At 65.6% G+C, this 224213-nt stretch carries 222 protein-coding genes, 2 tRNA genes and 1 pseudogene (1 of these 225 running past the window's edge); 131 read left to right on the forward strand and 94 right to left on the reverse strand.

The genetic code is table 11. The annotated features are described in order from the left end of the window. The 9 genes from ABJO18_RS12555 to ABJO18_RS12595 all read right to left on the reverse strand — a co-directional run. Positions 1 to 743 (reverse strand): IS5 family transposase gene (locus ABJO18_RS12555; RefSeq protein ID WP_348507962.1). Its coding sequence is split into 2 segments (ribosomal slippage), with 744 coding nucleotides annotated over them: positions 1 to 419 and positions 419 to 743; the frame shifts between segments, so codons are not numbered across the junction. This gene is flagged as partial in the annotation. An 82-nt stretch (positions 744 to 825) separates the two neighbouring features. Next, entirely contained in the window at positions 826 to 1947 is a 1122-nt protein-coding gene (locus ABJO18_RS12560; protein WP_348507961.1) for a VCBS repeat-containing protein, read from the reverse strand. 132 nt (positions 1948 to 2079) lie between these two features. Further along, positions 2080 to 3426, reverse strand: coding sequence for a cell envelope integrity protein CreD (gene creD / locus ABJO18_RS12565; protein ID WP_348507960.1), 1347 nt, complete (start codon positions 3424 to 3426; stop codon positions 2080 to 2082). Between the two features lie 169 nt (positions 3427 to 3595). Beyond that, complete coding sequence (locus ABJO18_RS12570) at positions 3596 to 4375, reverse strand: succinate dehydrogenase iron-sulfur subunit (RefSeq protein WP_348507959.1); 780 nt, start codon at positions 4373 to 4375, stop codon at positions 3596 to 3598. Positions 4376 to 4387: 12 nt separating this feature from the next. Next, on the reverse strand, positions 4388 to 4813 hold the full coding sequence (locus ABJO18_RS12575; RefSeq protein ID WP_348507958.1) for a DUF3052 domain-containing protein: 426 nt from the start codon (positions 4811 to 4813) through the stop codon (positions 4388 to 4390). Positions 4814 to 4816: 3 nt separating this feature from the next. Then, entirely contained in the window at positions 4817 to 6604 is a 1788-nt protein-coding gene (gene sdhA / locus ABJO18_RS12580) for a succinate dehydrogenase flavoprotein subunit (RefSeq protein WP_348507957.1), read from the reverse strand. 15 nt (positions 6605 to 6619) lie between these two features. Beyond that, the gene (gene sdhD, locus ABJO18_RS12585; RefSeq protein ID WP_348507956.1) at positions 6620 to 6997 is read right to left on the reverse strand and encodes a succinate dehydrogenase, hydrophobic membrane anchor protein; all 378 of its coding nucleotides are present in this window, start codon (positions 6995 to 6997) and stop codon (positions 6620 to 6622) included. A 2-nt stretch (positions 6998 to 6999) separates the two neighbouring features. Continuing rightward, positions 7000 to 7392, reverse strand: a complete 393-nt coding sequence (sdhC, locus tag ABJO18_RS12590) for a succinate dehydrogenase, cytochrome b556 subunit (RefSeq protein WP_348507955.1) — start codon at positions 7390 to 7392, stop codon at positions 7000 to 7002. 207 nt (positions 7393 to 7599) lie between these two features. Beyond that, on the reverse strand, positions 7600 to 8997 hold the full coding sequence (locus ABJO18_RS12595; protein WP_348507954.1) for an amidohydrolase family protein: 1398 nt from the start codon (positions 8995 to 8997) through the stop codon (positions 7600 to 7602). A gap of 115 nt (positions 8998 to 9112) precedes the next feature. On the opposite strand from ABJO18_RS12595, the gene ABJO18_RS12600 reads away from it, so the two are divergent. The 9 genes from ABJO18_RS12600 (at position 9113) to ABJO18_RS12640 (ending at position 18118) form a co-directional block, all read left to right on the forward strand. Beyond that, positions 9113 to 9982, forward strand: coding sequence for an SDR family oxidoreductase (locus tag ABJO18_RS12600; protein ID WP_348507953.1), 870 nt, complete (start codon positions 9113 to 9115; stop codon positions 9980 to 9982). Between the two features lie 243 nt (positions 9983 to 10225). Beyond that, on the forward strand, positions 10226 to 12085 hold the full coding sequence (locus ABJO18_RS12605) for a DUF885 domain-containing protein (protein WP_348507952.1): 1860 nt from the start codon (positions 10226 to 10228) through the stop codon (positions 12083 to 12085). A gap of 198 nt (positions 12086 to 12283) precedes the next feature. Then, on the forward strand, positions 12284 to 12910 hold the full coding sequence (locus ABJO18_RS12610; protein WP_348507951.1) for a hypothetical protein: 627 nt from the start codon (positions 12284 to 12286) through the stop codon (positions 12908 to 12910). A 106-nt stretch (positions 12911 to 13016) separates the two neighbouring features. Then, positions 13017 to 14351 (forward strand): tRNA (N(6)-L-threonylcarbamoyladenosine(37)-C(2))-methylthiotransferase MtaB, encoded by a 1335-nt coding sequence (gene mtaB, locus ABJO18_RS12615; RefSeq protein ID WP_348507963.1) that lies wholly within the window; start codon positions 13017 to 13019, stop codon positions 14349 to 14351. Next, a complete protein-coding gene (gene ftsY / locus ABJO18_RS12620) occupies positions 14348 to 15277 on the forward strand; it encodes a signal recognition particle-docking protein FtsY (protein ID WP_348507950.1) in 930 nt (309 codons plus the stop codon). The genes mtaB and ftsY overlap by 4 nt, the downstream gene beginning before the upstream one ends. An 8-nt stretch (positions 15278 to 15285) precedes the next feature. Then, positions 15286 to 15879 carry a hypothetical protein gene (locus ABJO18_RS12625; protein ID WP_348507949.1) on the forward strand — a complete coding sequence of 198 codons (594 nt, stop codon included), beginning with the start codon at positions 15286 to 15288 and terminating at the stop codon, positions 15877 to 15879. A 33-nt stretch (positions 15880 to 15912) separates the two neighbouring features. Further along, on the forward strand, positions 15913 to 16749 hold the full coding sequence (locus ABJO18_RS12630) for a DMT family transporter (RefSeq protein WP_348507948.1): 837 nt from the start codon (positions 15913 to 15915) through the stop codon (positions 16747 to 16749). 23 nt (positions 16750 to 16772) lie between these two features. After that, positions 16773 to 17420: a septation protein IspZ gene (locus ABJO18_RS12635; protein ID WP_348507947.1), complete on the forward strand. Its 648-nt coding sequence runs from the start codon at positions 16773 to 16775 to the stop codon at positions 17418 to 17420. Between the two features lie 83 nt (positions 17421 to 17503). Then, complete coding sequence (locus ABJO18_RS12640; protein WP_348507946.1) at positions 17504 to 18118, forward strand: MarR family transcriptional regulator; 615 nt, start codon at positions 17504 to 17506, stop codon at positions 18116 to 18118. A 99-nt stretch (positions 18119 to 18217) separates the two neighbouring features. Here ABJO18_RS12640 and ABJO18_RS12645 read toward each other — a convergent pair whose 3' ends face one another. The 5 genes from ABJO18_RS12645 to ccmA all read right to left on the reverse strand — a co-directional run bounded on the left by ABJO18_RS12645 (position 18218) and on the right by ccmA (position 21223). After that, positions 18218 to 18727, reverse strand: a complete 510-nt coding sequence (locus ABJO18_RS12645; RefSeq protein WP_348507945.1) for a redoxin family protein — start codon at positions 18725 to 18727, stop codon at positions 18218 to 18220. Next, entirely contained in the window at positions 18724 to 18879 is a 156-nt protein-coding gene (ccmD, locus tag ABJO18_RS12650) for a heme exporter protein CcmD (protein ID WP_348507944.1), read from the reverse strand. Before ccmD ends, ABJO18_RS12645 begins: the two co-directional genes overlap by 4 nt. Further along, positions 18876 to 19634: a heme ABC transporter permease CcmC gene (gene ccmC / locus ABJO18_RS12655; protein ID WP_348507943.1), complete on the reverse strand. Its 759-nt coding sequence runs from the start codon at positions 19632 to 19634 to the stop codon at positions 18876 to 18878. The genes ccmD and ccmC overlap by 4 nt, the downstream gene beginning before the upstream one ends. Before the next feature lie 234 nt (positions 19635 to 19868). Beyond that, a complete protein-coding gene (locus ABJO18_RS12660; RefSeq protein ID WP_348507942.1) occupies positions 19869 to 20537 on the reverse strand; it encodes a heme exporter protein CcmB in 669 nt (222 codons plus the stop codon). Further along, a complete protein-coding gene (ccmA, locus tag ABJO18_RS12665; RefSeq protein WP_348507941.1) occupies positions 20534 to 21223 on the reverse strand; it encodes a heme ABC exporter ATP-binding protein CcmA in 690 nt (229 codons plus the stop codon). Before ccmA ends, ABJO18_RS12660 begins: the two co-directional genes overlap by 4 nt. A 122-nt stretch (positions 21224 to 21345) precedes the next feature. On the opposite strand from ccmA, the gene acnA reads away from it, so the two are divergent. From acnA to ABJO18_RS12680, 3 genes are all read left to right on the forward strand, one after another. Then, a complete protein-coding gene (gene acnA, locus ABJO18_RS12670) occupies positions 21346 to 24030 on the forward strand; it encodes an aconitate hydratase AcnA (protein WP_348507940.1) in 2685 nt (894 codons plus the stop codon). 121 nt (positions 24031 to 24151) lie between these two features. After that, positions 24152 to 24895 (forward strand): DUF1223 domain-containing protein, encoded by a 744-nt coding sequence (locus tag ABJO18_RS12675; RefSeq protein WP_348507939.1) that lies wholly within the window; start codon positions 24152 to 24154, stop codon positions 24893 to 24895. Positions 24896 to 25034: 139 nt separating this feature from the next. Next, positions 25035 to 27116, forward strand: coding sequence for a DUF3857 domain-containing transglutaminase family protein (locus ABJO18_RS12680; protein ID WP_348507938.1), 2082 nt, complete (start codon positions 25035 to 25037; stop codon positions 27114 to 27116). Positions 27117 to 27142: 26 nt separating this feature from the next. Here the strand turns inward: ABJO18_RS12680 and ABJO18_RS12685 are convergent, their stop codons facing one another. Together ABJO18_RS12685 and ABJO18_RS12690 are read right to left on the reverse strand one after the other, a co-directional pair. Continuing rightward, positions 27143 to 27694 (reverse strand): ActR/PrrA/RegA family redox response regulator transcription factor, encoded by a 552-nt coding sequence (locus ABJO18_RS12685; RefSeq protein WP_348507937.1) that lies wholly within the window; start codon positions 27692 to 27694, stop codon positions 27143 to 27145. A gap of 40 nt (positions 27695 to 27734) precedes the next feature. Then, positions 27735 to 29057 (reverse strand): ActS/PrrB/RegB family redox-sensitive histidine kinase, encoded by a 1323-nt coding sequence (locus ABJO18_RS12690; protein ID WP_348507936.1) that lies wholly within the window; start codon positions 29055 to 29057, stop codon positions 27735 to 27737. 146 nt (positions 29058 to 29203) lie between these two features. Between ABJO18_RS12690 and ABJO18_RS12695 the strand changes: the two genes are divergently transcribed. The 4 genes from ABJO18_RS12695 (at position 29204) to ABJO18_RS12710 (ending at position 35253) form a co-directional block, all read left to right on the forward strand. Continuing rightward, the gene (locus tag ABJO18_RS12695; protein WP_348507935.1) at positions 29204 to 29830 is read left to right on the forward strand and encodes an SCO family protein; all 627 of its coding nucleotides are present in this window, start codon (positions 29204 to 29206) and stop codon (positions 29828 to 29830) included. A gap of 45 nt (positions 29831 to 29875) precedes the next feature. Further along, positions 29876 to 31141, forward strand: coding sequence for a polyhydroxyalkanoate depolymerase (gene phaZ, locus ABJO18_RS12700; RefSeq protein ID WP_348507934.1), 1266 nt, complete (start codon positions 29876 to 29878; stop codon positions 31139 to 31141). A gap of 205 nt (positions 31142 to 31346) precedes the next feature. Next, complete coding sequence (locus tag ABJO18_RS12705) at positions 31347 to 34370, forward strand: TonB-dependent receptor (RefSeq protein ID WP_348507933.1); 3024 nt, start codon at positions 31347 to 31349, stop codon at positions 34368 to 34370. Positions 34371 to 34452: 82 nt separating this feature from the next. Beyond that, the gene (locus tag ABJO18_RS12710) at positions 34453 to 35253 is read left to right on the forward strand and encodes a hypothetical protein (protein ID WP_348507932.1); all 801 of its coding nucleotides are present in this window, start codon (positions 34453 to 34455) and stop codon (positions 35251 to 35253) included. A gap of 57 nt (positions 35254 to 35310) precedes the next feature. Here the strand turns inward: ABJO18_RS12710 and ABJO18_RS12715 are convergent, their stop codons facing one another. Both ABJO18_RS12715 and ABJO18_RS12720 read right to left on the reverse strand, forming a co-directional pair. Beyond that, on the reverse strand, positions 35311 to 36885 hold the full coding sequence (locus ABJO18_RS12715) for a hypothetical protein (protein WP_348507931.1): 1575 nt from the start codon (positions 36883 to 36885) through the stop codon (positions 35311 to 35313). Between the two features lie 104 nt (positions 36886 to 36989). Next, positions 36990 to 38981, reverse strand: a complete 1992-nt coding sequence (locus ABJO18_RS12720; RefSeq protein ID WP_348507930.1) for a PBP1A family penicillin-binding protein — start codon at positions 38979 to 38981, stop codon at positions 36990 to 36992. 127 nt (positions 38982 to 39108) lie between these two features. Between ABJO18_RS12720 and ABJO18_RS12725 the strand changes: the two genes are divergently transcribed. The 3 genes from ABJO18_RS12725 to ABJO18_RS12735 all read left to right on the forward strand — a co-directional run bounded on the left by ABJO18_RS12725 (position 39109) and on the right by ABJO18_RS12735 (position 40074). After that, complete coding sequence (locus ABJO18_RS12725; protein ID WP_348507929.1) at positions 39109 to 39522, forward strand: hypothetical protein; 414 nt, start codon at positions 39109 to 39111, stop codon at positions 39520 to 39522. Positions 39523 to 39570: 48 nt separating this feature from the next. Further along, positions 39571 to 39747: a DUF1328 domain-containing protein gene (locus tag ABJO18_RS12730; protein WP_291882261.1), complete on the forward strand. Its 177-nt coding sequence runs from the start codon at positions 39571 to 39573 to the stop codon at positions 39745 to 39747. Positions 39748 to 39885: 138 nt separating this feature from the next. Continuing rightward, positions 39886 to 40074 (forward strand): hypothetical protein, encoded by a 189-nt coding sequence (locus ABJO18_RS12735; RefSeq protein ID WP_271187133.1) that lies wholly within the window; start codon positions 39886 to 39888, stop codon positions 40072 to 40074. Here the strand turns inward: ABJO18_RS12735 and ABJO18_RS12740 are convergent. Then, the gene (locus ABJO18_RS12740; RefSeq protein WP_348507928.1) at positions 40068 to 41948 is read right to left on the reverse strand and encodes a sodium:proton antiporter; all 1881 of its coding nucleotides are present in this window, start codon (positions 41946 to 41948) and stop codon (positions 40068 to 40070) included. The genes ABJO18_RS12735 and ABJO18_RS12740 overlap by 7 nt on opposite strands. Positions 41949 to 42016: 68 nt before the next feature. Here ABJO18_RS12740 and ABJO18_RS12745 point away from each other — a divergent pair, with 68 nt between their 5' ends. Next, positions 42017 to 42226 (forward strand): hypothetical protein, encoded by a 210-nt coding sequence (locus ABJO18_RS12745; RefSeq protein ID WP_348507927.1) that lies wholly within the window; start codon positions 42017 to 42019, stop codon positions 42224 to 42226. Here the strand turns inward: ABJO18_RS12745 and ABJO18_RS12750 are convergent. Then, entirely contained in the window at positions 42223 to 42762 is a 540-nt protein-coding gene (locus ABJO18_RS12750) for a hypothetical protein (RefSeq protein WP_348507926.1), read from the reverse strand. The genes ABJO18_RS12745 and ABJO18_RS12750 overlap by 4 nt on opposite strands. A 62-nt stretch (positions 42763 to 42824) precedes the next feature. On the opposite strand from ABJO18_RS12750, the gene ABJO18_RS12755 reads away from it, so the two are divergent. Then, a complete protein-coding gene (locus ABJO18_RS12755) occupies positions 42825 to 43841 on the forward strand; it encodes a glycerophosphodiester phosphodiesterase family protein (RefSeq protein ID WP_348507925.1) in 1017 nt (338 codons plus the stop codon). Between the two features lie 84 nt (positions 43842 to 43925). Here the strand turns inward: ABJO18_RS12755 and ABJO18_RS12760 are convergent, their stop codons facing one another. Then, the gene (locus ABJO18_RS12760) at positions 43926 to 44138 is read right to left on the reverse strand and encodes a cold-shock protein (RefSeq protein ID WP_271187138.1); all 213 of its coding nucleotides are present in this window, start codon (positions 44136 to 44138) and stop codon (positions 43926 to 43928) included. A 325-nt stretch (positions 44139 to 44463) separates the two neighbouring features. On the opposite strand from ABJO18_RS12760, the gene ABJO18_RS12765 reads away from it, so the two are divergent. Next, the gene (locus ABJO18_RS12765) at positions 44464 to 44769 is read left to right on the forward strand and encodes a hypothetical protein (protein ID WP_348507924.1); all 306 of its coding nucleotides are present in this window, start codon (positions 44464 to 44466) and stop codon (positions 44767 to 44769) included. Positions 44770 to 44995: 226 nt separating this feature from the next. Further along, positions 44996 to 46018: an aspartate-semialdehyde dehydrogenase gene (locus tag ABJO18_RS12770; protein WP_348507923.1), complete on the forward strand. Its 1023-nt coding sequence runs from the start codon at positions 44996 to 44998 to the stop codon at positions 46016 to 46018. 8 nt (positions 46019 to 46026) lie between these two features. Here ABJO18_RS12770 and ABJO18_RS12775 read toward each other — a convergent pair whose 3' ends face one another. Continuing rightward, positions 46027 to 48030, reverse strand: a complete 2004-nt coding sequence (locus tag ABJO18_RS12775) for an acyltransferase (protein ID WP_348507922.1) — start codon at positions 48028 to 48030, stop codon at positions 46027 to 46029. Positions 48031 to 48193: 163 nt separating this feature from the next. Here ABJO18_RS12775 and rarD point away from each other — a divergent pair, with 163 nt between their 5' ends. The 3 genes from rarD (at position 48194) to ABJO18_RS12790 (ending at position 50573) form a co-directional block, all read left to right on the forward strand. Next, positions 48194 to 49114 carry an EamA family transporter RarD gene (rarD, locus tag ABJO18_RS12780; RefSeq protein WP_348507921.1) on the forward strand — a complete coding sequence of 307 codons (921 nt, stop codon included), beginning with the start codon at positions 48194 to 48196 and terminating at the stop codon, positions 49112 to 49114. A 101-nt stretch (positions 49115 to 49215) separates the two neighbouring features. Beyond that, positions 49216 to 50181, forward strand: coding sequence for an alpha/beta hydrolase (locus ABJO18_RS12785; protein ID WP_348507920.1), 966 nt, complete (start codon positions 49216 to 49218; stop codon positions 50179 to 50181). Further along, complete coding sequence (locus ABJO18_RS12790) at positions 50181 to 50573, forward strand: VOC family protein (protein ID WP_348507919.1); 393 nt, start codon at positions 50181 to 50183, stop codon at positions 50571 to 50573. Before ABJO18_RS12785 ends, ABJO18_RS12790 begins: the two co-directional genes overlap by 1 nt. On the opposite strand, the gene ABJO18_RS12795 is transcribed toward ABJO18_RS12790, so the two are convergent. Further along, positions 50564 to 50893 (reverse strand): VOC family protein, encoded by a 330-nt coding sequence (locus ABJO18_RS12795; RefSeq protein WP_291882226.1) that lies wholly within the window; start codon positions 50891 to 50893, stop codon positions 50564 to 50566. The two genes, ABJO18_RS12790 and ABJO18_RS12795, sit on opposite strands and share 10 nt — an antisense overlap. Positions 50894 to 51053: 160 nt before the next feature. Between ABJO18_RS12795 and ABJO18_RS12800 the strand changes: the two genes are divergently transcribed. Continuing rightward, entirely contained in the window at positions 51054 to 51554 is a 501-nt protein-coding gene (locus tag ABJO18_RS12800; protein ID WP_348507918.1) for a hypothetical protein, read from the forward strand. Between the two features lie 17 nt (positions 51555 to 51571). On the opposite strand, the gene ABJO18_RS12805 is transcribed toward ABJO18_RS12800, so the two are convergent. Both ABJO18_RS12805 and ABJO18_RS12810 read right to left on the reverse strand, forming a co-directional pair. Continuing rightward, a complete protein-coding gene (locus ABJO18_RS12805; protein ID WP_348515959.1) occupies positions 51572 to 52711 on the reverse strand; it encodes a serine hydrolase domain-containing protein in 1140 nt (379 codons plus the stop codon). A gap of 65 nt (positions 52712 to 52776) precedes the next feature. Continuing rightward, positions 52777 to 53634 (reverse strand): PfkB family carbohydrate kinase, encoded by an 858-nt coding sequence (locus tag ABJO18_RS12810; protein WP_348508613.1) that lies wholly within the window; start codon positions 53632 to 53634, stop codon positions 52777 to 52779. A 55-nt stretch (positions 53635 to 53689) separates the two neighbouring features. Between ABJO18_RS12810 and ABJO18_RS12815 the strand changes: the two genes are divergently transcribed. Next, positions 53690 to 54538: a CoA ester lyase gene (locus tag ABJO18_RS12815; RefSeq protein ID WP_348515960.1), complete on the forward strand. Its 849-nt coding sequence runs from the start codon at positions 53690 to 53692 to the stop codon at positions 54536 to 54538. Positions 54539 to 54622: 84 nt separating this feature from the next. Next, positions 54623 to 54976 carry an arsenate reductase (glutaredoxin) gene (gene arsC / locus ABJO18_RS12820; protein WP_348509526.1) on the forward strand — a complete coding sequence of 118 codons (354 nt, stop codon included), beginning with the start codon at positions 54623 to 54625 and terminating at the stop codon, positions 54974 to 54976. Between the two features lie 15 nt (positions 54977 to 54991). Here the strand turns inward: arsC and ABJO18_RS12825 are convergent, their stop codons facing one another. Further along, positions 54992 to 55516: a MarR family transcriptional regulator gene (locus tag ABJO18_RS12825; protein WP_348509527.1), complete on the reverse strand. Its 525-nt coding sequence runs from the start codon at positions 55514 to 55516 to the stop codon at positions 54992 to 54994. Positions 55517 to 55721: 205 nt separating this feature from the next. Further along, on the reverse strand, positions 55722 to 56666 hold the full coding sequence (locus tag ABJO18_RS12830; RefSeq protein ID WP_348509528.1) for a hydrogen peroxide-inducible genes activator: 945 nt from the start codon (positions 56664 to 56666) through the stop codon (positions 55722 to 55724). Between the two features lie 120 nt (positions 56667 to 56786). On the opposite strand from ABJO18_RS12830, the gene ABJO18_RS12835 reads away from it, so the two are divergent. The 15 genes from ABJO18_RS12835 (at position 56787) to rimM (ending at position 69441) form a co-directional block, all read left to right on the forward strand. Then, positions 56787 to 57338 (forward strand): peroxiredoxin, encoded by a 552-nt coding sequence (locus ABJO18_RS12835; RefSeq protein ID WP_348509529.1) that lies wholly within the window; start codon positions 56787 to 56789, stop codon positions 57336 to 57338. Between the two features lie 172 nt (positions 57339 to 57510). Next, positions 57511 to 58032: a carboxymuconolactone decarboxylase family protein gene (locus tag ABJO18_RS12840; protein ID WP_348509530.1), complete on the forward strand. Its 522-nt coding sequence runs from the start codon at positions 57511 to 57513 to the stop codon at positions 58030 to 58032. 131 nt (positions 58033 to 58163) lie between these two features. Next, the gene (locus tag ABJO18_RS12845; protein ID WP_348509531.1) at positions 58164 to 58460 is read left to right on the forward strand and encodes a hypothetical protein; all 297 of its coding nucleotides are present in this window, start codon (positions 58164 to 58166) and stop codon (positions 58458 to 58460) included. Positions 58461 to 58569: 109 nt separating this feature from the next. After that, a complete protein-coding gene (locus ABJO18_RS12850) occupies positions 58570 to 59844 on the forward strand; it encodes a dicarboxylate/amino acid:cation symporter (RefSeq protein WP_348509532.1) in 1275 nt (424 codons plus the stop codon). A 61-nt stretch (positions 59845 to 59905) separates the two neighbouring features. Further along, on the forward strand, positions 59906 to 61144 hold the full coding sequence (locus ABJO18_RS12855; RefSeq protein WP_348509533.1) for a glycosyltransferase: 1239 nt from the start codon (positions 59906 to 59908) through the stop codon (positions 61142 to 61144). A gap of 155 nt (positions 61145 to 61299) precedes the next feature. After that, positions 61300 to 63444 carry a methyl-accepting chemotaxis protein gene (locus tag ABJO18_RS12860; RefSeq protein WP_348509534.1) on the forward strand — a complete coding sequence of 715 codons (2145 nt, stop codon included), beginning with the start codon at positions 61300 to 61302 and terminating at the stop codon, positions 63442 to 63444. A gap of 10 nt (positions 63445 to 63454) precedes the next feature. Beyond that, positions 63455 to 64126, forward strand: coding sequence for a TorF family putative porin (locus tag ABJO18_RS12865; protein ID WP_348509535.1), 672 nt, complete (start codon positions 63455 to 63457; stop codon positions 64124 to 64126). An 89-nt stretch (positions 64127 to 64215) separates the two neighbouring features. Continuing rightward, complete coding sequence (locus tag ABJO18_RS12870) at positions 64216 to 64560, forward strand: hypothetical protein (RefSeq protein ID WP_348509536.1); 345 nt, start codon at positions 64216 to 64218, stop codon at positions 64558 to 64560. Positions 64561 to 64578: 18 nt separating this feature from the next. Continuing rightward, positions 64579 to 64860 carry a hypothetical protein gene (locus ABJO18_RS12875; protein WP_348509537.1) on the forward strand — a complete coding sequence of 94 codons (282 nt, stop codon included), beginning with the start codon at positions 64579 to 64581 and terminating at the stop codon, positions 64858 to 64860. A gap of 63 nt (positions 64861 to 64923) precedes the next feature. Next, entirely contained in the window at positions 64924 to 65226 is a 303-nt protein-coding gene (locus tag ABJO18_RS12880) for a hypothetical protein (RefSeq protein WP_348509538.1), read from the forward strand. A gap of 190 nt (positions 65227 to 65416) precedes the next feature. Continuing rightward, on the forward strand, positions 65417 to 65605 hold the full coding sequence (locus tag ABJO18_RS12885) for a hypothetical protein (protein ID WP_348509539.1): 189 nt from the start codon (positions 65417 to 65419) through the stop codon (positions 65603 to 65605). A gap of 124 nt (positions 65606 to 65729) precedes the next feature. After that, positions 65730 to 66431 (forward strand): class I SAM-dependent methyltransferase, encoded by a 702-nt coding sequence (locus tag ABJO18_RS12890; protein WP_348509540.1) that lies wholly within the window; start codon positions 65730 to 65732, stop codon positions 66429 to 66431. Positions 66432 to 66654: 223 nt separating this feature from the next. After that, the gene (gene ffh / locus ABJO18_RS12895; protein WP_348509541.1) at positions 66655 to 68211 is read left to right on the forward strand and encodes a signal recognition particle protein; all 1557 of its coding nucleotides are present in this window, start codon (positions 66655 to 66657) and stop codon (positions 68209 to 68211) included. Between the two features lie 39 nt (positions 68212 to 68250). Then, positions 68251 to 68712 (forward strand): 30S ribosomal protein S16, encoded by a 462-nt coding sequence (gene rpsP, locus ABJO18_RS12900; protein WP_348509542.1) that lies wholly within the window; start codon positions 68251 to 68253, stop codon positions 68710 to 68712. Between the two features lie 183 nt (positions 68713 to 68895). After that, on the forward strand, positions 68896 to 69441 hold the full coding sequence (rimM, locus tag ABJO18_RS12905; RefSeq protein ID WP_348509543.1) for a ribosome maturation factor RimM: 546 nt from the start codon (positions 68896 to 68898) through the stop codon (positions 69439 to 69441). Positions 69442 to 69573: 132 nt separating this feature from the next. On the opposite strand, the gene ABJO18_RS12910 is transcribed toward rimM, so the two are convergent. Next, positions 69574 to 70083, reverse strand: coding sequence for a hypothetical protein (locus tag ABJO18_RS12910; protein ID WP_348509544.1), 510 nt, complete (start codon positions 70081 to 70083; stop codon positions 69574 to 69576). A gap of 418 nt (positions 70084 to 70501) precedes the next feature. Between ABJO18_RS12910 and trmD the strand changes: the two genes are divergently transcribed. The 3 genes from trmD to ABJO18_RS12925 all read left to right on the forward strand — a co-directional run bounded on the left by trmD (position 70502) and on the right by ABJO18_RS12925 (position 72591). Then, positions 70502 to 71242, forward strand: coding sequence for a tRNA (guanosine(37)-N1)-methyltransferase TrmD (gene trmD / locus ABJO18_RS12915; RefSeq protein WP_348509545.1), 741 nt, complete (start codon positions 70502 to 70504; stop codon positions 71240 to 71242). Then, complete coding sequence (rplS, locus tag ABJO18_RS12920; RefSeq protein ID WP_291882159.1) at positions 71239 to 71631, forward strand: 50S ribosomal protein L19; 393 nt, start codon at positions 71239 to 71241, stop codon at positions 71629 to 71631. Before trmD ends, rplS begins: the two co-directional genes overlap by 4 nt. A gap of 249 nt (positions 71632 to 71880) precedes the next feature. After that, positions 71881 to 72591, forward strand: coding sequence for an NAD-dependent deacylase (locus ABJO18_RS12925; protein ID WP_348509546.1), 711 nt, complete (start codon positions 71881 to 71883; stop codon positions 72589 to 72591). A 180-nt stretch (positions 72592 to 72771) separates the two neighbouring features. On the opposite strand, the gene ABJO18_RS12930 is transcribed toward ABJO18_RS12925, so the two are convergent. Beyond that, positions 72772 to 73182, reverse strand: coding sequence for a metallopeptidase family protein (locus tag ABJO18_RS12930; RefSeq protein ID WP_348515961.1), 411 nt, complete (start codon positions 73180 to 73182; stop codon positions 72772 to 72774). 88 nt (positions 73183 to 73270) lie between these two features. Between ABJO18_RS12930 and mmcB the strand changes: the two genes are divergently transcribed. Then, entirely contained in the window at positions 73271 to 73720 is a 450-nt protein-coding gene (gene mmcB / locus ABJO18_RS12935; RefSeq protein WP_348515962.1) for a DNA repair putative endonuclease MmcB, read from the forward strand. A gap of 247 nt (positions 73721 to 73967) precedes the next feature. Here mmcB and ABJO18_RS12940 read toward each other — a convergent pair whose 3' ends face one another. The 7 genes from ABJO18_RS12940 to ABJO18_RS12970 all read right to left on the reverse strand — a co-directional run bounded on the left by ABJO18_RS12940 (position 73968) and on the right by ABJO18_RS12970 (position 80551). Beyond that, entirely contained in the window at positions 73968 to 74657 is a 690-nt protein-coding gene (locus tag ABJO18_RS12940; RefSeq protein WP_348508052.1) for a DJ-1/PfpI family protein, read from the reverse strand. Between the two features lie 2 nt (positions 74658 to 74659). Next, positions 74660 to 75655 carry a GlxA family transcriptional regulator gene (locus ABJO18_RS12945; RefSeq protein ID WP_348508051.1) on the reverse strand — a complete coding sequence of 332 codons (996 nt, stop codon included), beginning with the start codon at positions 75653 to 75655 and terminating at the stop codon, positions 74660 to 74662. Between the two features lie 143 nt (positions 75656 to 75798). Beyond that, positions 75799 to 76179, reverse strand: coding sequence for a VOC family protein (locus tag ABJO18_RS12950; RefSeq protein ID WP_348508050.1), 381 nt, complete (start codon positions 76177 to 76179; stop codon positions 75799 to 75801). Continuing rightward, the gene (locus ABJO18_RS12955; protein ID WP_348508049.1) at positions 76145 to 77221 is read right to left on the reverse strand and encodes a DUF4340 domain-containing protein; all 1077 of its coding nucleotides are present in this window, start codon (positions 77219 to 77221) and stop codon (positions 76145 to 76147) included. The genes ABJO18_RS12950 and ABJO18_RS12955 overlap by 35 nt, the downstream gene beginning before the upstream one ends. Continuing rightward, entirely contained in the window at positions 77218 to 79065 is a 1848-nt protein-coding gene (locus ABJO18_RS12960) for a Gldg family protein (protein WP_348508048.1), read from the reverse strand. Before ABJO18_RS12960 ends, ABJO18_RS12955 begins: the two co-directional genes overlap by 4 nt. Continuing rightward, a complete protein-coding gene (locus ABJO18_RS12965; protein ID WP_348508047.1) occupies positions 79062 to 79805 on the reverse strand; it encodes an ABC transporter permease in 744 nt (247 codons plus the stop codon). The genes ABJO18_RS12960 and ABJO18_RS12965 overlap by 4 nt, the downstream gene beginning before the upstream one ends. After that, complete coding sequence (locus ABJO18_RS12970) at positions 79802 to 80551, reverse strand: ABC transporter ATP-binding protein (protein WP_348508046.1); 750 nt, start codon at positions 80549 to 80551, stop codon at positions 79802 to 79804. Before ABJO18_RS12970 ends, ABJO18_RS12965 begins: the two co-directional genes overlap by 4 nt. A 296-nt stretch (positions 80552 to 80847) precedes the next feature. On the opposite strand from ABJO18_RS12970, the gene ABJO18_RS12975 reads away from it, so the two are divergent. Beyond that, positions 80848 to 81189 carry a DUF2794 domain-containing protein gene (locus ABJO18_RS12975; protein ID WP_348508045.1) on the forward strand — a complete coding sequence of 114 codons (342 nt, stop codon included), beginning with the start codon at positions 80848 to 80850 and terminating at the stop codon, positions 81187 to 81189. A 208-nt stretch (positions 81190 to 81397) separates the two neighbouring features. Here the strand turns inward: ABJO18_RS12975 and ABJO18_RS12980 are convergent, their stop codons facing one another. After that, a complete protein-coding gene (locus ABJO18_RS12980) occupies positions 81398 to 82168 on the reverse strand; it encodes a Bax inhibitor-1/YccA family protein (RefSeq protein ID WP_348508044.1) in 771 nt (256 codons plus the stop codon). A gap of 211 nt (positions 82169 to 82379) precedes the next feature. Between ABJO18_RS12980 and thpR the strand changes: the two genes are divergently transcribed. After that, entirely contained in the window at positions 82380 to 82919 is a 540-nt protein-coding gene (gene thpR, locus ABJO18_RS12985) for an RNA 2',3'-cyclic phosphodiesterase (RefSeq protein ID WP_348508043.1), read from the forward strand. Here the strand turns inward: thpR and ABJO18_RS12990 are convergent. The 4 genes from ABJO18_RS12990 to ABJO18_RS13005 form a co-directional block, all read right to left on the reverse strand. After that, complete coding sequence (locus ABJO18_RS12990) at positions 82904 to 83380, reverse strand: low molecular weight protein-tyrosine-phosphatase (protein ID WP_348515963.1); 477 nt, start codon at positions 83378 to 83380, stop codon at positions 82904 to 82906. The two genes, thpR and ABJO18_RS12990, sit on opposite strands and share 16 nt — an antisense overlap. After that, positions 83380 to 84018, reverse strand: a complete 639-nt coding sequence (locus tag ABJO18_RS12995) for a hypothetical protein (RefSeq protein ID WP_348508041.1) — start codon at positions 84016 to 84018, stop codon at positions 83380 to 83382. The genes ABJO18_RS12990 and ABJO18_RS12995 overlap by 1 nt, the downstream gene beginning before the upstream one ends. Positions 84019 to 84128: 110 nt before the next feature. After that, entirely contained in the window at positions 84129 to 85265 is a 1137-nt protein-coding gene (locus ABJO18_RS13000) for a HAMP domain-containing sensor histidine kinase (RefSeq protein ID WP_348508040.1), read from the reverse strand. Positions 85266 to 85470: 205 nt separating this feature from the next. Continuing rightward, a complete protein-coding gene (locus ABJO18_RS13005; protein WP_348508039.1) occupies positions 85471 to 86703 on the reverse strand; it encodes an argininosuccinate synthase in 1233 nt (410 codons plus the stop codon). A 449-nt stretch (positions 86704 to 87152) separates the two neighbouring features. On the opposite strand from ABJO18_RS13005, the gene ABJO18_RS13010 reads away from it, so the two are divergent. From ABJO18_RS13010 to pyrF, 4 genes are all read left to right on the forward strand, one after another. Then, positions 87153 to 88466 (forward strand): PD-(D/E)XK nuclease family protein, encoded by a 1314-nt coding sequence (locus tag ABJO18_RS13010; protein WP_348508038.1) that lies wholly within the window; start codon positions 87153 to 87155, stop codon positions 88464 to 88466. A gap of 700 nt (positions 88467 to 89166) precedes the next feature. Continuing rightward, positions 89167 to 90444, forward strand: coding sequence for a glutaminase A (glsA, locus tag ABJO18_RS13015; RefSeq protein ID WP_348508037.1), 1278 nt, complete (start codon positions 89167 to 89169; stop codon positions 90442 to 90444). Between the two features lie 60 nt (positions 90445 to 90504). Further along, the gene (locus ABJO18_RS13020; protein ID WP_348508036.1) at positions 90505 to 91131 is read left to right on the forward strand and encodes a LysE family translocator; all 627 of its coding nucleotides are present in this window, start codon (positions 90505 to 90507) and stop codon (positions 91129 to 91131) included. A 9-nt stretch (positions 91132 to 91140) separates the two neighbouring features. After that, the gene (gene pyrF / locus ABJO18_RS13025; RefSeq protein ID WP_348508035.1) at positions 91141 to 91842 is read left to right on the forward strand and encodes an orotidine-5'-phosphate decarboxylase; all 702 of its coding nucleotides are present in this window, start codon (positions 91141 to 91143) and stop codon (positions 91840 to 91842) included. Positions 91843 to 92357: 515 nt separating this feature from the next. On the opposite strand, the gene ABJO18_RS13030 is transcribed toward pyrF, so the two are convergent. Both ABJO18_RS13030 and ABJO18_RS13035 read right to left on the reverse strand, forming a co-directional pair. Further along, complete coding sequence (locus ABJO18_RS13030) at positions 92358 to 92918, reverse strand: hypothetical protein (protein WP_348508034.1); 561 nt, start codon at positions 92916 to 92918, stop codon at positions 92358 to 92360. A gap of 117 nt (positions 92919 to 93035) precedes the next feature. Then, entirely contained in the window at positions 93036 to 93233 is a 198-nt protein-coding gene (locus ABJO18_RS13035) for a DUF1674 domain-containing protein (protein ID WP_348508033.1), read from the reverse strand. A gap of 88 nt (positions 93234 to 93321) precedes the next feature. Here ABJO18_RS13035 and htpX point away from each other — a divergent pair, with 88 nt between their 5' ends. From htpX to ABJO18_RS13070, 7 genes are all read left to right on the forward strand, one after another. After that, a complete protein-coding gene (gene htpX / locus ABJO18_RS13040) occupies positions 93322 to 94218 on the forward strand; it encodes a zinc metalloprotease HtpX (protein WP_348508032.1) in 897 nt (298 codons plus the stop codon). Positions 94219 to 94270: 52 nt separating this feature from the next. Further along, entirely contained in the window at positions 94271 to 95569 is a 1299-nt protein-coding gene (locus ABJO18_RS13045) for a transcription antitermination factor NusB (protein ID WP_348508031.1), read from the forward strand. Positions 95570 to 95641: 72 nt separating this feature from the next. After that, complete coding sequence (gene rpe, locus ABJO18_RS13050; RefSeq protein ID WP_348508030.1) at positions 95642 to 96301, forward strand: ribulose-phosphate 3-epimerase; 660 nt, start codon at positions 95642 to 95644, stop codon at positions 96299 to 96301. Positions 96302 to 96306: 5 nt separating this feature from the next. Next, positions 96307 to 98073, forward strand: a complete 1767-nt coding sequence (locus ABJO18_RS13055) for a heparinase II/III family protein (RefSeq protein ID WP_348508029.1) — start codon at positions 96307 to 96309, stop codon at positions 98071 to 98073. Next, complete coding sequence (locus ABJO18_RS13060) at positions 98070 to 100004, forward strand: SDR family NAD(P)-dependent oxidoreductase (protein WP_348508028.1); 1935 nt, start codon at positions 98070 to 98072, stop codon at positions 100002 to 100004. The genes ABJO18_RS13055 and ABJO18_RS13060 overlap by 4 nt, the downstream gene beginning before the upstream one ends. 63 nt (positions 100005 to 100067) lie before the next feature. Then, positions 100068 to 101663 carry a bifunctional phosphoribosylaminoimidazolecarboxamide formyltransferase/IMP cyclohydrolase gene (gene purH / locus ABJO18_RS13065; RefSeq protein WP_348508027.1) on the forward strand — a complete coding sequence of 532 codons (1596 nt, stop codon included), beginning with the start codon at positions 100068 to 100070 and terminating at the stop codon, positions 101661 to 101663. A gap of 72 nt (positions 101664 to 101735) precedes the next feature. After that, on the forward strand, positions 101736 to 102608 hold the full coding sequence (locus ABJO18_RS13070) for a dienelactone hydrolase family protein (protein ID WP_348508026.1): 873 nt from the start codon (positions 101736 to 101738) through the stop codon (positions 102606 to 102608). On the opposite strand, the gene ABJO18_RS13075 is transcribed toward ABJO18_RS13070, so the two are convergent. The 4 genes from ABJO18_RS13075 to ABJO18_RS13090 form a co-directional block, all read right to left on the reverse strand. Further along, positions 102599 to 107524 (reverse strand): NAD-glutamate dehydrogenase, encoded by a 4926-nt coding sequence (locus tag ABJO18_RS13075; RefSeq protein WP_348515964.1) that lies wholly within the window; start codon positions 107522 to 107524, stop codon positions 102599 to 102601. The two genes, ABJO18_RS13070 and ABJO18_RS13075, sit on opposite strands and share 10 nt — an antisense overlap. Before the next feature lie 520 nt (positions 107525 to 108044). Next, a complete protein-coding gene (locus ABJO18_RS13080; RefSeq protein WP_348507340.1) occupies positions 108045 to 108596 on the reverse strand; it encodes an isochorismatase family protein in 552 nt (183 codons plus the stop codon). Beyond that, positions 108593 to 109216, reverse strand: a complete 624-nt coding sequence (locus ABJO18_RS13085) for a GNAT family N-acetyltransferase (RefSeq protein ID WP_348507339.1) — start codon at positions 109214 to 109216, stop codon at positions 108593 to 108595. The genes ABJO18_RS13080 and ABJO18_RS13085 overlap by 4 nt, the downstream gene beginning before the upstream one ends. Next, the gene (locus ABJO18_RS13090) at positions 109213 to 109848 is read right to left on the reverse strand and encodes a hypothetical protein (RefSeq protein WP_348507338.1); all 636 of its coding nucleotides are present in this window, start codon (positions 109846 to 109848) and stop codon (positions 109213 to 109215) included. Before ABJO18_RS13090 ends, ABJO18_RS13085 begins: the two co-directional genes overlap by 4 nt. Before the next feature lie 78 nt (positions 109849 to 109926). Here ABJO18_RS13090 and ABJO18_RS13095 point away from each other — a divergent pair, with 78 nt between their 5' ends. Together ABJO18_RS13095 and ABJO18_RS13100 are read left to right on the forward strand one after the other, a co-directional pair. Next, positions 109927 to 110913: a LysR family transcriptional regulator gene (locus ABJO18_RS13095; RefSeq protein WP_348507337.1), complete on the forward strand. Its 987-nt coding sequence runs from the start codon at positions 109927 to 109929 to the stop codon at positions 110911 to 110913. A 7-nt stretch (positions 110914 to 110920) separates the two neighbouring features. After that, on the forward strand, positions 110921 to 111307 hold the full coding sequence (locus ABJO18_RS13100; RefSeq protein ID WP_271187202.1) for a helix-turn-helix domain-containing protein: 387 nt from the start codon (positions 110921 to 110923) through the stop codon (positions 111305 to 111307). A gap of 144 nt (positions 111308 to 111451) precedes the next feature. On the opposite strand, the gene ABJO18_RS13105 is transcribed toward ABJO18_RS13100, so the two are convergent. Continuing rightward, positions 111452 to 111526, reverse strand: a tRNA-Gly gene (locus tag ABJO18_RS13105). Positions 111527 to 111646: 120 nt separating this feature from the next. Here ABJO18_RS13105 and ABJO18_RS13110 point away from each other — a divergent pair. From ABJO18_RS13110 to ABJO18_RS13130, 5 genes are all read left to right on the forward strand, one after another. After that, positions 111647 to 112168, forward strand: a complete 522-nt coding sequence (locus ABJO18_RS13110; protein ID WP_348507336.1) for a prolyl-tRNA synthetase associated domain-containing protein — start codon at positions 111647 to 111649, stop codon at positions 112166 to 112168. A gap of 159 nt (positions 112169 to 112327) precedes the next feature. Next, positions 112328 to 113242 (forward strand): thioredoxin, encoded by a 915-nt coding sequence (gene trxA, locus ABJO18_RS13115; RefSeq protein WP_348509459.1) that lies wholly within the window; start codon positions 112328 to 112330, stop codon positions 113240 to 113242. An 11-nt stretch (positions 113243 to 113253) separates the two neighbouring features. Next, positions 113254 to 113454, forward strand: coding sequence for a Trm112 family protein (locus tag ABJO18_RS13120; RefSeq protein ID WP_348509460.1), 201 nt, complete (start codon positions 113254 to 113256; stop codon positions 113452 to 113454). Beyond that, the gene (locus ABJO18_RS13125; protein ID WP_348509461.1) at positions 113454 to 113756 is read left to right on the forward strand and encodes a DUF971 domain-containing protein; all 303 of its coding nucleotides are present in this window, start codon (positions 113454 to 113456) and stop codon (positions 113754 to 113756) included. Before ABJO18_RS13120 ends, ABJO18_RS13125 begins: the two co-directional genes overlap by 1 nt. Before the next feature lie 22 nt (positions 113757 to 113778). Beyond that, positions 113779 to 114297, forward strand: coding sequence for a DsrE family protein (locus tag ABJO18_RS13130; protein ID WP_348509462.1), 519 nt, complete (start codon positions 113779 to 113781; stop codon positions 114295 to 114297). Here ABJO18_RS13130 and ABJO18_RS13135 read toward each other — a convergent pair. Beyond that, on the reverse strand, positions 114294 to 115568 hold the full coding sequence (locus ABJO18_RS13135; protein WP_348509463.1) for a UbiH/UbiF/VisC/COQ6 family ubiquinone biosynthesis hydroxylase: 1275 nt from the start codon (positions 115566 to 115568) through the stop codon (positions 114294 to 114296). The genes ABJO18_RS13130 and ABJO18_RS13135 overlap by 4 nt on opposite strands. A 107-nt stretch (positions 115569 to 115675) precedes the next feature. Between ABJO18_RS13135 and ABJO18_RS13140 the strand changes: the two genes are divergently transcribed. The 8 genes and pseudogenes from ABJO18_RS13140 to ABJO18_RS13175 form a co-directional block, all read left to right on the forward strand. Continuing rightward, entirely contained in the window at positions 115676 to 118090 is a 2415-nt protein-coding gene (locus tag ABJO18_RS13140) for a DNA translocase FtsK 4TM domain-containing protein (RefSeq protein WP_348509464.1), read from the forward strand. 66 nt (positions 118091 to 118156) lie between these two features. Then, positions 118157 to 118849, forward strand: a complete 693-nt coding sequence (locus ABJO18_RS13145) for an HAD family hydrolase (protein WP_348509465.1) — start codon at positions 118157 to 118159, stop codon at positions 118847 to 118849. Between the two features lie 64 nt (positions 118850 to 118913). Next, positions 118914 to 119618, forward strand: a complete 705-nt coding sequence (locus ABJO18_RS13150) for a glutamine amidotransferase (protein WP_348509466.1) — start codon at positions 118914 to 118916, stop codon at positions 119616 to 119618. 128 nt (positions 119619 to 119746) lie between these two features. Beyond that, a complete protein-coding gene (locus ABJO18_RS13155) occupies positions 119747 to 120586 on the forward strand; it encodes a hypothetical protein (protein ID WP_348509467.1) in 840 nt (279 codons plus the stop codon). Positions 120587 to 120632: 46 nt separating this feature from the next. Next, entirely contained in the window at positions 120633 to 121301 is a 669-nt protein-coding gene (locus ABJO18_RS13160; RefSeq protein WP_348509468.1) for an outer membrane lipoprotein carrier protein LolA, read from the forward strand. Between the two features lie 306 nt (positions 121302 to 121607). Further along, positions 121608 to 122216, forward strand: coding sequence for a hypothetical protein (locus tag ABJO18_RS13165; RefSeq protein WP_348509469.1), 609 nt, complete (start codon positions 121608 to 121610; stop codon positions 122214 to 122216). A gap of 36 nt (positions 122217 to 122252) precedes the next feature. Continuing rightward, entirely contained in the window at positions 122253 to 123065 is an 813-nt protein-coding gene (xth, locus tag ABJO18_RS13170; protein ID WP_348509470.1) for an exodeoxyribonuclease III, read from the forward strand. 43 nt (positions 123066 to 123108) lie between these two features. Further along, positions 123109 to 123326: pseudogene (locus ABJO18_RS13175) on the forward strand (transposase); the annotation flags it as partial. A gap of 203 nt (positions 123327 to 123529) precedes the next feature. Here the strand turns inward: ABJO18_RS13175 and ABJO18_RS13180 are convergent. The 3 genes from ABJO18_RS13180 to ABJO18_RS13190 form a co-directional block, all read right to left on the reverse strand. Beyond that, positions 123530 to 123910, reverse strand: a complete 381-nt coding sequence (locus tag ABJO18_RS13180; protein WP_348509471.1) for a hypothetical protein — start codon at positions 123908 to 123910, stop codon at positions 123530 to 123532. Positions 123911 to 123976: 66 nt separating this feature from the next. Further along, positions 123977 to 124067 (reverse strand) — tRNA-Pro (locus ABJO18_RS13185). Positions 124068 to 124220: 153 nt separating this feature from the next. Further along, positions 124221 to 124742, reverse strand: a complete 522-nt coding sequence (locus ABJO18_RS13190; RefSeq protein ID WP_348509472.1) for a hypothetical protein — start codon at positions 124740 to 124742, stop codon at positions 124221 to 124223. A gap of 487 nt (positions 124743 to 125229) precedes the next feature. On the opposite strand from ABJO18_RS13190, the gene ABJO18_RS13195 reads away from it, so the two are divergent. Further along, positions 125230 to 128322 carry a TAXI family TRAP transporter solute-binding subunit gene (locus ABJO18_RS13195; RefSeq protein ID WP_348509473.1) on the forward strand — a complete coding sequence of 1031 codons (3093 nt, stop codon included), beginning with the start codon at positions 125230 to 125232 and terminating at the stop codon, positions 128320 to 128322. Between the two features lie 8 nt (positions 128323 to 128330). Here ABJO18_RS13195 and ABJO18_RS13200 read toward each other — a convergent pair whose 3' ends face one another. Further along, a complete protein-coding gene (locus ABJO18_RS13200; RefSeq protein WP_348509474.1) occupies positions 128331 to 128945 on the reverse strand; it encodes a DUF922 domain-containing protein in 615 nt (204 codons plus the stop codon). A 97-nt stretch (positions 128946 to 129042) separates the two neighbouring features. Next, positions 129043 to 129729, reverse strand: coding sequence for a response regulator transcription factor (locus ABJO18_RS13205; RefSeq protein WP_348509475.1), 687 nt, complete (start codon positions 129727 to 129729; stop codon positions 129043 to 129045). A gap of 254 nt (positions 129730 to 129983) precedes the next feature. Here ABJO18_RS13205 and ABJO18_RS13210 point away from each other — a divergent pair, with 254 nt between their 5' ends. Further along, entirely contained in the window at positions 129984 to 130484 is a 501-nt protein-coding gene (locus tag ABJO18_RS13210) for a L,D-transpeptidase family protein (protein ID WP_348509476.1), read from the forward strand. On the opposite strand, the gene ABJO18_RS13215 is transcribed toward ABJO18_RS13210, so the two are convergent. Next, positions 130477 to 131157 carry a YggS family pyridoxal phosphate-dependent enzyme gene (locus ABJO18_RS13215; RefSeq protein ID WP_348509477.1) on the reverse strand — a complete coding sequence of 227 codons (681 nt, stop codon included), beginning with the start codon at positions 131155 to 131157 and terminating at the stop codon, positions 130477 to 130479. The two genes, ABJO18_RS13210 and ABJO18_RS13215, sit on opposite strands and share 8 nt — an antisense overlap. A 49-nt stretch (positions 131158 to 131206) precedes the next feature. Here ABJO18_RS13215 and ABJO18_RS13220 point away from each other — a divergent pair, with 49 nt between their 5' ends. Continuing rightward, entirely contained in the window at positions 131207 to 131791 is a 585-nt protein-coding gene (locus tag ABJO18_RS13220; protein WP_348509478.1) for a thiamine phosphate synthase, read from the forward strand. On the opposite strand, the gene ABJO18_RS13225 is transcribed toward ABJO18_RS13220, so the two are convergent. After that, entirely contained in the window at positions 131763 to 132230 is a 468-nt protein-coding gene (locus ABJO18_RS13225; protein ID WP_348509479.1) for an NtrZ family periplasmic regulatory protein, read from the reverse strand. The two genes, ABJO18_RS13220 and ABJO18_RS13225, sit on opposite strands and share 29 nt — an antisense overlap. 103 nt (positions 132231 to 132333) lie before the next feature. Then, positions 132334 to 133575, reverse strand: a complete 1242-nt coding sequence (locus tag ABJO18_RS13230; protein ID WP_348509480.1) for a porin — start codon at positions 133573 to 133575, stop codon at positions 132334 to 132336. 263 nt (positions 133576 to 133838) lie between these two features. On the opposite strand from ABJO18_RS13230, the gene ABJO18_RS13235 reads away from it, so the two are divergent. The 4 genes from ABJO18_RS13235 to holA are packed head-to-tail and all read left to right on the forward strand — an operon-like array spanning position 133839 to position 138526. Further along, positions 133839 to 134339, forward strand: a complete 501-nt coding sequence (locus ABJO18_RS13235) for a DUF3576 domain-containing protein (RefSeq protein ID WP_348509481.1) — start codon at positions 133839 to 133841, stop codon at positions 134337 to 134339. A 32-nt stretch (positions 134340 to 134371) separates the two neighbouring features. Continuing rightward, positions 134372 to 136951 carry a leucine--tRNA ligase gene (leuS, locus tag ABJO18_RS13240; RefSeq protein ID WP_348509482.1) on the forward strand — a complete coding sequence of 860 codons (2580 nt, stop codon included), beginning with the start codon at positions 134372 to 134374 and terminating at the stop codon, positions 136949 to 136951. A 7-nt stretch (positions 136952 to 136958) separates the two neighbouring features. Continuing rightward, the gene (gene lptE / locus ABJO18_RS13245) at positions 136959 to 137477 is read left to right on the forward strand and encodes an LPS assembly lipoprotein LptE (RefSeq protein ID WP_348509483.1); all 519 of its coding nucleotides are present in this window, start codon (positions 136959 to 136961) and stop codon (positions 137475 to 137477) included. Next, entirely contained in the window at positions 137474 to 138526 is a 1053-nt protein-coding gene (holA, locus tag ABJO18_RS13250; protein WP_348509484.1) for a DNA polymerase III subunit delta, read from the forward strand. The genes lptE and holA overlap by 4 nt, the downstream gene beginning before the upstream one ends. Positions 138527 to 138649: 123 nt before the next feature. On the opposite strand, the gene ABJO18_RS13255 is transcribed toward holA, so the two are convergent. The 6 genes from ABJO18_RS13255 to ABJO18_RS13280 all read right to left on the reverse strand — a co-directional run bounded on the left by ABJO18_RS13255 (position 138650) and on the right by ABJO18_RS13280 (position 144602). Beyond that, positions 138650 to 139579, reverse strand: a complete 930-nt coding sequence (locus tag ABJO18_RS13255) for a ParB/RepB/Spo0J family partition protein (RefSeq protein WP_348509485.1) — start codon at positions 139577 to 139579, stop codon at positions 138650 to 138652. After that, positions 139576 to 140421, reverse strand: coding sequence for a ParA family protein (locus ABJO18_RS13260; protein WP_348509486.1), 846 nt, complete (start codon positions 140419 to 140421; stop codon positions 139576 to 139578). The genes ABJO18_RS13255 and ABJO18_RS13260 overlap by 4 nt, the downstream gene beginning before the upstream one ends. Then, positions 140411 to 141034, reverse strand: coding sequence for a 16S rRNA (guanine(527)-N(7))-methyltransferase RsmG (rsmG, locus tag ABJO18_RS13265; RefSeq protein ID WP_348509487.1), 624 nt, complete (start codon positions 141032 to 141034; stop codon positions 140411 to 140413). Before rsmG ends, ABJO18_RS13260 begins: the two co-directional genes overlap by 11 nt. Continuing rightward, positions 141035 to 142894: a tRNA uridine-5-carboxymethylaminomethyl(34) synthesis enzyme MnmG gene (mnmG, locus tag ABJO18_RS13270; RefSeq protein ID WP_348509488.1), complete on the reverse strand. Its 1860-nt coding sequence runs from the start codon at positions 142892 to 142894 to the stop codon at positions 141035 to 141037. A gap of 124 nt (positions 142895 to 143018) precedes the next feature. After that, entirely contained in the window at positions 143019 to 144335 is a 1317-nt protein-coding gene (mnmE, locus tag ABJO18_RS13275; protein WP_348509489.1) for a tRNA uridine-5-carboxymethylaminomethyl(34) synthesis GTPase MnmE, read from the reverse strand. A gap of 3 nt (positions 144336 to 144338) precedes the next feature. Continuing rightward, the gene (locus tag ABJO18_RS13280; protein ID WP_271187234.1) at positions 144339 to 144602 is read right to left on the reverse strand and encodes a DUF6489 family protein; all 264 of its coding nucleotides are present in this window, start codon (positions 144600 to 144602) and stop codon (positions 144339 to 144341) included. Between the two features lie 49 nt (positions 144603 to 144651). Between ABJO18_RS13280 and ABJO18_RS13285 the strand changes: the two genes are divergently transcribed. Then, positions 144652 to 145356 (forward strand): dienelactone hydrolase family protein, encoded by a 705-nt coding sequence (locus tag ABJO18_RS13285; RefSeq protein ID WP_348509490.1) that lies wholly within the window; start codon positions 144652 to 144654, stop codon positions 145354 to 145356. A gap of 57 nt (positions 145357 to 145413) precedes the next feature. On the opposite strand, the gene ABJO18_RS13290 is transcribed toward ABJO18_RS13285, so the two are convergent. Continuing rightward, positions 145414 to 146046, reverse strand: a complete 633-nt coding sequence (locus ABJO18_RS13290; protein ID WP_348515965.1) for a glutathione S-transferase family protein — start codon at positions 146044 to 146046, stop codon at positions 145414 to 145416. Between the two features lie 143 nt (positions 146047 to 146189). On the opposite strand from ABJO18_RS13290, the gene ABJO18_RS13295 reads away from it, so the two are divergent. Continuing rightward, complete coding sequence (locus tag ABJO18_RS13295) at positions 146190 to 147068, forward strand: glycerophosphodiester phosphodiesterase family protein (protein WP_348509492.1); 879 nt, start codon at positions 146190 to 146192, stop codon at positions 147066 to 147068. 67 nt (positions 147069 to 147135) lie between these two features. Continuing rightward, entirely contained in the window at positions 147136 to 148113 is a 978-nt protein-coding gene (locus tag ABJO18_RS13300; RefSeq protein ID WP_348509493.1) for a quinone oxidoreductase, read from the forward strand. 196 nt (positions 148114 to 148309) lie between these two features. On the opposite strand, the gene rho is transcribed toward ABJO18_RS13300, so the two are convergent. The 4 genes from rho to hemE form a co-directional block, all read right to left on the reverse strand. After that, positions 148310 to 149614 (reverse strand): transcription termination factor Rho, encoded by a 1305-nt coding sequence (rho, locus tag ABJO18_RS13305; RefSeq protein WP_348509494.1) that lies wholly within the window; start codon positions 149612 to 149614, stop codon positions 148310 to 148312. A 229-nt stretch (positions 149615 to 149843) separates the two neighbouring features. Next, on the reverse strand, positions 149844 to 150302 hold the full coding sequence (locus ABJO18_RS13310) for a CopD family protein (protein WP_348509495.1): 459 nt from the start codon (positions 150300 to 150302) through the stop codon (positions 149844 to 149846). After that, on the reverse strand, positions 150299 to 151351 hold the full coding sequence (gene hemH, locus ABJO18_RS13315) for a ferrochelatase (RefSeq protein WP_348509496.1): 1053 nt from the start codon (positions 151349 to 151351) through the stop codon (positions 150299 to 150301). Before hemH ends, ABJO18_RS13310 begins: the two co-directional genes overlap by 4 nt. Positions 151352 to 151365: 14 nt before the next feature. Further along, the gene (gene hemE, locus ABJO18_RS13320; RefSeq protein ID WP_348509497.1) at positions 151366 to 152403 is read right to left on the reverse strand and encodes a uroporphyrinogen decarboxylase; all 1038 of its coding nucleotides are present in this window, start codon (positions 152401 to 152403) and stop codon (positions 151366 to 151368) included. Positions 152404 to 152858: 455 nt separating this feature from the next. Here hemE and ABJO18_RS13325 point away from each other — a divergent pair, with 455 nt between their 5' ends. Genes ABJO18_RS13325 through dnaQ form a run of 5 tightly spaced genes read left to right on the forward strand, consistent with a single transcriptional unit; the run spans position 152859 to position 156472 of the window. Continuing rightward, positions 152859 to 153701 carry a pyruvate, water dikinase regulatory protein gene (locus tag ABJO18_RS13325; protein ID WP_271187244.1) on the forward strand — a complete coding sequence of 281 codons (843 nt, stop codon included), beginning with the start codon at positions 152859 to 152861 and terminating at the stop codon, positions 153699 to 153701. Beyond that, positions 153698 to 154288, forward strand: coding sequence for a nucleoside triphosphate pyrophosphatase (locus tag ABJO18_RS13330; protein WP_348509498.1), 591 nt, complete (start codon positions 153698 to 153700; stop codon positions 154286 to 154288). Before ABJO18_RS13325 ends, ABJO18_RS13330 begins: the two co-directional genes overlap by 4 nt. Beyond that, positions 154285 to 155136, forward strand: a complete 852-nt coding sequence (gene aroE / locus ABJO18_RS13335) for a shikimate dehydrogenase (protein WP_348509499.1) — start codon at positions 154285 to 154287, stop codon at positions 155134 to 155136. The genes ABJO18_RS13330 and aroE overlap by 4 nt, the downstream gene beginning before the upstream one ends. Then, positions 155133 to 155726, forward strand: coding sequence for a dephospho-CoA kinase (coaE, locus tag ABJO18_RS13340; RefSeq protein ID WP_348509500.1), 594 nt, complete (start codon positions 155133 to 155135; stop codon positions 155724 to 155726). The genes aroE and coaE overlap by 4 nt, the downstream gene beginning before the upstream one ends. Positions 155727 to 155779: 53 nt before the next feature. Next, a complete protein-coding gene (gene dnaQ, locus ABJO18_RS13345) occupies positions 155780 to 156472 on the forward strand; it encodes a DNA polymerase III subunit epsilon (protein ID WP_348509501.1) in 693 nt (230 codons plus the stop codon). Positions 156473 to 156482: 10 nt separating this feature from the next. On the opposite strand, the gene secB is transcribed toward dnaQ, so the two are convergent. Further along, positions 156483 to 157016, reverse strand: coding sequence for a protein-export chaperone SecB (gene secB / locus ABJO18_RS13350; protein WP_348509502.1), 534 nt, complete (start codon positions 157014 to 157016; stop codon positions 156483 to 156485). Between the two features lie 202 nt (positions 157017 to 157218). Here secB and ABJO18_RS13355 point away from each other — a divergent pair, with 202 nt between their 5' ends. Genes ABJO18_RS13355 through ABJO18_RS13370 form a run of 4 tightly spaced genes read left to right on the forward strand, consistent with a single transcriptional unit; the run spans position 157219 to position 160295 of the window. Beyond that, positions 157219 to 157848, forward strand: coding sequence for a Tim44/TimA family putative adaptor protein (locus ABJO18_RS13355; protein ID WP_348509503.1), 630 nt, complete (start codon positions 157219 to 157221; stop codon positions 157846 to 157848). Further along, positions 157832 to 159085 (forward strand): murein transglycosylase A, encoded by a 1254-nt coding sequence (locus tag ABJO18_RS13360; RefSeq protein WP_348509504.1) that lies wholly within the window; start codon positions 157832 to 157834, stop codon positions 159083 to 159085. Before ABJO18_RS13355 ends, ABJO18_RS13360 begins: the two co-directional genes overlap by 17 nt. A 6-nt stretch (positions 159086 to 159091) precedes the next feature. Next, the gene (locus ABJO18_RS13365; RefSeq protein WP_348509505.1) at positions 159092 to 159697 is read left to right on the forward strand and encodes a Smr/MutS family protein; all 606 of its coding nucleotides are present in this window, start codon (positions 159092 to 159094) and stop codon (positions 159695 to 159697) included. Positions 159698 to 159716: 19 nt separating this feature from the next. Next, positions 159717 to 160295: an AAA family ATPase gene (locus ABJO18_RS13370; RefSeq protein ID WP_348509506.1), complete on the forward strand. Its 579-nt coding sequence runs from the start codon at positions 159717 to 159719 to the stop codon at positions 160293 to 160295. A 10-nt stretch (positions 160296 to 160305) separates the two neighbouring features. Here ABJO18_RS13370 and ABJO18_RS13375 read toward each other — a convergent pair whose 3' ends face one another. Together ABJO18_RS13375 and hslU are read right to left on the reverse strand one after the other, a co-directional pair. Then, complete coding sequence (locus tag ABJO18_RS13375) at positions 160306 to 160941, reverse strand: LysE family transporter (protein WP_348509507.1); 636 nt, start codon at positions 160939 to 160941, stop codon at positions 160306 to 160308. 18 nt (positions 160942 to 160959) lie between these two features. Continuing rightward, positions 160960 to 162267, reverse strand: coding sequence for an ATP-dependent protease ATPase subunit HslU (gene hslU / locus ABJO18_RS13380; RefSeq protein ID WP_348509508.1), 1308 nt, complete (start codon positions 162265 to 162267; stop codon positions 160960 to 160962). Between the two features lie 81 nt (positions 162268 to 162348). Between hslU and ABJO18_RS13385 the strand changes: the two genes are divergently transcribed. The 5 genes from ABJO18_RS13385 (at position 162349) to ABJO18_RS13405 (ending at position 165893) form a co-directional block, all read left to right on the forward strand. Next, positions 162349 to 162768 carry a VOC family protein gene (locus ABJO18_RS13385; RefSeq protein WP_291881915.1) on the forward strand — a complete coding sequence of 140 codons (420 nt, stop codon included), beginning with the start codon at positions 162349 to 162351 and terminating at the stop codon, positions 162766 to 162768. A gap of 439 nt (positions 162769 to 163207) precedes the next feature. Then, positions 163208 to 164470, forward strand: a complete 1263-nt coding sequence (locus ABJO18_RS13390; RefSeq protein WP_348509509.1) for an aspartyl protease family protein — start codon at positions 163208 to 163210, stop codon at positions 164468 to 164470. Positions 164471 to 164741: 271 nt separating this feature from the next. After that, a complete protein-coding gene (locus tag ABJO18_RS13395) occupies positions 164742 to 165332 on the forward strand; it encodes a hypothetical protein (protein ID WP_348509510.1) in 591 nt (196 codons plus the stop codon). Further along, positions 165325 to 165693 carry a transcriptional regulator gene (locus tag ABJO18_RS13400; RefSeq protein WP_348509511.1) on the forward strand — a complete coding sequence of 123 codons (369 nt, stop codon included), beginning with the start codon at positions 165325 to 165327 and terminating at the stop codon, positions 165691 to 165693. The genes ABJO18_RS13395 and ABJO18_RS13400 overlap by 8 nt, the downstream gene beginning before the upstream one ends. Further along, positions 165690 to 165893, forward strand: coding sequence for a hypothetical protein (locus ABJO18_RS13405; protein WP_348509512.1), 204 nt, complete (start codon positions 165690 to 165692; stop codon positions 165891 to 165893). Before ABJO18_RS13400 ends, ABJO18_RS13405 begins: the two co-directional genes overlap by 4 nt. A gap of 225 nt (positions 165894 to 166118) precedes the next feature. On the opposite strand, the gene hslV is transcribed toward ABJO18_RS13405, so the two are convergent. The 3 genes from hslV to ABJO18_RS13420 all read right to left on the reverse strand — a co-directional run bounded on the left by hslV (position 166119) and on the right by ABJO18_RS13420 (position 170039). Further along, positions 166119 to 166691, reverse strand: coding sequence for an ATP-dependent protease subunit HslV (gene hslV, locus ABJO18_RS13410; RefSeq protein WP_348509513.1), 573 nt, complete (start codon positions 166689 to 166691; stop codon positions 166119 to 166121). Positions 166692 to 166767: 76 nt separating this feature from the next. Further along, positions 166768 to 168861 (reverse strand): EAL domain-containing protein, encoded by a 2094-nt coding sequence (locus ABJO18_RS13415; RefSeq protein ID WP_348509514.1) that lies wholly within the window; start codon positions 168859 to 168861, stop codon positions 166768 to 166770. A 170-nt stretch (positions 168862 to 169031) separates the two neighbouring features. Further along, positions 169032 to 170039 (reverse strand): adenosine kinase, encoded by a 1008-nt coding sequence (locus ABJO18_RS13420; protein WP_348515966.1) that lies wholly within the window; start codon positions 170037 to 170039, stop codon positions 169032 to 169034. A 111-nt stretch (positions 170040 to 170150) separates the two neighbouring features. On the opposite strand from ABJO18_RS13420, the gene ABJO18_RS13425 reads away from it, so the two are divergent. The 3 genes from ABJO18_RS13425 to ABJO18_RS13435 all read left to right on the forward strand — a co-directional run bounded on the left by ABJO18_RS13425 (position 170151) and on the right by ABJO18_RS13435 (position 172589). Beyond that, complete coding sequence (locus tag ABJO18_RS13425) at positions 170151 to 171044, forward strand: hypothetical protein (protein ID WP_348506589.1); 894 nt, start codon at positions 170151 to 170153, stop codon at positions 171042 to 171044. An 85-nt stretch (positions 171045 to 171129) separates the two neighbouring features. Beyond that, positions 171130 to 171987: a CHAD domain-containing protein gene (locus ABJO18_RS13430; protein WP_348506588.1), complete on the forward strand. Its 858-nt coding sequence runs from the start codon at positions 171130 to 171132 to the stop codon at positions 171985 to 171987. A 101-nt stretch (positions 171988 to 172088) separates the two neighbouring features. Continuing rightward, entirely contained in the window at positions 172089 to 172589 is a 501-nt protein-coding gene (locus ABJO18_RS13435; protein ID WP_348506586.1) for a DUF6438 domain-containing protein, read from the forward strand. 219 nt (positions 172590 to 172808) lie between these two features. Here the strand turns inward: ABJO18_RS13435 and nth are convergent, their stop codons facing one another. After that, positions 172809 to 173525, reverse strand: coding sequence for an endonuclease III (gene nth / locus ABJO18_RS13440; protein ID WP_348506585.1), 717 nt, complete (start codon positions 173523 to 173525; stop codon positions 172809 to 172811). A gap of 92 nt (positions 173526 to 173617) precedes the next feature. Here nth and ABJO18_RS13445 point away from each other — a divergent pair, with 92 nt between their 5' ends. The 4 genes from ABJO18_RS13445 to ABJO18_RS13460 are packed head-to-tail and all read left to right on the forward strand — an operon-like array spanning position 173618 to position 176169. Next, positions 173618 to 174217 carry a DUF2244 domain-containing protein gene (locus tag ABJO18_RS13445; protein ID WP_348506593.1) on the forward strand — a complete coding sequence of 200 codons (600 nt, stop codon included), beginning with the start codon at positions 173618 to 173620 and terminating at the stop codon, positions 174215 to 174217. Between the two features lie 9 nt (positions 174218 to 174226). Further along, positions 174227 to 175081: a methylated-DNA--[protein]-cysteine S-methyltransferase gene (locus ABJO18_RS13450; RefSeq protein WP_348506584.1), complete on the forward strand. Its 855-nt coding sequence runs from the start codon at positions 174227 to 174229 to the stop codon at positions 175079 to 175081. 9 nt (positions 175082 to 175090) lie between these two features. After that, complete coding sequence (locus tag ABJO18_RS13455) at positions 175091 to 175684, forward strand: hypothetical protein (protein WP_348506583.1); 594 nt, start codon at positions 175091 to 175093, stop codon at positions 175682 to 175684. An 11-nt stretch (positions 175685 to 175695) separates the two neighbouring features. Next, positions 175696 to 176169 (forward strand): VOC family protein, encoded by a 474-nt coding sequence (locus ABJO18_RS13460; RefSeq protein ID WP_348506581.1) that lies wholly within the window; start codon positions 175696 to 175698, stop codon positions 176167 to 176169. 13 nt (positions 176170 to 176182) lie between these two features. Here ABJO18_RS13460 and ABJO18_RS13465 read toward each other — a convergent pair whose 3' ends face one another. Next, a complete protein-coding gene (locus ABJO18_RS13465; RefSeq protein ID WP_348506580.1) occupies positions 176183 to 176998 on the reverse strand; it encodes a hypothetical protein in 816 nt (271 codons plus the stop codon). Positions 176999 to 177113: 115 nt separating this feature from the next. Here ABJO18_RS13465 and ABJO18_RS13470 point away from each other — a divergent pair, with 115 nt between their 5' ends. Next, positions 177114 to 178226 (forward strand): helix-turn-helix transcriptional regulator, encoded by a 1113-nt coding sequence (locus tag ABJO18_RS13470; RefSeq protein WP_348506578.1) that lies wholly within the window; start codon positions 177114 to 177116, stop codon positions 178224 to 178226. Between the two features lie 329 nt (positions 178227 to 178555). Here ABJO18_RS13470 and ABJO18_RS13475 read toward each other — a convergent pair whose 3' ends face one another. The 6 genes from ABJO18_RS13475 to dnaK form a co-directional block, all read right to left on the reverse strand. Continuing rightward, entirely contained in the window at positions 178556 to 179230 is a 675-nt protein-coding gene (locus tag ABJO18_RS13475) for a YafY family protein (RefSeq protein WP_348506576.1), read from the reverse strand. A 157-nt stretch (positions 179231 to 179387) separates the two neighbouring features. After that, on the reverse strand, positions 179388 to 180218 hold the full coding sequence (dapB, locus tag ABJO18_RS13480; protein ID WP_348515967.1) for a 4-hydroxy-tetrahydrodipicolinate reductase: 831 nt from the start codon (positions 180216 to 180218) through the stop codon (positions 179388 to 179390). Further along, positions 180215 to 181336 carry a hypothetical protein gene (locus ABJO18_RS13485; protein WP_348506573.1) on the reverse strand — a complete coding sequence of 374 codons (1122 nt, stop codon included), beginning with the start codon at positions 181334 to 181336 and terminating at the stop codon, positions 180215 to 180217. Before ABJO18_RS13485 ends, dapB begins: the two co-directional genes overlap by 4 nt. A gap of 55 nt (positions 181337 to 181391) precedes the next feature. Next, positions 181392 to 182576 carry a molecular chaperone DnaJ gene (dnaJ, locus tag ABJO18_RS13490; protein WP_348506571.1) on the reverse strand — a complete coding sequence of 395 codons (1185 nt, stop codon included), beginning with the start codon at positions 182574 to 182576 and terminating at the stop codon, positions 181392 to 181394. Then, the gene (locus tag ABJO18_RS13495; RefSeq protein ID WP_348506569.1) at positions 182576 to 183439 is read right to left on the reverse strand and encodes an FkbM family methyltransferase; all 864 of its coding nucleotides are present in this window, start codon (positions 183437 to 183439) and stop codon (positions 182576 to 182578) included. The genes dnaJ and ABJO18_RS13495 overlap by 1 nt, the downstream gene beginning before the upstream one ends. A gap of 69 nt (positions 183440 to 183508) precedes the next feature. Continuing rightward, entirely contained in the window at positions 183509 to 185422 is a 1914-nt protein-coding gene (gene dnaK, locus ABJO18_RS13500) for a molecular chaperone DnaK (protein WP_348506567.1), read from the reverse strand. A gap of 359 nt (positions 185423 to 185781) precedes the next feature. Here dnaK and ABJO18_RS13505 point away from each other — a divergent pair, with 359 nt between their 5' ends. The 4 genes from ABJO18_RS13505 to ABJO18_RS13520 all read left to right on the forward strand — a co-directional run bounded on the left by ABJO18_RS13505 (position 185782) and on the right by ABJO18_RS13520 (position 187955). Continuing rightward, the gene (locus tag ABJO18_RS13505) at positions 185782 to 186210 is read left to right on the forward strand and encodes a hypothetical protein (protein ID WP_348506565.1); all 429 of its coding nucleotides are present in this window, start codon (positions 185782 to 185784) and stop codon (positions 186208 to 186210) included. A gap of 120 nt (positions 186211 to 186330) precedes the next feature. Beyond that, complete coding sequence (locus tag ABJO18_RS13510; RefSeq protein ID WP_348515968.1) at positions 186331 to 186969, forward strand: alpha-ketoglutarate-dependent dioxygenase AlkB; 639 nt, start codon at positions 186331 to 186333, stop codon at positions 186967 to 186969. Between the two features lie 96 nt (positions 186970 to 187065). Next, positions 187066 to 187413: a YMGG-like glycine zipper-containing protein gene (locus ABJO18_RS13515; protein ID WP_271188007.1), complete on the forward strand. Its 348-nt coding sequence runs from the start codon at positions 187066 to 187068 to the stop codon at positions 187411 to 187413. Between the two features lie 194 nt (positions 187414 to 187607). Beyond that, a complete protein-coding gene (locus tag ABJO18_RS13520) occupies positions 187608 to 187955 on the forward strand; it encodes a YMGG-like glycine zipper-containing protein (protein ID WP_348506561.1) in 348 nt (115 codons plus the stop codon). A 27-nt stretch (positions 187956 to 187982) separates the two neighbouring features. Here the strand turns inward: ABJO18_RS13520 and ABJO18_RS13525 are convergent, their stop codons facing one another. The 3 genes from ABJO18_RS13525 to ABJO18_RS13535 form a co-directional block, all read right to left on the reverse strand. Beyond that, on the reverse strand, positions 187983 to 188900 hold the full coding sequence (locus tag ABJO18_RS13525) for a hypothetical protein (protein ID WP_348506559.1): 918 nt from the start codon (positions 188898 to 188900) through the stop codon (positions 187983 to 187985). Between the two features lie 77 nt (positions 188901 to 188977). After that, positions 188978 to 189313: a hypothetical protein gene (locus ABJO18_RS13530; protein WP_348506557.1), complete on the reverse strand. Its 336-nt coding sequence runs from the start codon at positions 189311 to 189313 to the stop codon at positions 188978 to 188980. Between the two features lie 10 nt (positions 189314 to 189323). Beyond that, complete coding sequence (locus ABJO18_RS13535) at positions 189324 to 190850, reverse strand: FMN-binding glutamate synthase family protein (protein WP_348506591.1); 1527 nt, start codon at positions 190848 to 190850, stop codon at positions 189324 to 189326. A gap of 187 nt (positions 190851 to 191037) precedes the next feature. Between ABJO18_RS13535 and ABJO18_RS13540 the strand changes: the two genes are divergently transcribed. After that, positions 191038 to 192393 (forward strand): serine hydrolase, encoded by a 1356-nt coding sequence (locus ABJO18_RS13540; RefSeq protein ID WP_348506555.1) that lies wholly within the window; start codon positions 191038 to 191040, stop codon positions 192391 to 192393. Positions 192394 to 192437: 44 nt separating this feature from the next. On the opposite strand, the gene ABJO18_RS13545 is transcribed toward ABJO18_RS13540, so the two are convergent. From ABJO18_RS13545 to hrcA, 3 genes are all read right to left on the reverse strand, one after another. Beyond that, positions 192438 to 193736 (reverse strand): M48 family metallopeptidase, encoded by a 1299-nt coding sequence (locus ABJO18_RS13545; protein ID WP_348506553.1) that lies wholly within the window; start codon positions 193734 to 193736, stop codon positions 192438 to 192440. A 93-nt stretch (positions 193737 to 193829) separates the two neighbouring features. After that, positions 193830 to 194477 carry a nucleotide exchange factor GrpE gene (grpE, locus tag ABJO18_RS13550; protein ID WP_348506551.1) on the reverse strand — a complete coding sequence of 216 codons (648 nt, stop codon included), beginning with the start codon at positions 194475 to 194477 and terminating at the stop codon, positions 193830 to 193832. Positions 194478 to 194489: 12 nt separating this feature from the next. After that, positions 194490 to 195560 carry a heat-inducible transcriptional repressor HrcA gene (hrcA, locus tag ABJO18_RS13555; protein WP_348506549.1) on the reverse strand — a complete coding sequence of 357 codons (1071 nt, stop codon included), beginning with the start codon at positions 195558 to 195560 and terminating at the stop codon, positions 194490 to 194492. 127 nt (positions 195561 to 195687) lie between these two features. Between hrcA and rph the strand changes: the two genes are divergently transcribed. After that, positions 195688 to 196404: a ribonuclease PH gene (rph, locus tag ABJO18_RS13560; RefSeq protein WP_348506547.1), complete on the forward strand. Its 717-nt coding sequence runs from the start codon at positions 195688 to 195690 to the stop codon at positions 196402 to 196404. 58 nt (positions 196405 to 196462) lie between these two features. Here the strand turns inward: rph and ABJO18_RS13565 are convergent, their stop codons facing one another. The 3 genes from ABJO18_RS13565 to ABJO18_RS13575 form a co-directional block, all read right to left on the reverse strand. After that, positions 196463 to 197659, reverse strand: coding sequence for an alpha/beta hydrolase-fold protein (locus tag ABJO18_RS13565; protein ID WP_348506545.1), 1197 nt, complete (start codon positions 197657 to 197659; stop codon positions 196463 to 196465). Between the two features lie 302 nt (positions 197660 to 197961). After that, entirely contained in the window at positions 197962 to 198198 is a 237-nt protein-coding gene (locus ABJO18_RS13570; protein WP_271187999.1) for a helix-turn-helix transcriptional regulator, read from the reverse strand. A gap of 13 nt (positions 198199 to 198211) precedes the next feature. Beyond that, positions 198212 to 198760 (reverse strand): DUF2975 domain-containing protein, encoded by a 549-nt coding sequence (locus tag ABJO18_RS13575; RefSeq protein WP_348506543.1) that lies wholly within the window; start codon positions 198758 to 198760, stop codon positions 198212 to 198214. Between the two features lie 379 nt (positions 198761 to 199139). Here ABJO18_RS13575 and rdgB point away from each other — a divergent pair, with 379 nt between their 5' ends. Next, complete coding sequence (rdgB, locus tag ABJO18_RS13580; protein WP_348506541.1) at positions 199140 to 199736, forward strand: RdgB/HAM1 family non-canonical purine NTP pyrophosphatase; 597 nt, start codon at positions 199140 to 199142, stop codon at positions 199734 to 199736. Further along, the gene (gene hemW / locus ABJO18_RS13585; protein WP_348506539.1) at positions 199733 to 200896 is read left to right on the forward strand and encodes a radical SAM family heme chaperone HemW; all 1164 of its coding nucleotides are present in this window, start codon (positions 199733 to 199735) and stop codon (positions 200894 to 200896) included. Before rdgB ends, hemW begins: the two co-directional genes overlap by 4 nt. On the opposite strand, the gene ABJO18_RS13590 is transcribed toward hemW, so the two are convergent. Next, positions 200893 to 202173 (reverse strand): penicillin-binding protein activator, encoded by a 1281-nt coding sequence (locus tag ABJO18_RS13590; RefSeq protein WP_348515969.1) that lies wholly within the window; start codon positions 202171 to 202173, stop codon positions 200893 to 200895. The genes hemW and ABJO18_RS13590 overlap by 4 nt on opposite strands. Before the next feature lie 61 nt (positions 202174 to 202234). Here ABJO18_RS13590 and rsmI point away from each other — a divergent pair, with 61 nt between their 5' ends. The 7 genes from rsmI (at position 202235) to ABJO18_RS13625 (ending at position 210861) form a co-directional block, all read left to right on the forward strand. Beyond that, on the forward strand, positions 202235 to 203128 hold the full coding sequence (gene rsmI / locus ABJO18_RS13595) for a 16S rRNA (cytidine(1402)-2'-O)-methyltransferase (protein WP_348515970.1): 894 nt from the start codon (positions 202235 to 202237) through the stop codon (positions 203126 to 203128). After that, complete coding sequence (locus ABJO18_RS13600) at positions 203125 to 203511, forward strand: YraN family protein (RefSeq protein WP_348506533.1); 387 nt, start codon at positions 203125 to 203127, stop codon at positions 203509 to 203511. The genes rsmI and ABJO18_RS13600 overlap by 4 nt, the downstream gene beginning before the upstream one ends. A 93-nt stretch (positions 203512 to 203604) precedes the next feature. Further along, entirely contained in the window at positions 203605 to 204264 is a 660-nt protein-coding gene (locus ABJO18_RS13605; RefSeq protein ID WP_348506531.1) for a BON domain-containing protein, read from the forward strand. Further along, positions 204264 to 205211, forward strand: coding sequence for a glutathione synthase (gshB, locus tag ABJO18_RS13610; RefSeq protein WP_348506529.1), 948 nt, complete (start codon positions 204264 to 204266; stop codon positions 205209 to 205211). Before ABJO18_RS13605 ends, gshB begins: the two co-directional genes overlap by 1 nt. 205 nt (positions 205212 to 205416) lie before the next feature. Beyond that, a complete protein-coding gene (locus ABJO18_RS13615) occupies positions 205417 to 206952 on the forward strand; it encodes a YifB family Mg chelatase-like AAA ATPase (RefSeq protein WP_348506527.1) in 1536 nt (511 codons plus the stop codon). Positions 206953 to 207588: 636 nt separating this feature from the next. Beyond that, positions 207589 to 209478, forward strand: a complete 1890-nt coding sequence (locus ABJO18_RS13620; RefSeq protein ID WP_348506525.1) for an ATP-binding protein — start codon at positions 207589 to 207591, stop codon at positions 209476 to 209478. 27 nt (positions 209479 to 209505) lie between these two features. After that, positions 209506 to 210861, forward strand: coding sequence for an MFS transporter (locus tag ABJO18_RS13625; RefSeq protein WP_348506523.1), 1356 nt, complete (start codon positions 209506 to 209508; stop codon positions 210859 to 210861). A gap of 2 nt (positions 210862 to 210863) precedes the next feature. Here the strand turns inward: ABJO18_RS13625 and ABJO18_RS13630 are convergent, their stop codons facing one another. Next, the gene (locus ABJO18_RS13630; protein WP_348506522.1) at positions 210864 to 213149 is read right to left on the reverse strand and encodes an NADP-dependent malic enzyme; all 2286 of its coding nucleotides are present in this window, start codon (positions 213147 to 213149) and stop codon (positions 210864 to 210866) included. A gap of 100 nt (positions 213150 to 213249) precedes the next feature. On the opposite strand from ABJO18_RS13630, the gene mutS reads away from it, so the two are divergent. From mutS to ABJO18_RS13655, 5 genes are all read left to right on the forward strand, one after another. Further along, positions 213250 to 215946, forward strand: coding sequence for a DNA mismatch repair protein MutS (gene mutS, locus ABJO18_RS13635; protein WP_348506520.1), 2697 nt, complete (start codon positions 213250 to 213252; stop codon positions 215944 to 215946). Positions 215947 to 215980: 34 nt separating this feature from the next. Continuing rightward, positions 215981 to 218791, forward strand: coding sequence for a [protein-PII] uridylyltransferase (locus ABJO18_RS13640; RefSeq protein ID WP_348506518.1), 2811 nt, complete (start codon positions 215981 to 215983; stop codon positions 218789 to 218791). Between the two features lie 4 nt (positions 218792 to 218795). Continuing rightward, positions 218796 to 220340, forward strand: a complete 1545-nt coding sequence (gene murJ / locus ABJO18_RS13645) for a murein biosynthesis integral membrane protein MurJ (RefSeq protein WP_348506516.1) — start codon at positions 218796 to 218798, stop codon at positions 220338 to 220340. Between the two features lie 61 nt (positions 220341 to 220401). After that, positions 220402 to 221439: a tryptophan--tRNA ligase gene (gene trpS, locus ABJO18_RS13650; protein ID WP_348506514.1), complete on the forward strand. Its 1038-nt coding sequence runs from the start codon at positions 220402 to 220404 to the stop codon at positions 221437 to 221439. Positions 221440 to 221546: 107 nt separating this feature from the next. Further along, positions 221547 to 222104 (forward strand): copper chaperone PCu(A)C, encoded by a 558-nt coding sequence (locus ABJO18_RS13655; RefSeq protein WP_348506512.1) that lies wholly within the window; start codon positions 221547 to 221549, stop codon positions 222102 to 222104. A 6-nt stretch (positions 222105 to 222110) separates the two neighbouring features. Here ABJO18_RS13655 and ABJO18_RS13660 read toward each other — a convergent pair whose 3' ends face one another. Then, positions 222111 to 222695, reverse strand: a complete 585-nt coding sequence (locus tag ABJO18_RS13660; RefSeq protein WP_348506510.1) for a hypothetical protein — start codon at positions 222693 to 222695, stop codon at positions 222111 to 222113. A 75-nt stretch (positions 222696 to 222770) separates the two neighbouring features. Here ABJO18_RS13660 and ABJO18_RS13665 point away from each other — a divergent pair, with 75 nt between their 5' ends. From ABJO18_RS13665 to ABJO18_RS13675, 3 genes are all read left to right on the forward strand, one after another. Continuing rightward, positions 222771 to 223247 carry a universal stress protein gene (locus ABJO18_RS13665; RefSeq protein WP_348506508.1) on the forward strand — a complete coding sequence of 159 codons (477 nt, stop codon included), beginning with the start codon at positions 222771 to 222773 and terminating at the stop codon, positions 223245 to 223247. A gap of 69 nt (positions 223248 to 223316) precedes the next feature. Then, on the forward strand, positions 223317 to 223880 hold the full coding sequence (locus ABJO18_RS13670; protein WP_271187979.1) for a NifU family protein: 564 nt from the start codon (positions 223317 to 223319) through the stop codon (positions 223878 to 223880). 104 nt (positions 223881 to 223984) lie between these two features. Continuing rightward, on the forward strand, positions 223985 to 224213 hold the beginning of the coding sequence (locus ABJO18_RS13675) for a malonic semialdehyde reductase (protein ID WP_348506506.1). Its footprint extends 407 nt past the window's final position; 229 of the gene's 636 nt are visible here — the first part of the coding sequence; the start codon lies at positions 223985 to 223987; its stop codon lies off the right edge, out of view.

A 224213-nucleotide genomic window follows, 5' to 3' on the forward strand; every position in this document is an offset into this window, starting at 1 on the left:
GCGCATCCAGATCCTTGCTGAAGCGAGAGCGATTGCGGCGAGGAAGTTGGCGGCATGCTTGTCGAAGCGCGTTGCGATCCGCCTGAACTGCTTGAGTTTGCAGAAGAAACGTTCGACTAGATTGCGCTGCCGATAGAGCTCGCGGGGCACGGTGCGCTGGAGGCGCACGCGGCTCTGGGTGGGAAAATGCGCCACACCGCCGCGCGCCTGCACGCGCTGGACCAGGGCGAGGCTGTCATAGCCGCGGTCGGCGATCACGCAGCCTGGCGGCAGCGTGTCGAGCAGGAGGGGCGCGACCGTCTTGTCGGCGGCCTGACCGGGCGAGATGACGAGCCGGACCGGCAGGCCGTCCTGGTCGACCACGGCGTGGATCTTGGTGCTCAGTCCGCCACGAGAACGGCCGATGGCGTGATCCGGGCCCCCTTTTTTCCACCGGCGGCGTGCTGGTGGGCGCGGACGATGGAACTGTCGATCAGCTGCAGGGACTGAGGCGAGCGCCGCGCCAGTTCCTCGAACACTTTCAGCCAGATGCCGCGCTTGGCCCAGCGGTTGAACCGGTTATAGACCGTCGTGTACGGACCGTAGCGACCCGGCAGGTCGCGCCAGGGTGCCCCCGTCCGCAGGACATAGAAAATCCCGTTCACCACACGCCGGTCGTCCACCCGGTGCTTGCCGCGGCCCGGCCCGGGCAGGAGCGGCGAAACAATCGCCCACTCCTCGTCACTCAAATCATAGCGCGCCATCTTCGCCTCCTGGCTCAAACGCCCACGCCAAGAGTGAATCATGCGTCGCTCAATCTGAGAATCCCCGAATTGGGTACAGACTCTAATCGCCCGATAACCGGTCGAACCGGTTGATCACGGTATAGTTCGAGCCTTCCGAGACGGCGTAGACGATGTCTGCCCAGCCATCGGCATTGAGATCGCCGACGCTGAGATTATAGCTGTCGGCCGGGTCGGCCCCGATCTCGACCGTCTCGAACCCGTCCGGCCGGTTGAGATAGACGCGGTTGGTCACGCCCGAATTGGCAATGGCGATGTCGAGGCGTCCGTCATGGTCGAAATCGGCGGTGTCGAGGCCGAACACCACATCGCTGTCCGAGCCGAAACGCCGGATCGTGCCGAAACCGCCCGTCCCGTCATTCTCGAAGATCACGCTTTGCGCTTCCATGCCGCCGGCGAGAATGTCGGCATGCCCGTCGCCATTGATGTCCGCCACGGCGACCGCGCGGATCTCCATCTCCAGCGCCGCCCCCAGCATATCCGGCGCAGCAAAACCGCCGCCGGGCTGGCCACGATAGACCGGCACGCCCTCGCCACCGCGGTTGGAGAAGACGAGGTCGGCATGGCCGTCGCCATCAAGATCGGCGATCGCGGCCTGGATGGTCTGGTATTCACCGGGCAGTTCGACCGGATCGGCAAAGCGGCCGGTACCGTCATTGAGGAAGTAGCGATTGGCCTCGCCGCGCTGCACCAGGACAAGATCGCTGTCGCCATCACCATCCAGATCGGCGGCGGCGATGCTGCGCGCCTGGGCGACGGGACCGATCTCGCGCGCCTCGTCGAAATTGCCCCGGCCGTCATTGAAGAGCAGGAGGACCGGCAGGAGATCGCGCGCAATCGCCGCGTCCAGATCGCCATCGCCGTCCAGATCGGCCAGCGCCGCTTCATAGCCAGTCGCACGGTCCGGCCCGGCATCGCGGGCCGAGCGGAAGAAACCCATGCCGTTATTGAGGAAAACCTCGTCCTGCTGGATCCAGTGACGGCCATTGACGGCAAACCCGTCCAGATCGCCATCCCCGTCCAGATCCCCCAGATTGACCGAAGCCGTCAGGGCCGTTTCGTCCCCGAAATAATTATAGGGATGCAGCCAGAAGGCCTCGTCCTGGGCATGGGCCGGAAAGCCCAGCATCGCCGCCAGGCCTGCCGCCATCAGGGTTGGTTTCATGAATTCAGTCCTCCCTCGTGTTCGCTGCACGCTAAAGGCAGCGCCCGGCGGCAGCCAGTTACAGTTTGGACGGGACACAAGAAACCCCGCCGGCAGGACCGGCGAGGTCTCGTCTTTGCTGGCGGGCGGCCGCTAGCCCGGCCGTCCATCCTGTGTCACAGCATACCATTCGACCTGCCGCGTCAGAACCATGGCCGAAGCCAGCGCCAGGAACGCCATCACCGCCCCCACGAGCAGGGCATAGTCCTCGACCATGAGCAGCAGGAATTGCGTGATATAGACCACGCCCATGGCAGCGCCCGTGGCAGTGCCCAACGGCCGGCTGGAGAAGGCATTCATCGCATAAAATCCGCTCAGCCCGACCGTCGCCAGGGTCGCAAGAGCGAAGGCCGGAACGACATTGACGTGCTCGGACAGCGCCAGCAGTAGCAAGTAGAAGACGACCTGGGCGATGCCCATCAGCATGTACTGCACAGGATGGATTCGCTGGCCCGTGCGTGCCTCGATAAGGAAGACGCACAGCATCAGGAGGCCGACAAAGAACAGTCCGTATTTCAGGGCACGGCCGACACGCTGATAGCCGCCGGCGGGCGAAACCAGCGACACTCCGAAGGCCTGTTCTTCCAACGTCGCCGCATCGCCGGACCGCGGCTGCCAGACCGCCGGAACGCCGCGCGCCAGATAGGGAACCGTCCAGCTTGCCCGGAAACCATCCGGCCCGATCTCGCTGGTATCCGGGAGGAAACCGCCCGTGAAAGCCGGATGCTGCCAGTTGGAAACCAGCGAGACCTGCGTGTCGCGGCCGATTGCCGTCACTTTCAGGCTGGAAGCGCCGGTCAGGCCGGTTTCCAGATCGAAGGCGAGCCGTTGCCCAGGCGCGATACTGCCCAGCGGCGCACTGATACCCCGCCACCCGTCGCCATCGATCGGGGAACCGGGCTCGAAATCCAGCCGTCCGCGGCCCGGAATGGTGAGGTCGACACGGCGGCTGATGGCGCGCAGATCATTGACGATCACCACGATGCCGGCGGCAGACCAGTCCAGTTCTGCCCTGTCGGGGATCTGCGATGCGAGTTCCGGCACGACAAACGCACCGCTGGCGCGAATATCGAGCGTGTAGACCGGAATATCGTAGATACCGCGATGACGCATCTCGACGGTCTGATCCAGAGCAATCTCGATGGTGTCCGGCGAAACGAGAAGGTGACGGGTCTCCAGACCCGTGCGGCTGAGCTGCCGCCCGTCGCGGGTTTCGTGGATCGTCGTCTGGAAACTGTAGGGAATGACGAGGAATGGGCCGCGCAAGGTTTGCGGGCCACCGACCGACCGGCTCACCTCGCCGATCGCCTCCGCCTCCCGGCTCGATCGCTCCCAGGACAGAATGCCGACGAGAGATAGCGGAATACCGAGCAGGATGACGATCCCGCCCAGGAGAATGAGTTTGAGGCCGAGCGCACGGCCGCGGGTTATGCCTGTCATGAAAGTCCCTTCCCTGTACCAGTCGCAACCCCCGATAGCGGCGCATTGGGTGCGCAAGAGGACAGATTCTGGGCGGGACGCCCCAATTGATGGCGCAGGGAAGGCACGGCACAAGAAACCCCGCCGGCAGGACCGGCGGGGTTGATTGTTCGCGGCGATACGGAGGCGGTCAGCCTTCGCGTTCGGCCATCATCTTCTTGATCTCGCCGATCGCCTTGGCCGGGTTGAGACCCTTCGGGCAGACCTGGGCGCAGTTCATGATGGTGTGGCAGCGATAGAGCTTGAACGGATCGTTGAGATCGTCCAGCCGCTCGCCCTTGGCTTCGTCGCGGCTGTCGGCCAGCCAGCGATAGGCCTGCAGCAGCGCGGCCGGGCCGTAATACTTGTCGCCATTCCACCAGTAGGAGGGGCAGGCCGTGGAGCACGAGGCGCACATGATGCACTCATAAAGCCCGTCCAGCTGCTCGCGGTCTTCCGGGCTCTGCTGCCATTCCTTTTCCGGCGCCGGCGTATCGGTCTTCAGATACGGCTTGATGGCGGCGTGCTGGGCGTAGAAATCGGTGAGGTCGGGCACCAGGTCGCGCACCACCGGCTGGTGGGGCAGCGGCGAGATGGTGATCGTGCCGTTATACTCGTCGATGCCCGAGGTGCAGGCGATGGTGTTGCGCCCGCCGATATTCATCGAGCAGGAGCCGCAAACGCCCTCGCGGCAGGACCGGCGGAAGGCCAGCGTCGAGTCGACATTGTTCTTGATCCAGATCAGCGCGTCGAGAACCATCGGCCCGCAATCATCCATGTCCACCTTGTAGGTGTCCCAGGTGGGATTGCCGCCCGCTTCCGGGTCATAGCGGTAGATGCGGAAGGTGCGCGTATTCCTGGCGCCATCCGGTGCCGCGTGGGTCTTGCCCTTCTTGGGCTGGGAACCGCGGGGAAGTGTCAGCTGAACCATGAGGGTCCTCGTTCAGTTCACGGCGCGCTTGTCGCGCGGAATCATCAGTTTCAGGCCGGACCAGACATCGGTGACGGCACAGACTTTCACATCGACCAGATCGATCGGCAGGGCGACCTCGCGAATGACATCCTCGGTCATGTCGGTCGCCACTTTCGACGCCTTCTTGGGCCAGGAGACCCAGATCATGCCGTCGGGCCGGATCGCTGCGCGCAGGCGCGGCAGATCGGTTTCGAACTCGGCGCGCACCCTGGTGAAATAGTGCACGAAATCGAGTGCATCGCCGGCCTCGGCCTGATCCTGCTCGCGCGCGAACAGGGCGGCCGAACGCAGATCGTCCAGCTCCGCCGGCAGGCCGAGAAACGCCACCGCCTGCCCGTCCTTGAGACCGAGCTTTTTGGGCAGGGGCGTCCCCGAATATCCGGCGGTCGCAGCCATCGATCAGTACACCCGGGCCTTCGGCTCGATATAGGCGATGTCGTTGGACATCGTGTAGGTGTGCACCGGGCGGTAGTCGATCTTCACATTGCCCTTGTCGTCGCACCAGGCGAGCGTGTGCTTCATCCAGGTCTCGTCATTGCGGTCCGGGAAGTCCTCGCGGGCATGGGCGCCGCGGCTTTCCTCGCGATTGGCCGCCCCGTTCACCGTCACCGCGGCCTGGCTGACCAGATTGTCCAGCTCCAGGGTTTCCATCAGATCCGTATTCCAGATCATGGTGCGGTCGGTGACCGAGATGTCCGGCAGGCCGGTATAGACCTGCTTGATCGCCTCGACGCCCTCATTGAGAACCTCGCCGGTCCGGAACACCGCGCAGTTGTTCTGCATGGCCCGCTGCATCTCGAGGCGAAGCTTGGCGGTCGGCGTGCCGCCCTTGGCATTGCGGTACTTGTCCAGCCGGTCCAGCGAGATCTGGCCGTCCGTGGCCTTCAGCTCCGGCTGGGTCGCGCCCGCCGTCACCGTCTCGCCGACGCGCAGGCCGGCAGCGCGGCCGAACACCACGAGGTCGATCAGCGAGTTCGAGCCCAGGCGGTTGGCGCCGTGCACCGACACGCAGGCCGCTTCGCCGACAGCCATCAGGCCCGGCACGACCGCATCGGGATCGTCGCCCACCTTGGTGAGGACCTCACCGTGATAATTCGTCGGGATGCCGCCCATATTGTAGTGCACGGTCGGCAGCACCGGGATCGGCTCCTTGGTCACATCGACACCGGCGAAGATGCGCGCGCTTTCGGAAATGCCCGGCAGGCGCTCGTGCAGGATGTCCGGATCGAGGTGATCCAGGTGCAGGTGGATGTGATCCTTGCCAGCACCGACACCGCGGCCTTCGCGGATTTCCATCGTCATCGAGCGCGAGACGACATCGCGGGAGGCCAGGTCCTTGGCGGACGGCGCATAGCGCTCCATGAAGCGCTCGCCTTCCGAATTGGTCAGATAACCGCCTTCGCCGCGGGCGCCCTCGGTGATCAGGCAGCCGGCGCCATAGATGCCGGTCGGGTGGAATTGCACGAATTCCATGTCCTGCAGCGGCAGGCCGGCGCGCAGCACCATGGCATTGCCGTCGCCCGTGCAAGTGTGTGCGGACGTGGCGGAGAAATAGGCGCGGCCATAGCCGCCGGTCGCCAGGATCACGGTCTGGGCGCGGAAACGGTGCAGCGTGCCATCGTCCAGCTTCCAGGCGGTGATGCCGCGGCAGGCGCCCTCATCGTCCATGATCAGGTCGAGGGCGAAATACTCGATGAAGAACTCGGTCTCGTTGCGCACGGACTGGCCGTACAGCGTGTGCAGGATGGCGTGGCCGGTCCTGTCGGCGGCGGCGCAGGTGCGCTGCACCGGGCCTTCGCCGTAATTGCGCGTCATGCCGCCGAAGGCACGCTGATAGATCTTGCCGTCCTCGGTGCGCGAGAAGGGCACGCCCCAGTGTTCCAGCTCGTACACGGCTTCCGGTGCGTTGCGGCACAGATATTCGATCGAGTCCTGGTCGCCCAGCCAGTCCGACCCTTTCACGGTGTCGTACATGTGCCAGCGCCAGTCGTCCTCGCCCATATTGCCCAGCGAGGCGGAGATGCCGCCCTGCGCCGCGACGGTGTGCGAGCGGGTCGGGAAGACCTTGGTGATGCAGGCAGTCTTCAGACCGGCCTGCGAGGCGCCCAGGGCAGCGCGGAGGCCCGAGCCGCCGGCGCCGACGACCACGACGTCATAGGTGTGATCGATCCAGTTGTATTCGGCCATCGTGTTTCGTGTCCGTTACAGAGCGAGCTTGAGAAGGGCGAAGGCCGTGATCAGCCACAGCCCGGCCGCGATGAAAGTGTTGCCCAGCACCAGCAGCGTCTTGGTGAAGGGCTTGTGGATATAGTCCTCGATCACTTCCAGCATGCCGGTGCGCATGTGGGCGAGACCGGCGGTCAGCGTCAGCAGGGTGACAATGGCGCCGGCCGGCGAGGCCAGGAAGGCGCGCGTGGCCAGCGGGTCCGGCGCGCCGGACATGGCCAGCATCCACACGAAGACCGGCGCCAGGAAGAACAGCGCGATCGCGGTGATACGGTGGGAAATCCAGTGGCTGGCGCCGTGCCCTGATGCGCCGAGACCGCGGACCTTCGAGGCGGGCGTACGATAATCGCTCATGCTCACGCTCCCAGGTTCAGCCAGAGAAGGGCCGTCGGAATGACCGCCGCAATGATGATGAGGTAGGAGCGCAGGTTGGAACCGGCCGGATCGTAGCCCTTGCCGAAATCCCACACCAGGTGGCGCAGCCCGTTCAGCCAGTGATAGCTGATGCAATAGGTCAGGAGGATCAGGCCGAAGCGCGTCACCCAGGCCATCCAGCCCTCGAACAGGAAGCCCACCCAGCCCTCGGCCCCGAAGGCCAGCAGGATGATCCAGACGGAAATGGCGACGGCGCCGATATAATTGGCGATCCCGGTTGCGCGGTGGAGAATGGACGACGCCATCGTCGCGTGCCAGCGCCAGACCTGCAGGTGCGGCGACATGGGACGCGGATCAGACCAGTCGGAAGCCATGAGGCAGCCTTTCGATAACTATCCGGATAAGCCGCGTCCGACGCCCCCGTCGAAGCGGTATGTCAGTAATTGTGCAGCACAATAGGCCGCAAAGTGTCAGGGTCAACGCACACAGCGCTTACCGCTGACAACATCCAGACATTCCGGCGGGTTGTTCGGAATCGTTCTCATCGGAGCACGGTTCCGAACAACCCGTATGGTGTCCGCCTACTCCATCCGCAGATGTTCGGGCAGGCGTTCTTCATGGACCTGCCCGTCCTCGACATAGACCGTGCCCGCCTTCATCACGAAATCCACGTTCTGCAACAGGCTGGGATAGGTCAGGAGGTCGCCGTCAACGGCAATGATGTCGGCCATCATGCCCGGTGCAATCGTGCCGACCCGGTCCTGCACCCCCATGAAGACGGCGGCCCAATAGGTCGAGGAGCGGATCGCATCCATCACCGGCACGTCCAGTTCGCGCGTCCAGATGTCGAACTCGTTCCAGGTCGACTGGCAGTGGAATTTCATCGGGATACCGCTGTCCGTGCCCAGCAGCATCACCACACCGGCCTCGCGCAATTGCTCGAACTTGCGGCGCAGGGTCGGTGCGCGCAGCGGGGTGAGCTGGGTATATTCCAGACGTTCGGGATGCTGGATCGAGGCCTCGATGTCGGCAATCGTGTCGTCGCGCAGCCCGCGGTGCCAGCAATCGCTGTCGAGAAACTCGTCATTTTCCCGGGTGCGGGTGTAGTTCCACAGCCCCTCGATCGTCGGCGTCCAGAACAAGGGCCCGCCGGAGACCCGGCCCCGCGCCGTCCGGTCGCGCAGCGCCGTCATCACTTCCGGCGGATATTCCGGTGCCGTGGTCAGGCCGGTATGCTCGAAATTGTCGATGCCGATCTCCAGGCCGCGCAGGATTTCCGCCGGTCTGTGGGAATGGCCGACCACGCGCAGGCCGCGGGCATGCGCCTCCTCGACGACCGCCCGCGCCTCTTCGGGTTCCAGAAGGTCCTGGTCGACAAACTTGATCACATCAACGCCGGCATCGGCGAGATCGCGCACATGCTGGCGCGCGTCGCGCACGGAATCCACGCCCCAGCGGAAAGCCTCCGTGCCCGGATAGGGCTGGTGCTGGATGAAGGGACCGGACACATAGAGCGTGGGCCCGGGCAGCTCACCGGCATTGATCCGGTCGCGCACCGAGATCGACGGCTCCAGCGGCGCGCCGAGATCGCGCGCCGAGGTGATGCCGGCCAGCAGGAGCTGCACCGCCGAGGCGGGCATGATCTCGTCTTCCAGCCGGTCGATATAGACCCGGTCCCAGTGTTCATAATCGGAATGGCCGGTCAGCATGAGATGGGCATGCATCTCCCACAGCCCCGGCATGACGGTCATCCCCTCGGTCGAGATCACCTCATAGCCGTCGGGAATGGCCGTATTGTCCTGGTTGCCGACCGCGATGATGCGGTCATCCTCGACAAGGATCACGCTGTCATGGACCACCGGCCCGCCATAACCGTCGATCAGCGTCCCGCCCACCAGCGCCTGGCGCCCGTCGGCCTGCGCCGCCGCAGCGACTCCCAGCGCCAGTACCGGCGCCACAACAAGTTCCGATATCTTCATGCCCGTCTCCCTCACGATGGCGCAACTGTCCAACACGCTCTTTGAGAAGGCAAATCGAAGATGGATTTCCCTTGGCGCCGGTCTAGATTGAGGCGGGGAAACGAGGAGACGTCCAATGCCGACACCGCAACGCACCGCCGTCGTTACCGGCGCATCGACCGGGATCGGTCATGCCTGCGCGGCCCGGCTCGCCGCAGAGGGCTGGCGGGTCTTTGCCGGCGTGCGCAAGACCGCCGATGCCGAACGGCTGACCGCCGAGCTGGGCGATGCCGTTGTGCCGCTGATCATGGATGTCACCGACACCGCGACCGTAATGGCCGCCGCAGAGACCGTCCGTACGGCGCTCGCCGGGCGCACCCTGGACGGGCTGGTCAATAATGCCGGCATCGCCGTGGCCGGCCCGATGCTCAACGTGCCGCTGGAGGATTTCCAGCAGCAGATGGACGTCAACGTCACCGGCATTGTCCGCGTCACCCAGGCCTTCGGCCCCTTGCTCGGCGTGGATGAAAGCCTGGAAGGCGGGCCGGGCCGCATCGTCATGATGTCCTCGGTCGCCGGCGAAATGGCCGCGCCCTTCCTGGGCCCCTATTCGGCCTCCAAACATGCCGTCGAGGGCCTGTCCAAGGCGCTGAGGCGCGAACTGATGCTGTACGGGATCCAGGTCGTGGTGATCGGCCCGGGCGCGGTGGCGACACCGATCTGGGCCAAGGCCGAGGAGATCGACGCCGAGCCCTATCGCGAGACGCGCTTCTATGACGCCCTGTTGCGGATCCGCGGCTGGATGGCCAAGAACGGACCGGAGGGTTTCCCGCCGGAAAAGATCGCCGACCGTGTCTTCCGTTCGCTGACTGAGGACAAGCCGCGCCTGCGCTATGCCATCGTGCCCCAGCGCCTGACCAACTGGTCCCTGCCCAAACTCCTGCCTGGCCGCCTGGTCGACAACATGGTGGCCAAACGCGTCGGCCTGCAGCGCAAATACCGCTGAGCCGCTGGTCCTCGCCCTTGATGGGCGTGGGGGAGTGGGTGACTTTCCCAGGACAAGAAACGCGTCGCGTTTCACCCCTTCCGTCCCTTCGGGACACCTTCCCCATCAAGGGGAAGGACGGTGTGGCAGCATACGCTTGGAGGTGTGCCATCTCTTCACAGCTTTGCTTGCCCCGCGGGAAGGCGCGCGCCATTCTGCGTGCGGTGTCCGCACCCGGCCGGGCACCGACAGGGGAGAGATTGCATGACACATCCGGTCGTTCGAGTGGCGCTGGCCGGCGCCTCCATCCTGGTGATTGCCGCCTGCAATGATGCAGGCTCCCTGACGCCGGAGGCGAATGCCGCCGCGGCGGTCCGCCAAGACGAGGGCACACCGGAAGCGGCACCCGCCGCCGATCCGGCCGCCAGCGAGGCCTTCGCATCGCTGGTCGAGGATTACGAGGCCTTCCAGCGGGAGAACAGCCTGGGCCGCCGCGCCCGCGACGGCGATCTCGAGGCGATGAGCCAGTGGCCGGACGTGTCCGCGGAACACCAGGCCGAGGAAACCGCGCAGGAAGCGGCCTTCCTGGAACGGCTGGAAGCGATCGATCGTGCCGGTCTGAACCGCAATGACCGCGTCTCCTACGACGTGCTGGACTATTCGCTGCGCTTCAGCGTCGAGCTGGCGCCCTTCGACACCGCGCGCACGCCCTTCCTGAACGATAGCGGCTTCTTCACCGCGCCGACCTATGCCGCCGCGTCGACCCGGCCGCGCAATGCCGAACAGGGCGAGGCTTGGATTGCCCGCCTGCGCAACCTGCCGGACTATTTCCAGGCCAATATCGACTGGATGAACCAGGGTCTGGAAGACGGCTTCACCCAGCCGCGCCTGATCGCCGAGCTGGCCGCCTCGCAGATCGAGGCGCTGACCGATGCCGATACGCTGACCGGCATCCTGATCGCCCCGGTCGATGCCCTGCCGGCCGGCATGCCCGAGGCCGAGCGCGACCGCCTGCGCGCCGAGACCGAGGCCGCCATCGCCGAGGCCGCCCTGCCGGCCTATGAAAACCTGCTCGCCTATTTCCGCGACACCTATATCCCGCAGACCCGCGAGAGCCTGGGCATTTCCGACGTGCCGCAGGGCCGCGAATACTACCAGACCCTGGTGCGCTACCACACGACGCTGGATACCTCGCCGGAAGAGGTTCACCAGCGCGGCCTCAACGAAGTCGCCCGCATCCGCGAAGAGATGGACGCCGTCATCGCCGAGACCGGTTTCGAGGGCACGTTCGCGGAATTCCTGCACTTCCTGCGCACCGACCCGCAATTCTACGCCGAAACGCCGGAAGAATTGCTGATGCACGCCGCCTGGATCGCCAAGCGCGCCGACGACCAGATGCCGCGCTTCTTCGGCCACCTGCCGCGCCTGCCTTACGGCGTGCGCCCCGTGCCGGACACGATGGCGCCGACCTATACGACCGGCCGCTATTGGGGTGGCGATCTCGAGAACGGCGTAGCCGGCGGCTATATGGTCAACACCTATGACCTGTCCCAGCGCCCGCTCTACACCCTGCCGGCGCTGACCGTGCACGAAGCCGTGCCGGGCCATCACCACCAGATCTCGATTGCCGCGGAGCTGGAGGACGTGCCGGATTTCCGCCGCAACACCTATATCACCGCCTTCGGCGAGGGCTGGGGCCTGTATACCGAGAACCTGGCCATCGATATGGGCCTCTACACCACGCCCTACGAGGATTTCGGCCGGCTGACCTATGAGATGTGGCGCGCCTGCCGGCTCGTGGTCGATACCGGCATCCACTATATGGGCTGGACCCGCGAACAGGCCGAAGCCTGTTTCCTGGAGAACTCCGCCCTTGCCCCGCACAATATCCGCACCGAGGTGCAGCGCTATATCTCCTGGCCGGGCCAGGCTCTCGCTTACAAGTCCGGCGAGCTCCTGATGCGCGATCTGCGCCGCCAGGCCGAGGAACGCCTGGGCGCCGATTTCGACATCCGCGAATTCCACGACACCCTCCTGCGCGACGGCGCCATGCCGCTCTCCGCACTGGAAGAAAAAATGCTCGCCTGGATCGAGGACGAAGCGGCGGAGACGGGAGAGGAATAGGTGCGCTTTGTCATCCCGGCCGGATAGCCCGCGAAGGCGGGCTGTAGGGCCGGGACCCATACGCGCCAGATCCGGCCGTAAGCAAACGCGATTTCAGAGACAGCAAGGATCAGCACCGGGATTATAGGTCCCGGACTTCCGCCCGGCCCGAGGCCGGGCATCCATCCGGGATGACAACTTGCTTGGGGATTTTCCTTGATGACCAATCTCGCCTTTGCCCTCACCGACTTCCTCGTCGTCATCGGCGTCATCGCCGGCCTCTGGCGTCTGTGGCCGCAGCGGCGGCATGGCGAGGTGCGGATGATCCGGATGGGGCTGGTGCTGATGGCGCTGGCTGCCCTTGTCGGCACGATCCGTTTTGCCTCGGGCGAGGTCGACGGTCCGCTGGCAACAGCACACAGCATCGCCAGCAATTATGCGGCCGCCGCGGGGCTTCTGCTGATCGCCACCGGTCTCGCCCTGACCGCCTTTCGCGTGCGCCTGCCTGCAGGCGTAACCCGATATATCCGTATGGGCATTCCCGTTTTCATTGCCTTCCTGCTGGTTTTTCCCGGCTCGGATACGCTCCTCGGCGCCCTGCCCGCCCTTGCCCTTCTGATCGGCCTGGCCGGCGCCGGTGCGCTGCTGACCCGGCGCGACTGGCCGGCGGGCCTGGTCTGGCTGGCCGCCTTCGGCCTTCTGGCCTTTGCCTCGCTGGCGATCGGCGGCAGCCGCGAGGCCACCACGCTGGGCCTCGCCAACTGGCACATCTATCACACCCTCCTGGGCATCTGGGCGGTGCTGACGGGCGAGGGCGCGCGGCGGCTGTTTTCGGGTCGAGGCTGAGGGCCCCGCAAGGGTCCGGCCGGCCGATTTCGCATACCCGTCCCGCGCTCATAATTGACCGCACCGCTTGACGGCGCGGCAGCGCGTGGCCACTTATCCGCCCTCCATGAGCACCCATGACGACAACCCCGCCGCCTCCGGGGCCGATACGCCGCCGACGCGGGATCCGGTCACCGATGAAAGCCTCGACATTCTCACCTTCGGCTGCCGGCTGAATGCGTGGGAAAGCGAGGTCATGCGCAAGCATGCGCGCGAGCAGGGGCTGACCAATACCATCCTGGTCAACACCTGCGCCGTCACCAATGAGGCCGTGCGCCAGGCCCGCCAGCACATCCGCCGCGCCCGGCGCGAAAATCCCGATGCCAAGATCATCGTCACCGGCTGTGCGGCCCAGGTCGATCCGGACATGTTCGGCCGGATGCCGGAAGTCGATCGCGTGGTCGGCAATGACGACAAGCTGAAAGCGGAAACCTTTGCCCCCGCCACCCTGCTCGGCGGCACCGAGAAGGTACGCGTCAACGACATCATGAGCGTCACAGAGACGGCCGGCCATCTGGTGGAAGGCATGGAGGGCCGCGCCCGCGCCTATGTCCAGGTGCAGAATGGCTGCGACCATCGCTGCACCTTCTGCATCATCCCCTATGGCCGCGGCAATTCGCGCTCCGTACCGCTGGGCGAAGTGGTCGACCAGATCAGGACGCTGGTCGATGCGGGCCATTCCGAAGTCGTGCTGACCGGGGTCGATCTCACCTCCTGGGGCGAGGACCTGCCCGGTAATCCGCCGCTCGGACGCCTCGTCCAGGCGATCCTGAAACATGTGCCCGACCTGCCGCGCCTGCGCCTGTCCTCCATCGACGCGATCGAGATCGACGATGCCCTGTTCGAGGCCGTTACCGGCGAGCCGCGCGTGGCGCCCTATCTGCATCTCTCGCTGCAGGCCGGCGACGACATGATCCTCAAGCGCATGAAGCGGCGCCATCTGCGTGGCGACGCGATTGCGCTGTGCGAACGGCTCAAGGCCGCCCGGCCGGAGATCGCCTTCGGTGCCGACATGATCGCCGGTTTCCCGACCGAGACCGAGGCGATGTTCGAGAACTCGATCCGCCTGGTCGACGAGTGCCAGCTGGCCTATCTGCACGTCTTCCCGTTCTCGCCGCGCCCCGGCACGCCGGCCGCGCGCATGCCGCAGCTGGAACGCGCCATCATCAAGGACCGCGCCAACCGGCTGCGCGCCAAGGCCGACGAGGCGCTGCAGCGCCATCTCGACGGCATGATCGGACGTGTCAGCGCTGCTCTCGTGGAAAAGCCGGGCTTTGCCCGCGCCGGCAATTTCGCCGGCATCCGCATTCCCGAAGCCGAAGTGCCGCGGGCCGGCGCCCTTGTCGATATCGACGTGACCGGGCATGACGGGCGCGAACTGCAGGGGGTCATCGCCGGATGAGCGAGAAGAAACCGGGCTTCTTTTCCCGGCTGGCGCAGGGGCTGCGACGCTCCTCGACCCAGCTGGGCGACAGCGTCACCGCCATTTTCACCAAGCGCAGGCTCGACGCCGCCGCGCTGGAGGAGCTGGAAGACGCGCTGATCGCCGCCGATCTCGGTGCCGCCGCCGCGGCACGGGTCACCGAACGCCTCGCGCGCGACCGGTTCGACAAGGAAGTGTCCGACGAAGAGGTCCGCGCGGCGCTCGCAGATGTGGTCGGCGAGACACTTATGCCACTCCAATGTGAGCTCAATGTCACCGGTATGTCACCGCAAGTGGTGGTCTTTGTCGGCGTCAACGGGTCAGGAAAGACCACCACGCTCGGCAAGATTGCCGTCAAGCTGAAGCGCGAGGGCCACAACCCGCTCCTCGCCGCCGGCGACACATTCCGCGCCGCCGCGATCGAGCAGGTCTCGGTCTGGGGGGAGCGCGCCGGGGCGCCCGTGATCAAGCGCGAGATCGGTGCCGACGCGGCCGGTCTCGCCTTCGACGCGCTGGAAACAGCCGAGCGCGACGGGCATGACGTCGTGCTGATCGACACGGCCGGCCGGCTGCAGAACAAGGCCGAGCTGATGGATGAGCTGCGCAAGGTCATCCGCGTCATCAAGAAGAAGATGCCCGAGGCCCCGCACCATGTTGTCCTGGTGCTGGACGGCACGGTCGGGTCGAACGCGGTTTCCCAGGCCGAGGCCTTTCTGGAAGCCGCCAATGTCACCGGCGTGGTGATGACCAAGCTGGACGGAACGGCCAAGGGCGGCGCCCTGGTGCAGGTCGCGGAAAAATTCAAACTGCCCATCCATTATATCGGCATCGGCGAAGGCGAAGAGGATCTCCAGCCCTTCTCCGCCCGCGACTTCTCCCGCGCCCTGGCGGGTCTGGAGGACTGAGAGAACATATGGACGAGATTGAGGTGGTACCAACCGAGCAGCTTTTCGTCGCACCTTCGGTACTAGAAGAGCGCTTGCAGCCTCTCGGAGTAATTTCCGGTGGCGTCCTTTTCCGGAAGGCCGCTGGAGACATCCCGCAAGTTCTGAATCTCATCGGCGATCTGAAGGCTTGGCTCGCGTTGGGGATTGCCACCTACGCCACCTCTTTCATCGCGAAGATCGCCCAGCAAAACGCCGATACCCTGCTGAAGGCTTTGAGAGAGACTCAAACACCGAATGATCCCGATCCAATCATTTCTATAGTCGACGCGCTTGCCGCGGCACGAACAGCGGAGCCCTTGGATTTCACACCGATCATTGAAGTTCAAACAGGTAAAAATATTGAAATTAGGCTGATTTTAGAAACCCATAGTGACATTGAAACAGCTATCGCCATTTCTAAATTTTTCGATTCTATTGAAAAAATATCTGAAGACATAAAAAGTTCTCTCGAGAACAATTCAGAAAATTCAGCATACGCCGTCGCGAAGCTACAGAATGACGAGGTGTTGTCCGTCGAATGGCTAGTTGGAGCGGATGTTCATGAAAAGCGCTCTTATTGACGGCACCACAATCACTCAAGTTTCCGAGCTACAATGTTAGCCGCGACGCTGGCCATGCTGGGCTCGGCCGCCGCGCATTCGGGCATGACCCTGCTGACCAAACAGGCCGAAGACAAGCTGGTCTTCCGCGGCCTGACCCTGGCCTTTGTCGGCCTGGCCTTCCTGCCCTGGCTCATCACCCAGCCCCTGCCGCCCTGGGAGGTCTGGCGCTTCCTGCTCGCCGGTACGGCGGTGATCTGGGCCTACAACATGCTGATGATCGCCGCCTTCAGTCATGGTGACATGAATCTGGCCTATCCGGTGATGCGCGGCAGCGCGCCGGCCCTGGCAGCCCTGGCAGCCTTTGTCTTCCTGGAAGAAGCCGTCTCCGCCGGACAGCTCGCAGGCCTGGCTATTGCCTGTGCCGCGCTGATCGGTTTTGCCTGGCCCGAACGCGACGGCACGCCGAAGGCGAAAGTCCTCCTCCTGGCCCTGGCAGCAGCCTCCATGACCGCCGCCTATACCGTGATCGACGCCTCCGGCGTGCGCGAGAGCGGCCGCATCCTGGTCTATCTGGGCTGGTTCTTCGTCCTGTCCATCGTCACCATCCTTCCGACAGCGATCCTGCGACGGGGCCGCGCCTTCTGGCCGGCGGCCAAACGCGAAGCCCGTCCCGCCCTTTATTCAACCATATTCAACGCCTCGACCTACGGGCTGGCCCTCTACGCCTACGCCTCGGCGCCCGTTGCGCCGATGGCCGCCCTGCGGGAATTGTCGATCGTGTTCGGGGCCGTTCTGGCCGCCCTCGTGCTGAAGGAACCGTTCGGCCTGCGGCGGACAGTGCTTGCAATCTGCCTCGCCGCCGGGCTCGTATTGCTTCAGGTGATGTAACCAGCCGAGCGGGAGACGCGATCTTGGCCCAGACCCAGAATACGAGCGAACAGGGCTCGCGCCTCCTGATCGATGCCGGTCCGATCGGCGTGTGGATCGTTGTCTACAATCTCGCCCGCTTCGTTGCGGGGGACAGCGCGATCTACTGGGGTACCGGCGCCTACATGGTCGCTGCGACGGCTGCCGTCATCCTGTCGATCCGGGTGGAAAAGCGAGTCCCGCCCATGCTGATCTTCACAACGGCGCTGGTCCTTGGTTTCGGCGCAATGGGGATCTGGCTGCAGGATCCGATTTTTATCTACATCAAGCCGACCATCATCAATATCTTCCTGTCCTACATGATCCTGATCGGGCTCTTCTTCGGCCAGAATGTCTGGAAGATCTTCTTCCAGCACATTTTTGAACTGCCCGAGCGCGCCTGGACCATCCTGGCGATCCGCTGGGCGGTGTGGTTCCAGTTCCTGGCGGGGCTGAACGAAGTGATGTGGCGGCACATCACCGACAGCGTCGTGCCGGAAAGCGCGCGCTGGTTTGCCGGACTGGAGCTGTCAGAGGCCTTCTGGGCCAATGCCAAGCTGGGTGTCATCGCCCTGACGCTGGCCTTTGGCGCGGCGCAACTGCCCCTGATCTTCAGACACCAGCCTAAAACCGAAGGTAGCGCCGAAGCTTAGTGCGAAATTCCGTGCTCGGATCAACGTCATTTTCACGTTATAAATCCGCATTAGGATGATATCGGGATCGGGCGGAGAGGGTCATGTCGCAGCACAAGCCGGACACGAAAAAATTCGACCTGGCCGAGTCGCCGGGACACCTTCTCCACCGCGCACAGCAATTCGCGGCCGAACGCTTCATGAAGGCCATGGCCGGCGCCAAGCTGACCCAGCGTCAGTTCGCCGTGCTGCACGCCACCGGCGGGAATGAGGGCCTGACCCAGACCGAGCTGGTCAAGGTGACCGGGATCGACCGGTCGACGCTCGCAGAGCTGGTCGCGCGCATGGTGCGCAACGGCTTGCTGGAACGCGAGAAGCTGCCCGATGACGGCCGTGCCAATGCGGTCCGTCTGACCGATGACGGGCGCGCCCTGCTTGAAGCCGCCACGCTCGGCGCGATGGAGGCCGACAAGGCGATCCTGTCGGCCCTGCCGAAAAACAAGCGGGCCAGCTTCCTGGAAACCCTGCGCCGTATCGCCCTGACCCTGGAGAAGGGTGAGGAGGAGGCCAAGAAGGCGCGTGAAAAGGCCAAGGAAAAGAAGAAGAAAGCCAAGAAGAAGGCGAAGGAAAAAGCCAAGGAAAAGGCGAAGAAGGCTGCCAAAAAGGCGAAGAAAGCCGAAAAGGTCGCCAAGGCTTCGCCGGAGCAGATGTCAGCCTAGCGCAATTTCATCGCAGTTGAGGTCGATGAAGTTGCTCCGGCTTCTGAGCGGGCGCATTTTCGAACCGCAAAACCGGTTCCCACTTTTGCTGAAAATGCTTTAGCGGCGCGCGCCACGATCCAGTGCCGGATAGATGCGATTGCGCAGCACATCGGCAGTGAGCGGTCCCGGCCAGCGGGTCAGGATCTCGCCATCTGCGGATATCACCAGCGTCTCCGGCGCCCCGGAAATCGCCAGCGCGTGCGCCGAGGCGCCGTTCACGTCCTGCATGATGCCCGCATAGGGATTGCCCAGCTCGGCCAGGAAAGCATTGGCGTCGTCGGGGTGATCGCGCCAGTTGATGCCGTAGATCGAATAGCCTTCCGCCCGGAGCGCCATCAGCACCGGATGCTCGATGCGGCAGGGCGCACACCATGATCCCCAGACATTGAGCAGGTAGGCACCCTCGATCTCCGCCGGATCGAATGCCACCTGTCCTGCCAGCGGAGCAAGAGACAGCTCAGGCAAGGCCTCGCGCGGCGCGTGATGGTCCTGATACACTCGCCAGCCCAGCATGCCAGCCAGCGCCAGGACCGCCAGCAACGCAGCCAGACGGATGGCCTGCATCATGCCTCGTCATTCTCCAGACGGCGCAGGCGTTCGGTCGCGGCGCGGCGTTCCAGCAATGCCAGAATGACCAGAGCCGCAAGCGCCAGGGCAGACAGGCCCCAGGCCGGCCAGATGAAAGCCGCATAGCCACCCATCGCGAGGAACTCGCTCATACTTCGCCTCCCAAGGTGGTCTGCGCCGCGCGGGCCGCCTGCAGCTTGCGGCGCTCGATCTGTCGCGCCCGCTGGATCACGGCGCGCGAGCGCAGCCGGTAGAAGACCAGCCAGGCCGCCAGCATCGTATAGGCGAGCGCCATGATGGCGAGCGGCCAGAGCTGGCTGGAATGGATGGTGGGTCCGTCGAAACGGATCACCGAGGCCGGCTGATGCAGGGATGACCACCAGTCGACCGAGAATTTCACGATCACCAGATTGACCACACCCGCCATCGCCAGGACCGCGCCGGCCCGCGCCGCCTGCTGGGCATCCTCGAGCGCGGCGCGCAGGGCCATATAGCCCAGATAGACCAGCAGCAGGACGAGCACGGAGGTCATCCGTGCATCCCATTCCCACCAGGTCCCCCACATCGGCTTGCCCCACAGCGAACCGGTGATCAGGGCCAGCACCGTGAAGACGGCCCCGACCGGCGCAATCACCTCGGCCGCCGCGTCAGCCAGGGCGTGACGCCAGACGAAGAAGACAAAGCTGGCCCCGGCCAGCGCCGCATAGAGCGCCATCGCCATATAGGCCGCCGGCACATGGACATACATGATCCGCACCGTATCGCCCTGCTGGTAGTCCGGCGGCGAGCCGAAGAAGGAGAGGTAGATACCGATGCCCAGCAGCAGAACGGTCAGAACACCCAGTACCGGGATCGCCCGCCGGGCCAGACCGTCAAAACGCTGGGGGTTGGAAAAGTAGGACAGCATGACTTCGCTGATTACTTTGGGATGCTCCGGGCGGCAAGTGCGACGGATGCGCGCTTGAAACGGTCCGGCACGAACAGGCTCCCCCTGCGGAGCGGGGAAGTGCCGACCCTGGCCTTGAGCCGGGGAGGCGATGGGGGAGGGTCGGATGCGCGCTACGCGCTTCGCGGGGCTTACGCGCCGCCCCCTCAGTCCGCTCGCGCGGACAGCTCCCCCCCCGCAAGCGGGGCGAGCCCTTTATCCCAGCCGGCTCCTCACGGCCGCAGCGATGCCGAAGGGTACCAGCGCGATCGTTCCCAAAGACACGGCTGCTGTCAGCACGAGATTAGCCAGGGCGCGCTCATCGCCTTCGAAGCCGGCGCGACCGGCGCCGGCGGCGAAGATCAGGACCGGCACCATCATCGGGGCGGCGATCAGCGCGATCAGCAGACCGGAGCGGCGCACGCCGGCTGCCAACGCACCCGCAAATCCTGCCAGGAGCACCAATGCGGGTATCGCCGCCGCAAGCGCAGCCGCCAGCATGATGCTGGGCTGAAGCGGCACGCCATACATCAGCCCGCCCAGGAGAGCGATCACCGGCAGGGGCCACAGCGTCGCGATGCCCTGCCCCAGCGTCTTGGCCAGGCAGAGCAGGGACAGCCCCATCGGCGACAGGGCATAGAGATCCAGCGTGCCATCGGAAAAATCGTCGCCATAAAGGCGCTCGGCCGATTGCAGTACCGACAGGAGGGCCGCAAAGCCCATCAGGCCGGGACCGGCCGCGGCGAGGAGCTCCGGCGACGGTCCGATCGCGAGCGGCGCGAGGGTAATGGCGGCGAGGAAGAAGGCGGCCGGTCCGGCCGGACCGCCACCGCCCGACCAGGCGAGCCGCGCCTCGCGCGCAAAGACCGCCCCGAGCCGGCTCACCGGTACATCCCCAGATCCAGCATGGTGGCCCCGGGCCAGTCCAGCGTCTGGTGCGTCGCCGCGATCACGCTGCCGCCGCGGCTGCGGTGCCAGGCAACCAGCTCCGCGAGACGGTCACGGCCTGCGCCGTCGAGCGGACCGGCGGGTTCGTCGAGCAGCCAGAGCGGCCGGTTGGCCAGCGCCACGCGGACGAGGCCGGCACGCCGCTGTTGCCCCCGCGACAGCTGACCGGCCGGCCGGTCGATCAATGCCTCGATCCCCATCACACGCATCAGCGGGAGGATTGCTGCGCGCGGCGTGCCGTGCATATCGGCCCAGAAGCGCAGGGCGTGCCGCAAGGTCTCGTTCGGCTTGAGCCCGTCCGCATGGCCGAGCCAGCCGAGTGTGTCTGCAGCGACCAGACCGGCAGGCTGGTCGCCGATCGTCACCACGCCCTCGTCCGGACGCACAAGGCCGGCCAGGGCCCGCAGCAGGGTTGTCTTGCCGGTCCCATTGGGACCAACCAGCAGGAGCGCGCCGGACGGCGCGAGCGCCAGGTCCAGGCCCTCGACCAGCCGCAGCCCGCCGCGCGACAGGGAAAGCCCTGACGCTTCAAGTGTCTGCGGAGAGAGCGCCGCAAGGGCTGGGAATTCGGCAAGGACGGTCGTCATGGCCAGCATGTCGCCCGAGCGGGCTTGGTTCGTCAACGCACGGAACGCCGCATTGCAGCAGCGCCCCACACCGGTTAAAACCCCGCCAAAACATACGGCCACTTCGAAATGGCCGACCTCCCACCGGGCATTCCCCGCCCCTTCGACGCCTTACGAGGATGACGCATATGGCCTCTCTCGACAGTTTTTCCTGCAAGCGCACCCTCACCGCCGCCGGTGAGACCTATACCTATTACGACCTCAAGGTCGCCGAAGCGAACGGCCTGACCGGGGTCTCCCGCCTGCCGGCCTCGCTGAAGGTGCTGCTGGAAAACCTGCTGCGCTTCGAAGACGGCAAGACCGTCACCAAGGCAGATATCGAGGCGATGGCCACCTGGCTGACGACGCGCACCTCGGAACACGAGATCGCCTATCGCCCGGCCCGCGTGGTGATGCAGGACTTCACCGGCGTTCCGGCCGTGGTCGACCTGGCCGCCATGCGCGATGCCGCCGGCAAGCTGGGCGCCGACCCGCAGCGTATCAACCCGCAGGTCCCGGTCGATCTGGTGATCGACCACTCGGTGATGGTCGACAATTTCGGCCAGGCCAACAGCTTCGCCAAGAATGTCGAGCGCGAATACGAGCGCAATGGCGAGCGCTACAAGTTCCTCAAGTGGGGCGCCAAGGCGTTCGACAATTTCCGCGTCGTCCCGCCGGGCACGGGCATCATCCACCAGGTGAACCTGGAAAACCTCGCCCAGGCCGTCTGGACCAAGGAAGAGAACGGCGAGACCGTTGCCTATCCGGACACCTGCGTGGGTACGGACAGCCACACCACCATGATCAACGGCCTCGCAGTGCTGGGCTGGGGTGTTGGCGGTATCGAGGCGGAAGCCGCTATGCTGGGCCAGCCGGTCTCCATGCTGATCCCGGAAGTCATCGGTTTCGAACTGACCGGCAAGATGCCGGAAGGCGCCACCGCCACCGACCTCGTGCTGAAGGTTGTGGAAATGCTGCGCAAGAAGGGCGTGGTCGGCAAGTTCGTCGAGTTCTACGGCGAAGGCCTGGATCACCTCTCCCTGGAAGACGAGGCGACGATCGCCAACATGGCGCCGGAATACGGCGCGACCTGCGGCTTCTTCCCGGTCGACAACGAAACGCTGGACTACCTGCGCGCCACTGGCCGCGACGACAAGCGCGTCGCGCTGGTCGAGGCCTATTCCAAGGCCCAGGGCATGTTCCGTCCAGACTACACCGAAGCGCCCGCCTTCACCGACACGCTGCACCTGGACATGTCGACCATCGTTCCGGCCGTCTCCGGTCCGAAGCGTCCGCAGGACTGGATCGAACTGTCCAATGCCGCCGCCGGCTTCGCCAAGGTGATGCAGAGCGAGTACGGCAAGGGCGACGAGCTGGACAAGTCGGCGCCGGTCGAGGGCGAGGACTATGTCTTCACCAATGGCGATGTCGCGATTGCCGCGATCACCTCGTGCACCAACACCTCCAACCCGTCCGTGCTGCTGGGCGCCGGCCTTCTGGCCCGCAACGCGCTGGCAAAGGGCCTGAAGACCAAGCCGTGGGTGAAGACCTCGCTGGCACCGGGCTCGCAGGTCGTGACCGACTATCTGGAAAAGGCCGGCCTGCAAGACGATCTGGACGCGCTGGGCTTCAACCTCGTTGGCTATGGCTGCACCACATGTATCGGTAATTCCGGTCCGCTGCCGCCGGCCATCTCCAAGACGATCAACGAGAACGACCTCGTCGCGACCGCCGTCCTGTCCGGCAACCGCAATTTCGAAGGCCGGATCTCGCCGGATGTACGGGCCAACTACCTGGCCTCGCCGCCGCTCGTGGTCGCCTATGCGCTTGCCGGCTCCATGAAGGTCAACCTGACGACCGATCCGCTCGGCCAGGACCAGGACGGTAGTGACGTCTATCTGAAGGACATCTGGCCGTCCTCCGCCGAGATCGCCGAGGCGGTCCGCACTGCGGTGACGCCGGACATGTTCGCCAAACGCTATGCCGACGTGTTCAAGGGCGATGACGCCTGGGCCGGCATCGAGGTCTCCGGCGGCCTGACCTACGCCTGGGATCACACCTCCACCTATGTGCAGAACCCGCCCTATTTCGAAGGCATGACGATGGACCCGGAAGCCCCGGGCGATGTCGTCAACGCCAAGATCATGGGTCTGTTCGGCGATTCCATCACGACCGACCACATCTCGCCGGCCGGCTCGATCAAGGCCGACAGCCCGGCAGGTCACTACCTGCAGGAACGCCAGGTGCCGGTTCTGGAGTTCAACTCCTACGGCTCGCGCCGCGGCAATCACGAAGTGATGATGCGCGGCACCTTCGCCAACATCCGCATCAAGAACAAGATGCTGGACGGCGTGGAAGGCGGCTTCACCAAGAAGGATGGCGAACAGAAGTTCATCTACGACGCCTGCATGGAATACCAGGCCGAGGGCACGCCGCTGGTCGTGTTCGGCGGCAAGGAATACGGCACAGGTTCGTCGCGTGACTGGGCCGCCAAGGGCACCCGTCTGCTGGGCGTGAAAGCCGTGATCGCCGAGAGCTTCGAGCGTATCCACCGTTCCAACCTGATCGGCATGGGCGTGCTGCCGCTGCAGTTCGAGGACGGCCAGTCCTGGGAAGCCCTGGGCATGACGGGCGACGAGACGGTCACCATCAAGGGCGTCGAGGCCCTGGAGCCCCGCGCCGAGATGGACATCGAGATCACCTTCCCGAACGGCGACAAGAAAATCGCCAAGGCCCGGGCCCGGATCGATACCGAGAACGAGCTCGAATACTTCCGCAATGGCGGCATCCTGCACTACGTGCTGCGCAATCTGGCGCGAGACTAGGGGTTTTGCGGGCGGACACGCGAATGGTCTGCGTGCCCGCCCCCTCCCTCTCGACGCCGTCACGTCCAAGTGATTGGCGCGCCCGGGCCGGGGTGATTATCTAGACAACATGCGACAGCTGGTGTCCCTCTTCCTTGCCCTGGCAGCCGCCGGGCCTGCCCTGGCCGGCGAGCCGGATACGCGTGAAGCCGCGTGCTGGTCGGAACGGCCGGTGCTTGTGGAGCTCTTTACCAGCCAGGGCTGCCCGCTCTGCCCCGACGCCAACCGTTATCTGGGCGAACTCGACCGCCACGAAAACGTCTTCACCCTCGCTTTCGCCGTGTCCTACTGGGACATGTATGGCTGGACCGACACCTATGCGCGGCCGGAATATGTCCAGCGCCAGCGCATGTATCTGCCCAATCTCGATGTCAGCCGCCTCTACACACCACAATTCGTGATCGACGGCATCACCGACGCGCCGGGCTGGAACCGCGACAAGGTCTCCGGTGCCGTCAATGAACGCCTGTGCGCCATGCCGGACAGCCCGGTCATCCGTCTGGAAGACGGTCCGTTCGGTTCCTTCATGGTGCATCTGGACGGCGAGCCCCCGGAAGAAGAGCTCGACGTCTGGCTGGTCGCCTACGCGCCGGGCTGGGCCATGGTCGAGATCGGCGCCGGTGAGAATGAAGGCCTCGACATGCCGCACTACAACATGGTCAAGAGCCTGACCTATCTGGGCTCATGGTCCGGCGGCGAAGCCACTTTCATGGGCGAGAGCTTCCGCCGCTTCGGTACCGTTGCCATCGTGCAGGGCACGGGCGGCGGCCCGATCTACGGCTACGCCCACGCCGAACCGGAAGACGAGGACGGCCGGCAGCACTAGAGTACTTGCAAGCCAATTTCAGCTTGAGCACGCCCGGGCCATCGCCCTAAAGTGGTGCGAGGCTGGGGGATACGGTATGTGGTGGCGTGTTTTTGCAGGTGCTGTGCTGGCAATTCCGCTCAGCATAAGCGCGGTTTTTGTGACCGAGACCTTTCAGCGTGGCCTGTCGGCTAACAGTCCGGACGAACGCGATGTTCTGCGTCCGCTGCGATTCGCCGAAGCGCCAGATCCGGAAGTAAGCTTCGCGCCGATACCGGACTTCGTCGTTGACGTAGATGTCCCGGCCGCAACAGAGAGAAACAAGACCCCGCCCGACGGCGTTCTGCCCCTGTTGTTCGACTATCAGTTCTTCGCCGGACGTAGCCACGCCGACCATTTTCATCGCCAGATCGTCGATACGGCGAACCAGGCTGGTGCCAATGCGATCTCGCAAATCTCGATTCCGTTCGACCCGGCACGCCAGTCGGTCCAGCTGCATCACCTCGTGCGGACGCGCGACGGTGTCGTGGAAACACTGAACGACTCGGTTCGGCTTGAATTCGTTCGTCCGGACAGCGGACGGGAAACCGGCATGTTCAGCGGGCAGGTCACCGCGCTTCTTCGCGTACCGGGGATGCGCGCAGGCGACAGACTCGAGCTGGCCTACACAATCCGCGATCAGTCCCCGGTCACGGGACATCGCTATACGCTGGCGATCTCCTATGCCGATCAGATGGTTCTGTATGACCAGGTGCATGTGCGCTCCTCCTGGCCACGCGGACCGCTGAATTTCAGCGGCCATGGCGGAGCGCCCGAAGTGAGCGAGACGTACGAAGACGGGCGCACGATATTGTCATACGGTCCCGGACCCGTGGAGTTCACAGAGCCGGATTATCTGACCCCGCCCTGGCGCTACCCCTACCCCGTCTGGGTCGGCACCCAGTACGAGAACTGGCATGAGGTCGCTGAGTGGGCTGCCGAGCTCTTCCAGCCGGTGAGCGATCCCGATGTCGACGCGCTTGCGCAGACAATCATGCAGGCCCACCCGGACGAGGACGAGCGCATTATGGCCGCGTTGCGCCATCTGCAGTCGGAAATCGATTATTTTGCGATCATGCTGGGAGAAGGCGGATACCGCCCTCTTCACCCGGCGGAGACGCTGCGGTTCTCTGAAGGTGATTGCAAGGCGAAGACCCTCCTGCTGATCTCCCTGCTGCACGCAATGGGCATCGAGGCCGAAGCCGCGCTGGTCAGCACCACGACGGGCCGGGGTCTGGACGTCCTGCCCCCGACCCCGCAGGTCTTCGATCATGTCATCGTCACGCTTGCCCGGGGCAATCGCCGCTACTGGCTGGATCCGACCGGCACCCCCCAGCACGGCGACCTGAGAGACCAGCAGCCCCTCGCCTGGGGCTATGCGCTGATCGCGAACGACAACAGCTACGCCCTCACACAGGTCGAGCGTCCGCTCGATCGCGTCCCCTTCCTCGATATCGAGGAGCGGTTCTCGATCGCTTCAGCCGACCGCGACGATCACCGGGCCGTCCTGCGCACGGAATGGGTCTATCGGACCGCGATGGCCGACCTGATGCGTGCCGCCGTGGACTTCAACGGAGAGGATACCGTTCTGGCCGGAATCAACAGTTTCTACGCGGCCCGCTTTGCCGACATGAATCCCATCGGAGACGCGACCCTGGAGGAAGACCCGGAATCCGGACATCTTGTCTTGTCTGCGGAGTACCAGGTCGAACTGTTCGACTTCAGCGCCGAGGACGCCCCGGAACCGACTTATGTCTTTGTTGCACACGGCCCGTCGCGTCAGATCGTCATGGCACCGCTGGAGAACCGGGAGGCCCCGCTTGCCATGCCCTATCCCTACGATGTGCGGCACCGCATCGTCATCAACCTGCCGGAGGGGGCAGAAGGCTGGATTCCCGACAGTGAGGAAGCGCTGGAATATGCCGCGGACCTGACGGTCGAGAATGATGTATTCGAGCTGATGGATGAGCGCCACTACGACGCCGAACAGACGGTACTGACGGCACGGACCCGCGTCATGTCACCCGAAATCCTGCCGGAGCACTTCACCCGGGTCGGCAATGATCTGCAGACGGCAGATCAACTCGCTTTCATCGTCCTCGGTGAGCACATCAATGTGGCGATGGATCCGGGTCGCACACGCGGCCTGGTCACGCCCAGTGCGCCGCCCATCATACCGGGAATGGCCGCAGCCACACGATAGGGACTGGAAGCGGCCGTGTTCCCGTCCTAGCGCGGTGCGCGCTTGGCGAGGATGCGCTGAAGGGTACGGCGGTGCATGTTGAGGCGGCGGGCGGTTTCCGAGACATTGTGATCGCACAGTTCGAAAACGCGCTGGATATGCTCCCAGCGCACCCGGTCGGCCGACATCGGATTTTCCGGCGGTTCCGGCTTGTCTTCCGGATGGGCCAGCAGGGCCTTGATGATATCGTCGGCATCGGCCGGCTTGGACAGATAGTCGACCGCGCCCGCCTTCACCGCAGCCACCGCCGTCGCGATATTGCCATAGCCGGTCAGCATGACGACGCGGCAGTCGGGCCGCGAGGCGTGCAGCGACTTCACCACATCCAGGCCGTCACCATCCTGCAGGCGCAGATCCAGCACCGCGAAGGCCGGCGGATTGTTGCGCGCGACTTCCTTGGCCTCGTCCACGGATCCAACGGCGGACACAATGAAACCCCGGCCCGTCATGGCGCGGCCCAGCCGCGTCCGGAAAGGCGCATCATCATCGAGAATGAGCAGGGTTTTGTCTTCGGGAAGCTGGTATTCGATCTCGCTCACACGTCCGTCCTCGTCATTATTCCGGTGTGCAGAACCTTCACTAGCCCAGAGCGGGCGGGGCCTCCACCTCTTTGCGCGGCCAGCGGATCGAGACCACCGCGCCGCCCTGGGGCCCGGCATTGTCGAAACGCACCACACCACCGGAGTTTTCAATCATCGTCTTGGCTATGAAAACCCCCAGTCCCAGCCCGCCCTGACCGGGCGTTCCCGAGCGGGTCGTGGTGTAGGGCTCGCCGATCCGGGAGAGGATTTCCGGTGAGAAGCCGGCCCCGTCGTCGATCACGCGGATATAGACATTGCCCGGATCCCAGCGCCCCTCGACGGTGACGCGCGTATCGGCGAAATCGACGGCATTCTCGATGAAATTGCCTATACCGTAGAGGATTTCCGGCATGCGACGCAGCACCGGTGGTTCGGATCCCTGCCCCTCCGCCAGCTGCACCTCGACCATCGGCCCCAGACCGCGCAACGGCGCGCTCGCCTCCTCCAGCGCCGCCAGGAATTCGAGACGGTCGTGACGGATATCGCTGACCGAGCGCTCCTGGCTGAGCCGCTTGAGAATGTCGCGGCAGCGGCGGGCCTGGGCCACCATCAGCTCGGCATCCTCGCGGAGAAGTTCATTGTCCTTGAGATCGCGCAGCATTTCCTTGGCGGTCAGCTGGATCGTGGCCAGCGGCGTGCCCAGCTCGTGGGCGGCCGCCGCAGCCAGCGCGCCCAGAGCCGACAAGCGCTGCTCCCGCGAGAGCACGCTCTGCGTGGCGGCCAGCGCCGTGGCCATGCGCTTGCCTTCCTGGCTGACGCGCCAGGAATAGATGGCCGTGAAGGCTATCGAGATGAAAATGGCGGACCACAAACCCAGCACATAGACGCCGGGCAGATGGATCTGCTCGCCGGCGAACCAGGGTAGCGGCAGGCTCCACAACCACATGGCGCCGGTACCGATCATCGCCAGGGCGCCCACGCCGATCGACCAGCGCGGCGGCAGTGCGGCGACCGAAATCATCACCGGCGCGACCAGCATGATCACAAACGGGTTCCATAACCCGCCGGTCAGCATCAGCAGCACGCACAGCTGCACCACATCGTAGCCAAGCTGGGCAAAGGCCTCCCAGTCGCGGGCAAAGCGCTGCGGCGGCACCGACAGGGTCAGCCAGGTATTGATCCAGGCGCTGGCCAGGATCACCCCGAGGCAGAAGCCGATCGGCAGTTCGAAACCGATCACGAAGTGAACGAGGAGAACCGTGAGGGTCTGGCCGGCAACAGCCAGCCAGCGCAGCATCACCAGCGTGCGCAGGCGCAAGCGTCCGAAAACCGGAGTCAGCTGGGCGTCACCGCCGTAAGGATCCCAATCCGTATCGACCATTCAGACCTCTCCAGCAGCGGGCTGGCATGGACAGACGCGGCAAGCGCGCTTACCTTCGCATCTGCAACATTCCCTTCCGGCGAGGCTTATCATGCTTCGTCCGAGTCCGGATAGACACCGACACCGGACCCACAGATGGAGCGTCCATGCCGCGTCCCGTGATCTGGCTGCTGATTGCCGCCCCGGCCACGCTTATGATTGTGTTCTTCATTCTGGTCCTCACCCGGCCGGGCGCCGAAGCGCCGCGCCAGGCGGGTGTGCGCATCAGCGGCGAGGCGAATATCGGCGGGCCCTTCACCCTGGTCGACCAGACCGGTGCCACGGTGACCGAGGCGGATTTCCGCGGCAAGGCGATGCTGATCTATTTCGGCTACACCTACTGCCCCGATATCTGCCCGTTCTCGCTGCAGGTCATGGCCGCGGCGCTCGACCAGATGGAACCCGAAGAGCGCGAGCGGATCCAGCCGGTGCTGATCACCGTCGATCCGGAGCGCGACACGGTCGAACAGCTCGCCCAGTACGTCACGTCGCCGGCCTTTCCCGACGGGCTGATCGGCCTGACCGGAACAGAGGACCAGATCGCCGAGGTCACCTCGGCCTACCGGGTCGTCTACCGGCGCGCCGGTGAGGGCGACGATTATCTTATGGACCACTCGTCCATCGTTTACCTGATGAATTCCGATGGGGAATTCGTCGATGTGTTCACCCATGGCACCGACCCCGCCGCAATGGCGTCGCGGCTGCAAGACTTCCTTGAGGAAGAGGGCGCATAGTCCCCGGTCCTGAGGGGGCCGCAACAACGCGCCTGAGGAGACGCCATGCTGTACTCCATGTATGAATTCAACCGCATCGCCATGACGCCCTGGCGTGCCGCTGCCAATGCCACGCGCCGCACCCTGCGCGCGCCGTGGAATCCGGTCGGCGAGACGATGGCCGGGCGCACGATCGCGGCCGCTGCGGAATTGTTCGAAAGCGTCACGCGGCGCTATGCCAAGCCGGAATGGATGATCGACAGCACGCAGATCAACGAGCGCTGTGTCGGCGTATCCGAGGAGATCGTCTGGTCGAAGCCCTGGTGCGACCTTTTGCATTTCGAGCGCGACCATGATGCGCTTCTTGCCGCACGCGGGACTGACACTCCTGATCCCAAAGTGCTCTTTATCGCACCCATGTCGGGCCACTACGCGACCCTTCTGCGTGGCACTGTGGAAGCATTCCTGCCCGATCACGAGGTTTACATCACCGACTGGGCGGATGCCCGAACGGTACCGGTGATCGACGGCCGCTTCGATCTCGACGATTTCGTCGCCTATGTCCGCGAAATGATCACGCTGCTGGGTCCCGATGTGCACGTGGTTGCGGTCTGTCAGCCCGGCCCGCCGACGCTCGGTGCGATTTCGCTGATGGCCCAGGACAATGATCCGGCCCGCCCGGCTTCGATGACATTCATGGGCTCACCGATCGACACCCGTCTGTCGCCGACCGTGCCGAACAAGCTGGCCGAGGAGAAACCCTTCGACTGGTTCTCCGGCAATCTGATCCACACGGTTCCCGCGCCCAATCCCGGCGCCTTCCGGCGTGTCTATCCCGGCTTCCTGCAGCTGGCCGGCTTCATGAACATGAATCTCGACCGCCATGTCGATGCGCACTGGAACTTCTTCACCCATCTCGTCGAAGGAGATGGCGACAGCGCCGAGAAGCACCGCACCTTCTATGACGAGTATCTGGCGGTGATGGACCTGTCCGAGGAGTTCTACCTGCAGACGATCAGCGACGTGTTCCAGGAGCACAAGCTGGCGCGAGGCGAGCAGGCGCATCACGGCCGCCCGGTCGATCCGTCGAAGATTGTCGATGTCGCCCTGCTTACGGTCGAAGGCGAGAATGACGACATTTCCGGCATCGGCCAGACCCAGGCGGCGCATACGCTGTGCAGCGGTCTGGAAGAAAGCCTGCGCATGGACTGGATCCAGCCGGATGTCGGCCATTACGGCGTTTTCAACGGCCGCCGCTTCCGCGACCATATCGCGCCGAAGATGAAGGCCTTCATGCGCGAACAGGGGGCTGCCGCGCTCGCCCGCCGCTGACCCGGTCCCACGCCTGACCAGAACCCGCTGCAGACTCTGCCGGAAGCGGATCGCTCCCGGCTCTGGAGCGTTGTGACCGTCGGCCGTCATTCATCGCGTTTTTTGTCACTCACCGTTCTTTCACAACGGTTGGTCTTTCCTCAATAGCTCCCACCCTTGCGAGCCCATTACCCTTTTTCTTTTGGTAGGTTAATGGGAGGGGGCTTTGTACACACCCATTGAAAAAGGGCGCTTGCTGCGCTCGACAATCCTGGCCGGGCTGGCGGTTGCCAGCCTGTCCGGCGCACCCGTCTTCGCTCAGGATGCGGAACAGATTCCCGAGCAGGCCGAAGACGATGCCGAACCGGAGACGAGCGATCGTATCGTCGTCACCGGGTCGCGTATCCGCCGCGACGGCTTCAACAGCGAAATCCCGCTCGACGTGTTCACGGCGGACGATGCGGCGCTCGAGGGCAATGTCGACATCGCCGACTTCCTGCAGTCCGCGACCGTCGCGGCCGGTTCGGCCCAGGTGACCTCGGCGACATCGTCCCAATTCGTCCAGAATGGCGGCACCGGGGTGGAAACCCTGTCCCTGCGGGGTCTCGGAGCCAACCGGACGCTGGTCCTCCTGAACGGCCGCCGTGCCGGTCCGGCCGGCGTGCGCGGCGGCGTATCCGCCTTCGACCTAAACGTCATCCCGCTCGCTGCCATCGAGCGCGTCGAAGTTCTCAAGGACGGCGCCTCCTCGATCTATGGCTCTGATGCCGTGGCGGGCGTGGTGAACATCATCACCCGCCAGGAAGAAGGCGGGACGATCGACGGCTTCATCTCGGTGCCCGGGGATGGCGCCGCGGAACAATACCGTCTGAGCGCTTCCTATGGCTGGGAATTCGACCGGGGCGGCTTCCGCGTCACGCTGGACGCCTTCCAGCAGCGCGAACTGGCCCAGGGCGATCGCGACTATTTCAGCTGTGGCGAGCCCTATGTCTTCAACGATGACGGCTCACGCGCCGACCTGATCGACCCGCGCACGGGCAGCTATTCGTGTGAGGATCTCTATTGGGGCCATGTCTGGGTCTACGACTATGCGCCCTTCTTCGGCGACGGCACGACCAACCTGCCGCTGCAGCGCCCGCGTCTGATCCAGTATGATTATGACGGCTCGCTGGCGGCCAACGGGCTGACCCCGATCGGGACCAGCCACGCCAACCCGTTCTGGTTCACCGCACCGACCGATGACTGGTTCCTGGTCGATCCGCGCGTGCCGGAGCAACGCGCCCTGGTCAACTACGACCACCCCTTCCAGGACGACTCGTCCATGGTGCCGGAGACCGAGCGCTACACGATCTTCGCCGACGGCCATTTCGATGTCACCGACTCGATCGAGCTCTATGGCGAAGCGCTGCTCAACCGGCGTGAGACCTATGTGAACTCCTACCGCCAGTACTGGATCTACATGTATAATGGCGAGGATTTGTGGGGCGCCTATCCGGATCCGTTCGCGGCCGGCTGGGGCGGCATGAACGAACTCTCGCCGACCCCGATCACGGACCACAATGACAGCTCGGTCAGCATCGACTACCAGCGCTTCGTCGCCGGTCTGCGGGGCGACACGCTGTTCGGCCTCGACACCTGGAGCTGGGACATGGCCTTCCAGGTCTCACGCTCGGAAGGCGAGTACTGGGACCAGCGCATCTATGCCGATGCGATCTATGACCAGTATTACCGCTCCGGCTCGTGCGTCGGCACACTCACCTCGATCCGCGGTGCGCCGTGTATCGATGTCGACTGGCTCGACCCGGAATTGCTGCGCGGCAATGTGCCCGACGATGTCGCCGAATATGCCTTCGGCGAGGAAACCGGCCGCACGGTGTACGATCAGCGCTCCTTCGAGGCGGTTGCCAGCGGCGAGGTGTTCGACCTGCCGGCGGGCGCCGTGGCGATGGCGCTTGGCGTCCACTACCGCGAGGACGAGATCAACGACACGCCGGGCGAGCTGACCCTGTCCGGCAATGTGTGGAACTCGTCGGTTGCCGGCATCACCGCGGGCTCGGACACGACCGAGGCCATTTTCGGCGAGCTCAGCGTGCCGCTGCTGGCGGATTCGCGCTTTGCGGACTCGCTGGAGCTGACCGTCTCGGGCCGCTACACGGATGTGGAAAGCTATGGTTCCGGCGAGACCTACAAGGTCGGTCTGAACTGGGCGATCAATGACGTGGTGCGCCTGCGGGCCACCCACGGCACGTCCTTCCGGACACCGGCCCTGTTCGAGCTCTACCTGTCGAACCAGACTGGCTTCCTGGCCCAGCGTACGATCGATCCGTGTATCGACTATGCGGCCAATCTGGCCGCCAATGTGATCAGCCAGCGGGTGGCGGACAATTGCGCCGCCGACGGTCTGCCGGACGATATGAGCGGATCCGGCGCTGCGGCCACCATCGTTACCGGTGGCGGGTTCGGCGTTCTCGATGCGGAAACATCCGAAGCGACCAATATCGGTATCGTCCTGACCCCGCAGACCATCAATTTCCGCCTGTCGATCGACTATTACGAGATCGAGGTCAATGACGAGGTCTCGCGCCTCGGCGCGCCGGGCATTGTCGGCGGGTGCTACAACTCGGAAGACTTTGCCAACGAGCCGTTGTGCGATCTGTTCACCCGGAACTCGGCCACCGATCCCGGCCCGTTCCTCGTCAACACCGTTCGCGACAGCTTCATCAACGTCAACAGCCAGATAAACCGGGGCGTCGACATCAATGCCGACTATCTCCACCAGTTCGACTTCGGCGATCTGTCGGTGAATCTGAGCGCGGCCTACCAGCTGGAAGACAAGACCGACCTGCTGGGCGGTGTCGTGGCCGACTTCAACGGTGAGGGCGGCGATCCCAAACTGGTCGGCGATCTCAGCTTCACCTTCGTGCGCAATGACTGGACCGCCTATTGGGGCATGCGCTACGTGGGCCCGACCTCGAACCGGGAATCCTACGGCAATGCCGCGCAGACCTATGTCGGCCAGCCGGTGAACTACAAGCTGTGGACCGAGACGACGATCTATCACAACGTCTCGCTTCAGCGGACATTCGGCGACTGGTCGGCCCGGGTCGGCGTGTCGAACGTGTTCGATGAGCACCCGCCGTCCGTGACCGGCATTTCCGGCGAATACAACACGGTCGGCCGCTCCGCCTTCTACAGCCAGTATGACTGGTTCGGACGGCGCTTCTTCGCCAACATCGTGCGCACCTTCTAGGCCGCACGCCTGATCGAGACTATCGGGGCGGCGGCCATGGCGGCTGCCGCCCCTTTTGCATCCGATGCGACAGGAGGGATACATGCCGCTGATCCGAATGCACGCCGACAATCTGGACGCCCGCAATACCGAGTTTGCCCAGCAACCGCTCGAGCGCCCCGTCTTCCTGAATTCCGTGCCCAAGTCCGGAACCCATCTCCTGCGCAATGTCATGCGCATGTTCGTGCCGGTCGAGCAGCACTACCCCGCTGCCTTCATCCAGCACCCGATCCTGGCCCAGCACCGCAAGGCGTTCGATGCGGAGATGCCCAAACTGAGCTGGGGGCACCTGCTGTTCTCGGACCTGTCGGCAATCGCGCTGAAGGGCGTGCGCCACATCCTGCTGGTCCGGGACCCCTATGACTGGGTGATCGCCCGGGCGCGCTTCTTCCTGTCCGACACCTTCCAGGCCAATCTGGAGCACCTCAAGAAGGATGCGGTCAGCGTCGAGGATATGCTGAACATGATGATTTTCGGCATTCCGGGCAAAGCGCCGACCCTGTCGGAGATCTACACGCACAATGCCGTCTCCTGGCTGGGCACGGGGATCCACCTGGTGCGCTATGAGGAGTTGGCGGCGCATTGCAGCGAGCCCGATACGCTGGAGGCCCATGCCTATTTCGCCCGGCTGGCGGACGCAGCCGGCATCGGCGCCCTGCCTGAAGACTGGCGCGACCGGGTCCGTGTCGGCGCCGATCGCGGGCAGAGCGGTACGGCGCGCGAGAATCTGGCGGGCCGCTCCCTGAGTTTCCCGGCCACGCTGCCTGACACCCAGAAGCGCCTGGTCGACTACGCCGCACCGGGACTTCGGACTCTGCTGGGCTACGGCACTGGCCCCGTCTGAAATGCAAAAAGGGCGCCCGCTTCCGGGCGCCCTTCCAGCTGTTGCCGCCGGTCGCCGCTATTGCGGCGCCTCGGCGCTGAACGTGATCCCCAGCGCATTATAATCGAACGTGTCGTCCTCGACCTGCTCGGCAATCGTGCCGATGCTGACCGGTTCCGGCGGCGTCACATCAATGGTCAGGCTGCCGCCATTATTGATGAACTGGGTAAGCGCACCGGACAGTTGAGAAAGCAGCGGACGCGGGATTTCCGGCGGCGCGGACATCATGCCCATGCCGACCATGGCCGCAGCCTGCATCCGCAACTCGTCGGTCGTGATGCCCTGGGCCGCGGCGCCGGCTTCCAGCGCCCGCTCAAGCAGGGACTGATCGACGATGCGAAGGGACATGTTGTACAGGATGATCGGTGCCATCATCTCGAAAACGGCTTCGGCGTCTTCGGACGGCGCTTCCTTGGCGCCCTCGCCGAAACGTTCGGCCATTTCCGGCAGGGCGGCATAGTATTCGTCATACCCGCCGAAATCCTGCTCCATTTCCAGGCGGACGCCGTCACGCAGTTCCAGATAATTATCGCCGATGGTCTGCATCCGGCCCGTGCTCTCGTCATAGACGGCGCTGGAGGCCATGCTCAGCTCGAGGCTTTCATAGCCCAGCATGCCGATTGCGGTGGCGACCTGGGCGCCGGCTTCCTGCGCCGCATCCGGCACGATGCGGGCGGAGTCGAGCGCGAAATCCCATGTATAGCGGGATCCGGCCTTGTTGATCGTGCCGACCAGATTGTCGAGTGCAAAGCCGACGCCCTCCGCCGAGCCTTCAAGCCCGCGCATGGCGAAACGGTCGAACAGGTCCAGCTGCGGCGAGAAGGCGGTGCGATAATATGCGCTCATCACCTCGTCCTCGCCGGCACCGCTCGCGATGGCTTCCATGAGTTCGGAATAGGCGCTGGACTGGAAACCGGTCACGGACAGCTCGCCCAGGCGGAAGCTCACGGGTGCGCCTTCGGACACGGCATCGACGGAGACATTCATCAGCGCCATCCGGCCGAGCTCGACATCGCCGAAGTCCTGCAGGATGAATTGTTCAACGGAGACGTCGAACGGGCCTTCGCCGTCATCGCCCTGCGCGCCGAAGCCTTCAAAGCCCAGGGACTCGAAGCGATAGGCCGACCAGTCGGGGTCGAAATCGTCCTGGCCCGACAGCATGCGCGCCAGATCGGCTGCCATCACCGCATTGGGACCGTCGACAGCAATCCGGGCTATCTCGACCCGGCCGCCATCGGCATCGATCATCGACAGCCCTTCGACCGCGAAAGCATCGAACACCACATCGTCGTCGGCATTGATGCGCGGCGCTTCGAAGATCATCCGCGCGATGTTCATTTCCTCGGGGCCGTCAACATCGATGTCTTCATTGTCGATGTCGAGATTGCGGACCACGACGTCGGACAGGATGTAGCGGCCGCGCGACCAGGACGCGTCGGCATAGCTGAAGTCTTCACTGGCGCTGCCGATGAGGCCCATGCGCGTCAGCGCGGCCTCCGCATCGGCACGGCTCTGGGCCAGAGCGCTGCCAGCCGGCAATGCGGTCACGACCAGGCCGGACAGGGCGAGCGCGGGCAGGATATCAAGTCTCATGGGTCCCCTCTTTCGATGACAGGAGTTCGTACCGGTCCCTCGGCACGCAACCTAGCATCCCGCTGGCGCGGCGTCCTGCAGAACAGGTGTCATTGCGCGGGGGATTACTCGCTGTCAGGTCCCCCCAGACCGGCCAGGAAAGCGGCGATCGGATCGCGCGGCTCCTCGCGCTCGGCCGGGGCGGCAACCGTTTCGGTATCGCCGGGCAGCGGCGCGACGGCCGGTCCGTCTCCGGCAGGGCGCGAATGGCCGCTGGCCAGGCCGCTGTGCGGTGCCGACTGCATGTAGGCACTGAAGATCAGGGCCGGCGGTCCGCCGCCCGTGGCGTGATCGGTCGGCGCATTGTCATCATTGCCGGTCCAGATCGCCGTCACCACGTCGGCGCCATAGCCGGCGAACCAGGCATCGCGGAAATCATTGGTCGTGCCGGTCTTGCCGCCGGTCTCCAGACCGGGCACCGCCGCATTGCGGCCCGTACCCCACACCACGACAGCGCGCAGCAGATCCTGCATGCGCGAGACCGTGCGCGCGTCCAGCACCCGGCGATCGGCCGGTGGCGGCGTTTCGAACACCAGATCGCCTGCCTCGGTCTCGATGGAGATGATACCGAAAGGCGAGACCCGGTAGCCGCCATTGGCGAAGGGTGTGTAGGCGCCGGCCAGCTCCAGCGGCGTGACTTCATAGGCGCCCAGCGCCAGAGAGCGGTCGGCGCGCATCGGGCTTTCCATGCCCAGCCGGCGCGTCAGGCGGGCGACATGGCCCCGGCCGGTCTCCTCGGCGATCTGCACGGCAATGGAATTGGAGGACCGCGCGAAGGCTTCGCGCAGGGTCATCTCGCCGCGATATGTGTCGTTGTAATTCTGCGGTTCCCAGTCGCCGACACGCACGGGCCGGTCGTCGCGCACATCGTCCGGCGACAGGCCGGCTTCGAAGGCCGAGGCATAGACGAAGGCCTTGAAGGCCGAGCCGGGCTGCCGGCTCGCCAGGATCGCGCGATTGAATTGCGAGCGGACATAGGACCGCCCGCCGACCATGGCGCGCACGGACCCGTCATGCGCCAGCGAGACCAGGGCCCCCTCGCTGACCCCGGCAGCACGGGCCGGATCGGCCAGCACGCCTTCCAGGGCCGCCTCGGCGGCGCGCTGGGCGTCGACATCGAGCGTCGTGCGGACCACCAGATCGCCATGGCTGGGGCCGGCGATTTCGCGGACGGACGGGAAAATCCAGTCGATGAAATACTGCGCGCCCGGGCTCGATGCACCGCGCGATACGCGGATCGGCGTGCTGGCGGCGGCGACGCGTTCGGCCTCGGTGATGCGGCCGGTCTGCATCATCAGGTCGAGCACGACTGTGGCCCGTGCCGCAGCTCGGCTGGCGTCATTGACCGGGCTGTAGCGCGAGGGCGCCTTCAGGAGGCCGGCCAGCAGCGCCGCCTCGCCCAGCGTCACTTCGCTGGCGGGCTTGCCGAAATAGCGCAGCGATGCGGCTTCGATGCCATAGGCGCCGCCGCCGAAATAGACACGGTTGAGATAAAGCTCGAGAATCTCGTCCTTGGTGAAGCGGCTCTCCAGCCAGAAGGCGAGCATCATTTCCTGCAGCTTGCGGCGCCAGGTGCGCTCGGGCGACAGGAAGAGGTTTTTCGCCAGCTGCTGGGTCAGGGTCGACCCGCCCTGCACGATATGACCGGCCCGGATATTGGCCAGCATGGCCCGCGACAGGCCGATCACATCGACCCCGGGGTGGCTGTAGAAGCGCCGGTCCTCGACCGCCAGCACGGCATCGACCAGGTAGGGCGGCAGGTCCGCCACCGCGACTTCATGACCATGGGCGGATCCGCGGCGTGCGATCAGACGGCCGCGATGATCCAGGAAGGCGATGGTGGAGGAGCGTTCGACGGCGGCCAGGCTGGACGTGTCGGGCAGGTCCCGCGCGACGGAGACCAGAAGCGCGGCGACGGCGAGGGCCCCGATAACAAAGAGAGCCGCAAAGAGCCGCCACAAGGGCAGGCCCGGCTTGCCGCCACGCCGGCGTCTGCGGCGCGCGGGCGCCGGGCGGGCGCGGTCGGCCGCAGGGACATTTCGGGGCCGGCGGGCCATGGCATTTCCTGTGTGAATCCGGTCGTCCTATCTGCCGCCGGCAGGGTTAATTCCCCATGAATAGCCGGTGGCAGGGAACGCCTCGCGCAGCTGCGCGTTGATTGATCGAGCGGCAAGGAGGCCCGTCATGTCCAGGCTGACACACTTGGCCGGCGCCGCGCTGGGAAGCCTGCTGATCGCCGGTTTCGCCCAGCCCCCGGTGCTCGAACTGCGCAATCGCCCGCCGGAAACGGCAACCGCGATGCCGGTTTCGACCGCCACACTCGAAGCCCTGTCCGTAACGGACAGGACCGGGGTTGCCCGCGGTCACGTCATCACCGTCCTGAGACGGCCCGATGACAGCATCGCCGCTCTGGAAATCGCCTGGACGGGACCGGACGCCATTCCGGGCATGACGATCGAGCACGCCGTCGGCTTTCTCGACTACCGGCCGGACGCCAACACGATCGTCGCCCATCAAAGCTGGTCCGAACTCGTGGCCGGATACCGCGCAGCCCGCGTGGAACCGACCCCGGAGCCGCCGCGCGCCGGCACGATCTGACGCCGCCGGGTCCGTCACTGGATAAAAAGCTAGAAAAAGGAGTCCGTCATGCTCAGCTGGGCAATTCTGTTCTTCATCTTTGCGGTTGTCGCCGCTGTCCTGGGATTCGGCGGGATGGCCAGTGCTTTTGCCGGCATCGCGCAGATCCTGTTCGTGGTGTTCCTGGCCCTGTTTGTCCTGGCGCTCGTCGCCCGGGCGATCCGCGGCCAGTCGCCGCCCGTCTAAAACGGGACCGGTTCCCAAAGGACCGGCTCGACGGAAGACGCGCTCCGGGATATCCGGGGCGCGTTTTTTGATGGTCAGGCGGACTTGCGCAGGGCGGCGCGGGGCGTCACCATTGGGGCTCCACAAGGGGTGCTTCCAATGACCGTAAAGCGTGTGTTTCTGGTGTGTGCGGCGCTGCTGGGCGCGGCAAGCCTGTCCGGCTGCGTCATCTATGAAGGCAGCGACGCGGTCTGCCCCCATGGCGACCCCAATGCGGACAACTGGCCCTATTGCGGCGGCGCCCGGCCGGGCGGTTCGCAACCGGTCGACGACTTCCCCGACTACTGACGCGCCGGACCGGCGGGCTCGCCGCTCTCCGCCTGCTCATCACGCGGCGGCGCGAAGCTGACGATCACCGTTCCGGGCGCGTCCGGCGGCTCGCGCCCCGGCCCCAGCAGGACGAGTGTACCGTTCGGCTGACGCGCCAGAACGAGATCGGCATTTTCGTCGAGATCCTCGAGATAGCGCGACAGCGGGTATTCCTCGGTCAGGCGCGTGGTGCGGAACCGCCAGCCGCGCCACCAGTCCCGCGCCAGACCGTCATAGCCCCGGCCGCGCCGGATCAGGGTCCGGCCCCGGGCCGTAAAGGCGATGGAACGGGGATCGTCCTCACCCCGCTCGCCCTCGTCGAGCCCTTCATGGGCCGACAGCTGGTAGACGCGCGACCGGCCCAGCTCGGGCGCATAGTCGATACAGACCAGCGCGTTGTAGGCATCATTGGCGGAGGCCGCGACCAGGGCCGAGAAACGCGACGGCTCCAGCCGCCACTCGGCAGCCTCGGACAACACCTCGCCATAATAGACATCATGCCCGTCCAGCCGGGCAGCCCGCAGGCGGCGCCAGCTGGTATCGGCTACCGTATGGGGCACCTCGATCTTCTTCAGCACGCCCGCAAGCCCCAGGCTCCAGGGATTGGCGCCGACAATCAGCAGCCGCTCCGGCCCCGACTGCGACAGGCCGAACAGGCGCGCCAGCGGCGTCACGGCGAAGCCGCAGCCCACCACGCTGGCGAACACGGTGACGAAGACCAGCGGCGCCAGGATGGCGGCGTCCGCGCGGCCGGCCTCGACGAGCTCGGCGGCCAGGTGCCCGGCGGTCGCCGCCGCGACCACACCGCGCGGACCGATTAGGCCGACAAAGGCGGTTTCGCGCAGGTTCAGGCCGGAATTCAGGGTCGCGAGGAAAATGCCGAGCGGCCGGGCAACCAGGATCAGCACCACCACAAAAGCCGCATGCCGCCAGTTCAGCTCGGCCAGGGCCGACGGCGTCAGCCCGGCGGCGAGCACCACGAAGACACTCGCGACGAGAATGGAGGCGATGCCTTCCTTGAAGCGGCGCATCTCCTCGATCGAGGCCAGGCGCGAATTGGCAACGACCAGGCCGAAAACCGTCACGGCGACCAGGCCGGTCTCGTGCGCCAGCGCCTCGGCGGCCGAGAAGCAGACCAGCACCGAGGCCAGCACGAGCGGGGCCTTCATCTGTTCCGGCACCCAGCCGCGGCGGAAGGCGCGCGACAGGCCGAAGCCGAAGGCAATGCCCAGCCCGGCCCCGATCACCGCGCCGAAGGCCAGCGCCCCGGCTGCACCGGCCCAGTCCTGGCCCAGCGCGTTCTGGCGCACGGCCTCGAACACAAACACGGCGGCGAGCGCGCCGATCGGGTCGTTGACGATGCCTTCCCATTTCAGCACCGAAGCGATGCGCGGCGGCAGTTTTGCCTGCCGCAGCAGCGGCAGCACGACGGTCGGCCCGGTGACGGTCAGAAGCGCGCCGATCATTGCCGACAGGTCGAGCGCAAGGCCCGCCACATAGTGCAGCGCCAGCGTCGCCAGAATGCCGTTGAGCGGCACGCCCAGCAGGACAAGCCGCCAGACCGGTTTCGACACGCCGCGCAGCTCGCGGAAATTCAGGGTGATACCGCCCTCGAACAGGATCACGCCGACCGCCAGGGCGATCATCGGCCGGAGATAGCCGCCGAAACTCGCTTCCGGATCGAGCAGCGGCGCGCCCGTGATAAGGCTGAAGACCGGCCCCAGGAGGAGACCGGCGCCCATCATCAGCACGATGGACGGCCAGCGCAGCCGCCAGGCGAGCCATTGCGCGGCGACGCCTGAACCGGCGATGAGTGCGATGGTCAGGGTGAGGTCAGGCGGTGCGTGCATCATGGCGGCGTTGTTAGCGCGTTTCGAACCCGCCGTCGCCTGCATGACGGCAAACAGTCGGGGAGGCTGTCATGACCACGCTACCACTCGAGATACAACTCGCCCTCGTCTCCTTGGCCGCGGCCCTGCTGATCGGCGGGCCGGTCACCCTGATCGGCGCATCGAACTTCGCCACCGCAGTGCGCATGGCCGGCGGCATGGTCCTGCGACGGCGCATGATGTCCGGGCTCGCGGTTACACTGGCGAGCGGTGCCGGCCTGGCCTCCGCCTGGCCTTTCTAGCTCTCGCCCTTTTCGGCCGGATCGTTGTGCAGGAAGTCGAAGCCGATGGACTGCCCGCCATAATCGCCATGCTCGAAGAGGTCGGCGGCATCGCCGAACCAGCGCACCAGATGCGCGTGCAGCCGCTCGAACAAATCGAACAGCTCGGTATCCGAGACCGGCAGGCCGATATCGAAGACCGGCCCGTTGGCAATGGCGATCTCCATGTGATGCCCCTTCTTGGCGCAGGTCAGCACAAGCCGGATCCAGTCGCCCGTGCGCGACACTTTCACGGCCAGGCCGAAACTGATCGGCCCCAGCGGAAGAAAGCCTGTTCCCGAGACCGAAAAGGCGCCGGAGCGGTAGGGCTGCGGCACCCAGGCGCCCTCCGGCGGCACGAGATGCACGCACACACCCTTGTCATCGCCGAGATAACGGCAGAAGCCCGCCGACACATTCTCGGCGACGCTGCGCACGATGGCATAATTGTCCAGGCTCAGCCGGCCATAGCGCTCGGCGGCTTCGGTCAGCGTGTCGAAACGCGACTTGTCGCTCATTTGTCACTCCTCTTGCCGCAGGGCACGCGCTAGTGTGCCGCGCAACGCACGCGGAGGGGAAGATGCGCCGACACATCATTCTAGCCGGACTGGCCTTCTCGCTGGCTGCCGGGCTTGCCGCCTGCGGCGAGGAAGACACGGCAGCGCCGATGTCCTGGCAGACCCTGTCCGGCGAACCGCCGCTCGTGATTGCCCATCGCGGTGCCAGCGGCGAACGGCCGGAGCACACGCTGGCCGCCTATGAACTGGCCATCGCGCAGGGCGCCGACGTGATCGAGCCCGACCTCGTGATGACCGCCGATGGCGTGCTTGTGGTCCGTCACGACCATTATCTGTCCACCACGACCGACATTGCCGACCACGCCGAATTCGCCGACCGCCGGCGCGAACAGGACGGCCGGTCCGACTGGTGGGTCGAGGACTTCACGCTCGCCGAGCTGCGCACCCTGCGCGCCATCCAGCCCTGGCCCCAGCGCGATGCGAGATTCAATGGCGAATTTCCGATCCCGACCTTCGAGGAGGTTCTGGATCTCGCCGCCTCGCATGGCATCCCCACCGAGCCTGAGGTCAAGGCGCCGGGTCATTTCGTCTCGATCGGTCTGGACCCGCTGCCCGAGCTCGTCCGCATCCTGCGCGAGCGCGGGCTCGACAGCGCCGATGCGCCGATGACCATCCAGTGTTTCGAGCCGGACTTCCTGGCGCGGCTGAATACCGAGATCGACACGCCGCTGGCGATGCTGGTCTTCCCGATGCAGGAGCTCGACCCCTCGGCCGATCCGCTGCAGCCGAGTGTCGCCCTGGACGACCTGGCCGTCTTCGCCGATGCCGTCGGCCCTGCCAAGGGTCTGGTCATCACCGAGGCGGGCGAGGATACCGGTTTTGTCGCCCGCGCCCATGCGCTGGGCCTTGAGGTCCACCCCTGGACCTTCCGCGACGATGTCCCGCTGGCCGAGGACATCGATATCGCCACGGAGCTGGAGCGCGTCTACCGGCTGGGCGTCGACGGCGTGTTTGCCGACTTTCCGGCCACCGCGGTGGCGGTGCGCGATGCCATGACCGGCGAGCCGGCCGGCGAATAGGCACCGCCCAACAAGCAATCGGCAAAAGAAAACGGCGTGGAGATTGCTCTCCACGCCGTTCGATCTTCTGGATCCTGTTGCGCCTTAGTCGGCGTATTGCAGGTTGATCGCCTTCGGTCCCTTGCCGCGACGGTCCGGTTCGGTCTCGAAGGAGACCTTTTGGCCGTCGTTCAGCCCCGGCAGGCCAGATGCCTGGACAGCGGAGATGTGCACGAAGACGTCATTGCCGCCCTCGTCCGGGGTGATGAAGCCAAAGCCTTTGCTTTGGTTGAAGAATTTGACCGTACCTGTGGCCATGGGGAACCTTCCCTTGAATGCGTGCCCTGCGTGCGGGCATAGAAAAAATGCAATGTCAGCGCCCTGACACTGGTATTACGGACGTAGAAAGTCGGGGAAGGCTGAAGTCTAGGTGTCCGATGTGACCCCCTCACGGGCGCCACCGGGTAGGCGATCAGAATTCCGTCCGGCCTCTGGGGCCGCCCGTCGCCGCGGATATGCGCACGGATTTGCTCACAAAGCAAATGAAACTCTTGTGGCATACGCAACAAAACCTTGCCGTCCACGCCAGGCCATGCAGCCCTGGCGGCTTGACCCCGCCGGAAGATCGCCTACTCCTGCGCGGATGAGCCGACGCCGCTTTCTCGACCGCACCCATCGCCAGCGTGACCGGCAGCGACAGTCCACCGGAGGCTTCAACCCCGGCGCGATGATCCGTCTGGCCGGTTTCGGGGCAGCCCTGATGGTCGGCGTCGCGGTCTATATCGGCTTCGCCCGCCAGGGCGAGACGATCTATGACGGCCGCTGGGGCGTCCTGCAGCGGCTGATCACGCCGCTCTTTCTGGGCTTCAACGCGCTCGATCTGATCGTCCTGCTGCTCGTCGGCCTCGTCGCCTGGCGCATCTGGCTGCGCATGCAGAAGAAGCGCTAGCGGCCCCCCTCAGCCAGACACCTCGGCGCCGGCAAGAACGACCCACAAACCCGTAAAAGTGAAGTCGATCCGTCCACATCACCGCCCAGCGACCACAGGCCGGCGAAAAAATTTGCCCGCAACCCCGCTTTCCCTGAACTCCGCCCTAGCCTTGCCTCAATGAGGGGTTTAAGGCGTCACCTGTCGGCACGAGATCAACTCCGGGCATGCTGAAAGGTCAGTCAAGATGGGCGTGAAAGTCGCGGTTTTCGGTGCAACAGGCGCGGTGGGCAAGGAGATGCTCACCATTCTGGCGGAACGGCTGTTCCCCGCCGATGAGGTGTATGCACTGGCGACCCGCAAATCCATGGGCGTGGAACTCTCCTATGGCGAGAGGACGCTGAAATGCCAGGACGTCGAGACCTTCGATTACTCCAAGGTCGACCTTGTCCTGATGTCCGCCGGTGGTGAGCCGTCGAAGGAATGGGCGCCGAAGATTGCCAAGGCCGGCGCCATCGTGGTCGACAATTCCTCGGCCTGGCGGATGGATCCGGACGTGCCGCTGGTGGTGCCCGAGGTCAATCTGGATGCCCTCGACGGCGTGAAGAAGAAGGGCATTGTCGCCAATCCGAACTGCTCGACCATCCAGCTTGTCGTCGCCCTGAAGCCGATCCATGACCGGGTCGGCATCAAGCGCGTTTCCTGCGCTACCTACCAGTCCGTCTCCGGCGCGGGTCAGGAAGGCATGGACGAGCTGTGGACCCAGACCAAGGGCATCTACGTCAACGACCAGCCGACGCCGCAGAAATTCACCAAGCAGATCGCCTTCAACGTCATCCCGCACATCGACGTCTTCATGGAAGACGGCGCCACCAAGGAAGAGTGGAAGATGACGGTGGAGACGAAGAAGATCCTCGATCCGAAGATCAAGCTCTTCGCCACCTGCGCCCGCGTTCCGGTCTTTGTCGGCCACTCGATCGCGGCGCATCTGGAGCTGGAAGACGAAATGTCGGCCGACGAGGCCCGCGCCCTGCTGCGGGAAAGTCCCGGCCTGATGGTCATCGACAAGCGTGAGGACGAGGGCTACGTGACGCCGGTCGAATGCGTCGGCGAATTCGCCACCTTCGTGTCGCGTATCCGCGAGGACCCGACCGTCGAGAACGGCCTCGCCCTGTGGGTCGTCTCGGACAATCTGCGCAAGGGCGCCGCCCTGAATGCCGTGCAGATCGCCGAAGGCCTGCTCAACAAGGGCCTGTTGAAAAACAGCTGAGACCCCGGCTACTGCCCGCCCGGCTCCACTTCGGAGCCGGGTGCGGCCGCGGGCTGCGGGCCGAACAGGTCCGGGTTCTGCTCGGCATACATCCGGCCCGCCATTTCCGCGAATTCCAGCGACATGTGGTGTTCGTCATAGAAGACGGGGATGCCTTCGGGCGTCCGGGTGAGGCAGGTTTCTGCCCGGCGCTCCTCGCACAACAGGGCCACCCGATCGATATAGACGTCCGCCAATGCCATGACCTCGCCGTAGAGCGGCTCGTCCTGCGGATTGCCCTCGAACCCGGTGACATGCTCCGGCGCAGCGCAATTGCGCGGATCTCCCGTCTCATTCACGATTCTGGCGCACGGGATATCGGTGGAGAAATACCCGCCCATAACGATGACGCGAAGGTCCGGATTGCGGGCCTTGAGCCAGGCAAGCAGGTCGACAAAGCCGCGCTTGTTTGACCAGAACGGGCCCCGGACCGCGTAGACGAGATCGTCGATCGAAGCGAGAAAATCGTCGCGGTTGAGAACCTCGAGCCTGTCCCCACAGGCCGGCCGGTCGGACACCAGCCGGCCGTCCGGTGCTATTTCGATGCGGCCGCACGGATTGGCCGTCCCGAAGCGAACGAACTCCAGCCCCGGCTGATCACCGAATCCGCCCAGCAGGAAGTTGTAGGCATCCGGCTCGTGAGAGTTCCCGAGAAACAGCACACGTCTGGCATCCGGCCGGTTGCACAGCGGATCCCCGCTGTAGAACGCGTCGATCTGGCAGACCTCGTCCTGACGGGAAAAGCGGGCTCTCTGCCCGGCCTCGATCTGTTCCGCCGTCAGCGACAGGTCGGGTATCCGCCAAGCCCAGCCGCCGGCGAACCAGGCATGCCCTGCCACACATGCGAAGACCAGGCTGACGGCCACCGTCCGGAGCGCAAACGCCCCCGGTGTCAGGCGGAATTCGGCCGACGTCTCACCAGCACGGCGGTAGAAGCGCCGCTCCAGCCCGTAGTGCAGGCCGGCCGCCGCCAGAAGCATCGCTGCGGCCAGCACCAGTTGCTCGACCGGTGTCAGATCCAGCCCGGTGCGGTAGCGGTAGAGCGCGACGACCGGCCAGTGAACGAGATACAGGGCATAGGATATTTTGCCGAGCCAGATACTGACCGGGTTTTCCAGCATCAGACGGCCGAGACCCGCCTGCCGGTTCATGAAGCTGCCGGACAGAAGCAGCGCGACGGCACCAAGAGTGGGCAGGAGCACCGCCCAGCCGGGAAAAGCCGTCTCGCCGTCGAACAGAAGAACGCTCGCCAGTACTGACACCAGCCCCGCCAGGAACAGGCCGTCCCGCACCCGGCCCGGCGGGCTGTGCCGGGTCCAGGCGTCCTGCCGGGCGAAACACCCCAGGGCCGCGCCTGCCGCGAACTGGAATATCCGGAAGGGGAAGAGGTAGAAGGCGCCCGACAGGTCCCGCCAGCCATAGATCAGCGTCGCCAGGAAACCCAGAACCGCAATGCCGGCCAGGATCGCAGGAAGGCGCGCACGTCCGGCAAACGTCAGCGCGCCCACGATCACGGCCGGCCAGACGAGATAGAACTGCTCCTCGACCCCCAGAGACCAGGTGTGCAGAAGCGGTTTGAGCTCCGACGCCGTGTCCCAGTAGCCGGCCTCGAGGTAGAAGACGATATTCGATGCGGAGGCGAGCGCGGCAACGGCGCTGCGGGAAAAACGCTGAAAGTCGTCCGGGGTCAGAATGAAGGCTGACGCAATGAAGGTAACCGCGACCGTGGCCACGAGCGGGGGAATGATCCGCCGGACGCGCCCAAGATAGAAGTCCCGGAACGAGAAACGGCCGGCTTCCGCCTTGGCCGCAATGATGGAAGAGATGAGGAAGCCGGAGATCACGAAGAAGACGTCGACGCCGACAAATCCGCCGGAAAACACCTCGATATCCAGGTGGAACAGGACAACCGCCAGCACCGCGATCGCACGCAGCCCGTCGATATCCGGCCGATAGTCCGTCTTGTGCCGCATGATCCCCCCGTCCGATGCGCCCGCTCCTATAACAAAAGATCGATCCGCACACTTGTGCAATGACCCCGCGTGACCGTCGGCATGGCAGACATGCACAGGATACGGGTCGCATTCCCGGCCCGCTCATCCTATGTGCTGGGAATGCTGCGCGAGGGAGTGTCGCATGTCGTCCGAGCCGAATACCGACATCCGCCCCGCGCTGGCGGCCGGCCTGTCCAGCTATCTGATCTGGGGCGTGGCGCCGCTCTTCTTCCAGGCGCTGGATTTTGCCAACCCGTTCGAGATCGTGATGCACCGCATTATCTGGGCGGTGCCGATCCTGGCCCTGGTGCTGGCGGTTTCGGGCAAGATGCGCCAGGCCCTGGCCGTCCTGGCCGATCGCCGGACAATCCTGACACTGGTGGGCACGGCGGCCCTGATCTCGGTCAACTGGTGGATCTTCATCTTTGCGGTGAATTCCGGCCACGTGCTGCAGGCCTCGCTGGGCTATTACATCAACCCGCTGATGAGCGTGGCGGTCGGCGTGATCGTCCTGCGCGAACCGCTCGGCCCGTTCCGCATCGCTGCCATCGTGCTCGCCGCGCTCGGCGTGGCGAACCAGATCATCGCCGTCGGCCAGGTGCCGTGGATCTCGCTGGCGCTGGCCACCTCCTTCACGGCCTATGGCTATCTGCGCAAGGTCGCCGCCGTTGACGGCCGGATCGGCCTGTTCTGGGAAACCTCCTTCAACCTGCCCATCGCGATCGTCGGGCTTACCATCCTGCAGCTGAACGGGCTGGGGCATTTCCAGGAAAGCCCCGCACAGGCGCTGATGCTGATGGCCGCCGGCCTGGTGACGGTGGTGCCGCTGCTGCTCTACGCCATCGGCGTGCGCGGACTGCACCTGTCGACCATGGGCCTTTTGCAATTCATCGCGCCCTCCATGCAGTTCGCGATCGGCGTGATGGGCGGGGAGACCTTCACCGCCTCCCACCTCGTCACCTTCGCCTTCATCTGGGCGGGCGTGGGCATGTTCGCCTACTCCACCCTGCGGCGGCAGAAGAAGCGGGCCGTCGCCGCCGAGGCCCAGCCGGAAGCGGAATAGCCCGTCCGGCCGCGGTCTTGACCGCGCCGGATCCCTGTTCTCTCCTGCGCCGCAACAATAATCGCCTGATCCCCAAGAGGTTTCAGGACCGGAGAGGCTCGATGACCGATTTCCCCCCCGCCACGCGTATCGCCACAAACGGCATCACGCTCGCTGTTCACCTCGCCGGACCGGAAGACGGCCAGCCGCTCATCCTGGCCCATGGCTGGCCCGAGCTCGCCTGGTCCTGGAAGAACCAGATCGGTGTGCTGGCCGAGGCCGGCTACCGCGTGATCGCGCCCGATCTGCGGGGGTTTGGCGGGTCGGACTGTCCCGAAGGCGCCGACGCCTACAATATCGACACGCTGGTGGGCGACCTGACCGGACTGCTCGACGCGCTGGGCCATGAGACCGCCGTCTTCGCCGGCCATGACTGGGGCGGGATCATCGTCTGGCATGCGGCCATGCTGGCCCCGGAACGGGTTGCCGGGGTGATCGGCGTCAACACGCCCCACCTGCCCCGCGGCGCCGAACCGCCCACGAACACTTTTCGGCAGATCGGCGGCGAGGATCACTACATCCTGCGCTTCCAGGAGCCGGGTTATGCCGAAAGCCGCTTCGAGGGCCGCGAGGACGAGTTCTTCGCCTTCATCTTCGGAACCCCGGTTGAGGGCGATCCGGAAGACCTCTACCCACAGGTCACCCACATTCCCAAACAGTTCGAGACTTTCGAGGGCCGTCCGGAAGACAAGATCGTCGTCAGCCCGGAAGACCGCGCCGTCTATGCCGACGCCTATCGCACCACGGGCTTTACGCCGGGCATCAATCTCTACCGGAATTTCGACGCCAACTGGCAGCGCATGGGCGGTGTCGACCACCGGCTCGCCATGCCCTGCCTGATGGTCTCGGCCGAAAAGGATTTCATGCTGCCGCCGAAACTGGCCGGATGGATGCCTGCCCTGTGCAAGGACGTGGAATTCCAGATCATCGAAGGCTGCGGCCACTGGACGATGTGGGAAGCCCCGGAATTGCTCAACGCCCACATGCTGGACTGGCTGCAGCGGCGCTTTCCGGCTGCGGGCGGCTGATGCGCCTGTTCCAGATCACCCTCGTTGTCGATGATTATGACCGGGCCATCGCCTATTATTGCGGTGTGCTGGGCTTCGAGCTGATCGAGGATACGCGGCTTTCGGACATCAAGCGCTGGGTCGTCGTCTCACCCGGCACCGGCGGCGCGAACCTGCTGCTGGCGCGCGCGGCCAGCCCGGATCAGGCCACCGCGATCGGCCGACAGGCCGGCGGCCGCGTCGGCTTCTTTCTGGAGACGGCGGATTTCGATCGCGACTACGCCCGCCTGCAGGCAAACGGCGTCGAATTCATCCGCCCGCCCCGCGACGAAGCCTACGGCCGCGTCGCGGTCTTCCGCGATCTTTACGGCAATGACTGGGACCTGATCGGACCGGTGCCCGCTCAGAACTGATCAACGAGAATGGTCCGCCCGTCCGGGTCCTTCAGCACGAAATGGGCCGGACCTTCATCGCCGGACGTGCCGGTTTCCGGCTCGATGCCCTTGTCCTTCAGCGCCTTTTCCAGCGCGCGGGCATCGGACGGGTTGAAGGTGAGCAGATCCTCTTCGAACATGCCCTGGAACAGGCCGATCTTCGCCTCGCCGCTCTTCAGGATCAGCCAGTTCTGCTCGACATCGCCGTCAAGCTTCTCAAACCCCAGCGCCTCGTAGAAGGCCAGCGATTTGCGGATATCCTTCACCGCCAGCGAAACCGAGAAATGTCCCAGATACATGCGCGACTCCTGCCTTGTTCTCGACAGGCTAGAAGGCGCCGGGCCGGTTGTCGAACTTGAACCGCGACCGCCTGGTGCCGAACAAGGGCCGTATTGCCCCGACATGTTGCGCTCAGCGACACTGGTCGTTCGCGTGGCCCCAACCGGAAGGACTGCCGGAATGCCTGCCCTGATCGCGATTGCCGGAATTCTCCAGGCCAGCGCGCCACCAGCCGTTTGCGGCATCACAGACGCCGCCTCGATGAGCGCGGAGGAGACGCAATGCGTACAGTCACTGGGCTCGCAAATCCTCTCGGATATGCCGGACCCGCTCGAGGTTTCGGCGGACGATCTGACGTTCGCCGAAACGCTCCATTCGCCGCACGCCTGCTCGTTCCACGGCGCCCGTCTTCGAGCAACCTGGCCAGTAAGGGCTGACGGAACACAGATCGAGATCGAAGCGCCGGTGCGTGTCACCCTGACCTATGCCTGGCAGGATAACGGGCAAGCGACAGATATCCGGGCAAGCATTGCCGACGCGAGCGGCCTGTCAGAACCGGACGCCGCACTGTTCGAAGCCTCGGCGCGCGATGCTTTGATGCGCTACGCACTGCCGCCAGCCTGTCTTGACGGGCCGGATGCCCCGCGAACGGACCAGATGATTTTCCAGATGACCGACTAGAACCGCCGGGGCCAGCCCTACAGACAGCCGTAGACCGCCTCGATGATCCGCATGGGGCGGGGGTCGCCGGCGAGATAGTGCTGCTGGCGGTTCATCACATAGGCGCCGGTCAGGCGCCGGACCGGATCGGCAAAGGCACAGGATCCGCCCCAGCCGGAATGGCCCACAGCCTCCGGCGTCGGACCGTAGAATTGCGTACGGGTATTGCGCATCACACCGGCTGCCCAGGAAAGATCGAAGGGCAGGACCTTGTCAGGGCCGGCGACGCGTTCCTTCACCAGCGCCTCTAGCGTGGCGGCCGACAGGAAACGCTTGTCGTCCAGCTTGCCGTCCAGCGCATAGACGCCCATCAGGCGGGCCAGGGCAGACGCGGTCGCGTGGGCGTTGGCAGCGGGGAATTCGGCCTTGCGCCATTCCGTGGCGCCGCGGCGGCCGGGTGAGGACCAGGCCTTCAGGAAGGCCAGTTCACGCGGCCGCGTCCGCTCACCCAGATCGGGCACCTGGCGCGGCATGGCATGCTCGGCCGTGCGGGCATGCTCGCTTTCGGGCAGGCCGACATGGAAATCGATCCCGGTCGGACCGCAGATGTCCTCGCGCAGGATGGCGCCGATCGACCGGCCGTCGGTGCGGCGCGCCAGGGCGTCGGCGATGAAGCCAAAGGTGACGGGGTGATAGCCCGAGCCGGTGCCCAGCTCCCACAACGGCGCCTGGCGGGCGAGGCGATCCTCGATCTTTGCCGCATCGAACCAGTCGCCCGCATCCATCTCCTCGGCAATGCCCGACAGACCCGCCTGGTGCGACAGCGCCTCGGCCACCGTGACCCGCGACTTCCCGCCCGCGGCGAATTCCGGCCAGTAGTCGGCCACCGGCACGTCGTATTGCAGAAGACCGCGATCGACGAGCTTGGCCATGACCAGCGCGGCAACCGCCTTGCCCGTCGAATAGACCGGCACCAGCGTGTCGGTCTGCCAGTCCCGCGATTTCTTGCGATCGGCCCAGCCGGCGTGAATGTCGACGACCGTCTCGCCATCGATGCGCAGGGCGAAACCGGCGCCGATCTCGTCCTGATCGGACCAATTGGCGAGAAACGCGTCGCGGACGGGTTCGAAACCCGGCGCAACAGAGCCGTGGACGGCGGGGAGGGTGTCGGTGGTCATGACGGTCTGGCTAACCCGTTCCGGGGCACCCGAGCAAGGGCGATACTGACGCATCTCAGCCGTGCCTAGATCGCCTCGGCCTCATAGCTGACCAGCGGCTGACGCAATACGTCGGCAGCAGCGACAATCGGCAGTTCCGGCGCCTTCCACTCATGCGCCCGCATCACCACGGATACGGTGGCTGCCACGGCGTGCTCGAGTGCGGCTTTCGGTTCGGCTCCGTTGACGATGGCGCCGACAAACGCCGCCGTCAGCACATCGCCCGTGCCTTTCGGCGCATCGGGGATACGCTCATGCGTGACCAGCCAGGCCTCGCTATTGTCGACATACATGACGCCGATCTGCCCGTGCCGCGGCAGGGAGGTGACGATGGCGGGGCATTCGAGCGATCGGGCTGCCCGCACCATGGAGGCCAGGTCGGTCAGCTGGCGTCCGGTGATATGACCGAGCTCGAAAGCGTTCGGCGTCACCAAGTCGGCGCGGCTGACCAGCTGGTCCTTGATGCCGGCGGCGATGGCGGGCGGCACATAGAGTCCGCCCGGCGCATCGCCCATGATCGGGTCGACCACGACGATCGGCTCGCGGGCGAAGGCGCGGACACCGCGATTGACCCGCGAGCCCTTGCGTACGACATCGATCGCCGCGGCCGTATCGAAGATCTGGCCGACATCGGCGAAATAGCCGGTCAGCACGACATCGGTGATGTCGAGCAGACCCTGGTCGGAAATGCCGGAGAGCACGCCCTCGAACATGTCCTGTTCCACCGGCCCGCCGCCGGGCGGGCCCCAGCCGGGCTGGCGGCCGTAAAGCACGGTGGGCACGAGCATGGTGTCGATGCCGGCCGCGTTGAGCACGCGCTCGGACACGCCGCCCCCCACACGGGAGGCCGCCACGAGACTGGAAAGGATCAGCGCCATCGGCATGGGAAGTATGCTATATCCGATTTTCCCAAGAGCTGAAGCCCCATCCGGACCCTACATGCGCCGACTGATACGCTCCGCCCTCTTCGTTCCCGCCTCCAAGCCCCGCGCCATCGAGAAGGCTGCCCATGTCGGCGCCGATCTCCTGATCCTGGATCTGGAAGATGCCGTGGGTCCGGACGAAAAGGACGAGGCCCGCGCCCGCGTTGCCGACGCGCTCGACAGCTGGTCGGCCTCCGGCGCGATCCGTGCGGTACGCGTCAATGGTCCGGACACGGCCTGGAATGCCGCCGACATGCGCGAATCGGCCCGGGCCGACGCCATCGTGCTGCCCAAGGTCAACCAGGTCGGCGATCTGCATGCCGCACGCAGCGCATTGAGCACGCATGGCACCTCCATCCCGATCTGGGCGATGATCGAGACGCCGCTGGGCGTGATGAATCTCAACGGCATTGCCAGCGCCACGGGGACCGGGCTGGCCGGGCTGATCGCCGGTACCAATGACCTCGCCAAGGAGCTGCGCTGCACGGCCGAACAGGCCCGGCTGGCGCTGGTGCCGCACCTGGCCGCCATTGTGTGCGCCGCGCGGGCCCGCGGGCTTTACGCGCTGGACGGCGTCTACAACCAGTTCCGCGACCCGAAGGGCTTCCGCGCCGAGGCCGAACAGGGCCGCACGCTGGGCTTTGACGGAAAGACCCTGATCCATCCCGGCCAGGTGGATCTTGCACATCTTTATTTCGGCCCCACCTCTGCGGAGCTGGAACGGGCCGCCCGCATTGTCGCCGCCTTCGCCGATCCCGAGAACGCCGGAAAGGGCGTGATCTCGCTCGATGGCGACATGGTGGAACGCCTGCATCTGGACGCCGCCCGGGCCCTGCTGTCGGCCGCGGGCGACAATGACGCATGACCCTGCCGTAGATGGCAAATGCAGATGAAGACTTGATGTCGAGTGGCAAGACCGGCTTTCATCACTCGACTTGAGGGAAGAAAAATGAGCGATTCGACGACCATCTGGCACAATCCGCGCTGTTCGAAATCCCGTCAGACGCTGGCCTTGCTCGAGGCGCGCGGCGGCGATCTCACCGTTCGCAATTACATGGAGGACGCGCCCAGCGTCTCCGAGCTCAAGACCGTGCTGAAACAGCTCGGCTACACCTCGGCGCACGAATGGCTGCGCAAGAACGAAACGATCTATCGCGAGCTCGGCCTGAAAGCCGTCGAGGACGAGGAAGCTGTCCTGAAGGCGATGTCCCAGAACCCCAAGCTGATCGAACGCCCCGTCGTGATCCATAACGGCAAGGCCATGATCGGCCGCCCGCCGGAACAGGTGCTGGAACTGTTCTAGGACCGCTGGCGCGGCTTACCCGCCCACGAATTTCGCGATCCGGGCGCCCAGCTTCATCAGCTTGATCAGCGTGCCCTGGGGCAGGGATTTTACCTGGCCGTACCAGCCGGTGAGATTGCTGACGAACTCCTCCATCCGGCGCAGGCGTTCGGCGGCCAGCTCCGGCGTATTGCCATCGGCTTCTGCAGCATCGGCGCATTCCTGCAGGATCTGGATGGTGGGGTCGATCTCGCGCTGCTTGCGGGCCTCGGCGATGGCCATCAGCATGTCCCAGGGCTCGTGCGTGGCGGTGAAGCGGTCGCGCCGGTCGCCCAGCATCTGTTCGCGATTGACCAGGCCGAGCGCCTGCAACTCTTTGAGCGAGTTGGAGACATTCGACCGCGCGATCTTCAGCGTATCGACGATTTCCTCGGCATCCAGCGGCTCGTCGGCCAGGTAGAGCAGGGCGTGGATCTGGGCGATCGAGCGGTTGACGCCCCAGCGCGAACCCATCTCGCCCCAGTGAAGGACAAAACGCTGCATGGGTGCGGAAAGATACATGGGCGGGCGCCTTCACTTTTTTCTGTCTGAAAAGAAACACGAAGCCGTGCGGAAGACCATGTGGTTGGCTGACGCAGGCTGCGACCTGTTCGTCGGCCGCATTTTCGAACCGCGAAACCGGTTCCCACTTTCGCTGAAAATGCAGATTCCTTGGCGGCCGCATTTTCGAACCGCGAAACCGGTTCCCACTTTCGCTGAAAATGCTCTAGCCAGCAGTGCCCGTAGCTGTCGCCGGTCCGTCCTGCATCTTTTCCCCCGGTGCCAGGCTCGCCCGAATGGCTTCGCCCAGCTGGATCGCTTCCTCGGCGCGGGCCGAGCCCTTTCGCCAGGCCACGCCGATCTCGCGGCCGGCCACGGGCGGATCGAAGGGCAGGACGGCGAGGCCCATCTGGTCGACCAGGCCCGCATCCACCGCCATGCGCGGCAGCAGGGTGGCGCCCAGGCCCGATTTCACCATCTGAACCAGCGTGTGCAGGCTGGTCGCGGCAAAGTCCGACCGTGCCGAGCCCGTCGAGCAGACCGACAGCGCATGGTCGCGCAGGCAATGCCCGTCTTCCAGCAGCAGCAGGGGTTCATCGGCCAGGTCTGACGGGGACAGCTTGCCGGCCCCCGCGAGACGGTGATCGGGCGGACAGGCAAACAGGAATTCGTCCGACCAGATCGCCTTGGTCTCGATCATCGGCGCTTCATAGGGCAGCGCGACGAGCGCGGCGTCGAGACGCCGGTCGCGCAGCGCATCGAACAGCCGGTCGGTCAGGTCCTCGCGCAGGAAGACTTCCAGCTTGGGGTGCAACGCACGCAGCGCAGGCAGGACGCGCGGTAGCAGGAAGGGCGCAATGGTGGGGATCACGCCCAGCTTGAACGGCCCGGTCAGCGGCTCGCCGGCCGCCTGGGCCGCGATCACCAGGTCCTCGGCCTCGGCCATCACCCGCCGGGCCCGTTCCAGCACCACCTCGCCGGCCGGGGTGAGCGCGGCGCCGCGCGCGCCGCGCTCGACCAGCACGGTGCCCAGGATCATCTCCAGCTCCTTGATTGCAGCTGACAAGGTCGGCTGGGTAACGAACACCGCCTCGGCCGCACGGGAGAAACTTCCGTGCTCTGCAAGGGCGATCAGGAATTGCAACTGCCGGAGTGTGGGGAGCTGGGACATGGTATTGATAATAGTTATGGCTCGCCCAGAAACAATCCATTGGATTTGTCTGTTGCACTGCGTCACAAGGCCCTCATCACAAACGCCGGCACAAGCCGGCCGCACTCAATGGAGAGACCTATGCTGGGTATTGGCGACAAGCTTCCCGATTTCGAAGTCACCGGTGTGAAGCCGGGCTTCAACAATCACGAAGAGAACGGCGAATCCGCGTTCGAGACCGTCACGCAGGACAGCTTTGAAGGCAAGTGGAAGGTCCTCGTTTTCTATCCGAAGGACTTCACCTTCGTGTGCCCGACCGAGATCGTGGCCTTCAACAATCTGGCCGAAGAATTCTCCGACCGTGACGCCGTCGTGCTGACCGGTTCGACCGACAATGAATTCTGCAAGCTGGCCTGGCGCCGCGAGCACCCGGATCTCGACAAGCTGGGTCACTGGCAGTTCGCCGACACGACCGGTTCGCTGGTCGACAGCCTGGGCATCCGCTCCCCGGAAGGCGTGGCCTACCGCTACACCTACATCGTCGATCCGGACGGCGTCATCCAGCACGTCTATGCGACCAATCTGAATGTCGGCCGCAACCCGGAAGACACGCTGCGCGTCCTCGACGCCCTGCAGACGGACGAGCTGTGCCCCTGCAACCGCGCCGTCGGCGGCGACACGCTGGCCGCATAAGCGGTCCGAAGACCCCCGGCTGACGGCGCCACCCTCGCGCGCCGTCGGTTTGCCCCGGTGCCGGCCCCTTCGTGTGACCTGCCGGCCCGGGGCACCCTTGTTCCCGACCCCGTAAATTCCAAGCGATTGCGGCCCGTCCGGCCGCGCGTGGTTTCCCCTGAAGGAGAGCCCGATGAGCCTCGATGCGCTGAAAAACGACCTGCCCGACTACGCCAAGGACCTGAAGCTGAACCTGTCCTCGCTGGCGCGTGAAACCGATCTGGACGACCAGAAGAAGTGGGGCACTTTCCTCGCCTCCGCCCATGCCGTCGGCGAGCCGAAGACGCTGGCCGCCCTGTCGGCTGCAGCCGAAGAGGTGCTGAGCCCGGAAGCCGTGACCGCGGCCAAGGCGGCCTCGGCGATCATGGGCATGAACAATGTCTATTACCGCTTCCTGCACCTGTCCAAGAACAAGGAATACGGCTCCATGCCGGCCAAGCTGCGCATGAATGTCATCGCCAATCCCGGCGTCGACAAGGGCGATTTCGAGCTGTGGTCGCTGGCCGTGTCGGCGATCAATGGCTGCGGCCTGTGCATCGACAGCCACGAGGCCGAGCTGCGCAAGCACGGCCTGACCGCCGCCCAGATCCAGACCGCCGTCCGGATCGCCGCGACGGTGAATGCGGTGGCGCATGTAATGGCCGCCGAAAGCTGATTTTTGACGATATCGTGAAATTCCGATGCGTCTGAAGACCCCGGCGCACCGGGTTGTTTTCCGGTAAAAATACGGGCGCGCAAGGATCAGATTGCGCGCCCGTAGAAATTCCGTATAATGAGCGTATGTCAATGATCGACCATACGCTCGATCCGCTACCCAAGCGGGCCCATCGCACCGATACCGGTGAACACGATGGCCGGATGTGGTTTTCCAAGGAGACCATGTCCCGCGCGTCGCATTATGCCGACGTGTCCTGGCTGCGGATTGCCCTGCCTGCCCTGGCCTCGCTGGGCCTGGTCGCAGCCGGCGCGCTGACTGCCGCCGGCCTTCCGAGCGCACTGTGCCTGCTGGCCGGTCTGGCCGGTTCGGCCATCACCCTGCCGGCTGCGCTTCTCAAAGCCACCTACGCTCCCCGCTCCCGCTAGAACGCTCTGCAGTCGCATTGCGGCAGCAAGATTGACGCTTTTCGCTCACCCACTAGTGTGCGGGGTCTGTTTGCGCGGCGTGGAGACCGCGTTCAGGGGGAGATAGACCATGCGCTGGTGGTTCAAGATCAAACTGTGGCAACGCGTGCTCGCGGCGCTGGTTCTGGGGGTCATCACCGGCCTCGTCATGTCCGGCACGATGGGCCAGGAGGCCGCCACCGCCTGGATCGAAACCTGGCTGCGCCCGGTCGGCGATCTCTTCATCAACCTGATCCGCATGCTGATCGTGCCGCTGATCTTCACCACCCTCGTGGCCGGTGTGATCGCCATGGGCAAGCCGTCCAAGCTGGGCTCGCTCGGCCTGAAGACAATCGCGGCCTATTTCGTCACCACGATCTTCGCCAATATCATCGGCCTGACCTTCGGCACCATTTTCCGTCCCGGCATCGGCGTCGACTTTGAAGGCGTCGAGCCTGCGCCTGTTTCCACGGAAGCCCCGTCGATCACCGACCGCCTACTCGAGATCGTACCGACCAATCCGGTCGCCGCGCTGGCCGATGGCGACGTGCTGGCCATCATCTTCTTCTCGCTGCTGCTCGGCGTCGGCATCATCGCCGTCGGCAAGGCCGGCAAGCCGGTGGCAGACCTGTTCAACTCGGCCTCGGATGTGGTGCTGAAAATCACCCACTATGTGATGGAGGTCGCGCCCTTCGGCGTCTTCGCCCTCGTCACCTATACCGCCGCCAGCCAGGGCATCGAGGCGCTGCAGGCCATCCTGACCCTGATCGTGGCCGTCTATCTGGGCCTGATCGTTCACGCCATCATCACCTATGGCTTCCTTATCCGCGTGATCCTCAACCTGCCGCTGGTGCGCTTTTTCCGCGGCATGACCGACCCGATCGCGGTGGCCTATTCCACCGCCTCGTCCTCGGCGACCCTGCCGGTCACCATCGCGGCCGCCTCGGACAATCTGGGCGTCAAGAAGTCGGTCGCCGGCTCCGTCCTGCCGCTGGGCGCGACGATCAACATGGACGGCACCGCGCTCTATCTGGGCATCCTCGCGCTCTTCACGGCCCAGGCCTTCGGCTACGACCTGACCTTCATGAACTACGTCATGATCGCCTTCACGGCGGCCATCGTGTCGATCGGCGCTGCGGGCATCCCCTCGGCCTCGCTCTTCCTGCTGGCGATCGTGCTGGAAACCTTCGGCGTCACGCCCGAGCACACGGCGATCATTGTCGGCTTCATCCTGCCGGTGGACCGGATCATGGACATGGCCCGCACCGCCGTGAACGTCACCGGTGACGCCGCCGTCGCCACGGCCGTGGCCAAATGGGAAGGCGAGCTGGACGAGGAACGCTTCCGCGACCCGGCCGTCATCTGACGACTGAACCGTCTGCGTCTTTCCGGCCACCTTGTGTGACAGGAAGAACGGAGACGGTCAGTTGCGGATTGCCATTCACACATTCGGAACGCGCGGTGACGTGCAGCCCTATATCGCGCTCGGGCTGGAGCTGCAGGGGCGGGGCCATGACGTCACCCTCTCCGTGCCCCGGGATTTCACGGCCTGGGTGGAGGGTTTCGGCCTGGCCGCCCGCGCCTTCGATCTCGATATGGGGGCCTATCTGCGCGAGGCCGACGCGCTGGGCCTGACGCGCAATCCGCTGAATGCCTTCCGCTATCGCCGCCGCATGGTGGAGCCGATGATCGAGGCGACCCTGAGGGAAGGCATGGAAGGCGCGCGCGGCGCCGACATGGTCGTTGCCCATCCCAAATGCCTGTTTTCCGCAACAGGCGCCGAAGCGGCCGGCGCCGGCTTCGTGATGACGGCGCCTCTGCCGGCCATCGCCCCGACACACGCCTTCCCCATGCCCGGCACATTCGCAAAGGATCACGGACGCTTCTGGAACCGTCTGTCCTGGCGGCCGCTGGACTTTGCCATGGCGCCTTTCCGCAAGCGGGTAAATGCGGCGCGCACCGAACTCGGGCTTCGACCGGTTGGCAACGCGATCCGGCACGGCAGTTTCGCCGGCCGGCCCTGCCTGCGCCTGATCGCCAACTCGCCCCTCATCGTGCCCCGGCCTGCCGACTGGGACGCCCACACACACCTCACCGGCTACTGGATGCTGGAGGACCCGGCGCCGCTGGACCCGGCACTCGAAGACTTCCTCAGCGCAGGCCCTGCGCCGGTCTATGTCGGTTTCGGATCCATGGTGTCGGGCCGAGCGACAGAGCTGGCCAGGGCCGCCATCAAGGGCCTGCGCCGCGCCGGCCTGCGCGGCGTCATCGCGCGCGGCTGGGCAAACCTGCCGGCCTCACCCGGCCGGGACATCCACGTCATCGACAGCGCGCCGCACGGCAAACTCTTCCCGCGTTGCCGGACCATCGTCCATCATGGCGGTGCCGGCACGACAGCCGCCGCACTGACCGCCGGGCGCCCCAGCCTGATCGTCCCCTTCATGGTCGATCAGCCCTGGTGGGGGGAGCGCCTGCGCGAACAGGGCCTCGGCCCCGCCCCTCTACGGCCGGCGCGCTTCACGGCCAACCGCTTTGCCCGCGCACTGAAACAGATCGAGGCCAGCGAAGTCTGGCGGGTACGGTGCAACCAGATCGCGAAGGGCCTGGCCATGGAAAACGGCACCGGGCGCGCGGCCGACCTGATCGAATCCGCCGCCGCTCTATAAGCACACGCCCGAATTGAACCACATGACCGAAGGTAGAGTATTGTCGTAAATTTACCTTAGCTACTGAATAATAAATTCATTCCGGCTCTTTATAAGTAAATTCGATTTAACGTTTGGCGATCTATTGAGGTGGCACGCAGGTAGCGGAGCTCTCCATGCTTTCCAAACTCAGCATTGCCGTGAAATTCGGGCTTATCGGTTTTGTGGGTTGTGTCGCACTGGGTGTCGTTCTGGGAACGACAGCCGTCTGGCGCAGCCAGGAGGCCTCGAAACAGGCCGCCGAAACCCGGCTCTACGCCGTCGCGGACGCGCGATCCGACCAGATCTCCGACTATCTGGAGTCGATCGACCAGGACATCGAGACAGTCGCGACCAATCCGAACACGCTGGCCGCACTCAACGCGTTCGACACGTCCTGGCGCGAGCTGGGCCAGGGAGCCACGACCCGCCTGCAACGCGCCTATATCACCGACAACCCCCACCCGGTCGGCGAGCGCGACAATCTCGATGCGGCGCAAGACGGCTCGGCTTACAGCGAGACTCACGCGACCTACCACCCTTGGTTCCGCAGCTTCCTGCGCGCGCGCGGCTATTACGATGTCTTCCTGCTCAACACCGACGGGGATCTCGTCTACTCGGTGTTCAAGGAAGCCGACTTTGCCACCAACCTGATGCGTGGCCCGCACCGCGATACCGATCTCGGACACGTCTTCCGCGAAGCGGCTGCCTTGCAATCTTCGGAGATCGCCTTTGCCGACTTCGCGCCCTATGCGCCGAGCAATGACGCACCGGCCAGCTTCATCGCGACCCCTGTTTTTGATGCCAACGGCAATCGCGCCGGCGTTCTGGTTTTCCAGATGCCGATCAGCCGGCTCAATGCCGTGGCCGGTTCGCTGACCGGGCTTGGCGACACTGGTGAGGCCTACATTATCGGCGGCGACGGTCTGATGCGGACCGATACCCGCTTCGCCGACGGTTCCACCATCCTGGAACAACGCGCCGGTGACGCGATCGAGGCCACGATGGCCACCAACCGGCACAGCGTGATCGATGCCGTAGATCACCTCGGCAACCGGGTGTTCGCGGCCGTCGCACCAACTGAATTTCACGGCGTCCGCTGGGCGACTGTCGTGACCATGACGCGGGCCGAAGCCCTGGCTGCATCGCGCTCGCTGACCATCACCCTGCTCGTGGCCGCCATCGTTCTCACCCTGCTGATCGGCGCCGTCGGTGTCTGGATTGCGATGAAGGCCGCAAAGCCGATCCAGACGCTCACCGATGTCACCCGCACCGTGGCCGCCGGCGATCTGCAGATCGACGTGCCGCACCGCAACCGCCAGGACGAGATCGGCGCGCTCGCGGAGACGATCGAGCAGTTCAAGCAGAGCCTTGTCGACAAGGTCCGGCTGGAGCGCGAAAGCGCCGAGGCCGAAGCCGCCGCTGCCGAACGCATGAAGGCCGAGCGCCTGCGCATGGCTGACGAGTTCGAAAACTCGGTCGGCGCTGTCGTTTCCGCGCTGGCCAGCGCCGCCACCCAGCTGTCCCAGTCGGCGGAAAGCCTGTCGGCCTCCTCCGAACAGACCAGCAATCAGGCCGTCTCCGTCGCCGCATCCGCCGAGCAGGCAACCGCCAATGTGGAAACCGTTGCCACGGCAGCCGAGGAAATGTCGGCCTCCATCGGCGAGATCGGCCGTCAGGCGGTCGAGAGCTCGGAGCGAGCCATCACGGCGGAAGAAGAGGCCAGCGTCACCGTGCGCCGGGTCGAAGCGCTGACCGAAGCAGCCAACCGCATCGGCACGGTCGTTTCGCTCATCCAGGACATTGCCGAACAGACCAATCTCCTCGCGCTCAACGCGACCATCGAGGCGGCGCGCGCCGGGGAAGCCGGCAAGGGTTTTGCCATCGTTGCCCAGGAGGTGAAGCAGCTGGCTGCCCAGACCGCCAACGCCACGACGGAGATCTCCCAGCAGATCGAGGAAATCCAGAACGCGACCGGCGTTTCGGCGAAGGCGATCGGTTCGGTGGCCGAGGCGATTGCCGACCTCAACCGGATCGCCGGGTCGATTTCCGGCGCCATGGAGGAGCAGGCCGCTGCCACGCGCGAGATCGCCAGCAATGTCCAGGAGGCCGCCACCGGCACCCGGGATGTGACGGTCAATATCGCCGGCGTGAACGAGGCTGCCAGCGAGTCCCGCACGGCATCCGTGCAGGTGCTCGACGCGGCCAAGGACCTGTCGCGCCAGTCCGAAATGCTGCGCGACCAAGTCGACGGCTTCCTTGCCAACATCCGGGCGGCCTAGGAGACGCAGCATGTCGGACAAAGCTTCTGTGGTTGCCGCGGCAGCGCTGCTGGCGCTGCCCGGCTCGATGGCCTGTGCCCAGTCCGTCTCGGGCAATGTCACACTGACCAGCGATTATGTATTCCGCGGCGTGACCCAGACGGATGGCGATCCGGCTATCCAGGCCACTATCGATCTGGGCCAGGGCGCCTTCTATGCCGGTGCCTGGGCCTCGAATGTCGATTTCGGCGACGATACCGATTTCGAACTCGACCTCTATGCCGGCTGGGCGCCCGAATGGCGGGACACGGCGTTCGACCTGGGCGTCATTGTCTACACCTATCCCGGTGCGACCGATGCCGCCGGCGATCAGGACTTCGTCGAACTGCATGCAGGCGCCGCCCGCAGCTACGGGCCGCTGACGCTGGATGCCGGCCTTTACTGGTCGCCGGACTTCTATCTGGAAGCCGGAGCCGCACACTATATCGACGCGGGTGCGAGCTGGGCGCTGACGGACGCGATCGGTATCGATATCCGCGCCGGACATTCGGCTTTCGATGACGACAGCAGCGCCAATTACGCGGACTATCAGCTGGGCGTGACGGCGAGCCGGTTCGGGCTGGACTGGGATCTGCGCTGGCACGACAGCGAGATCGACGAAGATCGTCTGGTCCTCTCCGTCGGCCGCAGTTTCGGCGGCTGACAAGGACCAGCCGGCCGCAAAATGTTTGGCGACAGCACCTGTCCTGATTAGGCTGGTCCCCGGATGCGGGCTTGGCACCGGGGACGGCCATGAAAATGCACTATCGCACCATCGAACTCGTCGTCGCGGCGAGTGTCGTCGTGATATCGCTGGCCTCGCTGTTTGTCGCGGTCTTCCAGGGCATTGTCATGGATCGCACCATGAAGGCCTCGGTCATGCCGGTGATCCAGGTGGGCCACGGCAATGTCGGTGAGGACCGGCAGAGCTGGGTGATGACCATCACCGTCCACAATACCGGGTTGGGGCCGGCCGAGATCCGCTATTTCGGCATGCGCTGGCAGGGCGAGCCTATCCGCGACACGTCGCAATTCCTGGCCCGCTGCTGCGCGCCGGACAGCGTTCCGGAGGAGGAGCGCCTCGGCTATATGCACTAGGCCTTCCGGGACGGGCAGATGGCGCTGGTTTTCGACGACGTCCAGTCACGCTTCCTTGCCCCGCAGGAGCGCGTCAACTTCATCGCCTTCGACCGCCCCGACGCCGAAACCCGGCCGCGCGGCCACGCTGTCTGGCAGGCCCTCGACTCGGTGCGGCACGATCTGCGTTTCGATGTCTGCTATTGCTCGGTCTTCGAGGATTGCTGGCTGGCCCGTTTTCCCGCCCAGTCCCGCGAACCGGTGGCGCGCTGCGACATCGCCGACTGGTCGGCCGAGCCGGGCCCGGACGAAGCCGGGTGATCCACGCCGCGCTTGCGGACGTATCCTTCTTGTCCCTCGCGAACGGGAGAAGGAGTCCCCCACATGACCCGCCTTTTCCTGCTCGCATTGTCCCTGGTTCTGACGGCCCTGATTGCCCTCGCCGTCGGGACCGGGGATTTTTCTGCCGCCGGAGACTGGCTGCTCTCGCGCCCCTGGGGCCGCGTGACCCTGGCCGACCTCTATATCGGCTTTGTCCTGTCGGCGATCGTGATCGGCTGTTTCGAGCGGCGCTGGATCCTGCGGATTGTCTGGATCGCGCCGGTTTTCGTGCTGGGCAATGTCTGGACGGCCATCTGGTTCGCCTGGCGCGCGCCGGAACTGTTCCGCCGTCTGGCGGCCTCTTGAAACCGGGCGGACCTTTCCCCATCTGACCGTCACCGGCCGGTTCCGCCGCAATTCGATGCGAATTGTCGAAGTCTTAACGACGCTTTCAATGGAACCGATGCCGGAAAGGTTTCGTTAAACGATTCAACGCTGGAATCGCCCGTGTAGCGACACGGGAGGCGGCTTGGCCGCCGCAAGTGGAGTGAGGACGATGAGCAAGGCTGACTACGGACTGGGAACGATCGCGAAATCCGGACTGATCTGGCTGACCGCCGGACTGGTCTTCGCATCCGTTTTCGGTGCCCTTCTGTCGGCCAGTGCAGACCGTCCGGCCGTCAGCTTCCGCGAAGCCGCGCCCCAGCCCGTCATGGCGATCCACGAAGCCAAGGCCGCCGGCTGACCGGCACCGGTCACGTATTACAGCACCCCCAAACAGTGATAAATTCGACCGGTCTCACACCCGGGCCTTTACAGGCGCAACCGGGCTCCCGATATGTGATGTTATCACATTTTGAGGGGGAAGCATGTCCAACCGTCAGATCCATCCTGCCTTCGAAGGCGACATGGCCGCCAGCTATGACGCCCGCAACGAACCTCTGGCGCCACTACGCGACGCGCTTCACCTGCTCTCGGGCCGCCTCCTTCTGCAGGACCTGCCGGAGACGGCGGAAATCCTCTGCGTCGGCGCCGGCACCGGCAAGGAAGTGCTCTATCTCGCCAGCCTCGCCCCGGACTGGCGCTTTACGGCGCTCGACCCCTCCGCCGACATGCTGGCGGTCTGCAGGCGCGAGGTCGAGGCGGCCGGCATCGCCGACCGTGTGCGCCTCTTCGAAGGCTATGTCGACGAACTCGATGACGGCATCGCCTACGACGCGGCCACCTCCATCCTCGCCTCCCACTTCATCACCGACCGCACCGAACGCCTGGCCTATTTCACCGGCATCGCCGAACGCCTGCGCTCCGGCGGCATCCTGATCAATGCCGACCTCTCCGGCGACCGGCAGGCGACCACGTTCGACGCGCTGGAACATGTCTGGCTGTCCGCAATCCGCGCGGCCGGCCTGGACGATGACAGCGTCGCATCCTACCGCGCCAATCTGGACAAGTCGGTCGGCCTCCTGCCACCGAACGAGCTCGCCGCGCTGATCGCTTCGGCGGGATTTTCGGAGCCCGCGCAATTCTACCAGGGCGGGCTGATCCACGGCCATACGGCTCGGCGCATCTGAGGCTGGCTTGACTCCGCTGGCCCTGCCGCGTATTGCCCCGCCTTCATCACGCAAGCTCACACGCTTGTCTTACCGGCACATCCGTCCCAACTGACGGGGGAGGCCGGCGAGAACCCCGCTCGGCGAAGTCTTCGCTCAGCGGGGCTGCGACGCTTTGCCTGGACTTTCACATTTTCTGTGAAAGTCGCTTCTTGTGTGATGAAACGGAATTGAGGACGAACGCATGTTCGACGCACTGACAGAACGACTTGGCGGCGTATTCGACAAGCTCACCGGCCGCGGTGTGCTGTCGGAGAAGGACGTCGATGCGGCGCTGCGCGAGATCCGCGTCGCCCTGCTCGAGGCCGACGTCGCCCTGCCGGTCGTCAAGGACGTCGTTGCGAAAATCCGCGAGCGCGCCGTCGGCGAAGACGTGATCCGCGCCGTCGCCCCGGGCCAGCAGGTCGTCAAGATCGTCCATGATGCCCTGGTCGATCTTCTGGGCGGCGAAGGCGAACAGCCCGGCCTGATGGTCGAGGGCGAACCGCCGGTCGCGATCCTGATGGCGGGTCTGCAAGGCTCGGGCAAGACCACCACCTCCGCCAAGCTGGCCAAGCGCCTGCAGGACGTCCACAAGAAGAAAGTCCTGCTCGCCTCGCTCGACACGCGCCGCCCGGCGGCCATGGAACAGCTGCAGCAGCTGGCCGGACAGGTCGGCGTCGGCTTCCTGCCGATCATGGCGAACCAGCGCGCCGTCGACATCGCCAAGCGGGCGATGAATGCCGGCAAGCTGCAGGGCTATGACGTCGTCATTCTCGATACCGCCGGCCGCACCTCGATCGACGAGGACATGATGGCCGAGGCGAAATCGATCGCCGATGTCACCCGCCCGCGCGAAACCCTGCTGGTCGCCGATGCGCTGACCGGCCAGGACGCGGTGGAGACCGCCAAACGTTTCCATGAACGCCTGCCGCTGACCGGCCTGGTGCTGACCCGGATGGATGGCGACGGCCGCGGCGGTGCGGCGCTTTCCATGCGCCATGTCACCGGCCTGCCGATCAAATTCCTCGGCGTCTCGGAAAAGCCGGACGGTCTGGACGCGTTCGACGCGAAACGCCTGGCCGGCCGCATTCTGGGCCGCGGCGATATCGTCTCGCTCGTCGAGAAAGCCGCCCAGGATGTCGACCAGGACAAGGCCGAACGCCTCGCCAAAAAGATGGCCAAGGGCAAGTTCGACCTCGACGATCTGCGCGAACAGTTCGGCCAGCTGAAGAAGATGGGCGGTCTGGGCGGCATCATGGGCATGCTGCCGGGCATGAACAAGGCCGCGAAATCGCAGATGGCCGCTGCCGGCATGGACGACAGGATGCTCTCCCGCCAGGAGGCGATCATCCTGTCGATGACGCCGCAGGAGCGGGCCAAGCCGGAAATCCTCAAGGCCTCGCGCAAGAAGCGCATCGCCGCCGGTTCCGGCGTGACGGTCGCCGACGTCAACAAACTCATCAAGATGCACCGCCAGATGGCCGACATGATGAAGAAGGTCGGCAAGAAGGGGCGCGGTGGCCTCGCCGGCATGATGGGCGGAATGCCCGGTGGCATGGGTGGAATGCCGGGCGGCATGAACCCGGCCGATATGGGCCAGGCGACCCAGGATCTGCTGGGCGGCAAGGCGCCCGCAGGCGCGCAATTGCCGGGCCTTGGCGGCTCCGGCTCGAGAAATTCAGGTTCGTCACTGCCCGGACTGGGCGGTGGCGGCCCCTTGGGACCCGACGGCCTGCCGCTCGGCCTCCCGAAGAAGTAATCCCCGTTTCAAAGCTTTAGACCCGAAGGAAATCGAACAATGGCTCTGAAAATCCGTCTCGCCCGTGGTGGCGCCAAGAAGCGTCCCTACTACCGCATCGTCGTTGCCGACAGCCGCGCCCCGCGCGATGGCCGTTTCATCGAGAAGATCGGCTCCTACAATCCGATGCTGCCCAAGGATGGCGAGCGCGTGAAGATCGACATGGAAAAGGCCAAGGCCTGGCTCGCCAAGGGCGCCAAGCCGACCGACCGCGTCGGCCGCTTCCTGAACCAGCTCGAGGCCGACGCCTGGGCCTGGGAACACGGCAATAACCCGAAGAAGGGCGAGCCGGGCGAGAAGGCCAAGGAGCGCGAAGCCGAGCGCCTCGAAAAGGAAGAAGCCAAGAAGGCTGCCGAAGCGGAAGCCAAGGCTGCTGCCGAAGCTCCGGCTGAAGAGCCGGCTGCTGAAGCCGAGGAAGCCCCGGCCGAAGAGGCTGCTGCCGAAGAAGAAAAGTCCGAATAGGACTGACCGGTCCGAGGGGGAAAGCCAGCGATCCGTTTGCGGACGCCGGGATTTCCCCCTCTCCCCGGCCCTCTCCCGCGGGAGAGGGAGCGCCTGCCTCTACCGGCTGCACGCACCTCCCTCCCCCCGGGGGGAGGGATTGAGGGAGAGGGGGGGTAACGCCGCTTCTCCAACAGAGACATCATGACCCAGACCGCCGACGACCTTGTCTTCATCGCCGCCATTGCCGGTGCGCATGGTGTGAAGGGCGAATGCAAGGTGAAGAGTTTTGCCGGCGAGCCGGAAGCCGCCTTTTCCTATGGCGCGTTCCGCGATGCCGATGGTGCGGTCCTGCTGACGCCCAAGAGCTGGCGTCCGGTGAAGGACGGTTTCATCGTCCGCTTCGCCGAAAACCTGACCCGCGACCAGGCCCAGGCCCTCAAGGGCACCCGGCTTCACATCCCCCGCGCGGCCCTGCCGGCGCTGGAGGACAACGAATTCTATCATGCCGACCTGATCGGCCTGAAGGTGCAGGCGCTGGACGGCAGCGACATGGGCACGCTGCGGGCGATCCATGATTTCGGCTCCGGCGACCTGCTGGAAATCACCGGCACGCCGGACCGCAATGGCTCCTGGATGCTGCCCTTCACCCGCGACTTCGTACCCCACATCTCGATCGGCGACGGCGTGATCACCATCGACCCGCCCGAAGAGGTCGGCTCGAAGGCCGAGGAGGAAGCGGGGGAATAGCGGGCACCCGCTTCCCGTCTTCTTCGCTTATCTCTTTTCACTTTCCCCGGCCTTGTGCCGGGGCCTGGTTGAGTCCGCTTCTGAAGCGCCGCCAGACCCCGGAACGGGTCCGGGGAAATAAAGCCAAACCTTCTACGGCCCGCAGCGCCACTCTCCCTCGACCACCATGCGGGCGCCATTGTCACCGACATAGACCAGACGCGCCGGCATGGGCGGAGATTCCTCGCCCGCCGTCTCCGGCTCGCCCGTCACGATCACATCCACCGTCATCCCGCCCCCGGCCAGCGTCTCGCCGTCAAGCAGCGCGTTGAAGCCGCCCGGCGTCTGGCTGCGCACCGGTTCGACGCGACCGTCGACCTTGATCACGCCCTCGGAAAATTCCTCGTCCATCACATTTGCCCGCACCAGCATCACCGGCTGGCGGCTGTCGTCGATGTCGAAGGCGCAGGCCAGCTCGCCCGGCAGATCCGTGCCGCGGATATCGTCGGCGGTGAGCGTGCCGATCTCGACGGCGGGTTCCGCGTCCCCGGCCGTGCCGGGCCCGGTCGCCCCTTCAGAACAGGCCGCCAGCGCAAGGGCGCTGACGAAGCCAAGCCCCGGAAGACGGCAAGCCGTGGCGCGTGTACGGAACAGGGGGATCATGTCGGCATCTCCGGATCAGGTTTCACCCCGATCAACGGCCCCGCCGCCGCTTTGTTCCCGGATGGGTGCGATACACCGACCCTTGTCATCCGGGCCTTGCGCCCCGTTTTCGCGGGACATCCGGCCCGATGACGGGTTGGCGGAAACTGGCCGCGCTTCTCCATCACCCACTCCACCACGCCGCTGGCGTGGTCCCCTCGCCCATCAAGGGCGAGGACCTGGGACCCAGGACCAGCAAAAGGTCCTTCCCCTTGATGGGGAAGGTGTCAGGCGCAGCCTGACGGAAGGGGTGAGGCGCGCAGCGCCCGAAACACTGACTTCCGCTGCCATACCCGACGAATGCCCGGCCCTGAGCCGGGATGACAAGATGAGGGAAATTGCAGACTCATGCCCCCCATCCCTGCTAAACCCGCGCGCCATGACTGACGCGCCTGCCCCTTCCCTGCCGTGGACTGCAACGGCCTTGACCCTCTTCCCGGAGGCGTTTCCCGGACCGCTTGGCGTGTCGCTGATCGGCGCAGCTGCGAATCGTGGGTTGTGGGCGCTGGAAACTGTGGACATCCGGGATTTTTCCCGTCATAAGCACCGCTCCGTGGACGACACCCCGGCCGGCGGAGGCGCTGGTATGGTGCTCAGGCCGGATGTAGCCGCGGAGGCGATTGATACGGTGCAGTCTCGCTGGCAAGGCGGGAAACGGCCGTTGATCTATTTGACGCCGCGAGGACGACCGCTCTCTCAATCCCGGGTCCGGGAATGGGCGGCCGGTTCTGGCGTTGTCGTATTCTGCGGCCGGTTCGAAGGGCTCGATCAACGGGTCATCGACAGTCGCGGGATGGAAGAGGTCAGTGTCGGCGATGCCGTGCTGGCCGGTGGCGAAGGCCCTGCCCAGGTTCTCATCGAGGCCTGTGTGAGACTTCTCCCCGGCGTGCTGGGCGACCCGGCCTCGGCCGAAGATGAGAGTTTCGAGGGCGATCTCCTCGAATATCCTCACTATACGCGTCCGCGCGTGTTCGAGGATGAAGAGATCCCCGAAGTCCTGCTCTCGGGGCACCATGGCCGGATAGAGGCCTGGCGCCGGGAACAGGCGGAAGAGATTACGAAGGCGCGGCGCCCCGACCTCTGGGCGAGGTACGTGGCGCGCAAGGAGAATGCACGATGAACATGATCGAGCAGCTTGAAAAAGAAGAAGCCGCCCGCGTTCTGGGCGAGAAGACCATCCCGGATTTCAGCGCCGGCGACACGCTGCGCGTCCATGTTCGCATCAAGGAAGGCGACCGTGAGCGGATCCAGGTGTTCGAAGGCGTCTGCATCGCCCGCAATGGCGGCGGCCTGAACGAGAGCTACACCGTTCGCAAGATTTCCTTCGGTGAAGGTGTCGAGCGCGTTTTCCCGGTCTACTCGCCGAATGTCGAGCTGATCGAGATCAAGCGGAAGGGCAAGGTCCGCCGCGCGAAGCTGTATTACCTGCGCGACCGTCGCGGCAAGTCGGCCCGTATCGCCGAACGCGTCACCGGCCGCGGCATCGAGAAGCGCGAAGCCAAGAAATAGGCGTCCGCCCTCGCGCGATTTCAAAAACCCCGCCGGGAAACCGGCGGGGTTTTTTGGTTTGCGTACCCGCTTCCTGTCTCCATTCACCCGTCATCCCCCGGCTTGTCCGGGGGACCCCGTCCATCCTGCTGCCGGGTTGTCTGAGGTCCCCCGGATACCTGCTTTGCAGGTCCCGTGGGATGACGGCCGGAGCGACGAGGGTCACCCGCCCCCTTCACCTCACCCGTCAATCCCGCTTAACTCGGCCCCATGACAGGCTCGCTCGTCATTCTCACCGGCGCCGGCGTTTCGGCTGAATCCGGGCTGGGCACGTTCCGCGATACGGACGGGCTGTGGGCGAAGTTCGACTGGCGGGCGCTGGCCACGCCGGAAGCCTTCGCGGCCCAGCCCTTCAAGGTGCATGAATTCTACAATGCCCGCCGCGCCAATCTGGCGACCGCCCGGCCGCATGCGGCGCACGACGCGCTGGCGCGTCTGGAACGCGACTGGCTGGCGCGCGGCGGGGACTTCCTGCTGGTCACCCAGAATGTCGACGATCTGCACGAGCAGGCCGGCTCGCAGCGCCTCATTCACATGCATGGCGAGCTGAAGAAGATGCGCTGCGAGGCCTGCCACACGGTCACCACGGCCTTCGACGAGCTCGGCACGGACACGCCCTGTCCGCGCTGCCAGCAGCCCGGCTTCCTGCGGCCGCACGTGGTGTGGTTCGGCGAGATCCCGCTGGAGATGGATCTGATCTTCCAGGCGCTGGAAACCTGCACCCATTTCGTCGCGATCGGCACGTCCGGCACGGTCTATCCCGCCGCCGGCTTCTCAGAGATTGCCCGCCGCGCCGGCGCGCATCTCACCGAGATCAACCTGGCCGAGACCGACACCTCACCCGTCTTCGACAGCCACATCACCGGCCCGGCCAGCGCCGCCGTGCCTGCCTGGGTCGAAGCGTTTCTGGCGCAGGGGTGAAAGACCGGGCGGTTGAGGGGTCGTCCTTCCCCTTGACGGGGAAGGTGGGCCGCGGCGAAGCCCCGGGTCGGAAGGGGTGTTGCGATAGTGGCGGACCTGGCAAAACCTCGCCCCCACCCACTCCACCGCTGCTGCGCAGCGGTCCCCCTCGCCCATCAAGGGCGAGGACAGATACGCCCCTCAGCCCTCATCCTCGATGCGGTGCATGTCTTCGTCGGAGAGGCCGAAATGATGGCCGATCTCGTGCACCAGGACATGGGCGACCAGCTCGCCCAGCGGGATGTCGCCGCGCTCGGCCCATTCGTCCAGGATCGGACGGCGGAACAGGAAGACCCGGTCCGGTTCCGGCGAGGGGTCGATCACAGACTTGCGGGCCAGATCGACGCCGATATAGACGCCGGTCAGTTCGAACGCGTCCGCCATGCCGAGCGCGTCGAGGGTTTCACCATCGGCGAAGTCGGCGACGAAGATCTCCACCCGCCCGCACATCTTGCGGAAACCGTCGGGCAGGCCGTCCCAGGCCTGGCCGGCGAGGGCTTCGAAATCTTCCAGGGAGGGCGGCAAAAGGCCGTGGGGCAGGGATTGGGTCATGGCCCCCGTATACCGGTCGTGGACCGGCCTGTCAGTCCGCTTCGGCGGCGGTCTTGAAATGCGAACAAATATGGAACAATCTTGCATCATGGACCTGTCCGACGTTGCCTCCGCCGCCAATCCGGATATCGACGACGCCCAGGCGCTGATGCGCGGGGCGGCGCGCCTGCTCTGGCAGATGGGCTATAGCGCGATCCCGGAATTCATCCTGCCCGATGGCCGCCGCGCCGATCTCGCCGCGCTCGGCCGCAAGGGCGAGATCACCATTGTCGAGGTGAAGTCCGGCATTGCCGACTTCCGCGCCGACAACAAGTGGGAGAATTACACCGGCTATTGCGAGCGGCTGTATTTCGCCGTCTCCCAGCGCTTCCCGCACGACCTCATCCCGGACCATGCCGGCCTGATCATTGCCGACGGGTTCGGCGGGGCAGTGGTGCGCGAAAGTCCGGTCCTCGCCCTCGCCCCGGCCCGCCGCAAGGCCCTCACCCTGCGCTTCGCCCGCGCCGCCGCCGACCGGCTGATGCGCGTGGAGGAATAGGCCAGGGGACATGTACCTCCGGTACGTGTCCCGGAATATAAGTGTCCCGGAATTCGGTGGGCGGCAGACGCCGGCGGTAGTGAGCCCGTCAGAGGAACCCGGCCTGGCGACGGCAGCTTGCGTCACATATCCGGCGTCCGCACAGACATTCCGTTCGGCCTTGCAGGGACACGTACCGGAGGTACATGTCCCTAAAAGTCACCGGCCTTCGCCGGGCATCCATCCGGGGTGACAACGCGCCCCCGTCCTACACCGCCTCAGTCGCCCGCATCTCGCGCAGCAGCCCTTCGAACGCCTCCATCCGCGGTGCGAAACGTTGTTCCACCGCGCCGCGCACGTGCACACAGGCCTTGTCCGGGCTGCCGCAATCGACGGGCGGATGCGGATCGTATTCCAGACCCAGCTGGATCGCCTGGGCGACGGTCTCGCCGGCCAGTTCCACGACGACGGTGAAGGCGAAGTCGATCCCCGCCGTCACGCCGCCGCCGGTGAAGAGATTGCCGTCGCGCACCACGCGCGCCTTCACCGGTTCCGCGCCGAAGGCCGTCAGCAGCTCGTGATAGCGCCAGTGCGTTGTCGCCTGGCGGCCCGCCAGAAGACCCGCTGCACCCAGGATGAAAGCCCCCGTGCACACCGAGGTGACATAGCGCGCCTGCGCACCCTGGCGTTTGACAAAATCGACGATCTCCGCGTCCTGCATCGCCGCATCGACGCCGAAGCCGCCGGGAATGCAGATCAGGTCGAGATCGGGACAAGCGGCAATCGTCGTATCCGGCAGGATGAAGGGCCCGCAATCGGTGCGCACGGGATCGAGCGTCTTGCCGACGAGATGGACTTTCGCGCCGGGCACGCGGGAGAGCACCTGCAACGGACCGGTGAAGTCCAGCTGGGTGATGTCGTCGAACAGCAGGAAACCGATAGTCAGCGTGGCGGTCATGATCAGGCCTCTTCTTTCAGGGGGGAGGTGAAACGGGCGCGATAATCGCTCGGCGTCACGCCCAGCTGACGCATGAAGGCGCGGTCCATGCGCTGGTGCGTGCCGAAGCCGCAGGCCTGCGCCACCGTGTCGATGCGCTGGCGGGTCTCGACCAGAAGGCAGCGCGCCAGATCGATCCGCACGCGTTCGATGAAGGCGGCCGGCGAAGTGGTCATCTCGCGGCGGCACAGCCGGCTCAGCGTGCGCGGCGAAACGGCGAGCGTGTCGCACATCGCGGCGACCGACCAGTCGCGCTCCGGCGCCGCCCGCACCGCCTCGGCCAGCCGCGCCAGCCGGCGGTCGTCCGCGCCCTGGGCCGCCAGATCGGCGGAAAACTGCGCCTGGCCGCCCGAGCGCATGCGGTAGACGACATTCTCGCGCGCCACGGCCAGGGCCAGATCGCGGTCGTGATCGGTCTCGATCAGGGCCAGGGCGAGATCGATCCCCGCCGTCACTCCCGCCGAAGTCCACACCTTGCCGTCGCGGATGAAGATCGCGTCGGGCTCGACCTCAAGCGCGGGATAATAGCGCTGCAGCCGGGCCGCCGAACGCCAGTGCGTGGTGACACGGCAGCCGTCCAGATGGCCCCAGCGGGCCAGCAGGAAAGTACCCGAACACACCGAGGCGACGCGGCCCGCGCGGTCGAAGGCCGTCTCGATAAAGGTCTGGATGCCCGGTGCAGCAAGCGCGGTGCGTACACCAGGGGCTTCGCCGCCCGCGACAATCGCCGTGCAGCCCGGCCCAAGGCGCCCTGCCGCATCGGACGCGCTGTCCCCGGCGATCACGGGCAGGCCCGACGAGCTGGCGACGGGGCCGGCCTGCGGTGCGGCGACGCGGATATCGTAGAGCGGGCGGCCGGCGGCCCGGTTGGCGGCCGAGAACATGGCCAGCGGCCCGGTGAGGTCGAGCAGCTGGAAACCCGGATAGATCAGGAAGACGAGGGTGTGCGGAGCATCCATGCCCGCCACCCTAGCCCCACCCCGCCATGGCCCAAAGGCCATTCATGGGGCAAATCGGGTCATTCAACGCAAATCCGGAGCTCTCTTGTCCTTCCCCTTGATGGGGAAGGACCGCCGCATCTCGCTGGCAGCACCTGCCCCAACTAAGCCTCCGGCTTCACGCGCCAGGGCGGGTCGATACGGTTTTCGCCGGCATGGTAGATCTTGATCTTGTGCCCGTCGGGATCGGCGAGGATCGCCTCGCGCCACAGCCAGGACTGGTCTTCCGGCTGCGTCTCAAAGACCAGGCCCTCGGCCTCCAGCTCCCGCACGCGCGCATCCATGTCGGCATCTTCCAGATAGATCACCGCGCCGGGATGGACCGGCCCGGTCTCGACATGGATGGAAAACGTCGTATCGCCCTCGGGCGCCAGGAAGCGGCAATAGTGCGGGCTGTCGACCAGGAGCCGGAAACCGAGCTGAAGGTAGAAGGCTTTCGAGCGGGGAATATCACGGACGGGGAGGGTTATCTGGTTCAGCTGCATCGGTCTCGCTCTCCCGCCTGGGATCGGCAATCTGGTCCAGCGGCCGGATCAGACGGTCCAGCGTCAGGTCCGACAGCAGGAAGGCCCACCCGTCGGCTGCCGCATTGATCGCATCGGCCTCGCCGCGGGCATCGTCGGTCAGGGCCTCGGCCTGCAACACCGCCCAGCGGGTATCCCCCAGCGCCAGCACGTCCAGGCTTACGCGCACACCGCCAAAGGTCTCGGCGATATGGCGGGCGACGACCTCGCCTTCAAGCCGCGAGGCGGCCCGCACATCGCGAAAGCGCACCCGCGCCAGTGCGCTGGCCGGGCCGTTGCCTGCCGCCGCCGTGATCAGCGTCCAGCCGCCCGGCTGGCGCAGGGCAAAGCTGCGCACGCTCGGCGAAGGGCGTTCCAGCCGGTAGGCCGGGCCCGCTTCCGGCACGATCGTGCTGACGGCGATCGCATTGGCGCCCAGTTCCAGGAAATCCAGATCCAGCCAGTGCGCCGCCTCGGCGATCGGCGGCAGGCTGGCCGCCGTCTCGCCCGGGCGCGCCGCATAGGTGCGGTTGCGGCCGGGAAAGCGCACATAGATGCCGGTCTCGGTTTCGCGCCCGATGAGGATATCGACCCGCACGGCGCCAGAGGCATCGCGTACGGTCACCCGGGTCGCCTCGCCCTCTTCGCCCCGGCCGCCCAGGCCCAGACGGGCATGCTTGGCCGGATCCGCGGTGCGCGCGCCGGCATAATCCAGCCCCGCCAGGAAGGCGTCGAGCTCGGCCAGCCGGCTCGCGACCACGGGATGCCCGTCACGGCTGGGCATGATCCAGCCGCTCTCGCTGCGTGTCAGGGTGAAATGATCCTCGGCGCTGTCGATCTCGATCTCGGCAGCGTCGGTCACCGCCTGCGGCCAGTCCGGCAGGACCGGGCCGGAGACCTCCGGCTGCCAGGCCTGGCGCGCCTGGTTCCAGGTCAGCCCGGCGGCAAGACCGAGAAGCGCGAGCGCCAGCACACCTGCAAGGGCAAGCCGGTTGCGGCGCTGGCGGTCCATCGGACGGCTCATGACGGTCTCCCCCGGCGGCGGCGCACCAGCGCACCGGCAATCCCGGCGAGGATGATCAGCACGGGCGGCACGCCGATGGTCCAGAATTGCAGCGTGGCGTTCAGCGCGTCGATATCGCGGCGGAAATCGCGTTCGACGGCGCGCAGCTCGGCCCGCGTCTCGGCGATCTGGTGGCGCAGGCGTTCGGCCTCCTCGCGCTGGGCCGCGCCCGAGGCCGACAGGAAGGCCGAGGCCTGGCCCGAGCCGGTCAGACTGTCCAGCTGTGCCTCGGCATCGGCGATTTCCTGTTCCAGCGCATCCTGGATTTCCAGATAGCGGGTCTCGGCGGCCTCGCGCAGCCGGTCGACCCGGCTCATCGGCCGCAGCGAGGGCGTGCGCGAGCGCACCTCGATCAGCGCGCGGTCACCGGCCGCCATGTCGATCAGGTTCAGCGCCAGGGTGAGATTGTCGGCCACCATCATGTCGCCGACCGCCGGATCGGAGCGGACATAGTATGTGTCGTCCAGCCAGTCGGCATCGGCGACCACGGTGATATCGACCGGTGCATCGGCCTGGCCGACATGATCGGCCGGGCTGAACAGCGTGTCGCCGGCGGGCGGACCGTCCGGAAAGGCCGTCTCCGGCAGGCCGGACAGGCGCGCCGCCAGCACCAGCGGCGCCGGTGCGGGCTGATAGCCGCGCAGAAGATCGTCCGGACCCGGCGCACCGGCAGCGATATCGGCATCGACCGCAGCGCCTTCCGGAGAAGTGACGACCAGCGGCGTCACCGCCATGCCGGGCTGGCCGACGGGTTCGAGATAGCCGGGCGAGCCGAAATTGATGCCCAGATCGAGCGTTGCCGTCGCCAGATCCTCGCCGGACAGCTGGGCCTGGCCGACCGAGAACCACAAGGGATAGGCGCGGCGGCGCGCCCGCCCGTCGGCATCGACAATCTCGACCGGCAGGCCGAGTGCCCGGTCCATAGCCACGCTCTGGGCGTCATAGGCGACGCCCCAGCGCGCCAGCAGCGGCCCCAGATCCGAGGAGCGGCGCGCGCGGATCGGCGGCAGACCGTCCGGTCCCGGCCGCAGGGCGACATGCGCCAGCGGGTCGATGAAGGCGAGCAGCCGCCCGCGGGTCAGCACGTGCTGGTCGATGCGGTAGAGCTGCGCCTCGCTCAGCTCGCCCGGATGCAGCAGTAAGAGCGCATCGGCCTCGGGCAGGTCCTGGAAGTCGCGATCCACCCAGACAATCTCATAGGCGCCGCTCAGCTCGGTGACGAAACGGTTGGGCGCGCCGGTGTCCGGCGTGATGGGCAGGCTGGTGATAACGGCAATGCGCGGACGGCGCGGCCGTTCCAGATCGGAGATCACGCGTGTGAGATCGTATTCCAGGCGCGCCTCGGAATCCTCGCGGAAGACCGGGATCACCGCCTGTTCGTCGATGGAATTGCGCGCCACCAGGCCGAAATAGAGCGAGGTACCGGCCTCGGTCGGCACAGCCTGCAGCCCGGCTTCCAGCGCGGCATCCTCGTCCGGCGAAAAGGGCTGGGGATCGATCTCGGTCAGCCGGATCATGCCGCCGGACCGGTCGGCATAGGCTTCCAGCATTTCGCGCACCCGGCTGGCATAGGCGCGGATCGCCGGATACTGGGCGGCCTCGGCGCGGGAATAGTAGAAACGCCACTCGACCGGTTCGGTGAGGCGGCCGATCACCTCTTCGGTGCCCGGCGAGAGGCGGTAAAGCCCCTGTTCGGTCAGGTCGAGCCGCCAGCTGCGCAGGGTCAGCCCGGCGATCTGGTTGCCCGCCAGGAAGATCACGGCGAGCGCCAGCAGCATCAGCGGCATGAAGAGGGCGCGTTTCATCGTCCGCCTCCGCGCCGTTCGGACACCAGCACACCGCCCATGGTCAGGCAGATACCGATCAGGCCGAGGAAGTAGACCAGGTCCGCCAGGCCGATCACGCCATTGCGGAAAGCGTTGTAGTGATCCAGCGCCGACAGGCCGGCGACGAATTCGGTCACCGCCGCCGGCGCGCTGGCGCCCAGCACGGACAGCACGAAGGGCAGGCCCGCCATGGTCAGCAGGAAGGCGGCCCCGGCCCCGAGCACGAAGGCGACGACCTGGTTGGCCGTGGTCGCCGACAGGGCCTGGCCGACCGCCAGATAGGCCCCGGCCAGAAGGAGTGTGCCCAGATAGGCCGTGGCGATGGCGGCATTGTCCGGCTCGCCGAGATAATTGACCGCGATCCACATCGGGAAGGTCAGCGCGATGGCCAGGGCTGCCATGGTCCAGGCGGCGAGGAATTTGCCGCCCGCCGTCGCCCAGAGCGGGATCGGCAGCGCCATCAGGAATTCCAGCGTGCCGCGATCGCGCTCTTCCGCCCAGGCGCGCATCGCCAGCGCCGGCATCAGGATGACCAGCAGCCAGGGCAGATAGTCGAACATCGGCGCGAGATCGGCGCGGTTGGTGTCGAAGAAGCGGCCGACATGAAAGGCAAAGGCCGGCGCGGCAAAGCCGAACACGGCCAGGAAGACCCAGGCCAGCGGGGTCAGGAAATAGGCGCCCAGCTCGCGCCGGTAGATGGCCCAGAGTGTGTGGATCACGCCGCCGCCTCCGGCGTGTTGCCATCATCGTCGGGGGCCAGGGTAAGCTGGCGGAAAGCCGCCTCGATCTGGCGCTCCGGTGCCAGCTCGGCCAGTTCGCGCGGCGAACCGTCGAACAACAGGCGGCCGCGGGCGATCACGATGGCGCGCGAGCACACGGCGGGCACTTCTTCCAGGATGTGGGTGGAGATGATGATCGCCTTGTCCGGCGCCATGTCGCGGATCAGCTGGCGCACCCCGTCCTTCTGGTTGGGGTCCAGCCCGTCGGTCGGTTCGTCGAGAATCAGCACCGGCGGATCATGGGCGATGGCGGCGGCCAGCGCAGCGCGGCGCTTGTATCCCTTGGACAGCGTGCCGATGGGCTGGTGCTCGTAACCGCCCAGATTCGCGCGCTCCAGCGCCAGCGCGGCAGCGCGTTTCAGACTGTCCCCGGAAAAGCCGCGCGCACGCAGGCTGAAGGCGACGAAGTCGCGCGGCGACATGGCCGGATAGGCGGGCGCACCCTCGGGCAGATAGCCCAGCCGGGCCTGCGCCTCCAGGCGCGCGGCGACACAATCATGGCCGGCAATCGAGGCGCGGCCCTCATCGGCTTCCAGCGCCCCGGCCAGCATGCGCATCGTGGTGGTCTTGCCCGCGCCATTGGGACCGAGAAAGCCCAGCACCTCGCCGCGCTCCAGCGTGAAGGAGACGTCGTCGACGGCGCGGCGCGGTCCGAAATCCTTGGTCAGATGGTCGGCAACCAGCATGAAACGCTCGGAGACTCAAAGCTGAGAGGGCCCTAGCGTTAGCGTGCCGGCGCGCGATTGGCCAGAGGCGAAACAGGCAGGCAGAAGAGGGGGTGAGGGTGTCGACCGGACCGCCGCTCCTTGACCCGGGGGGCTGGGGGGGCTGTCTAAATCCAGGATCCGGAACGTTGACGCGACCGGCCGACGCGTTGGACGGTGGCTTCGCGGTATGGCGGGAACTGGTCGGGAATGTGGCGACTTTGCGGCACCGCGTGAAATGTTTGTAAGCTGTAAACGGCCATTCAACCCATGGGAGAATGCAGGTGACAGCAAGCCCTCACAGCGTGCGTCCGGCGCCACAATCTGTGATGTGGGAACGCCGGGAACTGGACACCATCCTGCGCGTCTACGGCCATTTCGTCGGCCGCGGCGAGTGGAAGGATTATGCGATCGACGGGCTGAAGGACCAGGCCGTGTTCTCGATCTTCCGCCGGCACAGCGAGATGCCGATGTATGCCGTGATCAAGACGCCCGCCGAGGCCCAGCGCCAGGGCGCCTACAAGGTGGTCGGCATGGACGGCCAGATCCTCAAGCGCGGCCACGACCTCGCCCAGGTCCTGCGCGTCTTCGACAAGAAACGCTTCCACGTGGTGGACTGAAACTTCAGCGACACTTGTCATCCCGGATGAATGCCCCGCACAGGCGGGGCGCAAGTCCGGGACCCACAATCCCGGTGCTTGTCCAGCTGTCGCCTACGTCGAACCTGCTTTCGGCAGAGAGCGAGCGTATGGGTCCCGGCCCAAACACCCACAAAAAAGCCCCCGGAGTTTTCCCCGGGGGCCGTTTTCTGTGCGATGTCCGCCGATCCTATTCGCGGCTGCCGAGCAGCGAAAGGATGATCTGGAACATGTTGATGAAGGCGATGTAGAGGTTCAGCGCGCCCATATTGGTGAGCACGGCCATCGAGCGCTGGTCGCCCGCCACCTGGTAATACATCACTTTCAGGCTCTGGGTCTGCCAGGCCGTCACGCCCGCCATCAGCAGCAGCACGCCGAACTGCAGCAGCAGTTCCAGGCCGGCCGAGTGGAAGAAGAAGGCGTTCAGCACACCCAGGAGGATCGCGCCGATCATGCCCATGAACAGGAAGGAGTGGATCGGCTGCAGGTTCATTTTCGTCGTGTAGCCGAACACCGACAGGCCGAGGAAGGCGCCGGCGGTGATGGTGAAGGCTTGCACGATGGTCGCCCAGCTGATCGCCAGCGTGCGGCCGCCCGAGGTGGTGATCCCGTCCGGCGCAGCGCCGCCCGCGGCAACGACCCAGACACTCAGACCGGTACCGATCAGGGCGACGATCGCCCAGTAGAGCAGGGCCGAACCGGTCGGCGAGGGATTGCGCATGAAGAACATCGAGCCGAACAGCAGGGCCAGCGGACCCCATTTCACGACAAACAGCAGCGGCGTGCCCCAGACCAGCATGGTCAGCGGCGTCACGGTGCCGACCGCATAGGCCAGAGCGGCCGAGATCAGCAGGCCCAGGCCCATCTTGTTGTAGACGCCGAGCATGAATTTGCGCAGGCCGGCATCCCGCGACATGTCCATCGACTGGGCGCCGGAATAGGTGCGGGAAAAGTCGTTCATCGTTACGTCTCTCTCGTAGTCAGGGCGTGTGAAACCACACGCCGCGCGCCGACAGGGCGCTTTGTCCTGCAATATCGGTCTGACCGGCCCAAATGGCAAGGCGGGACGCGGCGGGGGTCGCGTCCCCCTGTCAGATCCTGACAGGCTTCGCGCGCCGTTGCAGACACGGCGCAAACTGTCCTAGGGATCGGGCAGTCCGGAGTGTCCGCCCATGTCCCTGCGCCTGTTTGCCGCCCTGCCCGTACCCGAGGAGATCGGGGCGGGACTGGTGCGCCTGCAGAAGGGCGTACCGGGTGCGCGCTGGCGGCCGGTGGAGAATTTCCACATCACGCTGCGCTTTTTCGGCGAGATCGACGAGCGCATGGCCGAGGATCTCGATGCCGAGCTGGCGAATATCCAGATGGCGCCCTTCACCGTGCGGCTCAAGGGGGCGGGCTGGTTCGGCAAGGCCGATCCGCGCGCGCTCTGGCTGGGCGTCGAGGCCGGTGAGGCCGTTGCCACGCTGGCGGGCAAATGCGAACGGGCGGCGCGGCGCGCCGGCCTGACGCCCGAGACGCGCAATTTCCACCCGCACATGACGATCGCCTATCTCCGGGGCACGCCGGTGGACAAGGCCAACCGCTTCACCCAGCGCGCCAGCGATCTGGAGACCGAAGCCTGGATGGCCACGCATTTCAGCCTTTATTCCAGCTGGATCACCCGCGGCGACGCCAATATCTACGAAGCCGAGGCCGACTACCCGCTCGCCTGACCGGGCTGCGCACGCAGCGCGGCGATCAACCCGTCCACCCCGGCCTCGACCAGGTCGAGCACATCCTCGAACCCGGCATCGGTGCCGTAATAGGGGTCCGGAACGTCGTCCATCGCCACGCCTGGCGCCCAGTCCATCAGACGCGAGATACGGCCGGCCGCGCCGGACGGCGCAAGACGGCGCAGATGGCTGCGATGGCCGCTGTCCATGGCCAGGATATGGTCGAAGCGGGTGAAGTCGTCGGCGGTCAGGGCCCGCGCCGCGAGCCCGTCGAAACTGTAGCCGCGGGCGGCCGCCGCCGCCTGGCTGCGCGGATCCGGCGGCTCGCCCTCATGCCAGCCGCTGGTGCCGGCGGAATCGACCCGCCAGTCCAGCCCCAGCGCCCCGATCCGCGCCCGGGCGACCGCTTCCGCCGTCGGCGAGCGGCAGATATTCCCGGTGCACACGAACAGAAGCTGCATCACTCGGCTTCGACGCTGAACGCCCCGGGCAGCACGGTGAGCTGCCAGTCACCGCCGGACTGGTAGAGCCAGTAGATGTCGCCATAGGCGGTTTCCGGCAGGCGGCCCTCTTCGCAGCCCGCCGTTTCGGCGGCGGCAACACCGGCAAACTCGGCCAGCCACAGGCAGGAGGTGTTGGAGTGCTCGCCGGCGAGCGTCCAGCGGGCGTCGCCGTCGCGGGCCTCGGCAAAGGCCGCCGAGCGCTGGCGTTCGATCGTGGCCCCCGGGGTGCAGTCGGCGGCATAGCCGTCAACGGCCTGGTGCGCGACCACCTCGGCGTGACCGGCCGCCGCGGTCAGCCGGGTGCGGCAGGCGGCGCTGGCATAGGCCCGGTCGACCGGCGCTTCCCCCAGCAGGCCGGACAGCCGCGTCACCATTGCCTCGCCCGCCTCGCTGAGCGGACATTCCATGCCATTGCAATCCGGCGAAATCTTGTAGGCGTGCCGCACCACCAGGATATGGCGGCCGGACGCGGCGATATCGGCCTGCACATCCGCCGGTGCCAGTTGCAGCAGGGCCGGGCGGTCGAAATCGGCCGCCGCGGCACCGTCCAGGCCAGCGGCCGTGAGCATGAGTGCGGAAAGATAAGTCGTGATCATGATGAGCCTCCCCTTGAGTCAGGCGAGACTAGCCGCGGCAATCCGGCAAGCAAATTACCCTTCCATGAGGAAGCGGACAGGTTGCGATCCCCGCCCCGGACGGCCACGGCTCAGACTTCCGCCGTGTCCGGCTCGATCTGCACGACAATGCAGGCGCGCGCCTGCGTGCCCTCGCCCGGCGTGCTGTCGAAGACGAGCTCGCCCTGCATCAGGTCCACCAGGCGGCGGCAGATCGACAGGCCGATACCGCTGCCCGATCCGGTGCGCAGCGTGCGCGTCTCGGTGGCGAGGTCGAGCTCTTCCGCTGTCATGCCGATCCCGGTATCGGTGACGGTGAAGGTCAGGCGCGCATGATCGGGATCGACCGGCTCGGCCTTCACATCGACCGTGATCCGCCCTCCCGGGGTAAACTTGATCGCGTTGGAAACGAGATGGGTGAGGATCTGCTTGATCCGGCCCGGATCGCCGATCATCGGCTGTTTCGCATCGGCGCCGCAGGCCGGGCCCAGTTCCAGGCCGCGCTCGGCCGCCAGCGGCGCAAACAGGGCGGTCACCGAGCGGATCAGCTCGCACGGCTCGAACACCGTGCTGCGGAGCTCCACCTTGCCGTTTTCCAGCTGCGACAGGTCCAGCACATCGCTGACCCGGTTCAGCGTCGCCTGGGCCGATTGTTCCAGCGTGGTCAGCAGGCGGCGCTGTTCGGCATCGAGCTCGGTATTGGCCAACAGGCTTGCCAGGCCGAGAATACCGTTCAGCGGGGTCTGCAGCTCATGGCTCAGCCCCAAGAGGAATTCCGATTTCGACTGGCGCAGGGCGCGCTGCATCTCGGCCTCGGTCTTGAGTTCCGCCTCCAGCGTATCGCGCGAGGACAGTTCGACCTGCATTCGGCTCGCCGAGCGCCGCATGCGCGACAGGAGCCGGCCCAGCCGGCGGATCAGCATCACGAAACCGATCAGCATCAGGGCGACGGCCACGGCATCGGACAGCGGGCGGATGCGATGGCCCGCAAGATCGACCCAGGCCGCAAGCACGTCCGGCGGCAGTACCAGCGGCCCGGCAAGATGCAGCAGGGCATCGGCGAAATAATAGGCCGCCCACAGGACGATACCGACGGACAGCACCTGCACGGCCCGCACGGCGCCGGCGAACTGGATCGACCGGGCATGCGTCCACAGATAGGCGGCCGCGACCGCTCCGGCGGCGACGAACAGCAGATCCAGCAATATCGTCAGCAGGGCCAAGTGCATGTCTTCACCCGCCCCCGACCGGGGTACACATGGTCAAACGCCCGCTCTGCTCCATATCCGCCACCGGCCTCACCGCCGGCAGCCGGTAACCCTCGACCCGGGGTGGGGCGGTGTAAAGCGCCGCCCGGCGCAATGAATATTTCATTCATCGCAACGGAATGCGGCGATCGGGCGGCAGGGACAGGGAAATTGCGCTCCGCCGGGATCAGTCGTTGCGGCCCAGACGGCGCTTGCGGCGGGCCATCAGCTGCAGGCGCAGCGCGTTGAGGCGGATGAAGCCCTCGGCATCCTTCTGGTCGTAGACATCGTCTTCCTCGAAGGTCACATGCGCCTCGGAATACAGCGTGTGGTCCGAGGAGCGGCCGACGACATTGGCCGAGCCCTTGTAGAGTTTCAGACGGACATCGCCCGTGACATACTCCTGACTCTTGTCGATTGCCGCCTGCAGCATTTCGCGCTCCGGCGAGAACCAGAAGCCTTCATAGAGCAGCTTGGCGTATTTCGGCATCAGCTCGTCCTTGAGGTGCGCGGCACCGCGGTCGAGCGTGAGCTGTTCGATGCCGCGATGGGCCGCCATCAGGATGGTGCCGCCCGGCGTCTCGTAGATGCCGCGCGACTTCATGCCGACGAAACGGTTCTCCACCAGGTCCAGCCGGCCGATCCCGTGCTTGCGGCCCAGCTCGTTCAGTTCTGTCAGGAGCATGGCAGGGGACAGCGCCTTGCCGTTCACCGCCGTCGCATCGCCGCGCTCGAAGCTGATCGTGACATATTCCGGCGTGTCCGGTGCATCGACCGGGTCGACCGTGCGCTGGAAAACGATGTCCGAGGCTTCCTCGGCCGGATTCTCCAGCACCTTGCCCTCCGAGGAGGTGTGCCAGAGATTGGCATCGACCGAGAAAGGCGCCTCGCCGCGCTTGTCCTTGGCCACTTGGATACCGTGCTGTTCGGCATAGGCAATCAGCTTGGTGCGCGAATTGAGATCCCATTCCCGCCAGGGCGCGATCACGCGCAGGTCCGGGTCCAGCGCATAGACGCCCAGCTCGAACCGCACCTGGTCATTGCCCTTGCCGGTCGCGCCGTGCGCCACGGCGTCGGCGCCGGTTTCGTGGGCAATTTCCACCAGGCGTTTGGAGATCAGCGGCCGGGCGATCGAGGTGCCCAGCAGGTAAAGACCTTCATAGACCGCATTGGCGCGCACCATCGGGAAGACGAAGTCGCGCACGAATTCCTCGCGCAGATCCTCGATGAAGATGTCCTTCACGCCGGCCGCTTCGGCCTTCCTGCGCGCCGGTTCCAGCTCCTCGCCCTGGCCCAGATCGGCCGTGAAGGTCACGACTTCCGCGCCGTACTGATCCTGGAGCCATTTCAGGATCACCGACGTGTCGAGACCGCCGGAATAGGCAAGAACGACCTTTTTCACAGGCTTTTTGGCAGGCATGGCGCATTTCCTTTTCGTCTGCCGTTCGCCTACCGCCAAGCCCGTGCGCACGCAAGGGGAATGATCGGGTGCACGCCCGCCCCGCTGCAACAAACTCCTTCTCTTCTCCGCCTTCTCCCGGCCACCCGCCTTCGCGGGCGCAGGCTTCCGCCCGGCGAAGGCCGGGCAAAGCGCCGGGACCCACGGGAAACGCATCGCTTGAGGTGATCTTCGGTAGATCCCGGACCTGCAGCCCGCCTTCGCGGGCTTCCGTCCGGGAAAAATGTGGAGGCTGGAAGAAAGGCCCGGAGGCCCACATTCCACCATCACCCTGCCAACGAGTTTCGACCCAAACTCGCCCTTTGGTCGCGCCGAGATATTCTACTCGCTTTAGCGAAGCAACTACCTATGATGGCGGTCGAAAAATCTAGTGCCTTAAAACTGCACCAACGCGCGAGGCGGCGAGCATCATGAATCAAGAAGCGTTAGATGACTCTCGCGAAATGCTTGACGAGCTTGAAGGTCTGTTCGTCAACAATCCGGATCTTGACCGGCTACGGGCCTATCTGGGTCGCTTCAATCCCATCAAGACGATGGGCATGGAGAATATGGAGATCCGCCACTCGGCGATTTTGGCTTGGCTACTCAACCCACAAGATACACATGGTCTGGGCGACAGCTTTCTGAAGGCCTTTCTTTCCGAGGCGCTGCGCGGAGTAGAGGCGTTAGCCAAGCCGTCAGCTCTTGAGGTTTCGCAAGCCGATATGATGGATGCCGAAATTCGGCGAGAATGGCGGAACATCGACATGCTGGTGCTGAGCCCGCGGAATGGCTGGGTCTTTGTCATCGAGAACAAGTTCCACAGCAACCAGCACACGAACCAACTCGAGCGCTATCTCGAGCTCGCCAAGGAGGCCTTTGTCGATAGCGAACAATACAAGATCGTGCGGGGCGTCTTTCTGACCCTGTGGGATGAGACGCCGGAAGACATTCGTTACGCACCGATCGACTACGCCTCGGTGTGCGAGTTGCTTGATCAGCAGGCCCTGTCAGGACGCACCCCCCTAACGCCCGAAGTTGAGACTTTTATCAAACACTATCTGGATGTGATCCGGGAGGCTGCCAGCATGAGCGAAGAGCAAACCGACATGGAGAAACTCGCGCGCCAACTCTATCAGGACCACCGGCGGGCGCTGGACTTCGTTTTCGAGTATGGAAAGGCGACGGAGTTTCTCGTCGCTGTCGAAGGCTTGTTTGGACACGGACTTGCTTATCTCGATGATTTTGCAGTCGACAAAGTCGACTTTGTGTTCGGGCACGCCAATGCCCAAACAGCGAGCTTCCTGCCCTTTTCCTGGTACGAGGCCTTGGGCGAAGATGAATTTTTGTGGCATGGCTGCGAAAATTGGTGGGCAGGTTACCCCCTTAATATGTGGATCCAACTGACCGAGGATTCAGACGGTCGCCGCGGTCAAATCCGGCTGTACTCGGAAGTGGGCCCCCTGACAGATCATGCGTTCCGCAGAGCTTTGATAGAGACCATTGCCGAGGCAGCGGGAGACGCAGGTTCGGAACGGATCAAATTCCAGCGCGGCGCTGCCGAAGAAGGAAAAAAGTATTCCAAGTTTCTCAAGAAAAACATCTTCCCCGTCGATGACATCCATGACCCTGACAAGATCAGCGGAGCTATCCGGAAAGCACTGAAAAGCTTCAAACCCGAGATCGACATTATCGCGAACGTGCTGCCGCAATTCATCGGTCACGGAAAGACGGAATCGTCATAGCAAGACCTACCCCGCTTTCACCTCGGAGGCAGAGCCCCGTCGAGACACTCGCCGACGGTCTCCGCTGGAAGAGGAGAAAGTCCACCGCCCGGTGGCCAGGCTTTAGTTCAGTAAGACCAGAGTGTCTGTTCGGCACCACCAAACCTCGTCACCCTGACGAAGGTCAGGGCCCAGTTCGCAAGGCTGGGTGGCCGCCATCTCGCACCTATCCATACCCTCCACATTTTTCCCGGCCACCCGCTTCCGCGGGCGCAGGCTTCCGCCCGGCGAAGGCCGGGCAAAGCGCCGGGACCGACGGGAAGCGCATCGCTTGAGGTGATCTTCGGTAGATCCCGGACCTGCAGCCCGCCTTCGCGGGCTTCCGTCCGGGAAAAATGTGGCGGTTGAAAGAGAGGGTGCAAACGTCTCAACTTCCACCGTCACCCTGACGAAAGTCAGGGCCCAGTTCGTAAGGCCGGGTGGCCGCCATCTCGCACTTGTCCATACCCCTCCCGTTTTTCCCGGCTGAAAGCCCGGCGCAGGCCGGGCGGAAGCGCCGGGATCTACGGGAAACTCATCGCTTGAAATGATGTTCGGTCGGTCCCGGAACTGCAGCCTGCCTGCGCAGGCTTCCGCCCGGGAAAAGTAGAGAGAGGTGAAAAGAAAAGACAAACCGCCACCCCCGCTTGGAAGCGCACCAAATCCGCGTCATGCTCGCCGTATGAACCGGTCCGGACTGTCCCGATTTTCCCGTTTTCGCGGGCGCCGTGCGCGCTTCGAGCATGATCGCAGCGACCGGGCGGCGCAGGATGAGCGGCTGCGTGTGCTGTGCCGGACGGCGAAACAGGCCGGTATCGACACGACACGGGCGCTGGCGGAGCGGCTGGCGCGTGACGGCGTCGACCTCGACATTCCGCGCCTTGCCGGTCTGAAAGCGGCGCTGGAGGGGGAGGCCCGTCCGCTGAAGCCCGACGTGTTCGAGGCCGGCGCGGAAATTCCGGCGGACGCGCTGCGCCTGGTGGAGCGGACGCTGGACGGCCAGCTGGCCATTGCCGGTTTCGCCGGATTTTCCGGCCGCATCGCCAATCTGTTCGACTATGCCCGCGAGAACCGCGCCGGCACGGTGGCGAGCTATATCCCCGAACTGGCGCGCCAGGACCCCGACCGGTTCGGCCTGGCCGTGTGCAGCCTGGACGGCCAGCGTCTCGCCCTGGGCGATGCGGAGCAGGCCTTCTGCCTGCAATCGGTGGTGAAGCCGCTGAACTATGCCCTCGCCCTGGCGCTGAACGGCGAGAACCAGGTGCACCGCCATGTCGGCCGCGAACCCTCGGGCCGCCGTTTCAACGAGCTGGCGCTGGATCCGGACAACCGGCCGCACAATCCGATGATCAATTCCGGCGCCATCATGTGCGCCGCCATGATCCGTCCCTCGCGCTCTGTCACCGACCGGCAGGAGCTGGTGCAGCGCTTCGTCGCCTCGGCAGCGGGCGGCGCGGCGTGCGGTTTTGACGAAGCCGTCTACCGGTCCGAACGCCAGACGGCGGCGCGCAATCTCTCCCTGGTCAAGCTGATGGACGAGCATGATGCCTTTCCCGAAGGCACCGATACCGATGCCGCGCTCGATCTTTACTTCCGCACCTGCTCGCTGACGCTGGATTGTCAGGGCCTGTCAGTGGCCGCGGCCATGCTGGCCAATGGCGGGGTGTGTCCGCTCACCGGCCACCGGGTGATCGACTCGCGCATCGTGCGCAACACGCTGTCATTGATGCTGACATGCGGCATGTACGACTATTCCGGCGAATACGCCTTCTCGGTCGGCCTGCCCGCCAAGTCCGGCGTATCCGGCGGTCTGATGATCGTCATACCCGGTATCGCCGGTATCGCGCTGTTCTCGCCACGGCTCGACCGCCAGGGCAATTGCGTGCGCGGTATCGAGTTTTCGCGGCGCCTGATCGAGGACTACCCATTCCACATCTTCGCCGGCGTCGCGACCGACTGAACCGGCTCGCCAGGGCGGCGGGATGGCGTCATAGTGCCGGAAACCGGACCGGAGTCTGCCATGATCGACCTCTCGCTTTTCCCGCTTTTCCTGGCCGCCGGCATCGCCCTGGCCCTGACACCCGGTCCCGACATGGCCTTCACCCTCGCCACCGCCGCCTCGCGCGGGCCGCGCGCCGGTCTGGGCGCTGTCGCGGGCATCTGCACCGGCGGTCTGGTGTGGACGATTGCCGCCGCCGGCGGGCTGGCCGCGCTGATCGCCGCCTCCGAACACGCCCTGACAGCCGTGCGCTATGCCGGGGCCGCCTATCTGATCTGGCTGGGCTGGAAAACCTTTCGCAGCCTGGATGCACCCATCGAGGCCGAGGGCGCCGGCAGCGCCGCGCGGGCCTTCCGCCGCGGCCTGGTGACCAATCTGCTCAATCCCAAGATCGGCCTTTTCTTCCTGGCGCTGCTGCCGCAATTCACCAATGCCGAACTGGGTCCGGTCTGGCTGCAGATGCTGATCCTGGGCCTGGTCTTCTTCGCCATCGGCGGCTGCGTGCTGACCGTGATCGTGTTTGCGGCCGGCGCCGCCCAGCAGCAGCTGAAATCCTCGCGCATTTCCCGCCGCGTGCTCAACGGCGTTGCCGCCACGGCGTTCGGCGGGCTCGGTCTGCGCTTGATCTTTTCGGGCAATGCGACCTAGAAGACGCCCATGTCACACACCGCAGATCCTCGCCTCATTGTCGCGCTCGACGTGCCAACGACCGACCAGGCCTGGTCGATCGTCGAGGCCGTCGGCGATGCCGTCAGCTTCTACAAGATCGGCCTCCAGCTGCTGCCCGTGGGCGGGATGGACCTATGCCGCCGCCTGAAGGGTGCCGGCAAGGACGTCTTCCTGGACTTCAAGCTGCACGACATCCCCGCCACGGTGGAGAAGGCGACCCGGTCGATCACCGCCGGCGGCGCCGACCTGCTGACCGTGCACGCCGAACCGCCGGTGATGCGCGCCGCCGTCGCCGGGCGCGAAGGCTCAAGCCTGCGCATTCTCGGTGTCACCGTGCTGACCAGCTATGACGACGCCATGCTGGCCGAGATGGGCTATGCCTATGGCGCCCGCGATCTCGTCCTGCGCCGCGTGGAACAGGCGCTTGAGGCCGGTGTCGACGGTGTCGTGGCCAGCGCCCACGAAGCCACCGAGATCCGCGAACGCTTCGACGATGATTTCCTGATCGTCACGCCGGGCATCCGGCCGGCCGGCGCCGACATCGGCGACCAGAAACGCGTCGCCACCCCGGCTTCGGCCCTCGCCCAGGGCGCCACCCACCTCGTCGTCGGCCGCCCCGTCAACGCCGCCGAGAATCCGGCCGCCGCCGCACGGGCGATTGTCGAAGAGATGGCCGGCGTCCCGGCCTGAGCATTTCCCGCTTTTCTGCCGCGTCCATCCGTCGTCACCCTGACGAAAGTCAGGGCCCAGTTCATAGGGCGGGGCGGATGCGAGTTCGCGCTTATTCCATCTGTTGGCTGAATGTGGTCTGAGCCTCTATTGCCCGGATATTCCCTTGTGATCTGGGTCCTGACCTTCGTCAGGATGACGGCAGATGAGGCCTGAATTGAGTTTCGTTCATCTCCACCCAAATACCCGGACCGAAAGGCAACCCCAGAAGCACAGGTAAGCTCACACGACCGTCGCTCCCAATCACCGTCATCCTGACGAAAGTCAGGACCCAGATCGTAAGGCTGGTTGATCGCGAACGCTCACTTGCCCATACCACGTTTTTCCCGGCCGGAAGCCCGGCCCTGAGCCGGGCAAAGCGCCGGGACCGACCGGAAACTCATCGCTTGAAGTGATCTCCGGTAGATCCCGGATCTACAGCCTGCCTGCGCAGGCTTCCATCCGGGAAAAACGGAGAGTTCGCTGTTCAATCAAGCCTAATCGTAAGGATAGGCCCGCACAGCCGCACGCGCCTGCGTATCCATGGCGCGCACTTGCCGTGTCGTGTGCGTGAGGCCGGCAAAGCGCGTGCGCACCTCGCCCGAGGCGGAAATCAGGACGATCCCGCGATAGCTGTAGAGCGGCGTGAAGGGACGCTCGACCCCGCCGGCCAGCGCACCGGTGAAGAAGCTCGGATCCAGGGTGACGGTCTCGCGGGATGCCGGTGCGTAATCCGCGGTCTGCGTCACCCTATGGCGCACTGTGTCACTGGAACGGGTCTCGTATGTGGTCACAATGTCATACGAATGGTGCAACTGTGCGACGTCTGTGTGACGGGTCTGCCGCGGCGCGCCTTCCAGCCGAGTCACATCGGCGGAAAACCCTGACGGTTGAGGGCGTTGCGCCTCATCCGGCATCTGCGTGAAACGGCAGGCAGGGCCAGTATACGCCCCGGCCAGGGCCTGGCGGATATCCTCGGGCGAACACTCCCGCGCCGGCGCGCTGCCGGTCTGCGCAAACGCCGCCGGTGCCGCCAGGAGCGCGGTCGCCAAAACCATGAAAACAGTGCGTAAAGCGTGTGCCATTCCGGCACAGTATCGCGGACGGTCAGCCTTGCGAAGCCCGTGCACCCGGCACGCGAAACCGGGGATAAGTGCACACCTGTCCGCACCCCCTCAGAAGTCGCTTAGAATGCCCTTCTTCTCCCAGTCGCCATAGCGGGTGGGTTCCGGCCCGTTGCGGCGTCCGCCGGTTTCCGGCGGCAGCTCGGCCTCCGCCTGCGCCTTGCGGCGTGCCTCGGCCTCTTCCAGCGCCCGCCGGGCGGCCGGGCTCAATGTCTTGCCGGGCGCCGCATCAGCAGGGATTCCCGCCATGTCCGTCCCGTCTTGCCGTTCTTTCTGGGTCATCCCATTTATCTAGTCCGACAGGGGCCTGTCGCCAAGAATGGATGCTGCCAGAACCATGACTGCCAACGGACTACGAACCTTCCTCCTGCTCGCCGGCATGACCGCCCTCTTCATGGCGATCGGCTATGTGCTGGGCGGCGCTGCCGGCGCGATGATCGCCCTGGTCGTCGCCGGGGGCATGAACCTGTTTGCCTGGTGGAACAGTGCCGACATGGTGCTGCGCATGCACGGCGCCCGCGAGATCGGTCCGGACGAACGCCATCCGCAATTGCGCCAGTATGCCGCCGATGTCGAACACCTCGCCCGCCGCGCCGGCCTGCCGGTGCCGCGCGTCTTCGTGATCGAGAGCGACCAGCCCAACGCCTTCGCCACCGGCCGCGACCCCAATCACGCCGCCGTCGCTGCCACGACAGGCCTCCTCGCCCGGCTCGACCGGGAAGAGGTGCAGGGCGTGATGGCGCACGAGCTTGCCCATGTGAAAAACCGCGACACGCTGACCATGACCGTCACCGCCACCCTGGCCGGTGCGATCGGCATGCTGGCGAATTTCGCGCTCTTTTTCGGCGGCGGAAACCGGGCCGGGCTGATCGGCTCGATCGCCCTGATGATCTTCGCCCCCATGGCCGCCATGCTGGTGCAGAGCGCGATCAGCCGCGCCCGCGAATACGAGGCCGACCGGATCGGGGCCGAGATCATGGGCAAGCCGATGGCGCTGGCCAGCGCGCTGGAAAAGATCGAGCGCACGGCCCGCCGCACCATCAATGACAGCGCCGAACGCAATCCGGCGACGGCCCACATGTTCATCATCAACCCGCTGAACGGCCAGCGGATGGACAATCTCTTCTCCACCCACCCGGACACCGCCAACCGGATCGCCAGGCTGCGCGAAATGGCCGGCGCCACCGCCCCGGTCCGCTCCGGCCCCTGGGCCCCGCGCGGTCCGTGGGGTTAGGGGCGGCACGGCGCATTAGACGGGCGCGCCTGCGCGTGCTAGCTCCCGCGCCATGAAAGACGGATTGCCCCCGCGGCGCTGCGCCGCCCTGGCCTATGCCACCATCCTGCGCGACCGGCGCGCCCTGGAACCCGCGCTGGAGCACACGCCCGGCTATCGCAAGATGAGCGACCGGGACCGGGCCTTTGCGCGCGCCATCCTGGCGACCACATTCCGCCGCCTCGGCCAGACCCGCAAAGTGCTTGATCACTTCCTCGCCAAGCCGCTCGAGGAAACCACGGAATACGCCGCCGCCCTGCTGGTCACCGGCGCGACCCAGCTTCTGTGGATGGACGGGCCGCCGCATGCGGTCGTCTCCACCACGGTCGCCCTGTGCCAGGACACGACCGAGACCTACGGGCTGAAGGGTGTGGTCAATGCCGTCCTGCGCAAGGTCAGCACGGAAGGAGCGGACCTCGCTGCCCGTACCGCCCCGCGCGACAATCTTCCCGACTGGGTATCCCGCTCCTGGCGCAAGGCCTATGGCCCGGGCGCGCTGTCGCGCATCACCAATGTGCAGATGCAGCCGCCGCCACTGGATCTGACCGTGAAAGACCCGGTCGAGCGCGAACGCTGGGCCGAGGCGCTGGGTGCGGAAATCCTGCCGAACGGCACGCTGCGCCGCAGGGAGATCGGCGATATCACGCAATTGCCCGGCTTCCGCGAAGGCGCCTGGTGGGCCCAGGATGCCGCCGCCGCAATCCCGGCCACCCTGCTGGGCGTGAAAGCCGGCGACCACGTCGCCGATTTGTGTGCCGCCCCCGGCGGCAAGACGCTGCAGCTTGCCGCCCTGGGCGCCCGCGTCACCGCTGTCGATGACAATGAGGGCCGGCTGAAACGCCTGCGGGACAATCTCTCGCGCACCGGGCTGCGCGCTGCGGTCACCGTCGAGGATGTCCGCCGCTTCCGGCCCAAGGGTCCGGCCGATGCCGTCCTCTTGGACGCGCCCTGCACGGCTACCGGCACGATGCGCCGCCATCCCGAGGCCGGCTGGATCAAGAAGCCGGGCGATGTGCAGCGCATGTCCAAGCTGCAGCTGGAAATGGCCGGCGCTGCCGCCCGCATGCTGCGTCCGGGCGGCTGGATGGTGATCTGTACCTGTTCGCTGCAGCCGGAAGAGGGCGAACAGCTTGCCGCCCGCCTGCTGGAGACCCGCAAGGATCTGAAGCCCGTCGCGATCCAGGACGGTGAAGTGCCCGGCCTGGCCGAAGCCATCACGCCGGAAGGCTGGCTGCGCCTGACCCCGGCCCTGTGGGCAGACCGTGGCGGAATGGACGGGTTTTTCGCGGCCCGGTTCGAAAAGAGCAGTTAACCGGCCGCCTGCCGCAAAGGCCGGACCACCGGCCGTCTTGCGCCGGTCCGGCCCCCCTGTTATCGGACTTGCATGGGCGCTTCCGTAATCATCTCGCCGTCAATCCTTTCGGCCGATTTCGCCAAGCTGGGCGAAGAGGTTCGTGCGATTGACGAAGCCGGGGCAGACTGGATCCATGTCGATGTCATGGACGGTCATTTCGTACCCAATCTGACGATCGGGCCGGGCGTCATCAAATCCCTGCGTCCGCATTCGCAAAAACCGTTCGACGTGCATCTGATGATCACGCCGGTCGACCCGTATATCGACGCCTTTGCCGAGGCCGGGGCCGACATGATCACGGCGCATCCGGAAGCCGGCCCGCACTTCCACCGCACGGTCCAGAAGATCCGCAGCACCGGCAGGAAAGCCGGCGCCGCGCTCAACCCGTCCACCCCGGGCGAGACGCTGGACTATGTCCTCGACGAGCTCGACCTGGTGCTGGTGATGAGCGTCAATCCCGGTTTTGGCGGCCAGAGCTTCATCGACAGCCAGCTGCGCAAGATCGAGAGCCTGCGCCAGACGATCGACCGCCGCGGCCTGCCGACCCTGATCGAGGTGGATGGCGGGGTGAACCCGGACACGGCGAAAGCCTGCATCTCGGCCGGCGCCCACGCGCTGGTCGCCGGATCGGCGGTATTCCGCGGCGGGCCGGACGCCTATCGCGACAATATCGCAGCGCTTCGCGGCTGATCGCCATGGCTCGTGCGGTGCGTCTGTCCGATTATACCGCCGCCACCGTCATGGCACTGCGGCGCGAGGCGTCCTCGACGCTGCACGCCATCGGCCTGCCATCCGGGCTGAGCGATCTGGGCAGGCTGCCCGACGCGCTGAGCGTCCTGCCCGAAGATGTCTATGCCCCCAATCGCGAGCGCGGCGAGGCCATCCTGAACGGCCGTTTCACCCTGGCCGGGGAAAACCTGTCGACCGACGGTCCCGACGCCACCTGGCTGCAGCCGGCACCGACCCGTGCCTTTGCCCGCCGCCTGCACGCGTTCGGCTGGATGCGCGACTGCCTGGCCGCCGACCCGGAAGCCGGCCCCGACGCGATACGGCGCTATGTCGACAGCTGGATCGACAATTTCGGCCGCTGGAACAGTTTCGCCTGGTCGCACGATATCCTGTCGATGCGCCTGTTGAACTGGCTGCGCTGCGGCGATGCCCTGTTCAATGGCAGCGAGGACGATCGCAAGGCCCGGCAGATCCGTTTCCGCTCCCTGCTGCGCCAGGCCCGCTACCTTCAACGCTCGATCGCGATCGCACCGGACGGCACAACCCGTCTGCAAAGTGCCGCCGCGCTCACCCTGACCGGTCTGTGCCTGCCCGGCCGCGACGCCCTGCAGCGCGCCGGCTTCCAGGCGCTCGCCCGTGAGGTCCAGCGCCAGATCCTGCCCGATGGCGGTCATGTCACCCGCTCGCCGCGCGCCTGCGCGGAAGCGCTGATCGATCTTGTCACGGTACGTGAAGCGGCCCAGACCGCCAGTGCAGACCTGCCGCAGGAGGTGCGCCGCGCCATCGACCGGCTGGCGCCCATGGTCCGCTTCTTCCGCATGTCGGATGAAGGCCTGGCCAGTTTCCATGGTGGCGGCGAAGGCGACCGCCACGCGCTGAAAGCCGCGCTCGACCACGACGACACCCGCGCACGCCCCTTCGGCTTTGCGCCCCATTCCGGCTATCACCGCGCCGAGGCCGGCGAAGCCACCGTGCTGCTCGATGTCGGCAATGCGCCCAAGGGTCCGCTGAGCACCGGCGCCCATGCCAGTGCGCTGGCTTTCGAACTGTGCACGTCCGGCGGCCGCCTGGTGGTGAATTGCGGCTGGCATGACGACCAGCCCGCCAGCTGGCGCGAGGCCGTGCGCGCGACGGCGGCCCACTCCACCCTCATCCTCGACGAAACCTCCTCGGCCCGCCTCTTCCCGCCCGGCTGGAAGCGCGACCTTCTGGGGCCGCGCCTCGCCACCGCGCCCGCCTCGGTCTCGGCCCGGCGCAATGAGGAGGAGATGGGCATCTGGCTGGAGGGCATCCACGAAGGCTATCGCGAGGATTACGGCCTGTCGCACCGGCGGCGGATCTTCCTGGCGGCCGATGGCGGCGATGTCCGCGGCGAAGATGCGCTGTTCCGGCCTGTCAATGATGGCGCGCCGGACGATGTCGATGTGCGCTGGCGTTTCGCGATCCGCTTCCATCTTCACCCCGATGTCCGCGCGTCCCTGTCGCGCGATTCCATGAGCGCGCTTCTGGTCCAGCCCAATGGGGATGGCTGGCGGTTCCGCACCGATGGCGGTCCGATCCGGCTGGAGCGTTCTGTGTATCTGGCTGCGGGCGCACCTCCACAACGCGCGACACAGATTGTAGTACAGGGAGAAGCAGAACCCTTTGGTGCCGGGGACCGGCCGCCCAATCGCGTTCGCTGGGCTTTTCAGCGTCTCGGCCAGGTCGGCGGCGCAGAAGGGGAAACCGGATGAGCACACCGCGTCCTCAGGACGGACGCCGCCGGCGAGGGCGTCAAACCGTTTCAGGCAATCTGACCGCCACGCGCAACCAGTTGTCGATGGTGGCGGTAGCGCTGTTCGATCTCGCCGCTGGCGCCGTCTCGATGTGGGCCGCGGTCCTGCTGCGCTACCGGTTCGAACCGGACGGTCCACCCGAACAGGTCATGCTGCAATCGGTCACGGTGTTCGCACTGGCCTGCGCCATCGTCTTCCCGCTGGAAGGCCTGCACCGCGGCCTGTGGCGTTATACCGCGCTGAACGATGCCGCCCGCATCGTCCGTGCGGTCCTGGTAGCCAATCTGGTTTTCCTGCCGATGCTGTTCCTGATCAACCGGCTGGACGGCTTCCCACGGACCTCGATCCTGATCGACATCCCGATCCTGATCGGCCTGCTGCTGGCGCCGCGCTTCCTGCTGGCCGCCTTTCGCACACAAGGCCTGCGCGGTGTGCTGCAGGTGGAGGACCGCTCCAAGCCCGCCGCGATCCTGGTCGGCTCGGAAGCCGATCTGGATGAAGCCCTGCGCGACATCGTCCGCCGCAACGGATCTGCGCCCTTCCGGCCAAAGGGCCTGATCGAGCCGGGCTCGCAGCTCACCGGTCACGCCATTCGCGGCGTGCCCGTGCTGGGCGGTCTGCATGCGCTGACCCCGGCGCTGAACCGGCTGGCCCAGGCCGAAACCCTCGCGCCGCGCCTGGTTCTGGCCGGCACGAATACCGATGTGGAAGTGGTCAACGAGCTGATCCGCGTCGCCGCCCGCACCGGGGCCAAACTGTCCCGTGCCCGCCCGTCCGAAGGCCCCGGCGCCTTCTCGCCGGTGGAAGCCGCCGACCTTCTGAACCGTCCGCCGCGCCCGCCAAACCTGGAGCCGGCCCGGCCGCTGATCGAGGGCCGCCGCGTGATGATCACCGGCGCCGGTGGCACGATCGGCTCGCAACTGGCGCGGCTTGCCGCGACGCTCAATCCGGAAAAGCTGATCTTCTTCGACGCGTCCGAGGCCAATCTCTACGAGATCGATCTCGAATTCGCCCGCCACCGGCCGCACATGCAATGGCGCGCCATGCTGGGCGATATCCGCGATACCCAGCGTCTGGAAACCGCCTTCGCCGAAGAACGCCCGGATGTGGTCCTGCACGCAGCCGCGCTCAAACACGTCCCGATGAGCGAGCTCAATCCCGGCGAGGCGGTGCGCACGAATGTCATCGGCACGGTCAACACGATCGAGATGGCAAAACGCTACGGCGCCCGCATCGTCGCCCTGATCTCGACCGACAAGGCCGTCGATCCGGGCAATGTCATGGGCGCGACCAAGCGCGCCGCCGAACTCTATGCCCGATCGGCGGCTGCCGAAGGCTCCGACACGCGCATCTGCGTCGTGCGGTTCGGCAATGTGCTCGGCTCGACCGGCTCGGTCGTGCCGCTGTTCGAGCGCCAGATCGAGGCCGGCGACCCGGTCACCGTGACCGATCCGGATGCGACCCGCTATTTCATGACGGTCGAGGAAGCTTCTGGCCTCGTGCTCGATGCCGCGGCCCAGACCGCTTTCGATGCCGACCTCAATGGCGCACTTTACGTGCTGGACATGGGCGAGCCGGTCTCCATCCTGCGCCTCGCGCGGCAACTGCTACGTCTGCGCGGCCGTGATCCGGATGCCCCCGGCGCAATCTCGATCGTCGGCCTACGGCCCGGCGAGAAGCGCCACGAAAACCTCGTCTACGCCTTTGAACGGCGCGAGCCCACAGCGATTGACGGCGTGTGGTCGATCACCGGCCCGGTCCTCGATACCGGGGCGGTGGCTGCCGAACTGGAATGCCTGCTCGATGCGGCGCGCAGCGGTGACGCCGCAGCCGTTTCGGAAGCCTTGGGCGCACTGTGCGCCCTGCGGCCCGCCACGGCCGCGGATTGACTTGCTGCGCCGTGATGGATACCTCGCCGCGCACATCCGGATGGTTACAACGGAGCCCCAGCCATGTCCGACCTTGATCTTGCGCCTCTGCGCCGCGCCCTGATTTCCGTGTCCGACAAGACGGGACTGGTCGAACGGGCCCGCCAGCTCGTCGACGCCAGCGTCGAAATCCTCTCGACCGGCGGCACGCTGCGCGCCCTCAACGAAGCCGGTATCGCGGCCCGCGATGTGTCCGAGGTGACCGAGTTTCCCGAAATGATGGACGGCCGCCTCAAGACACTGCACCCGCGCGTGCATGGCGGCCTGCTCGGCCGGCGTGACAATGGCGAGGACCGGTCTGCGATGGCCGATCACGGCATCCCGAATATCGACCTGCTCTACGTCAATCTCTACCCGTTCGAGGAAACCGTCGCCAAGGGCGCCGAGGAAGCCGACTGCGTCGAGAACATCGATATCGGCGGCCCGGCCATGCTGCGCGCCGCCGCGAAGAACCATGCCTGGGTGAGCGTGTGCACGGATGGCGAGGATGTCGACGCCGTACTTGCCGCCATGGAGGCCCATGACGGACATACGACGCTCGAACTGCGCAAGCGCCTGGCTGCCAAGACCTATGCGCGTACGGCCGCCTATGATGCCGCGATCTCGAACTGGTTTGCCGATACGCTGGAAGACGCCAGCCCGGCCTGGCGCGCCTTCGGCGGCAAGCTCGCCCAGCCGCTGCGCTATGGCGAGAACCCGCACCAGAATGCCGCCTTCTACGCCACGCCGGAAAACCGCCCCGGCATCGCCACGGCCCGCCAGGTGCAGGGCAAGGCGCTCAGCTTCAACAATCTGGCCGACGCCGATGCCGCCTTCGAGCTGGCAGGCGAGTTCGACCCGGCCGACAAGGCAGCCGTTGTCATCGTCAAGCACGCCAATCCCTGCGGCGTGGCCACGCACGACGATCTCGCCGTCGCCTATGAGAGGGCCTTCGCTGCCGACCCGATTTCCGCCTTCGGCGGGATTGTCGCCATGAACCGCAAGCTCGACGCCGATACGGCCGGCGAGCTGGTGAAGATCTTCACCGAAGTGGTAATCGCACCGGACGCCGACGAAGACGCGCTGTCGGTGCTGTCCGGCAAGTCGAACCTGCGGGTCCTGCTGACCGGTGGATTGCCGGACGCCAAACAGTCCGGCTGGCTGACCAAGACGGTGGCCGGCGGCCTGCTGGTCCAGGAACGCGATACGGCGATGATCTCCGTGAAGGATCTCCGGACCGTGACCCAGCGCGAACCCACCGAAGCCGAGCTGGCCGATCTGATGTTCGCCTGGAAAGTGGTCAAGCACGTCAAGTCGAACGCGATCGTCTATGCCCGCAACCTGTCCACCGCCGGCATCGGCATGGGCCAGACCAGCCGTCTGGAAGCGGCACGTCTGGCGGTTCGAAAGGCTGAAGCAACCGCCGAGGAAAACGGCTGGGACGAGCCGCGCACCCAGGGTTCGGTCTGTGCGTCCGACGCCTTCTTCCCCTTCGCCGACGGCCTGCACGCCGCGGCCGAAGCCGGCGCCACTGCCGTGATCCAGCCGGGTGGCTCGATCCGCGACGAGGAAGTCATTGCGGCCGCCGACGAGGCCGGCATCGCGATGGTCTTCACGGGCATGCGCCACTTCCGCCACTAGCGCCCGTCACGCAACTGCATGTGAATCCCTTTTCCATTGACCCTGGCCGGCCCTGCCCGCCAGGGTCTTTTCATGTCGGGAAACACAATCCTGCGCGGCGGACTGGCCACGCTCATCCTTCTGCTCGCCGGGCTGGGCGGCTGCGCCATCGGACACGCGACCGGGATTACCACGCCCCGGCGCGATATCGCCGAGCAGGTCGCCCTGATCCGGCAGCACACGACGATCGAGCTGCCTGCGGATGCCAGTGCGCCGGTTCCCGCGGCGATTCTGCTGCATGGTTGCGGGGGATTGCGCCAGGTCCAGCCGGACTATGCCACCGCCCTTCTCGAGGCCGGCTATGGCGTGATCACGGTGGATTCCAACAGCGCCCGCGGCATCGGCCGGTTTGCTGCGATGAGCCAGGTCTGCACCGCGCTGCGTCTGTGGGGCCGCGAGCGGGCTGCGGATATCGAAGCGGCACTGGTGCTGGCCCGCGAGAACGCGCGCATCGACGATAGCCGCCTCGCCCTGATCGGCTGGAGCCATGGCGGCTGGACCGTGCTGGACGCGCTGGACTATGCCGGCGAGGGCCGGGTTCCGCCCGGCCTTGCCGGCGTGGAGACGCCGCCCCTGGCCGGCGTGCGTTCGGCCGTCCTGCTCTATCCCTATTGCGGATTTCCGGTGCGGGCCGACGGCCGGACATTCCCGTCAGACATTGCCATTCACGCCATCCTGGCCGGCCGCGACATGGTGGCCCCGACAGGCGATTGTACACGCCTGTTCGAACGGGCAGACGCGGCCGGACACCCGGTCGACCATGTCACCTGGCCTGGCATCACCCATGCCTTCGACGAGCCGGCTGCCCCGCCGGATCCACGGATGGAATACGATGCGGACGCGGCAGCCCGTGCGCGCGCCCGCATCATCGATATTCTTGACCGCGACCTGCGCGATCAGGGCTGAGCGACCGCGGCCATCTCACCGATCTGGGTCGAGGCAATCGCCAGCTTGGACAGGGTCCAGGTGCCGGACTCGTCCAGCTGCCGCTGCACCGAATCGACCCGGCCGGCCTCTTCCTCATTGACCGTATTCCAGGCCTCGACAACCGCATCGGCCCAGTCACGGGACGGATTCTCGATACCCGCTTCCAGCGACCCGCCGGCCTGGCGCGCAAAGCGCATCATCGACGCCGTCACCGCCTGCTGGTTGGCGTAGAAGTCTTCCATCAGACGGCGGACTGCCAGACGATCCCAGTGCAGGTCGGACGAGACGTCCTGGCCGAGACCGCGCAGGCGGTCGAAGCGGAAGCGCGCGCCGGCGGCGTGATAAATGTAGGCGGTCGAGGCGAGCGGCCAGTCGAAGTCATTGGCCATGTCGATCACATCTGTCGACGAGGTCAGCGGCCGCAATTCGGCAACCGACTGGGCCAGATCGGCCGGTGCACCGGCCTTCACGAAGGACGACTTGCGCTTTTTCACGCCGGCGCGCTCGTGGTCGGAAATGATCTCATGCACCATGGAGCGCAATTCCTGCACGCCCGGCCGGTAGGAGGCGATCACGTCGGAGATCGAGCTGGCATTGGCCGTGGCCTCGTTACGGCCGCGGCGGACGAGCCAGTAGGTCTGGCGGCGCAGGAGGCGGATGATTTCCTCGTGCAGCTTGATCTGGACGCCGGCCGGAGCCTCATTGTCCAGCGCATTGATCGCTGCGGTCAGTTCGGCGAAGCCGAAAATGCCCCGCCCCGCCTCGAAACCGCGGGCAATCGCCGGCACGGTCGCCGTGGTCGAATCGATCGCCCGGTGAATGAAGGTCGGCCCGCCCAGATTGATCATCTCGTTGGCGAGAACCGTCGACACGATTTCGCGCTTCAGGCGATGCCCGTCCATAGCGGCCGAGAATTTGTGGACACCCTCCGGGAAGTAGTTCGTCAGCATGTCCCGGAAGTGCGGATCGTCCGGCACGTCCGAGGCAACCAGCTGATCGAACAGCGTGATCTTGGCGTAGGAGTTGAGCACCGCCAGCTCGGACCGGGTCAGGCCCTGGTCGCGACCCTTGAGCGCGCGCATGCCTTCGGAAGAGGGCAGGCCCTCGACTTCACGGTCCAGCCGCCCCTGCTTCTCCAGAGCCAGCATGAAGCGCTCATGCGCATCCAGGTCAGCCTCGGCCGTATGCTCGGCCATGGAAAGGGCGAGCGTCTGGTCGTAATTGTGGCGCAACACGTGTTCGGCGACATCGTCGGTCATCGATTCCAGCAGCGTGTCGCGGTCCTCCCGGCTCATCTCGCCATTGCGGACCATCGGACGCAGCAGGATCTTGATATTGACCTCGTGGTCGGAACTGTCGACGCCGGCCGAGTTGTCGACAAAGTCGGCATTGGCCCGGCCGCCATGACGGCCGTATTCGATCCGCGCCGCCTGGGTGAAGCCCAGATTGGCGCCTTCGCCAATGACCTTTGCCTGCACCTGGTCGGCATTGACCCGCAGACCGTCATTGGTCTTGTCGCCGACTTCCCAGTGCTGCTCATGCGTTGCCTTGGCGTAAGTGCCGATACCGCCGAACCACAGGAGTTCGACTTCGGCCTTCAACAGCGCATGGATCAGCTCGGTCGGGCTGACCGCATCCTTGGTCAGACCGGTCAGCGCCTTGATTTCGTCGGTCAGCCTGATCGACTTCTCGCCGCGCGAGAAGACGCCGCCGCCCTTTGAAATCAGCGAGGTGTCATAGTCCTGCCAGGACGAGCGCGGCAGGTCGAACAGACGCTTGCGCTCATTCCACATCGTTTCCGGATCGCCCGGATCGGGATCGATGAAGATGTCGCGGTGGTCGAAGGCCGCGACGAGCCGGATCTGTTTCGACAGCAGCATGCCATTGCCGAACACATCGCCGGACATGTCGCCCACGCCGATCACGGTGAAGGGTTCGGACTGGATATCCTTGCCCATCTCGCGGAAGTGGCGCTTGACGGATTCCCAGGCGCCGCGCGCCGTAATGCCCATCTTCTTGTGGTCGTAGCCGGCCGAGCCGCCCGAGGCGAAGGCGTCGCCGAGCCAGAAATCGAACTCGTCGGTCGCCAGCCCGTTGGCCGTGTCCGAGAAGGTCGCGGTACCCTTGTCGGCGGCAACGACGAGATAGGGATCCTCATCATCCCAGCACAGCGTGGCGTCGGGATGTTTCACCACGTCGTCGACAATATTGTCGGTGATGTCGAGCAGGCCGCGGATGAAGGTCTTGTAGGCCTCGCGTCCGGCTTCGAAAATCTCGTCGCGGCTGCCATTGCGCGGCAGGGCCTTGGGATAGAAACCGCCCTTCGAGCCGACCGGCACGATGACGGCGTTCTTTACCTGCTGGGCCTTCACCAGGCCCAGGACTTCGGTGCGGAAATCGTCGCGCCGGTCCGACCAGCGCAGGCCGCCACGGGCGACCGGTCCGAAGCGGATGTGAACGCCCTCGACATCAGGCGCCCAGACGAAGATTTCGCGATAGGGCTTGGGCAGCGGCAGCTCTTCGAGCAGTTCGCTGGCAATCTTGATCGAGATCCGCGCCTTGGGCTGACCGTCAGCGCCGAGCTGGTAGAAATTGGTCCGCAGCGTGGCGCGGATCAGATGGAAAATCCGGCGCAGGGCACGGTCGTGATCCAGGCTCTTGACGCCGTCCAGCGCCTTGCCGATCCGCTCCTCGACTTCCCAGACAGCATCGGAACGCGTCTTGCGGTCATCGGTGAAGGCAGGATCGAACTTGACGCGGGCCAGTTCCAGCAGGCCGCGGGCAATGTCCGGATAGGCGGCCAGCGCCTCTTCCTGGATCGCCTGGGACGGGTCGAGCCCGGTCTGCTGGCGGTAACGTGCGCAGGTGCGCAGGAAAGCGGCTTCCCGCCACGTCACCCCGATCTCGACGATCAGGCGGTTGAAACCGTCATCCTCGGCGCGGCGGTCGGCCATCGCCAGAAGCGCATCCTCGAGCACGGGCGCCAGCGCCTTGACGTCCTGGCCCTTGAGCGCATCGGACTTCATCTCGAAGTCGTGCACATAGGCCCGGTCGACGCCCTGGCCATCGCTGGCGCGGCGATCCACCGGGAAACCGGTCTCCTGCACCACGTAGAGGCCGAGATTCTCCAGAACCGGCATCACCCGGGACAGGGAAACCGGCTTGCCGACGCGGTAGATTTTCAGCCGCAGCTCATTGTCCGGATCATTGGCTTCGCGATAGACGCGCACCGCGACCTGGTTGGGCGAATCCAGACTTTCCAGCTTGATCACGTCGGCAAGAGCGTCTTCGGGATCGTAGAGTTCGCGATAGCCGGCCTTGAACGCATCCTGATAGGACGGCATGCGCAGGCGGATATCCTCGGGCGCATTGCGGCGCACATGGGTTTCCAGATCGTCTTCCCAGGTACGGGCCAGACGGGCAACGCGGCGTTCCAGTTCGCCGACTTCCGGTTCCGGGTGATCGAACGGGTTGAGCCCGATGATGTAGTGCACCCGGGCCAGCGAACCGTCGCCGAATTGCGGATAGAAAGCCGAAAGACGGCCGCCGAACGCGTCGCGGATCAGCTCGCCCGCCTGCTCGCGCACTTTCGAGGAATAGCGCTCTCGCGGCACGAAGAGCAGCGCCGACACGAAGCGGTCGAACTGGTCGCGGCGGATGAACAGCTTGGTGCGCGGCCGGTCATGCAGGTGAAGAATGCCGAGGCAGATTTCCAGCAGATCATTCTCGTCTGTCTGGAACAGCTCGTCGCGCGGGAAATTCTCGACCGTGTTGCGCAGCTTCTTGGCACTGTGCGTACCGGGCGTCTTGCCGGCCCGCTCGAGCACGCGGCGCACCTTCCGGCGGATCAGCGGCACCTGAGCGGCGGACTGGTCGTAGGCCTCGGCGGTGAACAGGCCGACAAAGCGCATCTCGCCGATCACGGCGCCGTCTTCGCGGTAACGCTTCACGCCGATATAATCCATGTAGACGCGGCGGTGGACGCGCGACTTCATGTTCGCCTTGGCGACGATGATCGGGCTGGGCTCGCGCAGGAAGGTCTCGATCGCCGGCGTCAGAACCGCAGGCTCGGAGCCCTTGCGCAACACATGACGATCAGGGTCGCGCAGCACGCCGCGGCCGGTCTCCGGACGCACGCGCGGATGGCGCTGGGCCATGCCGCCGTTTTCGTCGACCTCGAAGTCATAGATGCGGCAGCCCAGGAAGGCGAAGTGGTCGTCGCGCAGCCAGCGCAGGAATTCGCAGGCCTCCGTAAGCTCTTCCGGCGAGGCATTCGTGGTCGCCTGGGCGAGATGGGCGATGGCCTCGTCCATCTGGGCGCGCATGTCGGCCCAGTCCTCGACCGTGACGCGGACATCGTCGAGGGTCGCCGTGACCCCTTCGATCAGCGTACGGCGGGACAGGTCGTCCAGCGGCGGCAGATGCACCTGGATCATCGATTCGGCGAGACAGCGCCCGCCCTGATCGACCCGCGCGCCGTCATTGTCGCGGCGCACCTGCACGATCGGGTGGAACATGGCCAGGATGTCGTAGCCTTGGGCCCCGATTTCGCCCATCACGCTGTCGACGATAAACGGCCGGTCGCGGCCGATGATCTCCAGCACGTCGCGCGGCAGCTCGCTGCCGTCGTCGCGGGTGGCCGTTCGCATCCGGACGAGGATCTCCTCGCCATTGCGCCGTTCGCCATAATGCCAGAAATCGACGCACATGGACGCCAGATCGGCGGCGGCGACCTGTTCGAGGTCCTCCGCCAAGGCATCGTCGTAAATCTGCGAAAAGAAGGACGTGCCCGTCTCTCCGCACTCGCTGCTATAGCGATCCTGCCAGCGCGAACGCGCGGCCTCCATGAATTCGTCACGGGTGTACGCGTGCGCGACTCCGACGACCGCCCCCATGTGGCGCTCCCTGTGGTCTGTTGTGGTTCTTGAGGCGAGCCTAGACCTGTTTTCTCATGGTGCAAGCCGTGTACGCCGTTGAAAACGCAAACAAGCCATTCTTTTTGGCAGGAGGGGAGATTTTTGGGGAAGCGGGCCCATGCCGGCCCGGATTTCACGCCGCAAGCAGCGACGCTACCGCTTGTGACGATAGCGGCACCGCCGGGTAGGGACAGGGAACCCGGCGGTGCCTGGCAGACCTCATCGGCAGGCTGGGGGGACGCTCGTTTGAGGCCTGATCGTCTGGAGCGGCCGTCTTCCTGCCCGCTCGAGGGGAGGAGAACAGGGCAGGGCGGCCACTCGCTTATTCATGTAGGAACGCCCGGACTGAATCCAAGACCGTCAGTGTCGAAAATCGCCGGCCCGGACACAGCCGTTTCCGCCGCGTTCGAAAACCGATATGGCGCGCCCCATTCTCCGCGCCAAGGGCACGGCCCGTCACACTCTCGTGAAGCCCGGCGGCCCGCCCCGGAAAGCGGGCTCAGCCTGCCGTTTCGGCCAGGCGCGGCCACTGCCGGTCGATGGCGTCCAGGCTGAGTGACGGCGCCAGACGGCCCGCCAGGTCAAACGCCAGGGCCCGGGTTTCCGCGACATCGCGCGGCGCAACGGCCAGCGCCCCCACGGCTTCGGGCACCAGGGTCAGCGGAATGTCGCGGGTCTGGGCATCGAACAGCGTCGCCAGGATCGAAAAGGGCGCGGAAAACCCGACAAGAAGACAGTCCCGGCCGGTATTGCGCGCCATGAACTGATGAAAATAGCTGTCTGAAAACGCCGACAGGCCCCGCCGCACGAAGACGGGTTCCCGCGTCAACGGACGCAAGGCGGGCACCGGCGTGCGGTCCGCACGCGCGCCGTCTGTGATGGCGTGCTGGCAATGACAGATCGACCAGCCATCGGCCCGGGCCCGGCGCAGCAGCGCCTCGATCCGGGTCATGGCTGCATGATTGTCCGCATCGATCCGGCCATCCGGCCCCTCGACCCGGTCACGCTGGCAGTCGAGCAGGATCAGCGCCGGGTTATGGGCGTTCGTCATGCCGCTTCCTCCTCCGATTTCTTCTTGTCTTTCCTGGCCTGTTCCTTTTCGGCCTCAAGCCGTTCGAGCGACAGGTCGAACGGACCGGGCCGGTCCCACTCGCCATCCGGCCGGATCAGGACCATCGGATCCGTATCCGCCGTGATCGCATTGGCCGGCGGGATCAGCTCGCGCTCGATCTCGACATAGGCATAGTCCGAGAAATAGAATTCCGGCCGGTCAGGTCGAACGCGGAAACCGTGCGTCCGCCAGTATTTCACCCGGTTGAGCTGGGCATGCCCGATGACGCGGCGATAGCCGCGGCGGGCGCTGTAGCGCAGAGCTTCCTGCATCAGCACCCGCATCACGCCGTCGCGCCGGTATTGCTGCAGCACGGCCGCGCGCTCCACCTTGGCGAAGTCAGCAAACCAGCGCAGGCGCAGTACGCCGACCGGCTCACGCCCTTTCCATGCAATCAGGTGCGAGGCCGCCACCAGGTCGTTGCCGTCATACTCTTCAGCGTAGGGAGCTTCCTGCTCGCCCAGATAGATGACGCCGCGCAGCGTCATCGCCATGACGACCTGGTCGAGCGTGCGGGCCACCGTGACTTCGATTACCGTCCCGTCCGTCGCATCCGTCATCGCGGCGCCTCCCAGTTCCCAAGAATACTGTGCCGCAGCAGCATGGCGCCGAGCTTGTCGGGAAAGCCGGTGCTGCCATAGAGCGGATTGATCCCGTCCGGCCTTGCACATTCCTCGAAGCCGAGCCGCCGCATCAGCGCCTGCCCCTCCGTGGTGCGCGCCCGGGCATAGACCCGCACATCCGAATAGAAGCCGCGCCAGCCCACCAGCAGCGCCCGCAGGGCCGCCGCCTGGGCATGCGGTGTGCGTCCGGCCAGCCCCCAGGACAGGAGCGCGGCTGCCTTTTCATCCAGACCGCAGACCCAGTCTCGTTGCGCGTTCGCGAAACCGAACTCCCCAGCAAGCAGCGCAGACACGCCTTTTTCGCTCAGCGGGATAGACGCAACGAAACCGTCAGGGGTGCCATTCCAAACGCGCATATGAAGCGATCTCCGCGTCCAGGCTTGCACGCGCGCAATGTCTTCTGCGCTCGCGATCTCACCGTCTATGAGGGCGTCCGCGAGCGCGTGGAACTCATCGATCCTGTCGAGCGTGACAGGCTCGAAATCCATTGATGCAAAAGCCTGATCCAACCGTTCCAAGGGAAATTGAAACCCGCTTCGGGTTTGACTAGTGTGGGTCGCCTGAGTCACCGTCGCGCTCCTCATGCCAACACGGTTACCCAATGGTTAACACCTCGCCTCGATGGCGACTTCCGCAAAGTTGGAATAGTGGATAGTCAGGAAACAGATACCCTTCTCCGGCGGAACCTGTTCGACTGGGACGATCTGCAGATTTTCCACGCCGTGGCGACGACGGGATCGATGAGCGCGGCCGCCACGGCACTCGGTTGCCAGCAATCCACCATTTCCAAGCGCATGCGCCAGCTGGAAAGCCGGCTTGGGAGCCAGCTGATCGAACGGCATGCCGGCGGGATCATGCTCACGCCTGCGGGTGAAAATGCCTTCGACTATGTGCTGACCATGCAGCGCTCAGCGCATCAGCTGGAGACCCAGATCGCCGGTCGCGACCGCGCGATGGAAGGCGAGGTCACCCTGCGCGCGCCGGACGGGCTGTCCAGTTTCTGGCTCGCAAGACACGTGCCGGAATTCCAGCGAACCCATCCGGCAATCGACCTGAAACTGCTTGGCGACCACTCGGCTGCGATCGGAGAAAATGCGTCGTCGCTGGCCGTCACCTTCGTGCCCGAAAAGACGATGGACACGCAGGCCGAGCTTTTGGCCACCCTGCACTATATGCCTGTAGCATCACGGGAATTTATTGAAACCTATGGTGCTCCCCGGTCCCTTGTCGATGTCATGAACCTGAGGTTCGCGACGCTGGAACAGTATGACCGCTCGCTATCATTGTGGGGCGAAAAAGCCGAGGCAGCAGATACTCTTATTAAATATTCCTTCCGCACCGACCTCAGTTCGGTGTTATTTGAGGTGGTACGCCATGGTGGCGGTATCGCCATGGCACCGACCTATCTTGCCGCCCTTTATGCCGATGAATTGGTAGTACTCGACTACGACTTTCATCAGGACATCAGGGTGTGGCTCAAATATATGCCCGGAAGTCGGGGGATCGGCAGAATAAAGTGTGTTGGCGACTGGATCACCGACATATTCAATCGTAGAAACAATCCTTGGTTTCGCGAAGAATTCTGTCATCCGCGTGAGTTCTGCGGCATAGACGTCATTAGACCACAACCGTGAGGATGCCATGAGTGCCAGGGGCCCAACGAGTATTGACCAGCATGTCGGAGCGCGTCTGCGTCTGCGCAGAAGCCTGATGGAAATGAGCCAGTCCGAGCTGGGCGAAAAGCTGGGTGTCACCTTCCAGCAGGTCCAGAAGTACGAGCGCGGCACGAACCGTATCGGTGCCAGCCGGCTTTTCCATGTCGCCAAGGTCATGGAAGTCCCGGTGTCCTACTTCTTCGAAGGCCTCGAGGAAGACGGCTCCTCCGAGCTGAAGGGTCCCGAATCCGACACGCTGTACGATTTCATCGCCAGCCCCGACGGCCTCGCCCTGGCCCAGGCCTTTGCCGGCATCAAGGACCAGACGGTCCGCCGTCGCGTCATCGACCTGCTGCGCTCGCTGGCAGACTAAACGTCAGCAAAAACACCCAGCATTCGGAAAGGCCGCGCCTTCGGGCAGCGGCCTTTTTCGTATGTGAGGATGCCCGCGCGGCAAGCGGCAGAATGCTCGCGCAGCGGACGCCGGAGATGGAAGCTCAATTCTGCGAGGAGAGAATGGAGCGGGCGATGAGATTCGAACTCACGACATTCACCTTGGCAAGGTGACGCTCTACCCCTGAGCTACGCCCGCTCACGATGTGCGGGGCTTGGCCCCGCCGGGGAGCGGGGTATATCGCGCAAACGCCGGATAATTGCAAGCACCTGATTCCGTCGACTTGCACATGGCCGCATCTCGCGCTTCAACAGGCGCATGCCAGCGACACGCCAACAGCTTTTCGACCGTCTCGACGCCCTGGGTATTGCCCATGAAACCGTCGATCATCCGCCTGTATTCACGGTCGAGGAAGGCCGTGACATCAAGGCGAAGATGCCGGGCGGGCACACCAAGAATCTCTTCCTTGCCGACAAGAAGGGCCGGATCATCCTGATCTCTGCGCTCGGCGAGACGCAGATCCCGGTCAACCGGCTCCACCGCCTGCTCGACTGCGGCCGCCTGTCCTTCGGCAAGCCGGACCTGATGGAAGCCGTGCTGGGCGTGACCCCGGGATCGGTGACCGCCTTCGCACTGATCAATGATGTCGAAAAGCGGGTCCATTTCGTGCTCGACGCGGCCCTGACGCGTCACGATCCGGTGAATTTCCACCCGCTCTCCAATGACGCCACGACCGCGGTCAGCTGTGCCGACCTGATCCGCTTCGCCGAGGATACCGGCCACCCGGTAGAGATTGTCGATTTCGACGCACTGTCTGCCGAGGCGGGCGCGGCGCAGTGACGCCTTGCATCGCGGAGCCGGCAAGGCCAACTAGGACACAATACAGCGATGCGACTGCCGGTGTGCCGGCCACATCGTGTCTTTGAACATTCCGGACCGGGCCGGTTTCCAAGCGGAAGCCTCCCGGTCTAGGGTGACGCGAACACAAGGAATTTGGTCATGAGCGCAGATCTGACCCTGGGAACAGGCGCGCCGGCAGGCGATATCGTCAAGGACTCCACCGATCAGGCCTTCATGCAGGACGTGGTCGAACCGTCGCGCGAAGTCCCGGTCATCGTCGACTTCTGGGCGCCCTGGTGCGGCCCCTGCCGCCAGCTGGGTCCGGTGATCGAAAAGGCCGTGCGCGATGCGGGCGGCGAGGTGCGTCTGGTCAAGATCAATATCGACGAGAACCCGGGCATCGCACAGCAATTGCGCGTCCAGTCCATCCCAGCCGTCTTCGCCTTCAAGAACGGTCAGCCGGTCGACGGTTTCATGGGCGCGCTGCCGGAAAGCCAGATCAAGGACTTCATCCAGCGCATTTCCGGCAAGGGCCCCAGCGAGGCCGAGCTGAAAACGATGGTCGACACCGCCCTGGCAGCCCTTGAGGCCGGCGATCTGGGCGGTGCGTCCCAGGACTTCGCCGCCGTGCTGCAGGCCGATCCGGGACATCCCGGCGCGCTGGCCGGCCTGGCGCGTGTCTGGCTGAAGAATGGCGATACCGACAAGGCCCGCGAAATCCTCGACCATGTTCCCGAAGACCGCGCCGGCGACCCCGCTGTTGAAAGCGTGCGCGCGGCACTCGAGCTCGCCTCGGGCGCTCCGGCGGACGACAGCGAAACGGCTGCGCTGCGCAGCCGCGTCGAGCAGGATCCGTCGAACCTTGAGGCCCGTTACGAGCTCGCCGAAGCCCTGGTCGCCGCCGGCGATCACAAGGGCGCGATCGACCAGCTGATCGCGATCACCGCGCTCGACCGTGAGTGGAACGACCAGGCCGCCCGCACCCTGCTGCTGAAAGTCTTCGACGCGGCAGGCCCGGCCAGCGAGGTGACCCGCGAGGGCCGCCGCCGCCTGTCGGCCATCCTGTTTTCGTAAGGAAGAAGACGATGAGCGAGAACCAGACCGCACCGCGCGAGATTGATCCCAAACTGCTGGAAATCCTGGTCTGCCCGGTCACACGCGGCCCCTTGAAGTATGACCGCAAGGCCCAGGAACTGGTGTCGGACAGTGCCGGTCTGGCCTATCCGATCCGCGACGGAATTCCGATCATGCTGCCTGACGAGGCACGCAAGCTGGAGCGTGACTGATGGCGCGCCCCTGGCCCGAGCAATTGCGCTTCTCCCGCGCCGACAAGGCGCTGCATGTCGTCTTCGATGACGGCAAGCGCTTTGCGATCCCGTTCGAAACCCTGCGGGTCGAGAGTCCCAGCGCCGAGGTGCAGGGGCACGGCCCCGGCGAGAAGCGACTGGTGACCGGCAAGGAGAATGTGCTGGTCACGGCCGCCGAGCCCGTCGGCCGCTATGCCGTGCGTCTCGTCTTCGATGACGGCCATGACTCCGGCCTCTTCACATGGGATTATCTCTATGCGCTGGGTGAAACCGCGCACTGATCACCGGTCCGAGGAGACTGCGATGTTCAAACCCGTTTTCGCCGGCCTCGCGGCCGCCATTGCCTTGCCCGCCCTCGCCTTGGCCGGTCCCGGCGATTTCGCGCCCGGCCCCGTCATCGAGGAATTCGGCCCCGTCGCACCCGTCGAAGGCGCCCTGCCCATCCCCGAAGGGACAGAGTTCAGGATCAGTTTCGACACCCGGGACCGGGCGGCCGAAGGCGAGCTCAATTCCAAGCTGACCGCCGCAGCGCGCTTTCTGAACATGCAGGCCGCCGCGGGCGTGCCCGTCGAGAACATCCACCTGGCCATCGTCGTTCACGGTACCGCCGTCCACGATGTGACGCGCGACAGTGCCGGCGCCAACGCCGATCTTGTTGCCGCCCTGGTGGAGCACGGTGTCGAGATCTTCGTCTGCGGCCAGAGCGCGGTCTGGTACGACATCGCGGCCGGCGATCTCCTGCCGGGCGTGTCCATGTCGCTTTCGGCCATGACGGCTCACGCCCGGCTGCAGTCCGACGGCTATACGCTCAACCCCTTCTAGGCGGCGTCCAGGCGCTGGCCTTTCAGGAGCCGCGGCGGATCGCCGGTCTCGCCGCCGGCCTGGCGCATGAAGAAGCGGCGCGCCGGCGGGATGCTGTCAACGATCGACAGGCCAATCCCGCGAAGCTGACGGATCGGCTCGATATCGTTCGAAAACAGGCGGTTGAAGACGTCGGTGCCCGCTGCCAGCGTGGCACTGTCGAATTTGCGCCAGTCCTCATAGCGGCGCAGCGTCGTGACAGCCCCGATATCGAGTCCGACCCGCCTGGACTCGCCGCAGACTTCTGCCAGCGCGGCCGCATCGCGAATGCCCAGATTGAAGCCCTGCCCGGCCAGCGGGTGAATCCCTCGCGCAGCATCGCCGACAAAGGCAATGCGGTCGTCGCAGAATTGTTCGGCATAGCGCAGCCCCAGCGGATAGGCGAAACGCGGACCTTCCGGCCGGACATCGCCCAGGAAATCGCCGAACCGTGCTTCCAGCTCCTCCTGGAAGACCTCGTCCGGAGCCTCCTTGAGCGCATCGGCAATCGCATCCGGCTCGGTCCAGACCAGAGAGGAACGGTTGTCGGTCAGGGGCAGGATGGCAAAGGGGCCTGACGGCAGGAAATACTCGTAGGCCGTGCCATTGTGCGGCTCGGCATGACGGACGGTCGCCACCAGGCCTTTCTGGCCATAACCCCAGCCGGCCGTGCGTACACGGGCCTGGTCGCGCAGGCGGGAGAACTTGCCATCGCACGCGACCAGCAGCTTGCCGGACAGGCGTTGCCCGTCGGCCAGGACAAGATCGATCCCGCCCTTGCGGTGTTCATAGCGATCGGCCCGCGCCGGTGCGATCAGCGTGATTTGCGGCCGCGCCTGCAGCGCCTTGACGAGCGCCTGGCGCGAACGCCGGTTCTCGGCCATCCAGCCCAGCGGCTCGCCGTCCGGGCCTTCGGAAATCTCGTTGCGGTCGAAATGCAGCGTGTGCGGTCCCGGACCGCCGGGCTTGTCGCCACCATAGGGCCGGCCGTCACAGACGAGGATATGCTCGATCCGCTGGGCATGCTCGCGCAGGTGATCCGCCACCCCCAGCGCCTCGAACATGCGCCAGGAGGTGTAGGCCAGCGCCGAGGCGCGCCCGTCGAAAGTGGGCGCCAGCTGATCGGAGAATTCCAGCACATCCACGACCGCCACCGACAGACCGGCCTGGTCCATGGCCAGCGCCAGCGTCATTCCGGCCAGGCCGCCGCCGGCGATCACGACATCGCCATCAAAAAGGGGTTTGCTTGTCATGGAACGGAGAATACGGGGTTTGTGTTCTGAGAAAAGCGGTCAGAGCGCCGCAGCGCATTCAGTTTCTGTTTACCCTGCGGGAAGACTTCCCCGCTAGGACGGTGTTCATGAGCCGCAAAGCCGCCGCCAACGCCAACACCGGGGACACGAACCGCGCCGCCAAACCGCTTTGGCGGCTGCGCCTGCACGATCTTGTCGCGGGCGGGCTGATGCTGGCGGCCGGCCTGTTCCTGCTGCTGTCCCTGCTGTCGCACAATGTGCTCGATCCCAGCTGGAATGTTGCGGCGGAAGGCGAGGTGCGAAACTGGATGGGCCGCTGGGGCGCATCCCTGTCGGACATGCTGCTGCAATCGGTCGGCTGGGCCGCCGGCGGGCCGGCGATTGCCCTGACCATCTGGGGCGCGATCCTCGTCTGGCGTACGCCGCAGCCCCGCCCGCGCTCGGTTGCCGGCTTCCGCTGGTTCTTCGCGGCCCTGGGCACAGCCGGATTCGCGGCCGCCGTGAGCGCCCTTCCCGTCCCCAATGCCTGGCCGTTCGCCTCGGGCATGGGCGGCGCCATGGGCGACATTTTCCTCAACACGCTGGCAGCCCTGCCGGCCCGCTTCGATCTGCCGGGCGCGACAGGCATGGCGGCGGGCTTTGCCCTCCTTCTGTCGATCGCCGGCATCTTCCTGACCTTTGGCCTGCGCTCGCGCGACATTGCAGCGGCCGTCGATGCCGCGGGACTGGCCTGGGCGACGGTGCGCGTCTGGATGGATGCCGTGCGCGGCCGGATTGCAGGCTTCTCGGGCGATGACGGTCCGGACGACGAGGATCACCGTCCCGCGCGCGAGGAGCCGGTCCTGCGCCGCGCCATGCGGGCCGCGGATGACACGCCGGCACCGGCCACCGCCCGGGCACAGTCCGACGAGCCCGAGCTCTCGAGCGCGGTGAAGGTGGCGCCGGGCCGCAAGGCGAAACAGTCAGACCGCGACGTCCGAGAGGCACAGGGCGCGCTGCCCTTCGTAAAGACCGACGGGTTCAAGCTTCCCCGGCTCGACCTTCTGGCGAAACCCTCGGTGCGCAATGATGCCGTCGACGAGATGGCGCTGCGCCAGAATGCCGAGCTGCTGCAGGGCGTGTTGTCGGACTTCGGGGTGAAGGGCGAGATCGTCCAGGTGCGCCCCGGCCCCGTCGTCACGCTCTATGAATTCGAACCGGCACCCGGGGTGAAATCCTCGCGCGTGATCAATCTGGCCGACGATATCGCGCGCTCGATGTCGACCATGGCCGCCCGCGTCGCCGTTGTGCCCGGCCGTAATGCGATCGGTATCGAACTGCCCAATCCCAAGCGCGAGACCGTCTATCTGCGCGCCCTGTTCAATTCCAAGGCCTTCGAGGACGCCAAGGCGGAACTGCCCTTCGCCCTGGGCGAGACGATCGGCGGCGAACCCTTCGTGGCCGACCTTGCGCGCATGCCGCACCTGCTGATCGCCGGTACCACCGGCTCGGGCAAGTCGGTCGGTATCAACGCCATGATCCTCTCCCTGCTCTACCGGCTGCCGCCGGAAGACTGCCGGATGATCATGATCGACCCGAAAATGCTGGAACTCTCCGTCTATGACGGCATCCCGCACCTGCTGACACCGGTCGTGACCGATCCGAAAAAAGCCGTGGTCGCCCTGAAATGGGCCGTGCGCGAAATGGAAAGCCGCTATCTGCGCATGTCCAAGATCGGCGTGCGCAATGTCTCCGGCTTCAATGAACGCGTCGCGGAGGCGCTGAAGACCGGCGAGGAGCTCTCGCGCACGGTCCAGACCGGCTATGACAGGGAAAGCGGCGAACCGGTCTACGAGACCGAGACGATTCCTGCTGAGAAAATGCCCTATATCGTCGTGGTGATCGACGAGATGGCCGACCTGATGATGGTCGCCGGCAAGGAGATCGAGGCCGCCGTGCAGCGCCTGGCCCAGATGGCGCGCGCTGCGGGTATTCACCTCGTCACGGCCACCCAGCGTCCCTCGGTGGACGTCATTACCGGCACGATCAAGGCCAATTTCCCGACCCGGATCTCCTATTCGGTCACCTCGAAGATCGACAGCCGCACCATTCTCGGCGAGCAGGGCGCGGAACAGCTGCTGGGCATGGGCGACCTGTTGTACATGGCCTCGGGCGGACGCGTGCGCCGCCTGCACGGCCCCTTTGTTTCCGATCGCGAGGTCGAGGAAATCGCGGCCTTCCTGAAGAAGCAAGCCCCGCCGGAATACATCGAGGCCGTCACGGCCGGCGGCGATGACGACGAGGACGGCATCCCCGGTCTCGACATGGGCGATGAAGGGTCTGGTGACCAGCTTTTCGACCAGGCCGTGGCTCTTGTCGCCCGCGACCGCAAGGCCTCGACCTCCTATATCCAGCGCCGCCTGCAGATCGGCTATAACCGCGCCGCCACCCTGATCGAGCGCATGGAAGAAGAAGGCATGATCGGCCCCTCCGACCACGCCGGCCGCCGCGAGATTTTCCTGCCGGAGAATGACGGGGTTTAGGGCATTGCCTTCCGGTGCGAGGCCGGTCACTTTCCCGCGCCCGCAGCAATCCGGAGCGCGACTGTCATGATTACCACACTGGCCTTCGATGCAGACGATACGCTCTGGCACAATGAGCGCTTCTACCGGCTGACGGAGGAGAGCTTTACGGCGATGCTGGCCGACTATGCCGATCCGGATCACCTGTCCGAGCGGCTGCTGGAGGCGGAGCGGCGCAATCTCAAGCGCTATGGCTACGGCATCAAGGGTTTCGTCCTGTCGATGATCGAGACGGCGGTCGAAGTAACGGAGAACCGGGTGCCGGCGGCCACGATCCGGCAGATCCTGGATGCCGGTCACGACATGCTGGACCATCCTGTGGAACTACTGCCCCATGTGCGTGACACAGTGGAAGCATTGACCCCCCATTACCGCACCATAATCGTCACAAAGGGTGACCTTATGGACCAGGAGCGCAAGATCGCGGCCTCCGGTCTGGCGGATCTGTTCGACGGGATCGAGATCGTCTCGGAAAAGACCCCGGACATCTATCGGAGTATTTTCGACCGGCATGGCGACGGCGCCGAACGGGCGATGATGATCGGCAATTCGATGCGCTCGGATGTGGTGCCGGCGATCGAGGCGGGCAGCTGGGGCGTTCACGTGCCGCACGGGCTGACCTGGGCGCTCGAACACGCCGAAGCGCCGGCCGAACATCCCCGCTTCCGGGAGATCGGCGATCTGGCCGGACTGCCCGGCCTGCTCGACACGCTGCGCTAGCGAGCTGCTGGCGATTGCGGCCGCTACACGCTAGATTGAGGGTTCGTCTGCGAGGGAGGGCGGCATGCGTTCAGCCTTGGCTATCCGCCATGTCGGTTTTGAAGATGCCGGCGCCTTTGTGCCGGCGCTGGACGGTGCGGGCTATGCGCTGCGCTACTGGGATGCCGGTGACGATACGGCGCTTCTGGAAAATGTCGATCCGGACCTGCTGATCGTGCTGGGCGGCCCGATCGGGGCCGACCGCGACGACCTCTACCCCTTTCTGAAAACCGAGCTCGGCCTGATCGAACGGCGGCTGGCAGCGCGCAAGCCGGTACTGGGCATCTGCCTGGGTGCCCAGCTGATGGCGCGGGCGGCGGGTGCGACGATCCGGCCAGCCCCGGCGAAAGAAATCGGGTTCGCGCCGATCTCGCTGAGCGAAGCGGGTGCGCTGTCCTGCCTGGCGCCGTTTGCCCACGATCCAATAACGCTGCACTGGCATGGCGACACGTTCGACCTGCCTGCCGGTGCATTGCGTCTGGCCTCGACCGACATCTGCGAAAACCAGGCCTTCAGCCTGGGTCCGCATGCGATCGGCTTCCAGTTTCATCCGGAAGCCGGCGGCGGCAGCCTGGAAGCCTGGCTTGTGGGACATGCGGTCGAACTTGCGGCAGCCGGGGTCGATATCGCCCAGCTGCGACAGGATGCCGGACTGTATGGCCCGCGGCTTGCCAAGAAAGGCCGCGAGGTCGCGGCGAGCTGGCTAGCCGAGCTGGCGGTTCCCGCCTGAGATTACCGCGGCCCGTCCACCGCAACGACCCGAAGAGATCCCTCACACACTTATGAACCGGATCACCGGGATTTTGCCCCCGAAGCCCCGTTCGGCGCCTAGACTGCAGGCCGAGCAGGGGAGTGCGCATGTTTCTGTCAGCTATAGCGGGCATCTGCCTGGCCAACCGAGCGCCGGATTTCGATCCGCTCTGGCGCACCGACGGCCTGGACAATCCGGAAAGTGTCATTGCCGACGGGCGGGGCGGCTATATCGTTTCCAACGTCAATGGCGGCGGCGGCGAGGCGAATGGCGACGGCTATCTCGCCCGGCTGGACGCACATGGCCGGCCAGTGGAGCCACGCCGCTGGGTGACAGGGCTGAACGCACCCAAGGGGCTCGCCCTGGCTGACAGCCGCCTTTTCGTCACCGACATCGACACCTTGGTGGAGATCGATGCCGAGAGCGGCGGAATACTTGCCCGTCATCCGGTGGACGGTGCCCGTTTCCTCAACGACGCTGCGGCCCATGACGGCCGCATCCTGATCTCCGACAGCGGCACGGGCCGGATCCATCTGTTCGACGGCGAGACAATGACGCTGTGGCTGGAAGACCCCGCGCTGGCCGGCGTCAACGGCCTCTGGCCGGAGGACGACCGGCTGCTGGCGACGACGATGGAGCGGGGCGAGATTCTCGCCATCGACTGGCATTCCCGGTCGGTCGAGGCGGTGGCCGGCGGCCTGCCGGATGCGGACGGGATCGCCCGGACCGCAGCCGGCGGATACATCGTCAGCCAATGGCCCGGCGATGTCTGGCACTGGGTGGAGGGCGAGGCGCCGGTTCACCTCATCGAACGCCAGGACCCGCCGGTACTGATGAATGATCTGATGATTGCTGAGGACATGGTTATCATCCCGCACTGGCAGCCGGGCGCCGTCTCGGCCTGGCGGCTGAGCTGCAGCGATGACAGCGGGCTGACGGAAGAATGAACATCCAGGCCTTGCTCGCGCCCAAATCCCGGGCCAACTTGCGCCCATGATTGCTCTGCTTTTCTCCCTCGCCCTGCTGCAGCAGGACCCCGCGGCCGACGCTCCCGCCGAGGCTGTGCAAACACCGGCAGCCGAAGAGGCCGTCGCAGCACCGCAGGCCAGTCTCGACCGCGAGGCGGCGCTGGCCGATATCAATGCCTATCTCAACGGTATCGAGACCCTGCGCGCCGATTTCGTTCAGGTTGCCCCGGACGGCTCTGCGGCGACCGGCGAGCTGGCCATGTCCCGTCCCGGCCGGTTGCGCTTCGAGTATGACGAGCCGACGCCGATCCGCATCATTGCCGACGGCACCACGGTCGCGATCGAGGACAGCGCCCTGGAGACGGTCGATCGCGGCCCGCTGCGCTCGACACCGCTCTGGTGGCTTTTGAAAGAGGATATCGATATCGCCCGTGACGCCGAACTGGTGGGCATGGAGAGCGAGTTCGGCTTTCTCTATGTCACGCTGCGCGACCCGAGCGAGGAAATGGCGGGCGAGATCATGTTCGTCTTCGCCGAGCCCAGCTATGAGCTGCGCGAGTGGTTCGTGACCGATGCGATGGGCGATATCACCCGGGTCAGCCTGAATAATGTCGAGACCGGCATGCGTCTGAACCCGCGCCTGTTTGTCATTCCGGAGCCGGAAGACCGCCGGGATTCGCGGCGCAACCGGTAAAATGGTTGATGTTTTTCTGCCACAGGCAAATCCTTTCTCATTTTTTATTTGCAGAAATCCGGACGATGTGGCGTTATTGATACGCTGACTGAGAGGCAAAGGATCGGCGTCGTCCCCCCGCTTGCAGATCCCTTCTCGGTCGCGCCGGACTGATCCCCTCCCGGCGCTGCGCTGGAAACAGTCGCACGGCTTGGCGCCCGGTCTCTCCCCCCTCGAGACCGGGCGCCTTTCGTTTCAGGCTCCCGTCATTCGGCCCGGCACACCTTCCCCCTGTCAAAGACAGGTCCGGATCGTTAAATACGGTGCATGCACTTCCACGACGAAGACGAGGGTGCGGATATCCCGCGCCTGCTCGAAGAAATTCCGCTGCTCTACAAGGCCCGCGCCTTCGCCGAGAGCCTGAACGCCAACACCTGGTTCTCCCGTCTGGGCGAGCCGCTGGACGCGCGCGAGCGCGACCTGGCGCGAACCTATCTGGACGGGCTGGGTTTTCCCGAAGCTGAACCGGCCCTGTTGTCGGACTGGGACGAGGCCGCCGGCGCCGCCGAATCCCAGGACCGCGACCCCATGGGCTGGGAAGCCGAGGAGATGCTGCGCACCGGCCTGGTCTCCCGCGTCCTTGAACGGCTGGACGAGGAAGCGGTGCATGCCGCCCTCACCCTGGTGGCCCAGAAGACCGGCGATACGGCCCGCGATGCGGTCGAGGAGGCCGCAGCACTGGCGGATGTCGAGGATATCGGACTGGTGCATGCGGCGGCCGGCGCCCTGGCCCAGGCGGCCAATGGTGCCGTTCTGGTCGTGCTCGCCGAGGCCGAGGACGATCAGCCGCCCCATCCCTTCCTCGCGCGCTGGCGCCTGTTCGCCCGCGGCCGCTGGCCGGTCGGCCTGGCCGGCGCCACCTACAATATTCTCTGACCGCCCCCCGGCCGATCGCCCGCACAAGGACTGCCCATGACCGCCTTCACGCTCGCCAGCTGGAACATCAACTCCGTGCGCCTGCGCGCCCCGCTCGTCGCCGACTGGGTCAGCCAGGCCGATCCGGACGTGCTGTGCCTGCAGGAGATCAAATGCCTGAACGAGCAATTCCCGGAAGAGGCCTTCCGCGAAATGGGCTTCCGGCATTTCCATGTGCGCGGCCAGAAGGGCATGCACGGCGTGGCGATCGCCTCGAAATTCCCGCTGGAGGACCTGGGCGACGAGGATCTGTGCCCGAAGGCGGAAGCCCGCCACCAGCGGGTGATGGTGGAAGGCATCGAGCTGCACAATTTCTACATCCCGGCCGGCGGCGACGAACCGGACCCGGCGATCAATCCGCGCTTTGCCCACAAGCTGGGCTTCCTCGACCGCATCGAAGCCTATTTCAAGGCGCGCGCCGCCGAGAACCCGCCGCTGGTGCTGGTTGGCGATTTCAACATCGCGCCCTATGAGCACGATGTCTGGTCGCACAAGCAATTGCTGAAAGTCGTCTCCCACACGCCGGTCGAGACCGAAGCCCTGGAGCGCATCCGCCAGGCCGGCGATTTCGCCGATGTGGCGCGTGAGCTGATCCCGATGGACGAGAAGGTCTATTCCTGGTGGAGCTACCGCGCCCGGGACTGGAAAGCCGCCAATCGCGGCCGCCGTCTCGACCATATCTGGGCCGCCCCCGCCGTGCGCGAACGCGCTCTGTCTGGTGGCCGCGACGCCTTCAGGATCTGGGAAGATGTGCGCGGCTGGGAGAAGCCGTCGGATCACGCCCCGGTGGTGCTGCGGATCGGCGGCTGATCGCCAACTTCCACCCAATCTCTTGAGCACGTCTGATCGGTGAGTTCACACCAACACGATCGATATCTATTTCTCTGTTTTTTAAATGAAATACGCGGTCTCTATCAACGTTGCGCAAAAAAGCATCTGCATCGCTATCTCGCAGAGTTCGACTTCCGGTATAATCACCGCGAGAAGTTGGGTGTTTGTGACGCCGTTCGTGCCAACCGTATTCTGAAAGGCGTTACAAATAAGCGCCTTCGCTACAGCGACCCTATTTAAGGGGTGTTGGTTAAGCCGCTGTCACAAAGATCACAAACGGTGAGAGCTTATTGATTCAGTCATTTTCACACGCTATGTGAAAAGGGTACTTGGAGAGGTGGGAACAGCCACCCCACACACCCGAGAGGGTAGAGGCTTCGAGCCGAGAGATCGCGGTTGGCAACGCGCTCAAGTACCTAAAGGGCCACGCTCGCGTGGCCCTTTTATATTACGTGCAAGTGGCCCGCTTCTCGATATCGCTGAATGTCTTCATCTGATATCAGATAGGAGCTTCGCACGTTGTATGTGCCGTGTTTGTTGCGCTCGATTCCTACCGCCACCAATACCGCACCACTTGCCTCCTGGACGCGTCGAACAAGGTAAAAATTGTTGGAATTCCCAGGCTTCTGTCCGACATAGGCTGGCGCCTGAACCGTAGCGCCTAGGTTGGGCATAACAACCTTGTAGTCCTGCGGATGGTCTTCCGCGATATGTTGGTGGGCCGCCTTGCTAACCCACAAGTCGGCCGCCTCTAACTCTAGACCCAGAATTCGGTTAATTGCAGCGGTGTCCAACCAGCCGACCTTTAGTGCTTTGTAGTTCATCGGTTAAGTCATTGATTTTTGACTCGATCAAAATATTGCGTTTTGAGTCAATAAGATGTATGAAATTGGTGCCCCCGCTGGGGGTCGAACCCAGACGGGCTCTCGGAGCCCACCAGCATCCTAAGCTGGCCCGTCTACCGATTTCCGGCACGGGGGCGAAAGGGGAAGGCCAAGGACGCGTCACGCCATCCTTGGCACTTCGGGCCGGTTTCACCGGCTATTTAGCTAGGGCGGTTCCATGCGAACCTCCTTTGTCTAGGTGAACATTCGGCGCGGGATCTGCTTGGTGGCGGCCCGCGCCGAAACTGTTTTAGCCGAGCAGTTCGTCGATGTCCGGCCCCTCATCGCTTTCTTGCTCGCTATCCACTTCCGAGCCAGTCTCACTTCCCGCGACTGCATATACGCCTTTTTTTCCCCTTACTGAGGACAAGAGCCCCTTTTGGGTCATGCGCCACAGTTTGTTTTGCAGAAAGCGCCGCTTTTGGATCACATCGAACTTGCGGTACAGGCCGATAAGGATCGTATCGATGTCTGCCTGGCCGTCCGGCGCGGACTGAACAACAATGTGAATCTGCTGCTCAAGCTCATCCGTCTTGGCGAGCGTCAGTTCTTTGAGGAGTTCCCGCGGGATATCCGACAGGTCTTCGGCGAAGTCGTTCGGAATAGGCGTGGTGACGTCGCGAAGATGCTCGACCTCGGCAATCAGTTGATCGAGCGCAGAAAACCGCTCCTGATTCCTTCCGGCCTTTTCATGCTCGCCGTCTAATTCGGCGCGAGTTGCTGCGGCCTCAAACTGACGAGCAATTTCCTTGACGGATTCAATGACATCCATTACATTTTCACTCCTATGTTCGGGGGAGAGTGCGGCTGGTAACTGAACTCAATCCCGATCTTCAGAGCCCGGCCGGATTATCTGGCCGGGCTTTTTCGTGCGCCTGTGTACCATATTGCCACGAAATTGCAATCTATCCATTTTCACCTCTTTCTCTAGCATGTCCTCTTGTCAACTCTAGCAATAACGCTAGCCGGGCATTGCGGTGCAAAAGGGAGATGGAAGGCAAGCCGAGCGCTTCCGAGAGGCCGCAAAGCAGCCAGAATGCGGCACGTCTGAAAACGTCCTGGATTGCGCATTCAAGGGCCTGACGGTGGATAAGCCAGACGATAGAGACGTGAGGGCTGAGAGCGACGAGGATGAATAGCCTTCACCCTCAAGCTTGGATTTCTATATCGATCTCATTGGATACGCGAAGCACAGCAAGCCTAATCTCTTGTAATCGGACCGTTTTCCGACGCATCCTGTGCGCCGGGGGGACCGGTTGATGCGAATTTTCCTGACAGCAGTCGCGACATGTGTCCTGGCGGCCGGCGCGGCCCTGGCCCAGGCGGGGCCAGGCTCCGGGGAGAATACCGGGAGTACCGCCGCCGGGGTCTGTATCGGGTCCGGCGAGCCGGGCGGTCGATATCACGCGCTTGCCGAACGCCTGATCGAGGCCGGCCCCGAAGGCGCCGTCTGCAACACGCCGACCGCCGGCAGCCTGGAGAATCTGCGCGGGCTGCGCGAGGGCCGGCTGGCCTTCGCCATCGCCCAGAATGATCTCGCCTATCACCAGTTTACCGGCAGCCACGGGCTGGAGCGCTGGCAGGACTTTGCCGCCGTTGCGCCGCTCTTCCCCGAATTCGTACAAGTCTTTGTGCGCCGGGAAGACAATGCGCCGGACCTGTTCGGCGAGCTGCGCGGACGCCGCATCAATATCGGCGTGCCCGGATCGGGCAGCACGATCAATGCGCGCGATGTTCTGGCCGCGGCGGGGCTGCGCGAAGGCGTCGACTACCTGCCGGCCAATCACGGGATACGGGATGCGTTCACGGCACTGGGCGAAAGCGAAGTGGACGCCGTCTTCGTCACGGCCGGCGAGAATTTCGAGTTCGATGCGGACCGCTTTTCCCGTCTCGCCGTGCCGCCCTCGATCATCACCCAGCTGGCCAACGAGAACCCCTATTACGAAAGCTCCGGCCTGCAGATCGACGGACGAATCCAGGCCTCTCTCGCCACCCGTGCCGTCCTGCTGGCCCGGCGGGACGCACCGCCAGACGCCGTGAGGTCGCTGACCGGCACGCTGCTCGCGATCTGGCCCGGCCTTCAGGAGGATGTCGGCGGTCTCTACCCGCCCGAAGACTTCGTCACGCGTCTGGCGCTGGACTTTCATCCGGCCGCGCGCGCCGTGCTGGTCGAACAGGGCCATGCCGCAGCACCGCCCCGCTACTGGCTCTGGCTGATCGCCTGGGGTGCCCTGCTGGCCTCGAGCGTCGCAGCCATCTCCATGCGCACCACCTATGACCGTACCGGCGAGGCGCGGACCCGTGAACGGCGTCTGCCGGGCGTGCAACAGGCGATCGACCTGTGGGCCCGGCCCAGCCCCTGGTTCATCGGCATCAGCCTGTTCGCGATCATCCTGTGCGGCGCCTTCATCGCCCTGCGGACCGCCGAAGCCATGCACGCCCGGGCCTTCAATCTGGACAATCCGTTCGGCGATCTCGCCTTCATGGAGGGGATTGTCTGGATGCTGGCCTTCGTCGCCAGCGGCTTCACCGAAAACGACGCCTACCCGCTGAGCCCGCCCGGACGGATCATGGTGGCCTGCCTGGCCTTGCTGGGCATTGGCGGCCCGATCACGGCGATCATTGTCACCAGCAATTTCATCGGCCGTCAGCGCGCCGCCAAGGCGGCCGGCTGGGCCCGCACGAAATGGCACGACCATATCCTGGTATGCGGCTGGAACGAGCACCTGTCCGGGGTGATCTATTCGCTGACGGGCCAGGATGCGGCCGAACGATACAAGGTCTGCATGGTGGCCCAGTCGGGCGATGCGAGCCCGATGGACGGTCATCATTTCAACCCGAAACGGGTCCGCTTCCGGCGCGGCGACAGCGCCGACCGCAAGACGCTGGAGGAAGCCGGCGCCAGGCGCGCCTCCCACGCGATCATCCTGGCCGACTATGAGCGCCGGGAAAGCCAGAATATCGGCGCCATCCTGACGGCGATGAATCTGAAGCGGCTGAATCCGGACATCCGCATCTCGGCCGAGCTGAACTTCAACCAGAATGCCGACCATTTCGCGAGCTTCGGCTGCGACACCCTGATCACGCCGGACCTCTTCATCGCCAAGGCGGCGGCGCTTTCCACCATCCATCCGCTGATGGTGGATTATCTGCTGGAAGTGCTGACCTATGACGAATTCGACGAAATCTATGCCGTCGAATACGGCGAATTGTGCGAGCGCCACCCCGGCTATGGCCCGGAGATGACGCTGTGCGATGTCGAGCGGGAAGTCTGGCGCAGCGGGGCGAACCTGATCGGCGTGGTGCGCGGCGATCTCAAGCGCGAGGCTGTCTACGATGCCGAGGTGGAAGATGGCGGTCCGATCATTTCGCTGACGCGCGAGGCGGGCTATGACTACGTCCCGGCCCGCAATGACAGGATCATCTATGCCGCTCATACCCGCGACACGATCCTGAAGCCCGGCCACCGCCAGACCGTGCTGGACGCGGCCCCGATCCCCCGCGATCTGTTCAGTTTTTCCCGGCCCGAGGGCACGCGCATCCTGATCTACGCCTCGGAGGAACATGTCGAACGGCTGGAAAAGAACCTGCGGGCCTTTCACCGCGATCCGCAGATCTGCGTCGTCACGATCGAGTCGACCCCTTTCCTGACACGCGATGCCCTGACGGAGCGTCTCGACGGCTTCATGGAGCGTTGCGGCGTGGAGGCCTTCGACTATGCCATCGTGCTGGCCGATGCCAAGAAGAAGCGCAATGCGTCCAGCTCGGCCCGTGTGCGCGCTGCCGATGCGCACACGCTTCTGGCCACCAAGCTGATCCGGCAGATCGCCGACAGCAGCGGATGGACCTGCAAGATCATCGCCGAGGCGATCGCCCGCGAGGACCGCGACGCCTTTCTCGGTCCGCAATTCTCACAGGGACAGGACCTGCCCGTCCGCGAGACCGCCAGCCATGCCGGGGCCGGCGCCAATGCCGTCATCCCCAGCGCGACACTGGTCGAACGCTTCCTCGTCAAGGACGTGTTCGACGGCAATTCGGTTCTCGATTTCCTGATCGCCGTGATGAATATGCGCGATGGCACGCATCTCTACATGAAGGAGCTGGCCGCCGACGATCCGCTGATCGGTCAGAGCTATGCCAGCCTGGTCCGCACGCGCCATGCCGGCCTGCACCTGGTCGGCTGGCTGCCGGTGACCAAGCGCGACACGCTGCGCAATCGCAAGGGCGATTTCGATTTCCATTTCCGCACCTGCTACAATGACAAGATCGAGCAGGACACGCTGCAGCAGGGCGATCTGCTGGTCTTCACCGCCTGTTTCGGGATCTGGGAAGGCGGAACGGGCAAGCCCTGAGGCGGACGCTATTCCGGCAGCCGGCCGACGGCGTCATCGTGCGGCACCCAGTCGGTCACCGCGTCCTGGTCCCGACCGTGATCGGACAGCCGGTCGTATTCGCGCTGATTGCGGCGCGTCCAGTCCTGGGCGCCCTCTACGGTTTCGCCGGCAATCTCGGCCATGCGATCGCAGTTTTCCGCCGGCGGGAGCGCCTCCAGCAGATCACGGGCGCGCGCCATGCCATAGAAGGCCAGATTGACGTGCCCGTGTTCATGGGTCTGGATCCGGGTGGACAACTCCTGCCACTGGCGCTGCGAGCGGCGCGACGCGTCCTGCATATTCACCCAGTGCGGCAATTCAATGGTGAGGTGAGAGGACAGGAAGGCACTCGTCAGCTCGCACCCCGCCTCCGTCTCTTCCAGATACCACTCGGCGGAGATGTTGTAGCTGGTCGAGGCCGCCCACGGGTAACCCAGCTGGCGCGCGAAGACATTCGTCTGCGCCTGCGAGAAATTACGCCCCTCGATTCCGTAGAAGCGGCGGCGAACGACCATTTCCAGACCCCGGTCCTCCAGAAAGATCGGATCGGTCGGGGAAGACTGGGCGGCGAGCAGGGTGGTGGTGAGCAGAAATCCGAGCATGGACGCATGATGTCACAGCAACAGGAGCGTGCAAGTGCGCCGTATCATACCGCGGGTTTCCTTCCGGGCACGGCATCTCGAGGCGCAGCTCGACCGCCTACCCCTGCAGCCGGTAACCACCGCTTTCCGTCACCAGCAGCCGGGCATGGGCCGGGTCCGGTTCGATTTTCTGTCTTAGCCGGTAGACATGGGTTTCCAGCGTGTGCGTCGTCACCGCCGGATTATAGCCCCACACCTCATGCAACAGCTCGTCGCGCGGCACCGGCTTGCCGCCGGCGCGGTAGAGGTATTTGAGGATATTGGTCTCTTTTTCCGTCAGCCGGATCTTCTTCTCGTCGGCGGTCAGCAGCAGCTTCATCGCCGGCCGGAATTCGTAGGGCCCGATGCGGAAAACCGCGTCCTCGCTCTGCTCGTGGCTGCGCAGATGGGCGCGCACACGGGCCAGCAGGACGGAGAATTTGAACGGCTTGGTGACATAGTCATTGGCGCCGGATTCCAGACCGAGGATCTGGTCGGCATCGGTATCCTGGGCGGTCAGCATGACCACCGGCGCGGACACACCGTTCTTGCGCATCAGCCGGCAGGCTTCGCGGCCGTCCATGTCCGGCAGTTCGACATCCAGCAGCACCAGATCGGCGCGTTCGGCCTTGGCCGTCGCCATGCCTTCGCTGGCCGTGCCGGCGCTGAGCGTGCGGAATTCCTCGTGAAGCGCGAATTGTTCGACCAGCGCCTCGCGCAGATCCTCGTCATCGTCCACGATCAGAATCGTTTTCTGTGCGCTCATGATGCGATCATGCCCTTTTCCGGTCGCAAGGCAAATTCTGCCCACCGGCAGGATGTGCCCGGCAATATTTGCTTAAGCATAGCGAAGTGTCCCGTATTTCCATCACGAATTCTGGTACCGAAATTGCTTGGTTAGCGCCGAGTCCGCAGGCCGGACACCCATCCGTGGTGGGGGAGGCGAAGCGGATGCCTGTGCCATTTCCGGCACAAGAGCATCCCTCGCCGACCACCGCGTTTTTCATCTAAGCTGGCATCATGGATTGGCAAGTCTCACGAACCGGGCAGATCGACCTCGGCGGCCGCACCGTACGCGCAGCCTTGGGAAAAGGTGGCATCACGGACGCGTCAGACAAGCGTGAGGGCGATGGTGCCACGCCGCTGGGCCGCTATGCGCTGCGCCGTGTGATGTACCGGGCCGACCGGGTCACGGCGCCTGACACGGCCCTGCCGGTGCGGGCGATCCGCCCCGATGACGGCTGGTGCGACGCACCGGAAGACCCCGCCTATAACCGCCCGGTCCGCAAGCCCTATCCGGCCTCGCACGAGGATCTGTGGCGCGAGGACGGGCTGTACGACATCATTCTCGTGCTCGGCCATAATGACGATCCGCCGGTGCCCGGTGCGGGCTCGGCGATCTTCCTGCACTGCAAGCGCGGGGATTACGAACCCACGCTGGGCTGTGTCGCGCTGGATCCCGACGATGTGCGGGCCCTGCTGGCGCAGGCGAAACCCGGCGACACGCTGGAAATCAGCTAACTTCGCGTTCTCCGAAGAAGGCTGTGCCGACGCGGACCGATGTCGCGCCCAGCGCGACGGCCGTCTCGAAATCGCCGCTCATGCCCATGGAGAGCCGCGCCACCCCGTTCTCGCGGGCGAGCGTGTCGAGCAGGGCAAAATGCAGCCCGGCCGGCTCCTCGACCGGCGGGATGCACATCAGACCCTCGATCTCGAACCCGTACACCTGCCGCATGCGCGCCAGGAAGTCCGGCAGCTCGGCCGGGGCGACCCCCGCCTTCTGGTCTTCCTCGCCCGTATTGACCTGCACATAGAGCCGCGGTGTGCGGCCCTGCGCATCCATCGCCTTGCGCAGCGCAGCCGCCAGCTTGTCGCGATCCAGCGTCTCGATCACATCGAACAGGGCAACGGCATCGTCGGCCTTGTTGGACTGCAGCGGTCCGATCAGGCGCAGTTCGAGATCGGGATAGTCCGCGCGGCGGGCGGACCAGTGGGCCTGGGCCTCCTGCACGCGGTTTTCGCCGAATACGCGCTGGCCGGCCGCGAGCGCGGCATCCAGCCGCTCTTCGCTCTGGCGTTTCGATACGGCCACCAGGGTGATATCACCCGGTTTTCGCCCCGCCGCACCGGCCGCGGCGGCGATCGTGTCGAGAAGGGCCTGACGGTTTGCGGAGATTGCGGATTTGTCGCTCATAATGCCGCCATATGACGCCCCGGCGGGCTTGGCAAGACAGGCGCTTGCGGTGCAGGGCCCACGCAGGACCGGTCTGCCGGCGCTGCTGGCACTGACCGATCCGGCCCGCACGCCGGACCCGGAGGCCTTTGCCGCTGCGGTACCCGGCGGCAGCGCGGTGATCTACCGGCATTTCGGCGCGCCGGACCGGTTGGAGATGGCCGTGCGGCTGGCTGCGATCTGTCACGCGCGGGGCAATTGGCTGCTGGTGTCAGGAGATCCGGATCTGGCGCGGCGCGCCGGGGCGGATGGCGTGCACTGGCCGGAACGGCAGATCGCCGAGGCCGCCACCTGCCGGGCGCGGGGCAATACGGGCTTTTTCACAGCCGCCGTCCATTCCTGGCGGGCGCTGGCCCGGGCGCGCAATGCCGGTATCGATGCAGCCCTGCTGTCGGCGGTCTTTCCCAGCCAGAGCCCCAGCGCCGGACGGCCTTTGGGGATCTGGACCGCAGCTGCGATGGCCCGGGCCACAGATCTGCCGGTCTATGCGCTGGGCGGCGTCAATCAACGCACGGCCAATCGCCTGACAGGTCTCGGATTTTCAGGAATTGCGTGTGTCGGCGCGATCAGAAGCGCAGGGCCGACTCGAACTTGATTTCCGGCTCGCGGCGATCCTGGCGGTTCTCGCGAAGCGTGAAATACTCGCTGTCCGGCGCGGCAAAGCGGACCTGGCCGCCCAGGCGGAAACGTTCGCCGAGATTGACGAAGGCCCCGGCGCTGACATCTTCGGTTTCGAAGCGCGTATCGGAATGGTCTTCCACGCCCAGCGTGATGCCCCAGCGGCCACCGGCGGATTCCCAGTCGAACGTATCGGGTTCTTCCAGGCCCGGATGGGCGGCTTCATTCATGGACAGGGTGAAGGCTTCATACCATGGCGTTTCAGCCTCGGACGTGGCCGGCGCCGGCGCGGCAAGCGCAGCAGCGGTATCGTCCTGGGCGAAAGCCGCAGGCGCACACAGGCAAAGGGCTGCAGCCGTCACGACCGCAGGCGCCATCTTGCCAATGATGTCAAACGGATAGCTCCGCCCGCTCATTGCACTCTCCCTCACACCAGTCGGTTTTACCGCACCGCACCCATCCGTCCCAAGAAGATTCTGCGGCGGCGACAGCAGTTTCACGCCGCCTGTGGCGGATTTGTCAAAACTGCCAGCCGAGTTCGAAAAATCCGACGGTGTCGTCAGCCCGGACCCGGGCCCGGCCGACCGGTGTCAGCACCGGATCCCAGCGCCTCGCGCTGCGCAGTCCGACGCCGGCAAGCCAGTGCTCGCCGATCAGCCGCGATCCGCCCGCCTGCCAGCTGGTCCCGTCGACATGAACGGCATCGTCGGAAAAGCCCGCATATTCCAGTGTGAACAGCCAGGGACCGGCTTCATATCCGGCCGAAGCTGACCAGGCCTGATAGCCCTGGTCGCCGGCAAGACCGTTGTCGCTGACCAGGGTGCGCAGCCCCGCCGACCAGTCGCCATGGCGCCAGGACAGGCCCGCATCCCAAGCGAGAAGGCGCTCGAAACCCGGCCGGCCGGTGGCGTCGGCGCCGCTGGCGACACCGAAAGATGCCTTGATCTCGTGATCGCCGCGGCGGATGGCGTAAATGAGGCCCAGCTCGGCCATATCGTCGAAGACGGGGCTGACCAGGCCGGCCGGTCCGTATTCGCGATGGCAGACATCGACACCGCAATCGTGCACGGCCGGAGTATATGAGGCCGAGGCCCGCAAGGTGCCGATCGTGCTTTCCTGTCCGAGGGCAACGGAGCGGAACAGGATTTTCGGCGACCAGCCCGAGGCAAGATTGGCCGTGCGTGCACCCGACAGACGGTCTGTCGCGACCCGGCCGCCATCGGCGCGGCTGAGACGGAAAGCTGCCGGACCGCCGGCCGTGTCCAGCTGGGCAGCGCCCGGCCCATAGCCGAAACGCAGCTCGCCCCAGCCCGTGTCGTAGTAAAGATAGGCGTCTTCCAGAGCCGTGCGGGTGGCGTCGCCAGCCGGTGCGCCGCTGCTGCGATAGCCGCTCGCCGGGCTCACCCCCGTGGCACAATCGCCGCGCCCGGCCGGACAATCACCCGCCAGCCCGCCCCATCCGCGGCGGCCGCTGTCGCGCTCGATCCGCCCGCCGAGGACCAGGCCATAGCGGCGACCGGCATCGGTGAAGCCTTCGATTGTCAGGGCCGTATCGATGTCGAACAGCGGCGTATCAGCGTCATCGCCCGAGGCGAGAACCGTGCCGGCATCGAGCTCGAAACGCGTCTCGTACGCCGCACCGAAGCCACTGTTTTCACTGGAAAATATACCGGAAGACGAGTCTGTCTGAGGGAATGCCGGCGGGGCCGCAAGCGCTCCGGACAGAGCGGCGATCAAGGTCGCGCTGAGTGTCCGTACCATGTCTCGCGGTCCCGCCGATCGGCCCCGTCCCCCCGGACGTCGCACACCTAAAGGAGGTCAGCACGCCCGTCCGGTCAAGCACCCCGGACGGCTTGCGGAAAACTTGGCGCCAAGTTGTTGCGATCCTGCCACGCTCGCAACGGGTGCCTTTCGGCGCTGGCGTGTCCCGTTTCGCATGTTATACAAATCGTCAAAGCAAGAGCGCGTCCGCGTTCACGGTTCCCCGCGTGTTACCGCTGTCTGTTTCGAAGGAGTCTCGGCTTATGTCCGACCGTCGGATTCTTGGAGTAGCCCTCTCCGCCGCCATTCTTGGCCTGTCGGCCTGTGCCTCGAACAATGCGGCCGAGCAATCCGCCGCGTCGGAGAGCCGGTCCGGCCTGCGCCTGCCGTCCCTGCCCAACCCGCTGGGTGGCGGCAATCGTCCGGTCGAGGTCGAGGGTATCGGCGTCAACGGTTTCCTGTGGCGCGCCAGCCTGGACACCATCTCCTTCATGCCGCTGTCGGAAGTCGATCCGTTCGGCGGCGTCATCATCACGGACTGGTATGCCAATCCGCAGATGCCGACCGAGCGCTTCAAGCTGACGGTCTATATTCTCGATACGCGCCTCCGCGCCGACGCGCTGGCCGTCAATGTCTTCCGCCAGGTTCGTGACGACCGCGGCGAGTGGACCGACGCGCAGTCCGGTGACGACACCGCCTACGAGATCGAGAATGCGATCCTGACCCGGGCCCGACAGCTGCGTATTTCCCAGCTGGAAGGCTAGTGACGCCGTAAGGCCTCGCAGCGAGCATGACCATGAGCCGATACAATCCCCGCGAGGCCGAACCGAAATGGCAATCGGCCTGGGCGGAGCGTGATGCCTTCCGTGCCGGCGGACCCGAGTCCGGCAAGCCGAAATACTATGTCCTGGAGATGTTCCCCTATCCGTCGGGGCGCATCCATGTCGGCCACTCCCGCAATTACACGATGGGTGACGTCGTGGCGCGCTACAAGCGCGCCCGCGGCTTCGACGTGCTGCACCCGATGGGCTGGGACGCCTTCGGCCTGCCGGCGGAAAACGCTGCCCGTGACCGCGGCGTGCATCCGGGCAAGTGGACCTATGGCAATATCGACGTCATGCGCAAACAGCTCCAGCGTCTGGGCCTGGCCCTCGACTGGAGCCGCGAAATCGCGACCTGCGACCCGGCCTATTATCGTCACCAGCAGGCCATCTTCCTGAAATTGTGGGAAAATGGCCTGGCCTACCGCAAGACGGCGAAGGTCAATTGGGACCCGGTCGACCAGACGGTTCTGGCCAATGAGCAGGTGATCGACGGCAAGGGCTGGCGCTCCGGCGCCGAGGTCGAGCAGCGCGAGCTGGACCAGTGGTTCTTCAAGATCACCCAGTATGCCGATGTGCTGACCGACGCCATCGAGGGTCTCGACCGCTGGCCGGACAAGGTTCGCACGATGCAGTCGAACTGGATCGGCCGGTCGCGTGGCGCCGAAGTGCGTTTCCCGCTGACCGACACCCGTTTCGGCGAGACGATCGACGTCTTCACGACCCGTCCGGACACCCTGTTCGGGGCCAGCTTCCTGGCCCTGGCGCCCGATCATCCGATCGTGAAGGCGCTGGCGAAGAACAATCCCGAGATCGAAGCCTTCTGTCAGGATTGCGCCCGCATGGGCACGACGGAAGAAGAGATCGAGAAAGCCCCCAAGAAGGGTATCGATCTGGGCATCAAGGTCCGCCATCCGTTTGACGAGACTTGGGAAATCCCGGTCTGGTCGGCGAATTTCGTGCTGTCGGGCTATGGCACGGGCGCGATTTTCGGCTCGCCCGCCGGCGACCAGCGCGACCTCGACTTCGCCCGCAAATACGATCTGCCGGTCAATCCGGTGGTGCTGCCGCCGAACGCCGATGCCGCGACGCACACGATCGAGGACGAAGCCTTCACCGGCCACGGCACGATCTATAATTCCCGCTTCCTGGACGGGCTCGAAACGCCGGCCGCGATCGAGCGCGCCATCGAGGAGCTGGAAAAGCTCGACCTCGGCAAGGGGGCGACCAGCTATCGCCTGCGCGACTGGCTGGTGTCCCGCCAGCGCTATTGGGGCTGCCCGATCCCGATCGTGCATTGCGCCGATTGCGGCGCCGTGCCGGTACCGGAAGACCAGCTGCCGGTAGTCCTGCCCGAGGATGTGACGTTCGACCAGCCGTCCAACCCGCTGGAACGCCATCCGACCTGGAAAAACACGGACTGCCCGAAATGCGGCAAGCCGGCGCGCCGGGAAACCGATACGCTGGACACCTTCGTGTGCTCGTCCTGGTATTTCCTGCGCTTCACCTCGCCCTGGACCGGGGACGCGCCCTTTGCACCGGCCGAGGCCGAGCACTGGATGCCGGTCGATCAATATGTCGGCGGGATCGAACACGCCATCCTGCACCTGCTCTATGCCCGCTTCTTCACGCGCGCGCTGAATGATTGCGGCCTGATGAAGCTGGAGGGCGGCGAGCCCTTCGCCGGCCTGTTCACCCAGGGCATGGTGACGCACGAGACCTACAAGTCGGCTGACGGCAAATGGCTCGGCCCCGACGAGATCGAGGAACGCGACGGCACGCGCATCGAGATCGCCACCGGCAAGCCGGTGACCGTCGGTGCGATCGAGAAAATGTCCAAGTCGAAAAAGAATGTCGTCGACCTGGATGCGTTCATCGAGAGCTATGGCGCCGATGCAGCACGCTGGTTCGTCCTGTCCGACAGCCCGCCCGAGCGTGATGTGGAGTACACCGACAGCGGTGTGGAAGGCGTCTGGCGCTTTATCCAGCGCCTTTGGACGACCGTCACCTCGCTGCCCGAGGGCGCCCCGGGTCCCGCAACGATAGCAGCCGGCGCCACAGGCGACGCACTGGAGATCCGCAAGACCGCGCACAAGGCCCTGAAATCCGTGACGGATTCGATCGAGGGTTTCCGCTTCAACTCGGCCGTCGCCCAGGTTCACGACCTGGTCAATGCGCTGCGCAAGTTCGAACCGTCCGATGCGGCCGGCGTTGCCGCCAAGGCCGAAGGCCTGGGCATTCTCGTGCGCATGATCGCCCCCTTCGTGCCGCACCTGGCCGAAGAATGCTGGTCGGTACTGGGCGGTGAAGGCCTGGTGATCGACGCGGCCTGGCCGGATGCGGATCCGGCGCTGCTGGTCGAGGACACGGTGACACTGCCGATCCAGGTCAATGGCAAGCGCCGCGCCCAGATCGATGTGGCCAAGGGTACGCCGGAAGATGTGGTCAAGGAGCTCGCCCTGTCGCATGACGGGGTGGTGCGCGCCACCGAAGGGCTTACAGTGCGCAAGGTGATCGTGGTACCGGACCGGATCGTCAATATCGTCGTGGGATAGGAAAGCCATGCGTACCAGCCGTCGAGTGATCCTGGGCTCTCTGGCAGCCTCCTTCACGCTGGCGCTGGGCGCTTGCGGTTTTTCCCCGATGTACGGATCGAGCGCGGTCGGCGGCACACTGTCCCAGATCCGTGTCGAGACGGGCGATGAACGGGTCGACTTCCTGCTGCAGGAGGCCCTGATCGACCAGATGGGCTCGCGACATGCCGATGGCGATCTGACGTTGCGGACGGAGACCGATCTGGGCGCGACCGGGCTGGGCGTCGGAGCCGATGCGATCGTCCGGCGCTTTTCCATCCGGCTTGAAGTCGACTATGCGCTCTATCGTGACGGAGAGGTTGACCCGGTTCTCGTCGGCTCCACCTATGGCGAGGCCTCCTATAATCTCTCAGGGTCTGTCTACGCCTCCATGATCTCCGAGCAGGATGCCCAGGCGCGCGCAGCCCGGATGGCGGCCCAGCGGGTCTCCATGCAGCTTGTGCGCGCGCTGGACGAGATCCAGACCCAGGGGCCCGCCACGCCATGAAGGTATCGGCCCGCGACGCCGATGCGCGCGTCCGGACCCCGGATCCGGCCATCAAGGCCTATCTGATCTACGGGCCGGATCGCGGCCTCGCTCACGAGCGCGCCGGCACGCTGGTCAAGTCGATCCTGTCCGATCCGGACGATCCCTTCGCGCTGACCCTCCTCACCGAGGAAGACCTCAAATCCGATCCGGCCGCGCTGGCCGATGCGATGGTCGCCATGTCGCTGACCGGGGGTCAGCGTCTGGTCCGGGTCCGGCTCAGTGGCGAGACCGGCGGCGGGCCTGTCGCGGACATAATTTCCGAGATTGAAAGCGGCTCTCTGGCGCCGCAAACCGTACTCGTGGTCGAGTCCGGAGACCTAACGCCGCGAGGGAAGCTTCGGAAAACCTTCGAACCGGCAAAAAAGGCTTTATCTATAGCATGTTACGCCGATGACGCGCGATCGCTCGGAAACCTCGCTGAAGACCTACTCAAGGCTGAGGGTCTGTCGATTGCATCTGATGCGCGCATGCTCTGGCTGCCACGGCTCGAAGGCGACCGCGCACTCGCCCGCGGGGAGATCGACAAGCTGATTCTCTACAAGGGTCTTCGCGGCCAGCGCGCCGAGGGCGACGATATCGTGACGCTCGAGGATGTCGAGGCGATCGCCGCCGACCAGGGCGAGGCCCAGATGGACGCCGTCATCGAGCCCGCCCTGCTCGGCCGGCTTGCGGAGGCCGACAAGGCCTATGTCCGCTCGGTGAGCGCCGGCGGCAGTCCGGTTGCAGTCCTGCGCGCCCTGCAGCGGCGGCTCGACCAGATCGGTGTCGTGCAGAGTTCCGGCGGCGATGATGCCGCCCTGGCGCGTTCGGGTGCGCCGCGCTTCGGTCCCCAGGCCGACGCCTTCAAGCGGCAGGTCGGCCTGTGGCGCGGCCGCCGGCTGGATCATGCGCGGCAGCTCGCCTTCCAAGCCGAGCGGGATGTCAAACGGTCGGGAAGCCCGGCCGAGGCTCTGGTCAGCGAATTGCTGATCCGGCTGGCGCGCGGCGCCGCACAGGCCAGCCGCTAGAGCAATTTCATCGCCATTGAAGTCGATGCAATTGCTCCAGCTTTTTTAAGTGGTCGCATTTTCGAACCGCAAAACCGATTCCCACTTTTGCTGAAAATGCTTCAGCTACCCTTCCTTGAGGGCTCAGGCGGTGCGGTTTCCGGACAGCCGGCGGCAGACATCGTCGAGCTGTTCGAGCGTCTTGTACTGCACCCGGATCTCGCCGCCCTTGCTGCCATGACGGATATCGACGGACAGGCCGAGGCGGGCCGTGACGTCGGACTCCAGCGCCCGTGTGTCAGCATCCTTGTCACCAGGCTTGGGGGCCTTGCCGGCCTTGCTGTCAGCGGCTTTTCCGGACTGGGCATCGCGGGCCAGACGCTCGGTCTCGCGCACGGACAGGCCCTTCTCGACAATGATGCGGACAAGCGCTTCCGGATCGGGCGCGGTGGCGATCGCCCGGGCATGACCCGTGCTGATTTCACCGCTGGCGAGAGACGTCAGGACGGCCTCCGGCAGGGCCAGAAGGCGGACCATATTGGCGACATGGCTGCGGCTCTTGGACACGGCGCGCGCAACATCGTCCTGGGTGTGACCGAAGCGGTCGATCAGCTGGCGGTAGGCATGGGCCTCTTCCACCGGGTTGAGGTCGGAGCGCTGGACGTTCTCGACAATGCCAATTTCCAGCGTTTCCTTGTCGGTGAGCTCGCGGACAAGTGCAGGAATATCGTGCAGGCGGGCCTTCTGGGCCGCGCGCCAGCGGCGTTCGCCGGCAACGATCTCATAGGCTTCGCCCTCGCCCTTGATCGGCCGCACGAGGATCGGCTGGACCACGCCCTTTTCGGCGATCGATTCCGACAGCGCTTCCAGCTCGGATTCGGTAATCGTCTTGCGCGGCTGGTCCGGATTGGGCCGGATCAGTTCGATCGGCAGGGTGCGCACACCATCGCGCGAGCGCGGTGCGGAGGCCGGCGCATCACCGCCATCCGTCGCGGCATAATCCTCGGTCTCGACCTCACCCAAGAGGGCGGACAGGCCTCGGCCCAGACGGCGGTTCTTGTCAGTGGATGTCATGCGGCTTCACCCTGCTCTTCCCGGCGGCGTTTGCGCTCTTGCTGGACGATTTCCTTGGCCAGGCTGATATAGGCCTGCGAGCCGGAGCATTGCAGATCATAGAGCAGCACCGGCTTGCCCACGGATGGCGCTTCGGAGACCCGCACATTGCGCGGGATCATCGTCTTGTAGACCTTGTCGCCGAAATGCTCGCGCACATCGGCGGCAACTTCGGCGGAGAGATTGTTGCGGCCGTCATACATGGTCAGCACGACGCCCTGGATCTCCAGCTTGGTGTTCAGATGGCCGCGCACACGCTCGACGGTACGCAGGAGCTGGGACAGGCCCTCAAGGGCGAAGAATTCGCACTGCAGCGGCACCAGGATGGCATCGGCCGCGGTGAGCGAATTCACCGTCAGCACGTTCAGCGAAGGCGGACAGTCGATCAGGATATAGTCCAGCCCGTCCTCATCCTGCGACAGCGCGGCAATGCTCTGGTCGACAGCGCGCTTGAGCCGGTAGGAGCGGCGCTGATCGTCGGCCAGTTCCAGCTCGACCCCGGACAGGAGTTGGTCGGACGGCACGATGGACAGGCCCGGCACCACGGTCGGCACGAGGGCCGACTTCAGCGGATCGCCGCCCACCAGGACGTCATAGGATGTCAGGGTGCGCTTGCTCGGCGGCACGCCCAGCCCGGTGGACGCATTGCCCTGGGGGTCCAGATCGATGATCGCGACCTTCTGGCGGATGGCTGCCAGGGCGGTGCCCAGATTGATGGCTGTGGTGGTCTTGCCCACGCCGCCCTTCTGGTTGGCGATGGCGATGACGCGGGGCGCTCTGCGGCGCTCGTTCTTATCGGACACGCTCGACCTCTTTGATGCGCAGGATCACACCGTCGCTCGTCTGACTGGGTATGACTTCAGGATCGACTGTCCAGCTTTTGCGGGCTTCGGTCAATTCATCCTGGTACTGCCGGCCCTTGAAGAAGAGGCCTTCAGCCCCGTTTTTCAACAGGGGCGCGGTATAGCCCAATAATTTATTCAACGGCGCGAAGGCCCGCGCGGTGACGAGATCGAAACCTTCCGCCGGATCGAGCGTCTCCACCCGCACCGAGCGCGCCTCGGCGTCGAGGCCCAGCTCGTCGATTACCTTGCGCAGGAAAGCGACTTTCTTGCCCACGGAATCGATCATGACGACACGGGCCGCCTGCCCCCGATCCCGGAAACCCAGCGCCAGGGCGATGCCCGGAAAGCCGGCACCGGCACCCAGATCGGCGACAAGACGCGTTTCACGTGAAACAAGGGGCATCAGCTGGAAGCTGTCCAGGGCATGGCGCTCCCAGAAATGATCGAGCGAACTGCGCGCCACGAGATTGGTGTGAGCGCTCGTCTCGACGAGGATCTGCCGCCAGCGGTCAAAGCCGTCGAGCGTTTCACGTGAAACACCCGTGCGGGCCTGGAAGTCGTCGCGTGTCACCTAGCTGGCCTCTTTGCTGAGCCGCTTCACATGCGCCAGAACCGCCGTCAGAGCACCCGGCGTGACGCCCTCGATACGGGAGGCCTGACCCAGCGTCTCGGGACGCGCGCGCTCCAGCTTCTCGCGGGCTTCGTTCGAGAGGCCACCGACAGAGCGATAGTCAAGATCGCGGGGAAGCCGCACGGCCTCGTCCCGGCGGAAGGCGAGAATATCGGCCTGCTGACGATCGATATAGCCGGCATAGAGCGCATCGATCTCGATCTGCTCGACAATGTCCGGCGCCACATCGTTCAGCTCTGGCCAGATCGGCGCGAGGTCGCTCCAGGCGATATCGGGATAGGCGAGCAGCTCGCTCGCCGTGCGTCGCTTGCCGTCCGCGTTGACAGCGAGACCGTGCGCCTTGGCTTCGTTCGGAGTCAGGGTCAGCCCCTGCACCTGGCTGCGGGTCGTCTCAAGTGCCGACATCTTGCCGGTGAAGCGTGTTTCACGTGAAACAGACGCCGCCCCCAGCGCGATCGCCTTCGGCGTGAGGCGCTGGTCGGCATTATCGGCCCGCAGGGTGAGCCGGTATTCGGCGCGTGAGGTGAACATGCGATAGGGCTCGCTGACCCCGCGTGTGATCAGATCGTCGATCATCACACCGATATAGGCGTCCGACCGGCTGAGCACGAAAGGCTCGCGCGCCTGGGCGGACAGCGCCGCATTGAAGCCGGCCATCACGCCCTGGGCGGCCGCCTCTTCATACCCCGTCGTGCCATTGATCTGACCGGCCAGCCAAAGCCCCGCCACGGCGCGCACCTGCAGCGTGGCGTCGAGCTCGCGCGGATCGACATAGTCGTATTCGATCGCATAGCCGTAGCGCTTGACCTCGACCTGTTCGAGACCCGGCAGGGTCTTCAGGAAGGCGTCCTGGACATGGTCGGGCAGCGAGGTCGAGATGCCATTGGGATAGACGGTGTCATCGTCCAGACCCTCCGGCTCCAGGAAAACCTGGTGGCTGGTCCGGTCGGCAAAGCGCACCACCTTGTCCTCGATGGACGGGCAATAGCGCGGCCCGCGCCCGGCAATCGCGCCGGAATAGACGGCCGAGTGTTCGAGATTTGCAGCGATGATGGCGTGCGTCGCTTCCGTGGTGCGGGAGATCGCGCAGGTGATCTGCGGCACCTCGATCCGGTCGGTCAGGAAGGAGAACGGCACCGGCGTCTCGTCCGCCGCCTGCTGTTCAAGACTCTCCCAGTCGATCGACGACTTCTTCAGCCGCGCCGGCGTTCCGGTCTTGAGGCGGCCCATCTGGAGCTTGAGCCCGTAGAGCGTCTCGCCCAGACCGACCGATGGCGCCTCCCCGGCCCGGCCGGCCGGAATGCGCTCGGCACCGCGATGGATCATGCCGCGCAGAAAAGTGCCTGTCGTGAGAACGACAGACGCGGCGGCGTACTCATTCCCCGCGGCATCCGTCACCCCGACGCAGCGGCCCTGGTCGATGATCAGGTCCTCTACCGCCGCGGCCCGGATCTCCAGATTGTCCGTCGCGCCCAGAGCCGATTGCATCGCGGCTTTGTAGAGCGCACGGTCGGACTGGGTCCGCGGACCGCGCACGGCCGGACCCTTGGAGCGGTTGAGCAGACGGAACTGGATCCCCGACGCGTCCGCGACGCGGCCCATCACACCGTCCAGTGCATCGACTTCGCGCACCAGGTGGCCCTTGCCCAGACCGCCAATAGCCGGATTGCAGGACATCTCGCCGATCGTGTCGAGACGGTGGGTCAGCAACAGGGTCGATGCGCCGAGGCGCGCGGCAGCGGACGCGGCTTCACAGCCGGCGTGCCCGCCCCCGATGACGATGACATCCCATTGCTTCATGACCGGCTCGATCCCGACGCTCTGTCTTGCGGAAAAGGTCGGCCTACATAATGCCCGCAGGCCGTCGAGTCGAGGGGAGAGCCCGCGTGTTTCACGTGAAACACGTCGTGCGGTTCACGAGACCCTACTTGCCGATGCAGAACTGGCTGAACACCCGGTCCAGAACATCCTCGACATCAACGCGGCCGGTCAGGCTTTCCAGCGCCCGCACCGCCAGTCGCGCGTCCTCGCCGGCGAGCTCCGGCGCATCGGCCAGCCGCTCACGGCAGCGCTCCAGCGCAGACAGAGCGGTTTCCACCGCACGGCGATGCCGGGCCCGGCTTAGTGCCGGCAGTTCCCGAGCACTAAGACGTTCGCGCACGATCTCCTCGATCTTCGCCTCGAGCATGTCCACGCCATCGCCGGACTTGGCGGACAGGCGATAAGCGCCGTCAGAGCGCTTCTGCGGCGCCAGGTCGAGCTTGTTGAGAACAAGCAGATCGTCATCTTTCAGGCGTCCGCGAAGATCGAGCATATCCGCATCGGAGCGCGCATCCACAACACCGATCCGCAGATCCGCATTATCGGCGCGATCCAGCGCACGCCGAACGCCCTCGGCCTCGATCGCATCTACCGCTTCGCGCAGACCCGCCGTGTCGGAGATGATGACCGGAAAGCCCGCCATCGTGACGCGCACCTCCACCACGTCACGCGTGGTCCCGGGAATATCCGTGACAATGGCCGCTTCGCGCCGCGCCAGCCGATTCAACAGGCTCGACTTGCCCGCATTTGGTGCCCCGATCAGCGCGATGGAGAAGCCGGTCCGCACGCGCTCGCCGCGCCGGCCATCATCCAGATGCGCCTCCATCGAGGCGATCAGCCGGCTCAACGGCGCATGTGCCACGTGGGACAATGCGTCAGGGACATCGGCCTCGTCGGGGAAGTCGATCTCGCCCTCGATCGAGGCCATGGCAACAATCAGATCCTCGCGCCAGCCTTCATAAAGTTCCCGCAGAGCCCCGGACATCTGGGCCAGGGCCTGCTGCCGCTGGCCTTCGGTCTCGGCCTCGATCAGATCCGCCAGGCCCTCGGCCTCGGTCAGGTCCAGCTTGTCATTCTCGAAGGCCCGCCGCGTGAACTCGCCCGGCTCGGCCGGAACCGCCCCGCTCTCGTCAAGCGCGGACAGCGCAGCTTCGATCACGGCCGGCCCGCCATGCAGGTGCAGTTCGGCACAATCCTCGCCGGTAAAGCTTGCCGGACCCGGAAACCACAGCACCAGTGCCCGGTCGATGACGGACGCGTCGGGCGCATTCAGCGTGCGCAGCGCCGCCCGGCGCGGCTGTGGCCTGGGCAGGCCCGCCAGCGCATCCAGCATGCCGCCTGCGTCAGGACCGGACAGGCGGACAACCGCCACGCCGGAGCGTCCCGGGGGCGTCGACAGGGCATAGATTGTCGTGTTCACGGCCTAGCGATCCTTGCTGCTGCCCGTCTTGCCGCCGGCAGCGGGCCCGGCCGCGCTGCGCATCAGCTCCATGAACTGGTTCGTCATCTCGCCGCCAAAGGCCGACCACTGACGCATCAGAACCTCGGGGTCCAGCTGATCCATATTGGCTTCAGCCCGTTTCTGCATTTCCGTCATCAGGCTCTCATTGAGCGCCGTAACGTCGGGCAGGCCGAGAAAGCTGCGCGCTTCCTCCGGTGTGCATTCGATCTCGATGTTGACCTTCATGGCCGCCTCGCAGGATGGTGGGTCCTCTTCCAATGAACAGGAGCATGACATGACAGGTCAAGACATCCGCATCACCGGGCCGGCCGGCACGTTCTCAGCATACATGGCCAAACCGGCGAGCGGTACCGGACCCGGCATCGTCGTCCTGCAGGAAATCTTCGGCGTCAATCACGTGATGCGCGAGATGTGCGACCGCCTGGCCTCCCAGGGTTTCATTGCGGTCTGCCCCGACCTGTTCTGGCGGATCGAGCCGGGCGTCGACATCACCGACAAGAGCCAGGCCGAGCTCGACAAGGCCTTCGATCTGATGGGCAAGTTCAATCCGGATACCGGTATCGAGGACGTCCAGGCGGCCATCGATCATGTGCGCAAGCTGGATGGCTGCACCGGCAAGGTGGGCGCCATCGGCTTCTGCCTCGGCGGGCTGATGGCCTATCTCACAGCAGCCCGCACCGACAGCGATGCGACCGTCGGCTATTACGGCGTCAACATCCCGAACTTTCTCGACGAGGCCGGCAAGATCTCGAAACCGCTGATGCTGCACATCGCCGGCCGCGACGAATTCGTGCCGCCGGAAAGCCAGGCTGCGATGCATACCGGCCTCGACCCGCACCTGCAGGTGACGCTGCACGACTATCCCGACGACGAGCACGCCTTCTCGCGCATCGAGGGGGCACATTATAATCCCGAGAGCGCCCATCTCGCCGATAGCCGCACGCTGGAATTCTTCCGGAAGAATCTGAAATCCGAATAGGCCAAACCTGCCGGCACCTGCCTTTCGAGGCAGGTGCCGCAGACGCAAGCCGTCGATCTATTCCACAGCCGTTGCAGCGACCCAGCTTTCACGCTTGGTCAGGCGTGTGAAATAGGCCTGTACATTCTCCGGCGCACCGTCGAACTGGCGCATCACCTTGATCAGGTAGAGCATGTAGACGATCGAGATATCGGCAGCTGTGAACCGGTCACCGGCCAGGTATTCGCGGTCTCCGATCCCGTGTTTCCCAATAAATTCAAGAAGATGGTCAACTTCTGACCGTGCCCACTTGGCCAGTTTCGGATCGCGCGCCTTTTCCGGCAGCAAGACCGTGTGCGCCAGCAGCAGGCTGACCGGCATCATCATTCCGGCTTCGCCGAAATGCAGCCATTGCAGATACCGTCCATAATCGGCCTCGCCCGGTGTCACCTCCAACGGAGACGGTCCGTAACGGCCCAGGAGGTATTGCATGATCGCCAGCGACTCCAGGACGATCGTGCCCTTGTCGTCCAGCGCCGGGATTTTCCGCAGGGGATGGATTTCGGCATAAGCCTCGTCGCCGGCCGGGCGCGAGTCGAACTTCACGGGCACGATCTCGTGCGGCAGACCCATTTCCTGCAACAGCCACAGCACCCGGATCGAGCGCGTGCGCGGTGCATGATAGACGCGAATTCCTGACGTATCGGCCATGGCCGGTCTCCCCTTTATCGCTGTTTGTCCTGTCCTACCGTTCCACGGCGATCTTGCGCCGCCGTACTGAATTTCAGCATGTCACAGATACAACTCTGTCGCGCACATGGGATAGTGTCTCCCGACATTTTCCGGAGACACCCATGCTGAAGCGCCTCATTCCCTCCCTCCTCGTCCTGGCCGCCGCCTGCTCGCCGTCCGCCCCCTCGGCGGCTGAAACCGATCTGGCCGCACCGGCAATCCAGCTTGATTGTTTCCGCGAGACCGGGGCCGCCATGCTGGCCGCACACCGTGCCGGCCCGGCGCCCGGCTATCCGGAAAACGCCCTGTCCACCCTGCGCCGCCTTGCCGAGATGGGCGTGCTTTATGCCGAGATCGATGTGCGGCGTTCGGCCGATGGCGTGCTCTTCCTGCTGCATGACGACACGCTGGACCGCACGACGACCGGAGCCGGCTCCCTGAACGGTCTCGCCTGGGAGGCGCTCTCCGGCACCACCCTGCGCGATCCGGACGGCAATACTGTCGAGGACACCATCCCGACCCTCGCCGATGCCCTGACGGTGGCGCGTGAGGCCGGCCTGGTCCTCAATCTGGATCTCAAATCGGTCTCCCCCGAAGAGATTGTCGGCTTTGTCCACGACCACGACGCGCGCGATGAAGTCGCCATCATCGCCTATTCCATCGACCAGGCTGCCGCGATCCACGCGCTGGATGACGGTCTCCTCCTGTCCGCTCCCAATGACCCCGCCGCCCTGAGCGCGGCCGGCGCCAATCTGGATGCCGTCTATATCTGGACCGGGGTCGGTGCCGCGGACGCCGGGCAGGATGCCCGCCTCGCCGAAGCCGGACTGGAAACCTCCACCGGCCTGTTCAGGCTCGAAAACGGCGATCCCGCTGTCTACCAGACGGCCGCGGCAGCCGGTGTGGAACTGCTCTCGATCGACGATGTCGACACGGCTGTTGTCGCGCTGGGCGGTGCGGACGTGCTGCAGGCACAGATCGCGGCCTGCACGGCTCAATAGTCTCCGCGCTCTGGTGTTTCACGGGAAACATCTTATCTGACAGGAGGTTGATAGGGGAGCACGCGCAATGAGTATTCAGGCAATCCGCATTCACGAGACCGGCGGCCCAGATGTGATGCGTCTGGACACCGTCGATCTGGCCGAGCCGGGACCGGGTCAGGTTCGCGTGCGCCACACGGCCATAGGCGTCAATTTCATCGACACCTATCATCGCTCCGGTCTCTACCCCCTGCCCCTGCCCAGCGGTATCGGCCTGGAAGCCGCCGGCATCGTCGAGGCCGTCGGTGATGGCGTGACAAAGCTGAAGGACGGCGACCGGGTCGCCTATGGATCGGGGCCCATCGGCGCCTATTCCCAGGCTCATATCCTGCCGGCCGGACGCGTCGCCAGAATCCCCGATGGCGTCAGCGACGAACAGGCGGCCGCCCTCATGCTGAAGGGCATGACGGTGCGCTATCTCTTCAAGGACACTTATGCGCTCAAGGCCGGCGACACGATCCTCTTCCATGCTGCCGCCGGCGGGGTCGGCCAGATCGCCTGCCAGTGGGCGGCCGATATGGGCGTCACCCTGATCGGCACGGCCGGCAGCGACGAGAAATGCGAGATCGCCCGGCAGAGGGGCGCGGCGCATGTGATCAATTATTCCCGCGAGAATGTCGTCGAGCGCGTCCGCGAGATCACCGAAGGACGCGGCGTGCCGGTCGTCTATGACGGCGTCGGCAAGGATACGTTCGAGATGTCGCTGGACTGTCTGGCACCGCGCGGTCTTCTCGCGACCTTCGGGAATGCGTCCGGACCGGTGACCGGTGTCAATCTGGGCATCCTCACCCAGAAGGGCTCGCTCTACGTCACCCGGCCGTCCCTGATGCATTATGTGGCGTCAGACGAAGACCTCGCCGCCAACACCGCCGACGTGTTCGACGCCGTCGCCCGCGGTGCCATCTCGATCGACATCAACCAGCGCTATGCCCTGGCCGACGCGCAAAAGGCGCACCAGGACTTGGAGGGACGGCGGACGACGGGTGCGAGTGTGCTGGTGCCGTAGCCCACTTTATCGATGTCATCCCGGAAGAACGCCCCGCGCAGGCGGGGCGAAAGTCCGGGACCCATAGTCCCGGTGCCTGTTCAGCTATCGCTCAAATCGAGCCTGCTTCCGGCCTCAAGCGAGCGTAGAGGTCCCGGCCCTGCGGCCCGCCTGCGCGGGCCATACGGCCGGGATGACAAATGCAGCAGGTGCAGACCTACGTATTCATCGAGTCGAAGAATTCGTCGTTGGTCTTGGTCTGGCGCAGCTTGTCGAGCAGGAACTCGATCGCGTCCTGGGCGCCCATCGGGTTGAGGATGCGGCGCAGCACATACATCTTCTGCAGCTGGCTGCGGTCGACGAGGAGTTCCTCTTTCCGCGTACCGGATTTGAGGATGTCGATCGCCGGGAAGACGCGCTTGTCGGCGACCTTGCGGTCCAGCACGATTTCCGAGTTACCCGTACCCTTGAACTCTTCGAAGATCACTTCGTCCATGCGCGAACCGGTATCGATCAGCGCCGTGGCGATAATGGTCAGCGAGCCGCCATGCTCGATATTCCGCGCAGCACCGAAGAAGCGCTTGGGCCGCTGCAGGGCGTTGGCGTCGACACCGCCGGTCAGCACCTTGCCCGAGGACGGGACGACGGTGTTGTAGGCGCGGCCCAGACGCGTGATCGAGTCCAGCAGGATGACCACGTCGCGGCCATGCTCGACCAGGCGCTTGGCCTTCTCGATCACCATTTCGGAGACCTGGACGTGGCGCGTGGCCGGCTCGTCGAAAGTCGAGGCGATCACCTCGCCCTTCACCGTGCGCTGCATATCGGTGACTTCCTCCGGGCGCTCATCGATGAGCAGCACCATGAGGTAGCAGTCCGGGTGATTATTCTCGATGGAGTGGGCGATGTTCTGCAGGAGCACGGTCTTACCGGTCCGCGGCGGCGCGACGATCAGGCCACGCTGGCCCTTGCCGAGCGGGGCGACGATATCGATCACCCGGCCCGAGCGATCCTTCACCGTCGGATCCTGCGACTCCATCACGAAGCGGCTCTCGGGATAGAGCGGCGTCAGATTGTCGAAATGCACCTTGTGACGGGCGCTCTCGGGATCCTGGAAATTGATCGAGGAGACCTTGAGCAGCGCGAAATAGCGTTCGCCATCGCGCGGGCTGCGGATCTCGCCCTCGACCGTATCGCCGGTGCGCAGGCCGAATTTGCGGATCTGGGTCGGCGAGACATAGATGTCATCGGGGCCGGCCAGGTAGTTGGATTCCGGCGAACGCAGGAAACCGAACCCGTCCTGGAGGACTTCCATCACCCCGCCGCCATGGATTTCCACATCCCGTTCGGCCAGGGCCTTCAGGATGGCGAACATCATGCCCTGCTTGCGCAGGGCCGAGGCGTTCTCGATCTCCAGGGCCTCGGCGAACTGCAGGAGTTCGGTCGGCTTCTTTTCCTTGAGATCCTGCAGAGTCATCCGCTCCAGGCCTTCGAGCGGGGCGGGCAGGGAAGTTTCGTCGGTCATGATGGGTCTATCTGTCAGACATTACAGGCGACCATCCCGGAACCGGGAGCTGTCGCGTTCAAACAATAGGCGTGCCGGCTACCCGGAAACGACCTGTGACATGTGGAATGGGCTGGCGCGTCGTCGGACCAATGTCCTGCGCCACGCAAAGAAAGGATCCATAAGAGGAGTTACGCAAAGCCTTGCCACGCCTTGCCATCCCCGTCAAGCACAAGCGCGGAACGCTGCGCTATTTCAGCGCCACCACCGCGATCGGCACGATGAGGAAGGCCAGCAGGAAGGGCACTTCGTTGAGCATGCGATAGCGCTTGTCCGACCAGTCATTGGTGCCTTCGGCAAACAGGCGGGCCCGTTTGGAATAGACGCCATGCATCGCCGACATCGCCAGCACGAGTGCAAACTTGGCGATCCAGGCCCAGTGCAGGAAAATCGTCCAGCCGCCGGCGCGCTCGGCATTCGACCAGACCAGCAGCAGGCCGAACAGCCAGGTCGCGATCATCGCCGGATTCATGATGCCCTTGAGCAGGCGGCGTTCCTGGATTTTCAGCGTCTCGTCCAGCTCGCCGCCCGGCCGGGCGGCGCAGTGATAGACGAAGAGCCGCGGCAGATAGAGCATCGCCGCCATCCAGGCGATCACCGCCAGGATGTGCAGGGCCCGCAACCAGTCATACGCTGCCGCCAGGATCATGCTGTTTCCAATTCCCCGTTCCGGCAGGGACATCCGGACCATTCCGCCGGACAGATCCGCCCGCCCGTATCACACCGCGGACCCGGCGCCCCCGCCAGGGCAGACTTCACCAATGTCGCCAGGGATTCAATGAAAACGGCATCCAGGCCCAGCGCCGGCACACGGACATAGGATGTCACACCGTGCTCGCGGGCCAGATCGCCATATTCCTCGTCGAGCTCGACCAGCGTCTCGATATGCTCGGACACGAAGGCAATCGGGCTGAGAAGGATGTTCCGGCCGTCCTTCGCGGCGCCCTCGATCGCGTCTTCGGTCGACGGGCCGATCCATTCCAGCGGTCCGACCCGGCTTTGATAACACACCTGCCAGTCCGGGAATTCCGGCATCTGGCGCATCACGGCCTCGACAGTCTGTTCGACCTGCCACTGATAGGGATCGCCATCCTCGATCACCTTCTTCGGCAGGCCGTGGGCCGAGAACAGCAGACGGACATTGTCCGGCCGGCCCGCCTTCTCCCAGGTCTTGCGGATCAGCGCGGCGTGCGCATCCACAAAGGCCGGTTCGGTGGGATAGCAGCACACCGTGCGGGTTTCCGGACCGCCCGCCTCGCGCCAGCGCTTCAGCGAACTCGCCGTCGTTGTGGTGGAGAATTGCGGATAGAGCGGCAGCAGCACGCACTCGTCCGGCGACCAGGCCGAGACGTCCTCCGCCACATCCTCGGTCAAAGGATGCCAGTAGCGCATCGCCGGCCAGACACCGATCTCGTGATCGGGGAAAGCCTTTTCCAGCTCGGCCTTGAGCGCATCAGCCTGCTTGCGTGTTTCAGGCAAGAGCGGCGAGCCACCGCCCATCTTGGCGTAATTGGCCTTTGCTTCCTTCGCCCGCGTCGTCGAGATCAGCAGCGCCAGCGCTTCGCGGATCAGGCCGGGCGCACGGATAATCGCCGGGTCGCGGAAGAGATTACGCAGGAAGGGACGAACATCGTCCGGACCGTCCGGGCCGCCCAGATTGAACAGCACTACAGCCAGCTTGCGGCGCGCATCACCCATGGCGCTCTCCTGTTTCAGGCCCGCTCCCGGATGCATGCCAACAATTCATGGACATGCGCAACCGGGACATCGGGCGTAATGCCGTGACCCAGGTTGAAGATATGGGGCCGTCCAGACCAGCTATCCAGCAAACGCTGCGTTTCACTGCGCAAGGCCGCACCACCTGCCCGCAGCGCAGCCGGGTCGAGATGGCCCTGGACCGGCATGCCCTCGGGCAGCATCGACTGGGCCCAGGCCGGATCCATGCCGGTATCGAGCGCCACGGCCGTAACGCCGGTCTCGCGCGCATAGCGGGCGTAGAAGGCCCCGGCCCCGCGCGGAAAGCCGATGATCGGCACCGTCATGCCGGCAGCGCGCACCTTGTCGACAATCCGCTTTGTCGGCCGGATCACGACCCGTTCGAACAGGGGTTCCGGCAGTCCTTCCGCCCAGCTGTCGAAAATCTTGAGCACCTCGGCGCCGGCCTCGGCCTGCATGACCAGGTATTCCGCCGTCGCATCGGCGATCCGGTCGAGCATGCCGTCGAAGGCTTCCGGATGTTGCCAGGCCGCGACGCGGGCGGAAAACCGGTCCTTCGACCCGCCACCCTCGACCATGTAGGTCGCGACGGTCCAGGGGGCGCCGGCAAAACCGATCAGCGTTGTCTCTTCGGGAAGCTCAGGTGCAACCCGGCGCAGGGTCTCACCGACCGGCGCCAGCACCTCGCGGGCACGCTCCGGCGTCAGCGTCTCGAACGCCAGCGGATCGAAGGGTTCCAGCTTGGGACCTTCGCCCGTAACGAACCAGACCTTGCGGCCCAGCGCGATCGGGATCAGCAGGATGTCGGCAAACAGGATCGCTGCATCAAAACCGAACCGGCGGATCGGCTGCAGAGTCACTTCAGCCGCCAGATCGGGCGAGAAACAGAAATCGATGAAGTTCTTTGCCCGGGAGCGAACCTCCCGGTACTCGTCGAGATACCGGCCGGCCTGTCGCATCAGCCAGACCGGAGGCGGGGTGCGCGTCTCTCCGGAGAGGACAGCGAGCATCGGCTTTTTCGAAGTCAGTGTCATACCGCCTGATTAGGCATCTGCGGGCTTTCGATCAATGCGTCCTTTTCACCAGCCCCTTTTCCCTCCCAAAACCATTTAATTGAATTGATGTGATTGTAGGGCCGTGAATCGTGTGGGCGAATACGGTTATACCGTTTTGCCGGATATCCCCGTCCCCGGCGCGATATCCACAATCCGTCGATCAGGACGTCTTTGAAAACCGGATTAAAGAAAGAAATTCAATTTCTTGATCGTAGTTCTTCGCAGAATATCGTGTCGAAAACCGGATCCGCTCTGTGAATTGCCGATATTCCCGAACAGGCTTGTTCACAGCCTCCAGCGTGTGGAAAGAGGTGTTGGTTCTGCCGGGTAACACCCGGTACTACTCACAGGGCGGGAAACGACGAGCCGGATTGTGGCCGGTTTTCCCAATTTGTTAACAGATCGTAAACGCGATCGAGGGGCAAAAACGCGCCATGACCGTTCCGCCATCCACACGCTTCGAAACTTGTTTCCACATCCATATGGTGTCGGATTCAACCGGTGAGACGTTGATGGAGGTCATGCGCGCCTCGGTCGCGCAGTTCGAGGGCACGCATCCGCTGGAGCATTTGTATGCCCTGGTGCGCTCGTCGCGGCAGATGGAACGCGTGTTCGAGGAGGTGGAGGCCTATCCCGGCGTGGTGATGTACACCATCGTCAATGCCGACCTGCGCCGGGAGCTGGAAACCCGTTGCGCCGAACTCGGCGTGCCGGCGATTGCCGTGCTCGATCCGATGCTCGCCACGCTGAGCACCTATCTTGGCCGCCCCGTGGCCAGCCGGGCCGGAGCCCAGCGCTCCCTGGACGCCGAATATTTCCGCCGTATCGACGCGCTCAATTATACAATGGCGCATGATGACGGCCAGGGTGATGATTATGAAGCGGCCGATATCGTGCTGCTGGGCGTCAGCCGCACCTCGAAAACGCCGACCAGCGTCTATCTCGCCCATCGCGGCTATCGCGCGGCGAATATCCCGCTGGTCAAGGATGTGCCCCTGCCCGAGGCGATCTTCAAACTGCGCAATCCGTTGGTTGTCGGCCTGACTGCCTCGCCCGAGCGTATCGTGCAGATCCGCCGCAACCGCCTGCTGAGCCTGAATGAGGATCGCGATACCGACTATATCGACGACTTCGCGGTGCGCGATGAAATCCTTTATGCCAAGCGGCTCTACGCCAAGCACAAATGGCCGACCATCGATGTCACACGCCGTTCGATCGAGGAGACGGCCGCCAAGATCATCAATCTCGTCAACGAAAAGCGCGCAGCCAAATCATGACCGAATTCGTCCTCGCTTCCGGCAGTCAGATCCGCCGCCAGATCCTCGACAATGCGGGCATCGAATTCTCGGTCGAAAAGCCCGATGTCGACGAAAGCGTGATCAAGGATCAGCGCAGCGATCTCTCACCGGCCGAGATGGCGCTGGTTCTGGGCAAGGCGAAGGCCGAAGCGGTGTCGCGTGGCCGGCCGCGTGCCCTCGTTCTGGGTGCCGACCAGACGATGGAACTCGATGGTGCCCTGCTCGACAAGCTCCCGGATGCTGCCCTTGCCCGCGATCGTCTTATGGCGATGCGCGGCCGCGCGCATCAGCTGCATTCCGGCCTGGCGCTTTACCGCGGCGGTGAATGCGTCTGGCAGCACCAGCAATCCTCCACCCTGCATGTGCGCGCCTTTTCCGACGCGTTTCTCGACGACTATCTCGAACGCGCCGGTTTTGCGCTGACTGCCAGCGTCGGTGCCTATGCGTTCGAAGGTCTGGGCGCGCAATTGTTCGAGAAGATCGAAGGCGATTACTACGCCATTCTCGGCCTGCCGCTCCTGCCGCTGCTGGATGCGCTGCGCGAATTCGACGTGATCCCGGCATGACGGTCGGGCTAACAGGCCGCGCGGTCTTCGCCGGTGTGGCGGGTGATCCGGTCGCGCACTCGCTGTCGCCCCGGCTGATGGCGCACTGGATCCGCACGCTCGGACTGGACGCCGCCTATCTGCCGTTTGCCGTGCCGCCTTCAGGTTTCGAGGCTTTTGTGCGCGGGCTGGCCCTTACCCAGGCAAGCGGGCTCAATGTCACCCTGCCGCACAAGGAGACTGCCCTTGCCCTGGCCGATCGGGCAACCCCGGCTGCGCGGGTCATCGGGGCGGCCAACCTCCTGACATTCCACGAAGACGGAATTCTCGCCGACAACAGCGATGCAGCCGGCTTTCTTGCAGCGCTCGAACCGGCTGAGCCCGACTATGCCGGCTCGACAGCCCTTGTAATCGGAGCGGGCGGAGCGGCGCGGGCGCTGGTCCATGCGCTGGTGACATCGGGTGTCAAAAACCTGCTCATTTCCAACCGGACTGCCGGCCGGGCCCGGGCGCTCGCGGCTGAACTTGCCCCCGACGCCGGCATTGTCCCTTGGGACGACCGCGATGCGGCCCTCGCCGAGGCCGACATCGTCGTCAATGCGACGGCGCTTGGACTGAAGGGCGAGAACGATCTCGTCATGGACTGGGCGAAGGCCCGGACCGGCGCGATCGTGTTCGACAGTGTCTACACACCGCTGGTCACGGGGTTTCTCGGCGGGGCGAGGCAGGCCGGTCTGAAAACCATTGACGGGCTGGATATGCTGATCGGCCAGGCCCGGCCCAGCTTCCGGGCCTTCTTCGGCCAGGATGCGCCGGCCGATCCGCCGGTTCGTCCGGTCCTGCTCGAAGCGCTGGGAGCCCGCCCGTGAAAATCATCGGTCTGACAGGGTCCATCGGCATGGGAAAGTCGGCAACAGCCAGGCTGTTCCGCGAAGCCGGCATCCCGGTCTTCGACTCCGATGCCTGCGTGCATGCACTCTATGATGCTGGCGGCGCGGCTGTCGGGCCGGTGGAAGCCGCTTTCCCGGGCTCGCTGGCAGAGGACGGGTCGATCGACCGGGCGCGTCTTTCCCGGCAGCTGAACGAGGACCCGGACGGTTTTGCGCGCCTTGAAGCCATCGTACATCCCCTTGTCGGCGAGGCCCGGCAGCACTTTCTCGATGCGGCGCGGAAAGACGGTGCCGATATCGTGATCCTGGACGTGCCGCTCCTGTTCGAGACCGGCGGTCATGAACATGTCGATGCGGTGATTGCCGTGCATGCACCGCATCATGTCCGCCGCGAACGCGTGCTGCAGCGGCCCGGCATGACGGAAGACAAGCTGGCCGCCATAATCGCGCGGCAGACACCTGATTCGGTGAAGCTGGAAAAAGCGGACTATATCGTTGAAACATCGGGCGGTTTCGACGATGCGCGTCAGCAGGTTGGCAAGATCATTGCGGCCCTGCGCGCCAGCTAGACATTCCGGCCGCCGGGCAAGCGGCCGACAGCCAGAGAGGTTCAGGGGCGGACATGCGGGAAATCGTCTTCGATACGGAAACCACGGGTCTTGATCCCAATACCGGCGACCGGGTGACCGAGCTGGGCTGCGTCGAGGTAATCGACTGCATCCCGACCGGCAAGACCTTCCACGCCTATGTCAATCCGCAGCGCTCCATCCCCAAGGAAGTGATCGAGATCACCGGTTTGACCGCGGAATTCCTCGCCGACAAGCCGCTGTTCGAGGAGATCGCCGAGGATTTCCTGGCCTTTGTCGGCGACGCCGTCCTGGTCGCGCACAATGCGCCCTTCGACCGCGGCTTTATCAATATGGAGCTCGCCCGGCTCGGCCACCCCATCTATCCGGAAGATCGGTTCAAGGACACGGCCCGGATCGCCCGCGCGAAATTTCCCGGCTCCTATGTGTCGCTGGATGCGCTGTGCAAGCGGTTCGATATCTCGCTCGACACGCGTGACAAGCACGGCGCGCTGATCGACGCCCTGCTGCTGGCCGAGGTTTATCTGGAACTGACCGGCGGGCGCACCCGGGCGCTCGACCTGTCGGGTCGGCATGCCTCAACGGATGGCAAGGTGGCGTTTCCCGCGCGTGCGCCGCGGCCGCAGCCGCTGGTCTCGCGCGTGTCCGACGCAGAGCGCGCCGCCCATGCCGCCTTTATCGACGAGCTGGGTGACGACGCGCTCTGGAAACGTCTGTCGAACGTCTAGCGGCGTCGCGTCAGTTCGACGCGGCCGGATCGCCATTGCCATTGGTGTCGGCGCCCGGAACGGCGGCGGCACGCTTGGCCAGCTGCTGGCGATAGAGGCTGGCGAAATCCACCGGATCCAGCATCAGCGGCGGGAAATTACCGTCGCGCGTGGTGTCGGCGAGGATGCGGCGCGCATAGGGGAAGATCATGCGCGGGCATTCGATCAGCAGGAAGGGCTCGCGCTCGGCGTCCGGGATATTGGCCAGCTGGAACAGGCCGCCATAGGTCAGCTCGGCGATGAAGACGATGCTGTCTTCGCCGGCTTCGCTCTTGCGGCTGGCGCGAGAGCTGATGACCAGCAGGACTTCGAACGTGTCATCGCCGACATTGCGGGCGCGCACGTCGATCGACAGGTCGATGCCGGGGGCCGGCTGACCCGGACGCAGCGTGTCCGGTGCGCCGGGATTTTCGAAGGAGAGGTCCTTCACATACTGCGCCAGCACGCGAAGCTGCGGCTGGGCGGGCGTCTGGGTGTCGGTCGGCGTGGACGGTGCGTCGGTCATTTAAGTCCCCGGATGAGCCCCGGTTCGGGCAAGGTGAATGTCGGACCCCTCAACAGGGCCGTACTGAAACAAGGCGGGCCCGTTAACATGCGGGCCTGCCTGCGGCAAGCTGGCAGCACCACAGCGCAGAGGCTGACGTGACCGCCAATCCGGCCTATATCTAGGGACTGGACCTGTTGCTTGCCCAGTCTGGCGGACCTTGATGATCGAACTCCTCTCGACCCTTATCTTCGGTGCCATAGCCGTTTTCTTCGCCATCCGCCTGTATTCAGTGCTCGGACGGCGCGAAGGCCATATGGAAGCGCCAGCGCCCCGGGATGTCGAAACCCGCAAGGACCTGGCGTCGGATAGCGCCACGCATCTGCGCCCGGCCTTCGAGGGTCCGGCCGCTGCGGGTCTGGAAGCCATTGCCGCTGCCGATACCAGTTTCGACCCGGCACGCTTCCTGGAAGGCGCCCGCGCCGCCTACGAAATGATTGTCGAGGCCTTTGCCCGCGGCGATCGCGAGACGCTCAAACCGCTGCTCGCGCCGGCCGTCTACGACCGCTACGAGGCCGCCATTGCCAAGCGTGAGACGAAGGGCGAGACCGTGCGCACCGAGATCGAGCGTATCCGTTCGGCCGAGATCACCGAGGCGGACCACACCGATCATGTCGCGACGATCAAGGTGCATTTCGATGCCGAGATTGCGACCGAGACCCTGGACGCCAATGGCAAGTCCGTCGCCGGCGACTTCAATCGCCTCTCGACGGTGCATGAGGACTGGGTCTTCCAGCGCCGCACGGACGACAGCAATCCGAACTGGGTGCTGACCCGTGTCGCTTCGGCTTAGACGCCGGCGCGCACCCTGGACGGTCGCGGCCGGTTGTCTGCTGCTGATTGCCTGCCAGCCGGAGCCTGAACCCGCGCCGCAGCCGGACGAACCGCCGGCGCCGGTCCCCGACACGCTCGAATTCCTGCCCGCCAGCTGGGATGCACTGCCCGGCTGGGCAGAGGCCGATCTCGCCGACGCGCAATCGGCCTTCCTGCGCAGCTGTGAACGTCTGCGGGTGCGCGATGCAGTCGCGCCGCTGAGCGAACGGGCCGCCTGGGCCGGAACGGTCGCCGACTGGCGCGAGGCCTGTACCCAGCTCGATGCGGTGGAGCCCGGCACGGCGCCGCTGCAGCCGGTCTTCGAGGCGGTATTCACGCCGGTCCGCGTGGTCGCCGTCGAGCCGGAGAGCGGGACCGAGGCACAAACCGGCATGATGACAGGCTATTACGAGCCTTTCGTCCATGTCCGCCCGGAGCCCGGGGACGGGTTTACCCAGCCCTTGCGCCGTCGGCCGGACGATCTGGTGACGGTCGATCTGGGCCGGTTCGATCCGGCCTTGGCCGGGCGCCGCATTGTCGGCGAGGTGCGTGGCGGTGAGCTGGTGCTCTACAAGGATCGTGGCGAGATCGAACGCCAGGATGCCGGCGAGGTTTTCGCCTGGGGCCGTCCGGCCGATGTCTTCTTCCTGCAGATCCAGGGCTCCGGCCGCCTCGTCTGGCCCGACGGTCATCAGGAGCGTGCCGCCTTTGCCGCCCACAACGGCCTGCCCTACCGTTCGATCGGACGTGAACTGATCGAGCGGGGCGAGCTGGAGGCGCATGTGGCCTCCAAGGCGGGGATCGAGGCCTGGCTGGAGGAAAATGGTCCGCAGGCGACGGCCGAGCTCTTCTCGGTCAATCCGCGCTATGTCTTCTTCCAGACCCGGACGTTGGACGATCCCGCGATCGGCCCGTCCGGTTCGGCCGGCGTGCCGCTGACACCGATGGCCTCGATCGCGGTGGATCCGTCCCAGCACGCCTATGGCGTGCCGGTCTGGCTGAGTGCCGATCTGCCCGAGCTGGGTCCCTGGTCCGGCCTGGTTGTCACCCAGGATACCGGCGGGGCGATCACGGGACCGCTGCGGGTGGATTTTTTCTGGGGCTGGGGCGAGGCGGCGGAACGCCGGGCCGGCTCTACCCGGGCGCAGGCGGAATGGGTGATGCTGTTGCCGCACACAGTGGTTGCACGCCTGTTCGCCGAACGCCCGCCTGCGTGACCGCCGATGAAGGGCAAGCGGACAATACGGCCCGAGGAGCGTGCGCTCTGGCGGAAAGTGGCGCGTTCGGTGACCCCGCTCGATGATGCCAAGAAGCAGTCACTTGAGCATGACGAAGAGCCCCCATTGGTGCCCCCTTCGAGTGACATTGATGCCCCATCCGGTGACGTTTCCGCCCGCAAGCCGGACAGGCCGCTGCCGCAGCGTCATGCCTATCGCGATCCGGCCACCCATCGCCCGCCGGTGCCGCATGACCGTTCGACGGAAAAACGCGTGCGCCGGGGACGGGTGGAGATCGACGCCCGCCTCGATCTGCACGGCCTGACCCAGGACCAGGCGCTGTCCTCGCTGCGCCATTTTATCACGATGGCCCACAGGGGGGGATATCGCACCGTTCTGGTGATCACCGGCAAGGGGCTGAAGACGCGCGAGCGCGATGCCGAGCCCTGGGACTATGTCGAGGAACCCGGCGTGCTGCGCCGCAAACTGCCGGAATGGCTGGGTAGTCCGGAATTCCGTCAGCAGGTGTCAGGAATAGCGCCCGCCCATATCCGCCATGGCGGCGGCGGCGCCTTCTATGTGACGCTGCGGGTCAAGCCGAAAACCGGCTGATACGACAGGACAGATCAGGATGAGCGAAGAGAGCTATATGATCCGCCGGCCCACGGCGGAGGAGACGGCGCGTCTGACCGTGCTGTCGGGCTGTTCCGGCGGCGGCAAGTCGAGCCTGCTCAAGGAACTGGCCCGGCGCGGCCATGCGGTGCGGCCCGAACCCGGCCGCCAGATCGTGCGCGAGCAGACGCTGATCGACGGTCCGGGCCTGCCCTGGAAGGACCTTTCGTGCTTTGTTGACCTGTGCCTGTCGCGCGCGACGCACTTTCACGCGACCGCTGTGGCGGAGGCGCGGCGGACGATTTTCGACCGCTCGGTCGTGGATGCCGTTGCCGCGCTGGAGCGGGCGGGACTTGCCGTGGCCGGTCACCATCGCCGGATCGTCGAGCGGCTGCGCTATGCGCGTACGGTCTTCCTGGTCCCGCCCTGGCAGGAGCTGTTCGAGCAGGATGGCGAGCGGCAGCACGATTTCGGCGTCGCGGTGGCCGAGTACGAGCATCTGCTGACCGCCTATCCGGCCGCAGGTTATGATGTCGAGATTGTGCCGAAGGGTCCGCTGGCCGAGCGGGCCGATTTCATCGAGGCCCGGCTGGCTTGAAGGCTGAACATCATCCGGCCGGCGCCCGGGACATGAGAATCCGGATGGCCGCGCCGCTGAACAATACAGCGAGAACGGCATTGAAAGCGCGTTTGAGACGGGCATAGCCGCGCGCGACTGGCGGGGCGGCGAAGAGCAGCGCATAGCCGCAGAAGATCAGCCCGGCCAGCGCCCCGAGTGCGGCGACGATGACGGCGAGTTCGGACAGGCCGGCACCGGCCGGCAGGCCGAGGGAATACAGCGCGCCGAAAAAGAACACCGCCTTGGGATTGGTCAGATGGATCAGCAGGCCCCGGCGGAAGGATGCGGCTGGCGAGGCGGGAACAGTCCGCTTGTCAGCCATGTCAGCAGGGGTTTGCCGCTGCAGCGCGGTGCGGGCCGATCTGATTGCCAGATAGAGGAGATAGCCGGCGCCGAGATAGCGCAGGAGGGTGAAGGCCCAGGCATGGCTGGCCATGACAACGCCGAGCCCCGCCGCGGCCAGGAGTGACCAGGTCACCGATCCGGTCGTCACCCCGGCCGCGAGGGCAAGCCCGTTCCGGCGGCCCTCCTGCATGGATGCGGCGGCTATCGCCAGCGTGGCCGGGCCCGGACTGGCCATCACCAGCAAGCCTGCGCCCAGGATACCCGCCAGCGAAATATCCATGCCGCAGCCCGTCCCGTGTCAGAGAATGAACTTCGACAAATCGGCATTCTTGGCGAGTTCGCCGACATGTTTGGCGACATAGGCCTCGTCGATCGTGATTGTTTCACCGGAGCGGTCGGAGGCGGTGAAGGAGACCTCCTCCACCAGTTTTTCCATCACGGTCTGCAGCCGCCGTGCGCCGATATTCTCGACGGTCGAATTGACGTCGGCGGCCAGCTTGGCCAGCGCTTTCACGGCGTCCTCGGTGAAGTCCAGTGTCACGCCTTCCGTGCCCATCAGCGCGGTGTACTGCTTGATCAGATTGGCTTCCGGCTCGGTGAGGATGCGGATGAAATCGGCTTCGGTGAGCGCGGACAGCTCGACCCGGATCGGCAGGCGGCCCTGCAATTCGGGCAGCATGTCCGAGGGTTTGGCGACGTGGAAGGCGCCCGAGGCGATGAACAGGATATGGTCGGTCTTGATGGCGCCGTGCTTGGTGGCCACCGTCGTGCCCTCGATCAGCGGCAGAAGATCGCGCTGCACGCCCTCGCGGGAGACATCGCCACCGCGGGCGTCCGAGCGCGCAGCGATCTTGTCGATCTCGTCGAGGAAGACGATGCCGTCATTCTCGGCCAGCCGGATCGCCTCGGCGGTGATCTGGGCGTCGTCGAGCAGATTGTCGGCCTCTTCCTCGATCAGCGGCTCATAGGCATCCTTCACCTTCATGCGCACGGTCTTGGTCTTCTTCGGGAAGCCCTTGCCAAAGAGTTCGCCCAGATTGAGCACACCGGCCCCGCCCGAGGGCATGCCGGGAATGTCCAGCATCTGCATGGGCGAAGAGGTCTCGGACAGCTGGATCTCGACATCCTTGTCGTCCAGCTCGCCGGCGCGCAGGCGCTTGCGGAAACTGTCCTTGGTGCTCTCCGAGGCGCCCGGCCCGACCAGCGCCTCGAGCACGCGGTTCTCGGCGGCGGTGTGGGCACGCGCCTTCACTTCCTCGCGCTTTTTCTCGCGCACCAGGGAAATGGCGATCTCGACCAGGTCACGGGCGATCTGGTCGACATCGCGGCCGACATAACCCACTTCGGTGAATTTGGTCGCTTCCACCTTGATGAAGGGCGCCCCGGCCAGCTTGGCCAGGCGGCGGGAGATCTCGGTCTTGCCGACACCGGTCGGCCCGATCATCAGGATATTCTTCGGCGTGACTTCCTCGGCGAGTGTCTCGTCCAGCTGCCGCCGCCGCCAGCGATTGCGCAGGGCGATGGCCACGGCCTTCTTCGCGTCGGACTGGCCGACGATGTGGCGGTCGAGTTCGGAGACAATTTCGCGTGGAGAAAAATCGGTCATCGAGAGCTTTGCGTTGCCTGTTGGTCAGCATGATGTAATCAGGGCTATGGCCTGAAACCAGTCCCGAAAGGCAGAACGCCCATGAGCCGTCCCCGTTTCCACCTGGCTTTTCCCGTCAACGATATCGCCGAGGCGCGCCGTTTCTATGGCGGTCTGCTGGGCTGTCCGGAAGGCCGCTCGGCCGAGAACTGGGTCGATTTCGACCTCTATGGCCACCAGATCGTCGCCCATTACGCGCCGGACGAATGCACGCCGCCGCCGACCGGCGCGGTCGACGGCCACCAGGTGCCCTGCCGCCATTTCGGTCTTCTGCTGGACTGGTCCGACTGGGAAAGCCTGGCGGAAAAATTCCGCGATGCCGGCTTCGAATTCGTCATCGAGCCCTATGTGCGCTTCGAGGGCCAGCCGGGCGAACAGGGCACATTCTTCGTCCGCGACCCGGCCGGAAACAATCTGGAATTCAAGACCTTCCGCAACGACGACCAGATTTTCGCGGCGTAGGGCCCGCTCTTCTTGTCATCCCGGATGGATGCCCCACGCAGGCGGGGCGCAAGTCCGGGACCCATAATCCCGATGCCCATCCCGCTGCCACGGACATCGCGCCTGCTACGCGGCACAACGAGCGTATGGGTCCCGGCCCTCCGGCCTGCCTGCGCAGGCCATGCGACCGGGATGACACCGGAAGGGTGCGACGCATCAAGCGCTGCCTCAAACACGCTTTTCCCCGGGCTTTGTTCTTCCCCCGGACCCCGTTCCGGGGCCTGCGATCGATGGCAAGTCAGGCGCAGACCGTCTTCATATGCCGGGCCCCGGAACGGGGTCCGGGGAAAGTGTGATTGATGATGGAACGCTGGCGCCCTTGAGCCACCCCGGCTAGAGTGCACGCAGGCACATCGGGGGATGGGTCGATGCGGGTGTTTCCTTGACGGGGAGATGACCCTTGACCAGACCATGCCCGACGCCCTTCACCCGGCGATTTTCATTTGTCCGACTGGCCCTACCGGTGCTCGCCGGTGCGCTGGCCGTAACCCTTCCAGCCACTTCACCGGCTTTCGCACAGCAGGAAGACCTGCAGGCCCTGCTGTCGGCCCCTGTGGGAATCGAGCGCACGGCGCCGGTTTCCGGCGTGCCCTTCCAGACGCGGGTGCGGAAATTCTATCTCGACGCGTCGGTGAACGGCGAGACCCGTGAATTCATCTTCGATACCGGCTCGCCGACCGTGCTGTCGCGCCAGCTCGCCGATGCGCTGGGGCTGGAAATTGTCGGCCGGAATACCGGTCGCGATGCCAATGGCACGCCGGTGACGATGGATTTCGCGATCATCGACCGGCTGACCCTGGGCGATGTCACCTTCACCCGCGTGCCGGTGCTGATCCATGACTTTTCCGGCCTGGCGACCGGGGCCTGCCTGATCGATGGCGGGGTGATCGGGTCGGAAATCCTGCCCGGCAGTGCCTGGCGGATCGACGCCGCGGCCGGCCGGCTGGAGATCGCCGAAAGCGCCGCCGCCCTGGCGCCGCTGGAGACAGTGCTGTCTGCCCCCCTTCATGATTTCGGCTATCCGCACGCGCCCGTGCTCGACTATGCGCTGGGGCGGATCGAGGACAAGGCATTGTTCGATACCGGCAGCGAGGAAGAGGTGGTGCTGTTCCATGAGGTCGCGGACAGCCGTCCGGCGCGGGCGCATGTCGTGCGCGGATCGGTGGTGACCGGCCAGGGCAGTGACGGCGAAGGCGCGGGCGGACGGTCTGAAAACCGCGAACTGGTGCGCTTCTCGCTCGAGGATTTTCGCATCGGCGAGACCTCGCCCGGCCCTGTGCGCGCCACCACACGCACGGTCCCGCCCAGCCTGGTGGGTGCAGGGATGACCGATCGTTTCATCGTGACGCTGGACTATCCCGGCGCGGCCTTCACCCTGTCCCCGCGCGACGTGCCGGCGCCGGAACGGGTCGAACCGGGCTTTGCCCTGGCTTTCGCGGGCGAGGGAGTCGAAGTGGTGCAATTATTCCAGGGCTCGCCGGCAGATGAGGCCGGCCTGCGCCTGGGCGACCGCGTCACGGCGATCGACGGGCGCGTCCTGGGCGGTGATGGCTGCGAGGACGTGCACTGGCTGATGGCAGAGTACAGCGAGGCCGATGGCGGCGCGCTGACGGTGGATCGCGCGGGCGAAACGCGTGTCATCGAAGTGCCGCCGGTGCGCTGAGGCGGGAGGGCGTTTTCTTCCCCACATCGTGGGGGAGAAGCACAACACCCGGTTTCCCCGCACCCCGTTCCGGGGCCTGTGATTGCTGACGAACTGAGCACAGCACGTCTTCATGTGCCGGGCCCCGGAACGGGGTCCGGGGAAAGTGCGCTTGAGGTGAAGGGGCGCGTCCGCTGCCAGGCTTGTTCAGGCTGTCAGCGGGCTGCGACAAAAAGTCTGTATTGCATTTTAGTCTGTGATGCAGACATAATACCCGTCTATGGAGGTGACCATGACGATGCCCATGACCCGCGCCCTCTACCGGCGCTCCTTCGACGATGGCTGGCTGGACGTACTGACCGGGCTCGGCCTGGTGCTGATCGGGCTGGCCTGGCTGGCCGATCAGATCGTGCTCGGCGCACTCGTTCCGGCGGCTCTGGCGCCATTCTGGACGATCGGCCGGCGCGCGCTTGTCGAGCCCCGTCTTTCTTCGCCGCAATTCGGGTCGGCGCAGCAGGCCGAGACCCGGCGCGCCCTGACAGGCTGGTTGATATTCGGGGCCGGCGTCGGCCTGACCGAGCTGGCCTTCCTGATCTTTGTCAATCGTGGCGGAACGGGTCTGGGCGGTGTGGGGAATGTCGCCGTCGGCATTCCTGCCATACTGGTTGGCTTGGGGCTGTTCGCGGGCTTGATGCTGGGCGCGAAACGGTTTGCCGCCTACGGCCTCTTCGCGATCGGGCTCGGTCTCGCCGGCGCCTGGACGGGTACGGACCGCCCTGGTCTGCTCATCCTCCTGTCGGGTGTGCTGGTGCTGGCATGCGGCGGTGCGCTTCTGGCCCGCTTCATGATGCGCTACCCGATGACAGGGGACGAGGATGCCTGAGGCCGGTATCCTGCCGGAAATCCGGGATGTGCTGGCGCTGGACAAGACGATCCACGAGCCGGCGCGCCTGGCGATCCTGGCGCTCCTGCTCTCGGTCGATAGCGCCGACTTTACCTGGCTGATGCGCCAGACCGGACTGACCCAGGGCAATCTGTCCGCCCATCTGGGCAAGCTGGAGGCGGCTGGTCTGGTGTCGGTCGAGAAAGGGTTCGAGGGCAAGCGCCCGAAAACCACGCTGCGCATCACGCCGGACGGCGCCGCGCGCCTGCAAGCCCAGGGCAAGGCGCTGATCCGCTTTCTCGGCCTGATCGATATCCGCCCGTCCCGGGCGGCTGAAAAGCGAAAGGATATGCGATCATGAAACACGCAGGTTTTCCGCGCCTTGCCGCTGTCATGACAGGCGCCTCGGCGGTCATGACAGCCCTCTATCTCATGCGCGTCCTGGAACCCGGATCGACGAACTGGACCCTGTTCGTCTTCATCGTCTGGACGCTACTGGCGCTGACCAATGCGGTCGCGCTGACAATCGGCCTGCGCCGCTGGGGCCGGGCCCGGCAGTAGCCGGATACCGAGCGTTTCCATCATCGTTCGGGCGCCTGATCCGTCGCCGGCAAGGGTTTGAGCAATAGACGGCGAGGCCGGCCGCAGAGGCGAAACGCGCTACGCCCTACCCCGTGAACCGGGGCGGAAAGGCGAGTGCGCCGAAACTCCATTTTCCCCGGAACGGGCCCCCCGGGGAAAGTGCGCTTGAGTGAGTGAAAAGTGTGCTTGAGTACGAGAGCTGCCCTATTCGCTGCCCAGCACTTCCACGGTCAGGTTTTCGTTCGTGTAGACGCAGATGCGGGCGGCGATGGCCATGGATTTGCGGGCGATGACTTCCGGGTCGTCCTCGTAGTCGAACAGGGCCCGGGCGGCCGAGAGGGCGTAATTGCCGCCGGAGCCGACGGCGACGATGCCGTCTTCCGGTTCCAGCACATCGCCGGCACCGGTCAGCAGGTAGGTTTCCATGCTGTCGCCGACGATCAGCATGGCTTCCAGGCGCCTGAGATAGCGGTCGGTGCGCCAGTCCTTGGCGAGCTCGACACAGGCGCGGGCGAGCTGGCCGGGATATTGTTCCAGCTTGGCCTCCAGGCGTTCGAACAGGGCGAAGGCGTCGGCGGTGGCGCCGGCGAAACCGGCGACGACATTGCCGCCGGCCAAGCGGCGCACCTTGCGGGCATTGCCCTTCATCACGGTCGGCCCGATCGACACCTGGCCGTCGCCGGCGAGCACCAGCTTGCCGGCCTTGCGGACCGCGACAATCGTGGTGCCCCGCCACTGGCTGGCATCGGCATAGTCGGTCGGGGAAGCGTGGGTCATGCGAGGGTCTCCCTTGGATACCCCCTGCATGTGGCCGGGTCCGGCGCCGGGATCAAGTCCCGGGCGCCGGGCGCGGCTATTCGTTGACGGCGCGGTCGCTGCTGGAATCGGTGGCGAACTCCACCAGATCGGCACCCGGCATCGGCCGGCCGAACAGGAAGCCCTGGGCCAGGGTGGCCCCCTGGGCGCGCAGCATGTTCATCTGCTCGGCGGTTTCCACGCCTTCCGCGACGGTTTCCAGTTTCAGCGACTTGGCCATGGCCAGGATCGTCTCGACGACGATGCGGGCGTGCGGGTCGGTCGCCATGTCGCGCACGAAGGACTGGTCGATCTTGAACACGTCGAAGGGCATGCGCGTCAGGTAGGACAGGGAGGAGTGGCCCGTACCGAAATCGTCGATGGCGAAGCTGACACCGCGATCGCGCAGCGGCTGCACCTGTTCGATCACCCGTTCCGGGTTTTCCATCGCGATCGATTCGGTGAGCTCCAGCTCCAGCAGGTGCGGCGGCAGATTGGCCGCCTGCAGGGCATCGAGCACGGATTCCGAGAAGCCTTCGCGTTCGAACTGCATGGCCGAGACGTTGACCGCGACCGGAATTTCCAGACCGCGGGCCCGCCAGGAGGCGGCTTCGCGGCAGGCGGCGCGCAGCACCCAGTCGCCGATCTCGCCGATCAGGCCGCATTCCTCGGCCGCCTCGATGAAGGCGCCCGGCGACAGGAGGCCGGCCGTCGGGTGCTGCCAGCGCACCAGCGCCTCGGCCCCGGCACACGTGCCGTCCTTCATCAGGACTTTCGGCTGGTAGTAGACGATCAGCTGGTCCTGCTGCACGGCGTCGCGCAGCTCGTTTTCCAGCACCAGGCGCTCGAAGGCGGACTGGTTCATGGTCGGCTCGAAGAATTGCGCGGCCGAGCCGCCGGCGCGTTTGGCATGGGCCATCGCCAGGTCGGCATGACGCATCAGGGTTTCCGGGTCGGCCCCGTCCTGCGGGAAGACGGCGACACCGATCGACACGCCCAGGAAGACGTGGTGGCCGGAAATCTCGAACGGCATGCGGATCGCGTCGACCAGCTTGTTGGCGACGCGGGCCGCGTCGGCGCTGTCGGCAATCTGCGGCAGCAGAACGGTGAACTCGTCGCCGCCGAGACGGGCGACCATGGAGGGTTCCTCGCCGCTGGCGGAGGCCATGTCACAGCCGCGGGCAACCTCGGAGAGGCGGCGGCCGACCATTTCCAGCAGGCGGTCGCCCTCGCCGATACCCAGACTGTCATTGACGCGCTTGAAGCGGTCGAGATCGAGGAAGAGCACGGCACCGGACGTGCCCTCTTCCAGCGCCTTGCGGGCCACGCGCTCGGTTTCCTTGCGGAAGCGTTCGCGATTGGGCAGCTCGGTCACCAGGTCGACATAGGCCAGGCGATGGATGCGTTTGAGATTGCCGTCCAGGCGCGCAAACATGCGGTTGAAGGCATTGGCGAGCACTTCCAGCTCGTCGCCGGTCTTCACATTGATGCGCATGTCGAGATTTTTCGACGAGGCCAGGCGCGCGGCATCGGTCAGCGTCTGCACCGGCTTGAGGGCGCGGCCGACGATCAACGCGGCCAGCGGCAGGAAAATCCCCAGGGCGAACAGCGCGATCAGCGTCTGGCGCTGGATCGCCGCATTGCGCGAGGCGACCAGTTCGACCAGTTCGCGCTTGGCATAGACGACCCCGACCAGGCGGCGTTCGGCCGTATAGACAGGCGCGGCCATTTCCAGGAAGCCGTCATGCACGGAATAGCGCAGATCGCCGGCACCCAGGGCCATGACGGCCATGTCGGCGGCGCGCAGGCGGCCCTGTTCACGATCGTCGTCATAGGCTTCGCCGAGCACTTCGCGGCGATTGTTGAGGACGTACATTTCCGACGCGCCCAGCGAGGCGATCAGTTCCTCGACATACAAGTCGACGAAACCGTTATTGTTTTCGGACACCGCGTTGGCCAGCCGGCTCGCCGTGGTCTGCAGCGAGGCCACGGACCGGTCGATCAGCAGGTTACGCGTTTCCCGTTGCGCGGAAATGCTCTCCAGCGTCATCAGCATGAGTGTGGTCGCGAAGATAAGAGCGCCGGTGAGCAGCGTGAACTTCATCACCAGCGAACGCATTACCCGCGACACCGCTTTGCGGATGGGTGCCATGTCTACCCCTGAGCGCGCTCCGGTTCTGGAGCGCGTTTTCACCACCAAATACGCAGGCAAGAAGACCTTCTCGCCCGTTCTCAAGGATCACGGTGACACCAAGCACTTGAATTGTGGTTAAAATGCCGGAGTTTTTTCGTTAAGTTTTTAGTCGAATACCGGAAACGCCTTTACTCGAAGGCGATTCCGGCCTCTTCCGCGAGGTCTTTCAGACTGCAGTCGGGACGTGCGCCGTAGTGGGAGATGATCTCGGCGGCGGAAATCGCCCCCATTTTACCCGCTTCCGCCAGCGGCCGGCCCTGGGCGATGCCCAGAAGAAAGCCCGATGCGAAGAGATCGCCCGCACCCGTCGTGTCGACCAGTTGCGAAACCGGTTCGGCCGCCACGGTCACGGTCTCCCCGCCGGCGACGATCACGGCGCCCTTTTCCGACCGCGTCACCGCGGCGATGGCCACATCCTGGCGTACGGCGTTGAGGGCGGTATCGAAATCCTCGGTCTCGTAGAGCGCGAGCAGCTCGGCCTCATTGGCCAGCAGGATGTCGATATGGTTGGCCACGAGATGGCGGAAGGAGGCGCGGTGCCGGTCGACGCAGAACACGTCGGACAGGGTCAGCGCGGTGCGGCGATTGGCAGCGGCGGCCATTTCGGCGGCGGCAACATAGGCGCGCTTGGCCTCTTCGCGGTCGAAGAGATAGCCTTCCAGATAGATGATCTCGGCGGCCTTGAGCGCTTCGGCGCCGGCCTCGACATCATCCTCGGTCACCAGGGCGGCCGCGCCCAGGAAGGTGCACATCGAGCGCGCCGCATCCGGGGTGACATTGATCAGGCAGCGGCCCGAGGCCGGACCTTCCTGCAGGGCCGGCGTGTCGAAATGCACACCGATCGTGCGGATGTCATGGGTGAAGATCTCGCCCAGCTGGTCACTGGCCACCTTGCCGATATAGGCCGCCTTGCCGCCCAGCGAGGCGACACCGGCAACGGTGTTGGCGGCGGATCCGCCGGAGGCTTCCTTGCCCGGCTGCATGCGCGCATAGAGCGTGCGCGCCCGGTCCTCGTCGATCAGTGTCATGGCATTCTTGGCGATGCCCTCGGCGGCGAGAAATTCATCGCTGGCCGGCGAGAGAACGTCGACAATGGCATTGCCGACGGCGAGCACGTCGAAACGGGCTTGGGACATGGAAAATCCGTTCAGTGGCTGAAAGACAGCGGGTTAAGCCGTGACACCTAACCGCAGCGCTGCGCGAGAACAAGGCTTGCGGCCGGACACCGCTCTGCTAAAGCCCGCGCCATGACCCGTATCGCCTTTCTCACCGCGGCCTGCATGTTCCGCGACAATCCCGCCGCCCGCGCCGACTGTTTCGAGTACGAGCTCGAGATCGCCGCGCTGCAGCCGGCCTGTGCGGCTGCCGGTTTTGACCTCGTGCCGGTGATCTGGGACGATCCGGACTTCGACCCGTCCACTTTCGACGGCGTCATGATCGGCACCTGCTGGGATTATATGGAAAAGCCGGACGCCTTCATGGCGAGGCTGGAGGCGATTTCTGCGGCGACGCGCCTGTTCAACCCGCTGCCCATGGTGCGCTGGAACAGCCGCAAGACCTATCTCAAAGACCTCGCCGAACGCGGCGCGCCGATGATCCCGACCGTGTGGGCCGAGCGCGCCACGGCGGACACGATCGCGGCGGCCTTCGAGACGCTGGACTGCGACGATATCGTGGTGAAACCGGTTCTGGGGGCCGGGGCCTGGCGCCAGGCCCGGATCCGCAAGGGCGAGCCCGTTCCCGCAGCCGAGGCCCTGCCGCCGGCGGACTGCATGATCCAGCCCTTCCTGCCGGCCGTGGCCGAGGAGGGTGAATATGCCTTCCTCTTCTTCGGCGGCGAGTTCTCGCACTGTGCCCGGAAAATCCCGGCCAGCGGCGATTATCGCGTGCAGTCGGAATATGGCGGCCATGAGGAAATCCATGTGCCCGGCGAAGACGAACTGGCGCTGGCCCGTTCGGTGCTCGACTGTATCGAGGGCGAGCCGCTCTATGCGCGGGTCGACATGCTGCGCGGGCTCGACGGCCAGCTGGCGCTGATCGAGATCGAACTGATCGAACCCTATCTCTACCCCGAACAGGGCCCGCAAATGGGCGAGACCCTGGCCCGCGCGCTGGGGCGGATGCTGGCTGTGCCGGCCTAGAAAAGCGGCGGTTCCGGGGAACGCGCAGGCGCACGCGCCCGTTGGTGTCACGACTTCGCCATCGACTGCGTATAAAGCCGCGCCCATGACCGAGAAACTGCGCAATGAAGACGATCTGACCGGCGTGACGCGTCTCGTCCGCCTGGAGATCGCCAATGCCCGCCGCGCCCTGGACGGCATGGGCGAGGATCCGCTGCTGGCCGTCCATGAGGCGCGCAAGAGCATCAAGCGGGCCCGGTCGATTGCGCGCCTGCTGCGCGAGAGCGATCGCGAGGTGGCCAGCCTGGTCAATGCCGCCGCCCGGCGCGCCGGGCATGTGCTGGCCGAGGCGCGCGATGCCGACAGCCTGGAACAGCTGGCCCGCGCGATGGTGCGTGATTGCGACGACGAAGCGGCGCGGCCGGCCCTGGCGGAACTGGCGGCGCAGGCGCGGGCTGACCGTGAACGTATCGATCGCGCGACGGCGGCCCGGCAGGCTGCGCGCGCGCTGGATGAGATGGATCGGGCGCTGGCCTGCCTGCCCATGCCGGACGATGTGCCGGATGTGGTCGCCCGCGGCATGGCGCGCACCTATCGCCGCGCGGCAAAGCGGCTGGACAAGGCGCAGTCGGCACCGGATGGCGAACGCCTGCACGAACTGCGCAAACGCACCCAGGACTGGCGCTACCAGGCCGTAGCGCTGAAGCGCGCCTGGCCGGACGAGGTGGAGCGCCGCAAGTCGCAGACCGATGCGCTGGCCGATCTTCTCGGCCTGCACCACGACCTTTCCCGTCTCGCCCGCCGGCTGGACGATCTGGCCGATGCCGATGCCGCGATCGAGCGGGTCGAGGCGCGCTGCGAGGCGCTGGCCGCCGAAGCGCTGGAGCGGGCCGAGGCCGTGTTCAGCACCAGGCCGAAAAAGGTGAAAAAGGCGCTGAAATCCGGCTTCCGGGACGCGGGATAGCACTGACCCTGAACGGCGGCCGGAACGGGGCCTTGAAATGGCCCGGATTGCCCGCCCTGATGGGCCCTTTCCACGTCCAGACCCGTCCGTGCGAGGCCGCCATGATCCGTCACAGTCTCTCCGCCCTTCTTCTGGCCGCCGGCCTGTCGGCCTGTGCCGCGACGTCCGGTCCGGCCGCACCGGACACCTATCGTGCGATCAGCATCACCGAGACGCCCTGTTTCGGCTTCTGCCCGGCCTATACGATCACCGTCACGCCGGATGACCGCTATGTGCTCGAGGCGCGCAGCCATACGCAGACGCAGGGCCGCACCACGGGCGCGCTGGACACGGGCAGTTTTGCGCGCATGACGGCCGTGCTCGAGCGCGAGGATGCGGCCGGCCTGCCGGTCTCGGTCAGCCGCACAGACGAGGACACCTGCCCGCTCTGGCACACTGATGCGCCGGGCTATGAGCTTTCCATCACCCGCATGGACGGCCGTCAGGATGTGAGCTGGTATCGCGGCTGCTCCGGCCACCCCGCCATCGACCGCCTGGAACGCATCAGCGAGGCCCTGCGGGCGCAGTATGACTACGACACGCTGATCGCTGTGGAGCGGTAGGGGGCGGGAAAATCAGCTCAACCACTTTCCCCGGACCCCGTTCCGGGGCCCGGAAAAGGTGACGTGTGGGTCACCGCCGCCTCTCGAACTGTATGTGGCTGGCGTCAGCGCAAGCCCGTCGAGGCCCCCGGACCCCGGAACAAGTCCGGGGAAAGTGGTGAGGTTGGGGAAAATGGACCGTATTGGGAAAATAGAGAGGGTGTCAGGGGAAGCCGTGCCTCAAGCCCCTTTCGGGGCCGGTGTCTTGTCCTTGAACTGGCACAGATCCTCGATCGGGCAGTGCCAGCATTCCGGCTTGCGGGCCTTGCAGACATAGCGGCCGTGCAGGATCAGCCAGTGGTGGGCGCCCTGGCGGAATTCGTCGGGCATGATCTTTTCCAGCCGCAGCTCGACCGCCAGCGGGTCCTTGCCGGGGGCGAGTTTGGTGCGGTTGGAGACACGGAAGATATGTGTGTCGACGGCGATGGTGGGCACGCCGAAGGCCTCGTTGAGCACCACATTCGCGGTCTTGCGGCCGACGCCGGGCAGGGCTTCCAGTGCTTCGCGCTCGGCCGGCACGATACCGCCATGCTGCTCGATCAGGATTTTCGACAGGGCGATGACATTCTTCGCCTTGTTGCGGAACAGGCCGATCGTCTTGATGCGGTCGCGCACATGGTCCTCGCCCAGCGCGACCATCTGCTCCGGCGTATCGGCTTCCTGGAACAGCAGCTTCGTCGCCTTGTTCACGCCGACATCGGTGGCCTGGGCCGACAGGGCGACCGCGACCAGCAGCGTATAGGGATTGGTATAGTCCAGCTCGGTGCGCGGGGCGGGCCGGTCCTGTGCCAGCCGCGCCATCAGATCGTGCGCCTGCTCGCGCGAAAGGCCGCGCGGCTGGGGCTTGCGGCGGGATTTCGGCCTGGCGGCAGTCTTGCGGGGCGTGGGTGTCGACATGGCTGCAGGTATAGCCGCTTCGCGCGTCCTGTCATCCGCCTGCGACCCCGGGCGCCATTGTCTCGGCCACAGGAGCGTCTATCTTGCCCGGCATGCGCACGATCGTGGAAAGCTGGCCCGCCGAGGCGGAGGCCATTGCACCGCATGAAGGCCCGGCCTTCATGGAGGCCGAACTGGCGCCCAACCGGTCGCTGCCCAATCCGGCCTTCACGGCGTTGATGATTGCCATCGCCATTATCTCCTTCAGCGCCGGCATTCTCTTCATCACCATCGGGGCCTGGCCGGTGACGCCGTTTTTCGGGCTCGATGCCTTCCTGGTCTGGCTGGCCTTCCGCATTTCCTATCGCGACGGGCGTGCGCGCGAATGGGTGACGGTGAATGCGCGCGATATCGAGGTGGTGCGCCAGCACCCGACCGGGCATCGCCGCCGCTACCGCCTGCCCACGGCCTGGGTGCAGTTGCGCCTGATCGATCCGGGTGAACACCACGCCCAGCTGGCGTTGAGCGCCCATGGGCGCGCGCTGGTGCTGGGCAGTTTCCTCAGCCCGCCCGAGCGCGGCGAATTTGCCGAGGCGCTGGGGACGGCGATCGATACGGCACGCCGCTCGCTCAATCCGGCCCGCGAGGCGTCGCAGGACACCCCGCAGGACCCGGCGCAAGAACCGGGTGGAGCGCTGCCGAGCGGTGGCTAGACTGGCCGCATGATGACCGCACAAATTCTCGATCTCGACACGGCCTGCCGTGATTATCGCCGCATCGCCTCGGCCCTCGCCTGGCTGGGCGAGAACTGGCGCGACCATCCCGATCTGGACGCCGCAGCGCGCTCGGCGGGCCTGTCGCCGCACCATTTCCAGCGCCTCTTCACCCGCTGGGTGGGGCTGAGCCCGAAGAAATATGTCGGTGCGCTGGCTCATGGCGCCGCCCGCGAGGCGCTGGAGGATGGTGCCAGCATTCTCGACGCCGCCTTCGATGCGGGCCTGTCGGGCCCTGGCCGGCTGCATGATCTCTTCATCGCGCATGAAGCCGTCACCCCGGGCGATGCGAAACGGCGCGGTGCCGGGCTCTCCTTCACCTGGGGCGCAACGCCCACGCCCTTCGGCGAGGCGGTGTTGCTGATCGCGCCGCGCGGCCTCTCCGCCCTCGCCTTTGCCGAACCGGATGTCGAAACGGCCTTCGAGGATCTGCACGCCCGCTTTCCCGCCGCAGACTATGTCCGCGACGACGCGGAGGCGCGGGCCTGGGCCGAGCGGATTTTCCTGGGCGGCGGACCCGGCGCGCCGGTGCCGCTGGCGCTCTATGGCACGCCCTGGCAGCGCCAGGTCTGGCGGGCCCTGCTGGAGATCCCGGCCGGCGAGACGACAAGCTACAAATCGATTGCCCAGCAGGTCTGCACGCCGAAGGCGGCGCGCGCCGTGGGTGCGGCGGTCGGGGCGAACCCGGTCGCCTGGCTGATCCCCTGCCATCGCGTGATCGCGGCGGACGGCCAGCTGACCGGCTATCACTGGGGTGTCGAACGCAAGCGCGCCATGCTCGCCTACGAGGCCGTTGCGCGTTAAATTACGTGCATGGACCTTTCACACCCCTTCGCCATTGCCGGCATTACCGGCCTTGTCGCCGCCGCCGCCTTCCTGATCCGCTGGGTCGCGGCGCGCCGGCGGCTGATGGAAGACGCGCGGATCGAGTATGCCGAGCGCTGCGAGAGCAAGCCGGCCACCGTGCGGGGCGTCGATGCCGCCGCTTTCGAACGCCTCTATGTCGCCGCCTACGAGCCGCGCTGGGCGCTTTATGCGGCGGGCACGCTGTTGCTGGCGATCGCGATCACGCCGCTGGCCGCGCTGGGCCTGGTGGCGTTGTGGCCGGTCGTCGTCATGGGGCTGGATGGCGGGCCCTGGTATGACGAGGGCTATTATCCGTGGATGTTCTACATGTTCTTCGGATTCTGCCTGATCTGGGCGGCCTGCGGCGCGCTGATGGCCCGCATCCACCACGCCCGCTCGCCGGAAGGCTTCGTGCCGGCTCTGGCCCGCGCCCGCGGCGAACCCTTCGATGACATTGTCATTCCGCGCAAACGCCCCAAATGGGCGGTGAGAGCGGTGCCCGATCCGAAAAATCCCGGTCAGCGGGAAACGGGCACCGAACCCGCCAACGAGACGAATTAGGACGGATTGCCATGCGCTACCTGCACACCATGGTCCGGGTTTCGGACCTGGACGCGAGCCTGCGTTTCTACTGCGAAGGCCTGGGCCTCAAGGAAATCAGCCGGATGGACAGCGAGAAGGGCCGTTTCACCCTGATCTTTCTCGCCACGCCGGAAGATGTCGAGGCGGCAGGCTATCCGGGCGGTGTCTATACCGGTGGCAAGATCCCCGAAGGCCTGCCCTGTGTCGAGCTGACCCATAACTGGGATCCGGAGGAATATTCCGGCGGCCGCAATTTCGGCCATCTCGCCTATCGCATGGACAATGTCTACGACACCTGCGCCCACCTGCAGGCGATGGGCTACACGATCAACCGTCCGCCGCGCGACGGCCATATGGCTTTCGTGCGCTCGCCGGACGGTATCTCGGTGGAACTCCTGCAACGCGGCGACAACCTCCCGCCGCAGGAGCCCTGGGCGAGCATGGAGAATACCGGCAGCTGGTAGCGCCGGCGCGGTTCTACCAGCGGAAGATCACCGGCATGCCGCGATCGCGCATGTCGGCGGTTTCGCCCTGTGCGCCGTGATCCAGCTCGATCTCCATACGGTGTTCGTCGCCATGTTCGATCGTGATCAGCCCGTCCGCTTCCAGCGTGCGCAGGGTGCGTGACGGGTCCTGGCCGTGCGGCAGGACCAGCGTGACCGCTGTGACGACACGCGCGCCATTGGGGTGATCGAGCCGCGTCAGCCCGCGTCCGGAGAAGTTGTCCCGCGGATTGCCGGTGATCGCATCGGGCAGGAAAAAGACCCAGGGCTCGGTGATGTCGCCGGCGCTCTCGGCCGGGAAGAGGTCGAACCCGCCATTCATCCATTCTGCCGTGTAGGTGCTGGTCTCGAAGGCGCGCGGCTCGCCTTCGCGGCGGTCTCTCAGCCCGATGCCGAAGGGCGAGACCGACGGGTCATTCCGCCAGGTATTGCGGGCATTGAAGTCCGAGCGGGCGCGCGGGATGTTCGCCTCGGCGGCGTCCGCATCGTCGACCCAGAGATATTCCACATAGACATTGTCGAAATAGATATAGCGGCCGGTCGTGCCCTGGCCGGTATGCGTGTTGGGGAAGGGCCAGGCGTTGAAACCGTGCTGTTCGGTATAGGCCAGCTCCGGCGCGAAACCGTCGGAAAAGAAGAAGATATGATCCAGGACATAGCGCGAACCGGCCATATCCGGCGTGGGGGCCGTTTCGGTTGCGGTAGCGCTGTCTTCGGTCTGTGCGAAGGCCGGCGCGGTGAGGCCGAGCGTTGCGGCGAGGCCGGCCGCGAGGAGGGATCTTATGTGCATGGTTTGCGTCCTGCGAGATTGATGAACCGGACGTCTTGTTGTCAGATCCGCCTGCCCCGTCGCATCACAACCCGCCAGCGGCAAGATCTGAAACGCGAAATTAGGGCCTTTTAATATGCCGGACGGCGATGCTTCACGATCCTGGCCGATCGATATCCCGGCGGATGTCGCCATCTGGCTGCACGGCTTCATCGCCCTGACCGGCCTGCTGCTGGTCGCCGGATTGCTGGCCCTGCGCCTCACCGGCCGGCGGCCCTCGCTGCCGCTGACGGCGCTGTTCCTCCTGTTTGCCCTGCAGGCCCTGGCCAATATCGCCTATCAGCAGGCTTCGCCGGCCTGGATGCCGCAGCTGGGCTGGCTGATCCAGCTGCTCGAACTGCGCGCCATCGTCGGCTTCATCTTCGGGCCGCTGGCGCTGTTCTATGTGCGTGAATTCCTCGATGCGGCCTGGCGGCCGCAGCCGCTGCGCGCGCTGCATGCGGTGCCGGCGCTGGTGATGGGGGCGACGCTCTATTTGTGGCCGGAGTGGGAAATCAATGTCTACGCCTATGCCAGTGCGGCGGCGCTGGTGATCTATGCGGGTCTGGCCTGGCGGATCGTTGCGGCCAGCGGCTATCTGCGCCAGGGCGATGGCGACCGGCGGGTCTGGCTGTGGATGAGTGCGGCCCTGTTCGCCATGCTGCTCGGGGTGAACGCGGTCGCGACCAACTTCAATTGCCGCCCGATCTCCGATCCGATGGTGCGCCTCTACCAGGCGGGTCTGCTGACCGGAATTATCGCGCTGGTCTACACCTTCATCACGGCCGGCCTGTGGCGCAGTTTCGTGCTTTTCCCGGCCGAAACACCGCGCAGTGCGATAGCGGCTCCGGCGTCACGGATGCGGGCCGATCCGGCGCTGGCCGGGCAATTCACCGCGCTGATGGAGGAAGAGGCGCTGTGGCGCGAGCCCGACCTGACGCTGGGGCGTATCGCCGGGCGCCTGTCGGTCTCGCCGCGGCGTCTGTCGCTGGCCGTGCGCGACGCGCTGGGCATGGCGGTGAGCGACTGGATCAATGCGCGCCGTGTCGAGGCGGTGCAGCGGACCCTGCGGGCCGATCCGCATACCGGACGAAGCCTGCTCGACCTCGCTTTCGAGGCCGGCTTCAGCTCCAAACCCAGCTTCAACCGCGCCTTCAGCAAATTCACCGGCATGACACCCAGCGCGTATCGGGATGAGGTGCGGGGTTAGGGGCAGGGGTTTCGCCGCGCGCACGCGCAAACCAGCCCGCATGCGGCGCCTCCGGCGCCCTTGACGAGACGCCTCCCCTGCGGCCCGCTGGCTGGCAAGAGATCGAATGGACAGAAGGGGCTGGGCGGCTTTCCCAGACCCTTCCTTGTCATCCCGGCCGAATGGCCCGCGAAGGCGGGTCGAAGGGCCGGGACCCATACGCTCGCTGCCGGACGAAAGCAGGCTCGATGGTCGCGCCAGCTGGAGACGCGTCGGAGTTATGGGTCCCGGACTTGCGCGCGGCTTTCGCCGGGCATCCATCCGGGATGACAAGAGAAGAGTGAGAGCGGCTACGCCGCGCGGCGCATGTCTTCGTAGCGCTTGCCGGGCTCGTCTTCATAGCTTTCGGCGAGGACGGTCAGGCGTTCGATGCGGTCGGTGCGGAAGTGGCGGAAATCATTGCGCAGTTCGCACCAGGCCGAGAGCAGCCAGACGCGGCCGAAACAGGTCAGCGCCAGCGGGCGGATGACGCGCTTGCTCACCTCGTCCTGCAGCGAATTATAGACCACGCGCAGCTTGCGCTTGTTGGCGATGGCGTTGCGCACGGGGCCGAAGGCCTCCGGCCGCACGGTCTCGTCGAGGAAGGCGGCAAACAGCGGCGTGGAGCGCAGGCGCTGGCGGTGCGTGTCGGGCAGGGCGTGCTCGATCTTGCCCAGCGCCTCGGCGGCGGCCATGGCCAGATCCTTGTCGCCGGTCGCCTTGACCAGGCGGGCGCCCAGGGCGAGCGCGTCAAGCTGTTCATAGGAGAAGGTGAGCGGCGGCAGGTCGAAACCGGGGCGCAGCACATAGCCGACACCGGCTTCGCCGTCGATCGGCGCGCCGGAGCCGATCAGGTGGGCGATGTCACGATAGATGGTGCGTTCGGAGACCTCGAACCGCTTGCCCATGTCATGGGCGGTCACGGCGCCGGGCGCGGCTTCCCGCAAGGCCTGTACGATACGGATGAGACGTTCGGCCCTGCGCACTGACACCCCCTGAAATTCGGCCTGAAGGCCGGCTGATCTGGCGGGATGATGTCAGGATTTCGGACCCTGCGCAAGCAGGACCCGGCCGGTGCCGTCTCCGGCATGTTTCACGTGCAACGCCGCGGGAGGCCTGTCACACAAGTCCTGACAAATCCTGTCAGCCGCCGGCTATGACGTCCTGCATGGAGTAGAGGCCGGCCGGCCGGCCCTCGCCCTTGTTCGACATCCAGCGTGCAGCTTCCAGCGCGCCGGCGGCGAAGATCGAGCGGTCGAAGGCGCGGTGGGAGATGGATATCTCTTCCATATCCCCCAGAAATCGCACGGCATGTTCGCCGATAATGGTGCCGCCGCGCGTGGCGGAAAAACCGATCGTGCCGGGCTTTCGCGGGCCGGTCGTGCCATGGCGTCCTGGTGTCGCAACGGCATCGAGATCCTCGCCGCGCCCTTCGGCGGCGGCCCGGCCCAGCAGCAGGGCCGTGCCCGAGGGTGCGTCGGGTTTCATGCGGTGATGGGTTTCCTCGATCTCGATATCCCAGTCATGGGCGCGCAGCCGGCCGGCGGCCTGGCGTACCAGGGCTTCAGCCAGGGCGACGCCGAGCGAGAAATTCCCGGTCGAGAGAATGGGCAGGCGCTTGGCGGCGCCCGCCAGCCGGGCCTCTTCGTCCGCGTCGAACCCGGTCACACCGCTGACCAAGGGCGGACCGTTCCAGCCGGCTAGGCGCTCGGCCGTTGCGGCCGTCATGCGCGGCAGGCTGGCATCGAGCACGATATCGGCGTCGCGGATCGCGTCCTCGAGCGCGACCGTCGCGATGCACTCGCAGGGGGCGCCGGTCAGCCATTCGCCGACATCCTCGCCTTCCGACGGCGAGCCCGCACGCACAACGGCGCCTGTCAGGGCGAAATCGGGTGCCTGCAGGACGGCCCGGCCGATGGCCCGGCCCAGACGCCCGGTCACACCCAGAAGCGCTACACGGATGACCTGGCTCATACTCCCCCTCCGGAAACAAACTGATCGGCCAGCTTTTCAAACACATAGGACCCGATGATGGGAATGACCGGGATCAGTACATACAGCGAGAAACGCGTTGTCACGCTCGCCGAGACCGGCCATTCCGGCCGCGCATTCACCCAGATCTCGTAATCGGTCAGACCGGCCAGCGCCGAGGCGGCCTCGGCATCGCCGGCCAGCGCGCGCTCGCGCACCCTGGCCATTTCGGCATGGATGCGGACGAGCTCGGCCTGTTTGGCGGCGCGGATCTTGGCATGCACCGGGTGCAGCGCGCTGGTCAGCACGATGACGCCGCCGGCAATCGAGGCGGCGACGACCGGCACGGTGATCCACAGCTGTGTGGCATCGAACAGCGCGTCGGGCCGGTTTGGATTGATGAGGAAAAGCAGCAGGATACCGGCCATGATCAGCCAGGACCGCGCGGCGCGCAGCCCGATCCGGCCGAACACGTCCAGCCGGTCGAGATGGAAGAGATCGATCGTCAGGTGCTCGCGGATCAGCTGCTTGATGGCTGCACTCTCGCGCGCCAGGTCGATCCCGGCCCGGAAACCGATGCCATAGAGCACGGGCGAGACCAGGACAAACCACAGGCCGACCGACTGCAGATAGCTGACGAAGGTGAAATTGCTGGTGATGATGATCACGCCGTTGAAGACGAGACCGGCCGCTGCTCCGGCCAGGAACATCAGCGCATAACGCCGGCTCCAGCTGTGCGGGATGCCCAGGGCGAAGGCGCCGGCACTGTCGGCGCCGGCCGGTTCGAGGGCGGCGGCCAGGGCATCGGTCTCGGCCTGCCACATGCGGCGGCTGAACTCGGTAAAGGCAATGCCGGCGGTGAAGATCAGCGATAGGACCAGCGCGATCCAGGCGACCTGTACCAGCACGATCTCGCCGGATGCGCTGACATGAAACAGCGATGGCTGGCGCGTGGTCTCGGCGATCAGCACGAAACCGCCATAGACCAGCACGAACAGCGCCAGCGTTGTCAGGAGCGGGCCCAGCGGCGACACGCGGTAGAGCCGCATTTCGAAAGGTTCGAAATGCGTCGCGTCTGCGGGCGTGTCAGCAGGGGCAGTCGTGTCCGGCCGGGTATCCATGCGCGAACCCTACGCCGTTGCGGCGCAGGGTGTCACGCGGATTGCGTGCAGCGGATCAGTTGGCGTTGGGCCGACCGTCATCGGTCGTCACATCGTCCCAGAACTGTTTGACCTTGTTGAAGAAACCCGCGCTGTCGGGATTGCAGCCCTCGCCGGAGAGATCGCAGAATTCCTTCAGGAGCTCTTTCTGGCGGTCGCACAGATTGCGCGGGGTTTCCACGAACAGCTCGACGATCATGTCGCCGCGCGGGCCGCCGCGCAGGCGGGGCATGCCCTTGCCTCGCAGGCGCATGCGGCGTCCGGTCTGGGCGCCCTCGGGGATTTTCATCTCGGCCTTGCCGCCCTCGATCGTGGGCACTTCGATGGAGCAGCCCAGCGCGGCCTGCACCATGGAGGCGGGGGTGCGGCAGTAGAGATTGGGTCCGTCGCGCTCGAAAATCTCGTGCGGTTTGACGGAAATGAAGATGTAGAGGTCGCCGCGCGGACCGCCACGGGCCCCCGCTTCGCCTTCGCCGGCCAGACGGATGCGCGTACCGTCCTCGACGCCGGCCGGAACGGTGACATTCAGCGTGCGGGTCTTGCGCACCCGGCCGACGCCATCGCAGTCCTGACACGGTGTTTTCACGTACTGGCCGCGCCCGCCGCAATGCGGACAGGTCTGCTCCATGGTGAAAAAGCCCTGGGAACGGCGGATCCGGCCGGCCCCGCCACAGGTGCCGCAGGTTTCCAGCTCGGTACCCGGCTCATTGCCCTGCCCGTCACAGCGTTCGCAATGCATCGCCGTGGGGACCTTGATCGTCGCTTCCTTGCCGTTGAAGGCATCTTCCAGGGCGATCTCGAGATCATAGCGCAGATCGGCACCGCGGGCCGGACCATGGCTGCGCCCGCCGCGACGGCCGCCGCCCATTCCGCCCATGCCGAAGGCTTCGCCGAAGACCTGTTCGAAAATGTCGGCGAACTCGGCCGCGCCGGCGCCACCGCCGAACGGGCCCTGGCCGCCGCCCATGCCGCCCTGTTCGAAAGCGGCGTGGCCCATGCGGTCATAGGCTGCGCGCTTGTCCTTGTCGGACAGGATGGCATAGGCCTCGCCGACTTCCTTGAACTTGGCCTCGGCCTCCGCATCGCCCGGATTCTTGTCCGGGTGATACTGCATCGCCAGCTTGCGATAGGCGCTCTTCAGCGCCTTTTCGTCTGCCGAACGGTCGACACCGAGTGTCTCGTAATAGTCGCGTTTACTCATCAAGATTCACCGTGGGACAGAACCAGTACCGCGTTCTGCCGCATCTGCCGCGCCAGCGTATAGCCCTGTGCAAGACACAGGCCCGCGGCGCCGTCATGGATTGCGGCTTCGTGCCGCGTTTCGATCAGGATCATGCCGGGCCAAAGCGTGCGCGGCGCCCGGGCAAAGAAAGCCTCCAGAACCGGAGCTTCATAGCCCTCGATGTCGATCTTCATGACATCGACACGCGCAATGCCGGCCTCTTCCAGCACGGCTTGCAGCGGACGCATGGCGACCGTGTCGCCCTCGCCGCCGGTTTCGACATGCACTTCGCCCCGGTTCTTGCCGGATTGCACCATGCGGGCTTCGCCCGCTTCGGCGCCCAGCGCACAGGGCACGACCGTCACGCCTTCGGCGCCTGACGATCGCAGATTGAATTCCAGCCGCCGCCGGTTCTCCGTGTCCGGCTCGATCGCCACCACCGTCACCGGCCGCCCCAGCGTCTTTCCGTCTGCCAGAACCGACAGGGTGTAGAGCCCGGCATTGGCGCCGGCATCGACGAAATTGAAGGGGGTATCGGCGTCGTGGGCGGCAATGCGGGCGCGGATCTCGGCCCGCTCCGCATCGTCCCAGGTACGTGCACCGGCGAAGACACGCTTCTCGCAGCGATTGTCGCGCAGGTGCAGGCGGGCGAACTGGCCGGGAAACACCTCGACATCGGCGATGTCGCGGCCGCCGGACATCAGCGTGCGCCGCACCACGGTCTCCGCGCCGCGGCGCAGGCCGTCGAGCGGCAGGGACATGGGGAGGCGCCGGAATCGCTCCGCCAGCTCGGGGAGCGCAAAGGCACCGAAAGGTGCGGAAATCGGGTCGGGACGGGCCATGTGGCACTCCTGGGCCGGCGGGCCCGGAGCGGCCGCGGTTTCCCGCCAGCCGCTCCGGATCACCGGACCTTAGCCGTCCTTCTTGTTTTCGTCGTCGACTTCGGAGAACTCCGCGTCGACCACGTCATCGTCCGAGGCGTCCTCGGAGGCGGTTTCACCGCCTTCGGCACCTTCGGGCTGCTGGGCGGCATACATCGCCTCACCCAGCTTCATTGCGGCCTGGACGAGGGCCTGGGTCTTCTGCTGGATGGCTTCGACATCGTCGCCATCCTTGACCGCCTTGAGCTCTTCCAGGGCCGCCTCGATGGCTTCCTTGTCGGCGGACGGCACCTTGTCGCCGAACTCCTCGAGCTGTTTCTCGGTCTGGTGGATCATGGCTTCGGCGCCGTTATGGGCCTCGGCCAGCGACTTCTTCTTCTTGTCGGCCTCGGCATTCGCCTCGGCATCCTTGACCATCTGTTCGATATCGTCGTCCGTCAGACCGCCGGAGGCCTGGATACGGATCACCTGTTCCTTGCCGGTCGCCTTGTCCTTGGCGGACACGTTGACGATGCCGTTGGCGTCGATGTCGAAGGTAACCTCGATCTGCGGCAGGCCGCGCGGGGCCGGCGGGATACCCACCAGGTCGAACTGGCCCAGCAGCTTGTTGTCGGCCGCCATCTCGCGCTCACCCTGGGAGACGCGGATGGTGACGGCGGTCTGGTTGTCGTCGGCGGTCGAGAAGACCTGCGACTTCTTGGTCGGGATCGTGGTGTTGCGCTCGATCAGGCGGGTGAAGACACCGCCCAGCGTCTCGATACCCAGCGACAGCGGGGTCACGTCGAGCAGCAGCACGTCCTTCACATCGCCCTGCAGAACACCGGCCTGGATGGCGGCACCCATGGCGACCACCTCGTCCGGGTTCACACCCTTGTGCGGATCCTTGCCGAAGAAGCCCTTCACGGCTTCCTGCACCTTGGGCATGCGGGTCATGCCGCCGACCAGGACGATATCGTCGATGTCGGACGCCGACAGGCCGGCATCCTTGAGCGCCTTCTTGCAGGGCTCCAGGGTGCGCTTGACCAGATCTTCGACCAGCGCTTCCAGCTTGGCGCGGGACAGCTTGATGTTCAGGTGTTTGGGACCCGAGGCATCGGCCGTGATGAAGGGCAGGTTCACTTCATAGGAGGTGGCCGAGGAGAGTTCCTTCTTGGCCTTCTCGGCTTCTTCCTTCAGGCGCTGGAGGGCCAGCTTGTCCTGCTTCAGGTCGATGCCGTTTTCCTTTTTGAACTCGTCCGCGAGGTATTCGACGATGCGCAGGTCGAAGTCCTCACCACCCAGGAAGGTGTCGCCATTGGTCGCCTTCACTTCGAAGACGCCGTCGCCGATTTCCAGGATGGAGACGTCGAACGTGCCGCCGCCGAGGTCGAACACGGCGATCGTCTTGTTCTCGCCCTTGTCGAGACCATAGGCCAGGGCGGCCGCGGTCGGCTCGTTGATGATGCGCAGGACTTCAAGACCGGCGATCTTGCCGGCGTCCTTGGTGGCCTGGCGCTGGGCGTCGTCGAAATAGGCCGGGACGGTGATGACCGCCTTCTCGACCTTCTCGCCGAGATAGCTTTCCGCGGTTTCCTTCATCTTCTGCAGCGTGAAGGCGGAAATCTCGGACGGGGAATACTTCTTGTCGCGGCCCTGCACCCAGGCGTCGTTATTCTCCGACGGCACGATCTTGTAGGGCACCATGTTGATGTCCTTCTTGACCGTCGGGTCGTCCATCATGCGGCCGATCAGGCGCTTGATGGCGAAGAAGGTGTAGTCCGGATTGGTGACGGCCTGGCGTTTCGCCGGCTGGCCGATCAGGCGCTCGCCGTCTTCAGTGAAAGCCACAACGGACGGGGTCGTCCGGGCGCCTTCGGAATTCTCGATGACCTTGGACTGGCCGTTTTCCATAACGGCCACACACGAGTTGGTGGTACCCAGGTCGATGCCGATGACCTTGCTCATTGATCGTTTCTCCGTTTTTTCCAAGCGGGACCGGTTCGGCGCATCAGGACCTTGTCGCAAGCGTACCGGATGCCGTTCACCGTCCCCTTCGGGATCGTCATTGAATGTCCGGTGATGCCGACACCGGAGTGGTTCACGCATGTTCGGGGAATAACCCCGCGCTTGGTGGGCGATTTAGGGAGGGATGACTGCAAGCGCAAGGCCGCAGACGCGTCCATTGCAGGGGCGGGGTGTCGCGGCGGCGCGGACCGCAGAAAATCCCGCGCGCCTTCGTCGATCACCGAATGGCCTGCCGTGCGAGCCCCCGATAAACCGTACGGGTTTTCAGACACAGGGCCGGACGGCCCGAGGGGGGGACAATGATTGCCCGACGCCTGATGCTGCCTGTTGTCGCAGCGCTCTCATTAATTATGTCGGCCTGTTCGGTGATTCTGCCGCAGCAGACCTTCATCGTCACCACGCCCGAACCGGGGGCTGAAGTGTACATGTCGCTGTCCGGCCACCGCTCGGTCGGCGTCAATTCGATGGATGTGATGGGCTCGATCCCGGCCGGCCGGGACACGACGAACATGAATTTCATCGGCACGACACCGCTGGAGCACACCTTCCACGTCACCCGCCATCGCCCGGGTGTTGCCTCGCCCGGTGAATTCTCGACCAGCATGAACACGGTCTACACCGAAGCCTTTGTCGAGGTGGTCTATCCGGACGGCCGCCGCGAATCCCGCAATGTCCAGCTGAACAATGGCGAGATCCGGCTCGACTTTACCGGTTCCGGCGCGCGTTAGGCGTTTGGGACGGCCGCCGGCGGGTGTCGCAGCAACGCGTCCGCCGGCGGTCGGCAGGGATGAGTACCGGGGGATGATTTCCGGGTGGAAGCGTGGCCTGCGGCGCGCCATGTTGGGGGCATGGACGAGCCCGCCCCGCCTCTGCCCGGTTTTCGCTTTCTGCCCGGTCATTTTGATCGCCAGGCCCAGTCGGACCTGATGGCGGCCGTGGTCGATGCGGCTGCGACAGCGCCCTTCTGGCGGCCCTCCATGCCCCGCACGGGCCAGCCTCTCTCCGTGAAGATGACGAACTTCGGCCCGCTGGGCTGGGTGACAGACCAGGCCCGCGGCTATCGCTATGAGCCCGCGCATCCGGAAACCGGCGCGCCGTGGCCGCCTTTGCCCGCTGCTTTGTTGGACTTGTGGACTTCAGTGTCCGGCTATCCCGCCCCGCCGGAGGCCTGCCTGGTAAACTGGTATGCGCCGGGCAGCCGCATGGGCCTGCACGTCGACAGCGACGAGGCGGCGACCGATGCGGCGGTCGTCTCGGTCTCGCTGGGCGACAAGGCGCGCTTCCGGATCGGCGGCACGACGCGGCGCGGCAAGACGGCCTCCATGGTGCTGTCCTCGGGCGATGTCGTGGTGCTCGGCGGGGCGTCGCGGCGCAGCTATCACGGCGTCGACCGGATCTATCCGGGCACGTCCACCCTCTTGCCGGAAGATGTCTTCCCCGGCGGCGGACGCATCAATCTGACCATGCGGCGCGTAACGCCGGTCTGATCGCCCGTGCCGCCGGCGAAATCGCCGGTCCATGGAACGGGTCCTGCGTCCGGGCGTTGTATCCGGTGTCGAACAACACACGGGAGACTGGACGCCATGATGAAGACACTTCTGATCGTCAGTGCTGCCGCCCTGACCGTTACGGCTTGCGGTGCCACCACGCGAAATGCGGCTGCCGGCGGCGCGATGGGCGCGGCTGCGGGCGCGATTATCGGCAACAATACCGGCTCGGGCGATGCCCAGACCGGTGCCCTGATCGGCGGTGCCGTGGGTGCCGCGGCCGGCGCCTATTCCGGGTGCCGCGAGGAAGGCGGCTGCCGCTGGAACGAAAGCAATTCCAACCATTCGCAGCTCTATCTCGATCGCCGCGCGAACCGGTATTACTACGTCAACGACCGGGATGGCTGCACCTACTGGCGCAATGGCGAATACCGCGCCTGTTAGACAGCGAACGCCACAGTCAAAACCGGTACCCCTTGCCGGTCGAACGCCGGGAGTTTCCGCTCCCGGCGTTTTTGTGTCCTGCGACCTGTTGGTTCATGGCGCAGTCATGCAATTGCGGTCAGAATGACGTCTCCACCCGTTCGCGATGCCCCGGCACATGGCCGGACCGCGCCGGGTGCGACAGGGAGACGAGCATGATCTCGAAAGCGTTTGCAGTAAGTGTCCTCGCACTGGGCCTGACGGCCTGTGGGGCGACGTCCCAGGGCGCGATCACCGGCGGTGCGCTGGGCGCGGCGGCGGGCGCCATTATCGGCAATAATACCGGCTCCGGCGATGCCCAGACGGGTGCCATCATCGGTGGCGTGATCGGTGCGGCGGGCGGTGCCTATGCGGGCTGCCGGTCGCAGGGTGGCTGTGCCTGGAACCAGAACAATCCCAGCCATTCCCGCCTCTATTATGACGAGCGCGCGCGCCGCGAATACTATGTCGACGAGCGCGACGGCTGCACCTACTGGCGCGACGGCGAGTATCGCGCCTGCTGATGCATAGCGGTCTCTGCCGGCGCCGGCTCAGCGGGTGCCGGCAGAGACAAAATGGGTGCCGAGCTGGAAGGGCTGGTCGAAATAAGCCGCCCGCCAGTTCGCGCCCCGGCGCTCGAGCAGTTCGGCATCGGCCGAGCCCAGCGCATAGAAGGCGACGCGCTGCCAGTCCGGCAGCGACAGTTCACGCAATTCCTGGCGCAGGCGGGCCTCCTGGCGCGCGGCCTCGCCCGTATCGCCCTCGAGCCGGGCCAGGGCCAGCTCGGTCCAGCGCGCAACGCCCTCTTTCCAAGCCTGGAACTCATAATAGCGCGTATCGGCGTCCGACAGGCCGGCGGTGAAGGCCGTGCGGGCTGCTGCATAGGCATCGAAGGCCGCATCGAACCCGTCCGGCTCTGCATCGAGCGCTGCCAGGGCCGCATCGGCCAGGGTGCGTGCGGCGTTGGCGGCCGCCGGATCGTCATAGGCGAAGGGATAATTCAGCATCCACATGCCGGTCTCGTCCCCGCCATGCAGGTTAAGCGCCTGAACGGCGGCATAGCTGGCGGCCGGATGGCTGTCCTGGAACTGGTGCATGTGTTCGTGCAGGACGACCTGCTGCCAGGCGCGCGGGGTCTGTCCGGTCTCTTCCGGCGTGCCGATCACGATCGTGCTGACCCCGAACAGCGGGAAGGTGGCCAGCAGGTTCGGTCCGAACTGCGCATCGCGCGAGGCAAGAGAACAGCCGGTCACGGGATCCGTCCCGGCCGGTTCGAACCCGTCCGGTGTGCCGCCGCAGACCAGAAACTCCCGCTCGCCATCATTGAGCAGCATGCGGAAGGGCGCATCGGCGAGGCCCGGCCAGAGTGCGTCGCCATGGTTTTCGACGGTTTCGCGGGCCCGGGCGTAGAGCGCCAGCGGTTCGGCCGGCGGTGCCTCAAGCGCGAGAAGTGCGATCAGTCCCAGCATGCTGTTCCCCCTCAAATGCCGGGGCATCCTGGCGGCATGGGGCCTGTCGGGCCCGTGTCGCTGCCGTTACGCTTTGGTCATCCGAAGAGATAGCGAACCGGTATGGCCGCGATCAGCACCAGCGACAGCGGCAGCATGACCGGCACGGTGCGCAGCGCCCAGCTTTCCGGCAGGAAGAAGACGTCGCGCGCCCAGGCCTCGCCGCTATTGGTGAGCCGTCTGGCCCAGGTCTGCAGGATGCACTCGCCGCGATTGAGCAGCAGGCCCAGTCCGACCAGGGCCGGCGGCAGCAGCGCCCACAGGGCTGGCACCAACCCGAGGCCCGTCAGGTCGTAGACCGCAATCAGGCCCAGACAGGTCAGGCACACCGCGAACACGGCCGTATGAACCAGGCGCAGGACAAAAAGCACCAACTTGGCAGACCTAGGGCTGGGAAGGCATGTCGCCGGGCCGGTTGCGGCCATCCGGCGGCGGCATGAAGTCGATCGCCGTCATCGGCAGCGAGCGGCCGTTTTCCTGGATGATCCGCACATGCTTGCGGCGCAATTGCCGCGGCTCGGCGACACCGCAGGAATGGGCGATCATCTCGACATGGCTGCGGATCGTGCCGGCATAGCGGGCGACGCGTTCGGCCTTGTCGGTGACCACGAGACCGCGCTGCAGGCGCTTGTCGTGCGTGGTGACACCGGTCGGGCAGGTATTGCGATGGCATTTCATCGCCTGGATACAGCCCAGCGAGAACATGAAGCCGCGCCCGCACTGGACGAAATCGGCACCGGCCGCCAGCGCCCAGGCCACGGCACCCGGCAGCAGCAGCTTGCCCGTCGCGATCACCCGCACCCGGCCGCGCAGGCCATATCGCTCGAGAATATCGACCACCATGGGCAGGCTTTCGCGGATCGTCAGGCCGACATTGTCCATCAGCGCCATCGGTGCCGCGCCGGTGCCGCCATCGCCACTGTCGATGGTGAAGAAATCCGGCGCGCATTCGGTACCGCGGCGCGTGATCGCCTCGCACAAATCCTCGATCCAGCCATAGGCGCCGATCACCGCCTTCAGCCCCACCGGCTTGCCGGTGACCTCGCGGATATGCCCGATCATGTCGAGGAGGCCGTCGACATCGGCGAATTCGGGATGGCGATTGGGCGAGATCGAAGCCTCGCCGACCGGAATGCCCCGGATCTCCGCGACTTCCGCCGTCACCTTTTCGGCCGGCAGGATGCCGCCCTTGCCCGGCTTGGCGCCCTGGGAGAGCTTCAGCTCGAACATCTTCACCGCATCGATATCGGCCATGTCGCGCAGGCGTTGATCGTCCAGCCCGCCGGCCGCGTTGCGCACGCCATACTTGGCGGTGCCGATCTGGAAGACGATGTCGCAGCCCCCTTCCAGATGCCAGGGTGACAGCCCGCCCTCGCCGGTATTCAGCCAGATCCCGGCCTTGGCTGCACCGCGCGACAGGGCCCGCACCGCGGGTTTCGACAGGGCGCCATAGCTCATGCCGGAAATATTGAAGAAGGAGGGCGCATCATAGGGATTGCGGGCATGCGGCCCGATGCGCTGGGGTTCGGTGGCGGCGGCGTGATCGTCGAGCAGCGGAAAGGCACAATTGACGAAGAGCGCCGTGCCGACCTTGTCCATCGGCTTGGTGGAGCCGAATGGCACGGTGCCGCCCTCGCCCCGGGCCGACCGGTAGACCCAGTCGCGCTCCGCCCGGTTGAAGGGCAGTTCCTCGCGGTCCATGGCGAAGAAATACTGGCGGAAGAACTCGCCCAGCGTCGTGAACAGGTTCCGGAATCGGCCGACCAGCGGATAGTTGCGGCGCACCGCATCGGCCGTCTGGGCCCGGTCGGCGATATACATGGCGATCATCGCCAGCGCCGCTGCCCCCAGCGCCAGCACAAAGAGCTGGGTCAGGATGTTCAGCGCGTCCATCGCCCATTGCGGCAGCATCGACATGATTTTCAACCCCGTGTCATGACGGCGCCATCATGGACCGCCGTCGCGCCTCTTGCGAGGGGGTGAATGCCGGTGAGCGTGTTCGTGGAGCCCCGGTTACAATGAGGTCATGACCGGGCTTTCACTTGTACACGCAAGACCGGCGGCTACCGTCCCCGTCAAGGAATTTAAGGGGATACACATGCACAAACATCTCGCCGCCGGCCTTTGCGGCCTCGGCCTTCTGGCCGGTCAGGCCTTGGGCCAGACGTCCGATCTGGAAACCGAAATCGACACGATGCGCCGGGCCTATGGCGTGTCCGGCCTGGCCGTCACCGCCGTTTCCGGTCCGGATGTCGTCATGGCGCAGGGCTTCGGGTCCTTCGAAAGCGGCGAGGCCGGTGCGGACAGTCCCTGCATGCTCTATTCCGCTACCAAGGCGCTCACGGCCCTGACGCTCGCCTCGCTGATCGAGGACGGGCAAGTGGATCTGGAGACCCCGCTGGGAGATCTGCTGGCGGACAGTCCTGAGGCCTGGGCGGATATCCCGCTCTGGCGCCTCTACAACCATACAAGCGGGATCGCGATGATCGTCAATCGCGATGCCTTCGGCGCCATCGCGGAAGACCCGGATGCGGGCAATGCGGCGATCTATGAGGTCGTGCGCGAGCTGCCGCTGGACTTCGCACCGGGCGAACACTCCCGCTATCAGCAGAGCGGCTATGCGGTTGCCGAGATGATCGCCGAACAACGCCTGGGCGCCAGCTGGCCCGAGCTGGTCGACCGGCACCTGACTGGGCCGGCGGGTGCGGCGCTGACCGTTCACAGCGAGATCGCCGATGGCACGAAGAATGTGCCCATGATCACCTCGGCCGGCGCCTACCGCACCACGCCCGCTGACATGGCCCGCCTGTTCCAGGCACTCAATGCCGGCCGCATCGCCGACCGCGCCTTTGTCTCCGGCCTGCTTTTCGATCCCCGCTACATCCAGGATGGTTACGGCCTCGGCGTGATCGTCGAAGAGACGTCGGGGGAAATGACCCTGGGTCACAGGGGCGGGGGCGCCCGGGCCAATATCCGCTATGCGCCGCAATCGGGCATCGGGGTCATGGCCTGTACCGACCAGATCGCCAATCGCGAGCTGACCATTCATGTCGGGGAAATGGTGATGAACGCCCTGATCTCGGGCGAGCCGCCGCGCCCGCACATCGCGACGCTGCTCTACGGTTCGCCGGATCAGTCGGCGGCGATGCTTGCCGGATTGTTCGAGCAGGAGCTGAACGATCCGGACACGCGCTATGGCTTCAATGGCGATGAAGCCGTGCTCAACGGGCTGGGATACAATCTTCTGGAGGACGCGCCCGAACAGGCCCGCATCCTGTTCGAGCTGAACAGCCGCGTTCATCCGGATTCCGCCAATGTCTGGGATTCCCTGGCGGATGCGCAGCTGGCGCTGGGCCAGTCAGACGCTGCACTGGACAGCATGCGGCGCGCTCTCAGCCTGCAGCCCGCAAATCCCTATTTCCAGGCGCGAGTGGCCGAACACGCGCCGGAATAGGGCCGGATCGGGAAGGGGCGGCAGGCCCGCCGCCCCTCAACCCCCTATTCGCCGCCGGTGTGCGCGACCTCGGCGGCGATCGCCTCGGCGCGGTCGAGGCGCAATTGTGCATTCTGGTCGGACGCACCGGCCGCCAGCTGGCCTGCCTTCCACTGCATCGACATCAGGATTCGCGCATGGCCGGAAGGGTGATCGAAGAACACCCATTCCTCCAGGGGGCCGGGCTCGATCTTGCGATAGGAGGACAGGCGCAGGGCAGCGGTGGCGAACCCGTCCGGTTCGCGCGCCGCATTGAGCCCGAAAATATCGGCTTCGGCCTCGTTGGTCCGTATGATCGTGTTCATCAGCGGCGTTGCGAGGAAGAAATAGACCGACAGGCAGGCCATCAGCAGCGGCAGGCCGGCGATGTCGCCGATATCGGCAATGCCCCAGCGGCCGCCGAAGCGCCGGTTGGCCCATTTGAACAAGGCATCGGTGAAGGCGAAGCCGATCGCCAGGATCACCGCGAACATGGCGAACATCTCCCAGAGATGGTTCAGGGTGTAGTGGCCCATCTCGTGTCCCATCACGGCGAGGACTTCGTCCGGATCGGCGTTCTCGATCAGCGTGTCGGACAGGGAAATCCGTGTCGTGCCGAACAGGCCGGAGACATTGGCCGTGATCCGGTTGGACTGCCGGGACACGTCGAACACATAGACATTGTCGGCGGGAATGCCGTTGGCGTGGGCGAGTGCCAGGATGTCGTCGCGCAGCTCGCCTTCTTCCAGCGGCGTATAATCGTTGAACAGCGGGGCGAGATAGACCGGCGTGACAAAGATCATCAGCGCCAGGAAAAACACCGACACGCCCGTCGCCCAGAGCCACCAGGTGCGTCTTGCCGCCCGGATCACCGCATAGACGACGGTCAGCAATACGGCGCCCATGATCACATTGATCACGAGCTGCATGGCGGTTTCGCCGAGCCAGGCCGGCAAGGTCATGGTCGACAGGCCGTAGGCGTGCTCGCGGAAGAAGCCTTCATAAACCGTCAGCGGGAAGGACAGCGCGGCGGTGACAAGCACGTAGACCGCAACAAAAGCCGCCGTCGTCAGCCAGCGAAATTTCAGGGTGACGGCCAGGCGGTCGCGGAGCGTGCGGGCGAAACCGGTCTGCAGAAGCAGGGCGGCGATCGCCAGCCCCACCGCCAGATTGACCAGGAGCAGCCAGTAACCGCCCTCGAAATAGGCGTCGGAGCGCGCACGTGCCGCGCCGTCCAGGGTCGCCAGATAGGCCTGTGTGGCGGTTTCCGGATCAAAGCCCGGTGCCGCCTGGGCGGCAAGCCCGGCGATTTGCGATAGGAACATGTCCCATTTCCTCGACTACGGCCCCAGCCGAGCGGAAACGGGTACACTACAGCGCGCGCCCGTGGCGGTCTGTCAAGACCGTTCGGGCGTATGTCAGGCCGTGACGTCGACGCCGTTGCCGCCTGACGCATGGCCATCGCCGGACGGGTTGCCCGCCGAAACGGCAACCATGGCGGCACGCAGGGTGCGTTCACCGATCACGAAGCCGGTCTGCATCACCGAGGCGATGCGGCCATTGGGCTGGTCTGACGGGATCTGGGCGACGGCCTGGTGGCGGTGCGGATCGAAGGCGTCGCCCGGCTGGGGATCGACCTTCTTCACGCCATGCCGCTCCATCTTGGAGAGCAGGGCCTTCTCCGTCATCGCCACGCCTTCCACGAGGTTCTTCACCGCGTCCGGCACACCATCCAGCGTCGCGGGATCGACGGCGCCGACGGCGCGCGACAGATTATCGGACACGTCCAGCATGTCCTTGGCGAAGCTGGATACCGCATAGCTGCGGGCATCGGCGACATCGCGTTCGGCCCGGCGGCGGGTATTCTCGGCCTCGGCCAGGGCACGCAACAGCTTGTCGCGCATGGAATCCAGCTCGGCCGTCAGCTTCACGATCGCATCTTCCGGCGACGCATCGGCACCGGTCTCGCCGGCGGCGTCTTCAGCGCCCGTTTCCGGAGCCGCTGCGGCGTCTTCCGTTTCGGGCTGGCCGTTGTCTTCAGGCTTGCTGTTTTCGGTCTCGCTCATTCGCTTTCACTCTCAAGATCGCGTGCCATCTAGGATCTGTCCGACGACACGGGCGGTGTAGTCGACAAGGGGGATAACACGCGCATAGTTCAAACGGGTGGGGCCAATTACACCCAGCGCCCCGATGATTTCCTGGTCGGAGTTCATATAGGGAGCCACGATCACGCTTGAACCCGACAGGCTGAAAAGCGGGTTCTCGGCACCGATGAACAGGCGCACGCCATCGCCGTCGCGAGCCTTGTCCAGCAGGGTGATCAGCTCTTCCTTGCGTTCGATATCCTCGAACAGCAGGCGGATGCGCTCCAGATCGCCCGCCGCGTCGACGCTTTCCAGCAGCCGCGCCTGGCCGCGCACGATCAGCGCGCGCTCGGCCGAGCCGCCGGACCAGTCGGCCAGGCCCTGCTTGACCAGGTCTTCTGCGGCGCTGTCGAGCTGTGAGCGGCGCTGGGCGATCTCGGCCTCGATCGCCTTGCGGGCCTCGGCGAGGGAGCGGCCCTTCAGCCGGGCCGAAAGATAATTGCCCGCCTCGATCAGCGTGACCGGCGGCATGCCGTCCGGTGCGCGCATCAGCCGGTTCTCCACCGTGCCGTCCTCGAAGACGAGCACGGCCAGCACTTCCTGCGGCGAGAGCGGCACGAACTCGACATGCCGCAGCGGCGCCTCGCGCTTGGGCGTGACCACCAGGCCGGCCCCGCCCGCCAGGCCCGACAGCAGGGAGGAGGCTTCCGAGAGAAGGTCCTGCTGGGTGCGGCCCGAGCGGGTCACCTTGCCCTCGATCGCCTTGCGCTCGTCCTCGGTCAGCTGGCCGACTTGCAGCAGCCCGTCGACGAACAGACGCAGACCGGCATGGGTGGGCATGCGGCCGGCGCTGGAATGGGGGGCGGTCAGAAGGCCCATCTGGGCCAGGTCGGACATGGTGTTGCGGATCGAGGCTGGCGACAGTGACAGATTGCCGGTCTGCGACAGGGTGCGCGATCCGACCGGCTCGCCGGAGCGCAGATAGGCTTCCACGATCTCGCGAAAGATCGTGCGCATCCGTCCATCCAGGGCGGCCAGGGTCGATTCGGGGCGCATGTCAGCCATGACACTCAATTAATCACGGGTTTGCGCCGGTTCAATTCTCTATTCCTGTCTGCGATGCCTGCCGCGGCGCTTGAAGCGATGCGCACATGCCGCTAGGAGCGGCCGGTATCACGACGTGGAGAGATGTATGAGACCCTTCGGACGCGCCCGCGACGCACTGCGCGAGATCAGCTTGGAAGCCGGTGTTTCCGTCTATGCCGAAGGCTCCTGCATGGCCCGCTTCGGCGGCACGCATGTGCTGTGCACCGCCAGTGTCGAAGACAGTGTTCCGCCGTGGCTGCGCGGTGGCGGCAAGGGCTGGGTGACGGCGGAGTACGGCATGCTGCCGCGCGCCACGCACACCCGCGGACGCCGCGAGGCCGCGGCCGGCAAACAGTCCGGCCGCACGCAGGAAATCCAGCGCCTGATCGGCCGCTCCCTGCGCGCCGTGGTCGACCTCAAGGCCCTGGGCGAGCGCCAGATCACCGTCGACTGCGATGTCATCCAGGCCGATGGCGGCACCCGCACGGCGGCCATCACCGGCGCCTGGGTGGCCCTGAAACAGGCCACCGGTTATCTGATCGAGGAAGGCCTGCTGAAAGCCGATCCGGTGCACGGCCAGCTCGCCGCGATTTCCTGTGGCGTGATCGACGGGGAAACCCGGCTCGACCTGGAATACGAGGAAGACCGCCGCGCCGAGGCCGACGCCAATTTCGTCCTCACCAATACCGGCGGCATCGTCGAGATACAGGCCACCGCCGAGGACAAACCGATCCCGGAAAGCGATTTCCACGACCTCTTCGCCCTCGCCAAGGCCGGCGTGACGGATCTGTGCGCCGCTCAGCTGGCGGCGTTGAAGGGGTAGCGACCGTCCTGCTTTCCCCGGAGGCGCACAGCGCATTCCGGGGAAAGCGGTGTGGCGGCTATTCTGTTGATTGCGGTACGCAGTCCTCGTCCGCCGGGAAGGTCGCTGCCAGCGAACGCGCGAACTGCTGTTCGAAGACCAATGGTGAATGGCCCGAAACGTAGCGTGTCAGGTGGGCGGTGCCGCCTGCCGCGTTGATTTGTTCGACCGCAGCTTCGCTGTCGGGCAGGAAACGGGGCTCGTAGTATCCGGCGCTGATGTGGAAGGTGACGCGACCATCCGGGATCTCGGCGGCGTCGAGGGCTTCGATCCAGCCGAGTGAGGCGGCACTCACGGATACAAACATTTCGGGGTGCAGAAGCGCGGTCGAGACAGCCCAGGCAGCGCCGTTCGAACTGCCGGACAACATCCGGTCCCGTGGGTCGGCCGAGGCTCCGAAACGGCTTTCCGCCAACGGCATGACATCCTCCAGCAGGAAGGCGTCGTGCGCGCTGAAGCGGTCGGGGTCAAAACCCCACAGATAATCTGCGGCCCGCAATTCGGACTGGGACCGCTCTTCTTCCGGACCGGGGTCTTCGTTCCGGAGGCCGACCAGTATGACAGGCGCGGCCGTGCAGGTGTCTGCCAGGGCTTCGGCGATGGGGCCGTAGCTGTAGACATTCCCGCCATCAGCGACATAGGCAACAGGCAGTGGCGTTGATGGTTCTGCGCCGTGGGGGATGTAAACGGTCACTCTGCGCGGTTTTCCAAGAGCGCTGCTTTCCAGCTCCACCATCTCCAAGCGCCCCCGCAGCGCGTCCTCCGGTACACTCACGACCGGCGGCAGAGAGTGCGGGCCGCGATAGACCGGCCGGTCCCGCCATACCAGCTCGTCCTCGTCCAGAAGGGGCACCGGCCAGACATCGACAAAAGCCTCGTCAATTCGCGACAGGCGGTAGGCCAAGCCCCAGATGCCATCGCCCAGACGCTCCATATCGGTCTGGAGGGCGCAGCACATGCGAACCTGGTCCGTGTCGGGCGATCGCCGCGCGGCGATAAACAGTGTGTCGCCCTCGCGCCAGAAAGTCTGATTTGTCTCGGCCAGTCGTGCCTCGGCGGCCTGAAGATCAATGGCGCCGATGAGGCGGCAGTAGTCGTGTGCCTCGAGCGTGCACCCGTCTTCCCCGCCCGGCGTCAGCGATACCTGTTGATTGGCCAGATAAGTATCTGATTGCATGAGCAAGAACAGCCCGGCCACAGCAGCGGCAAAGTCCATCACATCCCTCCGGCGCGTCAATCAGGGCGCGTTTCGTCGGGGTCATGCGGCTTCAAGATGTGGTATTCAAGTTGTGCTGCTTGTCACGCGGGGTGAGCGGGCTATTCTGCGTCCCCGGCTTCGCTTGAAGCCGTGAAAGAGACAGACGGCGGGAGTGCGCTGGGGGGCTGGAATTGGCCCGCACGGGCTCTTTGGGAAGGGCCCCTCTTGAGGGAGGGTCTACCGTGCAGGCCCACTCCCGCCGTCTGCTTCGCCGGTATGAGGAGCGGCGAAGTTTCGTGTTCTGCCAGGAACGCCCGCGCCTATTCGGCGGCGTCGCGCCCGTCTTCATCCTCGTCATCATCGAAGCTCAGCAGGTCGCCCGGCTGGCAATCGAGTTCGCGGCACAGCGCTTCCAGCGTGGAGAAGCGTACGGCCTTGGCCTTGCCCGTCTTGAGGATGGACAGGTTGGCCATGGTGATGCCGACACGGTCGCACAATTCGGTCAGCGACATGCGGCGCTCGAGGAGCATACGGTCCAGGGTGACGCGAATGGGCATAAGCGGCGCCTCCCTAAATCGTGAGTTTTTGTTCTTGGCGCATTTTCGCACCTTCGCGGAAGATCTCCGCCAGTACCAGCAGCGCGACCACCGCGAACCAGGCGCCCAGGTCGATATTCGCCGTCGCCGTGAGTTCCAGACCGCCCAGAACGGGCTGGTCCATCATGGTCAGCAGCATCGCAACGGCGCCCTGCGTGACGTGACGCAGAACCTGGTAGCCGGCGATGGCGATCGCAATGACCTGCAGATGGCCGGCATTCTCCGGCACAAAGGGATCGCCCGCGATCAGGGTCGATGAAATGCGGCGCAGCCGGTCAATCACGATCATGAATGCGATGATCTCGGTGACCAGCAGCGGGAAGAGCCAGCCGTGTTCGCGGATCGACTGGAAAAGCTCTGTGACAACACCCGGCGAATAGCCGAGGAAATCCATGACGAGCGTGGCAGCAGCAGCCAGCAGGACCAGCGCGGCGAAACTCAGCAGGACCCAGCCCAGATACCAGACGACATCCAGGATGATCTTCACAATGGATGCGAGCGATCCTTGGCCCAGTGTTTTCATGCCCGCCCCTTCCCATAGGCAATGCGGCTTGCGAATGAGGCCTGTGAGCGGCGTGTCCGCCCGTCAGGCCTCACCCGTCAGTAGCAATCATGCAGCAACCGGTGCAATCGCGTAGAACGCGCCGGCAGCAACCGAGATCAGCAGCATGGCATTGACCGCGATGGACGCGACGACCTGCATGCTTGAATTTCCGGACCTGACCATTTGACTGTTTCCTTTCTGCTTTAATCTGACCAATTACCGTTGTCATTCGTGGTACGCGGGACGGTGTCTCCCGTCCTTGTTGTTTATCGATAAACGAGAGGCGGCGGGTGCGCAAGCAAAAAATATCGTTTTTCGATATGAATTTTTCGAAAGGCGATAAAAGAGGACCGGAATAATGGCGATTTCTGATGGTGAAACCTGGGTTCTTGCAAGCCATAATACGGGCAAGATCAAGGAGTTGCGGGACATTCTCGCGCCGCGTGGAATCGCCCTGAAAAGCGCTGCAGAACTCGACCTTCCTGAACCCGAAGAAACCGAGCCGACATTCGAGGGTAATGCTGCGCTGAAGGCGCGGGCCGCCTGCGAGGCGACGGGCCTGGTCTGCCTGGCCGATGATTCCGGCCTGGCCGTCGATGCGCTGGACGGCGCGCCCGGCATCTATTCGGCCCGCTGGGCCGGCGAGCCGCGCGATTTCGGCCGGGCCATGCAGCGGGTCCACGACGAACTTGGCGAGGCGGCGGACCGTACGGCGCGTTTTGTCAGTGTGATCGCCCTCGCTCGTCCCGACGGAACGCTCAGCCATTATCGCGGTGAAGTGACCGGCAGCATTGTCTGGCCGCCACGCGGCACGGGCGGTTTCGGCTATGACCCGGTCTTCTGCCCGCAAGGCGAGAGCCGGACTTTCGGCGAGATGGCGCCGGAAGAGAAGCGCGCCCTGAGCCATCGCGCCCGGGCCCTGGCCGCAATGACCGCAGCGGAATTCGGATCGTGAGCGAGGGGCCGGCCCCCGGCCTCGGCAATGCGCTGGGGCTGTATGTGCACTGGCCCTACTGTGCCCGGATCTGCCCTTATTGCGATTTCAACGTCTACCGGCCGAAGGGCGATGACGATGCGCTTCTGGCGGCCATGCTGGCCGATATGGCGCACTGGCGCGCCCGCACCGGCGCCCGGTCGCTCGCCAGCCTGCATTTCGGCGGCGGCACGCCATCCCTGATGACCTCGCAGCAGCTCGCCGCCGTGATCGGTGAGGCCGAGCGTCTGTGGGGCTTCTCCAGCGACGCGGAAATCGGGCTGGAAGCCAATCCCAAGGATGTCGACGGATTTTCCGGCATGGCCTCGGCCGGCATCAACCGGCTGTCGCTGGGCGTGCAGAGCTTTGACGACCAGGTACTGGTCTCGCTCGGCCGCGACCATGACGCCTCGCTGGCGCGCAGGGCGATCGACGCGGCACAGCGCGACTTCGCCCGCGTCTCGCTCGACATGATCTATGCCCGCGCCGGCCAGACGGCGGATGACTGGGCAGCCGAGCTCGGCGAGGCGCTGGCCAGCGGTGCCGGGCATATATCGCCCTACCAGCTGACCATCGAGCCGGGTACGGCCTTCGGAAAACGCGCCGGCCGCGGCGAACAGCTGGACGCGCCGCCGGACTTTGCCGCCGACCTTTACGAGCTGACTGAAAGCCTGTGCGCGGACGCCGGGTTTGAAGGCTATGAAATCTCCAATCATGCCCGCAGCCGCGCCGACCAGTCGGTGCACAACCGGCTCTACTGGGAGGGCGGCGACTGGATCGGTATCGGCCCGGGAGCCCATGGCCGTATCGGACGCGCCAGCGCGGGCGGGCGCGCGGCGACAGAAGCGGCCCGGCGCCCGGCCGACTATATCCGCCGTGTCGCAGAGACCGGCAGCGGCATAGCGGGCGAGGAAGCGCTTTCAGTCGCGGACGAGATCGCCGAACGCATCCTGATGGGAATGCGCCTGGCGGACGGGCTGGACATCGATCATCTGCACGCCACCACCGGCGGCAGGGTCGACCCCGACGGGCTGGCGCGCATGATGCGCCAGGGCATGGTGGATGAGGCCGGTTCCCGGATACGCCTGACGGCCGCCGGCCGTCTTCTGGCCGACGGGGTTTCCGGCGAGCTCGTACCCTAGAAAGCCTGCGGTTCGAAGCTCAGCGGCGCGGGCTCGATCTCGCGCAGGCCGCGCGGGCGGATCTCGAAAATTGCCAGACCGCGCTCGATCAGCCCGTCGGAGCGGAAACGGAACAGGCCGTCCGCGCCCATGAAGCCCTGCTCTTCCTCGATCGCCTCGCGCGAGAAGCCGCGCTCGCCACCATCGAGGTGTGCTGCCAGGGCCATGGCGTCATAGGCCAGGCTGGCGATGCGCGAGGGCGGGCTGTCATAGGCTTCACGATAGGATGTTTCGAAGCGCTCGCGCGCGGCCTGGTCGGGGCCGGCAAACCAGCCGCCATGCAGCGCCGGTTCGCGCAGCAATTCCGGATCGTTCCACAGGCCGGTGCCCAGGAAGCGCACGACCAGCGGGTCGACATTCTGCGAGACCAGCAGCGGGCCCAGGGCCCGCAGGCGGGTGCTGCCCTCGGGCAGGATCACGGCCTGGAAAGCGGCATCGGGATCCGGCACCCATTCCTGGCGTTGCAGCTCGAGCGCGTCTTCCGGGGTGAGCGGTTCGAAGACACCGCTGGCCAGGCGCGCCGACGCGCGGGCCATGGCTTCCACATCGCCGGTATAGAAGGAATCCGCGGCGACATAGCCGCCATTCAGCCCGGCACTGTTCTGCAGGGCATCATAGACCGCCATGCCATAGCGGTCCTGCGGGCCCAGATAGGCAAAACGCTCGACGCCCTGGCGGGATGCGTATTCCACAATCCGGGCGACCTCGATCTCGGGCGGGAAGCTCATCAGATAGACGCCATCACCTGCCACCGTCGTGTCCGTGGTGAAGGCGATCACCGGAATATTGGCCTGGCGCGCAATCGAGGCAGCGCCGGACACGGCGGGTCCGAACAGCGGGCCGATAATCATGTCGGCGCCGTCGCCGGCGGCTGCCATGGCAGCGGCGCGGGCGCCTTCGGGCGTGCCCTGCGTATCCTTGGGGATCATCAGGAGATTGCCGCTGCCGCGCTCGAACAGGGCCAGTTCGGCGGCGCGCAGCAGGCGCAGGGCTTCCGCGCGGGCGCCGGCATTCTCCGCCGAGAAGGGCAGCAGGACAGCGACGCGGACGAGGTCGCGATCGGCCATGTGCGGCGGAATGAGCCCGGTGCGCACTTCCGGCTCGGGTTCCGGCTCCGGCGTTGGCTCCGGTTCCGGCTGGGTAACGGGTGGCTGCTGTACCGGCGGCGGGGGCGGTGGCGTGGTGCTGCAGGCCGCCGCGGCGATGCCGACGAGACCGATGACAGCGAAGGCGCGCAAGCCCGCGCTTTGTGTCATGCTGGAAAGACAGGAATGAAAACGCGAAAGAATGACGGACGGCATGAGCGGACTACCCGGTGAAATTTCTCGCGAAGCTATCTGGCCGGGTGGAAAGGGGCAAGCACTGGAGCCCGGTCTCTACCTGGTTTCCACCCCGATCGGGAATCTGCGCGACATCACCCTGCGCGCCCTCGACGTGCTGGCCGCTGCCGATACCGTTCTGGCCGAGGACACCCGTGTCTCCCGCCGCCTGCTCGATGCCTATGGTATCCGCGCCGAGCTGCAGCCCTATCACGACCACAATGGCGAGAAGGTCCGGCCGCACATCCTGGCTGCGCTGGAAGCGGGCAAGCGGATCGCGCTGGTCTCCGATGCGGGCACGCCCCTCGTCTCCGATCCGGGTTTCAAGCTGGCGCGCGAGGTCATCGCGGCCGGTCACAAGGTGATCGCGATCCCCGGCGCGTCTGCGGTTCTGGCGGCGTTGGCCATTGCCGGCCTGCCGACCGACTGTTTCACCTTTGCCGGTTTTCCCCCGCCCAAGACCGGCGCCCGCGAGACCTGGCTGGCGGAAATGGGCCGGTCGCCGGGCAGTCTGGTTGTCTATGAGGGGGCGTCGCGCCTGCCTGCCTCTCTGGCGAGCATGGCGAAAGTGCTGGGTGACCGGCCCGCCGCCGTCTGCCGTGAGCTGACCAAGCTGCACGAGGAAGCGCGTCGCGGCACGCTCGCCGGACTGGCCGAACACTATGCCCAGGCCGGGCCGCCGCGCGGTGAGGTGGTGATCGTGATCGGACCGGCCAGCGAGACCGGCTGGGACGAGGCGCGGATCGATGCGGCACTCAAGCGCGTGCTCGCCGAGATGCGGGTCAAGGATGCCGCCGCCGAGATCGCCGCCCAGTCAGGCTGGGCCAAGCGCGACGTCTATGCCCGCGCCCTGGCGCTGCGGGACAAGGGGTGAGCCGGGCCCGGCAGGCAGCGGAAGCGCGCGGCCGCTGGGCGGAGTGGCTGGCCATGGCCTGGCTGGCCGCAAAGGGCTATCGCCTGCTCGATCGCCGCGCCCGCACGCCGGCCGGCGAGGTCGATCTCGTTGCCTGCCGCGGCGAATACATCGCCTTCATCGAGGTCAAGCTGCGCCCGTCTGTCGCCGAGGCCCGCGACTCCGTCAGTCCGCGCCAGCGCCAGCGCATCGAACGGGCCGCCAGTCTCTGGCTTGCCCGCCACGATGCCCGCTTCCGCCGGCTGTTTGTGCGCTATGATCTGTTTCTGGTCGCGCCGGGGCGGCTTCCAGTGCATCATCGCGCCGCCTGGGTCCCCGGCGATGGCGCGGTCAGCCTGATCTGACGCGCCGCGTACAGTCGGGCCGGGAACCGGGACGTGGTCTTGCGCGTCCCTTCGCGTAGAGTGAACCGCACGATTCGACTGGAGAGCGTTCCCATGTTCCGCATTCTGGCACTGCCTGCCCTCGCCCTGTTGACTGCCTGTTCAACGGTGCAGGAAGAGCGCTCGATCGGACGCCAGCTGGACGACACGAATGCCTCCGTCTCGATCAAGGCGGCGATGTTGCGCACCGAGGGCTATGCGCTCGACGGGGTCGATGTGGAAGTCACCGAGGGGATTGCCCTTCTGACCGGTGCCGTGCCGCGCGAGGCCGACCGGCGCATGGCGGAGTGCATCGCCTGGTCGTCGGTTGCCGTGCGCAATGTTGCCAACGAGCTGGAGATCGGTCCGGGAGACGGCTTCCGCAACCGGGTCCGCGACGGCCAGATCACCGCGCGGGTCAATGCCCGTCTCGCGGCCGACCGGAATATCCGATCGATCAATTTCAATGTCGAGACCCGGGCCGGCCATGTCTACCTGCTGGGTGTCGCGCGCAACCGGGCCGAGCTCGAGCGCGCGTCCAGCCATGCCTCGCTGGTCGAGGGTGTGGAGGAAGTGATCACCTATGTGCGCATCGATGGTGTGCCCACCGATCTGCCCGCTCGCGGCGAGCGCCGCGCGGAAGTGTGTGAGGGGGAAGCCCGCCCGGCCCTTGATCCGGCGGCGCAAACCCCTAACTCCGGTCCGCAATTGCTGGGCGCCCCGGAGACACGTTGATGACCATGCGCGTTGCGGTCCAGATGGACCCGATCGAGACGGTGAATGTGGATGCAGACACCACGTTCGCCCTGATGGAAGAGGCCCAGGCCCGTGGTGCCGAGCTCTTCGTCTATCATCCCGACCAGCTGGTCTGGCTGCAGGGCCGTGTGCTGGCGCGGGCGCGTCCGGTCACCGTGCGGCACCAGCAGGGCAATCATGCCGATCTCGGCGAACCGGTCATGCTGGACCTGGCCGAGGATGTCGATGTTGTCCTGATGCGCCAGGACCCGCCCTTCGACATGGCCTACCAGACCGCCGCCCACATCCTGGAATTCCTCAAGGGGCGGACCCTGGTGCTGAACGACCCGGCCTGGGTGCGCTCCAGCCCGGAAAAGATCATGCCGCTGATGTTCCCGGATCTGATCCCGCCGACGCTGATCTCGCGCGATATCGGCGCGCTGCGGGCCTTTCGCGACACGCATTCCGACATCATCATCAAGCCGCTCTACGGCAATGGCGGCGCCGGCGTCTTCCGGCTGCGTCCGGGCGACGGCAATTTCTCCTCGCTGCTGGAAATGTTCTTTGCCCAGTCGCGTGAACCGGTCGTCGCCCAGGCCTTCCTGCCGGCGGTCGAGAAGGGCGACAAGCGCGTTCTGCTGATTGATGGCGAGCCGGTTGGCGCGATCAATCGCGTGCCGCAAAAGGGCGAGACCCGCTCGAACATGCATGTCGGCGGTGTAGCCGAGGCGTCCGACCTCGATGATGCCGACCGCGCGATCTGCGCCGCGATCGGTCCGGTCCTGCGCGAGCGGGATCTGGTTCTGGTCGGGATCGATGTGATCGGCGGCCGGATGACGGAAATCAACGTCACCTCGCCGACCGGCGTGCAGGAGCTCAAGCGCTTCTCCGGTATCGATACCTGCGCCATTTTCTGGGACTGCGTCGAAAAGCGGCTGGCCGTCTAGATTGCACGCTTGACGTGTTGGTTGTCTTCGTTCACTCTGTGTTCCTGTTTTGATCCGGGTGTGGACAGGGTCTGTGGAAAACCCTGTCATGATGGGCCTTTAGGCCGGTCGCTGGGCGACTGTGGCAGAAAGGCACGGTGAGTGGCATTCTGCGACACATGCGGCTGCTCAGCGATTCTATTTCCCGGTACGTCAGGGAGAAAGCATGGCAGCGCGAACGACATCGGTGGCGTTCGACGGGGCTGAAGCGGGCCTGGTTGACGTACAAGTACAGGTGGCAGGCGGCCAGCAGCCGATTTTCTCAGTCGTCGGTCTCGGAGACAAGGCGGTCACGGAAAGCCGGGAACGGGTGCGTGCGGCGTTTGCCGCGCTCGGCCTGTCGCTGCCGTCCAAACGGTTGATCGTCAATCTCGCGCCGGCCGACCGCCCCAAGGAAGGGGCGCATTTCGACCTGCCGATTGCTGTCAGCGTGCTCGCGGAAATGAGCATTCTGCCCAAGGACGCCGTCGAGGGGCATCTCGTGTTCGGCGAGCTGGGGGCCGATGCGCGCATCCGCTCGGCGCCGGGCGCGCTGCCGGCCGCCGTTGCGGCCAACGCGGCCGGCCTGTCGCTGATCTGTCCGGAAGCGTGCGGTGCCGAAGCCGCCTGGGCCGGGGGCGACCTGGCCATTCTCGCACCGGCGACGCTGATCCAGCTGATCAATCACTTCAAGGGCACCCAGGTGCTCGCCCGCCCGGTGCCGGGTGAATTGCTCGATACCGGCACGGGGCCGGACCTCGCCCAGGTCCGCGGTCAGGAAGCGGCCAAGCGAGCGCTCGAGATCGCCGCGGCCGGTCACCACAATCTCCTGATGGTGGGGCCGCCCGGTTCCGGCAAGTCGATGATGGCCGAGCGCCTGCCGGGTCTCCTGCCGGCGCTGGCGCCGGAAGAATTGCTGGACGTCTCGATGATCCACTCGGTCGCCGGCCTGCTCGAGCGCGGGCGGCTGACACGGACCCGTCCCTTCCGCTCGCCGCACCACTCGGCCTCGATGGCAGCAATGGTCGGCGGCGGCATGCGGGCCCGGCCCGGTGAGGCTTCGCTCGCCCATCGCGGCGTGCTGTTCCTGGACGAATTGCCGGAATTTCACCCCCAGGTACTCGACAGCCTGCGCCAGCCGCTGGAAACCGGCTCGATCACCGTCGCCCGGGCCAATGCCCACATCGTCTACCCGGCGCGCTTTCAGCTCGTCGCTGCCATGAATCCCTGCCGCTGTGGCGGTGGCGGGGATGGCGGCACCGGCTGCCGCCGTGGCCCGCGCTGCGCGCGCGACTATCAGGCACGCATCTCCGGTCCGATGCTCGACCGGATCGATCTGCAGATCCACGTGCCGGCCGTCACTCCGGCCGACCTGGCGCTACCGCCACCGGCCGAAGGCACGGCCGAGGCTGCCCGGCGTGTTGCCCGCGCCCGCGATATCCAGACCGCGCGCGGCTATCTCAACGCGCATCTGCCAACCGACATTCTCGACCATGTCGCTACACCGGACCGGCCGGGCGAGGCCCTGCTCAACGAAGCCGCCACAGCGCACAATCTCACCGCCCGCTCCTATCACCGCGTCTTGCGCGTCGCCCGGACCATTGCCGACCTGGAAGGCCAGGAAGGCGTGCGCCGCATCCACATCGCCGAGGCGCTGGCCTGCCGGCGCGGCCTGTTCGAGGCGACGCAGCTGTCTGCGGGTGTGGCACTGGCGGCGCAATAGGCAGCTGGCCAAGCCGGTCACACCGCTGCGGCCGGCGCATCTGCGGGCAAGTTGCTGGCGGAGCTGCGAGCGGGACCTCAAAACCGGGCTCCGGAGGCCCGGGCGCAATCCGGCGCGGCGCAACCTCCTGCCGTTGCCGGGTTGCGCCCGGTGTTGCGCGGTGCGCGACGTTGTGCTGCGGGGGAGGCGGTCACGACGCTTCGTTAACCGTCCCCTGCTAGACAGGACGGCATGAAACGGGACGGCAAAGACGGGTCCTCCGGGCTCCCGCCCGGCGCATCGCGGGATGGGTCCCGCGCCGGCGCTGCAGGCGAGGGTGACAGGCAGGATGACGCAGAGCGGCGCGCGGGCGCCGGGGCTGACAAAGCGTTTGCGCCAAACTCCATGCGCCGCCGTGCGCAAATCATCCGCCCGACAGGTTCCGCGGCACGGCAGGCAGCCGTCCGAAGCGATGCCGGTTGTGACGATGCCGATCATGATGATGCCGGTCGTGATGATGCAGGGCGCAGTGACCCCGGACGCTGTGATGCGGATCGCCACAATGCCGGGCACGGTGATACGGGTCATGATGGTATACGGCTTGGTGATACAGGACGCCGAGACGGGGTTAGAGACCCGGACCGGGCGCCGGATCGCGTGCCGGACCCGGACACACGTCTTGCCGGCCGTGGCGTCGCTCACGCCCGCCACGCCAGAGAGAGCGCGCCGCGCCGTCTTCACGCCGAACCCGCCCTCGATGCCGTGCTCCTCACAGCGCTCGATGCGGCAGGTGAGCTGATGCTGGTGCGCGGCCACAGCGGCCGCGTGCTCTACGTCAATGCCGCCTTTCTCAAGGCCTTTGGCGGCGAGCGCACCGACTGGGTCGGCCGCTGGTTCTCCGTGGCGCCGCCGGTCTCGACCGCCGATCAGCGCCGCTATGAAATGCTGATGCGCACGCGTTCCGGTCCGCTCTGGATCGAATGGGACGAGCGTCTCCTTCCTGACGATGGCGGTGTGATCTCCGTCGGCCGCGACGTCACCCGCCGCCGCGAGGCGCACGACGATCTGGAAGCGTCGCAGCGCGCCAAGTCCCTGTTCTTCGCCGCCGTTACCCATGAATTGCGCACGCCGCTGGCCGGCGCGCTGGGGGTTGCCCGCCTGCTGGAAGCCACGCCGCTGCGCCCGGACCAGGCCGATTATGTCCGCTCGATTGCCACATCGGCCGATCATGCGCTGGCGATGGTAGACGATATTCTCGACCTGTCGCGCCTCGAGGCCGGCAAGCTCGACCTGCGTCCCGAACCGGTCGACGTGGTTGAACTGGTGCGCGAAACCGTCGAACTCGCGGCGCCGCGGGCCCGCGAAAAAGGGCTCGAAATAGGTGTGGTGCAGGGCGCGGGTGCACCGGTGCGCGTGATCGGCGATGCCGCGCGCCTGCGCCAGATCCTGTTCAACCTGATCGGCAATGCGGTGAAATTCACCCGGTCCGGCGGTGTGCGCGTCGATATCACCGGCACACCCGGCGCCGATGGGGCGGTGCGTCTGGCGCTCTCGGTCAGCGATACCGGCCCCGGCATTGCCGAAGCCGATCAGCAGACCCTGTTCGAGCATTTCGAGCGCGGTGCTGCGGAACGTGACGGCGCAGAAGGGGGCGCAGGTCTGGGCCTCGCCATGGTCCGCCGCCTTGTCGAGGCGATGGACAGCACGATGGGTCTGGAAAGCCGCTTGGGCGAAGGCGCGAAATTCTGGGTCGTGTTCGACCTGCCCGTCGAGGCGGTGATGGACGCGCAGCCGCTGACGGGCCATCGGGTCGCGGTCGCGGCACCCAATGCCATTCTGCGCACCAGTCTGTGCGACCAGCTCGAGGCGCTCGGCGCCGACGCTCTGGCAATCGACTCGCCCGACATGCTCGCCGCTGAGGCCGATGGCCGGGAGCTTCTTGTCGATCCGGTCTGGGCCGCGGCGGCAGCCGAAACCGGCGTCGTGCGGACCTGGCACCTGGTCGCGCCGGACCAGAAGGCGGCGGTCATCAAAACGGCCGGCCCTGGCGAGGGCTGGTTCGTCAAACCGGTGCGCCCGGCAACCCTGATCGACCGGTTGACGGGCCGGGAGGACGCGCCGGACACCGAAGCACCCCGGCGGCCGTCCGTGCAGCCTGATGTTTCCGGCCTCAGCCTGCTGGTCGCCGAAGACGATCCGGTCAACGCTCTTATTGCCCGCAAATGTCTGGAAAGCCTGGGCATTGCCGTCACGCTCGTGAGCGATGGCGAGGCCGCCAGCGAAGCGCTGGCGGTGCAGGAATTCGACGCCGCCCTGCTCGATCAGCGCATGCCGAAGCGCGACGGGCCAGATGTTGCCCGCAAGGCGCGCGAAGCCGGGCTGACCTTGCCGCTGATCGCGCTCACGGCGAATGCCTCGGAAAGCGACCGCAAGCTGTGTCTGGGCGCCGGCATGGACGAATTCCTCTCCAAACCCCTCGACCCCGACCGCCTCACCGCCGTCCTCGTTAACTTGTGCGGACGGGAAAAGCGGGCCAGCATGGGTTGATCTCAACCCCGCTGGAGTTTCAGGGACATGGCCGACAGCAATGCGGAGATCGGTGCGGCTGGCCGCACCACCTGGCTCAAGACGCTCACCGTCTACTTCACCCCGGTCATGATCTCCATGCTGATCCTGGGCTTCGCGTCGGGCCTGCCGCTCTACATGGTGTTCCAGAAACTGTCCTACTGGCTGCGCGATGCCGGCATCGAGCGCTCGACGATCGGCTTTTTCTACTTCGTTACCTTGTCCTATACGCTGAAATGGCTGTGGGCACCGATCGTTGACCGGGTGAAGATTCCCGTCCTTTACAGCCTGCTCGGCGCGCGCCGCTCCTGGATTGTCACGGCGATCTCCGGAACGGTGATCGCGCTGGTCATCATCTCGCAGACCGACCCTCTGGTCAGCCTTGTCCCGGTCGCCATTGCCGCGCTCCTGCTGGCCTATTCCGGCGCCACGCTGGATGTGGCCATTGATGCCTGGCGGATCGAGTCTGCGCCGAACGACATGCAGGCCAACATGGCGGCCGCCTACTCCTTCGGCTACCGCATCGCCTACATGACCTCCGGCCTGGGCCTCGCCATTTCAGAATGGGCTGACTGGGACGTGTCCTTCCTCGCCATGGCCGGTGCCATGCTCGTCTCCGCCGGCCTCGTCTTTGCGATGAAGGAACCCAGGGCCGGGGTTGGGAAGCGTGAGCTGGAGGGCGGCTTCGGGCTGAAGGTCGCCAAGGCCGTCTATGAGCCTTTCAAGGCCATTTTCGGCCGGCTGGGCTGGTGGATCATCCCGGTCTTCGCGCTGATCTCGCTCTACCGGATGAGCGACTTCACCATGGGTGTGATGGCTGCGCCGCTCTATTCTGACCTGGAGTTCGACCGTGCGGTCGTCGGCGGTATCCAGGGTGGGCCGGGGCTCGCGGCAACGCTGTTCGGCCTGTTCCTGGGCGGTGTGGTGGCCTATCGCATCGGCATGATGCGGGCCTTGATGGTCGGTCTGGGCATCACCTTCGTGACAAACGGTGCCTATGCCTGGCTCGCGGCAACGGCCCAAGCTGACGATGCCTGGAAACTCGCCATCGCGATTGTCGGCGACAATCTGGCCGGCGGTTTCGTCACCACTGTCTTCATTGCCTATCTGTCCAGCCTGGTCGATCCGGCCAATGCGGCGACCCAGTATGCGCTGCTCAGTTCCTTCTACGCCCTGTTTGCGAAGTTCCTGTCGGGCTTTTCCGGCGTGCTGGCGGATGCGGTCGGCTGGGTGATGTTCTTCGTGCTGACGGCGGCGTGGACCCTGCCCGCCGCCGCCTTGCTGGTGCTGGTCGCCTTCCGCGGACCACCGGGCGCACGCGGCGAGGAGAAGTTCGCTGAACGCGAGACGGTGGAGGCGGAGTAGGCCTACTCCGCCAGCGTGCTGTCCACCTCATGCTTTTCCGGATCGTAGGCGGCGAGTGCTGCGAGCGTGGTGATCTCGCTGACCGAGGCGCCGAGACGGGCGATCTGCACGGGTTTTTCGACACCGACCAGCATCGGGCCGATCACGGTCGCCCCGCCGGCCACGCGCAGCAGCTTGGTGGCGATGGAGGCGGCATGAATTGCCGGCATGACCAGTACATTGGCCGGACCCTTCAGGCGCGAGAAGGGGTAGAGGAAGCGGTGTGACGGGTCGAGCGCCACATCGACATTCATCTCGCCTTCGTATTCGAAATTCACGCCGCGCTCGTCGAGCAGGCGCACGGCCTCCTGCAGCTTGTCGGAGCGCTGGCCCTGCGGATTGCCGAAGGTGGAATAGGACAGGAAGGCGACGCGCGGCGTGAAGCCGAAGCCTTTCGCGGCCGCTGCGGTTTCCGTGGCGATATCGGCGAGCGCCTCGCTGTCGGGGAATTCGGCAATATTGGTGTCGGCGATGAACAGCGTACGGTTCTTCGCGAGCGCGATGGACATGCCCATCACGCGCTGTCCCGGCGCCGGGTCGAGCACCAGGCCGACATCGCTCAGCGCTGCGGCATAGGAACGGGTCGTGCCCGTGACCATGCCGTCGGCATCGCCCAGCTTCACCATGCAGGCGGAGAAGACGTTGCGGTCATTGTTGACCAGACGCTGCACGTCGCGGCGCAGATAGCCCTTGCGCTGCAGACGCTCATACAGGAAATCGGCATAATCGGCATTGCGGTCGGAGAGGCGGGCATTGACGATCTCGATCGCGTCTTCCGGCACACCGACCTGGCGCATGTTGGCGCGGGTGATCTCTTCGCGGCCGACCAGAATGGCCTTGCCCAGCTCCTGGTTCTGGAAGGCATAGGCGGCGCGGATCACCGACGGCTCCTCGCCCTCGGCAAAGACGATGCGGCGGCCATGACCCATCACCGCGCCCTGGATGCGCTGCAGCAGGGCAGCGGTCGGGTCGAGGCGCCGGGCCAGCGAGGCCCGGTAGGCGGTCATGTCGGCGATCGGCTTGCGCGCGACGCCGGTATCCATCGCAGCCTGGGCGACATAGGGCGGCACATAGTGGATGAGCCGCGGATCGAAGGGCGAGGGGATGATGTAGTCGCGGCCGAATGACGGGCGCGAGCCGTGATAGGCTGCGGCCACCTCGTCCGGCACATCCTCGCGGGCCAGCGCCGCCAGGGCGCGGGCTGCGGCGATCTTCATTTCTTCATTGATCGTGCGGGCACGCGCATCAAGGGCGCCGCGGAAGATGTAGGGGAAGCCGAGGACGTTATTGACCTGGTTGGGATAGTCCGACCGGCCGGTGGCGATGATGGCGTCATCGCGCACGGCACGCACGTCTTCCGGCCTGATCTCGGGATCCGGATTGGCCATCGCGAAGATGATCGGGTCCTTGGCCATCGACTTGACCATGTCCTGGGTCACCGCACCGGCGACCGACAGGCCCAGGAAGCAGTCGGCGCCGTCCAGCGCCTCGGCCAGCGAGCGGCGATCCGTGTCGGCGGCGTGCGCCGCTTTCCACTGGTTCAGCCCGTCGCGCCCGGTATGGATGACGCCCTTGGAGTCGCACAGCAGCGCGTTCTCGTGCTTGACGCCCATCGCCTTGAGAAGCTCGAGCACGGCAATACCGGCCGCACCGGCGCCGTTCACCACGACTTTCAGATCGCTGATCTTGCGGCCGGTGATATCGCAGGCATTGATGATGCCGGCAACAGAGATGATCGCCGTGCCGTGCTGGTCGTCGTGGAAGACCGGTACGTCGAGCAGTTCGCGCAAGCGCTGTTCGATGATGAAGCTTTCCGGCGCCTTGATGTCTTCCAGATTGATGCCGCCGAATGTGTTGCCGATCCGCTTGACGCACTCGATGAAGGCGTCGGCATCGGTCTCCTCGACCTCGATGTCCATCGCGTCGATATCGGCAAAGCGCTTGAACAGCACTGCCTTGCCTTCCATCACCGGTTTGGACGCCATGGCGCCCAGATCGCCCAGGCCGAGAATGGCCGTACCGTTGGAGATCACCGCGACCATATTGCCCTTGGACGTGTAATCGTAGACCGCGTCAGGGTTCTCCGCGATCGCCTTCACCGGCGCAGCAACACCGGGCGAATAGGCCAGCGAGAGATCGCGCTGCGTCGCCATCGGCTTGGTCGGAGACAGGGCGAGCTTGCCGGGGACAGGTTCCTTGTGGAAGGCGAGCGCTTCTTCGTCCTCGACGTGGCTGGTTCTGTCGTTCATCCCCGTTTTCCCTGCTTTATTTTGGTTATGGACAATCGTATGGGCTCTAGCCGCTTCACACCCTTGCACGCAAGGTGAAACCTCGCCACCGTCTGCGCCGATGAATTCCCTGTCCAGCCTTCCCATGCCCGCCGATCGTGCCTTTCCCTCAGCCGAGGGCGCCACGCCGATGATGGAGCAATTCCTGGCCCTGCGGTCGCAGGCGCCGGGCGATGCGCTGCTCTTCTACCGCATGGGCGATTTCTACGAGCTCTTCTTCGACGATGCGGTGCGGGCAGCGGCCGCGCTGGACATCGCGCTGACCAAGCGCGGCGAACACCAGGGCGAGCCGATCCCGATGTGCGGTGTGCCGGCAGCCACGGCCGAGGCCTATCTGGCGCGTCTGATCAAGGCGGGTTTCAAGGTCGCCGTGGGCGAGCAGATCGAGGATCCCAAGGCCGCCAAGGCGCGCGGATCCAAGGCGGTCGTGCAGCGGGCCATCACCCGTATCGTCACGCCGGGCACGCTGACCGAGGACAGCCTGCTCGATCCACGCTCGGCCAACCGCATTGCCGCGCTGGCGCAGCTGGCGACCGGCGAGAATGCCGTTGCCTGGGCGGATATCTCGACCGGCGAGTTTGCGGTCTGTGCCGTTGCGGGGGACGCCCTGACGGCGGAGCTGGCGGCGATGAACCCGGCCGAGCTGCTGGTCGAGGAGAGCCGGTTCGGCGAGGCGGCGGGTCTTTTGCCGCGCACCACGCTGACCCCGCTGCCGCGGGCCAAGTTCGATGTTGCCTCGGCGGAGCGCCAGCTCAAGGCCCAGTTCGAGGTGCAGGAGCTGACCGCGTTCGGGGATTTCTCGAAGGCGGAACGGGCGGCGCTGGGGGCGCTGCTGGATTATCTCGCCCTCTCCCAGGCCGGCGCGCCCGCCAAGCTGTCGCCGCCGCGCCAGGCGCGAGAGGGCAGTGTCCTGGCCATCGACCCGGCGACCCGGGCCAGCCTGGAAATCGACCGCACCCTGTCCGGTGACCGCCAGGGTTCGCTGCTCGGTGCAATCGACCGGACTGTCACCGCGCCGGGTGCGCGGGCGCTGGCCGACCGGCTGGCGCGTCCGCTGACCGATGTTGCCGCGATCGAGGCGCGGCTGGATGCCGTCGCCTGGTTCGAGCGCGAGGCCGGACTGCGCCGGCAATTGCGCGACCGTCTGAAGTCCGCCGGCGATGCCGAACGCGGCCTGTCGCGCCTGCTCGTCGGCCGGGGCGGTCCGCGCGATCTCAAGGCGCTCAGCGGTGCGCTGCAGGAGGGCGAGGCGATCGCCGCGCGCCTGCTGGACGCCCAGCTCGACCGTCCGCCGCAGCGTATCGCAGACGGGATCGCCGCGCTGACCCTGGCCGACAAGCCGGAGCTTGCGGCGCTGGTTGGCGATCTCGACCGGGCGATTGTCGACGAGCCGCCCTTGCTGGCGCGCGATGGCGGGTTCGTGGCGGAAGGCTGGATGCCCGAACTGGACGAGACCCGGCAATTGCGCGACGCCTCGCGCCGTATCGTGGCCGGTCTGCAGCAGACCTATGCCGAAGCGACGGGCGTTTCGAGCCTGAAGGTGAAGCACAATAATGTGCTGGGCTATTTCGTCGAGGTGACGGCGCGCCATGCCGATGCGCTGATGGGCGACGACACTTTCATCCACCGCCAGACCATGGCGAATGCGGTCCGCTTCACCACGACCGAGCTGGCGGAGCTGGAATCGAAGATCGCGAGTGCCGGCGAGCGGGCGCTGGCGATGGAGATCGAGACATTTGCCGCGTTGCGCGACCGCGTGGAGGCGCTGGCAGGCTTTATCCGCCTTGCGACGGCCGCTCTGGCAGAATTCGATGTGTCCGCGGCGCTCGCCGAATGGGCTGAAGAGGCCGGGGCGTGCCGCCCACAAATTAACGATTCGTTTACGTTTTCTGTCGATGGCGGCCGCCACCCCGTGGTCGAGCGCGCACTGGCGAAATCCGGCGAGGGGCGCTTCACCCCCAATTCCTGCCAACTGGACGGATCGGGGGAAAATGCGGCCCGTCTGACCTTCGTCACCGGCCCCAACATGGCGGGTAAATCGACCTTTCTGCGCCAGAATGCCTTGATCCTGATGCTGGCCCAGGCCGGCTGCTATGTCCCGGCGGAACGCGCCGAGATCGGTGTCGCCGACCGGCTCTATTCCCGCGTCGGCGCGGCCGACGATCTGGCGCGCGGCCGCTCGACCTTCATGGCCGAGATGATCGAGACCGCGGCGATCCTCAACCAGGCGACACCGCGCAGCTTTGTCATCCTCGACGAGATCGGCCGCGGTACCGCGACCTTCGACGGGCTGTCCATTGCCTGGGCGGCGGCGGAACACCTGCACGAGATCAATCGCTGCCGCGCGCTCTTCGCGACGCATTATCACGAGCTGACCCGTCTCGCCGAGGATCTGGATGCGGCCGGAAACGTGTCGCTCAAGGCGAAGGAATGGAAGGGCGAGCTGGTCTTCCTGCACGAGGTCGGAGCCGGGGCGGCCGACCGCTCCTACGGCATCGAGGTCGCGCGCCGGGCCGGTCTGCCGCGCAAGGCGATCAGCCGGGCGAAATCCATCCTGAAACGGTTGGAGTCCGACGGGGCTCCGGCCGCGGCACTCGACACCCTGCCGCTCTTTGCCGTGGCCGAGCCCGAGCAGGCGCCGATCCTCGAGCCGTCCGAGGTGGAAAAGCGGCTGGACGGGATCGACCCGGATGCACTGACGCCGCGCGAGGCGCTGGACCTTGTCTATGCGCTAAAATCGCTGGTGAAGAAGGCGTGACGGCGGCCCGCGGCACGACTAGATTGACGCCGTCATGACACGGTCCGCCCTGCCCGCCTCGCTCGACGCCCTGAAACTGCGGGCGCAACTGGCTGCCGCCACGGCGCAGTCGGGCTGGACCTCGCCTGCCGCACGCTCGGCCGGACTGGCCCATGTCCGCTCGGCGCTGGACGGGTTCCGCGAACAGGCCTTTGCGCGCCTGTCCGGTGCCGGCGGCGGCGCCGCGGCGGCGCAGGTCCTGTCGGACGGGATGAGTGTCTGCCTGCACGCCCTGTTCGACTCCATGGCCGCCGGCGATCCGGACGGTTCGGCTGGTATCGCCCTGTGTGCCCAGGGCGGGTTCGGGGCCGGCGAGCTGGCTCCGTCCTCCGATGTCGATCTCCTGCTCGTGAAGCCGGAGGGGGAACGGCCGGAGACGGATGAGTTCCTGCAGCAAGTCCTTTACGCCCTGTGGGATCTGAAGATCGATGTCGGCGGCGGCGCCTGCCGCACAATCGACCAGACCCTCGATCTGACGCGCGAGGATGCTTCCGAACGCACCGCCCTGCTCAGCCTGCGTCATCTGGCGGGCGACGAGACCGCGACCCAGTCGCTTGCCCAGCGTTTCCGCGAGGAAATCGTCGCGGGCGATCTGCAGGGTTTTGTCGAGGCGAAGCTCCGTGAACGCGATGCGCGGATCGAGAAGGCCGGGCGCTCGCGCTACACGGTCGAGCCCAATCTGAAGTCCGGCAAGGGCGGGCTGCGCGACCTGCAGCTGATGCGCTGGCTGGCGCAATTCCTCTATGGCGCGGATGCCTTCGAACGCTGGGTCGGCACCCGCCTGCTCTCGGTCGAGGATGTCAGCCGCTATGTGGCGGCCGATGATTTCCTGTGGACCGTCCGCTTTCACCTGCACGATCTGGCGGGCGGCAAGGACGAGCGGCTCACTTTCGATCTGCAGCCGGAGATCGCGGCCCGCATGGGCTATGAGGACAGCGAGACGGAGAGTGCCGTCGAGCGCTTCATGCGCCGCTATTTCCGCACCGCCATGGCTGTCGGCGCGCTGACCCGGCTCGTCTGCGCCAAGCTGGAAGCCGATGCCTGGAAGGCCAAGCCGAAGGGACTGGCCCGCTTCCTGCCGCCGGGCATGGATCACGAGGAAGGCACCGATGTCGGCGAATTCATTATCCGCGAGGGCCGGCTCGACTTTGCCCACGCCACCCAGATCCGCGAGGATCCGGTGCGGCTGCTACGCTTCTTCCACATGGCCGCCTCACGCCGGCTCGATCTGCACCCCGAAGCCGTCGCCCGTATCGGCCGCACGCTCTATCTGATCGATGACGAATTCCGCCGCGACCCGCGTGCTGCGCGCGCCTTCTTTGCCGTGTTGCTGGACAGTCCGGCGCCGATGGCGGTGCTGCGCATGATGACCGAGGCGGGGGTGCTGGGGCGCTATATCCCGGAATTCGGCGATATCGTCGCGCGCACCCAGTTTAACATGTATCACCGCTATACGGTCGACGAGCACACGCTGCAGGCGCTGGGCCTGCTGCGCGAGATCGAGGACGGGCTGCACCCGCTCGATCACCCGCTGTCGACCCGGATTGCGCCGCTGATCCAGAACCGCCGCGCGCTGCACCTCGCCATCCTGCTGCACGATACCGGCAAGGGGGCGGGCGACCAGTGTATCGAGGGCGCGCTGCGGGCGCTGACGGCCTGCGAACGCCTGGGTCTGGGCCATGACGATACCGAGCTGGTGGCCTGGCTGATCCGCTCCCACCTGCTGATGAGCGATACCGCCCAGCGGCGCGACCTGTCCGATCCGCGCACCGTCGCCGATTTCGCGGCCGCGGTGGGCTCGGTCGAGCGCCTGCGCCTGCTCACCGTGCTGACCGTGGTGGATATCCGCGCTGTCGGACCCGGCGTCTGGAATGGCTGGAAAGGTCAGCTGATCCGCGAACTCTACACCGCTACAGAAGCGGTACTGCTCAGCGATGGCGATGCGATGGCCTCGGCCCGGCGCAGCCTGTCGGATCGGGCGCGGGCCGAGCGCGAGGCTGTGCTGCCGCGGCTGGACCGGCTCAATCCGGAATTTGCCGCCTGGTGGATGGCCGAGCTGAATGACGCCTACTGGGTGTCCTTCGGCCGTGAGGACCGGTATCGCCATGCGGCCTTTGTTCGCCGGGCATTCGAAGCGGGGGAGACGACGGCGGCCGGTGTGCGCGTGGACCGCCGGCGCGCGGCGACCGAGGTGATGATCTGGTCGCCCGACCGTACGCGCATCTTCGCCGATATCGTGGCCGCCTTTGCCGAGATGGGCGCGGATGTCGTCGGCGCGACGATCAACACGACGGCATCGGGCCAGGTCTTCGACATTTTCTACATTCAGGACGCAGCCGGTCAGCCCTATGGCCAGCAGGACGAGCGCCAGCGCCAGGCCCTGGTGGCCTATCTGCGCGAGGTCGCGACCGGCGAGCTCACCGTGCGCCGCCGCAAGTCCATGCCGCTGCAGCGCCGCGATGCCGCCTTCCGCGTCACGCCGTCAGTGGCGATTTCCAACGAGATTGCCGAGAATGCCACAGTGATCGAGGCGTCAGGCCGCGACCGGCCGGGCCTGCTGGCCGATCTGGCAGACGTGTTGGCCGATGAAGGCCTGGCGCTTAATTCCGCCCAGATCGACGGCTATGGCGAACGGGCGACCGACGTGTTCTATGTCAGTCACGGGCAGGCCAAGCTGGAAGATGCCGAGGTGATCGAGCGGGTGGAAAAAGGTCTGATGGCCGTGCTGAGCGAAAGCGAGACGGCCGCCGACGAGAAAGCCGCCCAGCGTGGTATCGCGCGGGCCCGCGCCAGCGTTCTGAGGTAACGGCATGCGTCTTCTTCGGTCCTCGGCGGTGGTCGGGCTTTTCACCATGGCCAGCCGGGTCCTCGGTCTCGTGCGCGAGATGATGCTGGCGGCGGCGCTGGGCGCGGGCGCGGTTACTGACGTCTTCCTGACAGCGCTGCAATTTCCCAATCTTTTCCGGCGGATCTTCGCCGAAGGCGCGTTCAACGCAGCCTTCGTGCCGCTCTATGCCGGCAAGCTGGAGGCTGACGGTCTGACCGAGGCCCAGCTGTTTGCCCGCCAGGTCCTGTCGGTCCTCCTGACAGCCATGCTGGTCCTGGTGGTTGCGGCGCAACTGGTCATGCCCTGGCTGATGTATGCGCTGGGGCCGGGTTTCGTCGGAGATACGGACCTGTTCGGTCTGGCGGTCCTCCTGACACAAATCACCATGCCCTACCTCATGATGATGTCGCTCAGCGCCATGCTCAGCGGTGTCCTCAATTCCCACGGCAAGTTTGCCGTTGCCGCTGCCGCACCGGTCCTGCTCAATCTCACCCTGATCGGCATCCTCGCCTTTTCCCCGGCAGAGGGCGGAGAGCTGGCGCTCTGGCTGTCAGTCGGTGTCAGTATATCGGGTGTGGCCCAGCTGATCTGGCTGTGGGCGGCAACGCGGGCGACCGGGGTCCGGCTGTCGGTGCGCCTGCCGAAGCTCAGCCCGGATGTGAAGCGGCTGATCGTACTCGGCGTGCCTGGAGCGATGGCGGCCGGTGTCACCCAGATCAATATCCTCGTCACTTCCTCCATTGCAACGCTGCAGGAGGGTGCTCGGTCCTGGCTCTACTATGCCGACCGTCTCTACCAGCTGCCGCTGGGCGTGGTGGGCATCGCGATGGGTGTCGTGCTGCTGCCGACGCTGAGCGCGCGCCTGCGGGCCGGCGACCTGCCGGCGGCGGGCAATGCGATGAACCGCGCGCTGGAGATTTCCATGGCGCTGACCCTGCCCGCCGCGGCAGCACTGGCGGCGATCCCGGTCTTTATCGCCACCGGCATCTACGAGCGCGACGCCTTCACGCCCCAGGATGCCGAAATGGTCGCCCAGGCGCTGATCGCCTTTGCGGCCGGTCTGCCCGCCTTTGTGCTGATCAAGGTGCTCTCGCCCGGCTTCTTTGCGCGCCAGGACACGATGACGCCCATGAAGTTCGCGACGGTCGGCGTGGTGATCAATCTCGCGCTGGGGCTGACGCTCTTCTTCGGACCGCTGGGCTTTGCCGGGCTCGCCATCGCCACTTCGGTCGCGGGCTGGGTCAACACGCTGCTGCTTGCGGTGACGCTGCACCGGCGCGGCCTGTTCGAGCCGGATGCCCGCCTGCTGAACCGCTTGCCGCGCATTGTCGTGGCCAGTGCGATCATGGCCGGCTTTCTGCTGCTGGCGCACCGGAACCTCGGCTGGCTCTATCCCTGGCTGTTCAATTCGACCCTCCTGGTGCTAGCCGTGGTATGCGCGGCAGGCCTTGTCGTGTTCGCGCTTGCCGCGGTTCTGACCGGTGCCCTGCGCCTGTCCGAAGTGCGCACGGCGCTCAAGCGCTCTTGAGGCGCGGGCTCCGGCTGGGTAAGACGCGCCGTCCGACCCTTTTCTGCCAAGGCATGATCCCATGAGCGAAACGCCCACCGACTACACCGGTCCCAAGCGCATCTTTTCCGGCATGCAGCCCACCGGCCGCCTGCATCTCGGTAATTATCTGGGTGCGCTGAAGAACTGGGTGGCGCTGCAGGATGAGGGTGATGCCGAGTGCATCTATTGCGTGGTCGACATGCACGCGATCACCATGCCGCACGATCCCAAGGCCCTGCCCGGCGCCGTGCGCGCTGCGGCCGCGGCATATATCGCGGCGGGTGTGAACCCGGACAAGAGCATCATCTTTGCCCAGTCTGCTGTCTCCGCACATGCCGAACTGGCCTGGATCTTCAACTGCGTGGCGCGTCTGGGCTGGGCCGAGCGCATGACCCAGTTCAAGGACAAGGGCGGCAAGGACAAGGAGCGCGCCTCCGTCGGCCTGCTGACCTATCCCGTGCTGCAGGCGGCCGACATTCTCGCCTACAAGGCGACGCATGTGCCGGTCGGCGAGGACCAGAAGCAGCATCTCGAGCTGTGCCGCGATATCGCTGCGCGCTTCAATCGCGACTATGGCGATGGCGAGGCCTTTTTCCCGCTGACCGAGCCGGTGATCCAGGGCCCGGGCGCGCGCATCATGAGCTTGCGCGACGGGACGGCGAAAATGTCCAAGTCCGACGTGTCGGACAATTCGCGCATCAATCTGGAAGATGATGCCGACACGATCGCCCGCAAGATCAAGAAGGCAAAGACCGATCCCGAGCCGCTGCCGGAAACGGTGGAAGGCCTGGAAACCCGTGCCGAAGCATCCAATCTGGTCGGCATCTATGCCGCGCTGACCGGCAAGACCAAGGCGGATGTGCTGGCCGAGTTCGGCGGTCAGGGTTTCGGCGCCTTCAAGCCGGCGCTGGCGGATGTGGCCGTGGAATATCTCGCGCCGATCTCGCAGGAATTCCGCCGGCTGATCGCGGATCAGGCCGAGATCGACCGCATCCTGACAAAAGGCGCCGAGCAGGCCGATGTGATCGCCGCTCCGATCCTCAAGGAAACCAAGGAAATCATCGGTTTTTGGCACTAAAATCGATCCATTCATCAACCAAGATCGCGATGAAATGGTTCAGGCGGACAATTCGCCGCATGGCGGGCCTTTCCAAGGCGCGGTCCTGTAGCGGCTGGAGGACTTCAATGAAGCACTATGCCCTGATTGCAGCCGCAGGCCTCGCCCTGACAGCCTGCAGCGACCCGGCCGAAGACACCGCCACCCGGGATAGCGCCATGGACCATGGCGGGATGGATCTCGCGGCACCTGCTGAAACGGCTGACGCGGCCGCGCCGTTGCCTGATGACGGCATCGCCCCGGTGGTCGAGATTAGCGACGCCTGGATCCGGCCGCATCCGCAGGGCCGCGACGTGACGGCGGCCTATTTCACGGCGACGCTCGCGCAGGGCCATGCCGATCGCCTCATCGAGGCGCGCATGGACGGTGCCGGCCATATCGAGCTGCACACCCACACCATGAATGACGAAGGCATGATGCAGATGCGCCAGGTGGGTCCGCAGGACATCACCGATGCCGGCGCGCTGGCCTTCGCGCCGGGCGGGCTGCACCTGATGGTGTTCGGCATGGACCCGGTCGCCGAGGGCGATGCTGTCACCGGCACGCTCGTCTTCGAACGGGCCGGCGAGGTCGCGGTCACCTTCCAGGCGCGCAATACGGCACCGGGCGGGCATTCCGGCCACTAGCAGCCGTCAGGCCGGGTCCGGTTCGCGCTTTGTCGCGGGCCGGGCATAGGTTTCCGGATCATAGGGTTTCGGGCCGCGCGGCCAGAACAGGCGGGTCAGCCAGACGCCCGCCACCACCCCGGCGATCAGGAACAGGCCGGTCGGCTGTTCGCGCACCAGGAAGAGCAGGGCGAAGAAGAACAGGCTGATCCCGGTCAGCGCCAGGCCCAGTCCGAACATCACGAACAGGAAAACCATCGACGAGCCTTCGATGAAGCGGATGCCGTCGCGATAGGGCAGCAAGGCCAGGTGCAGCTCGCGCAGCAGGGCGCTGAATGTGTCGGCTGCAGGCTCCCAGTGGCCCACGCCCGTCCAGCGCATCGAGCCGAACACCGTCTCTTCTCCCTGTGTATCGGTGACACGGCAGACGACCTGGCTCTGCTGGCCGGCCATTTCGACGCTCAGCCGTACCTGGGCGATATCGGCCAGCTCGACCTGGCCGGCTGCGGCGTTCCCGTCCTCGCCGCGCCAGACCAGCGCCTTGTCGGTCAGGCCGAAAATTCTGGCCGGTGTCGCGGCATTGCGCCGGTCCCGATGTTCGTTTGCAGACATGCGCCCTCCCTTGCCCGCGCGGTGTTAGCAGCATTCTCTGGACGAGTCGCCCGCGAGACGCCAAACTCCGTTCCCATGCCTCAGAGCTCACGCAAATTCCTGGTCGTGGCCGACGACAGCAATGAGTGCCGGACGGCACTCTACTTCGCCGCCCGCCGCGCCGTGTCGACCGGTGCCCATGTCGCTATTCTGGCAACGCATGAGCCCAGCGACTTCAATCACTGGATCGGCGTCGCCGAGACCGCCAAGCGCGAGGCGGAAACCGCCGCCGAGACGCTGCTGGAATCCATGGCCGAGGATGCCGAGGCCGTGACCGGCGAGCGTCCGGAACTTCTCCTGCGTGAGGGTGATCGCCGGACCGTGCTGGCCCGTCTTCTGGAGGAAGATCCGCTGATCTCGCTCCTCGTGCTGGCGGCCTCCTCCTCGAGCGAAGGCCCCGGCCCGCTGGTGACGGCGCTGGCGCGCGGCCGCGGCCTGTTCGACAGCCGTGCGGTGCCCGTGACCGTGGTGCCCGGCGACATGGATCCGGCGGAAATCGACGCGCTTGTGTGAAACCCACACGCCGATCATGGTTGAAAGCCGCGGCCGGGTGGGCCAAGTGACGGGCAGGAGACCCGAACCATGTTCATCCAGACTGAAGCCACGCCCAATCCCAACACGCTGAAATTCCTGCCGGGCCGGGAAATCTCGCCCGACCAGCCGCGGGAATTCGAGAATGCCGAGGACGCCGAGGCGTCGCCGCTGGCGGCCGATCTCTTCTTGGTCGACGGCGTGAGCGGTGTGTTTTTCGGCGAGGACTTCGTCGCCGTCACCAAGACCGACGATTATGAGTGGGATCATATCAAGCCCTTCCTGCTGGGCGCGATCATGGACGGGCTGCAGTCGGGCCGTCCGCTGTTCGAGACGTCGCAGAGCGGGGTCGATCATGCCGAATACGATGGCGCCGATGCCGAGGTTGTGAAGGAGATCATCGATCTCATCGACACCCGTGTCCGCCCCGCCGTGGCGCGCGATGGCGGCGATATCCTGTTCCATTCCTATGTTGCCGACAGCGGTCTCGTGCGCCTGCGCATGCGCGGCGCCTGCTCGGGCTGCCCGTCCTCGACGATGACGCTGAAGGCCGGGATCGAGAACCTGCTGCGCCACTACATCCCCGAAATCCAGGGCGTGGAAGCCGTCGAATAACGGTTTCCGCTCGCCGGAAAGACTTTTTCCAGTGCGGAAATTCAAAAGCCGCTCGGCCCGGATTATGGTCCGGCCGAACTGGTTATTCGCACAGGAGCGACCCCATGGCTGACGAATTGTCGCGCAAGCCCACCCATAACGATCCGATTGGCGAGGCCGCGCTGAAGCAGATCCTGCTGGATGCCCGCACCTATAATGATTTCGACGAGACCCGCCCGGTCCCGGCCGAGACGCTGAAAGAACTCTACGACACGGTCCGCATGGGCCCGACGAGCGCCAATTCCTCGCCGGCGCGCTTTCTCTTCCTGACCACGCCCGAAGCCAAGGCCCGGC

Origin of the sequence: Maricaulis sp. (assembly GCF_039978735.1) — a bacterium.
Classification (GTDB): Bacteria; Pseudomonadota; Alphaproteobacteria; order Caulobacterales; family Maricaulaceae; genus Maricaulis.

Bases quoted from the DNA above. Each gene is read 5' to 3' on its own strand.
- ABJO18_RS12870 (WP_348509536.1), top strand. From the start codon at position 64,216: ATGAAAATGCACTATCGCACCATCGAACTCGTCGTCGCGGCGAGTGTC.
- hemH (WP_348509496.1), bottom strand. From the start codon at position 151,351: ATGGGTGATGCGCGCCGCAAGCTGGCTGTAGTGCTGTTCAATCTGGGC.
- ABJO18_RS13330 (WP_348509498.1), top strand. From the start codon at position 153,698: ATGACCGAATTCGTCCTCGCTTCCGGCAGTCAGATCCGCCGCCAGATC.
- ABJO18_RS13445 (WP_348506593.1), top strand. From the start codon at position 173,618: ATGCGCACGATCGTGGAAAGCTGGCCCGCCGAGGCGGAGGCCATTGCA.
- ABJO18_RS13195 (WP_348509473.1), top strand. From the start codon at position 125,230: ATGCGAATTTTCCTGACAGCAGTCGCGACATGTGTCCTGGCGGCCGGC.
- ABJO18_RS13010 (WP_348508038.1), top strand. From the start codon at position 87,153: ATGAATCAAGAAGCGTTAGATGACTCTCGCGAAATGCTTGACGAGCTT.
- ABJO18_RS12835 (WP_348509529.1), top strand. From the start codon at position 56,787: ATGCTGGGTATTGGCGACAAGCTTCCCGATTTCGAAGTCACCGGTGTG.
- nth (WP_348506585.1), bottom strand. From the start codon at position 173,525: ATGTCGACACCCACGCCCCGCAAGACTGCCGCCAGGCCGAAATCCCGC.
- creD (WP_348507960.1), bottom strand. From the start codon at position 3,426: ATGACAGGCATAACCCGCGGCCGTGCGCTCGGCCTCAAACTCATTCTC.
- ABJO18_RS13665 (WP_348506508.1), top strand. From the start codon at position 222,771: ATGCCTCAGAGCTCACGCAAATTCCTGGTCGTGGCCGACGACAGCAAT.
- ABJO18_RS13210 (WP_348509476.1), top strand. From the start codon at position 129,984: ATGGATTGGCAAGTCTCACGAACCGGGCAGATCGACCTCGGCGGCCGC.
- ABJO18_RS12885 (WP_348509539.1), top strand. From the start codon at position 65,417: ATGAGCAAGGCTGACTACGGACTGGGAACGATCGCGAAATCCGGACTG.
- ABJO18_RS13165 (WP_348509469.1), top strand. From the start codon at position 121,608: ATGCACTTCCACGACGAAGACGAGGGTGCGGATATCCCGCGCCTGCTC.
- hrcA (WP_348506549.1), bottom strand. From the start codon at position 195,560: ATGGCTGACATGCGCCCCGAATCGACCCTGGCCGCCCTGGATGGACGG.
- ABJO18_RS12575 (WP_348507958.1), bottom strand. From the start codon at position 4,813: ATGGCTGCGACCGCCGGATATTCGGGGACGCCCCTGCCCAAAAAGCTC.
- gshB (WP_348506529.1), top strand. From the start codon at position 204,264: ATGACCATGCGCGTTGCGGTCCAGATGGACCCGATCGAGACGGTGAAT.
- ABJO18_RS12875 (WP_348509537.1), top strand. From the start codon at position 64,579: ATGGCGCTGGTTTTCGACGACGTCCAGTCACGCTTCCTTGCCCCGCAG.
- ABJO18_RS13400 (WP_348509511.1), top strand. From the start codon at position 165,325: ATGCCTGAGGCCGGTATCCTGCCGGAAATCCGGGATGTGCTGGCGCTG.
- ABJO18_RS12600 (WP_348507953.1), top strand. From the start codon at position 9,113: ATGCCGACACCGCAACGCACCGCCGTCGTTACCGGCGCATCGACCGGG.
- ABJO18_RS12605 (WP_348507952.1), top strand. From the start codon at position 10,226: ATGACACATCCGGTCGTTCGAGTGGCGCTGGCCGGCGCCTCCATCCTG.
- dnaJ (WP_348506571.1), bottom strand. From the start codon at position 182,576: ATGAGTAAACGCGACTATTACGAGACACTCGGTGTCGACCGTTCGGCA.
- ABJO18_RS13370 (WP_348509506.1), top strand. From the start codon at position 159,717: ATGAGCGAAGAGAGCTATATGATCCGCCGGCCCACGGCGGAGGAGACG.
- trmD (WP_348509545.1), top strand. From the start codon at position 70,502: ATGACTGACGCGCCTGCCCCTTCCCTGCCGTGGACTGCAACGGCCTTG.
- aroE (WP_348509499.1), top strand. From the start codon at position 154,285: ATGACGGTCGGGCTAACAGGCCGCGCGGTCTTCGCCGGTGTGGCGGGT.
- ABJO18_RS13355 (WP_348509503.1), top strand. From the start codon at position 157,219: ATGATCGAACTCCTCTCGACCCTTATCTTCGGTGCCATAGCCGTTTTC.
- ABJO18_RS13205 (WP_348509475.1), bottom strand. From the start codon at position 129,729: ATGAGCGCACAGAAAACGATTCTGATCGTGGACGATGACGAGGATCTG.
- mutS (WP_348506520.1), top strand. From the start codon at position 213,250: ATGAATTCCCTGTCCAGCCTTCCCATGCCCGCCGATCGTGCCTTTCCC.
- ABJO18_RS12570 (WP_348507959.1), bottom strand. From the start codon at position 4,375: ATGGTTCAGCTGACACTTCCCCGCGGTTCCCAGCCCAAGAAGGGCAAG.
- glsA (WP_348508037.1), top strand. From the start codon at position 89,167: ATGAACCGGTCCGGACTGTCCCGATTTTCCCGTTTTCGCGGGCGCCGT.
- ABJO18_RS13655 (WP_348506512.1), top strand. From the start codon at position 221,547: ATGAAGCACTATGCCCTGATTGCAGCCGCAGGCCTCGCCCTGACAGCC.
- ABJO18_RS13325 (WP_271187244.1), top strand. From the start codon at position 152,859: ATGACCGTTCCGCCATCCACACGCTTCGAAACTTGTTTCCACATCCAT.
- ABJO18_RS12695 (WP_348507935.1), top strand. From the start codon at position 29,204: ATGCCGCGTCCCGTGATCTGGCTGCTGATTGCCGCCCCGGCCACGCTT.
- ABJO18_RS12815 (WP_348515960.1), top strand. From the start codon at position 53,690: ATGCGCCGACTGATACGCTCCGCCCTCTTCGTTCCCGCCTCCAAGCCC.
- ABJO18_RS12925 (WP_348509546.1), top strand. From the start codon at position 71,881: ATGACAGGCTCGCTCGTCATTCTCACCGGCGCCGGCGTTTCGGCTGAA.
- ABJO18_RS12645 (WP_348507945.1), bottom strand. From the start codon at position 18,727: ATGATGCAGGCCATCCGTCTGGCTGCGTTGCTGGCGGTCCTGGCGCTG.
- ABJO18_RS12710 (WP_348507932.1), top strand. From the start codon at position 34,453: ATGCCGCTGATCCGAATGCACGCCGACAATCTGGACGCCCGCAATACC.
- ABJO18_RS13215 (WP_348509477.1), bottom strand. From the start codon at position 131,157: ATGAGCGACAAATCCGCAATCTCCGCAAACCGTCAGGCCCTTCTCGAC.
- hslV (WP_348509513.1), bottom strand. From the start codon at position 166,691: ATGACCCACGCTTCCCCGACCGACTATGCCGATGCCAGCCAGTGGCGG.
- ABJO18_RS13140 (WP_348509464.1), top strand. From the start codon at position 115,676: ATGAGCCGCAAAGCCGCCGCCAACGCCAACACCGGGGACACGAACCGC.
- ABJO18_RS13135 (WP_348509463.1), bottom strand. From the start codon at position 115,568: ATGACAAGCAAACCCCTTTTTGATGGCGATGTCGTGATCGCCGGCGGC.
- ABJO18_RS13005 (WP_348508039.1), bottom strand. From the start codon at position 86,703: ATGCCTGCCAAAAAGCCTGTGAAAAAGGTCGTTCTTGCCTATTCCGGC.
- ABJO18_RS13100 (WP_271187202.1), top strand. From the start codon at position 110,921: ATGAGTGCCAGGGGCCCAACGAGTATTGACCAGCATGTCGGAGCGCGT.
- trxA (WP_348509459.1), top strand. From the start codon at position 112,328: ATGAGCGCAGATCTGACCCTGGGAACAGGCGCGCCGGCAGGCGATATC.
- ABJO18_RS13455 (WP_348506583.1), top strand. From the start codon at position 175,091: ATGGACCTTTCACACCCCTTCGCCATTGCCGGCATTACCGGCCTTGTC.
- ABJO18_RS13110 (WP_348507336.1), top strand. From the start codon at position 111,647: ATGCCAGCGACACGCCAACAGCTTTTCGACCGTCTCGACGCCCTGGGT.
- ABJO18_RS13295 (WP_348509492.1), top strand. From the start codon at position 146,190: ATGCTGAAGCGCCTCATTCCCTCCCTCCTCGTCCTGGCCGCCGCCTGC.
- ABJO18_RS13230 (WP_348509480.1), bottom strand. From the start codon at position 133,575: ATGGTACGGACACTCAGCGCGACCTTGATCGCCGCTCTGTCCGGAGCG.
- phaZ (WP_348507934.1), top strand. From the start codon at position 29,876: ATGCTGTACTCCATGTATGAATTCAACCGCATCGCCATGACGCCCTGG.
- thpR (WP_348508043.1), top strand. From the start codon at position 82,380: ATGTCCCTGCGCCTGTTTGCCGCCCTGCCCGTACCCGAGGAGATCGGG.
- sdhC (WP_348507955.1), bottom strand. From the start codon at position 7,392: ATGGCTTCCGACTGGTCTGATCCGCGTCCCATGTCGCCGCACCTGCAG.
- ABJO18_RS12765 (WP_348507924.1), top strand. From the start codon at position 44,464: ATGAGCCGACGCCGCTTTCTCGACCGCACCCATCGCCAGCGTGACCGG.
- rph (WP_348506547.1), top strand. From the start codon at position 195,688: ATGAGACCCTTCGGACGCGCCCGCGACGCACTGCGCGAGATCAGCTTG.
- ABJO18_RS13605 (WP_348506531.1), top strand. From the start codon at position 203,605: ATGTTCCGCATTCTGGCACTGCCTGCCCTCGCCCTGTTGACTGCCTGT.
- ABJO18_RS13080 (WP_348507340.1), bottom strand. From the start codon at position 108,596: ATGACGAACGCCCATAACCCGGCGCTGATCCTGCTCGACTGCCAGCGT.
- ABJO18_RS12610 (WP_348507951.1), top strand. From the start codon at position 12,284: ATGACCAATCTCGCCTTTGCCCTCACCGACTTCCTCGTCGTCATCGGC.
- ABJO18_RS12595 (WP_348507954.1), bottom strand. From the start codon at position 8,997: ATGAAGATATCGGAACTTGTTGTGGCGCCGGTACTGGCGCTGGGAGTC.
- ABJO18_RS13060 (WP_348508028.1), top strand. From the start codon at position 98,070: ATGAGCACACCGCGTCCTCAGGACGGACGCCGCCGGCGAGGGCGTCAA.
- ABJO18_RS13035 (WP_348508033.1), bottom strand. From the start codon at position 93,233: ATGGCGGGAATCCCTGCTGATGCGGCGCCCGGCAAGACATTGAGCCCG.
- mmcB (WP_348515962.1), top strand. From the start codon at position 73,271: ATGGACCTGTCCGACGTTGCCTCCGCCGCCAATCCGGATATCGACGAC.
- rpsP (WP_348509542.1), top strand. From the start codon at position 68,251: ATGGCTCTGAAAATCCGTCTCGCCCGTGGTGGCGCCAAGAAGCGTCCC.
- ABJO18_RS13615 (WP_348506527.1), top strand. From the start codon at position 205,417: ATGGCAGCGCGAACGACATCGGTGGCGTTCGACGGGGCTGAAGCGGGC.
- hslU (WP_348509508.1), bottom strand. From the start codon at position 162,267: ATGACCGATTTTTCTCCACGCGAAATTGTCTCCGAACTCGACCGCCAC.
- ABJO18_RS12625 (WP_348507949.1), top strand. From the start codon at position 15,286: ATGGACGAGATTGAGGTGGTACCAACCGAGCAGCTTTTCGTCGCACCT.
- purH (WP_348508027.1), top strand. From the start codon at position 100,068: ATGTCCGACCTTGATCTTGCGCCTCTGCGCCGCGCCCTGATTTCCGTG.
- ABJO18_RS12640 (WP_348507946.1), top strand. From the start codon at position 17,504: ATGTCGCAGCACAAGCCGGACACGAAAAAATTCGACCTGGCCGAGTCG.
- ABJO18_RS13660 (WP_348506510.1), bottom strand. From the start codon at position 222,695: ATGTCTGCAAACGAACATCGGGACCGGCGCAATGCCGCGACACCGGCC.
- ABJO18_RS13625 (WP_348506523.1), top strand. From the start codon at position 209,506: ATGGCCGACAGCAATGCGGAGATCGGTGCGGCTGGCCGCACCACCTGG.
- rsmI (WP_348515970.1), top strand. From the start codon at position 202,235: ATGAGCGGACTACCCGGTGAAATTTCTCGCGAAGCTATCTGGCCGGGT.
- ABJO18_RS13435 (WP_348506586.1), top strand. From the start codon at position 172,089: ATGATCCGTCACAGTCTCTCCGCCCTTCTTCTGGCCGCCGGCCTGTCG.
- ABJO18_RS12940 (WP_348508052.1), bottom strand. From the start codon at position 74,657: ATGACCGCCACGCTGACTATCGGTTTCCTGCTGTTCGACGACATCACC.
- ABJO18_RS12725 (WP_348507929.1), top strand. From the start codon at position 39,109: ATGTCCAGGCTGACACACTTGGCCGGCGCCGCGCTGGGAAGCCTGCTG.
- ABJO18_RS13030 (WP_348508034.1), bottom strand. From the start codon at position 92,918: ATGGTTTTGGCGACCGCGCTCCTGGCGGCACCGGCGGCGTTTGCGCAG.
- ABJO18_RS13640 (WP_348506518.1), top strand. From the start codon at position 215,981: ATGACACGGTCCGCCCTGCCCGCCTCGCTCGACGCCCTGAAACTGCGG.
- ABJO18_RS13485 (WP_348506573.1), bottom strand. From the start codon at position 181,336: ATGGATACCCGGCCGGACACGACTGCCCCTGCTGACACGCCCGCAGAC.
- ABJO18_RS13375 (WP_348509507.1), bottom strand. From the start codon at position 160,941: ATGGATATTTCGCTGGCGGGTATCCTGGGCGCAGGCTTGCTGGTGATG.
- ABJO18_RS13460 (WP_348506581.1), top strand. From the start codon at position 175,696: ATGCGCTACCTGCACACCATGGTCCGGGTTTCGGACCTGGACGCGAGC.
- ABJO18_RS13130 (WP_348509462.1), top strand. From the start codon at position 113,779: ATGTTCAAACCCGTTTTCGCCGGCCTCGCGGCCGCCATTGCCTTGCCC.
- ABJO18_RS12630 (WP_348507948.1), top strand. From the start codon at position 15,913: ATGTTAGCCGCGACGCTGGCCATGCTGGGCTCGGCCGCCGCGCATTCG.
- ABJO18_RS12970 (WP_348508046.1), bottom strand. From the start codon at position 80,551: ATGCTGGTTGCCGACCATCTGACCAAGGATTTCGGACCGCGCCGCGCC.
- ABJO18_RS12690 (WP_348507936.1), bottom strand. From the start codon at position 29,057: ATGGTCGATACGGATTGGGATCCTTACGGCGGTGACGCCCAGCTGACT.
- rplS (WP_291882159.1), top strand. From the start codon at position 71,239: ATGAACATGATCGAGCAGCTTGAAAAAGAAGAAGCCGCCCGCGTTCTG.
- ABJO18_RS13630 (WP_348506522.1), bottom strand. From the start codon at position 213,149: ATGAACGACAGAACCAGCCACGTCGAGGACGAAGAAGCGCTCGCCTTC.
- rho (WP_348509494.1), bottom strand. From the start codon at position 149,614: ATGACCGACGAAACTTCCCTGCCCGCCCCGCTCGAAGGCCTGGAGCGG.
- mtaB (WP_348507963.1), top strand. From the start codon at position 13,017: ATGAGCACCCATGACGACAACCCCGCCGCCTCCGGGGCCGATACGCCG.
- ABJO18_RS12990 (WP_348515963.1), bottom strand. From the start codon at position 83,380: ATGCAGCTTCTGTTCGTGTGCACCGGGAATATCTGCCGCTCGCCGACG.
- ABJO18_RS12795 (WP_291882226.1), bottom strand. From the start codon at position 50,893: ATGTATCTGGGACATTTCTCGGTTTCGCTGGCGGTGAAGGATATCCGC.
- ABJO18_RS12800 (WP_348507918.1), top strand. From the start codon at position 51,054: ATGCCTGCCCTGATCGCGATTGCCGGAATTCTCCAGGCCAGCGCGCCA.
- ABJO18_RS12805 (WP_348515959.1), bottom strand. From the start codon at position 52,711: ATGACCACCGACACCCTCCCCGCCGTCCACGGCTCTGTTGCGCCGGGT.
- sdhA (WP_348507957.1), bottom strand. From the start codon at position 6,604: ATGGCCGAATACAACTGGATCGATCACACCTATGACGTCGTGGTCGTC.
- ABJO18_RS13255 (WP_348509485.1), bottom strand. From the start codon at position 139,579: ATGACATCCACTGACAAGAACCGCCGTCTGGGCCGAGGCCTGTCCGCC.
- ABJO18_RS12960 (WP_348508048.1), bottom strand. From the start codon at position 79,065: ATGAAACGCGCCCTCTTCATGCCGCTGATGCTGCTGGCGCTCGCCGTG.
- ABJO18_RS13575 (WP_348506543.1), bottom strand. From the start codon at position 198,760: ATGAAAACACTGGGCCAAGGATCGCTCGCATCCATTGTGAAGATCATC.
- ABJO18_RS12560 (WP_348507961.1), bottom strand. From the start codon at position 1,947: ATGAAACCAACCCTGATGGCGGCAGGCCTGGCGGCGATGCTGGGCTTT.
- ABJO18_RS13180 (WP_348509471.1), bottom strand. From the start codon at position 123,910: ATGAACTACAAAGCACTAAAGGTCGGCTGGTTGGACACCGCTGCAATT.
- ABJO18_RS13200 (WP_348509474.1), bottom strand. From the start codon at position 128,945: ATGCTCGGATTTCTGCTCACCACCACCCTGCTCGCCGCCCAGTCTTCC.
- ABJO18_RS13300 (WP_348509493.1), top strand. From the start codon at position 147,136: ATGAGTATTCAGGCAATCCGCATTCACGAGACCGGCGGCCCAGATGTG.
- ABJO18_RS12930 (WP_348515961.1), bottom strand. From the start codon at position 73,182: ATGACCCAATCCCTGCCCCACGGCCTTTTGCCGCCCTCCCTGGAAGAT.
- ABJO18_RS13365 (WP_348509505.1), top strand. From the start codon at position 159,092: ATGAAGGGCAAGCGGACAATACGGCCCGAGGAGCGTGCGCTCTGGCGG.
- leuS (WP_348509482.1), top strand. From the start codon at position 134,372: ATGAGCCGATACAATCCCCGCGAGGCCGAACCGAAATGGCAATCGGCC.
- ABJO18_RS13160 (WP_348509468.1), top strand. From the start codon at position 120,633: ATGATTGCTCTGCTTTTCTCCCTCGCCCTGCTGCAGCAGGACCCCGCG.
- ABJO18_RS12880 (WP_348509538.1), top strand. From the start codon at position 64,924: ATGACCCGCCTTTTCCTGCTCGCATTGTCCCTGGTTCTGACGGCCCTG.
- ABJO18_RS12950 (WP_348508050.1), bottom strand. From the start codon at position 76,179: ATGCAGCTGAACCAGATAACCCTCCCCGTCCGTGATATTCCCCGCTCG.
- ABJO18_RS13415 (WP_348509514.1), bottom strand. From the start codon at position 168,861: ATGGCACCCATCCGCAAAGCGGTGTCGCGGGTAATGCGTTCGCTGGTG.
- ABJO18_RS13235 (WP_348509481.1), top strand. From the start codon at position 133,839: ATGTCCGACCGTCGGATTCTTGGAGTAGCCCTCTCCGCCGCCATTCTT.
- ccmC (WP_348507943.1), bottom strand. From the start codon at position 19,634: ATGCTGTCCTACTTTTCCAACCCCCAGCGTTTTGACGGTCTGGCCCGG.
- ftsY (WP_348507950.1), top strand. From the start codon at position 14,348: ATGAGCGAGAAGAAACCGGGCTTCTTTTCCCGGCTGGCGCAGGGGCTG.
- ABJO18_RS13505 (WP_348506565.1), top strand. From the start codon at position 185,782: ATGATTGCCCGACGCCTGATGCTGCCTGTTGTCGCAGCGCTCTCATTA.
- mnmG (WP_348509488.1), bottom strand. From the start codon at position 142,894: ATGAAGCAATGGGATGTCATCGTCATCGGGGGCGGGCACGCCGGCTGT.
- ABJO18_RS13000 (WP_348508040.1), bottom strand. From the start codon at position 85,265: ATGCACTTGGCCCTGCTGACGATATTGCTGGATCTGCTGTTCGTCGCC.
- hemE (WP_348509497.1), bottom strand. From the start codon at position 152,403: ATGACACTGACTTCGAAAAAGCCGATGCTCGCTGTCCTCTCCGGAGAG.
- ABJO18_RS13285 (WP_348509490.1), top strand. From the start codon at position 144,652: ATGACAGGTCAAGACATCCGCATCACCGGGCCGGCCGGCACGTTCTCA.
- ABJO18_RS13225 (WP_348509479.1), bottom strand. From the start codon at position 132,230: ATGAGCGGGCGGAGCTATCCGTTTGACATCATTGGCAAGATGGCGCCT.
- rarD (WP_348507921.1), top strand. From the start codon at position 48,194: ATGTCGTCCGAGCCGAATACCGACATCCGCCCCGCGCTGGCGGCCGGC.
- rpe (WP_348508030.1), top strand. From the start codon at position 95,642: ATGGGCGCTTCCGTAATCATCTCGCCGTCAATCCTTTCGGCCGATTTC.
- sdhD (WP_348507956.1), bottom strand. From the start codon at position 6,997: ATGAGCGATTATCGTACGCCCGCCTCGAAGGTCCGCGGTCTCGGCGCA.
- ABJO18_RS12735 (WP_271187133.1), top strand. From the start codon at position 39,886: ATGACCGTAAAGCGTGTGTTTCTGGTGTGTGCGGCGCTGCTGGGCGCG.
- rdgB (WP_348506541.1), top strand. From the start codon at position 199,140: ATGGCGATTTCTGATGGTGAAACCTGGGTTCTTGCAAGCCATAATACG.
- ABJO18_RS12750 (WP_348507926.1), bottom strand. From the start codon at position 42,762: ATGAGCGACAAGTCGCGTTTCGACACGCTGACCGAAGCCGCCGAGCGC.
- ABJO18_RS13070 (WP_348508026.1), top strand. From the start codon at position 101,736: ATGTCGGGAAACACAATCCTGCGCGGCGGACTGGCCACGCTCATCCTT.
- dnaK (WP_348506567.1), bottom strand. From the start codon at position 185,422: ATGAGCAAGGTCATCGGCATCGACCTGGGTACCACCAACTCGTGTGTG.
- ABJO18_RS12740 (WP_348507928.1), bottom strand. From the start codon at position 41,948: ATGATGCACGCACCGCCTGACCTCACCCTGACCATCGCACTCATCGCC.
- ABJO18_RS12860 (WP_348509534.1), top strand. From the start codon at position 61,300: ATGCTTTCCAAACTCAGCATTGCCGTGAAATTCGGGCTTATCGGTTTT.
- ABJO18_RS13020 (WP_348508036.1), top strand. From the start codon at position 90,505: ATGATCGACCTCTCGCTTTTCCCGCTTTTCCTGGCCGCCGGCATCGCC.
- secB (WP_348509502.1), bottom strand. From the start codon at position 157,016: ATGACCGACGCACCGTCCACGCCGACCGACACCCAGACGCCCGCCCAG.
- ABJO18_RS13540 (WP_348506555.1), top strand. From the start codon at position 191,038: ATGCACAAACATCTCGCCGCCGGCCTTTGCGGCCTCGGCCTTCTGGCC.
- ABJO18_RS13450 (WP_348506584.1), top strand. From the start codon at position 174,227: ATGATGACCGCACAAATTCTCGATCTCGACACGGCCTGCCGTGATTAT.
- ABJO18_RS13470 (WP_348506578.1), top strand. From the start codon at position 177,114: ATGCCGGACGGCGATGCTTCACGATCCTGGCCGATCGATATCCCGGCG.
- ABJO18_RS13120 (WP_348509460.1), top strand. From the start codon at position 113,254: ATGAGCGAGAACCAGACCGCACCGCGCGAGATTGATCCCAAACTGCTG.
- ABJO18_RS13520 (WP_348506561.1), top strand. From the start codon at position 187,608: ATGATCTCGAAAGCGTTTGCAGTAAGTGTCCTCGCACTGGGCCTGACG.
- rimM (WP_348509543.1), top strand. From the start codon at position 68,896: ATGACCCAGACCGCCGACGACCTTGTCTTCATCGCCGCCATTGCCGGT.
- ABJO18_RS12760 (WP_271187138.1), bottom strand. From the start codon at position 44,138: ATGGCCACAGGTACGGTCAAATTCTTCAACCAAAGCAAAGGCTTTGGC.
- ABJO18_RS13570 (WP_271187999.1), bottom strand. From the start codon at position 198,198: ATGCCCATTCGCGTCACCCTGGACCGTATGCTCCTCGAGCGCCGCATG.
- ABJO18_RS12825 (WP_348509527.1), bottom strand. From the start codon at position 55,516: ATGTATCTTTCCGCACCCATGCAGCGTTTTGTCCTTCACTGGGGCGAG.
- ABJO18_RS13290 (WP_348515965.1), bottom strand. From the start codon at position 146,046: ATGGCCGATACGTCAGGAATTCGCGTCTATCATGCACCGCGCACGCGC.
- ABJO18_RS13510 (WP_348515968.1), top strand. From the start codon at position 186,331: ATGGACGAGCCCGCCCCGCCTCTGCCCGGTTTTCGCTTTCTGCCCGGT.
- ccmD (WP_348507944.1), bottom strand. From the start codon at position 18,879: ATGAGCGAGTTCCTCGCGATGGGTGGCTATGCGGCTTTCATCTGGCCG.
- ABJO18_RS13075 (WP_348515964.1), bottom strand. From the start codon at position 107,524: ATGGGGGCGGTCGTCGGAGTCGCGCACGCGTACACCCGTGACGAATTC.
- ABJO18_RS12850 (WP_348509532.1), top strand. From the start codon at position 58,570: ATGCGCTGGTGGTTCAAGATCAAACTGTGGCAACGCGTGCTCGCGGCG.
- murJ (WP_348506516.1), top strand. From the start codon at position 218,796: ATGCGTCTTCTTCGGTCCTCGGCGGTGGTCGGGCTTTTCACCATGGCC.
- ABJO18_RS13495 (WP_348506569.1), bottom strand. From the start codon at position 183,439: ATGGCCCGTCCCGACCCGATTTCCGCACCTTTCGGTGCCTTTGCGCTC.
- pyrF (WP_348508035.1), top strand. From the start codon at position 91,141: ATGTCACACACCGCAGATCCTCGCCTCATTGTCGCGCTCGACGTGCCA.
- ABJO18_RS13525 (WP_348506559.1), bottom strand. From the start codon at position 188,900: ATGCTGGGACTGATCGCACTTCTCGCGCTTGAGGCACCGCCGGCCGAA.
- ABJO18_RS13425 (WP_348506589.1), top strand. From the start codon at position 170,151: ATGACCCGTATCGCCTTTCTCACCGCGGCCTGCATGTTCCGCGACAAT.
- ABJO18_RS12975 (WP_348508045.1), top strand. From the start codon at position 80,848: ATGCAGGTGACAGCAAGCCCTCACAGCGTGCGTCCGGCGCCACAATCT.
- ABJO18_RS13190 (WP_348509472.1), bottom strand. From the start codon at position 124,742: ATGGATGTCATTGAATCCGTCAAGGAAATTGCTCGTCAGTTTGAGGCC.
- ABJO18_RS12755 (WP_348507925.1), top strand. From the start codon at position 42,825: ATGCGCCGACACATCATTCTAGCCGGACTGGCCTTCTCGCTGGCTGCC.
- ABJO18_RS13430 (WP_348506588.1), top strand. From the start codon at position 171,130: ATGACCGAGAAACTGCGCAATGAAGACGATCTGACCGGCGTGACGCGT.
- ABJO18_RS13150 (WP_348509466.1), top strand. From the start codon at position 118,914: ATGCGTTCAGCCTTGGCTATCCGCCATGTCGGTTTTGAAGATGCCGGC.
- ABJO18_RS12715 (WP_348507931.1), bottom strand. From the start codon at position 36,885: ATGAGACTTGATATCCTGCCCGCGCTCGCCCTGTCCGGCCTGGTCGTG.
- acnA (WP_348507940.1), top strand. From the start codon at position 21,346: ATGACGCATATGGCCTCTCTCGACAGTTTTTCCTGCAAGCGCACCCTC.
- dapB (WP_348515967.1), bottom strand. From the start codon at position 180,218: ATGAGCCAGGTCATCCGTGTAGCGCTTCTGGGTGTGACCGGGCGTCTG.
- ABJO18_RS13405 (WP_348509512.1), top strand. From the start codon at position 165,690: ATGAAACACGCAGGTTTTCCGCGCCTTGCCGCTGTCATGACAGGCGCC.
- ABJO18_RS12840 (WP_348509530.1), top strand. From the start codon at position 57,511: ATGAGCCTCGATGCGCTGAAAAACGACCTGCCCGACTACGCCAAGGAC.
- dnaQ (WP_348509501.1), top strand. From the start codon at position 155,780: ATGCGGGAAATCGTCTTCGATACGGAAACCACGGGTCTTGATCCCAAT.
- ABJO18_RS13055 (WP_348508029.1), top strand. From the start codon at position 96,307: ATGGCTCGTGCGGTGCGTCTGTCCGATTATACCGCCGCCACCGTCATG.
- ABJO18_RS12785 (WP_348507920.1), top strand. From the start codon at position 49,216: ATGACCGATTTCCCCCCCGCCACGCGTATCGCCACAAACGGCATCACG.
- ABJO18_RS13395 (WP_348509510.1), top strand. From the start codon at position 164,742: ATGACGATGCCCATGACCCGCGCCCTCTACCGGCGCTCCTTCGACGAT.
- ABJO18_RS13045 (WP_348508031.1), top strand. From the start codon at position 94,271: ATGAAAGACGGATTGCCCCCGCGGCGCTGCGCCGCCCTGGCCTATGCC.
- xth (WP_348509470.1), top strand. From the start codon at position 122,253: ATGACCGCCTTCACGCTCGCCAGCTGGAACATCAACTCCGTGCGCCTG.
- ABJO18_RS12995 (WP_348508041.1), bottom strand. From the start codon at position 84,018: ATGATCACGACTTATCTTTCCGCACTCATGCTCACGGCCGCTGGCCTG.
- ABJO18_RS13145 (WP_348509465.1), top strand. From the start codon at position 118,157: ATGATTACCACACTGGCCTTCGATGCAGACGATACGCTCTGGCACAAT.
- ABJO18_RS13670 (WP_271187979.1), top strand. From the start codon at position 223,317: ATGTTCATCCAGACTGAAGCCACGCCCAATCCCAACACGCTGAAATTC.
- ABJO18_RS13565 (WP_348506545.1), bottom strand. From the start codon at position 197,659: ATGGACTTTGCCGCTGCTGTGGCCGGGCTGTTCTTGCTCATGCAATCA.
- grpE (WP_348506551.1), bottom strand. From the start codon at position 194,477: ATGAGCGAGACCGAAAACAGCAAGCCTGAAGACAACGGCCAGCCCGAA.
- ABJO18_RS13310 (WP_348509495.1), bottom strand. From the start codon at position 150,302: ATGATCCTGGCGGCAGCGTATGACTGGTTGCGGGCCCTGCACATCCTG.
- ABJO18_RS12945 (WP_348508051.1), bottom strand. From the start codon at position 75,655: ATGGATGCTCCGCACACCCTCGTCTTCCTGATCTATCCGGGTTTCCAG.
- ABJO18_RS12745 (WP_348507927.1), top strand. From the start codon at position 42,017: ATGACCACGCTACCACTCGAGATACAACTCGCCCTCGTCTCCTTGGCC.
- ABJO18_RS13280 (WP_271187234.1), bottom strand. From the start codon at position 144,602: ATGAAGGTCAACATCGAGATCGAATGCACACCGGAGGAAGCGCGCAGC.
- ABJO18_RS13125 (WP_348509461.1), top strand. From the start codon at position 113,454: ATGGCGCGCCCCTGGCCCGAGCAATTGCGCTTCTCCCGCGCCGACAAG.
- ABJO18_RS12955 (WP_348508049.1), bottom strand. From the start codon at position 77,221: ATGAGCCGTCCGATGGACCGCCAGCGCCGCAACCGGCTTGCCCTTGCA.
- ABJO18_RS12720 (WP_348507930.1), bottom strand. From the start codon at position 38,981: ATGGCCCGCCGGCCCCGAAATGTCCCTGCGGCCGACCGCGCCCGCCCG.
- ABJO18_RS12830 (WP_348509528.1), bottom strand. From the start codon at position 56,666: ATGTCCCAGCTCCCCACACTCCGGCAGTTGCAATTCCTGATCGCCCTT.
- ABJO18_RS13420 (WP_348515966.1), bottom strand. From the start codon at position 170,039: ATGTCCCAAGCCCGTTTCGACGTGCTCGCCGTCGGCAATGCCATTGTC.
- arsC (WP_348509526.1), top strand. From the start codon at position 54,623: ATGAGCGATTCGACGACCATCTGGCACAATCCGCGCTGTTCGAAATCC.
- lptE (WP_348509483.1), top strand. From the start codon at position 136,959: ATGCGTACCAGCCGTCGAGTGATCCTGGGCTCTCTGGCAGCCTCCTTC.
- ABJO18_RS12790 (WP_348507919.1), top strand. From the start codon at position 50,181: ATGCGCCTGTTCCAGATCACCCTCGTTGTCGATGATTATGACCGGGCC.
- ABJO18_RS12910 (WP_348509544.1), bottom strand. From the start codon at position 70,083: ATGATCCCCCTGTTCCGTACACGCGCCACGGCTTGCCGTCTTCCGGGG.
- ABJO18_RS12775 (WP_348507922.1), bottom strand. From the start codon at position 48,030: ATGCGGCACAAGACGGACTATCGGCCGGATATCGACGGGCTGCGTGCG.
- ABJO18_RS13545 (WP_348506553.1), bottom strand. From the start codon at position 193,736: ATGTTCCTATCGCAAATCGCCGGGCTTGCCGCCCAGGCGGCACCGGGC.
- ABJO18_RS13155 (WP_348509467.1), top strand. From the start codon at position 119,747: ATGTTTCTGTCAGCTATAGCGGGCATCTGCCTGGCCAACCGAGCGCCG.
- ABJO18_RS13085 (WP_348507339.1), bottom strand. From the start codon at position 109,216: ATGACGGATGCGACGGACGGGACGGTAATCGAAGTCACGGTGGCCCGC.
- ffh (WP_348509541.1), top strand. From the start codon at position 66,655: ATGTTCGACGCACTGACAGAACGACTTGGCGGCGTATTCGACAAGCTC.
- ABJO18_RS12770 (WP_348507923.1), top strand. From the start codon at position 44,996: ATGGGCGTGAAAGTCGCGGTTTTCGGTGCAACAGGCGCGGTGGGCAAG.
- ABJO18_RS13465 (WP_348506580.1), bottom strand. From the start codon at position 176,998: ATGCACATAAGATCCCTCCTCGCGGCCGGCCTCGCCGCAACGCTCGGC.
- htpX (WP_348508032.1), top strand. From the start codon at position 93,322: ATGACTGCCAACGGACTACGAACCTTCCTCCTGCTCGCCGGCATGACC.
- ABJO18_RS12980 (WP_348508044.1), bottom strand. From the start codon at position 82,168: ATGAACGACTTTTCCCGCACCTATTCCGGCGCCCAGTCGATGGACATG.
- trpS (WP_348506514.1), top strand. From the start codon at position 220,402: ATGAGCGAAACGCCCACCGACTACACCGGTCCCAAGCGCATCTTTTCC.
- holA (WP_348509484.1), top strand. From the start codon at position 137,474: ATGAAGGTATCGGCCCGCGACGCCGATGCGCGCGTCCGGACCCCGGAT.
- ABJO18_RS12845 (WP_348509531.1), top strand. From the start codon at position 58,164: ATGATCGACCATACGCTCGATCCGCTACCCAAGCGGGCCCATCGCACC.
- ABJO18_RS12890 (WP_348509540.1), top strand. From the start codon at position 65,730: ATGTCCAACCGTCAGATCCATCCTGCCTTCGAAGGCGACATGGCCGCC.
- ABJO18_RS12730 (WP_291882261.1), top strand. From the start codon at position 39,571: ATGCTCAGCTGGGCAATTCTGTTCTTCATCTTTGCGGTTGTCGCCGCT.
- ABJO18_RS13515 (WP_271188007.1), top strand. From the start codon at position 187,066: ATGATGAAGACACTTCTGATCGTCAGTGCTGCCGCCCTGACCGTTACG.
- ABJO18_RS12865 (WP_348509535.1), top strand. From the start codon at position 63,455: ATGTCGGACAAAGCTTCTGTGGTTGCCGCGGCAGCGCTGCTGGCGCTG.
- ABJO18_RS13385 (WP_291881915.1), top strand. From the start codon at position 162,349: ATGAGCCGTCCCCGTTTCCACCTGGCTTTTCCCGTCAACGATATCGCC.
- ABJO18_RS12810 (WP_348508613.1), bottom strand. From the start codon at position 53,634: ATGCCGATGGCGCTGATCCTTTCCAGTCTCGTGGCGGCCTCCCGTGTG.
- ABJO18_RS13535 (WP_348506591.1), bottom strand. From the start codon at position 190,850: ATGCTGCCGCAATGGGCGATGGACGCGCTGAACATCCTGACCCAGCTC.